The 228,996-nt window shown below is 63.2% G+C and carries 197 protein-coding genes, 1 tRNA gene and 2 pseudogenes (2 of these 200 only partly in view); 115 read left to right on the top strand and 85 right to left on the bottom strand.

The genetic code is table 11. The annotated features are described in order from the left end of the window. From EV679_RS11900 to EV679_RS11885, 4 genes are all read left to right on the top strand, one after another. Positions 1 to 233: the 3' portion of a TIGR03364 family FAD-dependent oxidoreductase gene (locus EV679_RS11900; RefSeq protein ID WP_130487320.1), read on the top strand. It extends 898 nt beyond the left edge of the window; only the last 233 of its 1,131 coding nucleotides appear in the window; its start codon lies off the left edge, out of view; it ends in the stop codon at positions 231 to 233. A gap of 88 nt (positions 234 to 321) precedes the next feature. Next, positions 322 to 1,221, top strand: a complete 900-nt coding sequence (locus EV679_RS11895; RefSeq protein ID WP_240733284.1) for a ChaN family lipoprotein — start codon at positions 322 to 324, stop codon at positions 1,219 to 1,221. Positions 1,222 to 1,266: 45 nt separating this feature from the next. Further along, entirely contained in the window at positions 1,267 to 2,751 is a 1,485-nt protein-coding gene (locus tag EV679_RS11890) for an NAD(P)H-hydrate dehydratase (RefSeq protein ID WP_130487319.1), read from the top strand. Between the two features lie 188 nt (positions 2,752 to 2,939). Continuing rightward, entirely contained in the window at positions 2,940 to 5,423 is a 2,484-nt protein-coding gene (locus EV679_RS11885) for an AsmA family protein (protein WP_130487318.1), read from the top strand. A gap of 88 nt (positions 5,424 to 5,511) precedes the next feature. On the opposite strand, the gene EV679_RS11880 is transcribed toward EV679_RS11885, so the two are convergent. The 3 genes from EV679_RS11880 to rsmD all read right to left on the bottom strand — a co-directional run bounded on the left by EV679_RS11880 (position 5,512) and on the right by rsmD (position 7,097). After that, positions 5,512 to 5,781 (bottom strand): YfhL family 4Fe-4S dicluster ferredoxin, encoded by a 270-nt coding sequence (locus EV679_RS11880; protein WP_068375027.1) that lies wholly within the window; start codon positions 5,779 to 5,781, stop codon positions 5,512 to 5,514. Positions 5,782 to 5,954: 173 nt separating this feature from the next. Beyond that, positions 5,955 to 6,455 carry a pantetheine-phosphate adenylyltransferase gene (gene coaD / locus EV679_RS11875; protein WP_068375024.1) on the bottom strand — a complete coding sequence of 167 codons (501 nt, stop codon included), beginning with the start codon at positions 6,453 to 6,455 and terminating at the stop codon, positions 5,955 to 5,957. A 78-nt stretch (positions 6,456 to 6,533) separates the two neighbouring features. Next, positions 6,534 to 7,097 carry a 16S rRNA (guanine(966)-N(2))-methyltransferase RsmD gene (gene rsmD / locus EV679_RS11870; RefSeq protein ID WP_068375022.1) on the bottom strand — a complete coding sequence of 188 codons (564 nt, stop codon included), beginning with the start codon at positions 7,095 to 7,097 and terminating at the stop codon, positions 6,534 to 6,536. A gap of 847 nt (positions 7,098 to 7,944) precedes the next feature. On the opposite strand from rsmD, the gene ftsY reads away from it, so the two are divergent. Beyond that, entirely contained in the window at positions 7,945 to 8,979 is a 1,035-nt protein-coding gene (gene ftsY, locus EV679_RS18005; protein ID WP_130487350.1) for a signal recognition particle-docking protein FtsY, read from the top strand. Between the two features lie 199 nt (positions 8,980 to 9,178). Here ftsY and EV679_RS11860 read toward each other — a convergent pair whose 3' ends face one another. Continuing rightward, complete coding sequence (locus EV679_RS11860; protein ID WP_068375019.1) at positions 9,179 to 10,798, bottom strand: CYTH and CHAD domain-containing protein; 1,620 nt, start codon at positions 10,796 to 10,798, stop codon at positions 9,179 to 9,181. A gap of 281 nt (positions 10,799 to 11,079) precedes the next feature. On the opposite strand from EV679_RS11860, the gene ribBA reads away from it, so the two are divergent. The 9 genes from ribBA (at position 11,080) to EV679_RS11815 (ending at position 18,106) form a co-directional block, all read left to right on the top strand. Further along, entirely contained in the window at positions 11,080 to 12,276 is a 1,197-nt protein-coding gene (ribBA, locus tag EV679_RS11855; RefSeq protein WP_127773243.1) for a bifunctional 3,4-dihydroxy-2-butanone-4-phosphate synthase/GTP cyclohydrolase II, read from the top strand. A gap of 4 nt (positions 12,277 to 12,280) precedes the next feature. Then, entirely contained in the window at positions 12,281 to 12,799 is a 519-nt protein-coding gene (ribH, locus tag EV679_RS11850; RefSeq protein ID WP_068375017.1) for a 6,7-dimethyl-8-ribityllumazine synthase, read from the top strand. Then, positions 12,756 to 13,256, top strand: a complete 501-nt coding sequence (gene nusB / locus EV679_RS11845) for a transcription antitermination factor NusB (protein ID WP_068375015.1) — start codon at positions 12,756 to 12,758, stop codon at positions 13,254 to 13,256. The genes ribH and nusB overlap by 44 nt, the downstream gene beginning before the upstream one ends. A gap of 105 nt (positions 13,257 to 13,361) precedes the next feature. Beyond that, positions 13,362 to 14,327 (top strand): thiamine-phosphate kinase, encoded by a 966-nt coding sequence (gene thiL, locus EV679_RS11840; protein WP_127773244.1) that lies wholly within the window; start codon positions 13,362 to 13,364, stop codon positions 14,325 to 14,327. Then, on the top strand, positions 14,324 to 14,842 hold the full coding sequence (locus tag EV679_RS11835) for a phosphatidylglycerophosphatase A family protein (protein WP_068375010.1): 519 nt from the start codon (positions 14,324 to 14,326) through the stop codon (positions 14,840 to 14,842). Before thiL ends, EV679_RS11835 begins: the two co-directional genes overlap by 4 nt. An 82-nt stretch (positions 14,843 to 14,924) precedes the next feature. Beyond that, complete coding sequence (locus tag EV679_RS11830) at positions 14,925 to 15,452, top strand: CinA family protein (RefSeq protein ID WP_238591446.1); 528 nt, start codon at positions 14,925 to 14,927, stop codon at positions 15,450 to 15,452. Between the two features lie 396 nt (positions 15,453 to 15,848). Beyond that, positions 15,849 to 16,106: a hypothetical protein gene (locus tag EV679_RS11825; RefSeq protein WP_068375000.1), complete on the top strand. Its 258-nt coding sequence runs from the start codon at positions 15,849 to 15,851 to the stop codon at positions 16,104 to 16,106. 285 nt (positions 16,107 to 16,391) lie between these two features. Further along, positions 16,392 to 17,480, top strand: a complete 1,089-nt coding sequence (locus EV679_RS11820) for a sensor histidine kinase (RefSeq protein ID WP_130487317.1) — start codon at positions 16,392 to 16,394, stop codon at positions 17,478 to 17,480. After that, positions 17,480 to 18,106, top strand: coding sequence for a response regulator transcription factor (locus EV679_RS11815; protein WP_068374998.1), 627 nt, complete (start codon positions 17,480 to 17,482; stop codon positions 18,104 to 18,106). The genes EV679_RS11820 and EV679_RS11815 overlap by 1 nt, the downstream gene beginning before the upstream one ends. 21 nt (positions 18,107 to 18,127) lie before the next feature. Here EV679_RS11815 and pyrF read toward each other — a convergent pair whose 3' ends face one another. The 3 genes from pyrF to EV679_RS11800 all read right to left on the bottom strand — a co-directional run bounded on the left by pyrF (position 18,128) and on the right by EV679_RS11800 (position 20,837). Next, positions 18,128 to 18,946: an orotidine-5'-phosphate decarboxylase gene (gene pyrF / locus EV679_RS11810; RefSeq protein ID WP_130487316.1), complete on the bottom strand. Its 819-nt coding sequence runs from the start codon at positions 18,944 to 18,946 to the stop codon at positions 18,128 to 18,130. A gap of 73 nt (positions 18,947 to 19,019) precedes the next feature. After that, complete coding sequence (locus tag EV679_RS11805; protein ID WP_068374994.1) at positions 19,020 to 20,345, bottom strand: NAD(P)/FAD-dependent oxidoreductase; 1,326 nt, start codon at positions 20,343 to 20,345, stop codon at positions 19,020 to 19,022. An 84-nt stretch (positions 20,346 to 20,429) separates the two neighbouring features. Next, positions 20,430 to 20,837, bottom strand: a complete 408-nt coding sequence (locus EV679_RS11800) for a diacylglycerol kinase (protein WP_068374990.1) — start codon at positions 20,835 to 20,837, stop codon at positions 20,430 to 20,432. 246 nt (positions 20,838 to 21,083) lie between these two features. Here EV679_RS11800 and EV679_RS11795 point away from each other — a divergent pair, with 246 nt between their 5' ends. After that, a complete protein-coding gene (locus tag EV679_RS11795; protein ID WP_130487315.1) occupies positions 21,084 to 22,046 on the top strand; it encodes a helix-turn-helix transcriptional regulator in 963 nt (320 codons plus the stop codon). A gap of 52 nt (positions 22,047 to 22,098) precedes the next feature. Here the strand turns inward: EV679_RS11795 and EV679_RS11790 are convergent, their stop codons facing one another. The 3 genes from EV679_RS11790 to EV679_RS11780 all read right to left on the bottom strand — a co-directional run bounded on the left by EV679_RS11790 (position 22,099) and on the right by EV679_RS11780 (position 25,390). After that, a complete protein-coding gene (locus tag EV679_RS11790) occupies positions 22,099 to 23,208 on the bottom strand; it encodes a class II histone deacetylase (protein ID WP_130487314.1) in 1,110 nt (369 codons plus the stop codon). Between the two features lie 203 nt (positions 23,209 to 23,411). Continuing rightward, positions 23,412 to 25,049, bottom strand: coding sequence for a chaperonin GroEL (gene groL, locus EV679_RS11785; RefSeq protein WP_068374984.1), 1,638 nt, complete (start codon positions 25,047 to 25,049; stop codon positions 23,412 to 23,414). A 53-nt stretch (positions 25,050 to 25,102) separates the two neighbouring features. Further along, positions 25,103 to 25,390 (bottom strand): co-chaperone GroES, encoded by a 288-nt coding sequence (locus tag EV679_RS11780; protein ID WP_068374980.1) that lies wholly within the window; start codon positions 25,388 to 25,390, stop codon positions 25,103 to 25,105. Between the two features lie 232 nt (positions 25,391 to 25,622). Here EV679_RS11780 and EV679_RS11775 point away from each other — a divergent pair, with 232 nt between their 5' ends. The 7 genes from EV679_RS11775 to EV679_RS11745 all read left to right on the top strand — a co-directional run bounded on the left by EV679_RS11775 (position 25,623) and on the right by EV679_RS11745 (position 38,743). Further along, complete coding sequence (locus tag EV679_RS11775) at positions 25,623 to 26,411, top strand: AadA family aminoglycoside 3''-O-nucleotidyltransferase (protein WP_068374977.1); 789 nt, start codon at positions 25,623 to 25,625, stop codon at positions 26,409 to 26,411. Between the two features lie 139 nt (positions 26,412 to 26,550). After that, positions 26,551 to 27,057 carry a sigma-70 family RNA polymerase sigma factor gene (locus EV679_RS11770; RefSeq protein WP_068374974.1) on the top strand — a complete coding sequence of 169 codons (507 nt, stop codon included), beginning with the start codon at positions 26,551 to 26,553 and terminating at the stop codon, positions 27,055 to 27,057. Beyond that, the gene (locus EV679_RS11765; protein ID WP_207224921.1) at positions 27,054 to 28,076 is read left to right on the top strand and encodes a FecR family protein; all 1,023 of its coding nucleotides are present in this window, start codon (positions 27,054 to 27,056) and stop codon (positions 28,074 to 28,076) included. The genes EV679_RS11770 and EV679_RS11765 overlap by 4 nt, the downstream gene beginning before the upstream one ends. Before the next feature lie 169 nt (positions 28,077 to 28,245). Next, a complete protein-coding gene (locus EV679_RS11760; RefSeq protein ID WP_130487313.1) occupies positions 28,246 to 31,122 on the top strand; it encodes a TonB-dependent receptor in 2,877 nt (958 codons plus the stop codon). A gap of 48 nt (positions 31,123 to 31,170) precedes the next feature. Continuing rightward, entirely contained in the window at positions 31,171 to 33,585 is a 2,415-nt protein-coding gene (locus tag EV679_RS11755; protein ID WP_130487312.1) for a PKD domain-containing protein, read from the top strand. Positions 33,586 to 33,977: 392 nt separating this feature from the next. After that, on the top strand, positions 33,978 to 35,873 hold the full coding sequence (locus tag EV679_RS11750) for a S9 family peptidase (protein ID WP_242611475.1): 1,896 nt from the start codon (positions 33,978 to 33,980) through the stop codon (positions 35,871 to 35,873). A gap of 452 nt (positions 35,874 to 36,325) precedes the next feature. Then, positions 36,326 to 38,743, top strand: coding sequence for a membrane-bound PQQ-dependent dehydrogenase, glucose/quinate/shikimate family (locus tag EV679_RS11745; protein ID WP_130487310.1), 2,418 nt, complete (start codon positions 36,326 to 36,328; stop codon positions 38,741 to 38,743). A gap of 87 nt (positions 38,744 to 38,830) precedes the next feature. Here EV679_RS11745 and ruvB read toward each other — a convergent pair whose 3' ends face one another. Next, positions 38,831 to 39,904, bottom strand: coding sequence for a Holliday junction branch migration DNA helicase RuvB (ruvB, locus tag EV679_RS11740; RefSeq protein ID WP_068374963.1), 1,074 nt, complete (start codon positions 39,902 to 39,904; stop codon positions 38,831 to 38,833). A 228-nt stretch (positions 39,905 to 40,132) separates the two neighbouring features. Between ruvB and EV679_RS11735 the strand changes: the two genes are divergently transcribed. Both EV679_RS11735 and paeA read left to right on the top strand, forming a co-directional pair. Continuing rightward, on the top strand, positions 40,133 to 41,107 hold the full coding sequence (locus tag EV679_RS11735) for a threo-3-hydroxy-L-aspartate ammonia-lyase (RefSeq protein WP_068375099.1): 975 nt from the start codon (positions 40,133 to 40,135) through the stop codon (positions 41,105 to 41,107). 99 nt (positions 41,108 to 41,206) lie between these two features. Further along, positions 41,207 to 42,490 carry a polyamine export protein PaeA gene (gene paeA / locus EV679_RS11730; protein WP_068374960.1) on the top strand — a complete coding sequence of 428 codons (1,284 nt, stop codon included), beginning with the start codon at positions 41,207 to 41,209 and terminating at the stop codon, positions 42,488 to 42,490. Between the two features lie 79 nt (positions 42,491 to 42,569). Here the strand turns inward: paeA and ruvA are convergent, their stop codons facing one another. From ruvA to EV679_RS11700, 6 genes are all read right to left on the bottom strand, one after another. Further along, positions 42,570 to 43,145, bottom strand: coding sequence for a Holliday junction branch migration protein RuvA (ruvA, locus tag EV679_RS11725; RefSeq protein ID WP_130487309.1), 576 nt, complete (start codon positions 43,143 to 43,145; stop codon positions 42,570 to 42,572). A gap of 121 nt (positions 43,146 to 43,266) precedes the next feature. Further along, positions 43,267 to 43,815, bottom strand: a complete 549-nt coding sequence (ruvC, locus tag EV679_RS11720; protein WP_130487308.1) for a crossover junction endodeoxyribonuclease RuvC — start codon at positions 43,813 to 43,815, stop codon at positions 43,267 to 43,269. Positions 43,816 to 43,821: 6 nt separating this feature from the next. Next, the gene (purH, locus tag EV679_RS11715) at positions 43,822 to 45,414 is read right to left on the bottom strand and encodes a bifunctional phosphoribosylaminoimidazolecarboxamide formyltransferase/IMP cyclohydrolase (RefSeq protein WP_130487307.1); all 1,593 of its coding nucleotides are present in this window, start codon (positions 45,412 to 45,414) and stop codon (positions 43,822 to 43,824) included. Positions 45,415 to 45,450: 36 nt separating this feature from the next. Continuing rightward, a complete protein-coding gene (locus tag EV679_RS11710; RefSeq protein ID WP_068374937.1) occupies positions 45,451 to 45,693 on the bottom strand; it encodes a helix-turn-helix domain-containing protein in 243 nt (80 codons plus the stop codon). A gap of 27 nt (positions 45,694 to 45,720) precedes the next feature. Next, the gene (dusB, locus tag EV679_RS11705) at positions 45,721 to 46,746 is read right to left on the bottom strand and encodes a tRNA dihydrouridine synthase DusB (RefSeq protein ID WP_127773259.1); all 1,026 of its coding nucleotides are present in this window, start codon (positions 46,744 to 46,746) and stop codon (positions 45,721 to 45,723) included. A gap of 92 nt (positions 46,747 to 46,838) precedes the next feature. Then, on the bottom strand, positions 46,839 to 47,987 hold the full coding sequence (locus tag EV679_RS11700) for an FAD-dependent monooxygenase (RefSeq protein ID WP_130487306.1): 1,149 nt from the start codon (positions 47,985 to 47,987) through the stop codon (positions 46,839 to 46,841). Positions 47,988 to 48,588: 601 nt separating this feature from the next. Here EV679_RS11700 and EV679_RS11695 point away from each other — a divergent pair. After that, positions 48,589 to 48,918, top strand: a complete 330-nt coding sequence (locus EV679_RS11695; protein ID WP_068374925.1) for a hypothetical protein — start codon at positions 48,589 to 48,591, stop codon at positions 48,916 to 48,918. 219 nt (positions 48,919 to 49,137) lie between these two features. Next, on the top strand, positions 49,138 to 50,673 hold the full coding sequence (locus tag EV679_RS11690; RefSeq protein ID WP_130487347.1) for a M48 family metalloprotease: 1,536 nt from the start codon (positions 49,138 to 49,140) through the stop codon (positions 50,671 to 50,673). Between the two features lie 33 nt (positions 50,674 to 50,706). Here the strand turns inward: EV679_RS11690 and EV679_RS11685 are convergent, their stop codons facing one another. Beyond that, complete coding sequence (locus tag EV679_RS11685; RefSeq protein ID WP_165390043.1) at positions 50,707 to 51,654, bottom strand: alpha/beta hydrolase; 948 nt, start codon at positions 51,652 to 51,654, stop codon at positions 50,707 to 50,709. A gap of 206 nt (positions 51,655 to 51,860) precedes the next feature. On the opposite strand from EV679_RS11685, the gene EV679_RS11680 reads away from it, so the two are divergent. Next, complete coding sequence (locus tag EV679_RS11680) at positions 51,861 to 52,715, top strand: helix-turn-helix transcriptional regulator (RefSeq protein ID WP_165390042.1); 855 nt, start codon at positions 51,861 to 51,863, stop codon at positions 52,713 to 52,715. Between the two features lie 132 nt (positions 52,716 to 52,847). Here EV679_RS11680 and EV679_RS11675 read toward each other — a convergent pair whose 3' ends face one another. Together EV679_RS11675 and EV679_RS11670 are read right to left on the bottom strand one after the other, a co-directional pair. Continuing rightward, positions 52,848 to 54,809 carry a hypothetical protein gene (locus EV679_RS11675; RefSeq protein ID WP_130487304.1) on the bottom strand — a complete coding sequence of 654 codons (1,962 nt, stop codon included), beginning with the start codon at positions 54,807 to 54,809 and terminating at the stop codon, positions 52,848 to 52,850. Between the two features lie 55 nt (positions 54,810 to 54,864). Continuing rightward, on the bottom strand, positions 54,865 to 56,775 hold the full coding sequence (locus EV679_RS11670; RefSeq protein WP_130487303.1) for a hypothetical protein: 1,911 nt from the start codon (positions 56,773 to 56,775) through the stop codon (positions 54,865 to 54,867). A gap of 577 nt (positions 56,776 to 57,352) precedes the next feature. Here EV679_RS11670 and EV679_RS11665 point away from each other — a divergent pair. Continuing rightward, positions 57,353 to 59,866, top strand: a complete 2,514-nt coding sequence (locus EV679_RS11665) for a TonB-dependent siderophore receptor (RefSeq protein WP_130487302.1) — start codon at positions 57,353 to 57,355, stop codon at positions 59,864 to 59,866. Positions 59,867 to 59,872: 6 nt separating this feature from the next. Here the strand turns inward: EV679_RS11665 and EV679_RS11660 are convergent, their stop codons facing one another. The 3 genes from EV679_RS11660 to EV679_RS11650 all read right to left on the bottom strand — a co-directional run bounded on the left by EV679_RS11660 (position 59,873) and on the right by EV679_RS11650 (position 61,768). Beyond that, positions 59,873 to 60,964: a YheT family hydrolase gene (locus EV679_RS11660; RefSeq protein WP_130487301.1), complete on the bottom strand. Its 1,092-nt coding sequence runs from the start codon at positions 60,962 to 60,964 to the stop codon at positions 59,873 to 59,875. 123 nt (positions 60,965 to 61,087) lie between these two features. Then, positions 61,088 to 61,510, bottom strand: a complete 423-nt coding sequence (locus EV679_RS11655; protein ID WP_068374901.1) for a YybH family protein — start codon at positions 61,508 to 61,510, stop codon at positions 61,088 to 61,090. Between the two features lie 27 nt (positions 61,511 to 61,537). Next, a complete protein-coding gene (locus EV679_RS11650) occupies positions 61,538 to 61,768 on the bottom strand; it encodes a zinc-finger domain-containing protein (protein WP_130487300.1) in 231 nt (76 codons plus the stop codon). 285 nt (positions 61,769 to 62,053) lie between these two features. Here EV679_RS11650 and EV679_RS11645 point away from each other — a divergent pair, with 285 nt between their 5' ends. The 3 genes from EV679_RS11645 (at position 62,054) to EV679_RS11635 (ending at position 64,862) form a co-directional block, all read left to right on the top strand. After that, positions 62,054 to 62,782, top strand: coding sequence for an AzlC family ABC transporter permease (locus EV679_RS11645; protein ID WP_130487346.1), 729 nt, complete (start codon positions 62,054 to 62,056; stop codon positions 62,780 to 62,782). After that, positions 62,779 to 63,114 (top strand): AzlD domain-containing protein, encoded by a 336-nt coding sequence (locus tag EV679_RS11640; protein ID WP_165390040.1) that lies wholly within the window; start codon positions 62,779 to 62,781, stop codon positions 63,112 to 63,114. Before EV679_RS11645 ends, EV679_RS11640 begins: the two co-directional genes overlap by 4 nt. Positions 63,115 to 63,392: 278 nt before the next feature. Further along, positions 63,393 to 64,862, top strand: a complete 1,470-nt coding sequence (locus tag EV679_RS11635) for a DEAD/DEAH box helicase (RefSeq protein WP_130487299.1) — start codon at positions 63,393 to 63,395, stop codon at positions 64,860 to 64,862. Between the two features lie 71 nt (positions 64,863 to 64,933). On the opposite strand, the gene EV679_RS11630 is transcribed toward EV679_RS11635, so the two are convergent. The 3 genes from EV679_RS11630 to EV679_RS11620 form a co-directional block, all read right to left on the bottom strand. After that, a complete protein-coding gene (locus EV679_RS11630; protein ID WP_127773263.1) occupies positions 64,934 to 65,320 on the bottom strand; it encodes a thioredoxin family protein in 387 nt (128 codons plus the stop codon). A 128-nt stretch (positions 65,321 to 65,448) separates the two neighbouring features. Beyond that, positions 65,449 to 68,556, bottom strand: coding sequence for an efflux RND transporter permease subunit (locus EV679_RS11625; RefSeq protein ID WP_130487298.1), 3,108 nt, complete (start codon positions 68,554 to 68,556; stop codon positions 65,449 to 65,451). Beyond that, positions 68,553 to 69,713 (bottom strand): efflux RND transporter periplasmic adaptor subunit, encoded by a 1,161-nt coding sequence (locus tag EV679_RS11620; RefSeq protein WP_130487297.1) that lies wholly within the window; start codon positions 69,711 to 69,713, stop codon positions 68,553 to 68,555. The genes EV679_RS11625 and EV679_RS11620 overlap by 4 nt, the downstream gene beginning before the upstream one ends. Before the next feature lie 238 nt (positions 69,714 to 69,951). Here EV679_RS11620 and EV679_RS11615 point away from each other — a divergent pair, with 238 nt between their 5' ends. Then, a complete protein-coding gene (locus EV679_RS11615; protein WP_130487296.1) occupies positions 69,952 to 71,361 on the top strand; it encodes a diguanylate cyclase in 1,410 nt (469 codons plus the stop codon). 145 nt (positions 71,362 to 71,506) lie between these two features. After that, a complete protein-coding gene (locus tag EV679_RS11610) occupies positions 71,507 to 72,715 on the top strand; it encodes an MFS transporter (RefSeq protein ID WP_415777775.1) in 1,209 nt (402 codons plus the stop codon). Between the two features lie 25 nt (positions 72,716 to 72,740). Here the strand turns inward: EV679_RS11610 and EV679_RS11605 are convergent, their stop codons facing one another. The 4 genes from EV679_RS11605 to EV679_RS11590 all read right to left on the bottom strand — a co-directional run bounded on the left by EV679_RS11605 (position 72,741) and on the right by EV679_RS11590 (position 76,151). After that, positions 72,741 to 73,934, bottom strand: a complete 1,194-nt coding sequence (locus EV679_RS11605) for a multidrug effflux MFS transporter (protein WP_130487294.1) — start codon at positions 73,932 to 73,934, stop codon at positions 72,741 to 72,743. Then, the gene (locus EV679_RS11600) at positions 73,931 to 74,425 is read right to left on the bottom strand and encodes a MarR family winged helix-turn-helix transcriptional regulator (RefSeq protein ID WP_130487293.1); all 495 of its coding nucleotides are present in this window, start codon (positions 74,423 to 74,425) and stop codon (positions 73,931 to 73,933) included. Before EV679_RS11600 ends, EV679_RS11605 begins: the two co-directional genes overlap by 4 nt. A gap of 34 nt (positions 74,426 to 74,459) precedes the next feature. Beyond that, on the bottom strand, positions 74,460 to 75,095 hold the full coding sequence (locus tag EV679_RS11595; protein ID WP_130487292.1) for a LysE family translocator: 636 nt from the start codon (positions 75,093 to 75,095) through the stop codon (positions 74,460 to 74,462). A gap of 192 nt (positions 75,096 to 75,287) precedes the next feature. Further along, entirely contained in the window at positions 75,288 to 76,151 is an 864-nt protein-coding gene (locus tag EV679_RS11590) for a helix-turn-helix transcriptional regulator (protein ID WP_130487291.1), read from the bottom strand. Between the two features lie 161 nt (positions 76,152 to 76,312). Here EV679_RS11590 and EV679_RS11585 point away from each other — a divergent pair, with 161 nt between their 5' ends. Then, positions 76,313 to 77,605: a DUF445 domain-containing protein gene (locus EV679_RS11585; protein ID WP_130487290.1), complete on the top strand. Its 1,293-nt coding sequence runs from the start codon at positions 76,313 to 76,315 to the stop codon at positions 77,603 to 77,605. Positions 77,606 to 77,718: 113 nt separating this feature from the next. Here the strand turns inward: EV679_RS11585 and EV679_RS11580 are convergent, their stop codons facing one another. The 4 genes from EV679_RS11580 to EV679_RS11565 form a co-directional block, all read right to left on the bottom strand. Then, positions 77,719 to 78,102: a Zn-ribbon domain-containing OB-fold protein gene (locus tag EV679_RS11580; protein ID WP_068374868.1), complete on the bottom strand. Its 384-nt coding sequence runs from the start codon at positions 78,100 to 78,102 to the stop codon at positions 77,719 to 77,721. Positions 78,103 to 78,105: 3 nt separating this feature from the next. After that, positions 78,106 to 79,287 carry a thiolase domain-containing protein gene (locus tag EV679_RS11575; protein WP_130487289.1) on the bottom strand — a complete coding sequence of 394 codons (1,182 nt, stop codon included), beginning with the start codon at positions 79,285 to 79,287 and terminating at the stop codon, positions 78,106 to 78,108. Between the two features lie 81 nt (positions 79,288 to 79,368). Beyond that, positions 79,369 to 81,645, bottom strand: coding sequence for an acetate--CoA ligase family protein (locus EV679_RS11570; protein ID WP_130487288.1), 2,277 nt, complete (start codon positions 81,643 to 81,645; stop codon positions 79,369 to 79,371). 126 nt (positions 81,646 to 81,771) lie between these two features. Continuing rightward, a complete protein-coding gene (locus EV679_RS11565; RefSeq protein ID WP_130487287.1) occupies positions 81,772 to 82,560 on the bottom strand; it encodes a crotonase/enoyl-CoA hydratase family protein in 789 nt (262 codons plus the stop codon). A 271-nt stretch (positions 82,561 to 82,831) separates the two neighbouring features. Between EV679_RS11565 and EV679_RS11560 the strand changes: the two genes are divergently transcribed. Beyond that, a complete protein-coding gene (locus EV679_RS11560; protein ID WP_130487286.1) occupies positions 82,832 to 83,326 on the top strand; it encodes a MarR family winged helix-turn-helix transcriptional regulator in 495 nt (164 codons plus the stop codon). 55 nt (positions 83,327 to 83,381) lie between these two features. On the opposite strand, the gene EV679_RS11555 is transcribed toward EV679_RS11560, so the two are convergent. The 3 genes from EV679_RS11555 to EV679_RS11545 all read right to left on the bottom strand — a co-directional run bounded on the left by EV679_RS11555 (position 83,382) and on the right by EV679_RS11545 (position 85,817). Then, positions 83,382 to 83,855 (bottom strand): MarR family winged helix-turn-helix transcriptional regulator, encoded by a 474-nt coding sequence (locus tag EV679_RS11555; RefSeq protein ID WP_068371650.1) that lies wholly within the window; start codon positions 83,853 to 83,855, stop codon positions 83,382 to 83,384. 146 nt (positions 83,856 to 84,001) lie between these two features. Further along, on the bottom strand, positions 84,002 to 85,153 hold the full coding sequence (locus EV679_RS11550) for an ABC transporter substrate-binding protein (protein ID WP_130487285.1): 1,152 nt from the start codon (positions 85,151 to 85,153) through the stop codon (positions 84,002 to 84,004). Positions 85,154 to 85,331: 178 nt separating this feature from the next. Further along, on the bottom strand, positions 85,332 to 85,817 hold the full coding sequence (locus EV679_RS11545; RefSeq protein ID WP_068371656.1) for an Lrp/AsnC ligand binding domain-containing protein: 486 nt from the start codon (positions 85,815 to 85,817) through the stop codon (positions 85,332 to 85,334). Positions 85,818 to 85,929: 112 nt separating this feature from the next. On the opposite strand from EV679_RS11545, the gene putA reads away from it, so the two are divergent. Beyond that, entirely contained in the window at positions 85,930 to 89,706 is a 3,777-nt protein-coding gene (gene putA / locus EV679_RS11540; protein ID WP_130487284.1) for a trifunctional transcriptional regulator/proline dehydrogenase/L-glutamate gamma-semialdehyde dehydrogenase, read from the top strand. A gap of 145 nt (positions 89,707 to 89,851) precedes the next feature. Then, complete coding sequence (locus EV679_RS11535) at positions 89,852 to 90,196, top strand: DMT family protein (RefSeq protein ID WP_130487283.1); 345 nt, start codon at positions 89,852 to 89,854, stop codon at positions 90,194 to 90,196. A gap of 111 nt (positions 90,197 to 90,307) precedes the next feature. Here EV679_RS11535 and EV679_RS11530 read toward each other — a convergent pair whose 3' ends face one another. The 4 genes from EV679_RS11530 to EV679_RS11515 all read right to left on the bottom strand — a co-directional run bounded on the left by EV679_RS11530 (position 90,308) and on the right by EV679_RS11515 (position 97,258). After that, positions 90,308 to 91,801, bottom strand: a complete 1,494-nt coding sequence (locus tag EV679_RS11530; protein WP_130487282.1) for a surface lipoprotein assembly modifier — start codon at positions 91,799 to 91,801, stop codon at positions 90,308 to 90,310. Between the two features lie 98 nt (positions 91,802 to 91,899). Further along, positions 91,900 to 92,748 carry a Slam-dependent surface lipoprotein gene (locus EV679_RS11525; protein WP_130487281.1) on the bottom strand — a complete coding sequence of 283 codons (849 nt, stop codon included), beginning with the start codon at positions 92,746 to 92,748 and terminating at the stop codon, positions 91,900 to 91,902. 76 nt (positions 92,749 to 92,824) lie between these two features. Further along, positions 92,825 to 95,977: a TonB-dependent receptor domain-containing protein gene (locus tag EV679_RS11520; RefSeq protein WP_130487280.1), complete on the bottom strand. Its 3,153-nt coding sequence runs from the start codon at positions 95,975 to 95,977 to the stop codon at positions 92,825 to 92,827. A gap of 309 nt (positions 95,978 to 96,286) precedes the next feature. Beyond that, positions 96,287 to 97,258 (bottom strand): helix-turn-helix transcriptional regulator, encoded by a 972-nt coding sequence (locus EV679_RS11515; RefSeq protein WP_130487279.1) that lies wholly within the window; start codon positions 97,256 to 97,258, stop codon positions 96,287 to 96,289. Positions 97,259 to 97,495: 237 nt separating this feature from the next. On the opposite strand from EV679_RS11515, the gene EV679_RS11510 reads away from it, so the two are divergent. After that, positions 97,496 to 98,593 (top strand): class I SAM-dependent methyltransferase, encoded by a 1,098-nt coding sequence (locus EV679_RS11510; protein ID WP_130487278.1) that lies wholly within the window; start codon positions 97,496 to 97,498, stop codon positions 98,591 to 98,593. Then, a complete protein-coding gene (locus EV679_RS11505) occupies positions 98,590 to 99,852 on the top strand; it encodes an MFS transporter (protein ID WP_130487277.1) in 1,263 nt (420 codons plus the stop codon). Before EV679_RS11510 ends, EV679_RS11505 begins: the two co-directional genes overlap by 4 nt. 115 nt (positions 99,853 to 99,967) lie before the next feature. On the opposite strand, the gene EV679_RS11500 is transcribed toward EV679_RS11505, so the two are convergent. From EV679_RS11500 to paaG, 4 genes are all read right to left on the bottom strand, one after another. Beyond that, positions 99,968 to 100,570 carry a TetR/AcrR family transcriptional regulator gene (locus EV679_RS11500; protein WP_130487276.1) on the bottom strand — a complete coding sequence of 201 codons (603 nt, stop codon included), beginning with the start codon at positions 100,568 to 100,570 and terminating at the stop codon, positions 99,968 to 99,970. 452 nt (positions 100,571 to 101,022) lie between these two features. After that, entirely contained in the window at positions 101,023 to 102,333 is a 1,311-nt protein-coding gene (gene paaK / locus EV679_RS11495; RefSeq protein WP_130487275.1) for a phenylacetate--CoA ligase PaaK, read from the bottom strand. A 102-nt stretch (positions 102,334 to 102,435) separates the two neighbouring features. After that, entirely contained in the window at positions 102,436 to 102,891 is a 456-nt protein-coding gene (paaI, locus tag EV679_RS11490) for a hydroxyphenylacetyl-CoA thioesterase PaaI (protein ID WP_130487274.1), read from the bottom strand. A 1-nt stretch (position 102,892) separates the two neighbouring features. Further along, on the bottom strand, positions 102,893 to 103,696 hold the full coding sequence (gene paaG / locus EV679_RS11485) for a 2-(1,2-epoxy-1,2-dihydrophenyl)acetyl-CoA isomerase PaaG (RefSeq protein ID WP_130487273.1): 804 nt from the start codon (positions 103,694 to 103,696) through the stop codon (positions 102,893 to 102,895). A 237-nt stretch (positions 103,697 to 103,933) separates the two neighbouring features. Here paaG and paaN point away from each other — a divergent pair, with 237 nt between their 5' ends. The 8 genes from paaN to EV679_RS11445 all read left to right on the top strand — a co-directional run bounded on the left by paaN (position 103,934) and on the right by EV679_RS11445 (position 113,479). Continuing rightward, positions 103,934 to 105,613, top strand: coding sequence for a phenylacetic acid degradation protein PaaN (gene paaN / locus EV679_RS11480; protein ID WP_068371693.1), 1,680 nt, complete (start codon positions 103,934 to 103,936; stop codon positions 105,611 to 105,613). A gap of 193 nt (positions 105,614 to 105,806) precedes the next feature. Continuing rightward, the gene (locus EV679_RS11475) at positions 105,807 to 106,964 is read left to right on the top strand and encodes an ABC transporter substrate-binding protein (RefSeq protein WP_068372044.1); all 1,158 of its coding nucleotides are present in this window, start codon (positions 105,807 to 105,809) and stop codon (positions 106,962 to 106,964) included. A 198-nt stretch (positions 106,965 to 107,162) separates the two neighbouring features. Beyond that, positions 107,163 to 108,035: a branched-chain amino acid ABC transporter permease gene (locus EV679_RS11470; RefSeq protein WP_068371696.1), complete on the top strand. Its 873-nt coding sequence runs from the start codon at positions 107,163 to 107,165 to the stop codon at positions 108,033 to 108,035. After that, positions 108,036 to 108,995: a branched-chain amino acid ABC transporter permease gene (locus tag EV679_RS11465; RefSeq protein ID WP_068371699.1), complete on the top strand. Its 960-nt coding sequence runs from the start codon at positions 108,036 to 108,038 to the stop codon at positions 108,993 to 108,995. Between the two features lies 1 nt (position 108,996). Next, on the top strand, positions 108,997 to 109,788 hold the full coding sequence (locus tag EV679_RS11460; protein WP_068371702.1) for an ABC transporter ATP-binding protein: 792 nt from the start codon (positions 108,997 to 108,999) through the stop codon (positions 109,786 to 109,788). Then, positions 109,775 to 110,476: an ABC transporter ATP-binding protein gene (locus tag EV679_RS11455; RefSeq protein WP_068371705.1), complete on the top strand. Its 702-nt coding sequence runs from the start codon at positions 109,775 to 109,777 to the stop codon at positions 110,474 to 110,476. Before EV679_RS11460 ends, EV679_RS11455 begins: the two co-directional genes overlap by 14 nt. 2 nt (positions 110,477 to 110,478) lie before the next feature. Next, positions 110,479 to 112,524: a 3-hydroxyacyl-CoA dehydrogenase NAD-binding domain-containing protein gene (locus EV679_RS11450; RefSeq protein WP_130487272.1), complete on the top strand. Its 2,046-nt coding sequence runs from the start codon at positions 110,479 to 110,481 to the stop codon at positions 112,522 to 112,524. Positions 112,525 to 112,561: 37 nt separating this feature from the next. Continuing rightward, positions 112,562 to 113,479 (top strand): PaaX family transcriptional regulator C-terminal domain-containing protein, encoded by a 918-nt coding sequence (locus tag EV679_RS11445; protein ID WP_127773293.1) that lies wholly within the window; start codon positions 112,562 to 112,564, stop codon positions 113,477 to 113,479. Between the two features lie 118 nt (positions 113,480 to 113,597). Here EV679_RS11445 and EV679_RS11440 read toward each other — a convergent pair whose 3' ends face one another. Next, complete coding sequence (locus EV679_RS11440) at positions 113,598 to 113,981, bottom strand: PD-(D/E)XK nuclease family transposase (protein WP_068371710.1); 384 nt, start codon at positions 113,979 to 113,981, stop codon at positions 113,598 to 113,600. Then, the gene (locus EV679_RS18065; RefSeq protein ID WP_369410287.1) at positions 113,869 to 114,117 is read right to left on the bottom strand and encodes a PD-(D/E)XK nuclease family transposase; all 249 of its coding nucleotides are present in this window, start codon (positions 114,115 to 114,117) and stop codon (positions 113,869 to 113,871) included. Before EV679_RS18065 ends, EV679_RS11440 begins: the two co-directional genes overlap by 113 nt. Positions 114,118 to 114,452: 335 nt before the next feature. On the opposite strand from EV679_RS18065, the gene pcaF reads away from it, so the two are divergent. The 9 genes from pcaF (at position 114,453) to EV679_RS11390 (ending at position 123,047) form a co-directional block, all read left to right on the top strand. Further along, entirely contained in the window at positions 114,453 to 115,658 is a 1,206-nt protein-coding gene (gene pcaF, locus EV679_RS11430; protein ID WP_068371713.1) for a 3-oxoadipyl-CoA thiolase, read from the top strand. 42 nt (positions 115,659 to 115,700) lie between these two features. Next, positions 115,701 to 116,690, top strand: a complete 990-nt coding sequence (gene paaA, locus EV679_RS11425) for a 1,2-phenylacetyl-CoA epoxidase subunit PaaA (RefSeq protein ID WP_068371717.1) — start codon at positions 115,701 to 115,703, stop codon at positions 116,688 to 116,690. A gap of 47 nt (positions 116,691 to 116,737) precedes the next feature. Next, entirely contained in the window at positions 116,738 to 117,022 is a 285-nt protein-coding gene (gene paaB / locus EV679_RS11420) for a 1,2-phenylacetyl-CoA epoxidase subunit PaaB (protein ID WP_068372050.1), read from the top strand. After that, positions 117,022 to 117,798 (top strand): 1,2-phenylacetyl-CoA epoxidase subunit PaaC, encoded by a 777-nt coding sequence (paaC, locus tag EV679_RS11415; protein ID WP_068371719.1) that lies wholly within the window; start codon positions 117,022 to 117,024, stop codon positions 117,796 to 117,798. The genes paaB and paaC overlap by 1 nt, the downstream gene beginning before the upstream one ends. Positions 117,799 to 117,809: 11 nt before the next feature. Then, the gene (paaD, locus tag EV679_RS11410; protein ID WP_068371721.1) at positions 117,810 to 118,337 is read left to right on the top strand and encodes a 1,2-phenylacetyl-CoA epoxidase subunit PaaD; all 528 of its coding nucleotides are present in this window, start codon (positions 117,810 to 117,812) and stop codon (positions 118,335 to 118,337) included. 37 nt (positions 118,338 to 118,374) lie between these two features. After that, entirely contained in the window at positions 118,375 to 119,451 is a 1,077-nt protein-coding gene (gene paaE / locus EV679_RS11405; RefSeq protein ID WP_068371724.1) for a 1,2-phenylacetyl-CoA epoxidase subunit PaaE, read from the top strand. A gap of 24 nt (positions 119,452 to 119,475) precedes the next feature. Beyond that, entirely contained in the window at positions 119,476 to 120,228 is a 753-nt protein-coding gene (locus tag EV679_RS11400) for a Phenylacetic acid catabolic protein (protein WP_130487269.1), read from the top strand. Positions 120,229 to 120,366: 138 nt separating this feature from the next. Continuing rightward, positions 120,367 to 122,409, top strand: a complete 2,043-nt coding sequence (paaZ, locus tag EV679_RS11395; protein ID WP_130487268.1) for a phenylacetic acid degradation bifunctional protein PaaZ — start codon at positions 120,367 to 120,369, stop codon at positions 122,407 to 122,409. Between the two features lie 14 nt (positions 122,410 to 122,423). Beyond that, positions 122,424 to 123,047, top strand: coding sequence for an acyltransferase (locus tag EV679_RS11390; RefSeq protein WP_068371733.1), 624 nt, complete (start codon positions 122,424 to 122,426; stop codon positions 123,045 to 123,047). A gap of 11 nt (positions 123,048 to 123,058) precedes the next feature. Here EV679_RS11390 and EV679_RS11385 read toward each other — a convergent pair whose 3' ends face one another. The 6 genes from EV679_RS11385 to EV679_RS11360 all read right to left on the bottom strand — a co-directional run bounded on the left by EV679_RS11385 (position 123,059) and on the right by EV679_RS11360 (position 128,902). After that, positions 123,059 to 123,523 carry a hypothetical protein gene (locus tag EV679_RS11385; protein ID WP_068371736.1) on the bottom strand — a complete coding sequence of 155 codons (465 nt, stop codon included), beginning with the start codon at positions 123,521 to 123,523 and terminating at the stop codon, positions 123,059 to 123,061. Between the two features lie 29 nt (positions 123,524 to 123,552). Then, positions 123,553 to 125,070 (bottom strand): efflux transporter outer membrane subunit, encoded by a 1,518-nt coding sequence (locus tag EV679_RS11380; RefSeq protein WP_130487267.1) that lies wholly within the window; start codon positions 125,068 to 125,070, stop codon positions 123,553 to 123,555. A gap of 10 nt (positions 125,071 to 125,080) precedes the next feature. Beyond that, positions 125,081 to 126,004 carry an HlyD family secretion protein gene (locus tag EV679_RS11375; RefSeq protein ID WP_238591387.1) on the bottom strand — a complete coding sequence of 308 codons (924 nt, stop codon included), beginning with the start codon at positions 126,002 to 126,004 and terminating at the stop codon, positions 125,081 to 125,083. A 28-nt stretch (positions 126,005 to 126,032) separates the two neighbouring features. Beyond that, on the bottom strand, positions 126,033 to 126,227 hold the full coding sequence (locus EV679_RS11370; RefSeq protein ID WP_068371745.1) for a DUF1656 domain-containing protein: 195 nt from the start codon (positions 126,225 to 126,227) through the stop codon (positions 126,033 to 126,035). Positions 126,228 to 126,240: 13 nt separating this feature from the next. Then, positions 126,241 to 128,331, bottom strand: coding sequence for an FUSC family protein (locus EV679_RS11365; RefSeq protein WP_130487266.1), 2,091 nt, complete (start codon positions 128,329 to 128,331; stop codon positions 126,241 to 126,243). 154 nt (positions 128,332 to 128,485) lie between these two features. Next, positions 128,486 to 128,902, bottom strand: a complete 417-nt coding sequence (locus tag EV679_RS11360) for a hypothetical protein (RefSeq protein ID WP_130487265.1) — start codon at positions 128,900 to 128,902, stop codon at positions 128,486 to 128,488. 213 nt (positions 128,903 to 129,115) lie between these two features. On the opposite strand from EV679_RS11360, the gene EV679_RS11355 reads away from it, so the two are divergent. The 8 genes from EV679_RS11355 to EV679_RS11320 all read left to right on the top strand — a co-directional run bounded on the left by EV679_RS11355 (position 129,116) and on the right by EV679_RS11320 (position 137,968). Next, on the top strand, positions 129,116 to 130,729 hold the full coding sequence (locus tag EV679_RS11355; protein WP_207224919.1) for a ShlB/FhaC/HecB family hemolysin secretion/activation protein: 1,614 nt from the start codon (positions 129,116 to 129,118) through the stop codon (positions 130,727 to 130,729). 49 nt (positions 130,730 to 130,778) lie between these two features. Next, the gene (locus EV679_RS11350; protein ID WP_068371751.1) at positions 130,779 to 132,605 is read left to right on the top strand and encodes a DUF2341 domain-containing protein; all 1,827 of its coding nucleotides are present in this window, start codon (positions 130,779 to 130,781) and stop codon (positions 132,603 to 132,605) included. Positions 132,606 to 132,617: 12 nt separating this feature from the next. Then, complete coding sequence (locus EV679_RS11345) at positions 132,618 to 133,034, top strand: ExbD/TolR family protein (RefSeq protein WP_068372060.1); 417 nt, start codon at positions 132,618 to 132,620, stop codon at positions 133,032 to 133,034. A gap of 14 nt (positions 133,035 to 133,048) precedes the next feature. After that, positions 133,049 to 133,819, top strand: a complete 771-nt coding sequence (locus EV679_RS11340) for an energy transducer TonB family protein (RefSeq protein WP_238591388.1) — start codon at positions 133,049 to 133,051, stop codon at positions 133,817 to 133,819. Between the two features lie 47 nt (positions 133,820 to 133,866). After that, a complete protein-coding gene (locus EV679_RS11335) occupies positions 133,867 to 135,615 on the top strand; it encodes a putative porin (RefSeq protein WP_068372066.1) in 1,749 nt (582 codons plus the stop codon). Positions 135,616 to 135,617: 2 nt separating this feature from the next. After that, the gene (locus tag EV679_RS11330) at positions 135,618 to 136,289 is read left to right on the top strand and encodes a hypothetical protein (RefSeq protein WP_068371754.1); all 672 of its coding nucleotides are present in this window, start codon (positions 135,618 to 135,620) and stop codon (positions 136,287 to 136,289) included. Between the two features lie 99 nt (positions 136,290 to 136,388). Beyond that, on the top strand, positions 136,389 to 136,898 hold the full coding sequence (locus EV679_RS11325) for a YbjN domain-containing protein (protein ID WP_130487264.1): 510 nt from the start codon (positions 136,389 to 136,391) through the stop codon (positions 136,896 to 136,898). A 110-nt stretch (positions 136,899 to 137,008) separates the two neighbouring features. After that, positions 137,009 to 137,968, top strand: coding sequence for a peptidylprolyl isomerase (locus tag EV679_RS11320; protein WP_130487263.1), 960 nt, complete (start codon positions 137,009 to 137,011; stop codon positions 137,966 to 137,968). Between the two features lie 138 nt (positions 137,969 to 138,106). On the opposite strand, the gene EV679_RS11315 is transcribed toward EV679_RS11320, so the two are convergent. After that, positions 138,107 to 138,721 carry an OmpA family protein gene (locus tag EV679_RS11315; protein ID WP_165390038.1) on the bottom strand — a complete coding sequence of 205 codons (615 nt, stop codon included), beginning with the start codon at positions 138,719 to 138,721 and terminating at the stop codon, positions 138,107 to 138,109. Positions 138,722 to 139,320: 599 nt separating this feature from the next. Here EV679_RS11315 and EV679_RS11310 point away from each other — a divergent pair. Continuing rightward, on the top strand, positions 139,321 to 140,388 hold the full coding sequence (locus EV679_RS11310; RefSeq protein WP_068371763.1) for a linear amide C-N hydrolase: 1,068 nt from the start codon (positions 139,321 to 139,323) through the stop codon (positions 140,386 to 140,388). Between the two features lie 114 nt (positions 140,389 to 140,502). Here EV679_RS11310 and EV679_RS11305 read toward each other — a convergent pair whose 3' ends face one another. After that, a complete protein-coding gene (locus EV679_RS11305) occupies positions 140,503 to 140,781 on the bottom strand; it encodes a peptidylprolyl isomerase (RefSeq protein WP_068371766.1) in 279 nt (92 codons plus the stop codon). A 169-nt stretch (positions 140,782 to 140,950) separates the two neighbouring features. On the opposite strand from EV679_RS11305, the gene EV679_RS11300 reads away from it, so the two are divergent. Further along, positions 140,951 to 141,685 carry a tyrosine-protein phosphatase gene (locus EV679_RS11300; RefSeq protein WP_130487261.1) on the top strand — a complete coding sequence of 245 codons (735 nt, stop codon included), beginning with the start codon at positions 140,951 to 140,953 and terminating at the stop codon, positions 141,683 to 141,685. 107 nt (positions 141,686 to 141,792) lie between these two features. Here the strand turns inward: EV679_RS11300 and EV679_RS11295 are convergent, their stop codons facing one another. Further along, positions 141,793 to 142,050, bottom strand: a complete 258-nt coding sequence (locus tag EV679_RS11295; RefSeq protein ID WP_068371773.1) for a DUF2789 domain-containing protein — start codon at positions 142,048 to 142,050, stop codon at positions 141,793 to 141,795. Positions 142,051 to 142,309: 259 nt separating this feature from the next. Between EV679_RS11295 and EV679_RS11290 the strand changes: the two genes are divergently transcribed. Beyond that, entirely contained in the window at positions 142,310 to 142,669 is a 360-nt protein-coding gene (locus EV679_RS11290) for an EF-hand domain-containing protein (protein WP_068372069.1), read from the top strand. A 134-nt stretch (positions 142,670 to 142,803) separates the two neighbouring features. Here the strand turns inward: EV679_RS11290 and EV679_RS11285 are convergent, their stop codons facing one another. From EV679_RS11285 to fepB, 3 genes are read right to left on the bottom strand one after another with little or no spacing between them, the layout of a single operon-like run. Beyond that, entirely contained in the window at positions 142,804 to 143,874 is a 1,071-nt protein-coding gene (locus EV679_RS11285) for a FecCD family ABC transporter permease (protein WP_130487260.1), read from the bottom strand. Next, positions 143,871 to 144,893, bottom strand: a complete 1,023-nt coding sequence (locus tag EV679_RS11280; protein WP_130487259.1) for a FecCD family ABC transporter permease — start codon at positions 144,891 to 144,893, stop codon at positions 143,871 to 143,873. Before EV679_RS11280 ends, EV679_RS11285 begins: the two co-directional genes overlap by 4 nt. Then, a complete protein-coding gene (gene fepB, locus EV679_RS11275; protein ID WP_083969620.1) occupies positions 144,883 to 145,860 on the bottom strand; it encodes a Fe2+-enterobactin ABC transporter substrate-binding protein in 978 nt (325 codons plus the stop codon). Before fepB ends, EV679_RS11280 begins: the two co-directional genes overlap by 11 nt. 128 nt (positions 145,861 to 145,988) lie before the next feature. On the opposite strand from fepB, the gene EV679_RS11270 reads away from it, so the two are divergent. Further along, positions 145,989 to 146,888 carry an ABC transporter ATP-binding protein gene (locus EV679_RS11270; protein WP_083969621.1) on the top strand — a complete coding sequence of 300 codons (900 nt, stop codon included), beginning with the start codon at positions 145,989 to 145,991 and terminating at the stop codon, positions 146,886 to 146,888. Position 146,889: 1 nt separating this feature from the next. Here EV679_RS11270 and EV679_RS11265 read toward each other — a convergent pair whose 3' ends face one another. Further along, on the bottom strand, positions 146,890 to 147,414 hold the full coding sequence (locus EV679_RS11265; protein WP_130487258.1) for a GNAT family N-acetyltransferase: 525 nt from the start codon (positions 147,412 to 147,414) through the stop codon (positions 146,890 to 146,892). 167 nt (positions 147,415 to 147,581) lie between these two features. On the opposite strand from EV679_RS11265, the gene EV679_RS11260 reads away from it, so the two are divergent. After that, positions 147,582 to 147,845, top strand: a complete 264-nt coding sequence (locus EV679_RS11260) for a hypothetical protein (protein ID WP_068371782.1) — start codon at positions 147,582 to 147,584, stop codon at positions 147,843 to 147,845. A 19-nt stretch (positions 147,846 to 147,864) separates the two neighbouring features. Here EV679_RS11260 and EV679_RS11255 read toward each other — a convergent pair whose 3' ends face one another. The 3 genes from EV679_RS11255 to EV679_RS11245 are packed head-to-tail and all read right to left on the bottom strand — an operon-like array spanning position 147,865 to position 151,220. Continuing rightward, a complete protein-coding gene (locus EV679_RS11255) occupies positions 147,865 to 150,015 on the bottom strand; it encodes a TonB-dependent receptor family protein (RefSeq protein ID WP_130487257.1) in 2,151 nt (716 codons plus the stop codon). A gap of 37 nt (positions 150,016 to 150,052) precedes the next feature. Beyond that, positions 150,053 to 150,388 carry a thioredoxin family protein gene (locus EV679_RS11250; RefSeq protein WP_083969622.1) on the bottom strand — a complete coding sequence of 112 codons (336 nt, stop codon included), beginning with the start codon at positions 150,386 to 150,388 and terminating at the stop codon, positions 150,053 to 150,055. 1 nt (position 150,389) lies between these two features. Next, positions 150,390 to 151,220 carry an aldo/keto reductase gene (locus EV679_RS11245; protein WP_068371788.1) on the bottom strand — a complete coding sequence of 277 codons (831 nt, stop codon included), beginning with the start codon at positions 151,218 to 151,220 and terminating at the stop codon, positions 150,390 to 150,392. Positions 151,221 to 151,671: 451 nt separating this feature from the next. Between EV679_RS11245 and EV679_RS11240 the strand changes: the two genes are divergently transcribed. Together EV679_RS11240 and EV679_RS11235 are read left to right on the top strand one after the other, a co-directional pair. Continuing rightward, a complete protein-coding gene (locus EV679_RS11240; protein ID WP_130487256.1) occupies positions 151,672 to 154,107 on the top strand; it encodes a membrane-bound PQQ-dependent dehydrogenase, glucose/quinate/shikimate family in 2,436 nt (811 codons plus the stop codon). Between the two features lie 17 nt (positions 154,108 to 154,124). Next, positions 154,125 to 154,784 (top strand): TetR/AcrR family transcriptional regulator, encoded by a 660-nt coding sequence (locus EV679_RS11235; RefSeq protein WP_130487255.1) that lies wholly within the window; start codon positions 154,125 to 154,127, stop codon positions 154,782 to 154,784. Between the two features lie 94 nt (positions 154,785 to 154,878). Here EV679_RS11235 and EV679_RS11230 read toward each other — a convergent pair whose 3' ends face one another. The 4 genes from EV679_RS11230 to EV679_RS11215 form a co-directional block, all read right to left on the bottom strand. Next, entirely contained in the window at positions 154,879 to 155,658 is a 780-nt protein-coding gene (locus EV679_RS11230) for an amino acid ABC transporter ATP-binding protein (protein ID WP_068371794.1), read from the bottom strand. 33 nt (positions 155,659 to 155,691) lie between these two features. Beyond that, positions 155,692 to 156,351 (bottom strand): amino acid ABC transporter permease, encoded by a 660-nt coding sequence (locus tag EV679_RS11225; RefSeq protein WP_068371797.1) that lies wholly within the window; start codon positions 156,349 to 156,351, stop codon positions 155,692 to 155,694. Positions 156,352 to 156,379: 28 nt separating this feature from the next. Further along, on the bottom strand, positions 156,380 to 157,036 hold the full coding sequence (locus EV679_RS11220) for an amino acid ABC transporter permease (protein WP_068372084.1): 657 nt from the start codon (positions 157,034 to 157,036) through the stop codon (positions 156,380 to 156,382). Positions 157,037 to 157,134: 98 nt separating this feature from the next. Further along, on the bottom strand, positions 157,135 to 157,944 hold the full coding sequence (locus EV679_RS11215; RefSeq protein WP_068371800.1) for a transporter substrate-binding domain-containing protein: 810 nt from the start codon (positions 157,942 to 157,944) through the stop codon (positions 157,135 to 157,137). A gap of 316 nt (positions 157,945 to 158,260) precedes the next feature. On the opposite strand from EV679_RS11215, the gene EV679_RS11210 reads away from it, so the two are divergent. Continuing rightward, positions 158,261 to 159,208 (top strand): MurR/RpiR family transcriptional regulator, encoded by a 948-nt coding sequence (locus tag EV679_RS11210; protein WP_130487254.1) that lies wholly within the window; start codon positions 158,261 to 158,263, stop codon positions 159,206 to 159,208. A 51-nt stretch (positions 159,209 to 159,259) separates the two neighbouring features. Here the strand turns inward: EV679_RS11210 and EV679_RS11205 are convergent, their stop codons facing one another. From EV679_RS11205 to EV679_RS11195, 3 genes are all read right to left on the bottom strand, one after another. Beyond that, positions 159,260 to 160,519, bottom strand: a complete 1,260-nt coding sequence (locus EV679_RS11205; protein WP_130487253.1) for a ParB/Srx family N-terminal domain-containing protein — start codon at positions 160,517 to 160,519, stop codon at positions 159,260 to 159,262. A gap of 193 nt (positions 160,520 to 160,712) precedes the next feature. Next, positions 160,713 to 161,111, bottom strand: a complete 399-nt coding sequence (locus EV679_RS11200; protein WP_130487252.1) for a nuclear transport factor 2 family protein — start codon at positions 161,109 to 161,111, stop codon at positions 160,713 to 160,715. Between the two features lie 73 nt (positions 161,112 to 161,184). After that, on the bottom strand, positions 161,185 to 162,108 hold the full coding sequence (locus EV679_RS11195; RefSeq protein WP_130487251.1) for a Rossmann-like and DUF2520 domain-containing protein: 924 nt from the start codon (positions 162,106 to 162,108) through the stop codon (positions 161,185 to 161,187). A 173-nt stretch (positions 162,109 to 162,281) separates the two neighbouring features. Here EV679_RS11195 and EV679_RS11190 point away from each other — a divergent pair, with 173 nt between their 5' ends. Further along, positions 162,282 to 163,643 carry an anti-phage deoxyguanosine triphosphatase gene (locus EV679_RS11190; RefSeq protein WP_130487250.1) on the top strand — a complete coding sequence of 454 codons (1,362 nt, stop codon included), beginning with the start codon at positions 162,282 to 162,284 and terminating at the stop codon, positions 163,641 to 163,643. A gap of 12 nt (positions 163,644 to 163,655) precedes the next feature. On the opposite strand, the gene EV679_RS11185 is transcribed toward EV679_RS11190, so the two are convergent. Continuing rightward, positions 163,656 to 165,593, bottom strand: a complete 1,938-nt coding sequence (locus EV679_RS11185) for an FUSC family protein (protein WP_130487249.1) — start codon at positions 165,591 to 165,593, stop codon at positions 163,656 to 163,658. A gap of 88 nt (positions 165,594 to 165,681) precedes the next feature. Beyond that, positions 165,682 to 165,906: a hypothetical protein gene (locus EV679_RS11180; RefSeq protein WP_130487248.1), complete on the bottom strand. Its 225-nt coding sequence runs from the start codon at positions 165,904 to 165,906 to the stop codon at positions 165,682 to 165,684. Positions 165,907 to 165,968: 62 nt separating this feature from the next. On the opposite strand from EV679_RS11180, the gene EV679_RS11175 reads away from it, so the two are divergent. The 5 genes from EV679_RS11175 (at position 165,969) to EV679_RS11155 (ending at position 173,617) form a co-directional block, all read left to right on the top strand. Continuing rightward, a complete protein-coding gene (locus tag EV679_RS11175) occupies positions 165,969 to 170,477 on the top strand; it encodes a phosphodiester glycosidase family protein (protein WP_207224918.1) in 4,509 nt (1,502 codons plus the stop codon). Positions 170,478 to 170,490: 13 nt separating this feature from the next. After that, positions 170,491 to 171,273, top strand: coding sequence for a hypothetical protein (locus tag EV679_RS11170; protein WP_130487247.1), 783 nt, complete (start codon positions 170,491 to 170,493; stop codon positions 171,271 to 171,273). 285 nt (positions 171,274 to 171,558) lie between these two features. Continuing rightward, positions 171,559 to 171,634 (top strand) — tRNA-Gly (locus tag EV679_RS11165). Between the two features lie 154 nt (positions 171,635 to 171,788). Continuing rightward, positions 171,789 to 172,400 (top strand): hypothetical protein, encoded by a 612-nt coding sequence (locus EV679_RS11160; RefSeq protein WP_068371822.1) that lies wholly within the window; start codon positions 171,789 to 171,791, stop codon positions 172,398 to 172,400. A gap of 200 nt (positions 172,401 to 172,600) precedes the next feature. Further along, positions 172,601 to 173,617 (top strand): mechanosensitive ion channel family protein, encoded by a 1,017-nt coding sequence (locus EV679_RS11155; RefSeq protein ID WP_068371826.1) that lies wholly within the window; start codon positions 172,601 to 172,603, stop codon positions 173,615 to 173,617. A 137-nt stretch (positions 173,618 to 173,754) separates the two neighbouring features. On the opposite strand, the gene EV679_RS17650 is transcribed toward EV679_RS11155, so the two are convergent. Next, on the bottom strand, positions 173,755 to 173,925 hold the full coding sequence (locus tag EV679_RS17650; protein WP_165390037.1) for a hypothetical protein: 171 nt from the start codon (positions 173,923 to 173,925) through the stop codon (positions 173,755 to 173,757). Positions 173,926 to 174,277: 352 nt separating this feature from the next. Here EV679_RS17650 and EV679_RS11150 point away from each other — a divergent pair, with 352 nt between their 5' ends. From EV679_RS11150 to EV679_RS11130, 5 genes are read left to right on the top strand one after another with little or no spacing between them, the layout of a single operon-like run. After that, a complete protein-coding gene (locus EV679_RS11150; protein ID WP_130487246.1) occupies positions 174,278 to 176,083 on the top strand; it encodes a potassium-transporting ATPase subunit KdpA in 1,806 nt (601 codons plus the stop codon). A gap of 10 nt (positions 176,084 to 176,093) precedes the next feature. Beyond that, entirely contained in the window at positions 176,094 to 178,124 is a 2,031-nt protein-coding gene (gene kdpB, locus EV679_RS11145) for a potassium-transporting ATPase subunit KdpB (RefSeq protein ID WP_130487245.1), read from the top strand. 10 nt (positions 178,125 to 178,134) lie between these two features. Next, positions 178,135 to 178,794, top strand: a complete 660-nt coding sequence (gene kdpC, locus EV679_RS11140; protein ID WP_130487244.1) for a potassium-transporting ATPase subunit KdpC — start codon at positions 178,135 to 178,137, stop codon at positions 178,792 to 178,794. A gap of 25 nt (positions 178,795 to 178,819) precedes the next feature. After that, positions 178,820 to 181,552 carry a sensor histidine kinase gene (locus EV679_RS11135; protein ID WP_240733291.1) on the top strand — a complete coding sequence of 911 codons (2,733 nt, stop codon included), beginning with the start codon at positions 178,820 to 178,822 and terminating at the stop codon, positions 181,550 to 181,552. 1 nt (position 181,553) lies between these two features. Beyond that, entirely contained in the window at positions 181,554 to 182,285 is a 732-nt protein-coding gene (locus tag EV679_RS11130) for a response regulator (protein ID WP_242611474.1), read from the top strand. A gap of 403 nt (positions 182,286 to 182,688) precedes the next feature. Here the strand turns inward: EV679_RS11130 and EV679_RS17645 are convergent, their stop codons facing one another. Continuing rightward, entirely contained in the window at positions 182,689 to 183,024 is a 336-nt protein-coding gene (locus EV679_RS17645) for a hypothetical protein (RefSeq protein ID WP_165390022.1), read from the bottom strand. Positions 183,025 to 183,028: 4 nt separating this feature from the next. On the opposite strand from EV679_RS17645, the gene EV679_RS11125 reads away from it, so the two are divergent. Further along, positions 183,029 to 184,822, top strand: a complete 1,794-nt coding sequence (locus EV679_RS11125; RefSeq protein WP_242611473.1) for a sensor histidine kinase — start codon at positions 183,029 to 183,031, stop codon at positions 184,820 to 184,822. A 213-nt stretch (positions 184,823 to 185,035) separates the two neighbouring features. Further along, on the top strand, positions 185,036 to 185,716 hold the full coding sequence (locus tag EV679_RS11120; RefSeq protein WP_068371844.1) for a response regulator: 681 nt from the start codon (positions 185,036 to 185,038) through the stop codon (positions 185,714 to 185,716). Between the two features lie 69 nt (positions 185,717 to 185,785). Here EV679_RS11120 and EV679_RS11115 read toward each other — a convergent pair whose 3' ends face one another. Further along, complete coding sequence (locus EV679_RS11115; protein WP_130487243.1) at positions 185,786 to 187,708, bottom strand: bifunctional metallophosphatase/5'-nucleotidase; 1,923 nt, start codon at positions 187,706 to 187,708, stop codon at positions 185,786 to 185,788. 359 nt (positions 187,709 to 188,067) lie between these two features. Here EV679_RS11115 and ggt point away from each other — a divergent pair, with 359 nt between their 5' ends. From ggt to EV679_RS11095, 4 genes are all read left to right on the top strand, one after another. Then, entirely contained in the window at positions 188,068 to 189,798 is a 1,731-nt protein-coding gene (ggt, locus tag EV679_RS11110; RefSeq protein WP_415777759.1) for a gamma-glutamyltransferase, read from the top strand. A gap of 101 nt (positions 189,799 to 189,899) precedes the next feature. Beyond that, positions 189,900 to 190,823, top strand: a complete 924-nt coding sequence (locus tag EV679_RS11105; RefSeq protein WP_130487241.1) for a helix-turn-helix domain-containing protein — start codon at positions 189,900 to 189,902, stop codon at positions 190,821 to 190,823. Positions 190,824 to 190,998: 175 nt separating this feature from the next. Beyond that, on the top strand, positions 190,999 to 193,287 hold the full coding sequence (locus tag EV679_RS11100) for a TonB-dependent siderophore receptor (RefSeq protein WP_130487341.1): 2,289 nt from the start codon (positions 190,999 to 191,001) through the stop codon (positions 193,285 to 193,287). A 69-nt stretch (positions 193,288 to 193,356) separates the two neighbouring features. Then, positions 193,357 to 194,673 carry an NtaA/DmoA family FMN-dependent monooxygenase gene (locus EV679_RS11095; RefSeq protein ID WP_130487240.1) on the top strand — a complete coding sequence of 439 codons (1,317 nt, stop codon included), beginning with the start codon at positions 193,357 to 193,359 and terminating at the stop codon, positions 194,671 to 194,673. Positions 194,674 to 194,896: 223 nt separating this feature from the next. Here the strand turns inward: EV679_RS11095 and EV679_RS11090 are convergent, their stop codons facing one another. The 7 genes from EV679_RS11090 to EV679_RS11060 all read right to left on the bottom strand — a co-directional run bounded on the left by EV679_RS11090 (position 194,897) and on the right by EV679_RS11060 (position 200,775). Continuing rightward, a complete protein-coding gene (locus EV679_RS11090) occupies positions 194,897 to 196,234 on the bottom strand; it encodes a FliC/FljB family flagellin (RefSeq protein WP_130487239.1) in 1,338 nt (445 codons plus the stop codon). A gap of 130 nt (positions 196,235 to 196,364) precedes the next feature. Further along, positions 196,365 to 196,712, bottom strand: coding sequence for an EscU/YscU/HrcU family type III secretion system export apparatus switch protein (locus EV679_RS11085; RefSeq protein ID WP_130487238.1), 348 nt, complete (start codon positions 196,710 to 196,712; stop codon positions 196,365 to 196,367). Continuing rightward, on the bottom strand, positions 196,709 to 198,043 hold the full coding sequence (gene fliK, locus EV679_RS11080; RefSeq protein WP_130487237.1) for a flagellar hook-length control protein FliK: 1,335 nt from the start codon (positions 198,041 to 198,043) through the stop codon (positions 196,709 to 196,711). The genes EV679_RS11085 and fliK overlap by 4 nt, the downstream gene beginning before the upstream one ends. Then, positions 198,040 to 198,423 (bottom strand): flagellar protein FliT, encoded by a 384-nt coding sequence (gene fliT / locus EV679_RS11075; protein ID WP_130487236.1) that lies wholly within the window; start codon positions 198,421 to 198,423, stop codon positions 198,040 to 198,042. The genes fliK and fliT overlap by 4 nt, the downstream gene beginning before the upstream one ends. A 4-nt stretch (positions 198,424 to 198,427) precedes the next feature. Further along, the gene (gene fliS, locus EV679_RS11070) at positions 198,428 to 198,871 is read right to left on the bottom strand and encodes a flagellar export chaperone FliS (RefSeq protein ID WP_130487235.1); all 444 of its coding nucleotides are present in this window, start codon (positions 198,869 to 198,871) and stop codon (positions 198,428 to 198,430) included. Between the two features lie 33 nt (positions 198,872 to 198,904). After that, positions 198,905 to 200,329 (bottom strand): flagellar filament capping protein FliD, encoded by a 1,425-nt coding sequence (gene fliD / locus EV679_RS11065; protein ID WP_130487234.1) that lies wholly within the window; start codon positions 200,327 to 200,329, stop codon positions 198,905 to 198,907. 53 nt (positions 200,330 to 200,382) lie between these two features. Continuing rightward, positions 200,383 to 200,775, bottom strand: a complete 393-nt coding sequence (locus tag EV679_RS11060; protein ID WP_130487233.1) for a flagellar protein FlaG — start codon at positions 200,773 to 200,775, stop codon at positions 200,383 to 200,385. 616 nt (positions 200,776 to 201,391) lie between these two features. Here EV679_RS11060 and flhD point away from each other — a divergent pair. The 16 genes and pseudogenes from flhD (at position 201,392) to flhF (ending at position 218,435) form a co-directional block, all read left to right on the top strand. Next, entirely contained in the window at positions 201,392 to 201,712 is a 321-nt protein-coding gene (gene flhD, locus EV679_RS11055; protein WP_068371880.1) for a flagellar transcriptional regulator FlhD, read from the top strand. Positions 201,713 to 201,801: 89 nt separating this feature from the next. Beyond that, a complete protein-coding gene (gene flhC, locus EV679_RS11050) occupies positions 201,802 to 202,359 on the top strand; it encodes a flagellar transcriptional regulator FlhC (protein WP_130487340.1) in 558 nt (185 codons plus the stop codon). A gap of 150 nt (positions 202,360 to 202,509) precedes the next feature. Next, positions 202,510 to 203,388, top strand: coding sequence for a flagellar motor stator protein MotA (gene motA / locus EV679_RS11045; protein WP_130487232.1), 879 nt, complete (start codon positions 202,510 to 202,512; stop codon positions 203,386 to 203,388). Positions 203,389 to 203,402: 14 nt separating this feature from the next. After that, positions 203,403 to 204,368 carry a flagellar motor protein MotB gene (gene motB, locus EV679_RS11040; protein ID WP_130487231.1) on the top strand — a complete coding sequence of 322 codons (966 nt, stop codon included), beginning with the start codon at positions 203,403 to 203,405 and terminating at the stop codon, positions 204,366 to 204,368. 34 nt (positions 204,369 to 204,402) lie between these two features. Continuing rightward, positions 204,403 to 206,595: a chemotaxis protein CheA gene (gene cheA, locus EV679_RS11035; protein WP_130487230.1), complete on the top strand. Its 2,193-nt coding sequence runs from the start codon at positions 204,403 to 204,405 to the stop codon at positions 206,593 to 206,595. Between the two features lie 38 nt (positions 206,596 to 206,633). Then, positions 206,634 to 207,140, top strand: a complete 507-nt coding sequence (locus EV679_RS11030) for a chemotaxis protein CheW (RefSeq protein WP_068371893.1) — start codon at positions 206,634 to 206,636, stop codon at positions 207,138 to 207,140. 46 nt (positions 207,141 to 207,186) lie between these two features. Further along, a pseudogene (locus EV679_RS18090) lies at positions 207,187 to 207,666 on the top strand (Tar ligand binding domain-containing protein); the annotation flags it as partial. Positions 207,667 to 207,672: 6 nt separating this feature from the next. Next, positions 207,673 to 208,488: pseudogene (locus tag EV679_RS11025) on the top strand (methyl-accepting chemotaxis protein); the annotation flags it as partial. Positions 208,489 to 208,535: 47 nt separating this feature from the next. Continuing rightward, complete coding sequence (locus EV679_RS11020) at positions 208,536 to 209,402, top strand: CheR family methyltransferase (protein ID WP_130487228.1); 867 nt, start codon at positions 208,536 to 208,538, stop codon at positions 209,400 to 209,402. Then, a complete protein-coding gene (locus EV679_RS11015; RefSeq protein ID WP_068371902.1) occupies positions 209,399 to 210,091 on the top strand; it encodes a hypothetical protein in 693 nt (230 codons plus the stop codon). Before EV679_RS11020 ends, EV679_RS11015 begins: the two co-directional genes overlap by 4 nt. Further along, positions 210,088 to 211,254, top strand: a complete 1,167-nt coding sequence (locus tag EV679_RS11010; RefSeq protein ID WP_068371905.1) for a protein-glutamate methylesterase/protein-glutamine glutaminase — start codon at positions 210,088 to 210,090, stop codon at positions 211,252 to 211,254. Before EV679_RS11015 ends, EV679_RS11010 begins: the two co-directional genes overlap by 4 nt. A 55-nt stretch (positions 211,255 to 211,309) precedes the next feature. After that, on the top strand, positions 211,310 to 211,696 hold the full coding sequence (gene cheY / locus EV679_RS11005; protein WP_068371907.1) for a chemotaxis response regulator CheY: 387 nt from the start codon (positions 211,310 to 211,312) through the stop codon (positions 211,694 to 211,696). A 19-nt stretch (positions 211,697 to 211,715) separates the two neighbouring features. Continuing rightward, on the top strand, positions 211,716 to 212,351 hold the full coding sequence (cheZ, locus tag EV679_RS11000; RefSeq protein WP_130487227.1) for a protein phosphatase CheZ: 636 nt from the start codon (positions 211,716 to 211,718) through the stop codon (positions 212,349 to 212,351). 62 nt (positions 212,352 to 212,413) lie between these two features. Beyond that, entirely contained in the window at positions 212,414 to 213,565 is a 1,152-nt protein-coding gene (gene flhB, locus EV679_RS10995; RefSeq protein ID WP_068371913.1) for a flagellar biosynthesis protein FlhB, read from the top strand. Further along, positions 213,562 to 215,670: a flagellar biosynthesis protein FlhA gene (gene flhA / locus EV679_RS10990; RefSeq protein ID WP_068371917.1), complete on the top strand. Its 2,109-nt coding sequence runs from the start codon at positions 213,562 to 213,564 to the stop codon at positions 215,668 to 215,670. Before flhB ends, flhA begins: the two co-directional genes overlap by 4 nt. Beyond that, entirely contained in the window at positions 215,667 to 218,435 is a 2,769-nt protein-coding gene (flhF, locus tag EV679_RS10985; RefSeq protein ID WP_130487226.1) for a flagellar biosynthesis GTPase FlhF, read from the top strand. Before flhA ends, flhF begins: the two co-directional genes overlap by 4 nt. A 72-nt stretch (positions 218,436 to 218,507) precedes the next feature. Here flhF and EV679_RS10980 read toward each other — a convergent pair whose 3' ends face one another. From EV679_RS10980 to flgA, 3 genes are all read right to left on the bottom strand, one after another. Beyond that, a complete protein-coding gene (locus EV679_RS10980) occupies positions 218,508 to 219,011 on the bottom strand; it encodes a flagella synthesis protein FlgN (protein ID WP_165390036.1) in 504 nt (167 codons plus the stop codon). Between the two features lie 97 nt (positions 219,012 to 219,108). Continuing rightward, complete coding sequence (gene flgM, locus EV679_RS10975) at positions 219,109 to 219,438, bottom strand: flagellar biosynthesis anti-sigma factor FlgM (RefSeq protein WP_165390035.1); 330 nt, start codon at positions 219,436 to 219,438, stop codon at positions 219,109 to 219,111. Positions 219,439 to 219,593: 155 nt separating this feature from the next. Further along, positions 219,594 to 220,340, bottom strand: coding sequence for a flagellar basal body P-ring formation chaperone FlgA (gene flgA, locus EV679_RS10970; RefSeq protein ID WP_130487223.1), 747 nt, complete (start codon positions 220,338 to 220,340; stop codon positions 219,594 to 219,596). 372 nt (positions 220,341 to 220,712) lie between these two features. Between flgA and flgB the strand changes: the two genes are divergently transcribed. The 10 genes from flgB to flgK form a co-directional block, all read left to right on the top strand. Further along, positions 220,713 to 221,114, top strand: coding sequence for a flagellar basal body rod protein FlgB (gene flgB / locus EV679_RS10965; protein WP_068372106.1), 402 nt, complete (start codon positions 220,713 to 220,715; stop codon positions 221,112 to 221,114). 17 nt (positions 221,115 to 221,131) lie between these two features. After that, complete coding sequence (flgC, locus tag EV679_RS10960) at positions 221,132 to 221,551, top strand: flagellar basal body rod protein FlgC (RefSeq protein ID WP_068371930.1); 420 nt, start codon at positions 221,132 to 221,134, stop codon at positions 221,549 to 221,551. Between the two features lie 43 nt (positions 221,552 to 221,594). After that, complete coding sequence (locus EV679_RS10955; protein ID WP_130487222.1) at positions 221,595 to 222,302, top strand: flagellar hook capping FlgD N-terminal domain-containing protein; 708 nt, start codon at positions 221,595 to 221,597, stop codon at positions 222,300 to 222,302. Positions 222,303 to 222,364: 62 nt separating this feature from the next. After that, positions 222,365 to 223,579, top strand: a complete 1,215-nt coding sequence (gene flgE, locus EV679_RS10950) for a flagellar hook protein FlgE (protein ID WP_068371937.1) — start codon at positions 222,365 to 222,367, stop codon at positions 223,577 to 223,579. 12 nt (positions 223,580 to 223,591) lie between these two features. Further along, positions 223,592 to 224,350, top strand: coding sequence for a flagellar basal body rod protein FlgF (locus EV679_RS10945; protein WP_130487221.1), 759 nt, complete (start codon positions 223,592 to 223,594; stop codon positions 224,348 to 224,350). A gap of 84 nt (positions 224,351 to 224,434) precedes the next feature. Next, positions 224,435 to 225,220 carry a flagellar basal-body rod protein FlgG gene (gene flgG, locus EV679_RS10940; RefSeq protein WP_068371945.1) on the top strand — a complete coding sequence of 262 codons (786 nt, stop codon included), beginning with the start codon at positions 224,435 to 224,437 and terminating at the stop codon, positions 225,218 to 225,220. A gap of 2 nt (positions 225,221 to 225,222) precedes the next feature. Continuing rightward, positions 225,223 to 225,939: a flagellar basal body L-ring protein FlgH gene (locus EV679_RS10935; protein WP_083969642.1), complete on the top strand. Its 717-nt coding sequence runs from the start codon at positions 225,223 to 225,225 to the stop codon at positions 225,937 to 225,939. An 86-nt stretch (positions 225,940 to 226,025) separates the two neighbouring features. Then, positions 226,026 to 227,078, top strand: coding sequence for a flagellar basal body P-ring protein FlgI (locus EV679_RS10930; RefSeq protein WP_238591394.1), 1,053 nt, complete (start codon positions 226,026 to 226,028; stop codon positions 227,076 to 227,078). 9 nt (positions 227,079 to 227,087) lie between these two features. Then, the gene (flgJ, locus tag EV679_RS10925; RefSeq protein WP_130487339.1) at positions 227,088 to 228,098 is read left to right on the top strand and encodes a flagellar assembly peptidoglycan hydrolase FlgJ; all 1,011 of its coding nucleotides are present in this window, start codon (positions 227,088 to 227,090) and stop codon (positions 228,096 to 228,098) included. A gap of 112 nt (positions 228,099 to 228,210) precedes the next feature. Continuing rightward, positions 228,211 to 228,996, top strand: the 5' end (the start) of a protein-coding gene (gene flgK, locus EV679_RS10920) for a flagellar hook-associated protein FlgK (RefSeq protein WP_130487219.1). It continues 900 nt past the right edge of the window; only the first 786 of its 1,686 coding nucleotides appear in the window; it begins with the start codon at positions 228,211 to 228,213; its stop codon lies off the right edge, out of view.

Raw genomic sequence — 228,996 nt, 5'->3', positions numbered from 1 at the left:
CGTTCGCCCATGCCGCGACGGATGAACTGATTCTGCAGGAGCTGCAGCGGGTCCTGCCCATGCCGGGCCTGCAGGTGCTGGAGCGCTGGACCGGCACGTATGCGTCGGCAGACGATGTGGTGTTCAAGTCCAGCCCGGCGCCGGGTGTGGCCCTTGGGATAGTGACTGGCGGCACCGGCGCATCGACTGGTTTCGCTTTTGCAGAGGAACTGCTGGCGCTGGCATTGGCCTGATCGGGCCTGGCGCGGGCAGTTGCAATGAAGGCGGAAGATGAGGGTATGCTACGGAAAGTGTTTTTTTCCTGATCTACTGGCTTCCGTTATGACTTTACGATTGACTATCCTCGCCATGACCAGCCTGGCGCTGGCTGCCTGCGCCAGCACAGGTCCTGTTGTGCAAACGCCGGATGCGGCGCCTGCCGCAGAAGCCGCTGCAGCGCTTCCGGCCGCAACGGTTGCGGCGGAATTGCCGGCGACCGGCTGGACCGATCCTGCCGTCCTTGCGCAGGTGCTGCCCCGGTACCGCTATGTGTTGCTGGGCGAACAACATGACAACGCCGAGGGGCACCGCTTGCGCTACGAAGCCCTGGCCCAGGCCGTGGCGCAGGGCTGGCGGCCAGTGATTGCCATGGAGCAGTTCGACCAGGAACAGGCTGGCGAACTGGCCCGGGCCCAGGCCGAATGTGGTCAGGATGCGGATTGCGTGATTCAGCGTGCGGCGCCGTCCAAGGCTGGCTGGCAGTGGGAGTATTACCGGCCGGTCGTGGCGCTGGCCCTGCGCTACGACCTGCCACTGGTGCCGGCGAACCTGTCGCGCGCCGAAGCCGGCAAGGTGCTGCGCCAGGGCGTATCCGCAGTGTTCACACCGGAGCAGCTGGGCGCGCTCAAGCTCGACAGCACCATTCCGCTGAAGCTCCTGCCCCTGCACAACGATATTTTCGCCAGCCTGCATGGCGGCCATGCATCGTTGGAACAGGTTGCGCCGTTTTCGCGTGCGCAGATGGCGCGTGATGCTGTCATGGCGCAAAGCCTGAAGCGGGCGGATGGCCGGCCGGCGGTGCTGATCGCGGGCAATGGCCACGTGCGCGCCGATGTCGGCGTGGCGCAGTGGCTGGACCCTGCCGATGGCAGCATCCTGGCGGTGGGCTTTGTGTCGGACATCAACGAGCCGGGCGAGTATGACGCCAGGGTACGCATCCCGGTCGTGCAGCGGGGCAATTGAGGCCGCAGGGCGGTCACCACAGGAAACTTAGCGGAGATATCTGCCATGAGCCGGTCTGGATCAGGGTATGAACTGCTGGCGCCGGCCGAGATGGCTGCGGCGGACCGCGCCGCCATGGATGCCGGTGTGCCTGGCTCGGTGTTGATGCATGCTGCGGGCATGGCGGTCGCCGAGGCCATAGCCGGGCGCTGGCCGCGCGGCCGGTTGCTGGTGCTGTGCGGGCCGGGCAACAATGGCGGCGACGGTTTCGTCGCTGCCAGCATCCTGGCGGCCCAGGGGTGGCCAGTCAGCGTTGCCTTGTTGGGGGAGCGGGAGCAACTGCGGGGGGATGCCGCCTGGGCCGCCTCTTTGTGGACAGGCCCGGTCATGGCGGCGGACCAGGTGGATTTCCTGGGGTACGACCTGGTTCTGGATGCCTTGTTTGGCGCAGGACTGGCGCGCGAGCTCGATGGTAGCGCGGCGCGGTTGGTCGAACGCCTGGCCGGCAGCGGGTTGCCCGTATGTGCCGTGGATGTGCCCAGCGGCGTCGATGGCGCCACGGGCTGCGTGCGTGGCGTGGCTGCCGGGGCCGCCCTGACAGTAACGTTCGAGCGTGGCAAGCCGGGCCATTGGCTGTATCCCGGCCGTGCCCTGTGTGGCGAGCTGCACCTGGCCGGCATCGGCATGCCACCCTCCGTGCTGGCGGGCATGGATATACAGACCTGGCTCAACGATCCGGCTGTCTGGCTGGACGTTTTTCCCTTTCCTGGCGAGCTGGGGCACAAATATACCCGAGGACATGCGCTGGTCCTGGGTGGCGCCAGCATGACCGGCGCCAGCCGCCTGACGGCGCGTGCCGCGCAGCGTGTGGGCGCCGGATTGGTGACGCTTGCGGCGCCTGCGGCGGTGTGGCCGGTCTATGCAGCCGCGCTGGAAAGCGTGATGGTGGCGGCGCTCGATGACGCTCAGGGGTTTGCCAAGCTGCTGGCCGATGAGCGTCGCAACGCCTGCATTATCGGGCCTGGTGCCGGCCTGGGCGCCAGCACCCGCGAGGCCGCGCTGGCCGCTCTGCGGTTGCAGCGAGCCACCGTGCTGGATGCGGATGCCCTGACGGTGTTCCAGGACGCGCCGCAAGCGCTGTTTGATGACATCCAGGGGCCGTGCCTGCTGACGCCGCATGAAGGCGAATTTGCCCGGCTGTTTGCCGTCGAAGGCGGCAAGCTGGCGCGTGCGCGCCAGGCGGCGCATCTCAGTGGTGCCGTGGTGTTGCTCAAGGGGCCGGACACCGTCATCGCTGCACCGGACGGCCGGGCTGTGATCAATGGCTGCGCACCGCCCTGGCTGGCCAGCGGTGGGACGGGCGATGTGCTGGCCGGTCTGGCTGGCGGGCTGATGGCGCAGGGCATGCCGGTATTCGAGGCCGCCTGCGCTGCCGTCTGGCTGCATGGGCAGGCGGCGCGACAGATCGGCCCGGGGCTGGTGGCGGAAGACCTGATCGCTGCGATGCTCGGGGTTCTGGCAGCATTGTTCGCACGCAAGAAAAACACCTGAACCATCCGTCGCCACAGTAATCCGGACATCTCGGCCACATTCAGGGACAAATCGTTGCAATGTTACCGACCTTGCCGGAGCCGCACACCTGCTGCGACTTGCGTTAGCATTGGAGGTTTACGGCCGGGCCCGGAATTTCACCGGAACCAGACAGGCCGGATGGCTCGACCAGCTTTCCCTGGAATGCAATGAAACAATGGTTCAAACGCATTGTCATCGCTTTGGCGTCACTGATTGTGATCGCCGTGGTTGGCATTGCGATTTTCCTTCTGACTTTTGACCCCAATGCCTACAAGGACAGGCTGGCGGAAGCGGTGCATGAACGCTATGACCGCACGCTGACCGTCAATGGGCCATTGGATTTTTCCCTGTTTCCCCGCATTGGCCTGACCCTGCGCGAGGTGTCCCTGTCTGAACCGGATTCGGATGAAGTGTTCGCCTCGGTCGAGAGCGCTCGCCTGGCGGTTGCCGTGTGGCCGCTGCTGTTCAACCGCCTGGTCGTCGATCACGTGGCGATCGACGGCTTCAAGGCGAGGGTCGCACGCGACGCCCAGGGCAATTTTAACTTCCAGGACCTGCTGGGGGACCAGCCGGCCAATGGCGTGGCGGCCCGCAAACTATCCCCCGAGGAAGCCGTCGCAGGCGGCGTGGTGGCAGGTGTCCAGGCCGCGGGGCAGGCGGTCAGCTCGGCCGATGCGGCGGCGCAAGGGCGCGACATGCAGATCGACATTGCCGGGCTGGCGCTCAAGGATGGCGAAATCCTTTTCAGCGACGAAGCCTCCGGCGCGGCCGTGCGTTTGTACAGTTTCGATATCAATACCGGGCGGGTGACCTTCGGGCAGTCGTTCAATGTTGCCTGGACGGCCAAAATGGCAGGGACTGAGCCGGCCGTGGCGGCCGACCTGTCCGGCCAGGCCATGTTCAAGCTTGATCCGGCGATGCGGCAGTATGCCGCCCAGCGCCTGGACATGAAGCTTGCTGGGCAACTTGGTCCCATGCAGGCGAACAACTTGAGCCTGCGCGGCAGCAGCCTGGCGTTCGACGGTGCCCAGCGCACCCTGGATGTCGCCGGCCTGGAGCTGATTTTCCAGGGCGATGTGAATGGCGCGCGACCGATGACGGGGGTGGACACCAACGTGCAGATCGCCAAACTGGCGGCCTATCCCGCGTCCTGGCGCATGCAGCTTGAGCGCATGGCGGTCCGCGCCAAGGGTGCGCTGGCGCAGCAGCCCTTCGAACTGGCCGTGGATGCGCCTGCGCTGGATGTCTCGCCGACGCAAGCCACCGGGGAGCCGCTGACGGGCCGTTGGCGCCTGAGTGGCGAGGATGCCGTGGATATTTCCTTCGGCCTGGAAGGCCTGGAAGGAACGGCTGCGGATATGGATTTCAGCCAGTTGAAGCTGGATGCCGCCGTGCGGCAGGGCAGCCGTCTCGTAAAGACGCAATTGGCGTCACCGGTGGAATTGCGGCCTTTGCAGGAAGAAGTGGCCCTGACGGCGCTCAAGGGCGATATCGTGATCACCGACCCGGCCTTGCCCAAGGGTACGCTGGCCATCCCTGTCATCGGCAGCGTGTCGGGCAATTTTGCGCAGAATACCGGCAAGGCCAATATCAATGCCGTGCTCGAAGGCGGCAAGTTCGACCTGGGCATGGAATATGACGCCCAGCCGGGCCAGGGCGTGAAGTTCTCGCTTGCCGCCGACACGCTGGATCTCGACAAGCTGGTGCCTGGCCGCCAGGCCGTGGCCGAAGGCGAACCGGCCGAGCGCAAGGGTGAAACCGATGCCGCCGCCGAACCCCAGCCCGAAGCACAGGAAGGCGAGGCACAGGAAGCGGCCGAGCCTGCGCCAGTCGCCCCCGAGCCATCCGCATGGCGCTGGCTGAGCAAAACGGCGGTCAAGGGGGACATCCGTATCGGCGACCTGGTCTTGCATGGCTTGAAGGCCAAGGATGTCAGCGCGCAACTGGAAGCGGGCTCGGGCAAGCTGCAATTGCGTGATGTCCAGGCTGGCTTGTACGAGGGCAAGCTGAGTGGCAACGCATCGCTGGCTGAGGAAAACAAGCAGGCCAGGCTCAAGCTGAACCTGAATGGCGTGGCGCTGGGGGCATTGCTGCAGGATGTTGGCGTCCAGCCGATGATCAGCGGCAAGGCCGACGTGATGCTGGACCTGACGGCACAGGGAGAGCAACCGGCAGACTGGCTGGCTGCACTGGGTGGCTCGGCACGGGTCAAGGTGGTCGACGGTATGCTGGACGGCCTGGATGCGGAACAATGGCTGGCTGATTTCAGCGAAGGGCTCAAGCGTGGCGTGGCACCTGCCATCCGGCGTTCGGGCATCACGCGTTTTTCGTTGCTCGATGCGCAGGCGACCTTGGCCAAGGGCGTTGCCAGCCTGCGCCGCCTGAATTTCGACAGCACCTATATCAAGGTTTCGCAAAGCCAGCAGGGGACGGTGAACCTGGTCAATGGCAGCCTGAACCTGAATTTGCTGGCGCGCATGCAAGGCCTGCGCAAGCACTCGAATGCCCGTCAGCTTGCCATTCTTGAGGGCGTGCGGGTGCCGGTGCATATCACTGGCGATTGGACCAATCCCCAGTATGCGGTGCAGTTCGAGAATATTGTTGGTGCGGCCATACGTGGCCAGTTGCAGCGCATGATCCGGGGGCTGTAAGCCGTGCGTGTCAGCTGCCCTGGGGGGGGGCGGCACCAGGCATCATGCGCAGGATGGATTCAGGGCCGGACAGATGTCCGGCCCTTTTTCATACGGTGGTGGGATCGGCTTTGGCGCGTGTCAGGCGATGGAATTTCTCCATCAGCGTTTCCTGGCTTTCATGCCATTGCGGATGGATTTCTATGCACTCGACCGGGCAGATGACTTGGCACTGGGGCTCGTCATAGTGGCCGATACATTCGGTGCAGGCGTCGGGATTGATCTCGTAGATTTCCGCGCCCATGTAAATGGCATCGTTGGGACACTGCGGTTCGCAGACGTCGCAGTTGATGCATTCTTCAGTGATGTGCAGCGCCATGGCAGGACCCGCCAGCGTTGGGGAATGCGGTTACAGGAGCCATCATTGTAGCGCTCCGGCTGCCAAAGCGGCGGGCAGCCCCGCTGGTGGCAGGGGTATCTGTCACGGCAAACGGCCACGGTGCTGTCGCGCCGTGGCCCGGAACCGGTTTTTTCAGGAGCGCGTTGCGGCGATCAGCCGGCGGCTGCTTCGCGGCGCTTGCGGGCTTTTTCCTGCAGCCAGCGTTCCACCGAAGGGAACACGAACTGGCTGACATCGCCGCCCAGCAGGGCAATTTCCCGGACGAAAGTGCCGGAGATGAATTGGTATTGATCCGACGGGGTCATGAACAGGGTTTCGACTTCCGGCATCAGGTGGCGGTTCATGCCGGCCATCTGGAATTCGTATTCGAAGTCGGAGACCGCGCGCAGGCCGCGCACGATGACGCGCCCTTTCTGCTCGCGCACGAAATCCTTGAGCAGGCCGTCGAAACTGTGGATTTCGACATTGTCGTAATGCCCCAGCACTTCCTGGGCAATGGCCAGGCGTTCTTCGATGGTGAAGAAGGGGTTTTTGCCACGGCTGTGGGCAATGCCGACCACCACGCGGTCAAAAATGGCGGCGGCACGGCGGACGAGGTCTTCGTGGCCGCGTGTCAGGGGGTCGAAAGTACCAGGGTATACAGCGGTAATCATGCAAGTCTCCATTTCCACGGTTCTCGCGCAACGGCAGGCAGCGCGGCGGGACTGGGCCCGGTGGGATATTTCTTGCCGCTATTGCGGTGCAACAAACTGTAGCAGATAGTAGTTCACTGCGCCTGCCTTGCCGGAGCGAATCACGGTGGAATTCTGCGGCAGTTCGATCGCGGCTTCGGATTCGGCGTACACGTAGGCGCCGGGATTGAGAATGCCCGGCAACGCAGGCCAGATGCGTTCCAGCAGGCCCAGGCCGAAGGGGGGATCGAGCAGGACGAGATCGTAGCGCGTTGCGTCCAGCCGTTCCAGTACCTGCCAGGCATCGCCTTGGTGGATGCGCAGGTTGGTTGCGCCGAGCTTGTCGCGCAGTGCACGCAGGGCCGACGCGGCGGCACGATGGTTTTCCACCATCAGGACATGACCGGCACCACGCGAGGCGGCTTCCAGGCCCAGTGCTCCAGTGCCGGCGAACAGATCCAGCACTTGTTTGTCCTGCCATTCATTGTCCCAGAGATGGTTCAGCCAGTTGAACAGTGTCTCGCGAACACGGTCGGGCGTGGGCCGCAGGCCGGGGGCGTCCACCACGGGAATCGGTGTCCGTCGGAATTGACCGCCTACAATGCGGATGCGATGTTTCTGCATGGGGATGGGTTTATGCCGTGAACCGCGGAAATAGGCGCGGAAAATGCAAGAATAACGCCTGCGAAGAACTCCGGCCTAGCAGCCGGTGCGCTTTGCCAGCATTCGAGGGAGTGCCGGCCGGGAGGCCGGGAGCTCTCATTGCCTGCCTGGCATGCCCTGATGGGGTGGTGCCGAGCAGGCTGGCGCCCGCTGGGCGCCTGGGGGCGCAGGTTCGGTCCGGTACCGGGCACAGGCGCCAGTAACGGGTTTTCTCCGTGTCACACTACGGTTGATTATGTTCAGTTTCTTCAAGCGAAAAAAGAAAGCACCGGCCCCCGCGCCGGAAACAGCCAACGATTTGCAGGACGCGGCAGCGGCTGGGTCGGCGGATGACGATGCCGCGGCGCAGGAGCAGCCGGACGCGGTACCGTCATCTGTGCCTGCCGATGCCGGCGAGGCGGCTCAGACTGGAACCAGCACCGGGGAGCAGGTGCCGGTAGCCGATGCACCTGTTCCCCAGCCGCCCGCTGCGGCGGCGCCCGGGGCGAGTCAGGCATTGGAACCGCAGGCACCGCTGCAACCGGTGTCGGCATCGCAAGAACAGCCGGCGGCGCCCGTTGTGGCGTCAGACACAGCACCGTCGTCGGTCTTGCCGCCATTGGTCACTCCGGCAGCGGCGGCCGTGCCCGCGCCTGTTACTGTGCCGGAATCAGCGCCGCAAGTCGTGTCGGCCGCTGCTCCGGACGTGATCTCCGGGACGGTTGCCCGGGCCTCGGAGGATGCCGTCGTGGATGCTGCTGCGGCAGAGGCTGCCGCGCCGTTTGAAACGCCCGCATATACGGTAGCCGAGGTAGCTCCGCAGGCTGCCGTGGCCCAGCCGCAGGCACCGGTTGCGGCGCCAGTGCAGGAAACTGTGCTCGAACCCGAACCCGAACCCGAACCCGAACCCGAACCCGAAACAGCGCCGGAAGTATCGGCGGCGCCGGCAAAGACTTCCTGGTTGCAGCGCCTCAAGCGCGGCCTGTCACGCACCGGCCAGAGCCTGGGCGGCCTGTTCGTCGGCGTCAAGGTGGACGAAAATCTGTTCGAAGAGCTGGAAACGGCTCTTATCATGGCCGATGCGGGCATGGAGGCGACGGAAAAGCTGCTGGGCGAATTGCGGGCCCAGGTGCGCAAGGAACGCCTGAACGATGCCAATCAGGTCAAGGCGGCCCTGCGCGACATCCTGACCCGCCATTTGCAGGTACTGGAAAAACCGTTCCCGCTGGCTGGCGGCACCCGTCCGTTGGTGGTGATGATCGCTGGCGTCAATGGTGCAGGCAAGACCACGTCGATCGGCAAGCTGGCACATGCCTTTCAGCGCCAGGGCGCGAGCGTGCTGCTGGCGGCTGGCGATACGTTCCGGGCTGCGGCCCGCGAACAGTTGATCGCCTGGGGCGAGCGCAACAACGTGAGTGTGATCGCGCAGGATGGCGGCGATCCGGCGGCCGTCGCCTTCGATGCGGTCAACGCCGGCCGCGCCCGTGGCGCGGATGTGGTGATGGTGGATACGGCAGGACGTCTGCCCACGCAGTTGCACCTGATGGATGAGTTGCGCAAGATCCGCCGAGTGATAGGCAAGGCGGAAGCCTCTGCGCCGCATGAGGTGCTGCTGGTGGTCGATGGCAACAGCGGCCAGAATGTGCTGGCGCAGGTCAGGGCGTTCGATGCCGCGTTGAATCTGACTGGCCTGGTCGTTACCAAGCTGGACGGCACGGCCAAGGGCGGCACGCTGGCGGCGGTCGCGGCTGGCAGCCAGGGCGTGCGCGCCGTGCCCGTATACTGGATCGGCGTGGGTGAAGGGCTGGAAGACTTGCAGGCGTTTTCCGCACGCGAATTCGCCACGGCATTGCTGGGCGATTGACCACGTGCCTAAGCGCAAGCCCCGGACTTCAGGCCGGGGTCGAGCGAGGCAATATCCATACGGCGCCGCAGGCGCCCCTATATCGTGGCGGAGAAGCTTCGGCCTTTAGGCCGAAGTTCTTCACGCCTGTTCTGGCCTGCTGGGGCGTGCGCCCTGGCAAGGCCGGATGCAGGCCTGGCCGAGGGCGGTGATGGTGGCGTCAGTCGCGCCAGAAACCCGGGCCGCGGCCCAGGTCGCGCAAGGTGGCCTGGGCTGATTGCTCCAGCGTGGTCAACCTGGCGGCAAACCAGCCCCGGGCGAACCAGGCATGTGGCTGTTCGACGCTCAATTGCGCAAAGCGGGCATCGGCCACGTAGATATCATTGATGGCACCCAACTGATCCTGCACGGCGGCCAGCTTGCGCCGGTAGGCGCGCAGGCGGCCCTGCGGCAGCAGGGATTCGGCGAAGGCCAGGCCATAGCGCAGCCGCTTGGCGCGTTTGCGCAAGGCGTGGCGCGTATCTATATCCAGCGTACTGAAGTTGCGGCCATCGCGTACCACGCTGCGGTGCCATTTGCGCAGGCGCTGCATCAGCAGGCGGCGCAGGTCTGCCTCATTCCTGGCATCCAGCGGAATGATGGCGACATCCTGGCCGCTGACCGGAGCATCGCCGTCCGTGCTTTCCCGGGCAGGCTGGGGGGGCGTGCCGGCCGGGGCCGATGGCAGGTCCAGTATCCAGGCCAGCATGTCCAGCAGCCATCCCTGCACCACGCGGCTGCCCGCACTGTCCGAGGCGGCCAGTTCCGCATGGCTTTCCGGCAGCGTGATCGCTGGCATGCCAGCGGCCATCAGGGGCGGCAGGATTTCATCACGCAGCACATCATCATCGCGGTTGGCGCCGAACTGGCCGAAGACGGTCCTTGCGGTCTGTTGCAGGGCTTCCGGGGGCAGGCTGGTCCAGCCATCGAACAGCCGCCAGGCCGAACGCAGGCGCCGCAGGCCTACCCGTAGCTGGTGGACATGCCCGGGTTGTCCGGCTGCGTAGACGCCTGCGGTGTCGATTTCGGTCAGCACCGCGGCATTGCGGGCGATCTGCTCCAGGCATTCCAGGGTAATGGCACGCAATGCCTGGGCCGGAGATTGACGGGCTGTCAGGACGACGGGCTTGATTGGGCGCGGCGCCCAGAAACGGCTGATTTCATCGGCACGCGCCTGACAGGCTTCCGGTGCGCCGGCCGGGCCGGCAGCGTCGAGTTTCAGGGCCGTCGTCGCCAGCGCGTCGCCGCGTTCGGATTTGCTGCGCAGGTCCAGCACCAGGCCGTGTTTTTGCTGCCAGCGGCGGCCCAGCAGGAAAACGGCCTGGAGGTGGCCGGTTACCAGTTCGAATTCAACTTCGGAAATGGGCAGTTCCAGGCCGGATGCGCGCAGCCAGCCTTGGTCATAGGCGATTTCGACCACACCCTGCCGCGTGCGCACGCGGCGCAGCTGGCGGGTGACGTCGGTTTCATAGCGCACGCCCAGTTCGCCCTGCAGGCCTGCCAGTACTTCGGCGACCGGGGTGTCCGCATAAACGGATAGATCCAGGACCGGGCCGGGCCGGTCATGGTTGAGTTCCAGTCGGGCCAGTGCATGGGCGCCAGGGGTCTTGAGCGTCTGCACCCAATGGTCGCCCTCGCGCCGCAGGCGGATGGCCACGCGGGCCTGCGCCAGTTCGCGGGTGGGGGTGTCGAAATAGAGCGCGTGCAGCGCAATGGTTTCGGTGGCCCCTCGGGCGAGTTCTTTTTCCACACCGGCGCGGGCGCTGGCAGGGACGTGCAGTTTCAATTCCTGTTCGGACATGATGGCGGCCGTTGTGTGTATGCAAACTCTCTCATCTTAGCCTGAGGCACCGCGAAATTTGATGACGAGTCATCGCAATGTCATGATCGCGCGCAAAGGCGCGCGCCCGCGAGCATCCGTGCCTGTCAGGGGCCTGCCGGGCCGCATGGCGGCCAGCACGGCGGGCACGGCCGGAAGAAAAGGCGGGCCTTGCCGGACGGTCGGGCAGGGGGCATTGCGGCAATCCCGCCCTGCGGCAGCGTAGAATACGAGGGTTGAAGCAGATTTCCAGCGAGTCATCAATGTCAGTCACTCAAGCCGCCGGTACGCCGGCAGAAGGTACGCCCGTGGAAGGCGTGACCATCGCTTCCGTCAATGAAATTATCGCCGAGCTGCGTGCCGGCCGCATCGTCATCCTGGTGGACGAAGAAGACCGCGAAAACGAGGGTGATCTCGTCATGGCGGCGGATTTCGTGACCCCGGAAGCCATCAATTTCATGGTGACCCATGGCCGTGGCCTGGTCTGCCTGACGCTGACCGAAGAGCGTTGCGAGCAATTGGGCCTGACGATGATGGCCAGCCGCAACGGCACCCGTTATGGCACCAATTTCACCGTCTCCATTGAAGCGGCCGTGGGCGTCGAGACCGGCATTTCCGCCTATGACCGCGCCCGCACCATTCAGGCTGCCGTGGCGCGCGATGCGCGGCCGGAAGATCTCGTGCAGCCCGGCCATATCTTCCCGGTGCGCGCGGTGCGTGGCGGTGTGTTGGTGCGTGCCGGCCACACCGAAGCCGGTTGCGACCTTACCGCCATGGCCGGCCTGACGCCGGCCGCAGTTATCTGCGAAATTCTCAAGCCCGACGGTACCATGGCGCGCCTGCCGGACCTGGCCGTATTCGCGCGTGAGCATGGCCTGAAGATCGGCACCATTGCCGATCTGATCCAGTACCGCAACGAACATGAGTCCGTGGTACAGCGCGTGGCCGAACGCGAAGTCAGTACCCCCTGGGGGCGCTTCCGCGCAGTGGCCTATCGCGATACGGCAGCCGGTGCGCCGCACCTGGCGCTGGTACATGGCGATATCGAAGCCGGTACCGAAACCCTGGTGCGTGTGCATGAGCCGGCCTCCGTGCTCGACGTGCTCGACGGCGAGGGCGGCGCGCACAGCTGGACGGTGCCCAGCGCGCTGGAAACCTTGCGGCACGCCAAGGCCGGTGTGCTCGTGTTGCTCAACTGCGCGGATTCCGCCGATGCCTTTTTTGCCCATGCCGCCTCATGGCAGTCGGACGAAGAAACGGCACCCAGCGCTCCCTCGGGCGATCGCTTCGATTTGCGCACCTATGGCATAGGCGCACGAATTTTGCGCGACCTTGGTGTCTCGCGCATGCGCCTGCTGGCACGCCCGCGCAAGATGCCGAGTATGATGGCGGGTTTTGGCCTGGACATCACGGGCTACGATAGCGATCCCGCTTCCTCTTCCAAGTCTGAACAAGGCTGAAATCATGAATCCCTACGTCATTGAACCCGACCTGAACGGCGAAGGCCTGCACATTGGTATCGTGCGCGCCCGCTTCAACGAATCCATCGGCCTGGCTGAGCTCGAAAGCTGCCTGGAAGAGCTGGAAAGCCTGGGCGTCGATCCGCGCGACGTGATGGTCACCAGCGTGCCCGGCGCGCTGGAACTCGGCCCGGTCCTGGTGCAGATGGCCGATACCGGCGAATTCGATGCCCTGATCGCCCTGGGTGCCGTGATTCGCGGTGAAACCTACCATTTCGAGATCGTCAGCAATGAAAGCGCTGCCGCGATCTCTCGCGTTGCCCTGGAAACCGGCGTGCCGGTGGCCAATGGCGTGCTGACCACCGAGAACGAAGAGCAGGCGGAAGTCCGCGCAGCCGACAAGGGCCGTGATTGCGCCCGTGCAGCGGTGGAAATGGTGAACCTCCTCGTGGCCTTGCAGCCCGAGGAAGGTGATGAAGATGAGGAAGAAGATTTTGACGAATCCGAGGACGATCGTGGCTGAGCAGGCGTCTGGACGTAGTGCGCGCCGCCGTGCGCGCGAATTTGCATTGCAGGGTATTTACGCCTGGCTGGTTCGTGGCGACCAGGGCGACAAGGACACCGGTTCCATCGACGCCCACCTGCGTTCGGACCCCGAGTTCGGCGAAGCGGATTTCGATTGGTACCGTACTTTGCTCAACGGTGTGTTTACCGATGCGGCGGACCTGCGCGAGAAATTCCAGCCCTTCATCGACCGTCCGCTGGCCGAGTTGTCGCCGGTGGAGCATGGCATCCTGCTGATCGGTACCTTCGAGCTGACGCGTCATCCCGAAGTGCCGTACAAAGTGGCGATCAACGAAGCCGTGGAGCTGGCCAAGTCCTTTGGCGGTACCGATGGTTTCAAGTTCGTCAATGGTGTGCTCGACAAGCTGGCCGCCGTCGTCCGGCCCCAGGAGCTGCGCGCTGCACCGCGTCGCTGACCAGCGCTTGCCTGTCCGGGCATTGCTGCGGCGGGTTCATAGTTGATGTGCGTAGGCGGGTTCGTGCCGTAAGGTGACGAGCCCGTTTTCTTTCCAGGGAACACGATGGCAGCAGAGTTCGATCTCATCCGGAAATATTTCACGCAGCCGGCCCCGCAGGGCATGCTGGGCGTGGGCGACGATTGTGCGCTGTTTCCCGTGCCTGCCGGGCAGACCTGCGCCGTGAGTACGGACTTGCTGGTCGAGGGGCGCCATTTCTTTCCGGATGTCGATCCGGTTTTGCTGGGGCACAAGGCGCTGGCCGTCAACCTTTCCGATCTGGCCGCCATGGGGGCGGAGCCGCTGGCGTGTGTGCTGGGGCTGAGTCTGCCAGCGGTCGATGCCGTTTGGCTGGATGGATTTTCGCGCGGCTTCTTGGCGCTGGCGCGGGAGTACGGATGCCCGCTGGTCGGCGGGGATACCACCCGCGGACCGCAGGTATGCATCAGTGTGACGGTTTTCGGTGCCGTCCCGGCAGCTCAGGCGCTGCGCCGGGATGCCGGCCGGCCAGGGGATGATATCTGGGTCTCTGGCACGCTGGGCGGGGCGGACATCGCCCTGCAACTGCTGCAAGGCAAACTGCCCGGGGAAGCCTGGCGGCTGCCTGGGCTGCGTGGTGCGCTGGAATGTCCGGCGCCGCAACTGGCGCTGGGGCGCCGCTTGCGTGGCATTGCGCACGCGGCGATAGATATCTCCGACGGGTTGTTGCAGGACCTGGGCCATATTCTGGCAGCCAGTGCATGCGCGGCGCGGCTGGATGTCCGCGCCTTGCCCGCGCATCCCGGTCTGGCCGGGATGGATGAGGATATCCTGCTGGATGCCTTGCTGGGGGGCGGCGACGTCTACCAACTGTGTTTTACGGCAGCGCCGCAACAGCGGGAGCAGGTGGCGCAGGCGGCAGCGGCCGCTGGTGTTGCGGTCAGTCGTATTGGCGTGCTGGAAGCCGGGCCTGCCGGCTTGCTGCTGGACAACCAGGGCGCACCGCTGCACGTGCGGCGTGCTGGTTTCGATCATTTTGAAGGACAGTCATGAATAGCAGCAAGTATGGTAATGGCGCGCCGGTGCAGCCTACCCTGGCCTGGGCATTGCGTTCGCCTGCGCGGTTCCTCGCGGTGGGCCTGGGCAGCGGCCTGTTGCGGCCGGCTCCGGGAACCTGGGGCACGCTTGCGGCCTGGCTGCTGTGGCTGCTGGTGCCGCTGGGCTCGTCGAGTATCGGCATCGGCGTGATCCTGTTGCTGTGCTTCATCTATGGCTGCTGGATCTGCCAGCGCACCGGCATGGATCTGGGCGTACCTGACCATGGCGCCATGGTGTGGGATGAAATGGTGGCCTTCTGGCTGGTGCTCTGGCTGTCGCCGGCAGGCTGGTGGGCCCAGTTGTGCGCCTTCCTGCTGTTTCGCCTGTTCGATATCGTGAAACCTGCCCCCATCCGGCAGCTCGACGCCCATTTCAAGAATGGCTTTGGCGTCATGCTGGACGACCTGCTGGCGGCGGGTTATACCTTGATAGTCATGCTGTTGTTGGGCTGGATTGGCCTGTTCGGCTGAGGACTGGGCAGAGCGCCTTGCGGGGCTTCGCAAGGGGGCAGGGATGGTGCGGCACAGGCAGCAAATGAACGGAGAGTGCTCAATGGAAATGGAGTCTGATAAGGAAATCCTGGAGGCCGTGCAGGCATTGGCGGCCGCATTGACGCAGCGCGGTTGGCGGCTGGGCACGGCAGAGTCCTGCACGGGCGGCCTGTTGGCCGGGGCGCTGACTGCCGTGGCAGGCTCCAGCGATTGGTACCATGGCGGTTTCGTCACCTACAGTAACGCCGAGAAAATTCGCCAGCTGGGCGTTGCCGAAGTGTCCCTGGACATGCATGGTGCGGTCAGCGAACAGGTCGCCAGCCAGATGGCGACTGGTGTTCTGGCCGTCACGCGGGAAACGCAGTTCGCCATTTCCACGACCGGTATTGCCGGCCCTGGTGGCGCGACGCCGGGCAAGCCGGTCGGCATGGTGTGCTTTGGGTTTGCACGGCTGTGCGATGACGGCGTGGTGGTTGCCGCCCAGACCCGCCTGTTCGATGGGGATCGCGCCGCCGTTCGGCGTGCGGCTGTGCTGTATGCCCTGAGGGCGGCGCTGCCGCTGGTCAGCGCGCCCTGCACTACCCGCTGATGCGGCGGGCAGCCTGCTGCCCAGGCCTGTGCTGCCACTGCACTGCCATATACCAAGGTATCGCCGCGCCACCCAAAGATGCACTGGCCTGCGCGCCGGCTGGCGCGCATAATCCGTACTGTTCCGCATCCCTGTGGCGCATCGGCCCGGCTTCCCGTGGCCTGCTCGGTGTCCGGCGCACAGGCCAGGCCCGCGCCTGGACGAGAACATGCTTCGGCCGCCAGGCCGAAGTCCTGCAAAATTGGCCCGCCATGCCGGCGCAGCCATGATTCCACAAAAAAAATGCCAGAAGACAGTTGTAGTTCCTTCTTATTGCGCCTGCGCCGCACTGATTGATCCGGGGTTTCGTCTTGCCCGCGGCGGCCAGGTCATTCCGACGATCCGCAGAGGTAAGAAATGAAATTCCTGAACGTGGCTTTCCTGTCCCGGCATCAGATTGCCATCCACACCCTGTTTGCCAACGCCGCCGGTGCTGCCGCTGCCAGGCAGCGCAGCACGGCTGTGAATCATCCGGCCATGGCCAAGTGTGTGGGCGGCCGCAAGGCGGTTTGGCGTACTACCCCCACTGGTGGCCTGGAGTGCCGTTGGGTGGCCGATGATGGCGCCCAGGGGCGTCCCAGGCGCCGGTCTGCCTATGCCAGAATCGGTGCCTGAAAGCGTGCCGGGGAATGGCGCGGCTGGAACCGGCGGATTCACCGTGAGCGAAGTGATACGCGTGCCGGCACGGCATCCCCTGTTTCGCATGTTCTGAGCCTGCTGCCTGGCTGCGCTGCCGTTCGGCGGCACAGCCAGGCAGGGCGGCATTTGCGCTTCCCTGTTTTCTGCGTGACAGGCAGAACGCAAGGGACGATTGATGATGGAATTCAAGGTATGAGGCGACTGCGGCGGCCGATGGTAAGATCGCTTCGAACAGGCAAGAGGCAGGGAGCCGCCCGCAACATGAAGGACAAGCTGTCTATCACGCGCGAGACCCGTCTGCGGCCGGGCCTGCGCCGGGCGTTGTGGACGGCCTTGCTCCTGCTGGCGATGGCCCTGGTGTTTGTCGCAGATACCGTCACCGATTACGCCATTGCGTTTCCCGTGTTCTATTGTGCAGTCATTCTGGCCGCCATGCGTATTTATGGCAGCCGCACCGTCGTGGCGCTGTCTTCGGCCTGCGTGGTGCTGACCGTCCTGAGCTTTCTGCTGACGCGCAGCGGCGCCTATGAAATCGGACTGATCAATTCTGCGCTGAGTATTGTGGCAATAGGCGTTACCACCTGGCTGGCCTTGAAAATGGCTTCCGCGCAGCGCCTGGCGCATGCCGCGCAAGCGCGCCTGGAGCGTATGGCGCGCTCCAGCAGCATGGGGGAGCTGACCACTTCCATCGCCCATGAAGTCAACCAGCCGCTGGCGGCCATCAGCACCAGCGCCCATGCCTGCCAGCGCTGGCTGGATATGGCGCCACCCAATCTGGAAAAGGCGCGTCAGGCAGCCGGGCGCATCGTCGAGGATGCCCACCGCGCCAGCGCCGTCATTGAACGGGTGCGGGCGCTGACGCGCGGCGAAGCGCCGGCCCGCGAACCTTTCGACCTGAATGCTGCCGTGATCGAGGCGGCCTTGCTGATGCATGCCGAATTCGAGCGGCATGGTGTCGAACTGATCCTGAAGCTGGCCGATGAGATGCCGGCGGTCCTGGCAGACCAGGTCCAGGTGCAGCAGGTGCTCGGCAATCTGTTGCTCAATGCTGCCGAGGTTATGGACCAGGCCGGTATCCGGGCGGGGGCAGTGACCCTCAGCACCGGGCTGGCGCCCGACGGCCAGGCAGAGGTTGCCGTGGCCGACCAGGGGCCGGGCCTGGCGCCTGCCGAACTGGCGCAGATTTTCGATGCTTTCTGGAGCAGCAAGGAAAACGGTCTGGGACTGGGGCTGGCGATCAGCCGTTCTATCGTCGAGGCCAATGGCGGCCGCATAGAAGCCCTGGCACGGCCTGGCGGGGGCCTGGTCTGCCGTTTTACCCTGGCGTTGGCGCCACAGGAGAACGTGTAGTGCAACGAGTATCCGATACCGGCGTGTCACCCATCATTTACGTCGTCGATGACGACGCCTCCATGCGCCTAGCGCTGGAAGACCTGCTGGCCTCAGTGGGCCTGCAGGTCAGCAGCCATGCCTCGGTGGCGGCGTTCCTGGCCTGCGAACGGCCGGATGCGCCTGGCTGCATGATCCTGGACATTCGCATGCCAGGGCAGAGCGGCATGGATTTTCATCGCCAGATGGAAAGTCTAGGCCTGCGCCTGCCAGTGATTTTCATCACCGGCCATGGCGATATCGCCATGGGGGTGGAGGCCATGAAAAATGGCGCCATCGAATTCCTGCCCAAGCCTTTCCGTGACCAGGACTTGCTGGATGCGATCCAGCGCGGCCTGGGGCTGGACCAGGCGCGCCGGGCGCGGGAAGCGGAGATGGCTGTGTTGCGTCGCCACTGGGACACACTGACGGTCGGAGAGCAGGCCGTGATGCAGGGCGTGGCGCGTGGCTTGCTGAACAAGCAGATTGCCGACGAACTGGGCCTGAGCGAAGTGACGGTCAAGGTCCGGCGCGGCAACGTGATGAAGAAAATGCAGGCCCGCACCCTGGCGGACCTGATACGCATGGCGGACCGGCTGGCGCCGTAGCCTTCAGCCGGGGGCCATCTTTCAGCGGCAGGCGTTGATGGCGTCGCGGGTTTCCTGCGCCGCACGGGCGGCGGCTTCACGCCAGTCTTCATCGCTGCTGGCGTATAGTACCGCACGCGAGGAATTGATCATCATGCCGGTGCCGCGGCTGTTGATGCCTGCCCTGACTGTCTTGGGAATATCGCCGCCCTGGGCGCCGATGCCGGGCACCAGCAGGGGGATGTCGTCGCCAATGCGTTGGCGGACGCGTGCCAGTTCTTCGGGCCGGGTTGCACCGACCACCAGGCCGCATTGCTTGTCCTGGTTCCATTGCTGGCGGACGACATCTGCAACACGCAGGTAAAGCGGGTCGCCGTCGCCGATCAGCAGTTCCTGGAAGTCCGCGCCACCGGAATTGGAAGTGCGGCACAGCACGATGATGCCGCGATCCTTCCAGCGCAGGTAGGGCTCGACTGAATCCGAACCCATGTACGGGCTGACCGTCACGGCATCGGCCTGGTAACGTTCGAAAGCTTCCAGCGCGTAGTGCTCGGCGGTGGAGCCGATATCGCCGCGCTTGGCATCCAGGACCAGCACCTTATCGGGATGATGGCTGCGCAGGTGCGCGCACAAGGCTTCGAGCTGGGTTTCGGCGCCATGTGCGGCGAAGTGCGCAATCTGCGGCTTGAAACCACAGACATAGGGGGCGACCGCGTCGGCAATATCCCGGCAGAAACGGAAAATGGCGTCGGGCTGGGCGCCCAGGGAATCCGGGAAGCGCTCGGGCAGGGGGTCCAGTCCGACCATCAGCAGGGAGTTGGAGCTGGTCCAGGCTTTTTCCAGTTTCTGGATGAAAGACATATCAGGCGTAGAAATCCGTTAGGGTTGAAGAAGCAGCCGCGCGGCAAGCAGCCGGACTGCCGCGCAGGGCGCGTCAGTGCAGCTTGACGCGCGAGTGGGTGCGCCGCACCAGCAGGCGGGCCAGCGCCAGCGAGGCCGTACGGCTGACGCCAAGGATGGCGCGGTGGTGCATCAGGTGCAGGCTCATGTACATCATGCGTGCCAGCATGCCGCTCAGGAACAGGCCGCGACCGGTCAGCTTGCCCATGAGGCTGCCGACGCCGGCATCCTGGCCCAGCGATACCAGCGAACCATGGTCTTCATAGACATAGGGCTTGTCTTCCGGGGCTTCGCCTTTCAGGCGGGCGCCCAACTGGCGCGCCAGGTAGCTGGCCTGCTGGTGTGCCGCCTGGGCGCGCGCAGGCACCAGGCGTCCTTCGGTCCAGGGGGCGGCAGCGCAGTCGCCCATGGCATAGATGTCGGGGTCGGGCGTGCGCAATTGCTCGTCGACCATCACCTGGCCATTGCGATGCAGCGGCAGCTCAAGCTTTTGCAGCAGGTCGGGCGCGCTGATGCCGGCTGCCCACAGGCACATGTCGGCATGGAAGCGGCGGCCGTCGCGGGTCGTGACGTGGTCTTCCGTGACACTGGCAACCGCGCAACCGGTTTCGACGCGGATATCCAGGCTTTCCAGGCGGTCCTGGGCAGCCTTGGAAATGCGTTCCGGCAAGGCGGCCAGGATGCGTGGTGCGCCTTCGATCAGGGTGATAGCCAGGTCCAGCCTGGGGTTGAAGGCGGACAGGCTGTAGGCGCTCACTACGTGGCTGGCTTCGCGCAACTCCACGGCCAGCTCCACGCCGGTGGCGCCGCCGCCGACGATAACCAGGTGCAGGCGCGCTTCCGGATCGGTGGCCTTGGCTTGGTCGACGCGCAGCATGGCTTCGAGGATCTGCAGCCGAAAGGCCTCGGCAGCCTCGACGTTATCCAGTGTGACGGCGTGCTCCTGCGCGCCAGGCGTGCCGAAGAAGTTGGCCTTGCTGCCGATTGCCATGACGAGGATGTCGTAGGGCACCTCGCGTGGCGGGATCAGCTCACGGTTGCCGGGGCCGGCAATGGCGCCGATTTTCAGTACCTTGCGTTCGCGGTCGATGTCCAGCATCGGGCCAAGAATGAAGGAAAAATGGCAGATGTGCGCCAGCACCAGATAGGACAGGCCTTCCTGGTGGATATCCAGCGTGCCGGCTGCCACTTCATGCAGCGAGGGCTTCCAGATGTGATAGGGCAGCGAGTCGATCAGCGTGACGGCTTGAGGGCCGTGACGCCGTCCCAGGCGGGCGGCCAGTTCCAGTCCGCCCGCGCCGCCGCCGACGATGACAACGCGGGGAGTGGGGGAAGTGGCACTGTGGCGATGTGCTGTCATGGTGCGTGGCGTGTAGGTGAAAGGGTAATTCTAAGGCATGCGGGGGCCGGACTGGGCGGGCGGCGCGGCATCGGCCGGGCACGCTTATTGCAGGAAGCGCGCTGCCAGGATGGTCAGCCAAACCACGGCGGTGAAGATCAGGCTCAGCATGACCGCCGCACTGCCCAGGTCCTTGGCGCGCCCCAGCAAGGGGTGGCGTTCCACACTGAGCGCATCGGCCAGCGCTTCGATGGCCGAATTCAGCAGCTCGACGACCAGGACGAGCAGTACCACACCGATCAGCATGAAGACTTCGCCGGTATTGCGGCCCAGGAAGAAGGCGGCGGGAATCAGCAGGATGGCCAGCGCCAGCTCTTGGCGGAAAGCGGCTTCGTATTTGATCGCGGCGCCGAAGCCCTGCAGCGAGTAGCGCAGCGCATTGAAAATGCGGCGCAGTCCGCCACGGCTTTTGAACGGCGAATGCTGCTGGGGGGAGGGGGGAGTTTGCGTCACGGTGTGGCGGCCTCATCAGGTGGCGGAGAACAGGCGGGGAGCGCAGCGGTGGCGCCCGGCTGGCCTGCCGGGAAGCATGCGTCAGCCAGGCGGGGCATGTCCCTGTGCGGACGTGATTTTACGTGAACCCTGTGACTCGTGGCTTTCTAGGTGATAGTCCGGCTATGCCGGGGCCGGTACCCGGCATTAGCATGAACGGGTACGGTGCGTCTGGCGCACCATGGGCCTTCAAATCCTGTGCCGCTGATGAATACACTGAACCTGCATGAGCGCATTGCCGCGCTGCGCGGCCTGTTCGAATTCGACGCCGTGCAACTGCTGGCCCATGCGCCGGGTAGCGACAGGCATGTCGAGGTATGGCGGCATGGCTACAACACGCTGTGTGCGACGGCGCTGGCGGTGGATTTCCCGCGCCTGTACCCGCCAGGCTTCACCCGTCGCTTCTCGCCGGTGGAACTCTTGCCGCCATCCATTTCAGAGTCTTCCGAAGGCATGTATCCACCTTTTCGGACCACGCGGCTTTATACCGGTGCGCTGCATGCCTATGGTTTCGAGGATGGCATGACGCTGGAACTGGGCATTCAGGGCGGCTACTGCGGCCTGGCGCATTTTTCCTCACGCAAGGCGGGAATCTTCGACCGTCGTGCGCGGGAGCAGGCGCGCGGCGTGCAGGGCCTGCTGGAAAATTCAGTGCGCGAGCATCTGCCGCCAGTGGCCGGGCAGCAGGAAACCCTGTTGCTGCGTTTCGAGCCAGGGGAGGGCGGTGCGCTGGCCTTGGCGGGCAGGGTTCCGGCGGAGCTGGATGCGCAAGCGTTGGCTCAGGTTCTGCAGGCATGGCCGACTGCGGCGCAGCCCTTGCATTGCTTCTGGCTGATGGGCCGGCGCAGCATGCGGCTTGCCGCCAGGTGGTTGCAACAGGGTGGGGTGCTTGCCAGCCTGTATCCTGCACTGCCGCCGCATGGGATCAGTCTGCGTGAACTGCAAGTTCTGAGTTGGCTGATGGCCGGTCTGCCGGACCGGGAAATCGCGGCTTGCATGGGCGTGGGCGAGCGTACCGTGCATACGCATGTGGCCGGGCTGCTGGTCAAGCTGGGGCTGGAACGGCGTGTTCAGGCAGCTGTGCAGGCAGCCGTGAACGGTTGGTATTTGCCGGACCGGCAAGGCCGGATACTGGCGGCGTTGGGGACATTGGGGGCTTCAGGCTCCTGAACGGTGAAGTGCTGCCGGGCAGCAGCAAGGCAGGCGCCGCCCGACCGGTGCGCTAGCGGATATCGGACAGCAGCGGAACGACTTCATCGACGGCGGCGCGCTCGGCGGGTTGCAGGGTGTCGCCACCCATGCCGGCCAGGAAGTCTCCGTAAGGATCGGCCAGCGAGCGTACGCCGGTCAGTTCCTCGATGACGGCCAGGCCGCAGAAAGGCAGGTAGTGAGGGCTGTAACCGCCTTCCTGGACAAACACGATGCGTCCGTCGCAGATCTCCGTGGCGCAATCTATGGCCCGGCGCGCCATTTGCCGGAAACCAGTGGCGGTGACCATCATGCGCGCCAGCGGGTCAAGCATGCTGGCATCGAATCCGGCGCCGACGATGATGAGTTGCGGCCGGTAGGTGCGCAGCGCCGGCAGCACCACCTGATCCATGGCGTACAGATAGGCGGCGTTGCCGCCACCGGGCGGCAGCGGGACATTGATGTTGTAGCCGTGGCCAGGGCCTTCGCCGCGTTCGGAGCGATAGCCGGAATCGGCGGGGAAGCATAGATGCTGGTGCAGCGAAATAGTCAGCACGGAAGCGTCGCGCCACCAGATGTCCTGTGTGCCGTTGCCGTGGTGTACGTCCCAGTCGAGGATGGCGACCCTGTCCATGCCCAGTACCTCGCGGGCGTAGCCGGCCGCGACCGAAGTGTTGTTGAAGATGCAGAAGCCCATGGCCGCATCGTGGGGGGCGTGGTGGCCGGGCGGATTGACCAGTGCATAGCCCGAGGACAGGTCGCCGCTGGCTACCTTACGGGTCAGTTCAATGGCGCCGCCAGCAGACAGGCGGGCGATCTCCAGGCCGCCATTGCCCATCATGGTGATGCCATCGCCCGTATCGCCGCCAGTGGGCAGGTTGCTGACGCGCTTCATGTTTTCCAGATGCGCGGCGCTGTGGGCGCGCAGGATGTCGGCATCGCTGGCTTCTATCGCAGCAACCGGCGTCAGGTGCTCTATCTGGCCGGAAGCGCACACCAGCTCATGGAAACGACGCTTGGTATCAGGGTGCGCCAGGTGATGGCTGATGGGTTGCATGCGTGCGGCCAGATTGGCTGCCGCGAGGCTGCCGGTGCCAGTATCGACCCAGCCGTAAAGCGTGTTCCAGACGTATCCGATGGCCATGCGTGTCTCCTTGTTGTCGTTGGGGATGGCAGGCTCATGGTAGGCAGGATGGCTTGAATGCGCCTCCGTAGATTTGCGGAGCCGCAGGCCAGGGTTTGCCTGGGGGCATCACGTGAAACGCCCCGCCAGGATGACTCCTGGCGGGGCGTTTGTCGCAACGGCCGGGGAGGGTGAGGCTCTCCCCGGCAGAGGCAGGCGTAGGCTTAGAAGCCCATGCCGCCCATGCCGCCCATGTCGGGCATGGCCGGCGCGGCCGGCTTGTCTTCGACGATTTCGACGACAGCGGCTTCAGCGGTCAGCAGCAGGCTGGCGATGGAAGCAGCGTTTTGCAGGGCATTGCGGGTCACCTTGGTGGGATCCAGCACGCCTTGCTCGACCAGGTCGGCGTACTCGCCGGTGGCAGCGTTGTAGCCGTAGTTGCCCTTGCTGTTCAGCACGGTGTTGACGACCACGCTGGACTCTTCGCCAGCGTTTTCGACGATGGTGCGCAGCGGCGCTTCGATAGCGCGCAGGATCAGCTGGATACCGGCGTTCTGGTCAGGCGTATCGCCCTTCAGGTCGGCAACCGCTTGCTTGGCACGCAGCAGCGCCACGCCGCCGCCAGCCACCACGCCTTCTTCCACAGCAGCGCGGGTAGCGTGCAGGGCGTCTTCAACGCGGGCCTTCTTTTCCTTCATTTCCACTTCGGTGGCAGCACCGACGCGGATCACGGCCACACCACCAGCCAGCTTGGCGACGCGCTCTTGCAGCTTCTCGCGGTCGTAGTCGGAGGAAGCTTCCTCGACTTGCAGGCGGATTTGCTTGACGCGGGCTTCGATGCTGGCAGCAGCACCGGCGCCGTCGATGATGGTGGTGTTTTCCTTGCCCACTTCGATGCGCTTGGCCTGGCCCAGCTCTTCCAGCGTGGCCTTTTCCAGCGACATGCCGGTTTCTTCGGAGATCACCGTGCCGCCCGTCAGGATGGCGATGTCTTCCAGCATGGCCTTGCGGCGGTCGCCGAAGCCAGGCGCCTTGACGGCGGTGGTCTTCAGGATGCCACGGATGTTGTTGACCACCAGGGTCGCCAGGGCTTCGCCTTCGACGTCTTCGGCGATGATCAGCAGCGGACGGCTGGATTTGGCAACTTGCTCCAGCACCGGCAGCAGGTCACGGATGTTGCTGATCTTCTTGTCGTAGATCAGGATGAAGGGGTCATCCAGGGCGGCAACTTGCTTTTCCTGGTTGTTGATGAAGTAGGGCGACAGGTAGCCGCGGTCGAATTGCATGCCTTCGACGACGTCCAGCTCGTTTTCCAGCGACTTGCCGTCTTCGACGGTGATGACGCCTTCCTTGCCGACCTTGTCCATGGCGTCAGCAATGATCTGACCGACGGAAGCGTCGCTGTTGGCCGAGATGGAACCGACCTGGGCAATTTCCTTGCTGGTCGTGATGGCCTTGCTCTGGCTCTTCAGTTGCTCGACGATGGCGACAACAGCCTTGTCGATACCGCGCTTCAGGTCGATGGGGTTGAAGCCGGCGGCAACGTACTTCAGGCCTTCTTGAACGACGGCCTGGGCCAGCACGGTGGCGGTGGTGGTGCCGTCACCGGCGTTGTCGTTGGTACGCGAAGCGACATCTTTGACGAGCTGTGCGCCGATGTTTTCGAACTTGTCCTTCAGTTCGATTTCCTTGGCGACGGAAACGCCGTCCTTGGTCACCAGCGGGGCGCCGAAGGAGCGTTCCAGCACAACGTTGCGGCCTTTCGGGCCCAGGGTGGTCTTAACGGCGTTGGCGAGGATATTGACGCCACGGACGATGCGCACGCGGGCGTCATCACCGAACAGAACTTGCTTGGCAGCCATTGTGTTATTCCTTACTAGAGATCTGTGTAGGGTGGATCAGGCTTGGAATCAGCTTACTGAATCACGGCAAGGACTTCGTCCTCGCGGATGACCAGCAGCTCTTCGCCATCGACCTTGACGGCCTGGCCGGCATACTTGCCGAACAGCACCTTGTCGCCGACCTTCAGGTCGACCGGCAGCACCTTGCCGTCTTCGGTCTTCTTGCCGGGGCCGACGGCCAGGACTTCGCCTTGGTCGGGCTTCTCAGCGGCGCTTTCGGGGATAACGATGCCGGAGGCAGTCTTGCGTTCGTTGTCCAGACGCTTGATGATCACACGATCATGCAGGGGACGCAGGGCCATGAAGAACTCCTGTATATCTAGCTAAGGTTTGAATGAGGTAACAAAACCAATTTGGTAATGCAGGGGCCGAAAGGCTTGTTAGCACTCGACGGCCTTGAGTGCTAATTATAAGGACGGCTTTGCATTTTTCAAGGGGGCGTTTCCAGAGGAAAATACGCGGGCAGGCTCAGAGGCGCGCTGGAGCAGGGTGACAGGCGCGGCAGACAAGAACAGATATTTCGTACAGGCAGACATGATTCTTCAGGCTCCCGTTTCCATTCAGGCGCAACTGTCACGCACGCTGGCGGCCTTGAAACAGCATCTGGGCGGGTCCGTCCGCGCGATCCATTTGTTTGGTTCGGCGGTGGATGGCGGCCTCAAACCCTTGAGTGACATAGACCTGCTGGTGACGGTCGATGAGGCGCCCGGCGCCTTGCGCCGCGAGGCCTTGATGCGCGATTTGCTGCTGATATCCGCTTTCCCGGGCACGGATCCCGAACGCCGGGCGCTGGAAGTGACGGTGCTGGCGCAAGAGGATGTGTTGCCCTGGCGTTATCCGGCGCGGCGGCAACTGCAATTCGGCGAATGGCTGCGGGCCGATCTTGAGACGGGCGTGTTCGAGCCCGCCATGGCAGACCCGGATCTGGCGATTTTGCTCACCAAGGTCAGGCGGCACAGCCTGGCATTGCATGGCCCGGCGGCCCAGGATTTTTTCGATCCGGTCCCTGCCGGGGATGTCCGTCATGCCTTGCTGCAAACCCTGGCGCAGTGGCAAGACGAGGCGGACTGGGCTGGCGATGAAAGAAACATCGTTCTGGCCCTGGCGCGCATTTGGTACACCTCTGTGACCGGCGAGATTGCGGCCAAGGATGTTGCCGCAGAGTGGGCCTTGCAGCGGGTGCCGCAGCCGCACCAGCCTGTTTTGGTGGCGGCGCGGGATGGATACCGGGGCCTGGCGGCGGCGGATCTGGCTGCCTGCCCGCAGGAGCGGGCGGCGTTGCTGGCCTATATCCGGTCGTGTGTGCAGGACGGGCAGCGCTGAGCGGCAAGAGCGGCAGCAATGTGCAGCGGCAGGAAGGAGGCCGGGCGATATGTTGTTCCTGTGCACAGGAGACCTGATTTATCCAATGGGAAGCATTATCATAATCACCTGATTCTTTATCCAATTCGGCAGGTCAGTCATGATTCCAGGTTCCACGGCAGGCAAGGATGCCTTGCAGGCGCTCTATGCCAGCCATTATGGCTGGCTGGTCGGCTGGTTGAAACGCCGTGTGGAATCGCCGATGGACGCCGCTGACTTCGCCCAGGACACCTTTGTGCGCCTGCTGGCGCGCGAGCGCCCGCTGGATCAGGACCGCGAACCCCGCGCCTTACTGGCCCATATCGCCAAGGCCTTGCTGGTCGATCATTGGCGTCACCGGGCGGTCGAACAGGCTTTTCTCGATGCCCTGATGGCGCAACCTGAGCCGCTGGTGTCCTCGCCGGAAGAGATCGCGCTGGTGCGGGAAGCCCTGATGCGCATAGATGCCATGCTGGCGAGCATGCCGGAGAAAACCCGCGTGATCTTTCTGCTGTCCCGCATTGATGGCCTCAAGTACGCGGAGATAGGCGAACGCTTGGGCATGGCGGAAATTACCGTTAAGCGGCATATGCGCCGGGCCTGGATTGCCTGCCTGGAGCTGGCGTGAGCAGCAGCGCGATGCCGGCTCAGCAGGGCAGCGAAGGCGAGATTCCCGGCAGCGTGCTGGGTGAAGCGGCCGATTGGCTGATGCGCATGCAGGAAGGCGATTTGAACCGCCAGGAAATCAGGCATTTCCAGGCTTGGTGCCAGCGCAGCGCCCACCATGCCGAAGCCTGGCGCCGCGTGCAGGCGGTGCTGGGCACCTTCACGCAGGTGCCCGATACCTTGGGGCGGCGTTTGATTCCTGAACTGGCCGCGGGCGCCCGGCGGCGCCAGCGCGGAAGACGCCAGATTCTGGCGGGGCTGGGGGCGCTGGCGATTGTGGGGCCTGCTTCCTGGATGATGGTGCGGCGGGTTCAGCCGCACTGGGATTGGTCGGCGGACTACCGGACGCGCATTGGCGAGATCCGAGAGCTGGTGCTGCCGGATGGCAGCCTGGTCGTGATGAATACAGGCAGCGCGATTGCGCTGCAATTCAGCGAAGCGGAACGCCGCGTGAATTTGCTGGCAGGCGAAGTCATGATCCAGACGCGTCCGGATACCCAGGCACGCGCCCGGCCGTTTCTGGTGCAGACGGCGCAAGGCACCGCCCAGGCGCTGGGTACGCGCTTCAGCGTGCGGACAGGGGATGGCGTGACCCGGGTGGAAGTGTTCGAAGGCCGGGTCATGGTGCGGCGCACGGATGGCGATGAACCGCTGGCGGTATTGCCGCCAGGGCAGGCCTTGACCTTCTCGCGCGACGGCGAACAGCAAGCTGAAGCGGTGGATGAAACCGCCTTGATGTGGCGTAACGACATGCTGCTTGTGCGCGATATGCCCTTGCAGGCTTTGCTGCAAGAGCTGGGGCGTTACCGCAATGGTTTGCTGCGGTGCTCGGAAGGCGCTGCCAATCTGCGCGTGTCAGGCGCCTTCCCGCTGCTGGATACCGATGCCAGCCTGGCATTGCTGACCGAAACCTTGCCGGTCAAAGTGCTGCGGCGCACCCGTTATTGGGTCACGGTTGTCCTGGATGCCGAAGAGGCCTGAACGGCACCCGCGGGTTCGGCGGATGCCGCTGGCATGGTGGGCCAGCAGCAGGGAAAATGAAAAAATAACAAACAAGAGTGATACCTGTTTTCTTTTCATCCGGTAATTGAGGTGAAGGAGTGCGTGCTGCGTCAGGCAGCCAGGCGCTTCCATGCACCAGGGATGAAACGTGAACAAGTTGTTAATTGCAGAACAGGGGCGGCCGGGCCTGAGACCAGGGCCGGCAGGCCATGTCCAGGCTGATGCGCTGAGCCGCGCGCCCGCCTATCAAGCGTATCTCCAGACCAGGCATGCTCTGGCCAGCCGGCTGGGGCATGTGTTGCTGGGGCTAAGCGTCACGGCGCTGGCGGGCGGCCAGATGGATGTCCGGGCGCAGGGCATGGCCGCTGCGGCGGCAGCGCCCAGCCACAGTTATGCCATTCCGGCGGATTCGCTCAGCAATGTCCTGGCTGAGTTTGCGGCCCGCGCTGGCGTGGCCTTGTCGTTTGATCCCGCCATGCTGGATGGCCTGCGCAGTTCGGGTTTGCAGGGCGAGTTCAGCGTGGCTCAGGGCTTTGGCCGCATTCTGGCGGGCACCGGTTTCGAGGTTGAGCGCCGCGCCAATGGCTATGCGGTGAAACGTTCCCCGCAAGCCAGCGTGTCCGAACTGGAAACGGTCATCGTGCAGGGCGAGCACCGGCCGCAGGATGAGGTCTATCGGACGGCGGCCTCGGTCAGCTATCTGTCGCGTGATGACATCGAGCGCTTTCGCGGCACCTCCATCGGCGATATTTTCCAGGGCACGCCTGGCGTGCTGGTGGGCGAAAACCGCAACTCGGGCGGCCTGGATGTGAATATCCGCGGCATGCAGGGGCAAAGCCGGGTGCCGGTGCTGGTGGATGGCGCACGCCAGGAAACCACGGTCTATCGCGGCTACTCCGGCGTATCGTCCCGTTCGTATGTGGATCCCGACCTGATCGGCGGCATAGAAATCAGCAAAGGCCCAGTCAATGGCGTGGGCGGCGTGGGGGCGACTGGCGGCGTGGTGGCCATGCGTACCATCAATGCGGACGACATCATCCGTGACGGCAAGGATTGGGGCATACGCGTGCGCGGCAGCACCTCGGGCAACAGCAGCGCCGCGCCCGCACCGGGAACGGCCGGCGGGGTGCAGAACACCGGCAAGTTTCACGATAATTGCGCCGTGCCTTCCTTGTGCGGCGGCCAGTTTGCCATGCCGGACAGCCACCGGACGGAAAGCGCTTTTGACCGGCCAGCCTTGCTCGACCCCTACAGCTATGCCGCCAGCATCGCCGGAGCCTGGCGCACTGAATCGCTTGATCTGGTGGCCGCATACTCCAAGCGCCGGCAGGGCACTTACTATGCCGGCAAACATGGCCCGACGCCTGAGCTGACTTATGCCAAAGAGTCCGAGCCGTTTCTGGATAAGGTCACCATCGGCTATCAGGGCGCCACGCGCTTCTATGGCGGCGAACAGGTCATCAACAGCAATAGCAACAGTGATTCACAACTGCTGAAAGGCAAGCTGCGCCTGCCTGCGGACCAGCAGGTCGAACTGAGCTACTTGCGTTATCACAGCGAGTACGGCGAGCTGATGCCCTCGCAGTTGCTCTGGTTCGACAAAATCCGCCAGACCAGCAACAGCGAAGTGACCGCGCAGACTGCCACCGCGCGCTATGAGTGGGATCCCGCAGACTCGTCACTGATTCACCTGAAAACCGGTGTCTGGTACACCCATACAGACAGCGTCAACCGGAATTATTCGGATGAACTCGGGCAAGTCGTCCAGGAAAAAGACCCGGAAAAAGAACGCTACAAACGCTTTGGCGCTGACCTGTCGAATGAATCGCAGTTTACGTTTCTGGGGGAGCACCGCCTGAATTACGGCGGCTCTTACCAGCGCGAGGATATCGGCCTGGTGAAGCCGGGTGTCGAGGCGCTCTACGCCTCGGGCCGTTCCGGCTATCGCCACGAAACCAGTCTGTTTGTGGACTGGAACTGGCAACCCGCGCCGGAATGGAATCTGAACGCCGGGCTGCGCTATCAGCGGGCGCGTGGTCACGATAACAAGCGCATGGTGGCGCGCCATACCGAGATTTGCACGTCGGTTGGGGCTGACGGGCGCTGCGAAGGGGGAAAAATTTCGGTGCCGCCCGAGCAGTGCGGCTGGACTGGGCCTTGCGACCATCCTCAATACTATGACGTGCGCACTAGCGGCACTTCGCCTATTTTCAGTGTGAGCTGGGAGCCATGGATGAATGGGCTGCAGTTTTATGCCCGCCATGCGGAGGCCTATCGCATGCCCAGCCTGTTTGAGTCCACCCGGGGCTGGTCGGCTGCGCCGCTCCAGGATGTGGCCCTGACGCCGGAGCATGCGATCAACCGGGAGGTTGGCATGAATCTGCTGACCGAAGGGGTGCTGGCCAGCAATGACAGGCTGGCGGCAAAACTGGCGTATTTCCGCAATCACACCAAAAACTATCTGACCCGCACTTTCCCCAATACCTGGGAAGATTCGGGCGAAGATTTTGTCATGCGTAACGTGGAAAGCGTCAAGGTGCGCGGCATGGAAGCAACCCTGGATTATGACGCGGGCTGGGTTTACACACGCTTGTCCGGGACGCGCTACAACTTTGTCGAAGTCTGCCAGATTGGCGGCAGCAACCGTATTCACGAGTGCACGGATTACGGCCTGGCCACTTCCTATTTCAACGACATGATCCCGCCCAAGTGGCATGCCAGCCTGCAATTGGGCACTCGCCTGTTCGAAGGCAAGCTGGATGTCGGCGCGCGGGTCACCCTGATGGGCAAGCGCAATCAAGTGCCGCGCTTCAACAACGACACCGCCCGTGGTTTCGTCCAGCCGGTGCAGTGGCATGCCTATCAATTGGTTGATGTCTATGCCAGCTATCGCTTCAGCGATGCTTTTTCGGTCGATTTCAATATCGACAACCTGACCGATCAGTACTACCTGGACCCGCTTAGCCTGGGCCTGGTGCCTGCGCCTGGCCGCACGGCGCGGCTGGGCGTGACCATGAATTTCTGAGGCCCGGCGCCTGATGGCCGTGCTGTCTTTCCTTTAATAGAGACACTTATGAAACTACAGAGTTATTTTGTGATGCTGAGCTTGCCTGTCGCGCTTGCCGCGTGCGGAGGCGGTGGCGGTGATGACGGTCCGTCACGCACGGCCCCTGTTGCCAAGGCGGGCGCGGCCCAGACGGTGAAAATGGGCAGCGTCGTGACGCTGGATGGCGGCGCGAGCGTCAATGGTTCGGAGGGCGGCGCGCTGGTTTACGCCTGGTCCATGACACAGCAGCCGCCGGGCAGCGGCGCGATCCTGAGCGCCGCCGATGTCATGCAGCCCCGTTTTACCGCGGATATGCCGGGTCATTACAAGGCAAGCCTGACGGTCAGTGACAATACCGGCGCCAGCGTGCCGGATACGGTGACCATTACGGCGACGACGGATGTGCCGGTTGCCATTATCGAAGCGCCGAGCCAGGCCAGCCTGGGGCAAACCGTCATTCTGGATGGCAGCGGCAGTGTTGCGCCGACCGGATCCACGGGCAGCTTGCAATATCAGTGGACGCTCGTGGCGCCCGAGCGCAGCCAGGCCGTCCTTAATGATGCCGCCGCTGCCAAACCCAGCTTTGTCGCAGATAAGGAAGGGCGCTATCAGGCGACCTTGAGCGTGAGCCATAATGGCCAGGCCAGTGAGCCGCGCCAGCTGGAAGTGAATATCAAAACCACCAACCGGCCGCCTGTTCCGGTTGCCAAGGTTCTGACGGCAGGAGGCGCGGCGGTCACCCCCACCAATGACGAACCGCCTTACCGGTACCAATTCGAACGCGGTGTGCCGGTGGTGCTGGATGCCAGCGCATCGACCGACCCCGATGGCGACAAGCTCAGCTACCGCTGGTATCTGTTCCATAACAGCCCGGGCGCCGGTTACAGCGTGGTTGGCCTCTCGCAGCCGCAGGCTTCCCGCCAATCACCCGAGCAAGTCTTTGCGGGTGAAAAAATGACCTTTACGCCGGATGTGTCGGGCGATTGGTCGGTTCAGCTGATTGCGTTTGACGGGACGACAACAGCCGATACCTCTGTCAAGTTCAAGACCACCAAGCCTGCGGGCGTGCCCAATAGCAAACCGGTGGCCCGTCTCCTGCCGCCGGAGGCGCCTCGCGATATCCAGCGAAGCTCGGACCCGGTCTGGCTATCACCGGTATCTTATGACGTGGATGGCGAAGCACTGACTCATTATTTCCGCTGGGTGGAAACGCCCGCCGATTTCACGCCTCCCGATCTGTCCGAACAGCATTCGTTCATGTCGTTTACGCCGACGAAGCTGGGCAAATATGTCATCGAACTGATTTCCGAGGAAGCCGGCGGCTCGAAATTGCGCAGCGATCCTGAGTTGACGGAGCTGACGGTCAAGGATGCGCCCAACCGCGCGCCGACGGCCATCACAACGATCAAGATCCAAACCGTGCTGATAGGCGACAGGCTGGTGTTTGATGCGACAGGCAGCGCGGACATGGATGGCGACGAACTGTTTTACCAGTGGACCTTGATAGATCGCCCCGACGACAGCAAGGCTGTGCTTCAGAACAGCGACAAGATCGCGAGTTATGTGGTGACCGATAAGCCGGGCATCTATATGGCTACCCTGGTGGTGACGGATAGCAAAGGCGCGCGCTCCAAGGCCAGTCATGTGATGTACGCCAGGGGCCAGGCCAAGTCCAAGAATAATCCGCCAGTGGTCGCCGCCGCCGGGCAGTGCGTGGATGGCAGTTTTCATAACAAATATACGGTTTGCCCTGATTTCGCGCTGGGATCTGAAGATCAGCCCATTGTGGCGGGTGTCCAGGTAAGACTCCAGGCAAATGGCGTCATAGATCCTGATAGCGACAATCTGTACCACCTGTGGTCGCTGGAACAGCCAGAAGGCAATGGGTCTGCGGATGCAATCCTGAGCCAGTCAGGCTTGATCAAAGTGGAGAAGCCGGGCATGTATACGGCCACTTTTGTCACCAGCGATGGCATGGCTCGCTCCGAACCTGTGGTGAAGCATTTCAAGGCTGTTGAACGCCAGAACTTCCCGACGCTGCTGCTGGAATTCAATGCGACGGGCGCGAAGCCGGAGGCGGCGCAGCCGGGTTCCGACAATGTCCGTATTCAACAGGCCTTGCCGCACAGCCATCAGATTTATACGAACTTCAATGCGGCCAGCAACTGGAATAAGTCCTTGTTCTATACGTTGACGGCCTTTGGCGGGGACTACACCGTGACCGGCCTGGGAACGTCCCAGAGCGGCGATGGGACGGGGGATGGCAAAGTCTATGTGGATGGGCTGGAAAATGGCCAGATCATTCGTCAGGGGACCTCGGTGCGTTTCGCTTTGCGTGACACCAATACCAGTCCGAATACCGACGCGGAATGGTTCTTCGAGATCCAGGAACGTCCGGATTTCCGCTTCCATGTGAAAAACGGGTTCAAGCCCAAAAAGTGATGCCCGCTGAACAGCCGTCTCCTTGACCGGGACGGCCTCCGGGCGCGTGATCGCCAGGCCTTGAAAAAGGCCTGGCGATTTTTTTGCGGCCCAGGCAGGGGCGCGGGCGCATGGCAGGGCGGCGCAGGCCATGGCGGCGCGCCGGTGATCAAGCCTGGCGGGCTTTCGCAATGGACTGAAATGTGATTGGGGAGGCGATGCGTTAGACTGGAACTGTTACCGTTTTCGTTTGTCGCATAGAAAGTCAGGCCAGTTCCAGCCCTGCTGTCAGCGCCGGGCGGCCATCTGGCAACAATGCAAACCGCTTTTCCTAGAAGGGCAATTCCATCGTGCTAACGCGTCCTCCGTTTCGTGCCCTGGCATGTTTCTTTTCTTTTTTCATGACTGTTTCCATGACCGCCAACGCAGCGACTGATCCCTCCCCGAGTTCCAGGCCTCCTGTCCAGGTGGCGCCGCAGTTCCCCTTGCAGGATTTCTTCCGCAACCCCGAGAAAGGCTATTTCCGGCTGGCTGACGACGGCAAGTCGCTGGCGTTCATGCAGCCGGTGTCGGTGGATGGCCAGCCGGCGCGCATGAATATCTTCGTGCAAGCGCTCGATGGCCTGGCACCCGCCGGCGAGCCGCGCCGCCTGACGTCCGAAACTGCCAGGGATATCGGCGGCTACTTCTGGAAAGGCTCGGATACCATCCTGTTTTCCAAGGATTTCGGCGGTGATGAGAACTTTCACGTGCTTGCCGTTGATGCCAAGACCGGAGACGTACGTGACCTGACGCCGTTCGAGAATGTACGCGCTGGCATCATCGACGACCTGGAAGATGACCCCGACCACGTACTGCTGACGCACAACCAGCGCCAGCCGGAAGTCTTCGATGTGTACCGTGTCAACGTGCGCACGGGTAAGTCGGAACTGGTGGCTTCCAATCCGGGCAATATCGTGGGCTGGCTGACAGACCACCAGGGCAAGGTGCGCGTGGCGGTGGCCAGCGACGGCCTGGAAACCGCCTTGCTGTATCGCGACCGCGAAGCCGATGAATTCAAGCCGCTGATCACGACGAACTACCGCACGGAAGTCAGCCCGCTGTTTTTCACCTTCGACAACAAGAAGATGTACGCGCTCAGCAATCGCGGGCGCGACAAGTCTGCGCTGGTCATTATCGACCCGGCCAAGCCGGATGCCGAAGAGCTGGTCTATGCCCATGACGAAGTGGATATCGGCGGCGCGTCGTATTCGCGCCTGCGCAAGGTGCTGACCGAGGTTTCCTGGGAGACCGACAAGGCCCGTGAGCATTTCTTCGATGAGCCGACGCGTGCGCTGGATGCTGCGTTGCGCCGTCATTTGCCAGGCTATGAAGTGGCTTTGCAAGGCCATAGCCGCGACGAGAATATTTTCATCGTGGCCGCCTACAACGACCGCACGCCGGGTTCGCGCTATCTGTATGACGCCAAGGCCGACAAGCTCGCCAAGCTGGCGGACATCAACCCTGCGCTGCCCGAAGGGCAAATGGCGCAAAGCAGGCCCATCCAGTACAAGAGCCGCGACGGCCTGACGATTCATGGCTATCTCACGCTGCCGGTCGGCCGCGAGCCCAAGAACCTGGCGTGCATTGTCAACCCGCACGGCGGGCCATGGGTGCGTGACAGCTGGGGCTACAACCCGGAAGTGCAGTTCCTGGCCAATCGCGGTTATTGCGTGCTGCAGATGAATTACCGGGGTTCCACCGGCTACGGCCGTGAGTTCTGGGAAGCGGGCTTTGGCCAGTGGGGCCTGTCCATGCAGGACGACATCACGGATGGCGTGCAATGGCTGATCGAGCAGGGGATTGCCGATCCCAAGCGCGTGGGTATCTATGGCGGCAGCTATGGCGGTTACGCCACGCTGGCAGGGGTGGCGTTCACGCCGGATCTGTATGCGGCCGCCGTGGATTATGTCGGGGTATCGAATTTGTTCACCTTCATGGAAACGATTCCGCCGTATTGGAAGCCCATGCTGGAAAAAATGCGCGATATGGTGGGTGACCCGGAACGCGACAAAGAGCGCCTGAGCGCGACGTCCCCGGCTTTGCATGCCGACCGGATCAAGACGCCGCTGTTTGTTGCCCAGGGCGCGCGCGACCCGCGTGTCAACAAGGCGGAAAGCGACCAGATGGTGGATGCCTTGCGCAAGCGCGGCGTGGAAGTGGAATACATGGTCAAGGATAACGAAGGCCACGGTTTCCACAATGACGAGAACAAGTTCGAGTTCTACGCTGCCATGGAAGCCTTCCTGAAAAAGTACCTGAAGCCTTGAACCGTTAGCCAGGCTTTTGCATGGCGGGGCCGGCTGCCAGGCTGGTCGCCAGCCAGCCTGGCAGAAGTTCAAGGGCTGCATGACCATGGTCGCTGTGCTTGGCAGGATGCGACAGTAAAAGGGGCGGAAGCAATTCCGCCCCTTTTTTGCGTCGGTACGCCAGCCAGGCTCGCGAATGGCTGGTGTTGGGGTAGGGGGCTGGATGGAATCGGGGCGATGCTGCCGTTCCTGATGCCTCTCTTTACAAAAGCCCCCTGTTCGCGGTGTGCAGGCAGCAGTATCTTTGATCATGCGTTGTTGTGCGAGCCGTGGCAGGCCGTGCAGTGCGATAGGCTTGCCAGGGCCGGACCGCGTGCCCGGGAAGCGCAGGCGCTCTTTTGGCGTGCGGCAAATCGTCCCCCGGATGCCTGGTGCAAGGGGGGAAGTCTTTCAACACTTGCAAGGGAATCGCCATGACTGCTTCGATGGCACCGAGCCGTGGCCAGGTCTTCTGGCTTCGGCTGGTCAGTGTCTTTCTGCTGTTGATCTCACTTTATCTGCTATACGGGGGCGTGCAGTTGGTCGCGCTGGGCGGCAGCGCTGCGTATATCGTCATCGGCCTGCTGTGGCTGGTGGCTGCGGCCTTGCTGTTCGTGCGCCGTTCGGCGGGTGCCTGGGTCTATTTGGTCTCGTTGTTGCTGTGCACGGGCTGGGCGGCCTGGGAAGCCGGCAACGTATTCTGGCAGTGGTTCCCGCGCATCATGCTGCCTGTGGGGCTGGGGATGCTGGTGTTCTGGACGGCACCCTTTGCCCGACGCAATGCCGAGTCCGGCGCCTGGGCGCGCCTCGGGCGGCCCTTGGGGGCGGTTTGCGCATTGGTGCTGGTCGCGATGCTGGGCCTGATGCTGGTGCCGCACGGCGTCACTGAGCCCTCCGCCGGACAACTGGCGCGCAGCGAAGCGCGTGAAGGCGCGCAACCGGCCGATGCCCCCAGGGACTGGACGCATTACGCCGGCAGCGAGGCTGGCCGCCGCTACGCGGCGATTTCGCAGATCAATGCGGATAACGTCGGCAAGCTGAAATTGGCCTGGTCTGCGCATACCGGTGACATTGCGACCGGTCAGTACGAAGACCAGAACACGCCTTTGCAGATCGGCGATACGCTGTATGTCTGCACGCCCCGCAACCGGGTGCTGGCGCTGGACGTGGATACCGGCGAACAGAAGTGGTCCTTCGACCCCAAGGGTGACGGACCTGAATTCCTGCGTTGCCGCAGCCTGGGGTATGCCGATCTGGCGAAGAACAGTTATGCACCCAAGCGGGCGATCTTCGAGGGCGTGCCGCCGTCTGCCTCCTTGCCGCAGGGGGCATGCGAACAGCGTATTTATCTCACCACTGCCGACGCTCGAATGATGGCCCTGGATGCCAGTACCGGCAAGCCTTGCGAGGACTTCGGTGAACATGGCGCCATCAGCCTGCGCACCGGGCTGGGAGACTTCGACCCGCGTTTTTACTTCAACAATACCGGGCCGCTGGTGATCGAGAACGGCTTGATCGTGGTAGGGGCGCGGGTCAAGGACAATCAGGCGGTGGGCGAGCCCTCGGGCGTGGTACGCGGTTTCGACGTGCGTACCGGTGCGCTGATCTGGGCCTGGGATCTGGGCAATCCGGCCATCACCAAATTGCCGCCACCGGGGGAAACCTATACCAAGGGCACGCCGAATGTCTGGACGTCAATCGCGGCTGATGAAGACCTGGGCATGGTCTATCTGCCGCTGGGCAATGCGACGCCGGATTTCTGGGGCGGCCACCGTACCGAGGCGGATGACGAATACAGTTCGGCCGTGGTGGCGCTCGACTATGTGAGCGGCAAGGAAAAATGGCATTACCAGACGGTACACCATGACCTCTGGGATTACGACCTGCCGTCGCAGCCGGCGCTCTATGACATCCCTGATGGCAAGGGAGGGGTGACGCCCGCGCTGATCCAGCTGACCAAGCGTGGAGAGATCTTCATGCTCGACCGGCGTACCGGGCAGCCCATTGCGGAAGTGGTGGAGAAGCCTGTGCCCACGCACGACCTGCCGCAGGGCGAGCGCATCAGTCCGACCCAGCCCTATTCCGTGGGCATGCCGGCCATCCGTCATCCGGTACTGAAGGAAAGCGATATGTGGGGCATGACGATGCTGGATCAGCTGGCCTGCCGCATTGCTTTCAAGCGGGCACGCTATGACGGCGACTTCACGCCGCAGTCCACGCATCCCATCATCCAGTATCCCGGCAACCTGGGCGGTTTCAACTGGGGCAGCGCCACTGTCGACGAGAAGCACAACTACTTGATCGTCAACGACATCCGCACGGCGATTGTTTCCTGGCTGGTGCCGCGCGACCCGGAAAATGACCCGCAGTATTTTGGCGGCCTGGGGAATTATCCGCAGTTCGGCACGCCCTACATCAACCGCCTGACCAACTTCATGTCCGGCCTGGGCGTGCCGTGCACGCCGCCGCCGCTGGGCACGATGACGGCCATAGACCTGGAAACCCGCGAGATCGTCTGGCAGATTCCGCTGGGCACCACACGTGATTCCGGGCCGATGGGTATCAAGACGCACCTGCCCGTGCCGGTCGGTATGCCGACCATGGGCGCAGGTCTGGCTACCCAGGGCGACCTGGTTTTCTTTACCGGCACACAGGATTACTACGTGCGCGCCATGGATGCCAGGACAGGCAAGGAAGTCTGGAAAGAGCGCCTGCCGGTTGGCGGGCAGGCAACGCCAATGACGTATGTGTCTCCCAAAACCGGCAAGCAGTACATTGTCTTTACGGCCAGTGGTTCACGCGGCCAGCCGGATCGCGGGGATTACGTCATGGCCTATGCCTTGCCTGACTGACCGCCATCCTTGGGAGAGCCTGCCGCTGCGGCGGCAGGCTGATACTGGAAGCCGCCTGTGCGGCTGAAGCCCTGCAACCGTGGCGGGTCAGATATCGAACAGGCTGCCCGTGCTGCTCATGGTGCCTGGCGGCGGCGTCAGCCCCAGGTGGCGCCAGGTGGTCTGCGTGGCAATCCGGCCGCGCGAGGTGCGCTGCAGGAAGCCGTGCTGGATCAGGTAGGGTTCGATGACATCTTCAATGGTGTCGCGCTCTTCGCCGATGGCGGCAGCCAGGCTGTCCACGCCGACCGGGCCGCCATCGAATTTGTGCACGATGGCTTCCAGCAGCTTGCGGTCCATCAGGTCCAGGCCTTGCGGATCGACTTCCAGCATGCCGAGCGCGGCCTGGGCGATTTCCGCCGAGATGATGCCGCCACCCTTGACTTCAGCGTAGTCGCGCACGCGCCGCAGCAGCCGGTTGGCAATGCGGGGCGTACCGCGTGAGCGCCGTGCGACTTCGGCGGCCCCTTCGGGAGTAATGGTGGCTTGCAGCAGGCCGGCGCTGCGCGTGACGATGTGGGTCAGGTCCTGCGCGTTGTAGAACTCCAGCCGCGCCACGATGCCGAAGCGGTCGCGCAGCGGGTTGGTGAGCATGCCTGCGCGTGTCGTGGCGCCCACCAGCGTGAAGGGTTGCAGGTCGAGCTTGACGCTGCGCGCCGCCGGGCCTTCGCCGATGAGGATGTCGATCTGGAAGTCTTCCAGCGCGGGGTAGAGGATTTCCTCGACCACGGGAGACAGCCGGTGGATTTCGTCGATGAACAGGACGTCATTGCGTTCCAGGTTGGTCAGCAGCGCGGCGAGGTCGCCCGGGCGTTCCAGCACGGGGCCGGAGGTCTGGCGCAGCTGCACGCCCATTTCGTGGGCGACAATGTGGGCCAGCGTGGTCTTGCCCAGGCCCGGCGGGCCGAACAGCAGCACGTGATCCAGCGCTTCGCCGCGGTTGCGCGCCGCCTGGATGAAAATGTCGAGCTGGTCGCGTACGCGCTGCTGGCCGACATAGTCGGACAGTGCCTTGGGACGCAGGGCACGCTCCACCGATTCTTCATTCGGTGTGACGGCATGGGGCGTGACCAGGCGGGTGGTCTCGCTGCGGGCGGAGAGGGAGTCTGATTGGATGGCCATGGCGCACGATTTCTGTCCAGTTGCCATGGTAGCACCTGATGATATGTCCAGTGAATCTTCTGCTGATCCTGCCGAGAGCCGGAAGCACGGGATTCATGCAGTGTTTTTGTGCCGCAACATGCACCACCTTGCGCGGTTTGTGGCACGATGATGGTTTCGCACGGCGTGACCTGGCAGGGGGCCCTGCCTGGGTGCCGTGCGTTTTTCATGCAGGACGATTGTCAGGAAATGACCGCTTTAGACCTTCCCAATTACCAGGACGTGATCCGCGCGAGCGCCGTACTGGATGGCGTGGTGAATCGCACGCCGGTGCTGCGCTCGCCATTGGCGGACGCTCGGGCGGGGGCGCAGCTGTTTTTCAAGTGCGAGAATTTTCAACGTACCGGGGCGTTCAAGTTCCGGGGCGCCTACTACGCGATCGCGCGCCTGAGCGAAGAACAGCGCCGGGCTGGCGTGGTGGCCTATTCTTCCGGCAACCATGCGCAGGCGGTGGCATTGGCCGCCAGGCTGCTGGGCACGCATGCGGTGATCCTCATGCCGGCTGATGCGCCCATGGCCAAGCGGGCGGCTACCGAAGGCTATGGCGGGCAGGTTCTGACTTATGACCGCTACAAGGATGACCGTATCGCCATGGCAGAGGCTTTCGTCCGGGACGAAGGCCGGGTGCTGCTGTCGCCCTATGACCACGCCGATGTCATTGCCGGGCAGGGCACGGCGGCGCTGGAATTGTTGCAGGACCAGACCGACCTGGATCTGCTCGTGACGCCTATTGGCGGTGGCGGCCTGATTTCCGGCAGTGCGCTGGCCTTGCGGGCCCTGCGTCCAGGCGCGCGCCTGATCGGTGTGGAGCCTGCGCTGGGCAATGATGCGCAGCAATCCCTGCGCTCCGGCGTGCTGCACCACATTACCGCGCCACGCACGATTGCCGATGGCGCGACTACCACTCACCTGGGCGACAGGACGTTTGCGATTCTTTGCCGTGACGTCGATGACGTGGTGACGGTCACGGATGAGGAACTGCGCGAAACGCTGGTGTTCCTGGCACAGCGGCTCAAGCTGATCGTGGAACCCACGGGCTGCCTGGGGGCTGCCGCATTGCTGCATGGCAAGATCGCGCTGCGCCCCGGACAGCGGGCCGCAGCCATCCTGAGCGGCGGAAATGTGGATATGACCGCCTTGGCCGGCTACCTGGCGGCCGCCTGAGGGGCTCGCTACCGTGGGCAGCATGAAGCTGGTATCCTCCACGAGGGGTTTACCCCTCGTGCCTGAAGCCGTCCTGTCGGGCGGCGTGCATCCAAGCCTATGAGTTTTACCCAGAATCTTTTCCTGCTAGTCCTGCTTATTGTTGCCAGTGCTTTCTTTTCGCTGGCGGAAATTTCCATGGCGGCCTCGCGGCGCCTGCGCCTGCAACGCCTGGAAGAAGCCGGCGATTCCCGGGCGACCGCAGTCCTGCGCACCCAGGAGCAGCCCGGCCATTACTTCACTGTGGTGCAGATAGGCACCAATACGCTGGCTATTCTTGGCGGTATTGTCGGCGAGGCGCTTTTCAATCCCTACCTGACCGCTTTCTTCGGCTTGTGGATGACGCCATCCTGGGCCAATACGCTGGGCTTCCTGGTGTCGTTCTCGTTGGTGACGTCGTTGTTCATCCTGTTGACCGACCTGGTGCCGCGGCAGTTGGGCATGATCCTGCCCGAACTGGTGGCTGTTCGCGTCGTGCGTCCCATGGTGTGGCTGACCATCCTGTTTCGGCCGTTGGTGCGCTTTTATTCCTGGCTGACCTATCGTACCTTGCGTTTCCTGCGGGTGCCGGACCGGCGCGAGGAAAGCGTGACGACCGACGACATCCTGGCGCTGGCGGAAGCGGGCACGCGTTCCGGCGTCCTGGCTGCCGGTGAGCAGCAGGTAATAGAAAATGTATTCGAACTGGGCACGCGCCTGGTGCCCAGCGCCATGACGCAGCGCGAACGCATTGCCTATTTCCTGATTGACGACCCGGACGACGTCATCCGCCTGCGGATTGCGGCGGAGCCCTATTCCACCTATCCGGTCTGCCGCGGCAATATCGACCACGTGGTGGGCTATGTCGATGCCAAGGATCTGTTTCAGCGGGTCTTGAACAACCAGCCCTTGCGTCTGGATGATCCCGGCCTGTTGCGCAAGGTGCTGCTGGTGCCGGATCGCCTGACCCTGGCCGAAGTGCTGGAGCAGTTCCGCCAGGTTGGCGAGGACTTCGCCATGATCGTGAACGAATACAGCCTGGTGGTCGGTCTGGTGACGCTCAATGACGTCATGAGCACGGTCATGGGCGACCTGGTGTCGCCCTGGGATGAAGAGCAGATCATTCGCCGTGATGACCATTCCTGGCTTATTGACGGAGTGACGCCGATCCAGGATGTGCAACGCGTGCTGGGGCTGGATGAGCTGCCAGAAGAAGGGGAGTACGAAACCCTGGCGGGCTTCCTGATGGTGATGTTGCGGCGCGTGCCGCGCCGCACGGATACGATCAGTTGGGGCGGCTACCGCTTCGAGGTCATGGATGTGGATAGCTTCCGCATCGACCAGGTCATGGTGACGCGGCTGTAGGCATGGCCTGGCGGCAAGCTGTGGCGGTCCGGGCAGACGGTCAGTCGCGCCCGGCCCTTGCCGCGCAAGGGGAGACGGCTCAGCGCACCAGGCCTTGCAGGGCGAGCTTGATGCCGCTGGACACGTCCACATCGGCAGGCAGCTTCTTGAGTGCGGCCAGCGATTCACGTTCCGAGTATCCCAGTGCCAGCAGGGCATTCAGGATATCGGACTGATTGCTGGGCGCGGCGCTGCCCTGGACATGGCCCAGGTCGGCCCCCAGCTTGCCCTTCAATTCCAGCAGCAGGCGTTCAGCGGTTTTCTTGCCGATGCCGGGTACGCGCGTCAGGCGCGCGGTTTCCTGCAGGGTGACGGCCTGCGACAGTTCCTCCACGCTCAGGCCGGACAGGATGCCCAGCGCCGTGCGTGCGCCGATGCCGGTGACTTTGACCAGCTGGCGGAAGGTGGCGCGTTCGGCTGGCGTGCCGAAACCGAACAGGACATGCGCATCTTCGCGAATACTTAGATGGGTGTAGAGCGTGACCTTGGCGCCCACGTCCGGCAGGTTGTAGAGCGTGCTCATGGGCACGTCGATGTCGTAGCCCACGCCGCCGGTATCGACGCAGATCGTGGGCGGGGATTTTTCCAGCAGGGTGCCGGTGATGCGGCCAATCATGGCGGTTCGTCCTCAGGTGAATGCGCGTATGCCGCCAGTCACCGAAAACTGGCGGCCAGGGCAGGGAATGCGTGGATGATAAACGAGACGGCAAGGGCTGCGGCGTTTTTGCCGCAGCGCTTCAGCGCAGCCTGCCGTTGCGGTAGGCCGGCCGGAACTGGCGCGCTGCCAGCGCGTGGCCCTGGGCGTCCAGCTGGTCCTGCATGGCGCCTATGTGCGCGTGGCAGATGGCACAGGCCAGCGCATCGGCGGAGTCGGGCGCCGGGTTGCCATCCAGGGCCAGCAGATGCCGCACCATGTGCTGCACCTGTTCCTTGGCGGCGCGGCCCGTGCCGACCACAGACTTCTTGATCTGCAGGGCCGTGTATTCATGCACGCTCAGGGCGCTGTCCGCCAGCGCGCACAGTGCCGCGCCGCGTGCCTGGCCCAGCAGCAGTGTGGAAGACGGATTGGTATTGAGAAAAACGATTTCCAGCGCAGCGACATCCGGGCGGGTGTCGCGCGCCACCTCGCGCAGATTGTCGAGGATGACGCGCAGGCGTTCGGACAGCGGCAGCGTCGTGGGAACCACGATCGTGCCGCTGGCCAAGTAGGACAGGCGGGGTCCGGCGACGTCGATGACGCCGAAGCCGGTACGCCGCAGGCCAGGGTCCACGCCCAGGATGCGCATGGCGTCTTAGTGGCGGAAGTGGCGGATGCCGGTGAACACCATGGCAATGCCACGTTCGTCGGCGGCGGCGATGACTTCATCGTCGCGCACGCTGCCGCCCGGCTGGATCACGCAGCTGGCGCCTGCGTCCACGACGACATCCAGGCCGTCACGGAACGGGAAGAATGCGTCGGAGGCCACGGCCGAACCCTGGATGCTCAGACCGGCGTTCTCCGCCTTGATGGAGGCGATGCGGGCCGAATCCACGCGGCTCATCTGGCCTGCGCCCACACCCACGGTGGCGCCATTGGCGACGAACACGATGGCGTTGGACTTCACGTACTTGGCCACGTTCCAGGCGAACATCAAGTCGCGCAGCTGTTCCTCGGTGGGGGCCAGCTTGGTGACGACCTTGAGGTTGTCACGCGTCAGTACGTGGTTGTCGGGGCTTTGCAGCAGCCAGCCGCCGCCCACGCGCTTGACGTCGAAATCGTTCTGGCCGGCGCCCAGCGGCACCTGCAGTACACGCACATTTTTCTTGGCAGCGAAGATGGCCAGCGCGGCGCCGTCATATTCCGGTGCCAGCACGACTTCCACGAACTGTCCGCTGACGGCTTCTGCCGTGGCAGCGTCTACCGGACGGTTGAAGGCGATGATGCCGCCGAAAGCGGAGGTCGGATCGGTGCGCAAGGCGCCCTGGTAGGCGGCCAAGGTGTTGGCGCCCAGTGCGACGCCGCAGGGGTTGGCGTGCTTGACGATGACGCAGGCCGTGCTGTCGAAGCTGCGGACGGCTTCCCAGGCGGCATCGGCGTCGGCAATGTTGTTGTAGGACAATTCCTTGCCCTGCAGCTGGCGATAGTTGCCCAGCAGGCCGGCGGAACGCACCGGATCGACATAGAAGGCGGCGTGCTGGTGAGGGTTCTCGCCATAGCGCAGCGTCTGTTCGCGGCGGACTTGCATCGTCAGGGTGCGCGGCCAGGCATCGCGGGCCGGAGCGGCGTCCTGGGCCGGGGCGGCTTCCGCCAGGCTGCTCAGGTAGGCGGCGATGGCGCCATCATAGGCGGCGGTGTGGGCATAGACCTTGCCGGCCAGTTCCAGGCGCAGCGAGTAGGACGGGGTGCCTGCCGGGCTGTCGATGCCTTCCAGCACGCGGCCGTAGTCGGCCGGGTCGATCACGACCGTCACGCCGCCGGCTTCCGTGCCATGGTTCTTGGCTGCCGCACGCAGCATGGCGGGGCCGCCGATGTCGATGTTTTCGACGGCATCGGCAAAGGTGCAGCCAGGCTTGGCGACGGTTTCGCGGAAGGGGTAGAGGTTCACCACCAGCAGGTCGATGCGCTCGATCCCGTGTTCTTCAATGGTGCTCAGGTGCTCCGCGTTGTCGCGGCGTGCCAGCAACCCACCGTGGATTTTCGGGTGCAGCGTCTTGACGCGGCCATCCAGGATTTCCGGGCTGCCGGTATGCTGGGCCACTTCGGTCACGGCCAGGCCGGCTTCTGCCAGCAGCTTGGCGGTGCCGCCGGTGGACAGCAGCTTGATGCCGCGTGCGGCCAGCGCGCGGGCGAAATCGACAATACCGGCTTTGTCGGAGACGGAGAGCAGGGCGGTTTGGATTTTCATGGTTGGAATGAAAAGTAGGGGAATTCGGAGGGCCGGTCAGTTCGGGATCAGGCTGTGCGCCTGGAGCTTCTTGCGCAAGGTGTTGCGGGTGATGCCCAGCATTTCGGATGCACGCGACTGGTTGCCGCCGGCCTGCTTCATGACGACCTCGAGCACGGGCCGCTCAACGGCGGTCATCACCATGTTCCACATGTTCTGGGGGGCATCCCCCTCCAGGTCGGCGAAGTAGCGCTCCAGGCTGGTGCGCACACATTCTTCGAGGACATCTTGCTTGCTCATGTTCAGGATAAAAGAGTGAGGGCCGCTTCAGGCGGCCAGGGGGCCAGTGGCGATAACGGGGGCGTGCGGATCGCAAGCGCGCATGTTCTGGTCGAACCAGTCTGCAACGGCGCGCCATTGGGCGCGGGTGTCGTCAAGACGGTTCATCACGGCGCAGAATGCCTGCGCGCCGGGCAGGCCGGCCAGATACCAGCCTATGTGCTTGCGGGCGGTGCGCACGCCAGTGTGCTCGCCATAAAAACGGTAGTGGTCGTCCAGGTGTTCCAGCAGCAATTCGCGCATGGCCTGCCAGCTGGGCGGGGGCAGTTGCTCGCCGGTGCGCAGGTAGTGGTCAATATTGCGGAACAACCAGGGACGGCCCTGGGCCGCGCGGCCTATCATGACCGCGTCAGCGCCAGTGTAGTCGAGGACGTGCCTGGCTTTTTCAGGGCTGTCGATGTCGCCGTTGGCGATAAGGGGAATGCGGATTTCCGCGCGGACGGCGCGGATCGTGTCGTACTCGGCCTCTCCGGTATAGAGGTCGGCGCGGGTGCGGCCATGCAAGGTCAGTGCGGCGATGCCGGTGTCTTCGGCCAGGCGCGCAATGCGCAGCGCGTTGCGGTTGTCGCGGTCCCAGCCGGTACGGGTCTTGAGCGTGACTGGAATGCCCAGCGGTTCGCAGGCGCGCACCACGCTGTCGAGAATGCGCGCCACCAGGTCTTCATCGCGCAGCAGGGCGGAGCCGGAGGCGGCGTTGCAGACCTTTTTGACCGGGCAGCCCATATTGATGTCTATGATGCGGGCGCCCTTGCCGATATTGAATACCGCTGCCTCGGCCATCATGGCGGGGTCGGCGCCGGCAATTTGCACAGCTACCGGCGCGATTTCGCCTTCATGGTCCAGGCGTCTTGATGTTTTGACGCTTTCCCAGAGGCGCGGATTACTCGCGGCCATTTCCGACACGGCATAGCCTGCCCCCAGCTTTTTGCAAAGCTGGCGGAATGGGCGGTCCGTCACGCCCGCCATCGGGGCGACGAAAACGTTGTTGGGAAGGGACCAGGGGCCTATGCGCATAAGGAGGGATTTTAACCATGCCGGGGCGCAGTCGGGGCGCCGGGCTTGCTTTGCCCGTCTGGCGCCATGCCGCGATGCCCTGCGGCGGGGATTCAGGTGCGCAGGCCTTGCAGCAAATGGCGTGCCAGCGGGGCGCGTAGCGCGGGTAGCAGGTCGAGCGCAAGCAGGCCTGCGCCGCTGGCGTGTTCCACCACAGCCGTCTGGGTGGAGAAGATGCGGGGCAGCAGGCCTGTCAGGCGTATTGTCAGTTCGCGGTCAGGCTCGCGTGCTGCTTCGTATTCCTGCAGCGCGCCGTCCAGCGCGCCGGTACGGCCTTGCAGCCAGGGCGCCAGGCTTTGCGCCAGGCGGGCCGCATCGCGCAGACCGAGATTCAGGCCCTGGCCCGCCACGGGATGCAGGGTCTGGGCAGCGTTGCCGATGACCAGTGCGCGTCCGTCGCGCAATTGGGCGGCGTGTGAGGGCGCCAGGGGGAAGGTGGCGCGGCTGCCCATGACCTCCAGGCGTCCCAGCCGGGTGCCGAAGTGGCGGGTCAGTTCTTCGGAGAAGTGCGCGTCATCGAAATGAGCAATGCGTTGCGCGTCGCTGGCCGGCAGGCACCAGACGACCGCATGGACGGCCGGGCCGGCCGGGTGGGGCAGCAAGGCCAGCGGGCCAGAGCGTGTAAAACGTTCCCAGGCCCAGCCCAGGCGGGGCAAGGTGGCGCGCGCCAGCGTCAGGATGGCGTGTTGGGCGCTGTCCGACGGGATAGGTTCGCCCGGCAGGCCATCGGCACGTACCGCCAGGGCTGCGCGATAGTGTTGCTCGCCTTGCTGGATGCTGATGCCATCGTTGTCTTGCAGGCCCACGGTCGCCGGTACGCCATGGCGTACCGTCACGCGGCTGGCTTCCAGCGCCTGGAGCAGGCTGTTCTGCAGGTCGCTGTAGGTCAGTACGCTGCCGAGGCGAGGCACATGCAGTTCGCTGGCCTGGATCAGCGTGCGCCCCAGGCGGCCTTTCTGCGATACATGCACGGTATGGATATCTGCCGCGCTGGCAGGCCAGGCGCCCAGCGGTTCCAGCAGCATACGGCTGCCATGGTTCAAGGCGAGCGTGCGCGGATCCGGGCCGCAGGCCGGGGCACCGGCAGCGGGACGATCGCTGGCCAGCAGCAGGATGCGTTCGGGCTGCGAGGCCTGCTGCGCCAGCAGCAGGGCAAGGGCGATGCCGACAGGCCCGGCGCCCAGGATGGCGACGTCGTACATGGAATATTCTCCTGCCTGGACCCGGAACACTGCCACGGCTCAGGCTGGACGCCGCTTGGCCCGGATTCTGACGATAAGCCTGGCCGCCGCCCGCCGGTCGGCAAGCAGGGTCAGACTGTTCTGATTCTTGGCGGCCAGCGCCGCTGATGGTGGTGGGAACAGGCTTGCCGGAGGCAACTAGCGCCCACCATACAGGCAGTGTAGCCCGGGATAACGGGAATAACAAAAAACAACCGCTTAACATCTTGTTTTTAAATGACAAAAATGTTATGCTCTTATTCCTTTCCACAACGAGGGGCATTTGTGTCCACTGATCCTGGCGAAAGTAGCCGATCCGACACCTTGCTTCCGGCCTGACCAGCAACAGGTTTGCCTGCCTGCTGGCTTAGCCCGGCAGGTAGCGCGTCTTAGTGTTTCGTTTGAGCATTCTGCGGGTATCCCGTACCGCTCACGTTTCCCGCTTTCTTGACCGCCTTTCAGGCGTGTCTGCGCTGTCTGTGTGTCCGATCCCAGTTGCCGGCCGTTGCGTCGATACGATGCATGGCCGGTCGTAGAACCGCGTCGGCCGCGCGAGCGTCCGGCACCCAAATGGGAGACTGCCATGCGAATTTTCGATCTCTATCTGCGCCGTGCTGGACTGGCTGGCGCCGCAACCCGTACCCAGCATCGTTCCATGCAACGCCTGATGCTGGACTGCGAAGCCTCGCGTCTGGGCGACTTGCGTCGCCAGATCTGTCTGGACCTGCGTGATGCTGGCCTGGAAGTCTCCGCCTTGCGTGTCGGACCGGGCATGGTGGACGGCAGCGTTCATGCCTACCTGGATGTTGATTGTCCTCCGGAGCGCCGTGCGGCGATGATGTGCCAGGTGCGTCGTTTGCGGCAGCATCCGGGCGTGCGCCGCCTGGATGTCGATGCCGGTGTTCCGGCCTGAACCACTGCGCTACGCCGCCATCTGCGACAGGCCGCAAGATGGCCAACCCGATAGCCTGCCCGTATGATGCCCATGGCTGCCCAGGCAGCCATGGGTTTTTTGTTGTCTGCGCCGTGGCCAGCGGCTGCCGGGGCGGCCGGGAAAATCGCCGGATGGACAGGCAGGACGCCGATTGTTACGGAACCTGCGGGCCGCACCGTTATCATAATCAGCATGAAGATGAAGATTGCCTCGCGCCGGCACGGACCGGCCCCTGCTTTCGCCGTGCGTCCCGGGCAGCGTGTGCTGGCCTGTGTTCTGTCGCTTGCCGCGCTGTGCACGGTTCCATCCGTTCCGGCCCAGCCCGTCGGGCTGCCGTCGATGGGGGCGGCATCGGCGACCGAGCTGTCACCGCTGCAGGAGCGCCGCCTGGGCGACGCCATCATGGTGCAGGGCAGGATGGACCCGTCGTACATTGGCGATGCCGATCTCATCCAGTACCTGACGGAGTTGGGGGAGGGCCTGGCGAAGTTCGCGCCAAATGGTCAAATCCCGGTGCAGATCTTCGGCCTGAAAGACCCGACCATCAACGCATTCGCCATGCCGGGCGGCTATATCGGGGTACACAGCGGCCTGATCGTTTCTTCTGAGTCCGAATCTGAACTGGCGGGCGTGGTAGCGCACGAAATCGGCCACGTCAGCCAGCGCCACATCGCCCGTGGCCTGACCCAGCAATCGCAGAACAGCGGCGTGATGATGGCGGCGGTGGCTGCAGCGTTGCTGGCGGCCGTGGCTGGCGGTGGCGCCGACCTGGCGACCGGCCTGGCGGCCTTCGGGCAGGCCGCCGCCATCGACCGCCAGCTGGGCTTCTCGCGGGATGCCGAGCGCGAGGCCGATCGCGCCGGCGTCGAAATGCTGCGCAAGGCGGGCTACGACCCCAACGGCATGGTGCATATGTTCGCCCGGCTCATGAATGCCTCGCGCCTGAACGAGGGGACTGGGGGCGGCGCCTATGCCAGCACTCACCCCCTGTCGCTGGACCGCATGTCGGACATGCAGAACCGGGTGCGCATGTTGCCGCCCGTGAATCATGCCAGCAGCCCGGCTTTCTGGTTCCTGCGGGCGCGCCTGCGGGTGCAGCAGGCCAGCGATCCGCAGGCGCGCCAGCGGGTCGAGGCCCAGCTACGCGACGAGGCCAGGGCGGATAGCGGCGTGCGCCGGGCGTCGGCGCTCTACGGCCAGGCTTTGCTGGCCCTGCAGCGCAACGATCTGGAGGGCGCGGGGCGCCTGCTTGCGGCTTCGCGAGCAGACGGCATGGAAACACCGCAGCAGGCGGCGCTGGAGGTAGAGATCGCCTGGGCCGGCAAGCAGGACGCGCGGCAACTGGCCGCAGCGGCCTGGAAGCGCTGGCCGGAACAGCAGTTGATGGTGCGCCTGAACGCGCAGGCCTTGCAGCGTGCCGGCGATCATGCCGGGGCCGTGGCTTTCCTGGACGAACGCCTGAAGGACGACCGGCCGGTATTGCGGGATTCACTGTTGTATCAGTTGAGGGCTCAGAGCCTGGAGCAGTTGGGCCGCAAAGCCCAGGCGCGGCGCGACATGGCGCGCTACTACCGCGAAACTGGCGCGCTGGCCGCAGCGGTGGGACAGTTGCGCCAGGCGCGAGGCATGACCAGCGATTTCTATGAGCAATCGCAGATCGACGCGGAAATCAATGATATCCAGCGTCAGCTGGAGGATGAACGTGTGCTGTTGGAGCGTTTTCGTGCATCCTGACTTGTGCGCGGTCTGTTCATGGCGGAAGATGGGTTATTGGGGGTTGGTATGGTTGCGGAAAGCAAATTTCAAGGCTTCCAGCGCTCCACGTGCCGCTGCGGTTGAGTGAGTTTCTTCGGCAAACTCAATAAAATCAATTCCAAGGTTTTCCAGATTCTTTTCCTTTACCTCATTCACGATTGCGTGAGCTCGGCTCACCATCTGGCGTTGTTGCAGTTTTTTGCTGCGCACGGGATCTTTCAACCAGGGAGAAGGCGTTTCTTCATATTCGCCTACCATCACCTGCGCACGGATGGATTTGCCAGGCTTGTAGCTTTCCACAAAAGAATGCTGATAACGCGTAATGGTGCTGTTGTTCCACCAGGTGGATGGACTGGACGAAAGATAGTTGGTGAATGCGCCAGGATAAGCGAACAGGCTGTACAAGGTAAATAAGCCGCCGTAAGAATGCCCGAATAAACTCTGGTTATTCTTATCAATCGGGAAACGGCTTTCTACCTCTGGTTTTAATTCCTCTTCCAGAAAACGATGGAATTTCTCCGCGCCGCCAAAACGGTCAGTATGGTTGTCACCCGTATTTGAATAGTCTGCTGCTGGCGGTGTGTAGTCCTCGGCGCGTTGTGATAAGTCCAGGCCATTGGGGTAGCCAATGCCGACCATAATGATCGGTCTGGCGGCGTTTTCTTCGGCGTTCATCTGCATGGCGGACGCCAGCGTGACCATCCCTGGAAAAATATGATCGCCATCAAGCACATAAAGTACGTCGTAGCGTTCTGCCTCGGGGTTACCGAGACGGGCTATCTGGATGCGGTACTTTTTGCCCGTATGCTTTGACGTGATGTGTACTTCTTCCGCCTGCGGAATGACGGCCTGCATCGCAGTGAACATGTTGTACATCTTGTGTGAAACTTGCCAGATCGGAACCGCAATAATCACTAATATTAGCAATAATAATATTAGAATCCATTTCTTAATCGACATTTTTTTCATTTTTAGTTACAATTGCAAGGGTGGCCGGAACTGAAAATCGTTATCATTTGATTGTATACTATCGGTCGCTTGCTAGTTTGGCCGTAAGCGTTTTTTCATTACGCCAAAACATTATTTGTGTGACGACTATGGTTATACTTTCTCCGACCTTCAATGGCTCACTTCCGCCAGACAGTAATGGGTTGACCGGACAAATAATGTACAAGAAAAGTGGTCGGGATTACGAATTCAAAAGCTCGAGAATTCGTATCAGTCATAATGTCCAATTGGATAATCTTGAATTCCGTCCAAAAATTCGGCTGGTTTTTGCTTTGCAAGGGGAAACACACCTGTCGTTCAATGGTAGTGAAATTCGTCTTCAGGCACAGCATAAGAACTCTGGCATTCTGCTTCCGGTGCTGGAGAGTTTGGCAGGGAAGAAAATTTATCACCAGGGAAACCAGGAAGAATTTGTTCTCTTCCTGGATGAAAGCTGGTTTGATCGCCTGACTGGCGATGAGTCCATAAATGGCCTGTCGCTGTTGCGCACCAGTTACTTTGTCGTGACCGACTACATGCGGCACTTGATCCGCTGCCTGAATCAGCTATCAGACAAAAACGGTCTGCTTGCCAGCCTGCAGCAGGAGCGTTTGATCACGGAACTGATTTTTGAAGTGTTTCGGCAGTTCTCCTTCGCTAGGCCGGAAGACTGTTTCAGTCAACGTGAACCCAGCGAACGGGTAAAACGGCTTTTCCGATTAATCATGAACGGTAATACAGATGGCCTGAGCATCAAGGAAATTGCGCGCTTGTGTCATAGCAACCCAACCACCTTGCAACACGAATTCAAAGAAGCCTATCAGCAAAGCATTGGTGAGTTTATCCGCAACCAGCGGCTGAAACAGGCTGCCAGCCTGCTGCTGGCCGGCGAGAAGGTGGGCGATGTCGCTTACTTCTGCGGCTATGATCGTATCGACAGCTTCAGTCGGGCATTCAAGAAAATGTATCAATTATCCCCGCAGCAGCTCAAAGAGTCGTCCCTGGGGCAGTCTGAGAAAACGGAAAAACCGTAGTTCAAGACGGTTGTAACGGTCGAAGCGCAAGCCCCAACAGACTGTCCCGCAGGCGGAATTCTTGCGGGCGGTACTCACGCCGGCATGGCAGTGCCAGCGTGAGCGCTTTGGTCAGAAATTTGCGTTTTCGTTTTAGTCAGGAATAGACAGTAAATACCTCACAAACGACTTGCCGCTCTCATCCCGCAGGGGCCGGGTGCCGGCTGCCGTACCGTCGGTCAGATAGTAATGAACCGAGCGTTTGCTGCTTTCGCCGTTTGCCGGGGGAATACTGGCACCGCCTACTTGCAGCAGCAACTGACCGCCGACGGAATGGTAAAACACGGTTTGAGGGTTGCAACCTGCGCAAGGCAGAAGACTCGTTAAAGGCAAGTCATATTTTTCCAGCAATTCATCGGGTACCAGTCGTTCCACTGTCGTGCCGTCTGTGCTGTAGAGCTTATTATCCGTCCAGCTATTCAGGTTTGGCGAACCCGCCAGAAATACCAGGCGATTACCTGCTACAGCCATGCCATTCTCAATTCGTTGGATAGCCAGGTTATCGTCCACGACGTGGGTGCCGGCTTCGGTGCCGTCGCTGACCCATAGCCTGGTGTTTCTTTGGTCCGTGTACAAGAAAAATACTTTATTGCCTGTGGTTTGGAAAGCCCCGAAACCCGGGGATGTTTTCTTATCACTCAGACGCTTCACCAATTTCGTGCCCGCAGCCGTTCCATCGGTCATCCAGAGTTCGTCCGCGTCTTTTGATATAAAAATCAGCTGATTGCGCAAGGGCACGGCGCCGCCCAAACCAGATGATGGTCTCACATTGGTATCGAAGCTGCTCAGTGTCGTGCCATCGGTCACAGAAATGACATTGGCATTTTCTTCGATATTGCTACCTGGGAAGTAAAGTTTATTCTCGGCCTGAATGGGGTAGCTGTAACGATTGGGGAGTGTTCCGATTGTCGCGCTTGCTGTTCCTATGGTTTTCAGCTCCCCGGTGTTGATGAGAAACTGCACGGCGGTATCGCCCAGCGCGTAGACGGCCGAGCGCTCCTTGAGAGCGAGGAAGCTGCTGTTGCAAAATTCCGAGTTCAGGTTGCGGGCGCCAGCCGTTCCCAGGAACATGTACCAGCGCCAGACGCCGCAATCTTCCGGCTTGTTTTTGCCGTCATCATAATAATGATTGGAAAGAGCGTAATTTTTCTCGCCATCAAAGATAGCGCCACGAATTGTGGTCCAGACAGGATATGTGCCGAAATTATTCGAAAGCGCCAAGAAATTAGCCACAGGCGCATTGCTTTGCTCTATACCAACATTGCCGGTACTGCCATAGACATAGCTTGTTGTCCCCTGCGCTTTTGCGCCGACAAAACGCCATGTGTCTTCATTCCAATGGACTTCCATGTGGCCAAATTGCTGACGACTCCCATCCGTCTCATCCGCGTTAGTGACGTATACCACCGGTTCACCGCCTTCGCCCGCCAGCCAGCGGCTGCGGCCGCTATCCAGGTTCAGGCTGCGCCAGCCATAGCGTGCTCGATTGAAGTCACCGGAATAGGCGGCAGGCACGATGTGAATCCGGCCGCAATCCACTTCATACAGCGCGTTTTCCGGCGTGCCGGTCAGGGTGACTTTCTGGTTGAGCCCCTGGCCCGAGATATCTGACAGCGTGCCATCCATGGAGGCATTGGCAGCGAATTCGCAGGCATAGGGCGCGTTATCGAGTATGTTGACGGAGGGCAAGCCCAGTTCCAGCACGTCGCCGGCTTGCAGCTTGCTCAGCACCAAGTTCTGCTGCGCTTCACCCGTGCCGGTGAAGGTTTTCAGCGTGGCATGGTTCAGCTTGACTTCCAGCGTCACGTCTTTGGCCAATTGGCTGACGCGCAGGTTTAGTCCTTCTACCGATTCTTCCGGTTCTTCATCGGGGATGTTAGGAGTAGGGGGGGGAGGGGCGTCCGCGCCTCCGCTGGGGCAGCCGGTCAGTACCAGACTGCCGAACAGGGCCAGCCATAAAGTTTTATTGCGTATCAACATAGCTCGTGCTTCCGGATGTTTGGGGACGGAAAAACCGGTTTGTTTCGTCTGAGCAAGAAATGTCAATTGCCCCATGCGGCAGGCGCATGGGGCAAGGACGCCGACACATGCGTGCCGGCACAAGGTTTGCTTACTTCGGCGTCAGGTGGCTGACAACCGCCTTGCCCTCATCATCCCGCAAGGGCCGGGTGCCGGCTGCCGTACCGTCGGTCAGCCAGTAGTAGACTGTCTGCTTGCTGCTGGCGCCCTCTGCCGGCGCCGTCAGGCCGCCATTGATTTGCAGCAGCAGCTGCTGGCCGACTTGATGAAAGGCCAGCGTCGAGGCGTCCTTGCACGTGGCCACGCAAGGCAACACATTCGACGAATCGAGTTTGTATTTTTTCAGCAGTTCATCGGTTACCAGTCGTCCTACGGTGACGCCATCGGTGCTGTAGAGCTTGTTGTCCGTCGCGTTATTCACGCTGGGCGAGCCCGCCAGGAACACCAGGTGGTCACCGGCGACGGCCACCTGCTCATGCTGGGTGACGGCCAGGCTGTCGTCCACGATGCGCGTGCCGGCACCGGTGCCGTCGCTGACCCACAGCCGTTTGCCGTTGCCGCTATCGGCAATGAAAAAGACCTTATTGCCGACGCTGGTCAGCGCATGGAACGCTGCGCTTTTGCCGTCATTGCGGATGCGCTTGACCAATACCGTGCCCGCTGGCGTGCCATCGGTAACCCAGAGTTCGTCGCCCTGGATGGAGGTAAACACCAGCTTATTGCCCAGGGCTGCGCGCAGGCCTGGGGCGTCGTTCACAGCGGCAGTGAAGCTGCTGAGCGTGGTGCCGTCGCTCACGGCAATGGAACCGTTCGCCCCGTTGGTATACGGGAAGTAAAGTTTGTTGCCGGCCAGGGTGGGGGCCTTGGAAGGGTTGGCGACTGTGCCGATGGTCGCGCCTGGCGACATAAAGGTTTCCAGCAGGCCTGTCTCGGCGCGGTAATACACGACGTTATCGCCCAGCGTATAAATGGCGGAGCGCTGATTAAAGTCCATGGCGGCGCCAAAGCTACCGCATTCTGTTTCGTTCAGTTTCCAGGCGCCCCAACTGCCAAAGTACGCGCGCCAGCGCCAAATGCCGCAATCTTCGGGCTGGTCTTTGCTGGCGTCGAGATAATAGGAGAGACCGATATCGTTTGTGCTGCCAAGCGAAGCGCCATCAATCGTCATCCAGACAGGGTAATCGTCTGGATTATTCCAAAGAGACTGGTAGCCAGGCAGGGGTATATTGGTTTGTTCTAGTGCAGCAGTGCCGCCGCTGTAATAGTTATAGCTGCTTGTTCCCTGCTCTGTGGTGCCAACAAATCGCCATACTTCAGCGTCCCAATGCACCGCCATGCTGGCAATCTTGCTACCCACCCCGGTTTCATCGGCGCGATTCACGTAAACCACCGCTTTCTCGTTTGAACCCAGCAGCCAGCGGCTGCGGCTGCTATCCAGGTTCAGGCGGCGCCAGCCATAGCGCTCTTCACCCAATTTACCGGCATAGGCCGCTGGAATCATGTGAATCCGGCCGCAGTCGATTTCATACAGGGTATTTTCCGGCGTGCCGGTCAGGGTGATTTTCTGGTTGGGCCCCTGGCCCGCGATATCCGACAGCGTCCCCTGCATGGAAGCGTTCGAAACGAATTCGCAGGCATAGGGTGCGTTATCGAATATGTTGACGGAGGGCAAGCCCAGTTCCAGCACATCGCCGGCTTTCAGCTTGTTGCTCAACACCACGTTCTGGCGCGCATCGGCCGTGCCGGTGAAGGTTTGCAGCGGGCCATCGTTCAGCTTGACTTCCAGCGTGACGTCTTTTGCCAGGTAATTGACGCGCAGGTTCAGCCCTTTGATGACCTCTGCCGGTTCTTCTGGTTCCGCGGGCACTTCAGGCACGACGGGCACTTCGGGTTCAGGGTTGACAGGTTGTTCAGGTGTCTCAGAACCGTCGCCGCCGCCGCAGGCGGAGAGTGCCAGGCTGCCGAACAAGGCCAGCCATAAAGCTTTTTTGCGTATCAACATAGCTTGTGTTTCCAGATATTTGGTAACGGAGAGGCTGCGTGGCGTGCCAGAATAAGGAATGCCAATGATTTCCAACTGCCTTAAATTTTATGCAGGGAGCATGGATTGGTTTGGCACAAAAAGGGTTTTTGTACCGCTGAAACAATGTATTTGCCTTAGGCGCGTTTCCCGGGTTTTTTCCCGGGCGGACCACGCGCCAGCGCGCAAGCCTGGTCCACATGTGGCCTGCATGCCGCTTGGATTCACCAGACATGACACAGTCCGCAGGGACTGTGTCATGTCCAGGTTCGCCCACCTCGCGGCCTGCATGCCGCTCGGATTCACCAGGCATGACACAGTCCGCAGGGACTGTGTCATGTCCAGGTTCATCCTTCAGGTCGGAGTTGTTCACATCCCGGCTTGGTGCCTTTTTTGAAAAATTTTTGTGCGGGGTAAAGATTGCTTCCCTGCCAAACCCTGGAGTGGCGGCCACCTATACTAGAACGAGAATTTAATCCATCTCATTTGTCTTTGAGTCATCAGAACGACGGCGCGCCGGTTTGCGCCTTCTCTCCTTGTTCGGCCACGAGTTATTCCCATGCGTAATCATCCGTCGCTGTTAGCCGTTACCTTGATTGGCTGCGCCAGTTTTTCCGTGCCTGCCGCCGCTGAGTCCGGCAGCACTGCTGTTGACACGGCGACGAATGCTGAAACCGCGACGGTATTACCCGCCATTGAAGTGACCGGCTCGCAGCCTGAAGACGATAAGACCACCAATTACACAGTCAGAAGCAACAAGAGCGCGACCCGCCTGGATCTGTCGCTGAAGGAAACACCGCAGAGTGTGACCGTCATGACTCAAAAACAGATGGAAGACCAGAACCTGACCATAGGGCTGGAGGCACTGGAGCAGATGCCCGGCGTGGTGGTCGAACAGCATGGTGTGCCGGGTATTGGCAAGGTGAGCTATCACACCCGTGGCTTTCAAATTATGAATTTCCAGATTGACGACGTGCCTATCCGGGCCGGCAGTCTAGGGCCGGACATGCTATCAGCGTTCGATACCGGCATCTATGAAAGCGTGGATATGGTGCGTGGTTCCACCGGCCTGACTTCCGGTATTGGCGATCCCAGCGCCAGCATCAGCTTTCGGCGCAAACGTCCGACTGATGACTTCCAGGCCAACGCCGGGGTCAGCTATGGCAGCTGGGAACGATATCGCGCGCACGCCGATCTTTCCGGCCCGCTGAATACAGCGGGCAGCTTGCGCGGCCGGCTGATCGCGATTCAGTCCGGGGGCAAGCATTGGGTAGATCGGGTGGAAACCGAATCCACCACGTTGTATGGCATTGTCGAGGCCGACCTGACACCAGCCACCACGCTGGCGCTGGGCAGCAGTTTTTCCTACCAGCATTCCACCAACGCAGCGCCGGTCGGCCCGGTGTTGGCATCCAAGGCGCATACCAGCGACCGGGTGCTGTTCACGCATTTCGATCGTTCCTACAACCCGGCTACCCAGTGGACCTATTCTGATGCGCAGTATGTGAATTCCTTTGCCGAGTTGCGTCATCATTTCAACGATCGCTGGGACGCCAGGCTGAACTACGCCTATTCCGATATTGATACCGATAACCTGTATGGCGCTCTGGGTGCCGCCAACTACAGCGATGCTGGCTTCAATGCTTTTTACGACCCTGAGAATGATCTGGCTTCCATGGCCTATGCCCATCGCAAAAACGATGGCCGCATGCATAATCTGGATCTGACGGTGTCCGGCAATTTCGATGCCTGGAATCGTACCCACAAACTGGTGCTGGGCCTCAGTGGCTACGACGGCGATCTGCATCTGCCCAAATATGGCTCTTTCGCCTCGCCCACAGCCGTGACCGGCGCGTGGAATATCAGCAAATGGAATGATGGCTATATTCCCTTACCGCGTGGTTCCTGCGTGACCAGCAGTGCGGAAGTGTATGAGTATTGCGCCAATGAGTTGTATTTTCTGGATGGCTACTCCGATCTGAAGGAACGTTCGTGGGGTGCCCTGATTTCTACGCAACTGTCGCTGACCGACCGCCTGAAAATGGTATTGGGTACGCGCTACAGTCAGTGGAAGCGTGACTATTCCATCTACCGGTTGGATACGAACGAACTCAGGCGGCCGCCGTACCGAACCGACGTGTTCTATGAAGAATCGAGCATCACCTATCGCGATGACGGCAAATTTGTGCCCTATGCTGGCGTGCTGTTTGACCTGACGCCCCAAGTGCTGACCTACCTGAGCTACACCGGCATCCATAAACCTCACACTGACCCGTACACCATGTTTGACATGTGGGGTAAGCCCCTGCCTGCCATCAAGGGTAATACTATTGAATTGGGCCTGAACGCCGGGTTTTTCGATGACACGCTGAACTTGCATTTTGCGCTGTACCGCATGAAGCAGGAAAACCTGGCCTGCGAAATGAGTATTACCGACTATCGCAATCTGGCGCCAGGAGAGTATCCGAAAGGGTATTACGTGCCGAATCATCCCCTGCTTGACGGTTTTAATATTACGCCCAGCAGTCCCTGCGACCATGGCATGATTTTGCAAGGCGGTGAAATGTCGCTCAGTGGCAGGCTGACACCCAGGTGGATGATTTCCGCGTCGTATAGCTACGCTCATACCAAGAATGGGGAATATGGCGCAGCCACTTACTGGGATTGGTTGGCCGATGGCAGCTTGGTTCAGCGGGGCAGCCAGGGCGCGGAAACCTATAAGTTCCCGTACGCTTATAACAACCCGGAACATCTGTTCAAGCTTTTCACCAGCTATGATCTGACCGACCGGCTCACCTTGGGCGGTAGTGTGGTATGGCGCAGCAAAACCGTGACCGATGGCGGTTTTTCAGATGTTTCCAATGACCCTGCGGTGCGCAAAGCCATTGACGATGCCTATATTCAGGATGCCTTTGCTGTGGTGGACCTGATGGCGCGTTACCGGCTGAACACGCATTTCACCTTAGGGATCAACGCCAGCAATATTTTCGACAAGGTGTACCGCGTGAATGGCTATGGTAGCTTTTACGGCACGCCGCGCAGTGTGGTGGCCAGTGTGAATTATCGCTTTTAGGCTTGATCAGTCCTGGGTGTCGAAAAAGCGAGCCAGCCGCTGTGGCAGCCAGTTCAGGTGGCAGGGGAAATTGCCGCTGGGGAAACCTCCGTGACCGCCGTCTGCCGGTTGATGCAGCAGTATTGCGTCCGAGGCCTCTGAGGGGCCGGGCAGGGCGCTTTCGGGCAGGAATGGGTCATTGCGGGCATTCAGGACCAGCGTCGGCACGGCAATGCCGGGCAGGAATTGCTTGCTCGACGAGCGTGCCCAGTAGTCGTGGGCATTCTCGAAACCGTGCATGGGGGCGGTGTAGGCGTCGTCGAAGTCGCGCAGGTGGCGAGCCTGGGTAACCCGCATGATGTCGATGACGCCAGGGAACCACTGCGCTTTCTGCATCACTTTGCGTTTGAGCGCCCGCAGGAACATGCCGCCGTAGACATAACGATTGAAGCGGTTGTCCGACAGGTGTTCGCCGGCCGCGACCAGGTCCAGCGGCACGGAAATGCCGGCGCAGGCATTCAGCCAGTCTGCTTCGGCGCCTTGCTCGCCCAGGTATTTCAGCAAGGCGTTGCCGCCCAGCGAGACCCCTGCTGCGTGCCAGCGAGCATGTGGCAGCGCGGTGCGCAGGGTGTCCAGGATGAAGCCGATTTCCTGGCTGTCACCGGAATGATAGGCGCGCGCCAGGCGGTTGGGCGCGCCCGAGCAGCCGCGGAAATGCGGGATCACGACAACCCAGCCGCGGGCCCGGAAATACTGGGCGATGGATTGCGCGTAATGGCTGCTGCTGTTTCCTTCCAGACCGTGGAACAGGACCAGCGCGGGAGGCGCATCCAGGGTGGGGAGTTTTTCCCAATCGGATGGCTGCATCCAGCGCAACGCTGCCCCGCGTGGCAACAGGCCGTCGTTGGCCGGTGGGGTGCCTGCCGGGGCCCGGCGCGGAAACAGGCCGGGGCCGCTCCAGTCGAAATCGAGGAAATCGCCATCCGGGGTTTCGATGCGCTGCCGCAGGAACGCAATCCGATGGTAATGCGCCAGCTTGGCGCTGTAGATGGTCTGGCTGTGGCCTTCTGGCAGCCAGATCGGCGCATGGCTGGCGGCAAAATCCAGGCGGGCGCTCATGGCTGTCCCCCGGTGGGGGCAGGGCGGGCGAAGCGGGCAGGCAGGCGCGGCATGGGCGATATTGTCGGTCGCGCCGCCGGGGCGGGCGGCAAGGAGCGCCGGCGAGCCGGTCGCGGGAGCGCGTCAGTGCACGATGTCCGGTATTTCATGCAGGGGCAGCAGGCCGCCGGTATCCGGCGCCAGGGAAGCGTGGTGCAGAACCAGTCTCCAGCCTGTCGGTCCTTTGTGGAAAACGTGCGTGACATGATGCGTGGCGATTTTCAGGCCGACGCTGCTGCGTTCGGTGGTCTGTTCCACCAGAACGTGGACCGCGCTCATCATATTGAGGGTCGCGGCGCAGCGTACGGGACGTAGGGAGACTGCACCGCGGCGGAAAAGTTCGCGCATCGCCTGGAGCACGGCGGTCTGTCCTATGATGCGTGAGCCGTTCGGGGAGATGCAGATGATCTCCTCGTCGTCGGCCCATACCTGCATGACGCCGGAAATATCCTGGCGCGTCAGGGCTTCATAAAACGCGTGTTCGGCTTCGTCGGGCGTGGCGAACATGATGGCAGCGGTACATGGAAGACTGGATCAGTGGTGGTGTGGTGCGGCAGCGCCGGGCTTGAGCCGGTAAACCGCGCCACAGTACGGACAGCTGGCCGAGCCGGTGCGGGTGACGTCCAGGAAGACGCGCGGGTGCATGCTCCAGGCCGGAGCATGCGGGCCGGGACAGTAAACCGGGAGTGCGTCGGCGTCGACTTCGATGGCTTCGGGCGCGTGGGCGTCGGCCGCGCCGGCGGAGGAGGTCTGATTGATGCTCATGCTTGTTCCTGCATAATGGTGGGCGCGGGTGGCATGCGCTGCCGGCATGCTACGCTGGCACCTGAAATTCAGGCAATGAAAACTCAGGCGTCATTGTATCAACGTGACCGGCGCAAAGTGCGTTCAAAAGCAAGGGTTTTACCGCTGGTGCTTTCTTGCCACGCTCATGGCGCGGCGGCAGGCATCGGCGCAGGCGCTGGGTCAGGAATAAAAAGAATGCAGGCCCGCCCGGCCGACGGGCGAGGAAGGAGACAGGAAGTGGAAGGCAGGGATGATGCGCTGGAAATGCGGCGCAGGCATGTGCGTCGCGAAAGTTTCATGGAAGGCGTCAAGGCAATATTGCCGACGCTGGTGGCCAGCGGCACCTGGGGCCTGGTGACAGGCGTGGCGCTGGTCAAATCGGGGCTGAGCGAATGGGCGGCGACCTGGATGACGGTGCTGGTCTATGCCGGTTCGGCGCAGCTGCTGTCCCTGCCCATGATCGCCGCCGGCGAACCGTTGCTGCTGATCCTTGCCGCCGCGCTCATGGTGAATCTGCGCTTCGTGATTTTCGGCGCTGCGCTGCAACCCTATTTCCGCCAGTTGCCTTGGCGCCAGCGCCTGACGCTCGGCTATTTCACGACAGACCTGACCTTCGTGGTGTTCATGTCGCGCTACGGCAAAGCGCCGCCGACAGGGCAGCGCGAGCAGGTGTGGTTCTACATCGGCATGATCGTTCCAGCCTGGTTCAATTGGCAGGTTTTCTCGCTGATCGGCGTGTTCCTGGGCGGCGTCATTCCGTCGGATTGGTCGCTGGAGTTCGCCGCCGTCCTGGCGTTGCTGGCTATCCTCGTGCCACTGGTCCGTACTCGACCGATGGCCTTGACTGTCATTGTGGCCTCGGTGGTTGCGTGGGTGGGGCAGAACTGGCCGCTGCGCCTGGGCCTGGCGGCTGCTGTGGTCGCAGGCATCGTGGCAGGCATCCTGGCCGAGAACCGTCTGAATCGTCGCGCAGGCGGCGCCAAGGAGCAATGATGGAAAATGTTCCGGCTTCCTATGCCTATGGCGTGATCGCCGTGCTGGTGCTGTGCAGCCTGATCAGTCGCAGTGGCTACATGCTGTTTGGCGACCGCCTGCCTTTGCCCGATACCGTGCGCCAGGCGCTGCGTTACGCGCCGGCCGCCGCGCTGACTGCGATTATCGTGCCGGAACTGCTGCCCTGGGCGCAGGGCCAGGGGCCGGTGCTGGATGTGCGGCTGTTTGCGGGCCTGGCCGGCATCGCGATTTTCCTGTGGACGCGCAATACGGTCTATATGATTCTGGGTGGCATGGTGGCGTTGTGGGGCCTGCGGGCGTTGTTTCTATAGGCGGCGCCGCGCCGAATTCGCGTTTTCTGTGCACCGCTTGCAACAGCGGACGGGCATATTTTGAACACTGCGCTAAAATGACGCCTTTGCCCGGTGCCGGGTGGCAGGATCGCAGTCCAGCCTGGCACGGTAGCGGTTCCCGGCTGCGGCGGTCATTTGCATGGATTTGCAGTGGCCCCTTGCACCCACGGAGCTGTTTTCTTCAGGCGCGATGACGCGCTCCGACTGCGGCGACGCATGATGCCCGGCCCAGGCCGGCTATGCAAAACCTTCGATTGATGACCCAGACACAGACTCCCTCCGTACCGGAGGACGATACATCCACGCAGACTTTCGCAGATTTCGGCTTGCATCCCGATCTTTTGCGGGCCGTGGCCGATACCGGCTATCTCACGCCTACGCCTATCCAGGCCCAGGCCATTCCGCAGGTGCTCAGTGGCCGTGACGTGATGGGAGCGGCACAGACGGGCACCGGCAAGACGGCGGCATTCACGCTGCCGATTCTGCATCGTCTCATGCCGCTGGCCACGCACAGCGCGTCGCCGGCGCGTCACCCGGTACGCGCCCTGATGCTGGCGCCTACCCGCGAGCTGGCCGACCAGGTGGCGGAAAATGTGCGGCGCTACAGCCAGCACACGCCCTTGCGTTCCACGGTGGTGTTCGGCGGGGTTGATATCGGACCGCAGAAGGAAGCGCTGCGGCGTGGCTGCGAAGTGCTGATTGCGACACCCGGACGCTTGCTGGACCACGTCGAACAGAAGACTGTGAACCTGTCGCAGGTTCAACTGCTGGTGCTGGACGAAGCCGATCGCATGCTGGATATGGGCTTTTTGCCCGACCTGGACCGCATCATCAAGCTCTTGCCGACACAGCGCCAGACGTTGTTGTTCTCGGCGACGTTCAGCAATGAAATCCGCAAGCTGGGCCGCACTTTCCTGCAGAACCCGGTGGAAATCGAAGTGGCTGGCCGCAATGCCACCGCCGACACCGTGACGCAGATCGCCTACGCGATCCGCAGCGAGGACAAGCGGGCAGCCGTGGTCCATCTGGTGAAGTCGCGCAATCTGCGTCAGGTCATCGTGTTTTCCAACACGAAGATCGGCACGGCGCGGCTGGCGCGTGAACTGGCTCGTGATGGCGTGCGGGCGGAATCCATTCACGGTGACAAAAGCCAGGCCGATCGCATGAAGGCGCTGGAGGCGTTCAAGGCGGGCGAACTGGAAGTGCTGGTGGCCACTGATGTTGCCGCGCGTGGCCTGGATGTCGCCGGGGTGCCTTGCGTCATCAACTACGATTTGCCGTACAACGCCGAGGATTACGTACACCGCATCGGCCGTACTGGCCGCGCAGGTGCGAGCGGCGAGGCAATTTCCTTCTATGCGGCAGGCGATGAGCGCCTGTTGCTGGATGTGGAAAAGCTGATCCGCCGTCCGGTGCCGCGAGGTGAGCTGGCCCTGCCGGCAGTCAGCCGCAGCCGTAGCCGTGAGCCCGGACAGTCCTCGAGCCATTCGGGTCATGCGGGACATTCGTCGCACTCGGCACGTCCTGGCCGCAGTAGTGGCGCATACGGCGTCAGCGCTGCGCCGGTTGATGAGTTCTTCGTCAAGCCCTACGAGCCGGCGACACCGACTGCGCCGCGCAGCGAAGGCAGCAAGCCGGCCGAGGCGGAACATTCCGCCGGGCATGTGCCGGCCAAGGCCCGCAATGTGGGCGTGCTGCTGGGTGGTTCGGGCAATCCGCGCCGCTGATATTGATGGTCGGGCGCGCCATGTGGCGCGCTCTGATACCGGTTCTGCAAATTCCTATCGCTTGGTTTCGGTCAGGACGCCTCGACGGCCTGTTGCAACAGGGCGCGCACGTCCGGCAGGTCGTGGCTGACGTTGGCGTCGGCGGGCGGCTGGGCGAGCAGGCGGTCCAGGTGCCCGATATGCGGCAGCATGGGGCCGAAGAAAATCGTGCGTGTGCCTTCCATGACCAGTAGCGTGGGGAAGTTCTCCACATCCACGTCTCCCAGGAATTCCGGCTGGTCCTCGATATCTATCCAGGCGAAGCAGTCTTCCGGGTATTTTTCCGACAAGGCTTCGAGCGCAGGCAGGTAGGCCCGGCAGGTGTCGCACCAGTCGGCGCAGAAACAGGCGATCAGTCGTCGCGCCGTCGCAGGAGCGGCGCCGGAAACAGGGGCGGAATGGGGGAACAGGACAGGCATGTCGGCACGCTAGAGTGAGCGTCCATCATAGCGCGAGTCCCGCTGCTGTTGGGTGCGCCAGGCATGGCCGGACGCCGCCTGCCTGCGCCGGAAAAGTGGCGCGGGCAGGCGGGTGCGGGAAGCAGGGCTCAATGCGGGGTTGATGTATCCGGGGCAGAGGGCGTGCCGCTGGCGGGCGCGGCCGGTTCATCGCGTCGCACGTGAAACCAGGCGGCATAGAGTGCCGGCACGACGAACAGCGTGAGCACCGTGGCTACCGCCAGGCCGCCCATGATGGAAATCGCCATGGGCCGCCAGAGAACAGAAAGCGTCAGTGGGATCATGGCCAGGATGGCCGCCAGCGCAGTCAGGACGACCGGGCGGGTGCGGCGCATGGTGGCATGGATGATGGCTTCCCAGCGGGGATCTCCTTGCGCGATGTCGCGGTCGATCTGGTCGACCAGGATCACGGCATTGCGCATGACCATGCCGGCCAGGGCAATGACGCCCAGGGTGGCGACGAAGCCGAAGGGGACTTGCGTGATCAGCAGGCCCAGGCTGACCCCCATCATGCCCAGCGGCGCAGTGAGCAGCACCATGAACATGCGGCTGAAGCTTTGCAGCTGGATCATGAGGAACATCGCCCAGAGCAGCAACATCAGCGGTATCACCAGCGCGATGGCGCCGTTGGCCTTGGCGCTTTCCTCGAATGAGCCGCCAGTGTCTATGGTGTAGCCCACGGGCAGGCTGGCGCGCAGTTCCGCCAGCATGGGTTCGATTTCGGCCGAGACATCGGGTGCCTGGGCGTCGGCCACGTCTGCCCGGACCGAGAGCGTTGGCAGGCGGTCACGCAGCCACAGGCCGCCTTCTTCCAGTTCCGGCTGCAGGCGGGCCACCTGGCCCAGCGGCACGACGGCGCCGCTGGCGCTGCGCAGGCTGATTTCGTCCAGCCTGGCGGCGTCCAGGCGTTCGTCCGGCACGGCACGGGCCACCACGTCTATCAGTTCGTCGCCTTCGCGCACCTGGGTGACGGTATGGCCGCTCAACATGGTCTGTAGCGTCTGGGCAATGGCCTGGGTACTCAGGCCCAGCGCCTGGGCCCGGTCCTGGTCGACCACCAGGCGGACGGCCTTGGTCCGTTCATTCCACTGCAGGTTGACATCGCGGATATGCGGATGCCCGCGCATGATGTCGCGTACCTGGTAGGCGATGCCGCGCACGGTGTCGGGGTCGGCGCCGCGCACGCGGAACTGCACCGGGTAGCCGACGGGCGGTCCGAGTTCCAGCAGGTAGACGCGGGTACGGATATGGGCGAAGCGTTCGCGCAACTGTTCGCGCAGTTCACGGGCCAGCGTAGGCGTATCGCGGATATCTTTCGGGTAGACGATCAGCTGGGCGTAGTTCAGCTTGGGCAATTCCGGTTCCAGCGCCAGGTAGAAGCGCGGGGCGCCGCCGCCGACATAGGCGGTGTAATGGCCGACGCGTGCATCGTCGCGCAGCATTTGCTCGACGGCCAGGGTTTCGGACAGCGTGGCGGCGTAGCTGGCGCCTTCTTCCAGGTGAACGTCGATCAGGATTTCCTCGCGCGGTGAATCCGGGAAGAATTGCTTGGGCACCAGGGTGAATGCGGCAACCGAGGCAAAGAATGCCAGGGTGGTGGTGATTAGCACGGTCTTGCGATGCGCCACGCACCAGTCTATGTGGGATGCGAACCAGCGGCGCATGCGCTGGCGCGCGGGGCTTTCCGGCTTGGATTGGCCGCTGTGCGCCGGCATGTCGGGCAGCAGCTTGGCGCCCAGGTAGGGCGTGAAGAGGACGGCCACAAGCCACGATACGATCAGCGAAATGCCGACCACCCAGAAGATGGATTGCGTGAATTCGCTGGTCGAAGAGCGTGCGAAACCGACCGGGACGAAACCGGCGACAGTAATCAGGGTGCCGGTCAGCATCGGGAAGGCCGTGGACGTCCAGGCAAAGGAAGCGGCGCGGAAGCGGTCCCAGCCTTGTTCCATTTTCACCAGCATCATCTCCACGGCGATGATGGCGTCATCGACCAGCAGGCCCAGCGCGATGATCAGCGCGCCGAGCGATACCCGGTGCAAATGTATGCCCATGCGCCACATGATGAAGAAGGTGATGCCCAGCACCAATGGCACCGAGAGCGCAACGACGATGCCGGTGCGCAGCCCCAGGGCCATGAGGCTGACCGCCAGCACGATCGCCAGTGCCAGCAGGAAGTGGCCGAGGAATTCGTTGATGGAGTGATCCACCAGGGTGGGCTGATCGACGATTTTCTCGATCTGGATGCCGGCGGGCAACTGGCGCTGGAACGCATCCATGGTTTCCTGCAATTGCCGTCCCAGCCTCAGGATGTCGCCTCCTTCGACCATGGAAACCGCCAGCCCGGTGACGCGCTCGCCGTCGCGGCGCATCGAGAACTCGGGCGGGTCTATGAAGCCCCGGGTGACGGTTGCGATGTCTCCCAGGCGGAAAGTCCGGCCATTGGCGGAAACTGGCGTGTTCTCGATATCCTCGATGCTGCGCACGGCGCCGTCCACGCGTGCGGCGATGCGCGCGCGCGGGCCTTCTACCGTGCCGGCAGGCATGACGATATTGCGTTGCGCCAGGCTGGCCAGCACCTGGTCCGGTGACAGGCCGAGTTGCGCCAGCCGGGCGTGGCTGAATTCCAGGTAGAAGCGCTGGTCCTGCACGCCCAGCAGCGTGGCCTTGGAGACATCCGGCAGGGCCAGCACGTGCTCGCGCGCGGCCAGCAGCACCTGCTTCATGGTGGCGTCGTCGAAGCCATCGGCATGGAAAGCATAGATGGAGCCGAAGGTGTCGCCGAAGTCGTCGTTGAAGAATGGGCCGATGACGCCCTCGGGCAAGGTGTAAAGCATGTCGCCGACGCGTTTCCTGGCCTGGTACCAGCTTTCATGAATGGCTTCCTTGCCGGCCCAGTCCTTCAGGACCAGGAAGAGAGTGGCGCGGCCGGGGCGGACATAGCTGTTGACGTAGTCGTAGTAGGGCACTTCCTGCAGCGTGCGCTGGATTTTTTCCACCACCTGCTGTTGCATTTCCTCGGTGCTGGCGCCTGGCCACGCGACATCCAGGGTCATGACCATGATGGTCATTTCCGGGTCCTCCGAGCGTCCCAGCTGAAAATAGGCCTGGACGCCCAGCACCAGCGACATCAGCATGGCGAACAGCACCAGGGCGCCGTGACGCAGCCCCCAGGCCGACAGGTTGAAATGGCTCATGGCAGGCGGCCGTCCCAGGGTTTGACTTCCAGCTGAGCGTCCAGGCGATGGACGCCAGCCGTCACGACGCGCTCACCGGCCGCCAGGCCGGCGGTGACGGTGAAGTCATCGGCGCCCAGGCGGCCCACGGTGACGGGGCGAAGTTCCAGCCGGGAGGATTCCGGCGGCAGGACCCAGACTGCGGTCTGGCCGTCCTGCTGCAACAGGGCAGAAAGTGGCAAGGTCCAGGCGGGAGTGTCACCCGTTGCCTGCCGCGGCAGGGTCACTGTGGCGCTCATGCCCAGGCGTGCGGCTTGGTCCAGGCCTGGTACGGTCAGGCGTACCCTGAAGGTGCGCGTGGTGGTGTCGGCAGCGGGCGAGACTTCTCGCACGCTGGCAGGAAACTTCTGCGCCGGCTGTTCCAGGAGGGCCACTTGCGCAGCGGCGCCGGGCGAGATGCTGGCGACCAGATGTTCCGGCAGGTCTGCCTGGATTTCCAGTTCTCCGGCATAGGCGAGTGAGACAACCGGCGCGCCGGCGGCAATGACCTGGCCCGGTTCGGCCCAGGCGGCGGTCACCACGCCGTCATGCGGGGCGCGCAAGGTGGCGTCGCCCAGGTCGGTACGGGCACGCTCCAGTTGGCTGGCGGCTGCCCGTGATTGCGCGGCGGCGGTGGCAGCTGCCGTTTCCATGCGCTCGAAATCGGCCCTGGCGATGGCGCCGCGCGCCACCAGCTGGCGGTTGCGCGTGACGTCGCTGCGTGCCTGTTCCAGTGCGCTGCGCGCCTGTGCCAACTGGGCTTCGGCGGCCTGTACCGCCAGTTGCAGGGGGATGGGGTCCAGGGTGGCAAGGATATCGCCCTGGCGGACTGTGGCGCCACGGTCGACGGGACGGCTGGCCAGGCGGCCGCCAACCCGCAGGCCCAGCTGGCTTTCCGTGCGTGCCGCGACGACGCCGGGCAGAGAGACAGCTGCAGCAGGGGCGCGGCTGCCCACGGACTCCAGGCGTACCGGAACGGCGCCGGGCGCTGCCGGAGGCGTGCGCTCGCAGGCGGCAAGCAGGCCGGCCAGGGCCAGGGTCATGGCCAGCATCATGCCGGGCATGACGCGTCGGGCAGAAGGGAGCGCAGGTCGGGAGCAGGTCGGCATGGCGTTAGGCGAGGTGAGATCGGGGTTCATGTCCAGGCACCAGGGACGGTCGGCTGAATTATGCCAGCGCTGTTGAAAAGAGGACGGAAATACGGTTGCTTCTTGTTCCGCCTTGTTTCAGCCATGCCGGGCGAGGTCTTTTGGCATTGGCAGCCATCGGATATTCCCAATGTTTTGACTCCGCATGGCATTTTCTGGATAGTTTCTGGTCGTTTTTTTCTGGTCGTATCTTCCAGCCGAGTTCGCTTCCATGCCAGAATATTGATACATGAAGCAAGGTTTTGAAATGTTAAGAAAAAATACCTCGCCTGAGGAGTGGGTTGCCGATTGGCGCCGCATTTGTGGTCGTTACGGGGAAGACATCTGGGTGCTGGTGCAGGGCATCGTCCGGGAGCACAAGGCATTTCTGGCGACGCGGTTCTATGAGCAGATGATGCAAGATGCCGCTGCCTCGTTTTTCCTGTCTGCCCAACTGGTGCAGAATCGTTTGCACCCGGCTTTGCAAGCCTGGCTGGAAGGGGTATTTTCGGTAGCCCTGAATGGGGATTACGAAGGCACTGTCGCCTACCAGAAACGTGTCGGCGGCGTGCATGCCCGTATCGGCATTCCTACGCATTTGGTCATGCGGGGCACGCGGGCGCTCAATGAAGCCATTTTCGCGCGCCTGCAGGATGTCGATGTGGTGCAGCGCACGAATGCCGTGGCCTATGTGGCGGAGCTGACGTCGCTGGCCATGGAAGTGATGTGCCAGTCCTATGCTGTGTCGCACGACCGCAATTCCCGGGCGGAGGAAGCCTACCGGCTGTTTGCGATTTCCCAGGATATCGGCGCCGAGCGCGAAAAACAGCGTGCGGCGCTGCTGGGCTGGGAAAACCAGTTCATGTATGAAGTCGCAGTGAACCAGGCGCGCGCCAACCTGCCCCTGCTGGGCAAGTCCGAGTTCGGGCTGTGGTTTACGCACAAGGCGGCTCATGCCTTCGAAGGCAGCGCGGATGTGGCGTCCATTCTTGCGGAAATCGACCGGGTCGATGCCGCCGCAAGCCAGTTGGGCAGCATGGCCGGCAGCAGCGAAGGCAAGGACGCCGGCCAGGTGGAGGTGCTGCGACGGATCCGGGACCATTGCCGCACGGTGGGTTTTTTGCTTGAAGGCCTGTTTCAGCAGGCCGGCTACCTGGAGTCTGGCCGGGACGTGCTGACGCGGCTGCTGAACCGGAAGTATCTCCAGGTGATCATGAATCGCGAGATCGAATTCGCCCGTACCAATGGCTGCGGCCTGGCGGTGCTCATGGTGGATATCGACCACTTCAAGCGTATCAACGACGAGTACGGTCACGATGGTGGCGACGCGGCGTTGCGCCACGTCGGGCTGTTCATGTCGCAGGCGGTGCGCAGCAGCGACTACCTGTTCCGCCTGGGCGGGGAGGAGTTCCTGGTCGTGCTGGTGGATGTCGAGCCGGAAACGGCCATGCTGGTCGCCGAGAACCTGCGGCGCCGGGCTGAAAACGAGCGGATTCCACTGGGGCAGGATATTCATCTGAACATGACTTTGAGCATAGGGGTGGCCCTGTATGCCGGGCACCCGGATTATCTGTTGCTGCTCAAGGCGGCAGACCAGGCGCTGTACCGTGCCAAGCATCTGGGACGCAACCGGGTGGAGTTGAGCCGGGGCCTGGAGTAGAGTATCGGGCGCGCATCCGGCCGCGCGCCCGGCTTCCGGGCAGATGGCGCTGCCTGGCGCCGGATGCAGCGTTCGGCCCGTCGAGGCCGGCTTGCCCATGCAAAAAGGAGAAGCAGTGTCGGAGGGAAATTTGCGCGCGCAGCCCGTGCAGGCGGCAACTGCCGGAGGTACACCGGTGTTGTCCAGCGGTATCCTGCTGTTGATGGCTATTGCCTGTGGCCTGTGCGCGGGGGCCAATTATTTCAATCAGCCGCTGCTCAATTCCATTGCCCGGTCTTTCGGTGTGTCGGAATCCACCTCATCCATTACGGTGACCATCGCCCAGGTCTCCTATGGCGTCGGTTTGTTTCTGCTGGTGCCGCTGGGTGACATGCTGGCCCGGCGTCGCCTGGCCGTTGTGATGATGCTATTGGCCGCTGCGGGCTTGTTCCTCAGCGGTTTTTCCGCCTCGTTTGCCTGGCTGGCCGTGGGGACCTTGCTGACGGGCCTGTTTTCGGTGGCCGCCCAGGTGCTGGTGCCTATGGCAGCTGCGCTGGCCGCGCCGGGTGCCAGCGGCAGGGCGGTGGGGCTGGTCATGAGCGGCCTGCTGATGGGCATTCTGCTGGCGCGTAGCGTGGCTGGCGTGCTGTCGGAAGCAGGGGGCTGGCAACTGGTGTACCGCGTAGGCGGCGTGGCCATGCTGCTGGTGGCGCTGGCACTGTGGCGTTCCCTGCCCGATGCTCCGGCGACCGCAGCGCGCACCAGTTACCTGTCGACGCTGCGTTCGCTGGGGGGCTTGCTGGTGCGTCTGCCACGGCTGCGCAGCACGGCCTTGATGGGCGGAATTTCCTTTGGCGCAGTCAGTGTGCTGTTTTCCACGATGGCGTTGCTGCTGGCCGGTCCAGGGCACGGATTGTCGGACATGGCCATCGGGCTGGTTGGACTGGCTGGCGTGGCTGGCGCCCTGATGGCCAATGTAGCGGGCCGCCTGGCGGATCGCGGCTGGGGCCAGACGACGATGCGGACTTCCGCGGTCTTGTTGGTGCTGGGGTGGGGCATGCTCTGGCTGGGCCGTGATTCCCTGGCCTGGTTTCTGGCTGGGGTATTGATGATAGACCTGGCCTTGCAGGGCATACACATCAGTAGCCAGCATGTGATCTACCGCTTGTTGCCAGAGGCCCGTTCGCGCATCAATGCGGTCTACATGACCTGCTATTTCGGGGGGGCGGCGCTGGGTTCCGCCCTGGGTTCCCTGGCGTGGCAACATGGCGGCTGGCAGGCCGTCTGCCTGACGGGAGCAGGGATAGGCTGCCTGAATTTCTTCGCCTTGTGGCTGGATGCGCGCTATGCGCGGGGCAGCACCCCCAGCGCCTGACGGCAGCGCCGGGGCGGCAAGGGGTTCAGGCCTCGGGCGGCAGGTGTTGCAGCCCGCGCCGCAGGCAGACCTGGGCCAGTATCGCTGCACCCAGCAGCACGGCGGCAGCGCCGACTGCCGGGTTGCCGATGGCGGCTGCCAGCCCGGTACAGATGGCACCCATCAGCATCTGTGTGCTGCCGTACAGCCCGGAAGCCGAACCGATCAGTTTGGCATCGACGCTGATGGCCTTGGTCAGGATGGCCGGGCTGGCGATGCCAGCGCCGCAGGTCAGGGCGGTCATGCTCAACAGGATGCCGGTGACGGTCAGGTGGCCGATGGCAACCTGGGCGGCCAGAGAGGCAGCGGCAGCCAGGCTCAGCAGGGTGCCGCCGATCAGCAGGCGATTGGCGGCCATGCGCGTGACCAGCCGGCTGGTCACGGCATTGCCCAGCGACATGCCGAAGATGAGCGCGCACAGGTAGAGGCCGACTTCATGCAGCGGGCGGCCCAGCCGGTCGTGGAAGATGAAGGGCGCGCTGGAGATAAAGGCATGCATGCTGGTGGTGGTCAGGCCGCCGCCGATGGACAGATAGACGAAGGCGCGCGAGTGCAGCAGGGTGCGGTAGTTGCGCGCGACCTGGCCCAGGTGGAAGGTCTGGCGGTTGGCATTGGGCAGGGTTTCGGGCAGCAGGCGCCAGGACAGCACCAGCGTGGCCGCGCCGATGACGGTCATCATGTAGAAAACGGTGCGCCATCCGGTGTGACTGGTCATGATGCCGCCCAGCAGCGGTGCCAGGCTGGGGCCCAGCATCATCATCAGATTGAGCAGCGCCAGGCGGCGTACCGCGTCATGGGCTTCCGAAGTATCGCGGGCGATGGCTCGCCCCAGCGCCAGGCCGGCGCAGCCGCCCAGTGCCTGCAGCAGCCGTGCGCCGAACAAGCCTGACAGGCTGCCGGCAAAGGCCGCGAGCAGGCTGCCGGCAACGTACAGGATCAGGCCGGCCATCAGTGTCGGGCGGCGGCCGATACTGTCTGCTATCGGGCCGTACACCAGCTGGCCGGCCGACAAACCCAGGATATAGACGCTGATGGTGGCCTGCATGGCGCCGTTGCTGGCATGTAGTTCCAGCCCGGCGGCGGGCAGGGCCGGGACGAAAAGATTCATCGCCATGGTGCTGGCGATGGTAATGACGGCCAGCAGCCAGAATGGCGGCCGGCCCTGAGGCGCGGACATCATGATTGGGGATCGCTGTTGTTGGCGGCCAGGGTGGCGGATACCTGACGCAGGACTGTCATGGCAAGGGCGAGTTCGCCTTCGGGCAGCCCGCCCAGCAGCCGGGCGCGGACTTCGCCGGCGATGCTTTCAACCCGCAGGCTGAGCGCCCGGCCGGATTCGGTCAGCAGGATGCGCTTGGCACGCTTGTCGTCGGCGTCTTCGACGCGCACGATGTGGCCGTCGCGCTCCAGGGTGACGAGCAGGCGCACCACTGAGGAGCTGTCCAGCCCCATGGTGCGAGCCAGATCTTTTTGATGCAGCGGCGCGGCTGCGCGAGACGCATGCAGCAGGGCACGCCAGGTTGCCTCGGTCAGCCCCAGGGGCTGCAACTCGGCGTCCAGCGCTCGGCGCCACTGGCGTGCGACGCAACTGACCAGCGACGGAAAGGTGGTGTTGGCATTGACGTGAGGGGAATCCTGCGCGCCTGAAAGAGAGTCAGGGTGTGTTTTCATAAAATAGATTGTATATCAATTGATGATATGCAATCTATTTTTTTGGAGTCAATCCCTGCCATAGCATCAGCAGGCCCAGCAAGCTGAGCAAAAGGCCGCAGAGTCGTTCCACCACTGGCAGCCAGCGATGATAGTGGCGCTGCGCCCAAGGGTTGCCGATGAGCGCGGCGACCAGCAGATCCCAGGCCAGCACGACGCAGAACATCCAGATGCCGCATAGCCAGAGCCAGAGCGATGGGGTATGGGTACTGGCGAGCATGGAGGCCAGGCTGCCGTAGAACAATGCGTTTTTCGGGTTGAGCAGGGCCGATAGCCCGCCCATGCCCAGGGCGCGCGGCCAGGACAAGCGTGGCGCATGGGCGGGCAGTCGGCGCTCTGCGCCGGGTGAGGTGGGCTTGCTGCTGCGCATCAAGGCCAGCGCCAGGTAAAGCAGATAGGCGCCGCCTGCCATCTGCAGGCCGCGAAACAACACTGTGTCCGGTTTCAGCAGATCCAGCCCGGCGAATGCGATGGCGATGAACAGGCCATTGGCGAGGGCGATGCCCAGGCAGGCGCTGGCTGCGACGCGCAGGCCATTGCCAGCGGCGAGACGGGTGATCAGCAGGAAATCCGGGCCGGGAGCAAGGAGGGCGAAGAAATGGGCGGTGGCAATCAGAAGAAAGGTGGACATGGCAAGGACAGGCAGAGGCGATGGCCGCCAGTGTGTCCGGTGTCCGGGATCAGGTATTGAATGAAATTGCGGCGGATATGGCGTACCCCTGCCGCCAGCAGGCGTGGCGCCCCTGGGCGGGGGCTGCGGAAGGCGCAGCGAGAGAGGCTGGCGGCAGCCGCCGGTATGACCGCGCCCCGGTGGGCGGCCGCGCTAGGCGCCGCTGCGGTAGCGGCCAGGCGGCATGGCGGCGCGGGCCTTGAACATGCGCTGGAAATGGCTCTGGTCCGCGAAGCCCAGCCGATAGGCCGTATCGGCCAGACTGGCGCCCTGGCGCAGCCAGTCTCGCGCCTGATTGATGCGGAAATCCAGCTGGTAGGCATGGGGTGTCATGCCCGTCGCTGCGCGGAAGGCGCGTATCAGCTGGTAGCGGCCCATGCCGGCCAGGGCGGCCAGCCCGGCCAGCGACGGATTGGCCGCCGGGTCGTCGCGCAAGGCGTCCATCACGCGCAGCAGTGCCGGGCCGGGGGCGCAGCGGGCCAGCGGCGGCAAGGGGGCAGCGGCTGGCCGGGTATCGCTGTCCATGACGAATTCGATGAGTGCGGCATCCTTGGCGCAAGCCGGCTGGCCAGTGCCCAGTATTTGCGCCAGCTGGCGATAGGCCGCATACCGTGGTGGCGCGGTGGCCAGCATGACCTGATCCAAGTACCGGGGCGCAAGCGAGGCGCCCGATAGTGCGGCGTGTTCGATGCGCAGGTCTTCCACCCAGGCGGCATCCAGGTGCAGCATGTGATAACTCCAGCTTTCCAGGGAGGCCGGATTGCAGGCATGGACATGCGCTGGCGGTACGTACACCAGGGTGCCGGGGCCGGTACGCCGCCGGCCGCCCTGGGCACCGGTGAACAGGCTATGGCCGCTGTCGATTGCGCCTATGGAATAGCTGGGGTGGCTGTGGGGCACATAGCAGGCGCGGCTGTGGCTGGCTTGCCGCAGTTCGACATGCGGCAGCAGGGGGTCGCGCCAGAGCCGGACATCGGCGGCAGGAACGGGCGGGACGGCAGCGGCAGTGGATGGCATGGGCAGGACGGATATCGGCTATCGCAGTAGCCTAATATTATGCGTATTCCTTATTCGCATTCATTTCTTTCAGCCCACGGCCCGCCAAGGCGAGGCCTCGTTGCGGTCGATGGCCGGAACGGAGCGGGCCGGACAATGCAGGGCTTCACGGACGGACAGTCATGGCAGACAGCGCTGCGCTGGAGCAACAGAATCGTACGCTGCGCCGCATGAAGCGGCGCGCCCTGGGTTTGCTGGCGCTGACCCTGGCGGGTTTCATCACCAGCCACTTGATGGGCGGCCAGGGCGGCTGGGCGTGGTTGCGCGCCTTCTGTGAAGCGGCCACGGTCGGGGCGCTGGCCGACTGGTTCGCTGTGGTTGCCCTGTTTCGCCACCCGCTGGGCCTGCCCTTGCCTCATACCGCCATTATTCCGAACAAGAAGGAACGGATCGGCGACAGCTTGGCCGTGTTTGTGCGTGACCATTTCCTGGCGCCGGAAACCCTGCTGGAAAAACTGAAGTTGTTCGACCCTGCCGCCCGCCTGGGCGCCTGGCTGGCTGAGCCGGCACAACGTGAGCGCCTGGGGGCGGGCCTGCGCCAGACGGCCTTGCAGGGCCTGGACTTGCTGGATGACAAGGCCGTCAAGGCGGCGCTGACCGATTCGCTGCGCGGCTATTTGCTGCGCTGGAATGCGGCGGGCACCGCCAGCGAAATTTTGAATCTGCTGACGCGCGACGGCCGTCACCAGGTACTGCTGGACGAAGCGCTGCGTCAGTTGGGCGGCTACATCGGCGACGAGGCCGTCAAGCAGCGCATCTCTGCGATGATGGTGCGTTATGCCAGCCGCGAATGGCCCACCTTGCTCAAGGTGGTGGGGGCGGTGACGTCGGTGGACGAACTGTCCGGCCGCCTGGCCGACCGCCTGGCGCGGGCGCTGCTGGAGGAAATGCAGGCCGTGCTGGAAGAGCCTGGGCACCCGTTGCGGCGCGACTATGAAGCCTGGGTGGCGGATTACGTGCGCCGCCTGGGCAGCGACCCGGCGCTGGCCGAGCAGGTGGATGCCATGAAGCAGCGCCTGCTGGCGCATGGGCAGGTGCAGGCCTATATCGACGGCGTGTGGGCAGACATCATGGCCTTGCTGCGGGCCGATCTGGCCGCGCCGGATTCGGCCATAGGCCGCCATCTGGAAAAAGCGCTGGCCGGTTTCGGGGAACGGCTGCGTGACGATGATTCGCTGCGTGATGCCCTGAACGAGCACATCCTGAGCAATGCCGCCAAACTGGCCGACCGGCTGCGCGATGGCGTGACCGAGCACATTTCCCGGACGGTACGGAACTGGGACGAGCGTCAACTGGTGCAGGAGCTGGAGCGCAGCGTGGGCAGCGACCTGCAATACATCCGCTTCAGCGGCACGCTGGTCGGCGGCCTGATCGGCCTGGCCCTGCATGCGCTGGTCTTGTTGATGGCAGCCTAGACCTGGGGGCAAGGTGCCCCCAGGTCTGGCGGACGCTTGCCCCAGGCGGCAGGCATCAATGTTTCACACAGGCCTGCGGTTCACACATAGGCCTGCGGCGGCGAGGGACGGCTTCAGGCCGGGCGGAACACCGGCAGTTGCTGGCCGTTGCCGCTGTCCAGGAAGTCCAGGCGCAGGGCCTGGCCAATGCTCAGGCTGTTGAAATCCTCGGTGAGGATGTTGCTCATCATGAGGGGGCCTTCGGCCAGTTGCACATAAGCCAGGCAATAGGGCGCCGGGCTGCGCAGCAAAATGCTGTAGCTGTATAGCGTGGCCTGGCCGCTGGCTTCGAACCATTCGGTCGCGCCGCCGGTAAAGGGACTATGGTCGCGCGGGTAGTAAAAGGCGGTGCCCGTGTCGCAGCAGCGCTTGAGCATCAGTTTGCCCTGATTGGCTGCTTGCCAGTATGCCGCCGTTTCCGGGTTGGGCTGGGGAGGGATGATGTTGCGGGAGCTCATGGATCAGTCCTCACGTTCCAGAATCATGGTGGCGCTGCCGTGGCGGCCGCCCAGTTGCCCGCCGGTGCCGTGCGCGAGCGCGAGCCGGCAATCGGGCACCTGGACGGCCGGGTGGGCTTCGCCGCGCAGCTGGCGCACGGCTTCCAGCAGGCGCGTCATGCCGCCCCGGTTGCCGGGATGGTTGTTGCACAGGCCGCCGCCGTCCGTATTGACCGCCAGGCGTCCGGTACCTGAAATCAGCCCGCCATCGGCGACGAAGCGTCCGCCGGTGCCGGGGGCGCAGAAGCCCAGGTTTTCCAGCTGGATCAGGACAGTGATGGTAAAGCTGTCGTAGAGCGAGGCGTACTGGATGTCCGCAGGCCGCACGCCGGCCTGGGCAAAGGCCTCGGCGCCGCTGCGCACGCCGCCCGAAGTCAGGATGTCGAAATAGCCGCCATTGAGGTGGCGCACGTTGAAGCCCGCGCCAGTGGGCGTGACGAGCGGGCGTTTCAGGCTGCGGGCGATATCCGGGTGCGCCAGCACCAGCGCGCCGCCGCCGTCGCTGATGATGCAGCAGTCCAGCCGGTGCAGCGGCGTGGCGATGACAGGGGAATCCAGCACATCCTGTACGGTCACGATTTCCTGCCGCATGGCATGCGGATTGTGGCTGGCGTGGTGGGACGCGGCGACCTTGATCCAGGCCAGCTGTTCGGCGGTCGTGCCGTGTTCATGCATGTGGCGCGCGGCGCACATGCCATACACATTGGTGACCACGGCGCCGTAGGGCAGTTCGAACTGCGCTTCCGGGGCGTGCTGCGGCTGCAGGCGCATGGCGGCCTCGGGGGGCAATTTTTCCGCCCTTGGCCGGCCGCCCTGGGTGATGAGCGCCACGCGGCACTTGCCGGCGGCAATGGCCTGCACCGCATGGGCGACGTGATTGATGTAGGCCGAGCCCCAGGTCTCGGTGGTGTCCAGGTGCCGTAGGTTCAGCCCCAGGTATTCCACGACAGACATCGGGCCGGAGCCGGGGGACTCCCAGCCCGGCACATCTCCGGCGCAGAAATAGCCGTCCACATCCTGCAGGCTCAGCCCGGCATCGGCCAGCGCGCCCAGCGCGGATTCAATATGCAGCTGGGCCAGGGTTTTGTCAGCGGCGTCGCGGCTTGGGTGCTCGTAGGCACCAACGATATATGCCTGTCCTTTCATGCTCGGTTTCCTTGTGTGGCAGCGGGGCGGCGCTGCCGGACGAAGGCATGGCGCGTGTTTGGCAGGCGCCATGCCGCGGGTTCAGCGGGTCACCAGCAGCGCATCAAGCGCCATGACGCCCTGGCCTTCCGGGTAGGCCACCAGGGGGTTGATGTCTATTTCCGCAATCTCAGGGCGCGTCAGCATCAAGTGCCCGATCTGCGCGACGGCCTTGGCCACGGCGGGCAGATCCACGGCAGGCTGGCCGCGGAACCCGCGCAGCAGCTGATGGCCCTTGAGCGCCAGCAGCTTGCTGATGATGGCGTCCTGCGGCAGGTCTGGCGGCAGCAATTGCACGTCGCCCAGCGCTTCGACCCAAATACCGCCCAGGCCAACCATCAGAATCGGCCCCCACTGCGGGTCACGGCTGGCGCCAACCACGAGTTCGAGGCCGCGCGCGCCCATTTTCTCGACCAAAGCGCCGTCCAGTTCCACATCTGGCGCGGCACGCCGGATGTTGTCCTGCAAAGTCTGCCAGGCCGCGCGCAGGGCGTCCGCATCGGCAATATTCAATAAGACGCCGCCGGCGTCGCTTTTGTGTGTCAGATGGGCAGCCTGGGCCTTGAGGGCGACGGGATAGCCGATACCGGCAGCAATATGCAGGGCGTCTTCCAGGGAGCGCGCCAGGTCTCCCGGCGGCGTGGCAATGGAAAGCGTCCGCAAAACCTGCTTGCCCAGCCATTCGGCTTGGGCGCCTGGCGCCATCGCAGGCCATGGCTCGGGCGGGGCGCTGGAGGCATGGGCGCGAGAGGTAATGATGGCAGTGGCGGTGGCAGCGGGAGCAGCCATGGCGCCAGGCGTGTTCATGGCGGGCTGCTTGGCGGTTTGTGCAGCGGTCTGTGTAGCGGTCTGTGCCGCGGCTTGAGCGGTGGACTGAGCGGTGGACTGTTCGAGGCCGAAGCGGGTGACGCAAGCCAGCGCCCGCAAGGCGCGCTCCGGGGAGCGCATGATGACGGCGCGATGTTTGCGCGCCAGCGCAATAAAGTCGGCTGCCGGTGGCGTGTCCTCATTTTGCATGACATAGATCGCCGGTTTGCCGCTGTCTGCGGCGCCCGCCAGAAAGTAGTTCAGCCATTCAACCGAGGCGGCCGGTTCGGGCATGGGCATGGAGGCCAGCAGGCTGCCTATGCCGGGATCGGCCAGCAGTGCGGCCACACCGGTCTCCAGAATCGAGGGCTGGTAGGCGGATAAAGTGCCGATATCCAGCGGATTGCGCGATGGCAGGAAAGCCGGCAAGTGCCCGCGCAACGTTTCGGCCTGCGCCGGGGAGAGCGGCGGCATGGCCAGGCCCAGGGTGTCCACATAGTCTTGCGCCAGGCCGCAGATGGCCCCCGAGGCGGTGACCAGCCCCAGTCCGCCGGTGGGCGGGGTGGGGTAACGCAGCATCAATTGGCCGACGTCAATGACTTCTTCCAGGGTGTCCACCACCAGCACGCCGGCATGACGGGCCATCAAGCGCATGGCGGCGTGGTTGCCAGCGAGAGCGCCGGTATGGGATTGCGCCGCTGCCTGGGATTGCTCGCTGCGGCCTGGGTGCAGCATGATGACAGGCTTGCCCTGCGTTCGCGCCGCGCGGGCGGCATCCAGGAAATCGGCGGCTGAACGGATTTGCTCGGCGTAAATGACAATGGCGCCGGTATACGGGTCTGCGGCATAGAAACGCACCATTTCCGCCAGTCCGGTCTGGGCTTCGTTGCCGGTGGTCATCATGTATGACAGCGGTACGCCGCGTGCCAGCAGCGAGGCGGCGATATGGGCGCCCACGCCGCCGCTCTGGGCCACGATGGCGATGGCCGGGCCATCTTCCGGGTTCAGGCGCGGTGGCAGAACCAAGGGCACCATCATCACGTAGAACGCATCGGCGTAGTTGAAATAGCCCACGGTGTTGGGGCCCAGCAGGGCCAGGCCGCCCGCGCGGGCTATGGCGGCGATTTCCTGCTGTTGCTGGCGGCCGGCCTCGCCCATTTCCGCAAAGCCGGAGGCAAAGCAAACGGCGCCCCGTATGCCTTTCGCCACGCAGGCCTGGACGGCATCGCGCACGGCTTCGGAAGGCAGCATCAGGATGGCAAGCTCGATGCCGTCGGGAAGCTGGGAGATATCGGTCAGGACAGGGCGTTCGCCCAGTGTGCCGCCGCTGCGGCCCACCAGGTGGATGGGTCCTTGGTAGCCGCCATTGATCAGGTTGGCCAGCACGACCTGTCCGGCGGAACCGGGTTTGCTGGACATGCCGATAATGGCAACCGAGGCCGGACGGAAGAACGGACGGATGTCCGGTGCGGCCGGGGGAGTGAAATGGGCGGCATCAGGGGTGGGCTTCATGGTCTCCTCGTGCAGTGGGGCTGGCGGTAGGCTGCCGTTGCGTGCCGGTCAGGGCGGGCGCAGGGCGGCAGATGCCTGCGGGTGGCAGGCCAAATCCTGGGCAGATGGCGGAGGCGGGGCGTGGGCTTAGCCGCCGGGCACGACCTTGGCGGCGCGTTTTTGCAGGAATGCCTGCAGGCGTTCCTTGGCAGCCGGTTCGCCTTGTGCGATGGCTGCCATGAGCGCTTCGGTGAACAGCCCGTGGGACATGGGCTGCTCGGCGATCAGCGGCAGGGCATTCAAAATGGAAAAATTGGACATCGACGCATTGCCCGCGATGCGTTCCGCCAGTTCCCTGGCCTTGGCCATGCCGGCGCCGGGAGGCGTGACGTAATGCACCAGGCCGGTGGCATGGGCTTCCCTGGCGTCCAGGACATGGCCTGTCAGCATCATCTCGGTGACACGGGAAAAACCGATGAGTTTGGCGATGCGCACGGAGCCGCCGCCGCCCAGGAAAATGCCGCGTTGTCCTTCCGGCAGACCGAAATAGGCGGTTTCCTCTGCGATGCGGACATGCAGTGCGGAGGCCAGCTCCAGCCCACCGCCGACAACGGCGCCATGCAGCACGGCTACCACGGGGACGCGGCCGAACTGAATGCGTGAAAACGCTTCATACCAGGCCAGCGACTGATGGATGCCTTCGGCTGTGCTGGTGTCGGACAATTCGCTGAGGTCCAGTCCGGCGCTGAAGTGTGTGCCTGCGCCCTTGAGGATGGCAGCCCGGACGCTGCCGGGCAGGCCGGAAAAACAATCCTGCAACTCATGGATGACGCCCATGCTGAGAGCATTGCGCTTCTCCGGCCGGTTGAGGGTGATGGTGGCGATGGCACCGTCTATGTCCAGTGTCACCAGCGGGGTGTTCCGAGGGGTTGGCATTGTCTTCTCCTTGCCAGGCCGGACGCTCTTTTTTGGATACTGGGTGTCCGTGCCATTTAGTTATCTTTATTAATTGTTTATTTGGATAACAGTCTGTCATGCTATTCTTTCTGCTGCAAGGGCCATGAAAGGTAATTTTTCATAGGTTTTTCCCTTAATCTGTCAGCTGTTTTGCAGGTTGAGATACACACATGTAAATGCATGTTTTGTTTTTTTTGATAATTGATTTTTAGGCTAGTTGGCTTATCCGAACTGGCCGGGAGGCAAGTGGATGGTGCACGCTGAGGACCGGGTGTTGGCCGATATCGGGCAGGCGCCTGCCGCACTTGAGAACCTGGCGCTGGATCTGTGCCATGACGCGCTGGGCTATGCGCTGAGGCGCGCACAGGTTCGTTCCTACGAGCTGTTGTTCGGCATACTGGGTGCGGATGCACTGACGCCTGCGCGAATTACCGCGCTATCGTTGATCGCCACGCATCCAGGAATGAACCAGTCGGCGCTGGCGGAACACCTGCAGGTCAACCGTGCCAGCGTGGTCAAGGTGATAGATACGCTGGAGCGCCATGGTTTTGTGCAGCGTTGCCCGGTACCAGGCGACCGGCGCAGCCATGCGCTGGCGGTGACGGGCGCGGGACGCGAAGAGCTGCTGGCACTGCGGCGGAAAATGGATACCTACGAGCGTGCGCTGGCAGAACGGCTGGACACCGGCGAGCGGCAACAGTTGATGCGTTTGCTTGAAAAAGTAGCTGCGCCGGCTTCTGCATGAGCCGTGGCGCTGTTGTCTGCCGTGTGGGTAGGAAGAGCGTGGGACGGGCCCGGCCTTAGCGGGAACGGCGTGCAACCTTGTTGAGCAGTTCCAGCAGCATGAAGCGTTCTGCCTGGGTCAGGCCGCGCAGCAGGTCGTTTTCCATGCGCAGGGAAATCTGGTAGCCGCGGTCGGCCAGTTCCTGTCCTGCGGGAGTCAGGTGCACACGGATGGAGCGCTTGTCCGTGGTATTGCGCTCGCGCAGCAGCAGGCCTTTTTCGCTCAGGCGGTCCAGCATGACAGTGACCTTCGGTGCCGGCAGGGCCAACGCCTGGGCCAGCTGCTTTTGCGTGACGCCTGCATTGTTGGCAATGATCAGCAGCATGGAGAATTCTGCCGGCCGCAGATCCAGCGGCTGGCCGATGTGCTTGATGAATACCTTGCGGGTAGGGGCGGTGGCCATGGCCAACTGGTGTCCCAGTACATGGTGCAGGCAACTGGTATCCAGCGTGGATGAGCTCGAAAGGGCTTGCGGGTCTTTTTCTTCCATGTCGGACCTTGATTGTCGCAGGTCTATATTATGGCCCGGTTGCATGGAGAGAATGCAGGTAGCCGCTGAGTTTTCGCTAGGGATTCACTGCATGAGCAGGGAAATCCTCCCTGTTGCCCAGGGAGGATATCTTTAGGTGGCGGGATTCAGTCCTTGGGTTCAAGTTGCCAATCACCATTGACGACTTTCAACACGACTGTGCTTTTCGGCGAAAAACCCCAGTGATCGCTGGGGGTGTAATCGAGCATGCCCTGGGAGACGGGCAGTTCCGGCATCGCCTCCAGCGCGTCGCGCAGTGCGGCACGGAATTCGGGCGTTCCCGGTTTGGCGGATTGCAGCGCCATGGGGATGACATGCTTGAGCAGTTCCTGGATGTCATAGGCGTGGGCGGCGAACTGATTGCGTGTACCGGGACCGTATTTCGCCTCGTATTGCTGGACGTAGTCCATGGCTGCCTGTTTGGACGGGAAATCCGCCGGCAACTGTTCCGCGACGACAGCAGGCCCGGACAGGACGTAGGCGCCTTCGAGCGCCTTGCCGCCGACGCGCAGCAGATCCCGGCTGGCGGCCGCGTGGGTCTGGTAAAGCTTGCCCTTGTAGCCGCGTTCGACCATGGCCCGGTGCGGCATGGCTGCACCGGAACCGGAGGCGACGATCAGGACGGCATCCGGATTGGCGGCTACCAGCTTCAGGCTCTGGCCGGTCACGCTGTTGTCGGTTCGCTGGAAACGTTCGACAGCGGAAAGCGCTATGCCATGATCTGCCGCCATTTTGCTGACATCCTGCAGCCAGGACTCACCGTAGGCGTCGGTATATCCCAGGAATCCGAGGGTCTTGATGCCCTGGCGCTGCATGTGGTCGAACATGGCTTCCGCAATCGTGGCCGATGAGGGGGCGAGGCGGAAGGTCCAGGTTTCCTTGCCAGGCGGAATCGGGGGCGGAGATACCGCCAGCTGCGGCGTTTTCGACTCCAACGCTACATCTACCATGGCCAGCGCAATGGGCGTGGCGGCCGAGCCGACGATCACATCGACCTTGTCTTCGGTGATCAGGCGCCGGGTATTGCGGATGGCGACGGTGGGATCGGTTGCGTCGTCCATGACGATGACTTTGAGTTTCTCTCCAGCGATTTCATCTGGCCAGAGTTTGATGCCATTCTGGACCTGCAGGCCCAGGGCGGAGGTCGGCCCGGTCAAGGGCAACACAACGCCGATGGTGACATCGGCAGCAGCGGGCAAGGCGATGGCGCTGGCGCAGGCTGCCAGCCAGGCCGTCGCGCGGAACTGGGTTTTCAACATGGTGGTCTCCTGGTTATTTTGTTAATTATGATAAATATATGGCCAGGATTTACCGATGGGAATAACCCGTATATTGCTGTGTATAAAGGGTTTTCCTTATTTGTTTGTTTTCCTTGTTAAATTAATTGTTTTCTTTTTTCTGTTTTTCCTGCAGGCCAGGGGTAGGGTAGGGGCCGGCCTACCAGGCATGCGTCAAATCCAGTGCCATGGAGCTTTTCACCTCTTCCATGACCGCATAGGTGCGGGTTTCGCGCACCCCCGGCAATTGCCACAGCACCCGGCCGGCGAAATCCCGATAGGCTTCCATATTGTCGTGGCGGGTTTTCAGCAGGTAGTCGAAGCCGCCTGCCACCATATGGCATTCCATGATTTCCTGGCGGTCTTGCACGGCCAGCTTGAACTCTTCAAAGACATTCGGCGTCGTGCGGTCGAGCAGGACTTCCACAAATACCAGCAAACCGGCTTTCAGCTTGCGTGGATTGAGTCGTGCTTCGTAGCCCAGGATGTAGTTTTCGCGGGTCAGGCGCTGAACTCGCGCGAGTACCGCAGTAGGGGATAAAGAGACGGCTTCGGCCAGTTTTGTGTTGGGAATCCGGCCGTCCTGCTGCAGCAGTTCGAGGATGCGGATGTCCATTCGGTCTAACTCGTGTTCCCCGGTGCTCATTTTGATTTTTTCTCTATTTATGGTGATTTTTATGGAGAAAAATTTTAATCATCTTCAAAGATAATAGCAAAAAATTTGGCGATATCCGCCTGTGTCTTTCTTGGATGATCCTATGTCCATTTCCGCTCCTGTAGCCGCCCCCCAGGCCTCCTCTGCTGCTGCTCCTGCCGCCGCCCCGTTTGCCCATGTGACGCCGCTGGCGCCGCAATCCGAATTGCGGGCTGCCATTACGGCGGCCTGGCGCCGGCCTGAAACCGAAGCTGTCCCCTGGTTGCTGGAGCGTGCGCGCCTGCCGGCGGATCTTTCCGGCCGCGCCCAGGCGCTGGCGCTCAAGGTCGCCAGTGCGCTGCGCCAGCGCAAGACGGCGTCCGGCAAAGCCGGCCTGGTGCAAGGCCTGCTGCAGGAATTTGCGCTGTCGTCACAGGAAGGGATTGCGCTGATGTGCCTGGCGGAAGCGCTGCTGCGTATTCCCGACAAGGCGACGCGTGATGTCCTGATCCGCGACAAGATCAGCCGGGGCAACTGGAAAGAACACGTCGGTCAAAGCCCGTCCGTGTTCGTCAATGCGGCAGCCTGGGGCCTGATGCTCACCGGCAAGCTGGTGGCTACCCATAGCGAAAAGGGCATGAGCGCTTCGCTGGGACGCCTGATCGCGCGCGGTGGCGAACCCTTGATCCGCAAGGGTGTGGACATGGCGATGCGGATGATGGGCGAACAGTTCGTCACCGGCGAAACCATGGAAGAAGCGCTGCGCCACGCGAGTTCGCTGGAGCCGCAGGGCTTCCGCTATTCCTATGACATGCTGGGCGAGGCTGCCTTGACGGCGGAGGATGCACAACGCTACCTGAATGACTACGAACAGGCCATTCACGCCATCGGCAAGGCATCCAATGGCCGTGGCGTCTATGAAGGCCCGGGGATTTCCATCAAGTTGTCCGCGTTGCACCCGCGCTACAGCCGTGCGCAAGTGGAACGTGTGCAGGCCGAGCTGTATCCCATTGTGCTGAAGCTGGCACGCCTGGCGCGCCAATACGATATCGGCCTGAATATCGACGCGGAAGAGGCTGATCGCCTGGAAATCTCGCTGGACCTGCTCGAGCGCCTGTGCTTCGAGCCGGATCTGAAGGGCTGGAAGGGCATCGGTTTCGTCATCCAGGCCTACCAGAAGCGTTGCCCCTTCGTGATCGACTATGTGATCGACCTGGCGCGGCGCAGCGGCCAGCGCCTGATGATCCGTCTGGTGAAGGGCGCCTACTGGGACAGCGAAATCAAGCGTGCCCAGATCGACGGCATGGACGGCTATCCGGTCTATACGCGCAAGCCCTACACCGATCTGTCCTACATCGCCTGCGCCCGCAAGCTGCTGGGCGCGCCGGATGCCATTTACCCGCAATTCGCCACGCACAACGCGCAGACCCTGGCCACGATTTATGAACTGGCCGGCCCGGAAAATTATCAGCCCGGCCAATATGAATTCCAGTGCCTGCACGGCATGGGCGAACCCCTGTATGAACAGGTGGTCGGGCCGGTGAGCGAAGGCAAGCTGGGCCGTCCCTGCCGCATCTATGCACCGGTGGGTACGCATGAAACGCTGCTGGCCTACCTGGTGCGCCGTTTGCTGGAAAACGGCGCCAATACATCGTTTGTGAATCGTGTGGCGGATCAGGGCATTTCCCTGGAAGAGCTGGTACGCGATCCGGTGACGCTGGTCGAAGCCATGGCCGCCGCCGAAGGCACGCTGGGCCTGCCGCACCAGGGCATTCCGCTGCCGCTGGATCTGTATGGCAGCGCCCGCCGCAATTCAAGCGGCCTGGACCTTGCCAATGAACAGCAGCTGGAACAGCTGGTCGCCAACCTGCGCGAGTCGTCTCGTGCCGCTTTGGTGGCGCGCCCCATGTTGGCGGTGGAGCTGGACCAGCTGGGCGAAGCCGAACGGGTGCGCAATCCGTCGGACCTGCGCGATGCAGTCGGTACCATGCATGCCGCCAGTGTGGAGCAGGTCGATGCCGCCTTGCAGGCCGCCCATGATTACGCGCATCAATGGGCCGCCGTGCCGGTGGCCGAGCGCGCCGCCATGCTGGATCGTGCTGCCGATGCCATGGAAGCGGAAATCCAGCCGCTGATGGGAATTCTGGTGCGTGAAGCCGGCAAGACCTACGCCAACGCCATCGCCGAAGTCCGCGAAGCCGTGGACTTCCTGCGCTATTACGCGGCCCAGGCGCGCAGCCAGTTCGACAATGCCACGCACCGTCCCTTGGGTCCGGTGGTCTGCATCAGTCCGTGGAACTTCCCGCTGGCGATCTTCACCGGCCAGGTGGTGGCCGCCCTGGCTGCCGGCAATACGGTGCTGGCCAAGCCTGCCGAACAGACTCCGCTGGTGGCGGCGCAGGCCGTACGCCTGCTGTGGCAGGCTGGCGTGCCACGTGCAGCCGTGCAACTGGTGCCCGGCAGCGGCAGTGTCGTGGGCGCGCGCCTGACGGCGGACGAGCGCGTCCAGGGCGTGATGTTCACCGGTTCCACGGAGGTGGCGCGCATCCTGCAGCGCACGCTGGCGCGGCGCCTGGGCGCCAATGGCCAGCCGGTGCCGCTGATTGCCGAAACCGGTGGCCAGAATGCGATGATCGTCGATTCTTCCGCGCTGACCGAACAGGTGGTGCAGGACGTGATTGTTTCCGCTTTCGACAGTGCCGGCCAGCGTTGCTCGGCCCTGCGCGTCCTGTGCGTGCAGGAAGATGCGGCCGACCGTCTCATCACCATGCTCAAGGGTGCCATGGCCGAACTGCGCCTGGGCAACCCTGCGTTGTTGGCCAATGACATCGGCCCGGTGATCGACGCCGAAGCCCAGGCCAATATCGACCGCCACATCGAGCAACTGCGTGCCAAGGGACGTCCCGTGCACCAGCTGTCGCTGGGGGGCGAGGCCGCGCGTGGCGCCGCGACCGCCCACGGCACCTATGTGGCACCGACGCTGATCGAATTGCCGGACCTGGCCGACCTGCAGCGCGAAGTCTTCGGGCCGGTGCTGCACGTGATTCGCTACCGTCGCGAGCAACTGGACAACATCCTGGCGCAGATCCGCAATACCGGCTATGGCCTGACCATGGGCCTGCACACCCGCATCGACGAAACCATCGAACACGTGGTGGCAGGCGCACATGTCGGCAATATGTACGTGAACCGCAATACCGTGGGCGCAGTGGTCGGCGTGCAGCCCTTCGGCGGTGAAGGGCTGTCAGGCACCGGCCCCAAGGCCGGCGGGCCGCTCTATCTGTACCGCCTGCTGACGACGCGCCCGGAAAAGGCCCTGGCCACGCCCTTTGCCACGGGCGCCGCACAACAGCGTGCTGCACTGCCGGCAGCGGCGCAAGCCCTGGCGCAATGGCTGCGCCAGAACCCCGGCGTGCGTCCGGTGCGCGAACCCATGGCGTTCTTCAGTGGCAACAGCTATGCGCTGACAGGGCCGACGGGCGAAAACAACGTGTATAGCGTGCTGCCGCGCATGGCCGTCCTGGGCGTAGCGGCGAGCGAACGCGATTACATCGTGCAGCTGGCAGCGGTCCTGGCCGTGGGCAGCCGCATGGTCTGGAATGGCCAGGACAGCGTGGCCCGTACCCTGCACCAGCAACTGCCGCAGGAAGTCCGCAGCAGCGTGTTGCTGGCGGACGACCTGGCAACGGCCAGCTTCGACGCTGCCCTGCATCATGGCGACGAAGCCTCGCTGCTGCAGTTGCAGCAGCAGATCGCCAGCCGTGACGGCATCATCGTCAGTATCGCCAGCCTGAAGCCGGGTGCAGCGGACATCCCGCTGGAACGTCTGGTCATCGAGCGCGCGCTCAGCGTGAACACAGCGGCAGCGGGTGGTAACGCCAGCCTGATGACGATGGCGTAAGCCGCTCGCCCGTTACCGTTACGCAGAAGGCCGGGAGCATTCTGCGTAACGGTGCCAGACAGCGCATCGTGATGCCTGTCTGGCTGTGGGCGGCATGCCTGCGCGGGGCATAATAGCCGTCCCGATGATAGATCGACGGTATGCCATGGCGCCCAAACTGATCCCCATTCTGCTGTTGCTGGCTTCGAACGTCTTCATGACAATCGCCTGGTACGGGCACTTGAAGTTTCCCAACAGCCCCCTGGCCAAAGTCATTCTCATCAGCTGGGGGATCGCGCTGGTGGAATATTGCCTGGCCGTCCCGGCAAACCGCATCGGCCACGGTGTCTATAGTGCCGCCCAGCTCAAGACCATTCAGGAAGTCATCACGCTGGCAGTCTTCGCCGTCTTTTCGGTGGTCTATCTGAAGGAAAGCCTGACGCTGAACCATCTGGTGGGCTTCGGCTTCATTGCGCTGGGGGCCTGGTTTGTGTTCAAGGGGCCGCTGTAGGCGGTACGATTTCCGCTTCTTCCTGAATGGGACGGACAAGCCGCTTGCCAGGCAATGCGAGCCTGTGCCATGGACCCGGGCAAGCAGGCAGGCAACAGGCTTGTTGTGTTCTCAGAAGCTGGCTTCGAGTTTCAATATGGCTTCTGTTTGCCGATACGCATAGGCCCAGTCCAGGCTGCTGTTGTTGACCGTGCGTTTCAGGTACAGATTGGGCGTGACACCAGCGAATGCCAGCCGGGGCATGGCGAGATTCACAATGTAAATTTGCTGGTGATCCTTGCGCCTGCCGCCCATCAAACCGTTGAATTCGTCGTTGCGTATGCGTCGGTAGAGTGCGGTGGCATTGAGACGGAATCCGATATCGAAATGGCGGTACATGCCCAGGTTCGCCATGTATTCCTTGCTGCTTGCCGTGCGATCCGGGAACAGTTTCCGGGTGAAGTTGAAGCCTCCATAAAGCGCGGTCTTCGGGTTCAGCAGGTAGGAGCCGTAGAGGCCGAACTGGTTTTCATCGTAGTTGGCGAAGTACTGGCGTTCCTGACCACGGAAACTGAAGTGTTTGCGTTGCGCATTCACGCCAAGCTGCGCGCCAGGGGCCAGGGTGTATTTCCAGTCCAGCCGCAGCCCTGCCGCCTGGTAGCGCACATGGTGATTGCCATAGTTGTGCTCGAACAGCGGCGTCAGCGAAACATCCTGGCTCGCACTCAGGTAGTTATAGCCCGCGTAGAGCAGGCTGGTGCTTTCGTCGTAGTGGGTGGTCACGTTGTCGGCCAGGCGATTCTGGCGAGGCAGCTTGCCGTAGCTGATGCCGCGCACCAGCAGGTTGTGATGTCCGGCAAGCGGGTAGCGCCGCATGGCGGCGAAGTCATAGCTCAGCATGGCCGACGAGATGGGTGCTGGCATGGTGCGTGTGGCCTGGCGGCAGAGTATGCCTGGCAACAGGCAAGTGATGAACTGCGTGCTCATGCCATTGGCCTGGTTGATGTTGCTGTTGTAGCCCATGCCCAGGGCAAAGGAACCATGCCAGGCATTGCGTTCGCCCAGCGCATTCTCGAAACTTTCAATAACCGGCCTGACTGCCTCGGGAATGCCTGCGATGGAAATCTGTTTGAACAGCTCAGCGGCTTCGCGGGATTTCTGATTCTCGAAATACATGCGCGCCAGCTCCAGCTTGGCCCGGGAGAACTGCGGGTTGGCTTGCAAGGCTTGCTCCAGCTTGCGTTCTGCTGTGCCGTAGTCGCGTGCCTCTCTCGCCAGCATGCCTTCGGCCAGTAAAACCAGGCTGGTGTCGTAGCTGGGCAATTGCTGGTATTTCTGGACGAACTGGGCAAGCTTGGGCCATTGTCGCAAGTTCATCGACACGTAGATGGCCGGTTCCAGGTCAGCCAAGGTATTTTCCACGCTGTAGGTCGTTTTGCCGATGGTGATCAGAGAGGCGGGATCCATGCCTGGCGGCGTCTCTTCAGGCAAATAGCCTCGTTCCCGCTCGGCGGTACGCTGGTCGATCTGGTTGAGCAATAGGCGGGTGTCGTCATCGTCGGCCTGCGCGGTAGCAGTCAGCAGGCCGGACAGCGCCATGATGGCGAGGAAAAAGCGGGGCAGCATGGGAAAGCCTATGGGGGCGCAGAGAGAAAAAAGGCAGGAAAGGGGGCGAACCAGCCCCTTTCCTGCGGCCTTAGCGAGTGATCGCGGAGGGCGGCGGGTTATTGCCTGGCGCCGCCGAATGCCATGCTGTCGCTGGGGACGAGATCATCCTTGTAGTAGCCGGCGAGGGCTTCTGCCGCATCACCGTAGAAGTGCCCCTTGATGCTGCCGTCGAGATTGGCGAAGGAGCCGTCAGCGGAGATGGTCGTGTTGGCGAAGCTGACGTAGTCGATGTTGCCGGTCAGCGTGTTGCTGCCGCCGCCATAGTTCGCCGTCAGGATGCCGGTATAGACGCCGTCCTGCGTGCCCGGGTTGTACTGAGACACGCCTACGACGTCATAGGTGGCGTTGACCAGCGTGGGCATGCTGGTGGTGGGGTTCTCACCGACATAGAACGCGGTATGCAGGTCGTTATCGAGGTTGAGGTTGGTGTCGTTGCCCATGCCGGTATTCGACCCCTTGGGTGCCCACTCACCGAAATAGACTTCGTAGCCTGGCACCTTGGCGACGACTTCGCCGCCAAAGTGAGGATAATTCGGTTGCGGATCGCTGATCTGGCGGTAGGCATAGATTTCCGTGCCGTTGGCGGTTTCTGCTTTCCACGTTTGGGAGAACGTGGTGGTGCCGATCTTGATGTAGTAGTAGGAGCCCGTATGGTTGGGATCGTTATAGGCGGCCTTTGTTTGCGCGATCGGGCCACCCGCGAAGCTGACGATGCCAGATTGTGGCAGGGGCGTTCCAGCAGCCGAACTAGGCATGGAAATACCGGCCAGGTCAGGGCCTTGCAGCGTCGAAGGGCCTGCGACTACGTAAGCGGTCGTTGCGCCGCCGAGCACAGTGGCTGCCATGCTTTGCATGGACATCATGGCCAGGGTGGAAGCGATGGCGAGTTTCGAGAGTTTCTTCATTTCAATTTTCCTTAAGGTTAAGGTTGGTTGACGACCGTTTTTTCAAAAAAACGGACAAAAAATCTGAAATTAGCGTTCAGAACCGCGCCGTCAGCCCGGCCTTGATCGTGCGTCCTGGGGCGGGTTGCATCACCCGTGCCAGCGGGTCGATGTAGTAGCGGTTGGTGATGTTGTTGATGCCCAGGTCCAGCGACAGGTTGTCATTCACCTGGTAGCTGGCGTAGGCGTCGAAGACCCAGATCGGGTTCCAGTAATAAGGCCGGTTGACGGCGTAGGAGAGACCCGTAACGGCGAGCGCTTCCTCGTCTTTATTGTTCGCGCTGCTGTGATAGGTCATGCGGCCGCCGATTTCCAGCTTGCGGTCCATCAATCTGGTGCCTACATCCAGATTGATGGAGTATTTCGGCTGCAGGCTGGTGCGGGAAAACGAAAACGGGAAGCCGGCGGTAATGCAGGCGGGAATTCGGTTCTGGACCGGGTCCAGATAAGAGGCGTAATCGCGGTCGCACATTTCGTTTTTCAGGCGATAGGTGCCAGCCAGGTTGGCGAAGAATCTGCCACTATCCATGCGAGTTTGCAGTTCAATACCAGTCATCTTCTTCTTGTCGAACTGGACGATATTGAAGGTGTTATCGCGGTCTATATAGTCATGAATGGTGTTGTGGAAATAGTTGATGCGGAAATCGGCATATTCCAGGCTGGGGAAATAATCAGCCAGGTTATGCACATAGCCGACTTCCCAGTTATAGGCATGCTCAGGCTTGCTGGCGGAAGCGGCCAGGTATGTCGCCTTGTAGCCCCAGACAGCTTGGGTATCTTCATACAGGCTTGGGAAACGGATGAATTCCGCGTAGCGCGCGTATAGCCTGGTGTTTTGCGTCAGAGAGATATTGGCGCCGAATTGAGGTGCCCAGGCATGGCCTTTCTTTTTTTCTGGCTGTTGCCAGCTATCTATGTCGGTGGCATAGCTGTAGACGTTGTTGTTGGTGCCCGGGTAAACGAAATTCGCGATGCAACCTTCCTGGCCTTGTGCATTTTCGGTGCAGGCATTGAGGTCTATGGTGCCGTTCAGAAAGGGATTGTTGTCGGCAAAGCCCTCAAAGGAATTATTGTAGGGAACCTCGATGTAATTATTTGCGTCGTAAGTGGTGTACCAGACGCCATCAATTTTGTTGGACCAGGCTTCTTGGGCGAAAGTCTCTGCATCAGGGTATTGCGCCAGGAAGTTTTCCAACCGGGTGCCAGTGTATCGGTCTATCCGGGACTGATATGTGGCATAGGAAGTTGCTTTGATGGCGCTTACTTCTTCATCGCTCAGCAATCGGTAATAGTTATATCTTTTGGCGGTGATGCTGCTTTCAGAAACTTTATAAGCCTCTACCTGATTAGCCCGTTTTTCTGCCAGGCCGTCATCGAACGACCAGTAGTCGCTGTAGCGCGCGCCAGCGTAAAGCTGCAGCCAGTCGACAGGTTTCCAGTCGAAGTTGAAGGCGAAATCCCATTGCTGGCGCGTGCCGCTGCGGGGGCCCAAATGATTGACACCCCAGGTCAGTTCCGTTACACGCATCCCTTCCGATGCGTCCGATTGACGCAGCTTTTCCTTGGTGAAGTCACCCGACAGGGTCAGGTGCAGGCGAGGGTGCAGTTCCGCCGTATTGCTCAGGTTGAAGCCCCAGCGTTTGTGCGTGGAAATCTGCAGCGCTTTTGGATAGATGGTGTAGGCATCATCGACATTGGACAGTTTCTCTGGCGGCGTGCCAGGAACATCGGTGCAGTCAATCGTAATGTCACCGCCTAGCACATTGCATCGGACATGGTTGTTCCAGAGGCCATCACCGCTGTGATACTCGCCATCGCCGGTGATGCCATAGACCAAATCGCCATTTTGGTGGCGCCAGCTTTTGCTGTCGGTCATCCAGGCGTTGGCATTCAGGTTGATGTACTTGTTGCCTTCCGGTTTGAAGCTGTAGCCCAGGTTCAGCGTGTCCTGCTTGACCTTGCTGTAGGGCAGTTGCGCCTGGTTGCCTTCTAATACTTCGTCGCGCACGGCCCAGGACACCAGCCAGGGCAGGCTTTCGCCATATTGCTGGTTGCTGTGCATGTAGCTCAGCTTGATGGACTGGTCATGGGGGAGGTACAGTGAACCCTTCAGCAGGTAGGATTCCTGGTTGTTCGATGTGTTGGTGACTTCCTGGCCGGGCAGGAAGTAATTGGCCACGTAGTTCGATTGCAAACCGCCAATACCGCCATCGGCATTGAATTGCGCGGTGGCCTGGTCCTGCCAGGTATCCGTCTGGTATTTTTCCGCGCCATGGGTGCCGCTGTAGTAGTTGCCGCGCTTGCGGTAGCTGTAGGCTGCCAGGAAGTCGAAATGCTCATGCTTTTTCGCCATGGCCAGGCGAAACGAGTTGTCGTCAAAATTAAAGTCCTTGCCGCTGGCACCGCTTCTCGGGGCCACTTCCAGGCCACCCCAGCTTTTTCCCACGTTGATTTGCCCATCAGTGGAGCTATATGCTCCCTCGACATCCCGGTAATCCTGCCCGAAAAGACTCTTCCAGTTCTCCTGCGCGCGCACGGCATTCGTGCCTGTTTCCGTCTTGAGTTCCATGCCGAAGGTGTTGCCCGGCTGGATGATGTCATCGGGTTCCAGCGTCCTGACCTGCACCGCACCGCCTATGCCGCTCTTGAGTCCCGGTGTCAGCGAGGGGCCTTTTTCCACCATGATGCTGCCGACCAGATTGGGGTCGATGTAGTTGCGGTTGGCGACACCTGCAGGTCCCATCCAGATGGAGGTGGCCTGCTCGGTGCCGTCGATGGTGACGGGAATCCGGCCTTCGCCCTGGACGCCGCGGATGTTCGGGTCCAGCGCGCCGCTGTTTCGGTTGTCGCCGCTGTAGACGCCGTTCATGCCCTTGAACAGGTCGCCAGCCGTGGCGCCTTTGTAGCGCTCGATTTCTTCCTTGCCCTGATAGACGTTGACGACATCCTTGTCGAAAACCTGGTTGCGGCCGTGTTCGTCGCGGTTTTCGTAGCTGCCTTCGATTTGCACTTCCTCAAGGGTGGTCACGGTGCTGTTGTCCGGAAGCGCGGTGTCGGCTGGCTCGGTGATGGCGCCGGCTGCCTGTGCATTTGACGGGGTGCTCAAGGGCACACTCAGGGCGAGTCCGATGAAAATGACCAATTGGCGTAGCGCGAAAGGGTGCGCGGCCGGGTGCAGACTGGGTGGCATGTAGACAGATCCGAAAGCGGGGAAGTTGGTGAACGGCAGGGTGTCAGGAGAGTGCCGCCGTCCTGGAGTAGCTATGTCGGATCAAATCTTATCTGTAAATAAGAATGCGTCTCATACGATTTCATATGGAAAAAGCATGATTTCGTATGCGGGCGGCAGATGGGGGGGCGTACAGGAGAGAGGGGGGACTGGGAGGGTATGGGGAGAAGACGCGGCGGCGGCCGCCGGGGCTGGGCGCGGGCGGCTATGGCCGCCCCGGGCAGGCAGGTAGCATGCTGAGCGGTGCCGGTCAGGCGCGGTGCAAGGGGGTCAGCGGTCTTCCACGCGTTTGCCGAAAATCGCCTTGGGGGATTGGCCGTAGTAGCGGGTGAAGGCAACTGTGAAGTTGTTGGCGTATTTGTAGCCCACCTGCCAAGCCGCCTGCGAGACTTGCTGACCGGCTTCCAGCAGGGCATGGGCCTTGCGCATGCGCAGTTCCAGCAGTAGTTCTGCCGGCGTCGAACCGTAGAGATGCAGAAAGCCTTCCTTGAGCTTGTTTTTGTTCAGGCCGGTGGTGGTGGCCAGGTAGTCCAGCGTGAGGGGCTTGTCGAGGTGTTCAGCCAGCATGTCGCGGGCGTGCTCTATCCGCTCCAGATCGCGTGGCGCCATGGCGCAGGACGCTGCATCCTGGCGCGGTGCAAGCAAGTTGAACTGTTCATTCAACAGGCTGAGCGCATGGATGTGCAGATCCAGCCGTGATGGCGCTTCCTGGTCGGCTTGCAGATGGCGCAGCAGTGCTGCTGCATGCGACAGGGTCATGGGAGATCCGGCGCGGAATGCCAGGCGATTGAGGCGGCTGTTACCGAATAGCTGGATGGTGCGGGTGTCGCCCAGGTATTTCCGGATGAGTTGCTCGTCAGCCACGATACGCAGTTGCGCGACGGTATCGCCGGCTTCGTAGCGTCGCTCGCCAGGAATGGCCTGGAAGGCGGTGATGGTGGTGTGGCCGGCCTGGAATTCCAGGCGGGTGGCATCTTGGCCCAGATAGCTGGAACGGCCTTGCAGGCCGATAGTGACCACCATGACGCGGCCCCGGTGCGGGCCATTGGTTTCCTCGACCAGCGATTGCAGCGGATGGTAGTGCAGGCGGCCCAAGCCCAGGCCAGGTTCCAGTTCGAGAAAGTCATGAAAGCAGCGCCCCAGGTCTTCGGGCAACTGGATGCGGGTTCTGCCGTGCCCCAGGGACTGGTATGCCCGGGGCTCGTCGGCGGCGAGGCGGCAGACGCTTGCGCGAGTATTCATCCCTGTGATTCTCCGGAAGGAAGCATGCGTATCGGTGCGCTGCAGTGCCACGCATACTTTTTCATGCTTTTTGCATAGAACAAAAATTAATAATTCTCATTAAATATATCATTGTTTGGTTATCGAGATGTGCTTAATACATCATCTTTTTTCTTAAAAATCCATGATTATCAATGAGTTGATTATTTTATTCGGTACGTTCCCGTGCCGTTCGGAAACGATTGGCGGAGGCCGCTCATGAGTGCTGGAATTGCTGTGGCGCAGGAACATCCGCTGCAGGTGTACTGGGACAGGCAGCTGGCAGGGCTGGAAGCGGACGCCCTGCGTGTGGCATTGCAATTGCAGCTTCCGGAGCAGCTGGCGCGTTGCCGTGGGATGGCTGAGCTGGCACGTGCGCTGGCAGTGGATGCCGGGCGCCTGGAAAAGCTGATCGAATTGCTGTGGGCCATGGGCGTGGTGGAACGCGTCGAGGCTTCAGTTGACGCCGCTGGCAGGATTGCTGACGCCGGGCCTGTTTATCGCCTGGCGCCTGCCCTGGCGCCTTATCTGTCCTTGGCTTCGCCTTTGTATTGCGGGGATGCGCTGCTATACCGGCACAAGGTATTGCGGCAGTCTGGCGCACAGCTCGATGCGTTGTTGCTACCGGATGAGGGCGGTTCAGTTGCGGCGCAAGCGCCGGCTGTCCCGGGAGCTGCGGGCCGGGCCTGGGCGGCAGCGGCGCGCTTGCAGATTGCGCAGGAGCAGCGTGCGGCGTCGATCCAGGGCGCGCTGTCTGTGTTGGAGCGCCTGCCGGAGTATCCGGAGAGCCGGCATTTGCTGGATCTGGGCGGCGGGCCGGGGCTGGTGGCAGTGGCGCTGGCACAGCGCCTGCCCATGCTGGAAGGCGTGGTGTTTGAGTATCCGGAAGTGGCTGCCGTGGCCCAGGAAAATATCGACGCCGCGGGCCTGGCCAGCCGCTTGCGCGCGCAGGGGGGCGATATTGCCCGCGATGAGGTCGGGCAGGGCTATGACTTGATCTGGTGCTCCTCGGTGCTGCATTTCGTGCCCGACGTGCCCGCCTTGCTCGCGCGCTTGTTCCGCGCCCTGAAACCAGGCGGGGTACTGGTCTGCTGTCATGCGCAGGTCGATGGTGATAGCGCGGTGCTGCCGGATCACCGGGTGCTGGCCTATTACCTCAATATGCGCATGATGGGGCGTCATGTCTTGCCGGCGCGAGAAATGGCCGGACAATTGAGGCAGGCGGGTTTTGCCAGCGTGGAACTGGCCGGTGATATTTGTTTCCCTGTGGCCCCGGTAACGGCGCTGGTGGCCCGCAAGGCAAGGCGGACAATGTGAACAAGACCCGGATATTCGGTTTGCAGCTGTTGTTTGGCTGGCTGAACCTGGCACTGACCGTGCCCAGCATCTATTTGATGTTCGGCATGCCGCTGGTCATGCGCCAGCATGGCTGGAGCGGGACGGAAATCGGCCTGTTCCAGCTGGCGGCGCTTCCAGCGATCTTCAAGTTCCTGTTTGCCGTGCCGGTGCAGCGGGTGCGGCTGGGCCACGGACATTTTGTGAACTGGTTGCTGGGGCTGTGCCTGGTGGTGCTTGTGCTGTACTGGCAGATTGGCAGGCAGAACCTGATCAGTCAGCCGCTGTGGCTCTTCGGGCTGACTTTCGCCATCAGTATCGCTACCACCTGGGCTGACATTCCGCTCAATGCGCTGGCAGTCCAGTGCCTGCCGCGTGGCGAGCAATTGCGCGCCGGGAGCATCCGTTCGGCGGCCTTGTTCCTGGGAGCCATCATCGGGGGCGGTATCATGATTCTGGTGCAGGCCCATCATGGCTGGCAGATGCCGTTCTGGCTGATGGGGGCTGCCCTGGCGCTGGGATGCCTGCCTTTTCTATGGCTGCGCGGGCAGGCTGGCTTGCCGCTACCTTCGGCAGCATCCGCCAGGCAGGACGAAGCGCCGTTGGAAGGGTTTGTGGCCGACTGGATCGGCTTCTTCAGTCAGGCGGGGGCACGGCAGTGGACCTGGCTTTTGCTGATGGGTTTTCCATTCCTGGGCGCGGCCTGGCTATACCTCAAGCCGCTGATGCTGGATCAGGGGATGCCGCTGGAGCAGGTAGCGTTCATCATCGGTATCGTCGGGGGGCTGACGGGGGCCGTGTTCAGTCTCCTGGGGGGACGGCTGGCGATGTGGCTGGGCGCTGGCAGGGCAGTATTCTGCTATTTGCTGGCAGCCCTGGTGGCGCTGCTGCTGTTGACCGCCATCATAGGCTTGCGCCTGGGGGGCGTCTGGCTGATCGGCAGCGCCTTGCTGCTGGCTGCGGCCATGGGAGCGGTGTCGGCTTTGATGTTCGGCTTGACCTTGTTCTTCACGCGACGTCAGCGCAATGCCTCGGATTATGGCTTGCAATCCAGCTTGTTTACCGTGACCCGCCTGGCTGTGCCTGTCGCAGCCGGCTGGCTGCTGGATCACCTCGGGCAGACGGGAATGCTGGCTTGCCTAGCTTGCGGCGTATTGTGCGCCTGCGTGCTGGCCTGGCGTGCACGAGCCAAGGTGGAGGTTGCCGCGCGGCGGGTTTTGGCGAGTGACGCCCGCGCCTGAATCCGGCGATTGCCGTCGCAGGTGGCAATACCGCAGGGCAGCGATGCCAGGGGCCTATATGCCCGGCATGGCTGCCCTGTCTTTACCGGCGTCCTCACATGGGGCGCAGCGGATGTCAGCGGATGGCCTTCAACCCTTCCAGCACCAGTGTGGTGGCGATATCCGCATATTCCTCGCGGCTGACCGGGCCATCGGGGCGGAACCACATATAAACCCAGTTCAGCATGCCGAACAGCGACATGGTGACGGGCTTGAGCAAGGGGCGGTTTTCGTCCAGTTGCGGGTTGATCTCGTAGATGACCGCAGAAATCCTGCGTACGATCCGCCGTTCCAGCAGGTTGAGTTCCTGTGCCTGTTCTTCGGTCAGCGAGCCTGAACGGTTGAGCTGAACCTTGTGCATGTCGTCCGCATCGCGGTAGCACTCGAGGATTTGCCGTACCAGCTTGCGCAGGCGGGTTTCTGCGTCGTCGCCCTTGCTTTCCTCTGCGGTAATTTCCAGGGCGTGATCCAGCTCTTCGAGGTGGCTGCGGATAATGTCAAAGATCAGGGCGTCTTTGCTGGGGTAGTAGTGGTAGAGCAGTGCCTTCGAGACTTTGCTGCGTGAGGCGATCTGTGCCATGGATGCCTTTTCCATGCCCAGTTCCGCAAAGACTGCGGCGGCACTGGTCAGGATGCTGCGCTGTTTTTCTTCGAAATCTGCCGCGCGCGTGCGTGCCATGCTGATATATCGTCCTATTAATAGTAATTATTCTGAGTGGCCGGGATCACGGCACCCGCTGCGCCGCAAGCGGCGCGGGCTGGCCGGTCCGTAGCAGGTCTTGCCGGAGGACGGCGCAACCTGGCGGCATGCCGGCGATGCAACGGAAGGCCGCCCCGCAGGGCCGGCCAGCGTTGTCTGGCAGGCAGTGCGGGGGCGGCGCCTAAGGCATGGGCGGTATCCGGCCACTCAAACGCCGCAAACAAAACGGCGCCACGCTGTGGCCGATGTTACCGCATTCCGCTGCCGGAGGCGGCCTTCGTCCAGGTCCCGGTCCTGCAGGACCGTCATTTTTTGTTGCCTGGAACGGTGGGGCCTGCGCCAGGGCAGTGCCTGGCGCGGCATGCGGGTGTCCCGCGCTTTTGGTGGAAGGATGCGCGGGTGTCCGCCGCATGCCGGCGGTACGGATTGGCTTAGCGCTTCGGCCGGTTGTCGACGACGCGCTTGGCCTTGCCTTCGGAGCGGACCACGGCGCCAGGCAGCGTGACATCCACCAGGGTGCTGATGCCGACAATGCTCTTGATGTGGTGTGCCAGTTCCTTGGCGGAACGTGCCCGGGCCTGATCGTCGCAGGCATCGGCCTGGCATTCCACGTGCACCGTCATGTTGTCCATGCGGCCATTGCGGCTCAACTCGATCTGGAAGTGCGGCGCCAGGCCCTTGCACTTGAGGATCTGTTCTTCGATCTGGGTCGGGAAGACATTCACGCCGCGCAGGATGATCATGTCGTCGCTGCGGCCGGTGATTTTTTCCATGCGGCGCATGGTGCGTGCCGTGCCAGGCAGCAGGCGCGTCAGGTCACGGGTACGGTAGCGAATGATGGGCAGGCCTTCCTTGGTCAGCGTGGTGAAGACCAGTTCGCCCTGTTCGCCGTCAGGCAGGACTTCGCCGGTAACGGGGTCGATGATTTCGGGGTAGAAGTGGTCTTCCCAGATGTGCAGGCCATCCTTGGTTTCGACGCACTCGTTGGCCACGCCCGGGCCCATGACTTCCGACAGGCCATAGATGTCTACGGCGTGCATGTCGAAGGCCTGTTCGATTTCCAGGCGCATGGCGTTGGTCCACGGTTCGGCGCCGAAGATGCCTACCGCCAGCGAGCATTCGCGCGGGTCCATGCCTTGGCGCTTGAATTCGTCCAGGATGGACAGCATGTAGGACGGCGTCACCATGATGATGCGCGCCTGGAAGTCATTGATGAGCGACACCTGGCGCTCGGTCATGCCACCGGAGATGGGCACCACCGTGCAGCCCAGCTTTTCCGCGCCGTAGTGGGCGCCCAGGCCGCCCGTGAACAGGCCATAGCCGTAGGCATTGTGCATGATGTCGCCCGGGCGGCCGCCGGCTGCGCGGATACAGCGCGCCATGACGGTGGCCCAGGTGTCGATGTCGTTGCGGGTGTAGCCGACCACAGTGGGCTTGCCGGTCGTGCCCGACGAGGCGTGGATGCGTACCAGTTGTTCACGCGGCACGGCGAACATGCCGAACGGATAGGTATCGCGCAGATCGGTCTTGTAGGTGAACGGGAACTTGGAGAGATCAGACAGCGTTTTCAGGTCGGAAGGATGGACGCCGGCGTCATCGAAACGCTTGCGGTAGAACGGCGAATTCTCGTAAGCGTGGGTCAGCGACCATTTCATGCGCTCCAGCTGGAGTGCGGCCAGTTCATCGCGCGAAGCGATTTCAATCGGATCGAGATCCTCTTTGCGAGGCGCCAGGTTTTCCATGTTTGTCTCCTGCTATGGCTTCTGATTCTTGCGATAGGCCGCAGCGCGTTGGCGTGCTGCGGTCTGGTTCTTTCGTGTCGGTCTACTGCCGGCAACGGGTATTCAGGGGTTCGCTTCCGGCAGCAAGGTGCCTTTGATGGTCCGGGACAGGCCGCGGAATTCAGCGATATGGGCGCCATCCTGATTGCGGATGACCACGTCATAAATGCCGCTGCGGCCGCTGCGGCTGATTTCGCGCGCCGTGGCTGTCAGAACGTCGTTTTCGAACGCGGGGGCGAGGAAGCTGACGGAACAGTGCTGCGCGACGGCGCGCTGGTTATAGGTATTGCACGCGAAGGCAAAGGCCGAGTCGGCCAGCGTGAACATATAGCCGCCGTGACAGGTACGGTGGCCATTGAGCATGCTGGCGTCGATACGCATCTGAATGGTTGCCGTACCGGGGCCGATTTGTTCCAGGTCCAGCTTCATGTCCAGGTGCTGGGTGGCGCGGTCATCCTCCCACATGGCTTGCGCACAGGCACGCGCCAGGGCTTGCGGGCTCAAGGTGCTGATGTCCATCTCAGTTCCCCTTGAAGACGGCAGGACGCTTGTCCAGAAAGGCGGCGACGCCTTCGGCGTAGTCGTGGCTGCGTCCGGCTTCACGCTGCAGGTCGCGTTCCAGGTCGAGCTGTTGGTCCAGGCTGTTGGTGGATGCCGCCTGGATTGCACGCTTGGTCAGGCCCAGGCCACGAGTGGGGCCCTGTGCCAGTTGCTGAGCCAGTTTGAGGGCTTCTTCCTGCAGCGCTGCGTCATCGACGGCGCGCCAGATCAGACCCCAGTCGGCAGCGGTCTCGGCGTTCAGCGGTGCAGCGGTCAGGGCCAGCGCCTTGGCGCGGGCTTCGCCCAGCAGGCGTGGCAGGCTCCAGGTGCCACCGGAATCCGGTACCAGGCCGATCTTGGAAAAGGCCTGAATGAAGCGGGCTGAACGCGCTGCCAGGACAATGTCGCAGACCAGGGCCAGATTGGCGCCGGCGCCGGCAGCCACGCCATTGACCGCGCAGATCACGGGTTTTTCCAGGCGGCGGATCTGGCGGACCAGGGGGTTGTAGAACTTTTCGATGGTGGCGCCGAGGTCGGGGGCGCTGCCGCCGCTCTTGCGCGGATCGCGGTCACCCAGGTCCTGGCCGGCGCAGAAACCACGGCCGGCGCCCGTCAGCAGCACGGCGCGCACGGCGCTGTCCTGTTCGGCACGATCCAGCCCGGCGCGCAGCGCCAGATGCATGTCTTCGTTGAACGAGTTCAGTTTGTCGGGGCGATTCAGGGTCAGGCGCAGTACGCCTTGCTCCAGACTGACGAGCACGGTGTCGTGAGAGGATTTCTCCACGTTGTCTCCTTCGTTTTTTACCGCCGGTCCACCTGCTCCGGCCTTTGACTACCAGGGACGGTAGCAGACGGAAGAGGGGCCCGGGGCCGTATTTTTTTCTCGCCGGATTTTTTCCGGTGATCCTGGGGCGCCATTGTTGCAGCTTGCTGGCGCTTGGGTATTCGGGTTCCTACTATTGCATAAACCGTCCGGTCGGTCAATAATTCCCTCGCACTCTTCAACATGGGAAAAACCAGAATGTCCAGCCTGTTTGAACAGCACCGCGCCACGCTTGAATCGGCCCTTGCAGCAATACGTGAACGGGGCTTCTGGAGCGCCTATCCCGAGGTTCCCAGCGGCAAGATCTACGGTGAAAACGCCAAGCAGGAAGGCTTGGCCAGCTACCAGTCGCACCTGAATGGCGACTTCGAATTGCCGGGGCATCCCGAGCAGCGCCGTGTAGGCGCGGAAGTGTCACCTTTCCTTGGCGCAGCCGAGGGCGCGCTGGGCATACGCTACCCGGCGGCAGACGCTGAGCTGCTGGTTTCGCATTCGCAGGCAGCCGCGGCAGCCTGGGCCAATGCCGGTATCGAAACCCGGGTGGGAATCTGCCTGGAGATCCTGGCACGTCTGAACCGCCGCAGTTTCGAAATGGCCAATGCCGTCATGCATACTTCCGGCCAGGCTTTTCCGATGGCTTTCCAGGCTGGTGGCCCCCATGCGCAGGATCGCGGCCTCGAAGCCCTAGCCTATGCCTGGGACGAGATGCAGCGCATTCCCGCCAGTGCCCGCTGGGTCAAGCCGCAAGGCAAGGCGGGCGACATCATTATGGACAAGCACTGGCGCATCGTGCCTCGTGGCGTTTCCCTGTTGATCGGCTGCCAGACTTTCCCGACCTGGAATAGTTATTCCGGTCTGTTCGCCAACCTGGCGACGGGCAATACCGTGATCGCCAAGCCGCACCCTGCCGCCATTCTGCCCATGGCGCTGACGGTGCTGGTGGCGCGCGAGGTTCTGGCCGAGCAGGGCCTGCCGCCCGATGTCGTGCTGCTGGCAGCGGAAGAGCCGGGCTCGGGCCAGGCCAAGGTGTTTGCCGAGCATCCCGGCATTGCACAGATCGACTACACCGGTTCCGGCGAGTTCGGTCAATGGCTGCGCCGCCATGCGGCTACGCCGCTGGTCTATACCGAAGAGGCCGGCGTCAACAGCATCGTGATTGCGGCCACGGACAATTTCGATGCGATGTGCCAGAACATCGCCTTTTCTCTGTCGCTCTACAGCGGCCAGATGTGCACGGCGCCGCAGAACCTGTTCGTGCCGCGTGACGGCATCCTGGCTGGTGGCGAGCGCAAGTCTTTCGACGAGGTGGCTGCCGGCATTGCCGCAGCCGTGGATGCCTTGTTGGCCGACCCGGCGCGTGCCGCCGCGGTGGCGGGCGCCATCGCCAACCCGGATACGTTGGCGCGTGTCGATGCGGCACGCAGCCTGGGCCGCATTGTGCGTGATTCGGCGCCGCTGGCGGGCGCCGGTCCGGCTCGTACTGCGACGCCGCTGATCGTCGCGGTGGATGCGGCGGCCACCGATGCTTACGAGGCTGAACGCTTTGGCCCCATTGCATTGGTCGTGGCCGTGGCTGACGCCGCCGAGGGTGTACGCCGCGCTGCCGACCTGGCGCGGCGCAAGGGCGCCATCACCGCCGCGCTCTATGACACCAGCGAAGCCGGCATCCTGGACGCGGCTGACGCCTTTGCCGAAGCCGGCGTGAACCTTTCGGTCAATTTGCTGGGTGGCATCTATGTGAACCAAAGCGCGGCATACAGCGACTTCCACGTGACCGGCGCCAATCCGGCAGGCAATGCCTGCTTTGCCGACAGCGCTTTCGTCGCCAACCGCTTTCGCGTCGCCATGTGGCGCCAGCCCGCGCCGACCAGCGCCTAAAGTCATCGCCGGGAGTGGTCATCACCGGCAGTGGTTATCACTGTTCGTGGCTTCAGGCGCCCGCCAAGAGGCGCCATGGCGACAGACCGTGTTCATCGTGGTTATGCAGGGGTTTCTGTATCCGGCAGCCTGGGCCATCTTCAAGAGCCAGGCACCGGCAAGCAGTTCATTTCATAAACTGGAGGGAGACAACATGAAGCGATTCAACAAAAAGAATGTATTCAAGCTGGCTGGCGCCGTGGCGCTGGCCTGGTGTGCGGCCGGCACGGCCAGCGCCGATATCCTGATCGGCTCTACCGTGTCCGCGACGGGCCCTGCGTCCTTCCTGGGCGAGCCCGAGGCACGCACCCTGAAGATGCTGGTTGACGACATCAACGCCAAAGGCGGCGTGCAAGGCGAGAAAATCAAGCTGATCGCCTATGACGATGGCGGCGATCCGAACAAGGCGCGCACGTTCGCAACCCGGCTGATCGAGGATGACGAGGTCGTGGCAGTCATCGGCGGCACCACCACCGGCACCACGATGTCCATCATTCCCGTCGTGGAAGAAGCGGGCGTGCCTTTCATTTCGCTGGCCGGCGCCATCGAAATTATCCAGCCGGTGCGCAAGCATACGTTCAAGACGCCGCATACCGACCGCATGGCCTGCGCCAAGATCTTCGAAGACATGAAGCAGCGCAACCTGACGAAGATCGGCCTGCTGTCTGGCTCCGACAGCTTTGGCGCTTCTATGCGCAAGCAGTGCCTGGACATCGTGGGCGATTATGGCATCACCATCGTGGGCGATGAAACTTTCGGCCCGGCCGACGCCGACATGACGCCGCAGCTGACCAACCTGCGCAACAAGAACGGCATTCAGGCCATCCTGAACCTGGGCATGGGTTCGGGCCCCGCCATCGTGACGCGCAACTATGCGCAGTTGGCTGTCGACCTGCCGCTGTACCAGTCGCATGGCGTGGCATCCGATGCCTTCATCGAACTGGCGGGCGCCAAGGCGGCCGAAGGCGTGCGCCTGCCCGGCACCTCCTTGCTGGTGGCAGAGCAACTGGCGGAGGCCGATCCCCAGCGCGAAGTGGTGCAGAACTACAAGAAGCGCTACGAAGCAGAGACCGGCAAGCCGGTGTCGACCTTCGGCGGCTATGCCCATGACGCCCTGTTCCTGATCGTCGACGCCATCAATCGCGCCGGCAAGGCCGAACCCGAAGCCATCCGCGATGCGCTGGAATCGACCACTGGCTACATGGGGACGACCGGCAGCTTCACCATAACGCCGCAGGATCACCTGGGCCTGGACCTGAGCGCTTTCCGCATGCTGGAAATCCGTGATGGCGGCTGGAAGATCGTCGAATAACTGACCGACATTCCGGCGCTTGCAGCGCGGGGCGGCGAGGGGGCCGCCACCGTCTGGCAAGACGAGCTGGGCTGCCGCTTGCCGACCGCTTTCCGGTCGAGCCATGCGCGGCGGCGGCTCATCGTAGCGCCGAAGATTCCCCCGCCCGGTCCCGGTTTCGGGAGGCGTGGCGGGGATTCTTCACATCCGGAGACACACATGCCTGAATTCATGCAGTTTTTGCTGTCGGGGCTGACAGTCGGCGCAGTGTATGCGCTCGTCGCCCTCGGCTTTACCATTATCTATAACGCTTCCGACGTGGCGAACTTCGCGCAGGGAGAGTTCGTGATGCTCGGCGGCATGATCACCGCTTTCGCCTACATGGCAGGCGCGCCGCTGCCGCTTGCAGCGCTGCTCGCCATCGTGGTGACGGCAGCCATCGGGGTGGCGCTCAACAAACTGGCCATCGAACCGGCGCGCGGTGCGCCCGTGGCGAGCCTGATCATCATCACCATCGGTGCCTCCATCTTCATCCGGGGCGTGGCGCAGGTGGTCTTTGACAAACAGTTGCACCGCTTCCCCGCATTCTCCGGGGATGATCCAATCCGTGTGCTGGGTGCGACCATTCTGCCGCAAAGCCTGTGGGTCATCGTCGGGGCGCTAGTGATCTTCGTCGGCTTGTGGCTGTTCTTCACGCGTACGCTGACGGGGCGCGCCGTGCTGGCGACAGCCAACAACCGCATCGCCGCGTTGCTGGTGGGGATCAATACCAAATACATCATGACGCTGTCCTTCGCCCTGTCGGCCGCCATCGGCGCGCTGGCCGGGGTGCTGGTCACGCCCATCACCCTGGTGAGCTACGACATCGGCATGACGATGGCGCTCAAGGGGTTCGCCGCCGCCATGCTGGGCGGTATGGGCAATCCCAAGGGGGCGTTGGCCGGTGGCCTGTTGCTGGGCTTGCTGGAAGCTTTTACTGCTGGCTATATCAGTTCCCAATACAAGGATGCGGCGGCTTTCGTGGTCATCCTCGGCGTGCTGTTCTTCATGCCCCAGGGCCTGTTCGGACGCCGTGCGGCGGAGAGGGTGTAAATGATGAAGAAACTGTCTCCGAAACATGCCACGCTGCTGGTGCTGGCGATCCTGATCGCCGTGGCGCCGCTATTTTTTCCTTCTTCCTATTACCTGCGAGTCGGCTCGCTGATCTTCGTCAATGGTCTGGCGGTGGTGGGTATCGTGGTGCTGACGGGCTTCGTGGGCCAGATCAGCCTGGGCCATGCCGGGTTCCTGGGCATAGGCGCCTATGCCTGCGCGCTGGCACCCAAGTACCTGGGCTTGCCGGTGCTGCCTTCGGCCTTGCTGGGCGCAGTGATTTCCGGCTTGCTGGCCTGGGTGGTGGGACGCCCCATCCTCAGGTTGCGGGGCTATTACCTGTCGGTCGCCACACTGGGGTTCGGCGTGCTGGTCGCCATGGTGCTGACCAATGAAGCCTGGCTGACCGGTGGCCCGGACGGCATCGCCGTGCAGGACCCCGGCATGCGCGCTGCGCTCAAGGACATGGGCCTGAGCCTGAACAATGCCGAGTTCTGGTACGCGTTCAACGGCATCATGCTGGTCCTGGGGGCCTGGGTGGCGCTCAATTTGCAATACAGTGCCACGGGGCGCGCATTGCGGGCGCTGCATGGTTCCGAAGTGGCGGCGCGTACTGTCGGCGTGGACGTGGCGCGCTTCAAGCTGCGCGGTTTTGTCATCTCCGCCATCTACGCTTCGCTGGCCGGCTCCCTGCTGGCCATGCAGAATCGCTTCATCACGCCGGATGCCGCCAGTTTCATGCACTCCGTCGAAATTGTGACGATGGCGGTGCTGGGCGGCGCTGGCTCGGTGCTGGGCGCCATTTTCGGTGCGGCCGTGCTGACGGCCCTGCCCCAGGTGCTGACATTCTTCCAGGAGTACGAGCAGATCGTGCTCGGCCTGATCATGATGCTGGTCATGATTTTCCTGCGCGGCGGCGTTTTGCCCAGCCTTGCGCGCATCATCCGCGGGAGGGGCTGAGATGAGTCTATTGGAAGTGGCCGGTGTCGGCATATCTTTCGGCGGGCTGCGCGCAGTGCATGATGTCAGCTTCAATGTGCGCGCCGGCGAAATCGTTTCGGTTATCGGCCCCAATGGGGCCGGCAAGACCACCTTGTTCAACATGTTGTCCGGCGTGTACCAGCCGGGTTCGGGCGAAGTCCGGCTCGATGGCGAGCCGGTAACCGGCATGGCGCCGCACCTGCTGGCCAGGCGCGGCATGTCGCGCACGTTCCAGAACCTGCAGATTTTCCCTGCCATGACGGCGCTGGAAAATGTGGCGACCGGCTTTCACCTGCAAGAAAACGGTTCCCTGCTGGCGGACCTGCTGGGGCTGCCGTCGGCACGCCGGCGCACCCGCCGCTCAGAGGAGCAGGCGCGTGAGCTGCTTGAGCGCGTTGGCCTGGGGCGGGCAGCGGATTTCGAGGCGGCATCGCTGTCCTACGGTTCGCTCAAGCGCCTGGAAATCGCCCGCGCGCTGGCGCTCAAGCCGCGCCTGCTGCTGCTGGACGAGCCGGCGGCAGGCTGCAATGCGGTCGAAACCGAGGAAATCGAGCATCTGGTGGCGGAAGTCGCCGCCAGCGGCATTTCCATCCTGCTGGTCGAACACGATATGAAGATGGTTATGCGTATCTCGAATCACATCGTGGTGCTGGACCATGGGGAAAAAATCGCCGAAGGCCTGCCGGCAGAGGTTGCCAGCCATCCGCGGGTGATAGAAGCCTATCTGGGCGCGGCGGCGAAGGAGGAGGCTGCGAAACATGCTGAGCGTTAATCAATTGCGGTCGCGCTATGGGCGCATCGAAGTCCTGCATGGTGTGGACCTGGAAGTCAGCGCCGGCGAGATCGTGGTGGTGGTCGGCGCCAACGGCGCCGGCAAGACCACGCTGCTGCGCTGCCTGTCTGGCATCCAGCCGGTGCAGGACGGCAGCATTGTCTTCCGGGGGCAGCGTTTCAACGATGTCCCTGCCTATCGGCGCGTCAAGCACGGCCTGGCGCAGGTTCCTGAAGGGCGGCAGATTTTCACCAGCCTGTCGGTAGAGGAAAACCTGCGCCTGGGCGCCTATTTGTATTCCGATGATAAAGTCGACCGGGACATGGAAGATGCCTTCCAGATGTTCCCGGTCCTGCGCGAAAAGCGCAACCTCGCCGCCGGAGGCCTGTCCGGCGGGCAGCAGCAGATGCTGGCCATGGCGCGCGCGCTGTTGAGCCGGCCTTCCTGCCTGCTGCTCGATGAACCCAGCATGGGTCTTGCGCCTATCCTGGTGGCGCAGATCTTCGATGTCGTCAAAAGCTTGAAGAGCCTGGATGTCACCGTCCTGCTGGTCGAACAGAATGCCTTTGGCGCCTTATCCATTGCGGATCGCGGCTATGTCATGGAAACTGGCAAGATCACGCTGTCCGGACCGGCACAGCAACTGATCGAAGACCCGCGCATCCGTTCGGCTTACCTGGGAATGTAGAAATGAGCATCACGATAGAACGCGAAGACGGCCTGGCCGTTGTCACCGTCGATTTTCCGCCCGTCAACGCCTTGTCGCAGGCCTTGCGCAGCGGCCTGATCGCTGCGGCAGAAGAATTGGATGCCGATCCTGGCGTGCAGGGCGTGGTCCTGATTTGCGCGGGCCGCACCTTTATCGCCGGGGCGGATGTCAGCGAGTTCGGCAAGCCGCCGCAGGAACCGCATCTGCCGGATGTCGTGGCGCGTATCGAAAATGCGGCCAAGCCTTGGCTGGCGGCCATTCATGGCAGCGCGTTGGGCGGCGGCCTGGAAATTGCCCTGGCTTGCCGTTTCCGGGTGGCCTTGGCGGGGGCCCAGGCCGGGCTGCCTGAAGTCAAGCTGGGCCTGGTGCCGGGCGCTGGCGGTTGCGTGCGGCTGCCGCGCCTGATTGGCGCCGCGCTGGCTGTGGAGGCGGTGACGCGCGGCGCGCCGCTGAACACGGCCAAGGCGCAGGCGGCAGGCTTGTTCGATGCCGTCGTCGAGGGTGATTTGCGTGGCGAGGCCCTGGCTTACCTGCGCGCGGCGTTGCAGCGCCCCTTGCCCCTGCCTTTGCTGCAACGCGAGGTAGCGCCGGCGGATGCCGGTTTCTGGGAGCAAGCCCAGGCGGATCTGCGCAAGCGTGCTGGCCGTGAGGTCGCTCCAGGCCTGGCGCTAGAGTGTGTGCGCCGCGCATGCGAAGGCAGCGTGCAGGATGCCATGGCGTTCGAGCGGGCCAGCTTTCTGGAGCGTCGTGCGTCCGACCAGGCGCGCGCCTTGCGCCATATCTTCTTCGCCGAACGCGGCGCTGCCCGTCCACCCGAACTCAATGGCGTGGAGGCCCGCGCGGTCAATCACGCAGCAGTGGTCGGCGGCGGCACCATGGGCGCGGGCATTGTCGTCGCCTTGCGTGACGCCGGTATTCCGGTGATCCTGCTGGAGCGTGATGACACTGCCTTGCAGCGCGGCCTGCAGCGGGTGTCCGACATCTACCAGAGCAGTGTCAAGCGTGGCCGCCTCAGCGAGGGCGCGGCTGCCGAGCGCATCGGCGGGGTGCGCGGTACGATTGTCGATGCAGACCTGGCCGATGTCGACCTGGTCATCGAAGCGGTGTTCGAGGACCTGCAAGTCAAGCGCGATGTCTTCGCCCGCCTGTCCCAGGTGTGCCGCAACGACGCCATTCTGGCTACCAATACGTCCTATCTGGACCCGGCGCTGATCGCCGAAGGCCTGGTCGCGCCCGAGCGCTTCATCGGCCTGCACTTCTTCAGCCCGGCGCAGATCATGAAATTGCTGGAAATCGTACCGATTCCGCAAACGGCGCTCGATGTGCTGGCTGCCGGCTTTACGCTGGCGCGCCGCTTGGGCAAAATTCCGGTCCGTGCTGGAATCTGCGATGGTTTCATTGGCAACCGGATTCTGCGTACCCTGCGCGCGCAGGCGGAACGCCTGTTGCTGGCAGGCGCCACGCCGCAAGCGGTGGATGCGGCCATGCGCGCCTATGGCATGCCCATGGGGCCGTTCGAGGCCCAGGACCTGGGCGGGCTGGATATTGCCGCCTTCCAGCGCAAGGCGGCGCGCGAACGCGGCGAAGCCGTTTTTGCGCCGGTGGCGGACCGGCTGTGCGAACAAGGCCGTCTGGGTCAGAAGACCCAGGCGGGATGGTATGACTACGCGCCGGGCGAGCGCCGTCCCTTGCCGTCCGACACGGTAGCCAAGGTGATCGCCGAGGCGGCTGCCGGTGTGCCTCAGCGTGCTTGGAGCGAAGCGGAAATCATCGACAGCATTGTGTTGCCCATGGTGAATGAAGCGGCGTTGATCCTGGAAGAAGGCATCGCCCGGCGTGCCGTGGATGTCGACTTGGTTGAAGTCCACGGCTATGGCTTCCCGCGCTGGCGCGGCGGCCTGCTGCATGATGCCGAGGCGCGGGGATTGAAGGAGGTGGTGGCACGCCTGCGCGAGCTGGCGGCAGCCGGGTTGGCGCCTGAACCGTGCCGCAAGCTGGAGCAAGCGGCAGAAACTGGTACATTCTGAGTGTCGGACATTTTCCAGCATTCGTCATACCAGGCCCGTGAGCAACGCGAATCCCCACTCTGAAACTGGCCAGCCTGCCTTGCAGGCTGCCGCCCGTTCCCTGCCGGAAACCTTGGTGCAACGTCTGTTGGCTGCCAGTCCTCCCAAGGGAGCAGGCTTCATTGTCACCATCTATGGCGACGTCGTGGAGCCGCGTGGCGGCGTGCTTTGGATGGGCAACCTGATCGAAGCCTGCGCTGCCGTGGGTATCAGCGAAAGCCTGGTGCGTACGGCAGTGTCGCGCCTGGTCGCAGCCGGGCAACTGGAAGGGGAACGGGTGGGTCGGCGCAGCTTCTATCGTCTGACGGCGGAAGCCCGTGCGGAATTTGCCTACGCTGCCAGCATTCTTTATGAACCCCACGACGCCAGCCAATGGCGGCTGATTTATCTGGGGGGGAACGACCCGGACGCTACCATGCGCAGGCTTAAGCGGCTGGGTTATGCCGCGCTCAACCCACGCCTGGCGATCGGGCCGGACGGCGCGCCGGAACTGACGGACGATGCCTTGGTATGGGATGCCAGTGTCGTGCAGGGTGGGGCAGCCATGCGCCAGTTTGCAACGGAATACTGGGATTTCCAGAGTTATGCCGATGCATTCAGCGCTTTCATCGAGCGTTTTTCCCCAGTGCAGGAAATTGCCGCTAGCGTCGAGCCCGCCATGGCGTTGACCTTGCGCCTGCTACTGGTGCATCAATACCGGGGCATTGCCCTGCGCGCACCGCGCCTGCCGGTGCAAGCCTTGCCGTCAGACTGGGCCGGCCACGAAGCCCGGCGGTTATTTGCTACCCTCTATCTGGCCTTATCGCGGCCTGCGGAGCGCTTCATCGCCAATCATTTTATTGATGGCGATGGTGCCTTGCCGGAGGCGGGCCAGACCGTCAGGCAACGTAGTTTGCAGCTGCGGCAGATGCAGTAACCGGCTGGGCAGCATGCAAGCGCGCGATAGGGATATCGGCGCCGCCAGGCTGAAGGTTGACGACACGGCTGGCGCAAGACCATGTCCATGCCTACCTGGGCCTGCCATGGCGTCTGGCTTAACCAGGCCACCACGCTTTGCTCGCTTGCCTGTTTTGCCGTGCACCGCCAGCCTGGAGGCAGGCGATCCAGGCAGAGAGTGCTGGGGGAAAGGCATGCAGCGTTTCTGCCTTGGTGAGTTCGATTATATGGACCTGCATGGCCTGTCCCAAACCGGGCTGCAACTGCACGGCCGGACGTTGCGAGTCGCGTAGCGTGAAGTGCCAGTCGGCCTGTGCGGGGTAGTCGAGGTAGAGGTCATGGCCCAGCAGGCTGATGCTGACGACAGGCTTAAGTGCTTGATATTCCTGCCCGGTGTCGAGCTGGTCGGACAGCATGCGGGCGAGATAGAACAGATTGCGCTGCGGCCATTGGGGGGTAATGCCGCAATTGCATTTCGACATTGAAGAAGCTGCCGTAGGCATCTTTGGCCAGGATATCCAGAATAATCTGTTTGCTGGAAACGTCAGCGGGCAGAATATTCGGGTTGTGTAGCTGCACGACCTGGATGGGAGGATAGCGATAGCGTACCGCGTCCATGCGCAAGCGGGCTGAAAAACTCACAGTCAGGCTGGGCACTTGCACCTATGGCACTTGTCCCTATATCAGTTCTGGCATGACCATGTGCGCTTGCGATCTGCCGCCTGTCCCCGATGACCCACTACGCCTTGCCTCGGTCACCTGTACCAGCCAACCAGCGCCTCTCCCGTAAACACCACATCCACAACAGCTTCATCATACTGAAACATTACAAATTAATCGGAAACCCCTATTGAATTGTGATGCTTTTCGGTGCTTAATAGCACATAGAGAATACTATAACCGTCCGGTCGGTCAGCGAATGGCTGCTCCGGCCAACCAGGGAGAAGGAATCCATGACGGAAGCTTTTATCTGTGATGCCGTACGCACGCCCGTTGGGCGCTATGGCGGCGCCCTGTCCTCGGTCCGCGCCGATGATCTGGCCGCCGTACCGCTGGCGGCGCTCATGCAACGCCACCCGAATGCCGACTGGTCCAAAGTTGACGATCTCATCTTCGGCTGTGCCAACCAGGCAGGCGAAGACAACCGCAACGTCGCCCGCATGGCCGTCCTGCTGTCGGGCATGCCTATCGGCGTTCCGGCCACCACCGTGAACCGCCTGTGTGGCTCCGGTCTGGATGCGGTCGGCCTGGCCGCGCGCTCCATTCGTGCCGGCGATTGCGACTTCGTCGTTGCTGGCGGCGTTGAAAGCATGAGCCGCGCGCCCTTCGTCATGCCCAAAGCCGAAAGCGCCTTCTCCCGTGCCAATGCTGTTTATGACACCACCATCGGCTGGCGCTTCGTCAACCCGAAAATGAAGGCCGAGTTCGGCGTCGATACCATGCCGCAAACGGCGGATAACGTCGCGGCAGACTTCGGCATCAGCCGTGACGACCAGGATGCCTTTGCCGTGCGCAGCCAGGCCCGCTGGGCCGCGGCCAACGAAGCCGGCATCTTTGCCGAAGAAATCGTACCGGTCACCATTCCGCAGAAAAAGGGCGACGCCATCATCGTCGAGCGCGATGAGCATCCGCGTCCCGGCACCAGCCTGGAACAGCTTGCGCGCCTCAAGGGCGTCAATGGCGCCGGCCTGACCGTCACCGCAGGCAACGCCTCGGGCGTGAACGACGGCGCCTGTGCATTGGTCATCGCTTCCGAGGCGGCAGCGCAACAGCAGGGCATGCGCCCGCTGGCGCGTGTGGTCGCCATGGCGGCCGCGGGTGTCGAGCCCCGCGTCATGGGTATTGGCCCGGTAGAGGCCAGCCGCCGCGTGCTGCAGCGCGCCGGCCTGTCCATCAAGGACATGGACCTGATCGAACTGAATGAAGCCTTTGCTTCCCAGGCATTGGCCGTGCTGCGTCAGCTGGGCTTGCCCGATGACGCCGGGCACGTCAACCCGAACGGCGGCGCGATTGCCATCGGCCATCCGCTCGGCATGAGCGGCGCTCGCCTGGCGACCACCGCTGCCTACCAGCTGCGCCGCCAGGGCGGCCGCTATGCGCTGTGCACCATGTGCATCGGCGTGGGGCAGGGTATCGCGATGATTATCGAGCGTGTTTGAAAGCCCCTTAATTAAAGCCTATCAAGGTACGGAGGCCAGACCATGTATGCACAAATGATTAAGACCGACAGCGATCGCGTGCGCAGCGTCGAAGAAATGTCGGAACAGGAACGCGAGTTCATGGCGCGCATCGAGCGTGGCGAAAAAATCGAGCCCAAGGAATGGATGCCCGAAGCCTATCGCAAGACTTTGATCCGCCAGGTTGGCCAGCACGCCCACTCGGAAGTGGTGGGCCAGCTGCCTGAAGGCAACTGGATCACGCGTGCGCCCACGCTGGAGCGCAAGGCCATCCTGCTGGCCAAGGTGCAGGATGAGGCCGGCCATGGCCTGTACCTGTACTGTGCGGCCGAAACGCTCGGTGTCAGCCGCGACGAACTGGTCGAGCTGCTGCACGCGGGCAAGATGAAGTATTCCTCCATCTTCAACTACCCGACGCTGAACTGGGCCGACATCGGCGCAGTGGGCTGGCTGGTTGACGGCGCCGCCATCATGAACCAGGTGCCGCTGCAACGCACGTCCTATGGCCCGTACAGCCGCGCCATGATCCGCATCTGCAAGGAAGAAAGCTTCCACCAGCGTCAGGGCTACGACATCATGATGAAGATGTGCGCCGGCAGCCCCGAACAGAAAGCCATGGCCCAGGATGCGCTGAACCGCTTCTGGTACCCGGCGTTGATGATGTTCGGGCCGTCCGACAAGGATTCGGTCCACTCGGCGCAATCCATGGCCTGGAAGATCAAGATCAATACCAACGATGAGCTGCGCCAGAAATTCGTTGACCAGACCGTGCCGCAGGCCAAGTACCTGGGCCTGACCATTCCGGACGAGAACCTGGTCTGGAACGAAGAGCGCGGTGCGCATGACTTCTCCGAGCCCGATTGGAATGAGTTTTTCGAAGTGCTCGCCGGCAACGGCCCGTGCAACCGCGAACGCCTGGGCGCGCGCGTCAAGGCATGGGAAGACGGCGCCTGGTTCCGCGAGGGCCTGGCTGCGCATGCCGACAAGCAACGCCTGCGCAAGCTGGCCGCCTGACGCGCCAGCCCCGGATACATCGAAAAAACTATTTGGAGCAAATCATCATGTCGCAAGAATGGCCCCTGTGGGAAATCTTCATCCGTGGCCAGCACGGCCTGAACCATCGTCACGTCGGCAGCCTGCATGCGCCGGACGCCGAGATGGCGATCAACAACGCCCGCGATGTCTATACGCGCCGCAATGAGGGCGTCAGCATCTGGGCAGTGAAGTCGGACGACATCGTCGCCAGCGTTCCTTCCAAGAAGGGCCCGCTGTTCGAACCGTCCAACTCCAAGGTCTATCGTCACCCGACCTTTTTCAAAATTCCTGAAGAAGTGGGGCACATGTAATGACTACCATCGTCCAACAAGCCTCGACCCAGGCGCTGCGCGAATTCCTGCTGCGCATGGGCGATAGCACGCTGATTCTCGGGCACCGCATTTCGGAATGGTGCGGACATTCGCCCGTCCTGGAAGAAGACATCGCCATGGCCAACGTGGCGCTGGACCTGATCGGGCAGACGCAGTTCTGGCTGGGACTGGCTGCTGAAGTCGAAGACGAAGGACGGACTGCAGACGATCTTGCCTACCTGCGCGACGCCGTGGCATTCCGCAACCTGCTGCTGGTCGAACAACCCAACGGTGACTACGCACATACGCTGATGCGCCAGTTCCTGTTCGATGCCTGGCACATCCTGCAACTCGAAGCCCTGCTGGAATCCAGTGATGCGCGCGTCGCGGAAATTGCTGGCAAGGCCATCAAGGAAGTCAGCTATCACCTGGACCGTACCAGTGAAATGGTGATCCGCCTGGGCGATGGCACGGCCGAAAGCCACAAACGCATGCAGACCGCGCTGGATGACCTGTGGTCGTACACCGGGGAAATGTTCCTGGGCGATGCCTGTGATGACGAAGTGGCGCAGGCCGGCATTGCGCCGGCGCCTGCATCGCTGCGCGACGCCTGGATGCAGACCGTGCGCGACGTGATGGAGCAGGCCACGCTGAAGGTGCCGGACAGTACCTATGCCCACCGTGGCGGCAAGCAGGGGCGCCACACCGAACACCTGGGCTTCATCCTGGCGGAAATGCAGTTCCTGCAACGCGCCTACCCCGGCTGCACCTGGTAGCGGAGCGCGCCATGGATATCCTGTCGCGTCCCGAAATCGAGCAGGTATGGCAGTGGCTGGAAGGCGTGCCTGATCCCGAGATTCCCGTGATTTCACTGGTGGATCTGGGCATCATCCGCGACGTCCGCTACGACGGGGAGACCCTGGTGGTGGTGGTGACACCGACCTACTCGGGTTGCCCGGCCACGACCGTCATCAATGAAGATATCGAAGCGGCGCTGCGGGCCCATGGCGTGACTGACCTGCGTCTGGAGCGCCAGCTCTCGCCTCCCTGGACATCCGACTGGATGAGTGACAAGGCCAGGGAAAGCCTGCGTGGCTATGGCATCGCGCCGCCGGTGGAAGAGGCCGGCGATGCGGCTGCGGCCGGCGCGGGCAAGCGGATCTGGCTGCGCCAGGAAAACGGCCCGTCCGTTACCTGTCCGCACTGTGGTTCCAAACACACCGCCAGGGTCAGCCAGTTCGGCTCCACACCATGCAAGGCCAGCTACCGCTGCCTGGATTGCCTGGAGCCTTTTGATTATTTCAAGTGCATTTGAACCAAATGCATAGAGAAGCCTAGCCAGCGAGGAGACCATGGCACGCTTTCACCCCTTGCAAGTTGTCGACGTGCGCCGCGAAACGCGTGACGCCGTCGTCGTGACGCTCAAGCCGCGCGCGGAAGACGGCGAACTGTTCAATTTCATTCCGGGCCAGTATCTGACCTTCCGTCGCGCATTCGACGGCGATGAGTTGCGCCGCTCCTATTCCATCTGTTCCGGGCTGGATGAAGGCGCCTTGCGCGTCGGCATCAAGCGCGTGGATGGCGGGGCATTCTCCAGCTGGGCCAATACCGAGCTCAAGCCGGGCGAAGTCCTGGAAGCCATGCCGCCGATGGGCAGCTTTCATATTCCGCTCGAACCCGACAATGCCCGCCATTACCTGGGTTTTGCAGGCGGTAGCGGCATCACGCCGGTGCTGTCCATCATCAAGAGCACGCTGGCGCGTGAACCCAAGTCCAGCTTCACGCTGGTCTATGCCAATCGCCAGATCAGCACGGTGATGTTCCGCGAGGAACTCGAAGACCTCAAGAATGAATACCTGGGCCGGTTCTCAGTCATTCACGTGTTCAACAGCGAAGGCCAGGAAATCGACCTGTTCACCGGTCACCTGGACCGCCAGAAATGCGACGAACTGTTCCGTCGCTGGATCGACCTGAAGTCGGTGCATACTGCGTTCATCTGTGGTCCGGAGCCCATGATGCTGGCTATCGCCGATGCGTTGGCGGGCAACGGCATGCCCAAGGAACGCATCAAGTTCGAATTGTTCGCCTCGGCCCAGCCGGGCAAGGCGCGCCGCAAGGAAAATTCGGCTGCGGCGACCGCCAATGTCGGTGTATGCGACGCCACAGTCACGCTGGATGGCGTGGTGCGCAGCTTCAACTTCCCCAAGCAGGGCCAGAGCATCCTGGATGCGGCGCTGGAAAACAGCATGGATGCGCCTTATGCCTGCAAGGCGGGGGTTTGCTCCACCTGCAAGTGCAAGGTGCTGGAAGGTGAAGTCGAAATGGCGATCAACCATGCGCTGGAAGACTACGAAGTCGAACAGGGCTATGTGCTGAGCTGCCAGGGCTTCCCGCTGAGCGACCGTGTGGTCGTCAGTTTCGATGAATAAATGAGCGGCGGGAGGAGACAATCCATGTCCGAAACCATGAATATCGAAGACTACCTGGCGCAGGGCGGTGTCCTGACGTCGCCAGGCAATGCGCCGCCTCGCTACCGCGGCGAGCTGATGCGGCTGATGTCCTCTTTCGTGGATAGCGAACTGGCGGCATCGGCAGGCTTTGCCGCGTCGATCAACTACGCGCCCGGCATCCGCGAACGCATCGCCGCTAGCCGCATCACGCTGGAAAAGGCAGACCACGCCGAACGCGTGCTTAACGTCATGCAGACCTTCGGCACCGATGTCGAACGCTACCAGCGCCAGCATGACTGGGCGGCGCGCGTGGCGCGCGACGCCGATCTCGGCACGACGCGCCATGGCGCCGATATGCGCCTGTCGGTGTTCCACTACCCCTTCACCGGCTGGACCGATGCCGTGGTCATGAACGTGCTGCAAGGCCTGGCGGCCGGCATCCAGTTCGAGGAATTTACGCGCGTGTCCTACGGCCCGCTGGCCGAGGTCTTCCGTGACATCGAGCCGCGTGAGCGGCGCCATGCGGAACTGGGCCTGGAAGGCCTGGAACGCATCGTGGCCGACCCCGAAGGCCGGGCCGATGCCTTGGCATCCATCGCCTACTGGCGCCCGCGGGTGGCTGCCACCTTTGGCCACGCCGGTTCGGCGCGCTATGACACCCTGGCCCGTTTCGGGCTGCGCCACGAGCCTAACGAAGTCCTGCTCACGCGCTGGGAGCAGCGGCTGGACGAATGCCTGGCGGCGCTGGAACTGTAGCCACGGGCCGAGCCATGAGACGGGGCTGGCTGCTCTCTGGCCTGCTCCGGTTGCGTGGCGACGACACATACTGACAAGGCATGGGCAGCCGTTGGCTGCCTGTGCTTTTCCTGTAACAGGATTAAGAAGGAAAGCTTCATGAGCACATCTACTCACTCCCCGCGCCGGCTGGAAAGCTATGTCTGCGGCAAGTGGACCGCCGGCACCGGTACGGGCCAGACTCTGCTGGATGCCTCGACCGGCGAACCGGTTGCCGTGATCGACGCCACTGGCCTTGATTACCAGGCCATCCTGGCGCATGGCCGCAAGGCGGGTGGCGCGGCACTGCGCGGCATGACCTTCCACGAGCGCGCCAGCATGATCAAGGCCATCGGCCTGGCGTTGCTGGAAGTGAAGGAAGAACTCTATGCGCTTTCCTCGCGTACCGGCGCGACGCGCGTGGATAGCTGGGTGGACATCGAAGGCGGTATTGGCACCCTGCTGTCCTACGCCTCCAAGGGTCGTCGTGAATTGCCCAACACTCGCGTACTGGTTGATGGCACGGTAGAGCGTCTGTCCAAGGATGGCAGTTTCAGCGCGCAGCATATTCTCTCGCCGCTGCAAGGCGTGGCGGTGCATATCAACGCGTTCAACTTCCCGTGCTGGGGCATGCTGGAAAAACTGGCTCCGACCTGGCTGGCAGGGATGCCGGCCATTGTGAAACCCGCCAGCCAGACGGCCTATCTGACCGAGCTGATGGTGCGCCGCATCCTCGATACGGGCCTGCTGCCCGAAGGCGCATTGCAACTGATCTGCGGCAGCACCGGCGATCTGCTGGACCATGTTGCCGGCCAGGACGTCGTGACATTCACCGGTTCGGCGGCAACCGGGCACAAACTCAAGACCGGCCGCGCCATCGTGGCCAATTCGGTGCGTTTCAACATGGAGGCCGACAGCCTGAATGCCTCCGTGCTGGGGACCGATGCCGGACCGGATTCGGAAGAGTTCAAGCTGTTCGTGCGCGAAGTCGTCAACGAAATGACCACCAAGGCCGGGCAGAAGTGCACGGCCATCCGTCGCGTGATCGTGCCGCGCGCCCATACCGAAGCCGTGGTCGAGGCCTTGCGTGCCGCGCTGGCCAAGGTTGTGGTGGGCAATCCTACGACCGAAGGCGTCACCATGGGCCCGCTGGCCAGCCCCGATCAGCGCGTCGAGGTACAGGAACGCGTGCAGGAACTGCTGGCCGAGGCTCGCGTCGTCGTGGGCGATGCCGCACAGGCCGATACGGTTGGCAGCGCTTTCTATGCACCGGTGGTTCTGCTGTGCGAACAGCCGCTGGCTGCCCGCAAGGTGCACGAAGTCGAGGCGTTCGGACCTGTCAGCACCATCATGCCTTATGACACGCTGGATGAAGCCATTGAATTGGTGCGCCGTGGCCAGGGCAGCCTGGTGGCCTCGCTCTTCACCAATGATGCCGCCGTGGCCGAGACCGTGGTGCTGGGCATCGCCCCGTACCATGGCCGGGTCATGATCGGCAACCGTGCCAGCGCGCGCAGCTCCACTGGCCACGGTTCGCCCGTGCCTGGCGTGGTGCACGGCGGACCGGGCCGCGCGGGCGGCGGCGAGGAACTGGGCGGCCTGCGCAGCGTCATGCACTACATGCAGCGCACCGGCGTACAGGGTGCGCCGGCGTTGCTGGCTGCCGTGACCGGACGCTGGCTTGACGGCGCACCGGCGCAGAACGACGGCCGCCATCCGTTCCGCAAGTCGCTGGCGGAACTGCAGATCGGCGATCAACTGGTGACGGCCAAGCGCACGGTCACGCTGGATGACATCGAGCACTTTGCCAATTTCACCGGTGATACCTTCTACGCGCACATGGACGAAGCGGCAGCCAAGGCCAACCCCTTCTTCGATGGCCGTGTCGCCCACGGCTATCTCATCGTTTCCTTCGCTGCCGGCTTGTTCGTGGACCCGGCGCCGGGCCCCGTCCTGGCCAATTATGGCGTGGACAACCTGCGCTTCCTGACGCCGGTATACGCGGGCGATACGCTGGGCGTGCGCTTGACCTGCAAGGAGATCAACCCGCGCAGCAGCGCCGAACATGGCGAAGTTCGCTGGGATTGCATCGTGACCAATCAGGACGGCAAGCTGGTTGCCCAGTATGACGTCCTGACCATGGTCGCCAAGGCCTGGCAATAAGGCGGAACGCAGCCATGGCACAGATATTTTCTTTCGATGGCGTGGTGCCGGTGGCGCACCCGAGCGCGTGGCTGCATCCGTCGGCTACGCTCATTGGCGACGTCATCATCGGGCCTGCCTGCTATGTCGGGCCGGGCGCGGTGTTGCGCGGCGACTTTGGCCGCATTGTTCTGGAGGCTGGTTCCAACATCCAGGACAACTGTGTGGCCCATAGTTTTCCCGATGCCGACGTCATCGTGGCGGAGGAGGGGCATATCGGCCATGGTGCCATCCTGCACGGCTGCACCGTGGGGCGCAATGCCATGGTAGGCATGAATTCGGTGGTCATGGACCGTGCGGTAATAGGCGCCAATGCCATCGTCGGTGCCATGGCTTTCGTCAAGGCCGGCATGGAAATCCCGGACGGGCACCTGGCGCTTGGTTCGCCTGCGCGGGTGGTGCGCCAGCTTTCCGAGCAGGATATCGCCTGGAAACGCGAGGGTACGCTGATCTACCAGCGCCTGGCGCTGGAGGCGCCCGACAGTATGGTGCAGTTGGAAGCGCCGCTGGCCGAAGTACAAGCCGATCGCCGCCGGGTACGTTCGCCGGCCTATGACCCCTTATTGATCGAACGTCTCAAGCGCAGCCGGGGCGCTTGAGACGCGTCGCGTCAGCCGACGTTGTGCCACTCACTGGCGGCGGTCTGGTTGCGGCGCACCAGGGCCGGCTGCATGCCGGCCAGTCGGTGGCTGATCAGGGCGGCATGGTAGGGCGAATCGGCGTGATGCAGGTGCAGCGCCAGGCCATCGAACAGCTGCAGGGAGGACTGCGCCCGAGGGCTGGCATCATCGGCTTGCTTCTTTCCGCTGCGGACCACGATCAGGGCCAGGCACCAGCGCAACAGCAGTTCGCCGTGGTGGCGCAGCCATTGTTCGCGATACTGGCGGTCAGGCGCCGTTTCCTCGCCCGTGAAATCGGGGTAGACCAGAATGAAAGGGTGCGCCAGCTGCATCAAGGCGAGTAATTCATCCCCCCATTGCCGGGCATAGCCAGGCATGCATGGGCCTGGGCGCAGGCGGCACAAGGGAAACTGCCAGACGTCGTGGAGATGGAAGGCAGCGGGCTTGGCGGGCATGTCGGGCTCCATTCACAAAACACCAGGGATCAGTGCTGGCGCGCCACGGACAGGCGGCCTGCGGGGAAGGCTTCTTGCTGGCCGGGCATCGCTGCGATAGGCCGGGTTGCCGGCATTTCTTCGGCAATGGATTGCCAGCCAGCGCCCAGCGCCTTGTAAAGGCCGATGGCGTGCCTGGTATGGGCCAGCTGGCTCAAGGCCAGCGCATCCTGGGCCTGGTAGGTGGATTGCTGGGCCGACAGCACGCTGAGATAGGTCGCCAGGCCGCTGCGATAGCGACGGGTGGCCTGGGCCAGCGCATCCTGGCTGTCGCTGACGGCATTCCTCAGGGATTGCTGCCGGCGGGTTTCCGCATCCAGCCCAACCAGAGCGTCCTCGACATCCTTGAATGCCAGGCGCACGCTCTTCTCATAGCCCAGGCGGGCCTGCTCCGCTCGTGCGGCCGCTGCCCGGACAGCGGCTTCGGCATGGCCGCCGTCATAGACGGATTGGCTTGCCGCCACGCCAGCCGACCATGCCAGGCTGGCGTGGGAAAACAGCTGGTGCACCAGGCTGGCCGTCGTATCCAGGCCCAGTGGAATGACAAAACGCGGGAAGCGTTCCGCCGTGGCAACGCCGATATCTGCCGTGGCAGCTGCCAGCCGCCGTTCCGCTGCGCGGATATCCGGGCGTTGGCGCAGCATCTCTGACGGCAGTATGGCAGGCAGGTGCGGCGCCTGCGGTTGGGAGGCAGGCGCGGCATCCGGGGCGAGCAGGTCATCAAGCGCCGCCGGGTAGCCGCCGGCCAGTACCGCAATGGCATGGCGCAGGCGGGTGGCGTCTGCCTGCAGCGCCGGCAGCCTGGCTTCACCCAATTCACGCTCGGCGCGGGCTTGCGAGACTTCATGGCCTGTCGCCAGCCCATGTTCCAGCAAGCGTTCGGTCAGGGTTTCGGTTTCTGCCAGCGTGGCGACATGGGCGTGGGCGATGTGCTGCCGCGCTTCGGTGGCGCGCAGCGTGGCATAGGCGTTGGCCAGCTCCGCCAGCAGGCTTTGCAGCACCGCGTGGCTGTCTTCGCTGACGGCATCGGCATAGGCGTCGGCGGATTCGAGTGCGCGCCGGCGCCCGCCAAAGATGTCGATTTCCCAACTGGCATCCAGCCCCAGGCGATAGGCGCGGGATTCGCCGATGCCGGGCGGATAATCCAGCGCGGTGGCCGAGCGTTGGGCCGTGGCGTCCGCACCGGCGCCGATGGATGGCAGCAGTCCGGCCGCGACCTGATCGCGTTCCGCACGGGCTTGAACCAGGCGCTCGCGCGCCATGGCCAGGTCCTGGTTGTGGCGCAGCGCCAGCCGAACCAGCGTATCGAGCACCGGATCTTCGAAGGATTGCCACCAGCGCTGCAGCGTTGATGCATCCTCCGTTGTGGCGGTGGTGGCCGACCATGTCTGGGGGTGAGGCGGGACATAGGGCTGGTAATCCGGGCCAACTGCTGCGCAGGCGGCCAGGGTGGCGGCTGGCAGCAGGCCCAGGAAACGGGCGCGGCGGGGCAGGGACAGGTGTTTCACGTCGTGCTCCTTACAGGATGGTGCTCAGCCAGGAGGCAAGCCTGCCATGGGCGCTCGGGCCTGCACCAGGTTCGTCAACGGCCACGCTGCAGGTCATGCCGGCGGCAAGAACAATGTGTTCCGGAACCTTGTCGAGCGCGATGCGCACGGGAATGCGCTGGGCCAGGCGCACCCAGCTGAAGGTCGGATTCACGGCAGGCAGGCCATGGGAATCCGGCACATCGTTTTCGTCGGCAATGCCGCGGCCTATGGATTCGACATGGCCCTCGATCTCTTCGTCGTGCCCCATCAGCCGGATGCGGGCGGTGGCGCCGCTGCGGATGCTGGGCAGCTTGGTTTCCTCGAAGTATCCCGTGACCCAGAAGCTGTTGGCGTCCAGCAGGGTGAGGTTCGGCTGCCCCGAGACCGCGTAATCTCCGGCCTGCAGACGCAGGTGCGTGATATAGCCTTCCACTGGCGCCGTTATGACGCTGCGCGCCAGATCCAGTTCGGCGACTTCAAGGCTGGCCTGGGCCTGGCGTACCTGGGTGCGGGCAATGGCGACGGAGCGTCCGGCGCGCTGGATGTCCTCGCGCGGGAGGATATCGTCCAGGCCATGGCGGCGCCGCGACTCGTCCAGGCGCTGGCGCAGGGTTTCTTCGGCCGCAGCCAGCCTGGCGCGGGCTTCTTCCACGGCCAGCTCGAAGCGTTGCGGGGAGATGCGATACAGCACTTCTCCCTGCCGGACATACTGGTTGTCGCGGACGGCGACCTCGACGACCGTGCCCGAGACTTCGGGCGCGCTTTGCACGACATGGGCGCTGACCCGGCCATCCCGGGTCCAGGGCGCCAGTACATAGGTTTGCCAGAGGGCGCGCACCAGAAAGGCTGCCGCCACCAGGATGGCCAGGGTCAGAAGAATGCGCGAGAGATTGCGGAACAGGGGTTTCATCATGGTTCAACAGCTCGGAAAAGCGGGGCGGTCAGAGATAGAGGATCAGTGCGGCGAGCAGGATCAGGGAGACGGCGAATTCGAATAGTGCAGGGTGCCAGACGCGCCGCAGCAGGCCGCTGCGGGCCAGCAGGGAGCGCATGATGAGATAGACCGGGATGGTCACGCAGGCATAGAAGAAAAAGGGCGGCATGTAGATACCGGCCAGGGCGAATTCACTCAGCATGAGTGGCTCCAGGTCATGACGTCGTGTCGAAGTAGGCGGCATGGCGGCGCAATAGCGCGTCCATGTCGGTGAAGGCCGCCAGGGCGCGCTGCACATCACGGCGGGCCGTGACCGGGCAATGCGCCAGCAGTGCGGCGAGCTGGCGGGCGCAACGGCGCGCATGGATGGCGCAGCGGGAGGGGTGGCGTGCGCTTCTGGCGGTACGGGCCATCTTTGCCAAACCGTTATGGACTTGTTTGCGAGCGGTGGCTGGCAGGGCGGCATGCCGCAGCTGGTGCCGGATGCGCAGTACTTCACGCCCGGTATGCAGGGCGGCGATGGCATCGCTGACGGCCTGCAGCATGAGCTCGGGGTGTCCTTTCAGTTGGGCGCCAAGCTGGGCGATACGATGCTGCTGGCGTTGTTGCCAGGCTTGTGCCATCGCACCCCGGCCGCGCAATAGCGCCAGGCTGTCGTCCCGGATCGCATGGCGCAGGCGGATCTGGTCCCGCGCTGGATTGCGCGGCAGGATGAGCTGGAACACCAGGACGACGAACAGGGTTGCAAGTATCCAGGCGGCCGAGAAATTCAGGAAGTCGAGCAGGCCGTAGTGCATGGGGTTGCCGGCTGCAGCCAGGGTATTGAAAGCCACCAGATAGGCCAGTCCTGCGAGCGCGCGATGGGGCACGCTGGTTGCGTGGATGCCGGGCAGCCAGAACAGCGCCAGCGTCAGCAGCAACAGGGGCAATCCGTCGAGAAGGGGGAAGATCAGGAAGGAACAGACGAATGCGGCAGGCACGGCCCAGATCGTGCCTTTGACGAATTGCCAGGCACCCGCTGCCGGATTGCCTGCCGTGGCCAGCAGGGCGCAGTAGGGGGCCAGTACCAGCAGCATCATGTCGCCGTAGCTCCAGCCGGTCTGTAGCCAGAACAATCCCGCCAGAACGATGGCAAGCATGGAGCGTACGCCGTTGCGCAACGCGCCACCCCAGTCGCGATGAAAGCGCACGGGAGCGAGGCGGCCCTGCACGGGGCGGCTGGACAGCGCGGAAAGCCCGGCCAGCGCCCCCAGGTAGGCATCAAGCTGTTCGAGCAGGCGGTCTGCGGCGATAAGCAGCGCGGCTTCCTGGGCCGGGTGGTGCAGGTCTGTGTCCTGCAGCGCCGAAATGAACTGGCGTCGTGCCTGCAGCAGCAGTGTACGCGCCGCGCCGGCGCCTTCTGCACCTTGTTCCAGCCGTGCGGCTGCCTGTTCCCAGGCTTGTTGCAGCGGCGCCTGCAGGCGCTGCACAGCCTTGGCGCTGGCGCTGTCGGCAGCCAGCGGCATGGCGCCGCCGGCCAGCGCGCCGAACAGCGAGGCCATGCCATGGCGTACACCGGCTGCGCGCTGGGCCAGTTCTTCGGATTCGGCCTTGCCTACGGCGAGCAGGTCGTCCAGCGCATAAATGTCGCCCAGGACCCCGAGGCGGCGCGTCGCCGCAGCCGTGGCGTCACCGTGCTGGCTGGCAATGGCGCCAGCGGCGTTGCCAGCCAGTTTTGCATACAGTGCTGCCAGGCGGCCGCGCACGCTGCGCCGGCTCATCAAGGCCGTGACCAGGCCCAGGCACATGACGCCGATGACGACGGTCGAACCCCGTCCCATGACATGCTCGAACGTCGCTTCAGGGTGCCCCATGGCGCCGTAGGTGGCCAGGCCGATGGTGTAGCCCGCGACCACGACGCCGGAGGCGCGGAAGTGCCGCAGCAAGGTCATGCCGGCGACGCAAAGCCCGAGCCAGCATCCGAAACCGAGCAGGAAAAGCAGGGGCATCTGGCCGGCCACGGACATCAGGATGAATGCGACCAGCATGCCGGCAATCGTACCGATGATGCGCCAGGCGCCTTTGCCGATCACGGCGCCCTGGACTGGATTGATCACCAGCAGGACCGTGGATGCCGCGGAATAGGGCATTTCCAGGTCCAGCAGATAGGCCACCACCAATGCCAGGGCTGCGGCCAGGGTGGACCGCAGGATATAGCCGTTGCGTGGGGTGAAAAGCCAGAACTGTCCGGCGCAGCGACCCAGCCATTGGACCGGGCGGGAAAGGCGCGGGCTGGCGGAAGCCGGTGAAGCCAATTGCTGAGACACTTTCTCATTCGCTCGTTGATTCTTGATGGAGCAAGTGTAGGAGTGCCGATGGATGACGAAAAGTTGATGTTTTGCACATTAGCAGTGTGTTTCACGCACTGCTCTGCGAGGCTGGCAGCCCGCTTGCCGTTTCCGCAGGGGCCCTGGTTGTCTGTCAGCGGGCGTCGGGCGAGCGTGGCGGGCGCTGGGGCGTGATGGAATGACCGAGCTGGTTGCCCATGCGGTTGCTCAGCGTGGCCGGCGTGGGAATACCGATCTGATTGGGCGCTTGCCGCAGCGGCGCTTCCGACGGCGTGGTGTCCGCGGCGGGGGACTGGTTGGAGGGGGGCGGGGTCATCTGCTGGCTCAGGCAGTCATATGACAACCCGCGATAGCCATCGACCTCAACCTCCACACAGGCCCTGGATTCGCTGGCTGTGGCGGGCGTGGCGGTGTCGTCCGCGCTGGGCTGGGCCGCGGCAACCGGCAGCGTGGCGGCCAGCAGCCAGGCCAAGGGCACGCTGGCGGCCAGGCGCAGCCAGGCGTCATGGCTGGGGGAAAAGGGAAAGCAGGGTAGCCGGCGAACGGGCATGGCGGGGCTCCTGGTCTGCGGGGGTTCCGGGGACACCGCAGGCGGCAAGCAATGGGCGAAGAGGGGAAAGTAGGGAAAGTGTGCCCGTGGAGCCAGGCGCGCCTGATGAATTTTTTATGACATTGCATCGGTTCGACGGCGCTGGAACGTCTAGTAGCCAAACCCATGCGAATCGCGCATGGAGGGCTATTTCACGAGGACGAGTGCTTTTCCATGCATCAATCCAACATTACCGGCTTTTCGGCGTGCCAGCGGGGGGCCTGTGCCGTCATGCTGCTGCTGGGCGTGCATATGGCCGCGCAAGCGCAGGATGCGGCGCCTGCCGGGGATGACGTCCGGCGCGTCAATATCAACGAATTCATCGTGCGCGGCAATACGGTGCTCGATAACAAGACCATCGAAGCGGCCGTCTATCCGCATATGGGGCCGCAACGCACGCTGGAAGATATCGAGGCGGCACGCGATGCGCTGCAGACGGTCTATCACGAGCACGGCTACCAGTCTGTGTATGTGGACCTGCCCGAGCAATCCGTTCAGGGCGGCGTGGTCATCCTGCAGGTTGCCGAAACCCGAGTCGGGCGCCTGAAGGTAGTGGGCGCCAGGCATTATTCACCGTTGGCGATACGTGACGAAGTGCCGGCGCTGCGTGAAGGCGAGGTGCCCGATTTCAATGCGGCGCAGGCCCAGCTGACTGAACTTAACCAGACGGCTAGCCGCCAGGTGCTGCCGCTGGTACGGGAAGGCCGGATACCCGGCACCATGGATGTCGACCTGCAAGTCGAAGACAAGCGCCCCTGGTATGTCAGTGCCGGCCTGAACAATGACTACAGTGCCGATACCCGCAAGTTGCGGGCGGTGCTCAGCGTGGGGCATGACAACCTGTGGCAGCGCGGGCATTCCGTGTCCCTGAGCTTCTTCACGGCTCCCCAGGAAATCAGCAAGCTCAAGGTTTTTTCGGGCTCTTACTCCCTGCCGCTGTCGCGTGACTGGAGCTTGCAGGTGGCGGGCTACAGCTCCGACAGTAAGGTCGCCACGGTGGGCGGCACCAACGTGCTGGGCAAGGGCCACTCCTTTGGCGTTGCCGCTACCTATACCGTGCCAGGCCAGGGAGATTGGCATCACTCGCTGGGAATCGGGGCCGACTACAAGGATTTCGACGAAACCGTGCGTTTCGGCAATGTGGACGACACGGTGCCGCTGACCTACGTACCTATCACGCTTTCCTATAACGGCTACCGCTATGCGGACAGCGCGCAGAGCACGCTGGGGCTCAGCCTGGTGACCGCCACGCGTTCCATGTTCGGCCTGAACAGCGATTGGCGCGACTTTGACTACAAGCGCTATCTCGCCAGCCCGAGCTTCGCTGTTTTCAAGGGGGATATGACGCACAACCAGGGCCTGGGACGCGATTGGCAGCTGTATCTGCGTGGCAGCTTCCAGGTGGCTTCCGGGGCCCTGGTGTCCAACGAGCAGTTCTCTGCCGGCGGTGCCAACAGTGTGCGCGGCTATCTTGCGGCGGAAGCCAGTGCGGATGAAGGCTTGCTGGGTTCCATGGAATTGCGCACGCCGTCGCTGGGCGCTTGGCTGGGCAACGCCGTCACTGATTGGCGCTGGCATGTGTTTGCCGAGTGGGCCGGGCTGCGCCTGCGCGACCCGTTGCCTGAACAGCAGCGCATTTTCCACCTAGGCAGCGTCGGCCTGGGCACCCGGATGCAGGTCATGGATTGGTTGTCGGCCAACCTGGACTGGGCCTATCCGCTCTATGCCGGCTCCGAGACTCGCAGATATCACCCGCGCTTGCATTTCAACCTGCGGGCCAATTTCTAGGCTTCTTTGATTCAACCATCCGGATGACGGATTTCGGAGTACGACTATCATGCAACGCTTGATCATGCTGGTACTGGCCTGCCTGGCCAGTATCCTTCCTGCGGTGGCCAGCGCCTGGTGGCAGCCAGACTGGCAATTCCGCAAGCAGATTGCCGTGGATACCACGCCACAGGGCGCGGCGATAACGGAAAACGTCGGCCGCACGCCATTGCTGGTGCGCCTGCATACGGGCAATTTCATTTTTGATGGCGTGGCCGAAAACGGTGCCGACCTGCGCTTTGTGGCTGCCGATGACCGCACTGTCCTGAATTACCAGATCGAAACCTTCGATCCCTTGCTGGGTATGGCGCTGGTCTGGGTGGACGTGCCTGAAGTTGCTGGCGCGCAGCGCCAGGACATCTGGATGTATTACGGCAACCCGGCGGCGCCGGCGGTTGCCAACGGGCAACTGAGTTTCGACCCCAACTACACGCTGGTCTATCATTTCAACGGTCCGGCCGAAGCGCCGGCGCGTGACACCACGGCTTACGGCAACCATGCACAGACCCCGGCCGCAGGCCTGGTCGATGGCGTGGTCGGCCGCGCCGCGCAGTTTGTCGGCGGTGCGCCGTTGATGTTGCCCGCGAGTCCGTCACTGGCCATTCCGGCAGCCGGTGCATTTACCTTCAGCGCCTGGGTGCGGGCCGACCAGCCTGCTGGCGAACAATTGATCTATGCACGCCGCGACGCCGGCAATTCGCTGCTGATCGGCAGCAGCCAGGGCATCCCTTTCGTAGAGGTCAACGGCCAGCGCTCGCAGCCCGGCCAGCCGCTGGCTGCCGGGGCCTGGCAGCATCTGGCCGTGACGGCCGAAGACGGTCAGGTCAAGCTCTATGTCAATGGCCGCCAGAGCACGGCGCTGGCCGCGAACCTGCCGCCGCTGGCCACGGCCGCCGCGTTGGGCGGGGACGTTCCCACCGTGCCAGTCTTGTCTGCGGAAGGCAGCCCGGTGGCACCGGCTGTATCGGCCTATGCGCCGTTTGTCGGTGCGCTGGATGAAATCCGCCTGTCGAAAATCGCCCGTCCTGCCGCGTTGATCCTGGCCGATGCCACGGCGCAGGGCAGCGAATCGCGCCTGGTGCAGTACGGTGCGGACGAAGAGCAGTCCGGCTTCAACCTGGGCGGCCTGGCCTTTCTGGTGAAATCCGTGCCTATAGACGCCTGGGTCGTGATTGCCGTGCTTGTGTTCATGATGATCCAGTCGTGGATCATCATGATTGCCAAGAGCCGCCGCGTGGGCCGCGTCGAGCGGGCCAACGACGCTTTCCGTCAAGCCTTCTCCAAGGTCGGCAGCCGCCTGGAAATGATGGCGGACAACGAACCGCTGGCGGCCAAACTGAAGGATGCGTCGCTCTGGCGCCTGTATGAAACGGCGATCAACGAGCTGCGGGTGCGCCGCAGCCAGGGCATGGATATGTCGGCGATTTCCCCGGCCACCATCGAGTCCGTGCGCGTATCTATGGAAACCACGCGCACCCGTGAAAACCAGCAACTGGGGGCACGGCTGGGGACCTTATCGAACGCCATTGCCGGCGGCCCCTATATCGGCCTGCTGGGCACGGTGCTGGGCATCATGGTGGTGTTCCTGGGCACGGCCATGGCCGGTGACGTGAACATCAATGCGATTGCCCCGGGCATGGCGGCTGCGCTGCTGGCAACGGCCATGGGCCTGTTCGTCGCCATTCCCGCCTTGTTCGGCTACAACCGGCTGGCCTCGCGCAACCGGAACGTCAATGCGGACATGCGTGTCTTTGTCGACGAGTTCGTCACGCGCCTGGCCGAAACCAGCGGTGCTGGCCAGGTGCGCTTTGCCGCCCCTGAGCCGCAGGCTGCCTGAGGAGGAATGGACATGGCTTCCGCTTCTTCCCAGGATGACGACGACGGCGCGCTGGTCGACGGCATCAATATCACGCCCCTGGTGGACGTCCTGCTGGTGGTCCTGGTGATTTTCATCCTGACGGCCACGGCACAGGTGTCCGGCATCAAGGTGGACCTGCCCAAGGCCAGTTCATCGGTGTCGCTATCGCAGGCCAAGACCAAGGCGATTTCCATCAATGACGTCGGCCAGGTGTTTCTGGATGCCTACCCGGTGACCCTGCCTGAGCTGGAGGACAGGCTGCGCACGGAAAAGGCACTGAACCCGGATTTCCCGGTCATCGTGCGCGGCGACCAGGTGGTGCAGTACGCCAAGGTGGTTGAAGTGCTGGATCTGTTGCGCCGGCTGGAACTGAGCCAGGTCGGCCTGGTGACCGGCAAGCCGCAATAACGGGGTGAGGCATTGTGACTGAGCCGAAAAAACAAGCTGCGCCGGCGCCCCGCGATGAATTCGCCGACCTGCTGGGTACTGGCGCGCAGGATGACGCACGCCGTGCGCGCCGGCGCCGCGCCGGCAAGCTGGTCGTTGCGCTGGTGGTCGTGGGCGTGCTGGGCTACGCCGTCTGGCAGTGGGCCAGCGGCCTGAGCAGCGTACAGCGCAAGGCGCCGGACATGACGGCGATCATCCCGCTGCCACCGCCGCCGCCACCTCCCCCCGAGCCTGAGCCGCCGCCTCCGGAGCCGGAAGAACCGCCGCCCGAAGAACTGGTAGAGCCCGAGCCTGAACCCGAACCCGTGCCGGCCGAGGAACCACAGCCGGAAGAAGCGCCTTCCCCTGCGGATGACATGGCTCAGGCCATGGAAATGGATGCCAGCGCGCAGGCCGGCAGCGACGCCTTCAATATCGCCGCCGGCAGTGGTCGTGGCATGGCTGGTAGCGGTGGTGGTGGGCGCGTTGGCAATGCTACCTACGGCCAGTACATGAGCTACGCGCTGCAGAAGATCCTGCGTGAAGACGAACGCACACGCACCCTGGCCTATCGCGTACAGGTCAGCATCTGGCTGACGGAAACGGGGCAGGTGGCGCGTGTCGAGCTGGTCCGTTCCAGCGGCGACGCAGGCATAGACGCCAAGGTGATTGCCGCCTTGCGCGACGTGCCTGCCCTGGATCAGCGCCCGCCGGCCTCGCTGGCCATGCCGGTGCGTGCCGTTCTCAACAGCAGGCGGCCTTCATGAAGCTGTCATTCCGTCGCAACAAGATATTCCTTCCGGAGATTCTGAAAATGAAATTGCAACCGACCCGGCTGGCCTGCACCTTGGCGATCGCCATGGCGCTGGGCAGCGGCCAGGCGCTGGCCCAGGTAGCGGCTCCCTCGGACAATGCCACCATCAATCTGATCCGCCTGCTGGTGGAGCAGGGCGTTATCCAGAAAGACCAGGCCGAAGCGCTGGTCCGGCAGGCCGAGGCAGAAGCCGCGCAGGCGCGCGGCACGGCGGCGGCAGGCGTGCCGGTGGCGGCTACGGGTGCGGCCCTCGCCCAGCCTGGCGATGTGCGCGTGCCGTATATCCCCGAAACCGTGCGCGAGCAGATACGTCAGGACGTGCGCGCCGATGTCATGGCGCAGGCCCAGGCGGAAAACTGGGCGCAGCCCAATACCTTCCCGGACTGGGTGTCGCGCATTACCGTGGAAGGCGACATGCGAGTGCGCGACGAATCCCACTTTTTCGATGGCGGCAACAGCGATCTCATCATCAACTTCGCCAAGTTCAATTCCGCCGGCCCAACCTTGTTCAACGTCTATGACGACAGCGGCAAGCCGGTCTATGCGCACGACATTCCTTATCTGAACGCACGCAAGGACCGTCGCAACCAATGGCGCATCCGCGCCGGGCTGGGTGTGAAGGTGCAGCTCGCCGAGCAGTGGCAGGCGGGTATCCGCCTGGCCAGCGGCAGCACCAGCAGCCCGGTTTCCACCACGACAACGCTGGGCGGCGGCATGGAGAAAAAAGACATCTGGCTGGACCAGGCCTACCTGAAGTACAGCCCTGCCGATTGGGTCACGCTGACCGCAGGGCGTGCCGCCAATCCCTTCGTGTCCACCGATATGCTGTATGCCGGCGACCTGAATTTCGATGGCGTTTCGGCCGTGTTCAGGCATGCGCCGGCGGGCCGTCCCGTGACCTGGTTCGGTACGTTGGGCGCGTTCGCGCTCGAGTATGCCCATGGCCCCTTCAATTGGAGCGACATGAGCGAAGGCGACAGCGAGAACAAATGGCTGTTCGGCGCCCAGGCCGGCGCGGACTGGAAGATAAATGCCAGCAACACGCTGCGCGGGGCGCTGGCCTATTACTACTATGACAATACGCTGGGGCAGCTTTCCTCCCCTTGTGACCCGCTGACGGAATCCGCCTGCGATACCGACTGGTCGCGTCCCGCCTTCATGCAGAAGGGCAATACCCTGATGCTGCTGCGCGACTGGCAGCCATCCAGCACCAAGTCGTGGAACGAATACCAGTATGTGGGCCTGGCTTCCAAATTCAACCTGCTGGACCTGAACCTGCGCTGGGACACCCGCGTGCTCAATGGCCTGGGCCTGCGAGTCACTGGCAACTATGTGCGCAACCTGGCATTCAGCAAGCGCCGGATGGAAGAACGCAGTACTCGCCATGGTACGGATTTCATCGCGTCCAACGGTATCTACAACGACAACGATGTGCGCGTCGGAATCGACAGCGGTCCGAACGCCTGGCTGGTTCAGGCAGCGTTGGGCAACGGCTATGGCCTGAACGACAAGGGAGACTGGCAGGTGTTCGCAAGCTACCGCTACATCGAGCCGGATGCGCTGCCCGATGCCTACAACGATTCCAGCTTCCACCTGGGCGGTACCAACGCGCGCGGTTACATCATCGGCGCGGGCTATGCCTTCGAGAAAAACGTCTATGGCCAGCTGCGCTGGAGCAGCTCCAAGGAAGTCTCGGGCGCACCGTTGTCCATCGACGTCCTGCAGCTTGAAGTCAACGCACGGTTCTGATCATGATGAAACGTCCAGCCCCATTGATCGCCGGCCTGCGCGTGCTGGCGGCGGCGCTGTTCTGCGCCGCGCTGCCGGCGCAGGCGCAGAATGCGCAGAGCATGGAAGAGCGCCTGCGCACCCAGCTGCGTTCCACGACGCAGCAGTTGCAGCAATTGCAGAGCCAGCAGGCGCAGCTGAATGCGGCGATAGGCGCGGCCGAGGCGCAGCGCGATGCGGCCTACAAAGAGCGCGATAGCCTCAGGCAGGAGCTGGTGCAGGCGCGCCAGCAGGCTGGCCAGTTGCAATCGCGCCAGGATGCCGCCTACGCCAGCGCCCGCGCACAGGTTGCGGCCAGCCACGAACAGCTAGACAAGTACAGGCAAGCCTACGAAGAGCTGCTGGGCATGGCGCGTGCTGCCGAAACCCAGCGCAAGGCCCTGCTGGCCAGCCAGGAGGAAACGCAGGGCCAGCTTCTGGCCTGCACGCAGAAGAATGCACAGTTGTATGCCGCCGGCAAGGAAATCCTGGCGGCCTACGAGTCGTTCAGCACCGGCGCGGTGTTCTCCCTGCGCCAGCCATTCTCGCGCGAGGCCCGTGTCATGTTCGAAAACCAGGCGCAGGAATATGGCGACCAGCTGTACGACGGCCGATTCGATCCCGGACAGGCGGCAGCCCGGGCTGCCGGTGACTAGCGTCATGGCAGCGGCAGCGGTTCTTTTGTTGGTTGCTCCCTTCCTGTCTCCGCATGGATGCGGGGAACCCCTTTTTTCCAGACTGATGGATTTTCTCCCATGAACGATCTTTCCCTCATCCAGGCCATGTCGACCGCACGTCTGCAGGAATTGCTGCAGGACATGGGCTATCGGGTCACGCATTCAGAACAGAACGGCCAGGCGCAGTTGCTGAGCGCGGCCCAGGGCATCGGCTTTTCGGTGCGGCCCGGTAACCAGGCGCCCGCCGTTGGCGAGTTTGTCGACTACACCTTCGCCTGCGTCTTGCGTGTGCAGGGCGAGCTGCCCGACACCCTGGTCGGGCGCTGGAACGGCAGCAAGCGTTTCGCGCGTCTCAGTACCCAGGGCGACTTCCTGGTCATGGAGATGGACGTGGTGGTGGCCGGGGGCGTATCCGGCAATCACGTGCGCGCCATGATCGAGTTGTGGGACAGGCTGCTGCAGGAGTTTGTGCTGTTCTTGCGCCAGTTCGCCATGATGCAGGCGGATGCCGCCAAGGCCGATAGCGATCCCGAGGCCGCCATTGCGGCGACCCCGGCAGAGGCCGCTGCTGCCGGAACAGCTGCTTGAGCGGCCCGACCGGCAGCAGTTCGAATCATGCGCCAGGTCGGTCCAGGCCTGGACAGGAACAGGACGAGGAAGCCAGGATGAAACGGTTTGCAGGAATTTTTTCGACGCCCATGAAAATGCAACGTAGGGTGGCTGCCGTTGCCACGGCGATGGGCGGGCTGGTGCTGGCCGGTTGCGGCGATGCCGCAGGCAAGGCCGACACCCCGCCACAGGAACATGCTGTCAGTGCGCCTGTGAGCGGGCCGGCGAGCCAGGTTGCACCCGTGGTCGCCAGCCTGGGTACGGTCGTCCTGACTGCTGATGAAGTTCGTGGCCTGCTGGCTGCCGTGCCGCCAGCCGAGCGCCAGCAACTGGCCGCCGACCGGCCGGCGCTGGACCGCCTGCTGCAGGCGCGGCTGGCAGAGAAAGCGCTGGCGCAGCAGGCCCGCAACCAGGGCTGGCTGGAGCGTTCGGACGTGAGCGAGATGATCCAGGCCGCCACCGAGCGCATCGTCTTGAGCACGTATCTGGAGTCGGTCAGCCAGGCGCCGGCGGATTATCCGTCCGCGCAGGAGCTGCAGGTGGCCTATGAGCAGAACCAGGCGCAATTGCAGGTGCCGGCGCGTTACCGCCTGAGCCAGATCTTTATTGCCGCCCCCTACGGCGATGCCGGCGCCGTGGAGCAGGCGCGCCGCCAGGCGGCGGATCTGGCGCGTCGGGCAGCCCAGCCCAAAGCGGATTTCGCCAGCCTGGCGCGCGAGTTCTCGCAGGACCAGGCCTCGGCCGGGCAGGGCGGGGAGATCGGCTTGCTGCCATTGGCACAGGTGGTGCCCGAGCTGCGCGAGGTGATCGCAGGCATGAAGGCTGGCCAGATTGCCGGGCCGGTGCAGTTGCCGGCAGGCTTTCATGTGCTGAAGTTGCAGGAAATCCAGGCGGCCGGGACGCCGGCGCTGGCAGAGGTCGAGGATGAACTGCGCGCGGCCTTGCGGGCGCAGCGCCAGAAACAGGCTGCGCGGGCCTACCTGGACGGAATGCTCAATGCCGGGACGGTCAGCGTGGATGGCAAGGCGCTGGCGGCGGCACTGGAATAGCCGGGTCTGGCACGGTATTGCACCGCCGCACGGCCACCTTTGCAGGAGATGCGCCTGACGGCTGCTGACTAGGCCGCCGTCGCCCTGGCTTTTTGCCGACGTTGCTTTTCTTCGTCACTGCACCCGCTGCTGCCCCCGTTATTTCGCCGCGGTGATTTTCACCAGCACGACCCGTCGGTTCAGCGCTCGATTTTCGGGGGTATCGTTGGGAACGCGGGCTTGCGACGCCCCGTGACCGACGGCTTGCAGGCGGGAGGCTGCTATCCCCAGCGTGCGCAGCAGTGTTACCACGGTTTCTGCGCGTTGCCGCGACAGGGCCTGGTTGTGGGCCTGCGTGCCGGTATTGTCGGTATGGCCTTCTATGCTGAGTTTCAGGCTCGGTTGCTGGCGCATCAGTTTGCCGATTTCCAGCGCCAGCAAGGCTCCTGCCGGGGTCAAGGAGGCCTCGTCGGTATCGAACAGGATGTCCAGTGTGGCCCGGCCGTCCTGATCCAGCGTCTGACCCAGTTGTTCCGCATTGACCGTCGTGATGTTCAACGGGGCCAGCGCAGCGGTTTCCAGGATGGTGATGGCGCCGCTTTCCTCATCCAGTGTGGAGAATTGAATCCATACATCGGCGCTGGGCTGGCGAATCACATAGGTCTGCACGTGGTCGGGAATCAGCAGCGAATGACCATATTGCTTGTCCACCAGCTCGGCATTACCGATCCGGTCCCGTTCCTTCCTGGATATCTTGCCGTCGTGAAGTTTCACGCCACCCAGTGCGGTAATGAATGGCTTGTTCGTAGCTGGCCTCGACCTGGGCCTGGTTGAAGCGTCCGGAGGTATTACGTGCCTTCTCCAGGGTGCTTTTGAATACCTTGCCTTCCTGCCGGTAGAGCTTGCCATCCACGGCAAAGTATTCGCGTCCGAACTCGCTGATGGCATCGCCTGGAATGCCATCGGAAAAGTGGTAGGAATAGTTGGCGGGGGCGTTCAGGAAAGGAAAAGTGCCCAGTGCATGGGGACTGACAGGCAGCTGCTACACGGCAGCGGGTAGTTCACGGCCCGGCGCCGCCTGCGCGGTGAGTGCGGCGGCCGCCTTGCCGGTTTGGCGCAGGCTGGGGGCAGGATTGCGACGGCATTCTAACGGCAGGCCCGGCAAGTGTGCTGTCACACTTGTGATAGGGCATTGCATGCGCCTGTATGCAGAATCGCCAGCGCATGCAGGAGGCACCCGGTCCGGGGCAAGGCGCTTGAGCGAGGTCAAGTCCTGTCAATGTTCCGCCTGATCCGGGACGCCTGCGGGCATAATGGAGGCATGTCGCCGGCATCAGCGTCGGCAATGGATTTCTGACACAGGAGGAACACCCATGAAATTCTCCAGGCAACCGTTGGCCGCCCTGTTGGCCGCCGCGCTACTTGCGGCAGGCGCCGCCGCAGCGCCGGACGCCGACGCCTGCACGCGGGTGGTGTATCACGGCATCGACGGTCAGATCGTGACGGCCCGTTCCATGGATTGGAAAACGGACGTCGCGACCAACCTGTGGGTATTTCCACGAGGAATGGAGCGCTCTGGCGAAGCCGGGCCGAACTCGCTGAAATGGAAATCCAGGTACGGCAGCGTCATTGCCTCGGGCTATGACATCTCCACCACGGACGGTCTGAACGAAGCCGGCCTGTCGGCCAGCGTGCTGTGGTTGGTGGAGTCCGAATACCCGACCTTTGATGGCGACAAGCCCGGGCTGTCCATCGCGGCATGGGCACAATACGTGCTGGATAATTTCGCCACGGTCGAAGAAGCCGTCAAGGTGCTGGAAACCGAACCCTTCACGCTGGTCACCGACAACGTGCCTGGCGAGAGCCGCCTGGCGACGCTGCACCTGTCTATATCCGACGCCAGCGGGGACAGCGCCATCGTCGAATACATAGATGGCAAGCAGGTGATCCATCACAGCCGCGAATATCAGGTGATGACCAACTCACCGACCTTCGACAAGCAGCTGGCGATGAACGAGTACTGGGAGCAGATTGGAGGCACCATCATGTTGCCGGGTACTAACCGCGCCTCCGACCGCTTTGCCCGTGCGTCGTTCTACATCAATGCCGTTCCCAAGACGGCCGACCGCCGCGAAACCATCGCCAGCGTGTTCAGCGTGATCCGCAACGTCTCCGTGCCCTATGGCCTGACTACCCCGGACCAGCCGAATATTTCGTCCACCCGCTGGCGTACCGTGGCAGACCAGAAGCGCCTGCACTACTACTTCGAATCGGCACTGACGCCCAATACCTTCTGGGTGGAACTGAACGAGCTGGACTTCTCCGAGAAGACCGGCAAGGTCATGAAGCTGGACCTGGGCCCGGACCAGAAGAATATCTTCTCCGGCAAGGCCAATGCCAGCTTCAAGGAAAGCAAGCCTTTCCCGTTCCTGGGGATCTGAACGCCGTTAGGTGGAAAAAAGAAGGCCCGGGCATGATGCGCGGGCCTTCTTCCGTCATTCCGTCCGCCAGGGCTGCTGCAAGTTGCCGGGCAGCCCACGGACCTGGCGTGCGCCTTACTGGCGGCTGGTCACTTCAACCAGGTGGTAGCCGAATTGCGTGCGCACGGGGCCTTGAACCACGTTGACCGGGGCGCTGAACACCACGCGGTCGAATTCCGGCACCATTTGGCCTGGGCCGAAGGTGCCCAGGTTGCCGCCGTCACGGCTTGACGGGCAGCTGGAGTTCTCGCGTGCTACTTGGGCGAAGTCGGCGCCGTTTTCGATGGCGGCCTTCAGTTCGTTGCACTTGGCTTCGGAGTCCACGAGGATGTGGCGGGCGCTGGCTTGGGTCATCTATATTCCTTATTCAAATATCCGGGAACGAAGGCGGGAGCATAACGCATGTTTTCGCAGCGGGCGTTCTTGATGCCCTCCCGGAGCAGGGTCAATGCTGCCTGGATTCCTGTCGGGCAGGCAGGTCATCAGGCTATGTTAAGTTTCTTCTTTTTTCCAGGGTGGTTCCGTGGATAACCTTCGTGATGTGGCCGGCGTGGATGCCGCCAGTACCTATGTCGCCGCAGGCGGGCATCGCCTGCGGCGTGGCGTGTTCTATCGTTCCAATGCGCTGTCTCAGGCAGACGGCCGGGCCGGCCTGCTGGACAGCCTGGGCCTGAGCGCCATCTATGACCTGCGTACGCCCTCGGAAGTGGCGCGCCAGCCGGATGTCCTGCCGGCAGGTGCGGCTTACGTGCAGATCAATGTCCTCGGGGAAGACAACGTGGTGTTCGGCACCTTGTCCTCGGCAGCAGATACCGTGGCGGCGATGGAGCAGCTGCAGCGCGATATGGTGCAGGAAGCCAGGATGCGCGAGCGGCTGGGGCAACTGTTCGGCGCACTGGCCAATGGCGAGGACGCCCAGCTCTACCATTGCACGGGCGGCAAGGACAGGACCGGCTGGGTATCGGCGTTGCTGCAACTGCATGCTGGCGTATCGCAGGACGACGTCATGCACGATTATCTGCTGACCAACCAGCGAATGACGGCATTCATCGAGCAGAATTATGCGGCAGTGGCTGCCGAACACGGCAAGGCTGCCGCCGAGGCCATCCTGCCCGCGCTGAGCGTGCGCGAAAGCTTCCTGATGACAGGCCTGGACCAACTGCGCCAGGATTTCGGGTCGGTTGCCCGATACCTCGGGCAGGGCCTGGGCCTGGACGAAGCAACACAGGACCGCCTGCGCACGCGCCTGCTGGCTTGACGCCTCAGGTTGCCGCAGATGAATCCGTCAGAGGCAGGCCAGGATGAGCGGCCCGCCCCTGACTGCCTGTCCACAGGGACAGGCACGGCCTGTCAGGGTGCCGGGTGTCATAGTCCGGTCTGGCGGCGTACGGAATCCTCGTGCAGGGATTCATTCAACTGGTCGATGATAATGGCCCAGTCGCCGTCCGATTTGTATTGCTCGGACAGGAACTGGCGCTGGGCATCGTTCCAGTAGGAGGCATCGACCAGATGCTTGCTGGAGGGAAGCTGGTGCTTGCCGATGAAGTCGGCAATGCCTGATTCGCTGGCATCCAGGCCCAGTTGCAGGAACAGGTTGGTCATGCGAGGCGTAGCTGTCTTCATCGCGGGCTCCTAGTCAGGGCGGGAAATATCGGTTTGCCGGGCCAACGGGCGGCGCCGGGGCTTGTTATCCGGACTATAGCCTGTTTCCGGCGGCGGGCAAGCGCCGGGAAACCAGGGGCGGCCATCCCCCAGGTTCAGTAAAACAATGAAACCGTTGCCCGGGCTGGCTGTGCTAACGTGATTGGCAGCCCCACTGTTTGCGGGCGGTGGCGCCAGGCCGGCGCCACAGGCAGGCATGTTCAATGAGGAGGACTTTCACATGAAGCGTATCGTCTTGAGTACCCTGGCGGGAGTGTTGCTGGCTGCCGGCACGGCAGCGCAGGCACAGACTGCCGTGGCGCCGGGCCTGAAACTGTCGCCGGAACAGATGCAAAGGCTGGACAAGGACAAAAGCGGGGATGTCAGCCGGCAGGAATACCAGGAGTTCATGGAAGCATCGTTCACGCGCCTGGATGCCAACCAGGATGGCGTGCTGGACCGCAGCGAATTGCCGGCCAACGTGACTGACGAGCAGTTCGCCGCCATGGACGTCAATCGTGATGGCAAGGTGACCCGGGCCGAGTTCATGAACCAGGTCATGGCCGATTACGACGAGGCGGCACGCCAGGCAGCCCATTAAGCAGGTATCCCATCAAGCAGGCAGCCCCCGTTATGCGGGTAATCCGTTAAGCAGCCGTGCGCTGGCGATAGCGGCGGCAAGCGTTCCGCCAGGCCGGGCAGGAAGATAGCCTGCCCGGCCTGGCTGTTTTTGGTTCACACCTGCCGGGAGCGCGTCAGCAGCCAGAGCAGGTAGACGCCGCCGACGATGCCTGTCATGCGCCCGATGGGAATGGCCATGGCCAGCGGGATATGCTGGATCAGCAGGTCGGCGACCACCAGCAGCAATGCGCCCATGGCTGCAGCGCTGATGACGGGCAGGTGGCGTGCGCGGGTCAGGCGCAGTGCCAGTTGCGGTGCCGCCAGGGCGACAAAGGCGATGGGGCCGGCCGCCCCGGTGGCCAGTGCCGCCAGGATGACGGCGTAGGTGATCATCAATACGCGGGTGCGTTCCACGCGTATGCCCAGCTGGCTGGCGAGGTCGTCGCCCATCTCGGTCAGGTGCAGGGTGCGTGCCGACAGCAGGATCAGCGGAATCAGCACCAGGGTGCCTATCATGACCGGCAGTACGTGTTGCCAGGTACGGGCATCCAGCGATCCGGCCAGCCACAGATTGGCCATCACTGCATTGTCCAGCTTGCCCTTGACCAGCATCAGGCCATTGAGCGCATTGAGAATCGCACCGACACCGATACCGACCAGCACCAGGCGGTAGCCGCCAACGGCACCGCCACGCAAGGCCAGCAGGTAGACGGCGGCGGCGGTGAACAGGCCGCCGAGCACGGCCGACAAGGCAACGGCCAGGCTGCCTTGGTCGAAGACGATGATCTGCATCAGCGCACCCGTGGCAGCACCCGTGGTGAATCCGATCACGTCTGGTGAGCCCAGCGCATTGCGGGATACCGATTGGAACACCGCTCCCGATATGCCCAGCGCGGCACCTGCGAAGATCGCGGTCAGCACGCGCGGCAGGCGGATGTTCAGCACAATGCGCTCGCCCATGCCGCCGTCGCCCCGGCCCAGCAGGATATCCGCCACTTGTCCGAGCGACAGCGCGACGCGGCCGCTGCTCATGGCGAAGGCAGCGCAGGCCAGGATCAGGAGCAGCAGCAGGCAGGTCACGACGGCCAGCCGGGGCTGCATGACGAATGAGGCGTGGCGGGTGCGCCAGACCGGCGTGCTGAGCACGCGGCGCGCCGTCCGGGAAACAGGGGAGCTTGCGTTCATAGCTGGGCGATTTTGCGTCGGCGCACCAGCGCCACGAAGAAGGGGCCGCCGATGAGGGCGATCATGATGCCGACGCCGACCTCCCCGGGCGGCGCGATCAGGCGTCCCAGGATGTCTGCCGCCAGCATCAGGATGGCGGACAGCAGCATGGCGTAGGGCAACAGCCAGCGATGGTCGGGACCGATGATGAAACGGGCCAGGTGGGGCGCGGTCAGGCCGATGAAACTGATGGGGCCGACGGCAGCCGTCGCGGCGCCAGCCAGGACGATGACGGCGGCGGAAGACAGGATCCAGACGCGCCCGGTGGCCGCACCCAGCGCATGGCTGAGGTCTTGCCCCAGGGCGGCGATGTCCAGGGATTTGCCCAGCGTCATGGCGATGCTCAGGCCCGCGAAAATCAGCAGCGACACCGGTAGCAGCACTGCGTAGCCGCGTCCTTGCAGCGAGCCTGCCGCCCAGTGGCGGAACTGGTTGAAGGCTTCGTCCGTGCTGTTGACCGTGATGATCTGGGTGATCGCCATCAGCACGAAGGTCAGTGCCGCGCCGGCCAGCACCAGCCGTACCGGGTTGACGCCGTGGCGCACGCCGCCCAGCAGATAGACGGCGGCGCCCGCCAGGGCCGCACCCAGCAGGCCGAACCACATATAGATGGAAATATCCTCGATACCCAGCACGGCAATGCATAGCGCGATGGCAGCGGCGGCACCGGCATTGACGCCCAGGATGCCGGGATCGGCGAGCGGGTTGCGTGTCAGCGCCTGCATGATGACGCCGGCGACGCCCAGGGCGCAGCCCGTCAGGATGGCCAGCAGCGTGCGCGGAATGCGCAGGTGCAGCATGATGAGTTGGTTGTTGTCGGCGGGGTCCAGGTGGAACACCGCGTCCCAGGCCAGGGCCGGGGGGAGCATCTGGGTTCCCACCGCCAGGCTGGCAATGCAGCACAGCAGCAGTACGGCGCCGCAAAGCAGCAGGCCGTTGCGCCGTTGGCGCTGCCGCCGCAGGCTGTGGTTACTGGCCAAACCGCTTCACCATGTCGTTGACGATTTCCGTGGCGCTGTAATAGTCGATGCGAAATGAGTTCGCGCCCAGGCCATAGACCTGGCCCGATTTCACCGAGGGCAGGTTGGCCAGCACCGGGTCCTTGAGGAAGGCATCGCGGCGTTCATCGCCCACGCGCAACAGGAAGGTGGTTTCCGCCTTCAGCTGGGGCAGCTTTTCATAGGGCGCCCAGATGAAGTCGTGGTTGACGTCGGCATTGCTCTGCCAGGCCGGGTTCGGGGCCTCGATGTCGAAGCCCAGCGCCTGCAGCAGGCGGCCATGCGCGCCGGTGCGGGTGCCCAGCGGGTTTTCCATGGAGGCGCCGTTATAGCTGATGATGTTGGCCTGGCCTGCCGGCAGCTTGATCTTGTCGCGCGCGTCGGCAACAAGCTGATCGAAGGCCTCGATTCTGGCTTCGGCCTGATGTTCCAGGCCGGTGGCTTCGGCCAACTGACGAGCCAGGTCCTGCCAGGATCGCCGGCCATAGTCGAGTACGATGGTCGGGGCGATCTGGCGCAGGCTGGCGATATGCTCGAGCGCGGAATCGGCGCCGCTGGTCGCTACCACGATCAGGTCGGGTGCGTAGGCATAGGCGGTTTCAAGGTCCACACGGCCGGCGGGCCAGGCTTTTTCCAGGTTGCGTGCCTTGGCTACCTCGGCCCATTGGGCGAAGAACTGGCCATTGGCTGCCGTGGCGCTGGCCACGACGGGCGCATCTATGGCCAGCAGGGTGCCGGTGATGGTGGGCGTGGTGGAAAGAATGCGCTTGGGCTGGGCAGGAATATGCGTGATACTGCCGTCGGCATTGTGGAAGTCACGGGGCCAGGGCTGGGACGCCGTGGCGGCTTCGGCCGCAGCCTCGGTTCCGGCCTGTGCCGGGCGAGCCAGCAGCATGAGCAGGGCCATCAGCATCAGGCCGAATGCGGCAAGGGATTTCTTCGTGCGCATTGATATTCCGGGCAATAGGATCAGGAAGCCTGGCGCCGGGCGGCAGGCACTTGCAGTATCTATAATTGTAATGTTTTTCATTATGATGGACCGGCTGCGGGGCGTCTGGTCCGGCAGGATAGGACTCTATGACCACAGGCCAGGGTGCCAGCCATTTCTCTTCGTCACCGGCATCTGCCGGCATTGCCGCCGCGGCTTCTGCGGCCGGCACGTCTCCGCTGCGCGGCGAGGCCCTGACCCTGCGCTATGAATCGCGCCTGATCGCGGAAAACCTGACCGTTGATATTCCGGCCGGCAAGGTGACGGTGATCGTCGGCCCCAATGCCTGCGGCAAATCGACGTTGCTGCGCGCGTTATCGCGCCTCCTGGTTCCTGTGAGCGGCCAGGTGCTGTTGCATGGCAAGGATATCCGCAGCTATGCGCCCAAGGCCGTGGCGCGCCAGTTGGGCCTGCTGCCGCAGAGCGCGGTGGCGCCCTCGGGCATTTGCGTGGCGGACCTGGTGGCGCGCGGGCGTTTCCCGCACCAGACCATGTTGCAGCAATGGTCCGTGGAAGACGAAGCGGCGGTAAGCAAGGCGATGGCAGCCGCACACGTGGAAATGCTGGCGGAGCGTGCGGTGGATGAGTTGTCGGGCGGCCAGCGCCAGCGTGTCTGGCTGGCCATGGTGCTGGCGCAGGACACGCCCATCATGTTGCTGGACGAACCGACGACGTATCTGGATATCGCGCATCAGATCGAGGTGCTGGATCTTTGCCAGCGGCTCAACCGTACCGAAGGGCGCACGCTGGTCATGGTGCTGCACGACTTGAACCAGGCGGCGCGCTATGCCGATCACATCATTGCGATGAAGGCCGGGCGGATCGTCGCATCGGGCCATCCGCACGAGGTCGTGACGCCCGCAGTGGTCGAGGAGGTTTTCGGCCTGAGTTCGGTGGTGATCGACGACCCCGTGACCCATACGCCGATGGTTGTGCCCATCGCCAGTACCGGCAGCCGCCAGGATACCGCCAGGGCGGCGGGCGCGTGATTCAGCCCTGGCCGGACAGCGCCAGGCGCATGGCGCAGCGCCGGCCGGCAGGCAGGCCATGGGCGGCTTCTTCCTGCAGGATTGCCGCCAACCGCGTGTCCAGCGCCGCTGCTGGCACGGGATCGAAGCCCAGGCGCTGGTAGAACGGTGCGTTCCAGGGCACGTCGCGGAATGTCGTCAGTGTGAGACAGCGCAGCCCGCGGCTGCGCGCGGTGTCGATGGCATGGGCCAGCAGCGCCCGGCCCAGCCCCTGGCCCTGGTGAGTGAGGCTGACAGAGAGTTCCCAGATGTGTAGTTCCTTGCCTGTAATTTCGGCACAAAGGAAACCGGCAGCCTGGCCGTCGGCATCCAGCGCCACCCACTCCGTGCCCTGGCGGATGAATGCTCGGTGGCGCTCCTCAGGCATGGCATCGCCGTCCGCCAGCCAGGCGAGATCGGGAATTTGCAGGAAGGCCTGGGCGGCCGAGCGTTCTATGGCCTGGAGCGCGGGCACGAGGGCCGTGTCTGCTGGACGGATGGCAATCATCGCGGGATGTTCCTTGGGGTGGGCAAGGCCAGAATTGTCGCATCCGGCGTGGTATCGGCAAGTCCGTGGCCGGGCGGGACGGCCTGGGCCGTTTATTTCCATGGCGCGCCCAGGCGCCTTGAGCTACAGTGCGCCGGTGGCGAATGCGCCACTTTTGCGGATCTCCGATGAAAAAAACCGACCTAGAAAAAAACAAGGCCCTGAAGCTCATGGGCAAAATGCAGGCGGCCGTGCCGCCTGGGCGCTATGCTGGCGCTGCTGTCCTGGACCGCCGCGAACAGCGGCGGCTGGATCAGGCTGCCGGACTGGTGTCCTTCCCCGTCAAGTTGCGCCAGCCTGTCATCGACGCGTTACGGGCCAGGGCGCAGGCCGAGGGCGTGGGTGTCAACGAATTGCTAGATACCCTGCTGGCGCAAGCGCTAAAGGATTGAAGCGCTTGCGCCGCTGCCGCTACTGGAACCGGTATCCCGCGTTGATCATGAAGGTCCAGTTGCGGCCGGCCGCAGGCTCGTAATAGCGGCTGTTGCTTTCGTTGACGATCACCGAACCGATGTAGCGCTTGTCGAACAGGTTGTCGACCCGGGCCAGCAGGTCCAGGTCCCAGGCGTTACGGGTGATCCTGTAGCCGGTGTAGAGCGCCGCTACGGCGTATCCCGGTGCGTGCGCGCTGTTGGCGGTATTGGCTTCGATATTGCCCATGGCGCGCCATTCCGCACCGGCCTGCCAGCCCTGTTCCGGCATCCAGCGCAGCCCGGCATAGCCGTTATGGCGGGCGACGCCTGGAATGCGCTTGCCGTCGCTGCCCTGACCGGAATGGCGGAAGGCAGCATCCAGGTAGGTATAGCTCAAGGTGAATTGCAGATCCTGCACCAGGAAAGCCTGCCAGGACAGTTCAGCGCCATTGCGGCGCGTCTTGCCGGCATTGCGGAAGGTGGCGCGGCCGCCGCTGCTGCCGGCGCTGACGATTTCATCTTGTGTATCTATGCGAAACAGCGCGGCGGTCAGCAGACCGCCCAGGCTGCCGGTCTTGGCACCGATCTCGTAGTTGCGGCTGGTGGACGGGCGCAGCGCCAGATTCAGGCCGCCGGAGCCATCCGGGCGATAGGAAATCTCATTGAAAGTCGGGGTTTCGAAACCCTTGCCGAACGACGCGTACAGGCTGCTGTCCGCGCCTAGCGCATAGCGTGCCGCAAAGACCGGCAGCCAGGCGCTGTAGGAGCTCTTGCCGCTGTCGTCGCCATTTTCCAGGTAGCGGTCGCGGGACCGGAAACGCACTTCACTGCGGCGCAGACCGCCTTCCAGCAGCCAGCGGTCGCTGATGTCCCAGCCGGCCTGCAGGTAGACATCCATGTCGCGCAAGGTGTTGCGTTCCTTGCGGCGCAGTTCGCCACGCGTGCCCAGGTCAGTCGGGGCGGTGGCGCTGCCCTGGAAGTTTTCATAGCCGCGCCGGTCTTCGTTCATATGATCATAGGCGCCCCCGATGGTCACGGACAGCGGCTGCCCCAGCAGGCTGGCCTGGTGCGTGGCGCGCAGGTCGATACCGGCAAATCCGCGTTCCAGGTCGATGACGCCGCCTGCGTGCGTGGCAGGTTTCTGGGTTGCAGGAGGGATCGCCTGGTACTGGACGGTGCGGCGTTCGCCGGCATAAACCATGGCCTGCAACTGCGTGTCAGTAGACAGCGACTTTTCATAGCGCAGGCCGATCTGGGATTGCCGGGTGCTTTTGCGGGTATTGAACTTGAGTGCATTGGGCGTGACGCCGCGAGGATCGTTTTCCACGTCTTCGGCGCTCAGGCCCAGCGGGTCGTCGGCATGAATCAGCGCATAGCTGGCCAGCAGACTCAGGCGGCTGGCATCCGCGAATGCGAAATCAAGCCTGGCGTTGCCCTGGTTCTTGCTCATTTCGCTATGGTCGCGCCATCCGTCCAGCGTCTGGCGGCTGGCGCTGACGTTGTAGTTGGTCAGGCCCACGCTGGATTCCGTGGCAGCGCCGGCCTGCAGACCGTAGCGGCGCAGTCCATAGCTGCCTGTTGTCAGGCTCGCGGCCGGGCGCAGCGTGCCGCTGCCCTTGGCGGTTTCCACCATCAGGACGCCACCGGAGGAGTTGCCGTACAACGCCGAGTACGGGCCGCGCAGCACTTCCACGGTGCTGGCTGATGTCAGGTCGATATTGGACAACTGTGCCTGGCCGTCGGGCATGGTGGCCGGAATCCCGTCCACGTAGATGCGCACGCCGCGTACCCCGAAGGTGGAGCGGGCGCCAAAACCCCGAATGGAAATCTGCAGGTCCTGGGCCGAGTTGTTGCGGTCCTGCACCTGGATGCCCGGCACGCTGGCCAGCCCTTCGGACAGCTTGAGCGCCGGCCTGCCAGTGTAGAGGTCGGATTCGTTGAGCTGGCTGATTGAGGCGGGAGCGTCGAGGATAGCGCGTGGCCCCAAGGTACTGATGACTTCGATGGCAGGCAACTGCGCCACTTCCGGCGTACTTGCCGGTGTACTGGCCGGCGGCGGGCTGTCGGCGTCGGCGGCAGGCGCCGCCTGGGCCGCCTGCACGGCCATGAGGGACAGAAGAGTCAGCGTAAGGGGTGTTTGCCTGGACATCGCTATAGGGAACTAGGGTGAGGAAAAAGGATTCGGCTCAGGGCACCTGCGCATGCAGCAATTGCTCGATTTCCGCCTGCCTGTCGGGGCGGACCAGACGCGCCGCTTCCTTGCCGTCGCGCAGCAAGACCAGCGTGGGCCAGAGCTTGACGCCGAAAGCGCGGCCCAGCGGCCGGCCCTTGCCGTCTTCGACGCGGATATGCCGGATGGATGGAAAGCCGGCCAGTGCGGCATCGACCGGTGCGCGTGCGGCCTGGCAGTAGCCGCACCAGTTGGTACCGAAATCGAGCACGACGGCACCCGGCAATTGCGCGGCAGCCTGTGCCGTGAGCTTTTCCGGCAGGTAATCCTGGGTGGACGGAGCGGCCTGCATGTCAGAACTCCGCCGTCAGCGGGTCGGGGCCTATGCGGCCGTCGGGGGTGTCCAGCGCGGCGATGGCCGACCTGTCATCGGCGTCGAGCCGGAACGAAAAGACATTGAAGTTTTCCGCGATGCGGCTGGGCGTCACGGATTTCGGGATGGCAATCAGGCCGTTGTCCAGGTGCCAGCGTATGATGACCTGGGCCGGCGTGCGGCCGTGTTTCCTGCCAATGGCCGTGATGACCGGGTCGTCCAGCAGCGTGCCTTGGCCCAGCGGGCTCCAGGACTGGGTGGCGATGCCATGCCGGGCATGGAAGTCGCGCAATGTGCGTTGCTGGAAGCGCGGGTGCAGTTCGATCTGGTTCAGCACGGGCACCACGCCGCTGTCCTGGATAAGCCGCTCCAGGTGTTCTGCGGCGAAGTTGGAAACACCGATGGAGCGCACCCTGCCTTCTTCATGCAGCCGCCGCATGGCCCGCCAGCTCTCCAGGTACAGGCCGCGAGCAGGAGAGGGCCAATGAATCAGGTAGAGGTCGATGTCGTCCAGGCCCAGCCGTGCCAGGCTGGCGTCGAAGGCTTTCAGCGTGCTGTCATAGCCCTGGTCGGGATTCCAGAGTTTGGTGGTGATGAATAATTGACGGCGCGGCAGGCCTGCCGCCCGGATGCCTGCGCCCACGCCGGTTTCGTTTTCGTAGACGGCGGCGGTGTCGATATGGCGGTAGCCCGCGGCCAGGGCAGCCTCCACGGCAGGGCCGGCCTGGTCATCCGGTGTACGCCAGACACCGAGGCCTAGCTGGGGAATGCGATTCTGGTCATTCAGGACGATGCGCGGCTGGGAATCCATGACGGGGCTCCTGGGAAATAGGCGATATGCCAGTGGTGGCTTTGACATGTGAAGCGTGCAGGCCACGGTACCATGCCGTACGGCATCGGGCTGGGCAAGGCCATGCATATTGGCGGGTCTTGCGGCGGCCGTCCGGCAGGCGCTGTTCCGGCCCGGCTGTCTTGTCCATGGAATGCCACGCTGAGTTTCACGGTTTTACAGGCCCGGTATTGCCGCGCTGCGTCATGGGTTCTGAATGACACAAAATAGTACTGTACGGTACAGTACAGGATTTGCTGCGCAAGCGGCAACTGGTTTTTTGCACCGGTCGTGGCCGGGCACATCGTCTGCAAGAGCGTCTGCACGAGGCTTGCAGCCTGGCGCAGCAGCCATTTGGCAGGTGCTTCACGGGAAGGGGCAATGGTGCCCCTGAGTCCTTACGACGTTTCCCTTTTCATTGGTGATCTTGAATATGACAACAGCTAAAGCTGATTCGGAGACCAGCACTAAGCAGCGGCGCTGGCCGCTGGCGCTGTTTGGCGCCATATTGGCCGTGATCGGCCTGGTGCTGGCGGTGGGCGGTATCCAGCTCGCCGCTTTGGGCGGTTCCTGGTATTACATCCTGGCGGGCGCAGCCCTGCTGGTGGCGGGCGGCTTGCTGGCGGCCCGCCGAGTGGCAGGCGCCTGGCTGTTCGGCCTGACCGCCGTGGCGACCGTGGTATGGGCGCTGGCCGAAGTCGGCCTGAACTTCTGGATGCTGGTGCCGCGCCTGGCGCCGTTCCTTGTGTTGGCCTTTGTGCTGGCGCTGCTGTTGCCGCAACTGCCGGGCGTGCGCTCGCGTCGTGTGCCGCATCTGCTGGCGGGCGTACTGGGCCTGGGCCTGGTCGCGGGCGGGGTGGCTGTATTCCAGCCGCATGGCGTGATCCAGGCCGCGGCTGCGCCCAAAGTGCAGCGCAACTCCGCGACGGCCGGCGTGGGCGGGGACTGGCAGCATTATGGCCGGACACCGGCAGGTACCCGCTTTGCCCCGTTCGACCAGATCAACCCGGGCAATGTCGACCAGCTTGAGGTCGCCTGGACCTACCGAACGGGCGAAATTGCGGATGGCGCCTCGGAATTCCAGAATACGCCGCTGCAGGTGGATGACACGGTATTCGTGTGCACACCGCTCAACAAGGTCATCGCCTTGGATGCCGAGAACGGTCAGGAGCGCTGGAAATTCGATCCCAAGGTCGAAGATCGCAAGACCTGGAACCGTTGCCGCGGCCTGGGCTACTACGAGCCTGCCAAGGTCGAGCAGCCTTATGCGTTTGAGGAAGACCTGGATTGGCAGCAGTCGCATCCGGCGGCGCCTGGCGGCAATGGTACTTGCGCCAGCCGTATCGTGATGACCACGATCGACGCCCGCCTGCTGCAGATCGACGCCAAAACGGGCGAGCTGTGCGAGGATTTCGGCCAGAATGGCGCGGTCGACCTCACCGTCGGCATGGGCAAGGTCGATTACGACAACGTGCTCTGGTACTACCTGACCTCCGCACCGACCGTTGTGCGCAACATGATCATCATCGGCGGCTGGACATTTGACGGCCGGTCGGTGGATGAGCCTTCCGGCGTGATTCGCGCTTTCAGCGCCGATTCCGGTGAATTGCTGTGGGCCTGGGACATGGGACAGCCGGAAATCACGAAGCTGCCTCCCGAGGGCGGCAGCTATTCGCGTTCGACCCCTAACGTCTGGTCCACGCCGGCTTTTGACGAGGAACTGGGCCTGGTTTACCTGCCGACAGGTAACCAGCAGCCTGATTTCTGGGGCGGCCATCGTCCGGAAACCACCGAGAAGCATTCGTCTGCCGTGGTGGCGCTGGATATCCTGACCGGCCGCGAACGCTGGACGTACCAGACCGTGCATCACGACATCTGGGACTACGACATTGCGGCCCAGCCGGCGTTGTATGACATTCCGGATGGCAAGGGCGGCGTGACGCCGGCGCTGGTGCAGCTGACCAAGCGTGGCCAGATCTTCCTGCTGGACCGCCGTGACGGCAGGCCCTTGGCTGAGGTGGAAGAACGTCCCGTGCCGCAAACGGTTGCCGCCGGGGATTGGGTCGCCAAGACCCAGCCGTACTCGGTCGGCATGCCCGCCCTGGGCGCCGAGCCGTTGACCGAAGCCGATATGTGGGGCGCCACCTTCTTTGACCAGCTGGCTTGCCGCATTGCCTTCCGCAAGCTGAACTACGAAGGGGAATTCACTGCGCCGTCGACCAAGCCGACCCTGCTGTATCCCGGCTATTACGGCGGTTTCAACTGGGGCAGCGCAGCCATAGATGAAGACCGTGGCTATCTGTTCCTCAACGATATCCGCATTCCGCAGGTTGTGACGCTGATCCCGCATTCGGAAGTGGACGAAAGCAAGCTGGTGGCAGGCCATGGCGTAGGCAGTACCTATCCCATGCAGGGTACGCCATTCGTGATCGACCACGAGGCCTTCAATTCGCCGCTGGGCATTCCTTGCAATGCGCCGCCCTGGGGCGTGTTCGCTGCCGTTGACCTGAATACCCGTCAGCTGGTGTGGCAGACGCCGGCAGGTACGGTCGAAGATGCCGTCGTGAATGGCGTCAAGGCCAATCTGCCGGTGCCTCTGGGCATGCCCACGCTGGGCGGCGGTGTCAGCACGGCTTCCGGTATCGTGTTCTATGCCGGCACCCAGGACTACTACCTGCGCGCGCTGGACATCGCCACCGGCGAAGAGCTGTGGAAGGGCCGCATGCCGGTGGGAGGCCAGGCCACCCCGCTGAGCTACGTGGCGCCGCAGAGTGGCCGCCAGTTCGTGGTCATCGCGGCAGGCGGTGCGCGGCAATCGCCAGATCGTGGCGATTACGTGATAGCTTATGCGCTTCCCAAGAAGCCATAAGTTGCCCTGACCCTGCCATGCCCAAAGTCTCTGTCGCCACGAAATCCCAACACAAGAAAGTCCCGGCGACAGAGCGGGGCAGGCAGCGGCAGCAGCAATTGCTGCACGTTGCCTGCGAGCATTTTCTCAAGCATGGCTATGCCGCCACCAGCCTCGATGCCATCGTGACCGAGGCGGGCGGTTCCAAGGCTGCGGTCTATCATCATTTCGGCGGCAAGCAGGCTTTGTTTGCCGCCGTCATTGAACAGCTCTGCGCTGAGTTCCTGGCCCAGCTTCGGGCCATAGACGTATCGGGTGTCACGCTGGCCGATGGCCTGCGCACCATCCTGCAGGAACTCGTCAATGTCGTGGCCAATGCCCGCCACGTCGCCTTCTATCGCCTCGTCATCGCGGGTTCCAAGCGTTTCCCCGAAGCCGGGCAGACCTGGTACGAGCATGGCCCCATGGTGTGGTTCGATGTGTTCATGCGGCTTTTCGACATCCAGGAACGCAAGGGCCAGATTCGGGCCGATGCGCCCAAGGCGGTGGTGGCGGGCATCCTGTTCGATGCTGTGCTCAGTTTCCTGACGACCCAGTTCGTTATTCTGGGCAGGCCGATAGACAAGCGGCTGGCCGAGCCTGTTATCGAAGCGCTGATCACCATGGCGCAGAGCCGCCTGGCGCCATCCTGTTGCTAGCCTTTGCTCGGCAGGCCTGCCTGAACCAGGCCGGTCAGCCCATTCCCCCGGACACGTCCTCCGGGGCCGGGCGAACGTGGGTCGGAAGCGCGTGTCAGGCCATGGCTGACAGGAACTGACGCAGTTCCGGTGTTTGCGGTGCGTTGAACAATTGCGCCGGCGCGGCGGTTTCGTGTACGCGGCCCTGGTGCATGAAGACGACGCGGTCGCTGACCTTGCGGGCGAAATTCATTTCATGGGTCACCATGATGATGGTCATGCCTTGTCCAGCCAGGTCTTCAATGACATGCAGGACTTCACCCACCAGTTCCGGGTCCAGCGCCGACGTGATTTCGTCGCACAGCAGGACTTCCGGCTCCATGGCCAGTGCACGGGCAATGGCCACGCGCTGCTGCTGACCACCAGAAAGCTGGTCAGGCATGCTGTCGATCTTGTCGGCCAAGCCGACGCGCGTCAGTAGCACCTGGGCCCGCTGGCGAGCTTGCGCGCGCGGCATGTTCATGACCAGCATGGGTGCCAGCATGACGTTGCGGCCCACGCTCATGTGCGGGAACAGGTTGAAGTTCTGGAAGATCATGCCGACATCTTTGCGCAGTTCGCGCATCGCGGCCGGGTCGTGGGCACGCAGGGCCTGGCCATGCACGGTCAGATTGCCGGCCTGGAAGCTTTCCAGGCCGTTGATGCAACGCAACAGCGTACTTTTGCCCGAACCGCTTTTGCCGATGATGGTGACGACTTCGCGGCGGTGTATGTCCAGATCCACGCCTTTCAGCACTTCATTGTCGCCGTAGCTTTTGCGCAGGCCCTGGATGGCAACCAGCGGAATGGAGGAACTGTTGCCGGTGGCTGGATGGGGTAGCTTGGGGGTAGGCATGAGGGGCTCCTGTTGTCGGCTGCAGGGATGGGTTCAAGGGCGGGGAGCTGGCCGGCGCATGCTGTGTTCCAGATGGCGCGACCAGAGCGAGACCGGGTAGCACAGGGCGAAGTAGAGCAGGGCGACGCAGCCGTAGATCAGGAAGGGCTGGTGCGTGACATTGGCCATCATTTGCCCGGCCTTGGTGATTTCCACGAAGCCGATGACGGAGGCCAGCGCTGTTCCCTTGATGACCTGGACCAGGAAACCGGCGGTAGGCGCCAGGGCCATGCGGGCCGCTTGCGGCAGAATGACGTGGCGCAGTTGTTCGTAGCGGTTCAGCGCCAGGCTGCTCGAAGCTTCCCACTGGCCCCGGGGAATGGACTCCACGCAGCCGCGCCAGATTTCGCAGAGAAAGGCGCCCGCATAGAGCGCCAGGCAAAGGCCGGCGGCCAGCAGCGGCGGGGTATCCAGGCCCAGCATGGGCAGTCCGAAATAGACCAGGAATAGCTGCATAAGCAGCGGTGTGCCCTGGAATATCTGTACATAAAGCTGGATGCAGCGGCGTGGCCAAGGGTTTGCGCCTAGACGCAGCACAAGCAGCAGCAAACCCAGGGCGCCGCCGCCGATGAAGGCGAGCAGCGACAGCAGTACGGTCCAGCGCAGGGCCAGCAGGAGTTGCCAGGCGATGGCGGAAAAAGGGAAGTCGATCATGATGGCGGCACCTGTAAGGTTCTGGCGCTCAGCGGCCGAAGATCCAGCGCGGACCCAGCCAGTTCAGCCCCTGGCGCAAGAGGATGGCCAGCAGCAGGTAGACGGCGGCAATGAGGATATATGCCTCGAAATTGCGGAAGGTCCGGCTGGAGATCAGGTTGGCGCTGTAGGTCAGTTCTTCCATGGAGATCTGGCTGCATACGGCAGAACCAAGCATGACCAGGATGATTTGCCCCACCAGGGCGGGCCAGACCCGCTTGAGCGCGGGCGGCAGGACAACATGCGCAAACACCTGCCAGCGGTTCAGCGCCAGGCTTTGCGCAGCTTCGATATGACCCCTGGGCGTGGCCTGGATGCCGGCACGCACGATTTCCGTACAGTAAGCGCCCAGGTTCAGGCTCAGTGCGAGCACGCAGGCGGCTTCCGTGCTGAGTTTTACGCCTAGCGCGGGCAATCCGAAAAAAATGAAGAAGAGCTGGATGATGAAAGGAGTGTTGCGGGTCAGTTCCAGGTAGATGCTGGTGGCTACCCGCGCTGGCGTATTGCCATGCACGCGCAGCCAGCCGCCGGCGATGCCGATCGCGACTCCTAGCGGCGTGGAAATGGCTGTCAGCAACACGGTCAGCAGCAGGCCCTGGAGCAGCAGCGGCCATTGGGCCAGGACGGGCAGGAAATCTGAAAGCATGAGGCGGGGCTCCTGGCGGCGGGAGGCCTGCGTGGCAGGCATCCTGAGGGGGCATGGCTGGCGCCGGTTGGCCGCCTGCCATGCATGGTCTGGCGGGATCAGAGCGGCAATTCGCCGGTGCTGCGGCCCAGCCACTGCTGTGACAGCGTTTCCAGCGTGCCGTCCTGCTTGGCCTCCAGAATGATGGCGTTGAGCTGTGCGCGCAAAGCATCCTCTCCCTTGCGCACGGCGATGAAGCAAGGCGAGTCTTTCAGCAGCAGCTTGTACTCAGCGTTCAGCTGAGGGTTCTTCTTCAGCACGACATCCGCCATGGATGCCCCCGTGACCAGCAACTGGTTCTGTCCTGATACGAAGGCCTGGACCGTCGATGCATCATCCTCGAAGCGTTGGATCTTCAGGCTTTTGGGGGCGAGCTGAGTGATGAGGTCGTCCTGGATGGTGCCGCGCGTGACGGCCGCGCTTTTGCCTGCCAGGTCTTCGATGGTTTCGATTTTCAGGTCGGCAGGGCCGTACACAGCCTGGAAGAAGGGTGCATAGGACGAACCGAAATCTATGACCTGGGCGCGTTCCGGGTTCTTGCCCAGGGTTGAGATGATGACGTCTATCTTGCGAGTTTGGAGGTAGGGAATACGGTTCGGGTTGGTTACCGTGACCAGCTCCGCCGCGACGCCCATTTTTCCGGCGATATGCCGGGCCAGGTCGATTTCCAGGCCCTGGGGCTGGAAGTCAGGGCCAATGAAACCATAGGGAGGAAAGTCTCCCGCGATGCCGACGACCAGGGTTTTCTTGTCGAGGACGCGGTTCAGCGAGTCGTCGGCGCTGGCATTGCCGGCATGCATGAGCATGGCGCAGCTGGCGGCCAGGGTGGCGATGAAGGCGGCGGTCCGGGAAGTGAGGCGGGCTGTCATGGCAGAGTTCCTTGCTGAAGCGAGGGTGAGGAAAGGTTTGCTGATGACAGGACACAAGCAAATGCCGTGCCAACTCCGGAAAAAAACTGGCATCCATCGTGCTAGTGGATGGAATGGGTGTTCCATTTCTCCTTGTGGGTGAAATGGAAATTCCAGGACGGGCGGGCGCGACGTTCGTGCCGGGCCAGGGTGAAATGCCAGGCCGGAGCCGCTTGGACGAGGCCCATGGCGGTGCGTTTTGCACCCCATTGACAGACATCAGGCACTGGAATGGTGCGCTATTGAATGACAACAGGCATGGCGGACGGAGAGCGACATGGGGTACGACAGCAGGGATCATGCAGGGTCAGGCGGACGCCAGGAGCCTGGGCGTGAGGCGGAGGGGGGCGGAGCCGCGCCAGGGTCGTTGCGGGGACGCATTCTGGGCCAATGGAACGGACTGTCGGTGTCCGAGCGCAAGCTGGCCAGCCTGCTGATGCAGCCGGGCTTTTCCATGGCCGGCTTCCAGGCGGCAGAACTGGCGGCGATGGCCGGCGTGTCGCGTGCCTGCACCGCGCGTTTTTTCCAGAAGCTCGGGTACGAGGGCTTCCAGCAGGCGCGGCGCCAGGCGCGTGACCAGGATGGCAATTCACCGCTGGACCGCACGGCTGCGGCCATTGGGCGCGAGCTGGGTAGCGCCCCAAGCCCAAACCCAGGCACGGAACCCGCGTGGAGCAGTTATATCGAAGCGGAGCAGGAACAACTGGGGTTACTGCGGCAAAGCCTGCCCCCGGGCCAACTGGCCCAGGCGGTAGGGCATCTGTTCCGTGCGCCCAGGGTGTTTGTGCTGGGCTTGCGTGCCAGCCACGTGCTGGCTTGCTATGCGCAGGCCTTGTGGCTGCAGTTGCGCCAGGATGTCTTCGTGCTGGGAGATGCCGCTGGCAGGCCCAGTGAACTGCTCAGCCAGTTGCGGTCGGGAGATTTGCTGGTCGTCGTTGATTTCCGGCGGCGGGCCAGCCAGTTGCTGCCTTTGATGGAGGCCGTGGCGCGGCGCCGGGTCAGTCAGTTGCTGATTACCGACACCGCCATGTCGGACCTGGTGCCCCGGGCGGCGCTCACGTTGTGCTGCCCGAATGCCAGGCGGCATGTTTTCGATTCACACCTGGCGGCCTTTGCGCTGATCCATTTCCTGGCGGTCGAAATGGCATCGGCCTATCCGGCCGAGGTACGCGGGCGGCTGCAGGATATCGAGGATCTGCACCGCCAGCTGGGTGACCTGGCCTGAACCGGTGGCCTGATGGCCCCGGCCCGGCCAGGACGGCCCGGAGGCCGGGCTTCAGGGTTGCAGCCAGCAAGCCGGCTGCGTGTTGGCCGCGCCACCGCATTCGCGATACTTGAGCGCGTACCAGGCCTTGCCGGCCGTGCGGTAGCGGCCGCTGCTGTTGGTGTCCGCGCGCCAGATTTCGTCTTCCATGAAATCGTTCCAATCCTTGGCGGCGGCGGGCGCGTCCAGGTGGCCCAGTTCACCTGCCAGACGGCCGCCGGATACCGTGGCGGTATCGTCGAGCGCGACCATGCGCAGCGCCGCATCACGCACGGCAGCAACATAACTGTCCGTGCTGTCGCCGCTACGGGCGCTGACGACACCGTTCTTGACTTCGATGCGGGCGCGCGCCAGGTCGGTCAACTTGTACTGGGAGAGATCGGGGCCGTTTTCACGCAGCCAGCTGCCCCAGTAGAATTCGGCGAATTCCGGCATGTCGCTGTTGTCGTAGCCCATGCCTCGCGTCAGGTAGACCAGCGAGCGGTATTTGTCGTCGCTCAGCGTATCCAGGCCCAGGCGGTCCGGCAACTGGTCGGGGGTGATGGCCTTGCCTTCCGGGTCTTCCAGCCAGACGTAGCGGGCGTCCTGCATTTGTTGCCAGAAGCTGGCCTGGGTTTCGGCGCCGCTGTAGTTTGCTGCCACGCGTACCCAGACCGGCAGCTCTTCGCCGCCGTCCGCCAGTTCCTTGAGGGTGGTGAAGGTGTGGTGCCCGTCCGTCAGGTAAAGGGTGCCGCCGGGGCCCACCACCACCGTCTTCAGTTGCGCCAGGATGTCGGCAGCGGCATCGGGCGTGGGCTCGGGCAGGGAACAGGTGTAGCTCGTGCTGTCTATCAGGCGCGTGCCGGTCTGCGTGAAACTGGCCACGCCCCCCTGGCCGTTGTCGGCGCAATAGTCGTCGATGCGCTTGCGCTCGGTACGGTAGATGTAGCGCGAGTAGTTATCTTCGTCGTCATCACCCAGGTAGCCGGCTTCCGTAGGCTGGTAGCGGTTCAGGTCAGGCTGTTTGCGGCCCAGGTGGTAGTAGATCTGGTCGTAGCCTACCGACGGCTGGGTCGGGTGCAATTCCTTGATCTGGACTTTCAGGACGTCTCCGGCGCGGGCATCGACATAGGGTGAAACCGGCGTGGGCGTCGGTGTGGGTTCCGGCGCTGGTTCGGTATCGTTCTTGTCATGGCTGCTGCCACAGCCGGCCAGTACTGCCAGCACGAAAGTGGCGGGCAACAGGCGCCGGGTCAGGACGGGAAGGCAGGAAGTCGGATCGGACGAAGACATGCAGGGGGTTCCGGTTAAGGCCAGCGATTCTTTTCGGGAGCCTGAGGCTCGAACGGAAGCGGAGCCGCGCCTTTGCCAGGGCTTCTCCGCCGCGCCCCAGTATGTCAAGCGAGCGTGACGGAATCATGACTGTGCCTGCTCGCCCGGCTGGCTGGGGGCATGGCCACGCGGCCGGCCAGAACGACCATGCGCATCAGGCCCGGCCGGGTTGGGGGACGTAGACTTCGTGCCAGAGCGTCACTTTGCCATCGGCATCGAATTGGGTCAGCAGCACGGCATTGAAGTGTTCGGTGCTGCCGTCTTTCTTGCTGATGCCGACCCGCATGGCAAAGACCGCCGAATGATCATCGGCGACTTCGTGGTCTACCGTGTATTCGATGCCGGACAGCGAGCGCTTCATGTCTTCCAGAAAGGCCTGGTAGTTCTGATGGTTGGCCTGGTAACGCCTGCCGTTGGCCTCGACCACGAAAGCCGGGGCAAAGCATTCTCCCACCCGTTCGGGTGAGAGCGTTGAAGCGTGGTTCAGGTATTTTCGGTTCCAGTCCAGGACCTTATGTGCCTGTTGCAGGTTGTTATCGCGTTGGGTCGGCATGGCAGATTGATTTCCTTGTGGTGATCGCTGGGTGTCCGGCAGCTGGGCCGGCATGGTTGGGTGGCTGCGCTGCTCAGGGCAGAGGTGCGGCCAGGAGACGGTGCAAATGACTGGCGCAAGGGGAATCTATGCGGCCTTGCTGCAATGCGAGCGTTATGGTGCGCTGGCAGAGTTCGGCATAGAGCGGCAGGGTGGCCGGGTCGAAGGATCGCAGCGCGGCGACGTGACCGGCGACCGAGCGCGTGTCGCCCCGGGAAACCGGGCCGGGCATGCCAGCGGCGATGCCGCTGCCGGCAATCGAGGCCAGGGTTCCATGGAGCAGGGGCAACAGGGCATGCAGGGCGTCGTCCTCGGTGGCTCCCCAGGATTGCCACATGCGCACGGCGTCATGCAGCAGGGCGTTGATGAACTGTGAGGCATAGCCGGCTGCGGCATGGTACAGCGGCCTGGCACCCGGAGGCAGGTGGTTGATGCGGCAGCCCAGGCGCGTGGCCAGGGCGCTCAGTTCGGCATCCAGCGGAGCTTCGGCTTCGATGGTGACCGTGCAGCCGGGCAGATGTTCGAGCGCAGCTTCCGGGTCGGCGAAGGTTTGCATGGGATGGAACCCGCCAGTCAGCGCGCCGGCGGCCTGCGCGGCACCCAGCGCGGCGACTTCCGTGGCGCCGCTGCAATGCACGACCCGGACGCCGGCGCGCCAGTGTATGGCTGCTGCAGTGGGTTCGATGGCAGCATCGGGCGTGGTGATGAAAACGAGGCTGCAACGGTCGACGACTGCCTGAGCGCTGTCCAGGACGGCGCAGCCGGGCAGGCGGGCGGCCAATTGCTGCGCACTGGCCGGCGTGCGGCTGGCGACGGCCGTGACGTGCAGGCCGCGTGCATGGCAATGCCAGGCCAGGGCCCGGGCAAGCCTGCCGGCGCCGATGAAGCCTATGCGGTCCATCGTGCCTGACGGCAAGGTGTCTGTGTGGGACGGGTAGCGGGAAAGACCCTGTGCCATATCTCTCTTCTTCCTGGAGCTGGGCCAGCGCGGTGGCGGGACGCATGTGGCCTGTTCTGGCGCATGTTACCGTACCGCAGGCAAGGCACTCCGAGTGCCCGGCCCTGCCGCGTCGGCGCCCGATAGCCGCAGCAGGGCCGTATCACCGCATTCAGCCAGACAAGGAGGCAGTCATGCTTTGGCAGCAGCGCCGCGAACCCTGGGAGCCCGTCGGCACCGACGTCCGCACCCCTTACGATGTCGATTATGCGCGCATTATTCATTGCGCTTCGTTCCGGCGCTTGCAGGGCAAGACCCAGATCCTGAGCCCAGGGGACAACGACTTCTACCGCACCCGCCTGACGCATAGCCTGGAGGTCGCGCAAATTGCCGCCGGCATCGTGCGCCAGTTCGAATGCAATCCCGAGTATGGCGAGATCCACCCGCACCTGCCCAGCCTGAGCATGATCCAGGTCGCGGGCGCCACGCATGACCTGGGCCATCCGCCGTTCGGCCATGGCGGAGAGGTCGCGCTGAACTACTGCATGCGCGAGGCCGGGGGGTTCGAGGGCAACGGCCAGACTCTGCGGATCGTGTCGCGGCTGGAGAAATTTTCGCAGCACGCGGGCGCGAACCTGACGCGCCGCGCCATGCTGAGCCTGCTCAAGTATCCGGTGCCGTACGCCGATGTGTGCAATCCTGAGCTGGCCCCCCGGCTGGAGACCGGGCCCAGCACCATCCGCATCATCGACCGCAAGGTGTCCCGCCCGCCCAAGTGCTACCTGGACAGCGAACAGGAGGTGGTGGAGTGGATACTGGCGCCCCTGAGCGTGGCGGACCGCGAACGCTTCACCGCATTCGACCCGCCTGTGCCGGGCAAACATGGCCGCGCCAGGCACAAATCCTTTGATTGCAGCATTATGGATATCGCCGATGACATCGCTTTCGGCGTACATGACCTGGAAGATGCGCTGGCCATGGACCTGATCGAGCCGGAGGATTTTCGCTTGCATGCGCCCTGGGAAAAGTGCGCCTGCTTCCTGGAATACCTGCGCGAGCGCTATGCCGACGAAATGGCAGGCAAGACGCTGCCGGAAATCCACGAGTGGCTGGTAGACCGCCTGTTCGGCGACGGCGGGCGGCGCAAGCGTTTCATAGGCAGGCTGGTGCATTACTTCATCAGCCATTGCCGCGTGCATACCGACCCGGACTTCGAGGCGCCCTTGCTGCGTTACCGCGCCAGCCTGCCGCGCGACGCCATGGCGTTCCTGGATACCCTGAAAAATGCGGTGAAGGAAACGGTGATCCTGAGCGCGGGCGTGCAGCAGATGGAATTCAAGGGGCAGCGGCTGGTCATTGCCGTATTCGAGGCCCTGGCGTCCGAACCCAGGGCTTTTCTGCCGCGCGATGTGCATCAGCGCTGGCAGGCGGCGCCGCAAGCCGAGCGCCTGCGTATCATCTGCGACCACATGGCAGGCATGACCGATGCCTTCTTGCTGAAAACCTATGACCGGCTATTCCTGCCCCACGTGGGGTCGGCATTCGACCGCATGTAAGGCAGTGCACGCTCAGCGTCCTGCGCTGAGCGTACGCAGATAGGACAGTTCGTTGTCCATGCGTTCGATCAGGCGGGCTTCGGGCGTGCTGGGGCGCGTTCCGGGCCAGGACAGGGCGATGGCTGTGCCGCCATCCTTGCCCGCCAGTTGTCCGGCTTGTTGCAGCAGAACCTGACTGGTGCTGTCATCGGGTGCCTGGGCTGCCTGCAAGGAATAGATGGTGATGTCGTCGCACAAGCGCTCCGCACCGTCCAGCAGGGGGTACCAGGCGGCGGCCTGGTGACCGGTGGGCGGCGGGTCGTATTGCTGGCGCTGCAATTGCGCGCGCAGGCCGGAGAGTTCGCGGTAGGCGTTGCGGCGCTGCTGCCGGATACTGCCGTTCCGGGCGGGACTGCAAGCCGTCGCCGGATCGGGCAGGCTGGCTTGCAGATACTCGGCCAGGGCTTGTCTCACCATGATAAAGCGGGCGCTGATCGCTGCCTGCTTGTGGCGGGACCATACCAGCGCCCCCACGGCAATGACGATGATGGCGCCGGCCACGGTACCCAGCAGGCATTGCAGTGCGAAGGCAGCGCTGTGGTCGCCGGGCATGACGATATCACCCAGTAATAGCAGGATTGCCGCCAGGGGAATGACCTGCAGCGCGTAGATGTGTTGCATGCCCCATGGCAGCAGGCTGGCCAGCACGGCAATGACCAGGACGATGGCCCCTCCTTGGGGAAGGAACAGCAGGATGGCGGTTCCCAGTGCCACGCCGGCGAGAGCGCCCAGGCTGCGCAGAACGGAGCGCGCCATGATGGAGGCGTAATCCGGCCGCAGCAGGAGGCTGACGGTGACGGGAATCCAGAACCAGTGGGCATCGTTCGCCACCCAGCGCGTCGCATAGGCAAGGCCAGTGCACAGCGCAAGCACCAGGGCCGCGAGCATGACGTCCCGGCTGGGCGCCAGGCGGTCGCAAGGGTTGACCGACAACCGGCTGGCCGAAGGCGGCAGGGCCGGTGCCGTAGCGGCTTGCAGGGGCAGGTCGAAGATGGCCTGGGCATCGAGCAGTGCGGTCAGGGCGCGGAGATGGCGGTCGAGGTCGGAATCCGGCGTGCCCAGCGCGGCGGCAGGAAAGCGCGTGGACGATCCCAGCGCACCGGAGATCTGATGCAGGCGCTGGGCGGCGCTGCGCAGCGTTTCCAGGTCATCGCGTGCCAGCAGGATGGCAAGGATGGCATCGCTGCGCTGCAGGATGGCGTTGCTGCGCTCCAGTTCGAGGCTGCGACCGGCCAGCCGGCGGCGCTGTTGCAGCAGGGCGGCATGGGCGGCGGAGAAACGTTCACGGACCAGTCGCAGGGGTTCGTCCACCGGGCGCCGCTCGGCACGGTTGATGGCCAGCGATGCCATGGCATTGAACAGGCCCGCGAGCATGTTACGGCCCGGCCGCTGGTGAAAGAAGCTGGCCTCCAGGCCCAGCAGCGCGGCATATAACAGTGTACCGACCAGATAGAGCAGGGCGGGTTGCAACGGTGATGCGCTGGCCGGGATGCCGATGGCGATGCCAGCCAGCAGCAAGGCCTGCAGACAGCCGACGGACAGGGCTGCGCCAAAGCTGCTCAGGATGCCGGCCAGGAAGGCCAGCACCGCCATGACGGCGACGGTGACGGGCCAGGGCAGCAGACCCAGATAACCGGCCAGGCAACCCAGCATGGCGACAGGCGTGGCAATGGCAAGATGCCTGAAGCTGGAATCGTAGGTGCCGTCGCGCTCACTGGTCGTGTGCATCAGCGCGCCCAGTGCGACCCACATGCCGGCGAGCAAATCATTGGACAGCAGGCCGATCAACATCGGCAGGCCAATCCCCAGTGTGCTGCGGACGGAGCGGCCCCAGCGCCAGGGCGCCGGTTGATGTTGCGTCAGCGATTCCAGCCAGTGGCCGGGTACCGTTGGCTCAGTTTCCACGCTCATTGGTGACAGCTCCTGGGAAAAACAAGAATGGGGCGAATGGGTAACTGCCTAAAGTATCACTGCGTATATGACGATTCCAACACTGAAACTAGTTAATTTTCCTATTTGATGTGAGTTTTTTATCAGGGTATGTGGGATTTCCGGGCTGATTAAGGATCACTTCCGGGCAAGCAGCATTCGGGGCAGAACGGTCATTCTTTCTCAATAAAACTGCAATCTTGCGCCGGTAGCCTTTGCGCATTTTTCCTGTTTGGGCATTCGCTGCCGCGCTTTCTATGGCCTGCCATGTCAACCGGCCGGCAACCGTGCCCATCCCCTCCCCAAGCCCCTTCAAGGATTAGATCTATGTCGTGGTGTTCCCTAGCGGCCACAAGAATGTCTTGTGGCTCCCTGCTGCTCGGCGCATTGCTGGCCGGCTGTGGTAGCGACAAGGAGACCGTCTACAACGATAAGACGGTCGAACATGTCGTCGACGGCTCAACCGGCGAGCAGTTCGTCAGCAATATCATCGCGCCTCCGGCCGATGCCGATAGCCAGTTCCTGGCGCCGGAGGCCCCTGTGGTCGAAGGCATCACCAGCAAGGAGCAGGTTCCTACCGTCATCAGCGACCTGCAGCAGTACAAGGTCAATGATTCGCTGCGCATTATTGAAGGCAAGCTGAATCACACCTACAACGAAGCGTTGATCGTGGCTGATTTCAAGCTCGGCGAAGGCCTGTCGCTGGAGCCGCTGGAGCGTTCCCGGGGCCAGTTTTCGATGGAGCGCACGACCCAATCGGCCGACAAGGCCATCGACCAGGGCCGCAATATCGTACTGGCAGTCAATGCCGACCCCTATGACATGGTCAACGGCTGGAACATGGGCCTGACCAAGATGGACGGCGTGACCTATACCGGTTTCAGCGACCGTGTCGAAGAAGTCGTGGTGGTCTATGAAGATGGACGCGCCGATATCCTGGCGGCGAACCAGGTGCCGGATTTCACGCTGCGCCTGTACGTCGCCGGCAAGCTCGCTGGCGAAGTCGGCAGCGTGTACCGCTATGATGCATCGCAACAGAAGAACGCCGCCTATGTGCGCGGCAGTTCTGACGTCGCGGTGTATGTGGCGGAAAATTACCGGGGGCCGGTCAACCTCAAGGGCAAGACCGGCGTACTGGTGCGTCCCCAGGCCAATGGCGTGACGGTGCTGGCGCAGCCGGACGGCAGCAGCAGCGTCCAGTTCGTGCCGTTTTCCGGCCAGGCCGTGGGCGTGGTGCAGGACGATGCCGCCTACGTGATTCCCGCCGGCCATGCACTGGTCGTGGGCGCTGAGATCCCGGCCAGCAGCCAGGTCGATGTGCGCTATGAAACCGACAATGCCGATTGGGCCAAGGTGCGTTATGCCGTCGGCTCCGGTTTCGGACGCGGCCTGCTGGTGGAAAATGGCGAACTGGCTGGCGATGCCGACGAAGGCGAGATCAGCAGCCGTACCGGGTTTGGCATACGTGCCGACGGCAGCGCCTTTTTCCTGGTGGCCGACAAGCCGGTGGGTTCCACCGGCGACGGCATCACCCGTACCAAGCTGGCCCAGCTGATGCGCGCCTATGGCGCGGTCAAGGCCATCAATTTCGATGGCGGCGGTTCTTCCACGCTGGTGGGGCGCTTTCCCGGCGACCGCTACACGCATTTGCTGAACCAGCCATCGGATGGCACGGAACGTTCGGTAGCGACCAAATGGGCGCTGGTGCTCGACCCTGACAAGGCCCGCTACGAAGACAGCGTGACGCTGCATCCGCGCGAGCTGACCTTGCTGGCGGGCTCGACCTTCCGGCGTTTCCGCGGTGTCGGTTTCGACGCCAGGCAATGGGAGCGTGACGGTATTCAGGTGGAGTACGGCATCAGTGACGCCGGCCTGGGCCTGATCGACAAGGTGACCGGCGCCTTCAAGGCAGGCGGGCAGCAGGCGGAAGGCTATGTCGTGGCGCGTGCCGGCGATAAAAAGGGGGTGGCCCGCGTCAATGTCGTGTCCAGCATCGACACCATTGCCTTTCCGCGCAACGTGTATACGCTGGACAGCGGCGCCACCCTGGCGCTCAAGCCGGTGCTGACCAGCGGCGGCCGTTCCGTCAGCTATGAAAGCGGGGTGCTGAAGTACACCGTGGACAATGCCGCAGACTGTGCCATCAACGCCTCGACCGGCGTGCTGACGGCAGGCGCCGTGCAGGGCCGCAGCTGCCAGGTCACGGTCAGCTATGGCGACCAGTCCGCTACGGTCAAGGTGGATATTGGCGTGCCGCCGGTGATTGTCGATGACTTCGAGGGTGACGTGAGCATGTACGCCGGAAGTGGAGCGCGCCACAAGGCCGTGACGCTGGAACGCGTCAGCGACCCGGTGTTTGCGGGTGAATATTCGATGCGCCTGTCCTGGGAAACCGATCCGAAGTCTCCGGGTACCTTCGGCGCCTATGTGACCGATCCAGGCAAGGTCAAGACGCTGCCGGGCTATCCCAAGTACCTGGGCGTGAATGTCTACATTCCGGATGAACTGGCCGGCAAGGTCTGGTGGGTACGCGGCCTGTTGGTGGACGCTGACAACAAGCAGATCACCATCAACTACAACAATGATGGCGAAGGGCTGCCAGAGCGTGGCTGGAACTTCATGATGGCCGAAATTCCCGAGGGCTACCGTGAACCGCTGCGTTTCTCCCAGCCTTTCCGCTTCCTGGTGCTGAAAACTGCCGAGCGCATAGATTCGCATGTGCTGCTGGACAACTTCACCGCCGTCTATAGCGACAACACCGACCTGCAGGGGCCGGGCGTCGTGGTGACGCCTGCCAGCGGCGAAACGGTGGATAGCCACTCGCCCAGGATCAGCCTGCAGCTGGCGGACGCTTCGGGCGTTGATTTCAACAACTTCGAACTGAAGCTCGACGGCCAGGATATCAGCGCCAAGACCAGCAGCAACGGTACCGACCGCCTGGAATACCAGGCCTCCGGTCTCGCCGATGGCTGGCACCGCCTGGATTACCGCGTTCTTGACATCAACGGCAACGTTTCCGCCGGCGACCTGATGTTCAACGTGGTGACCGGTGCGCCGCGCATCCATATCGAAAGCAACAATGTGGAGTTCTACCCGGGTGGGACTTTCGATCTGCCCATCCGTGTAGTGGGCGCAGCGAACTTCAGCGAAATGGTGCTGCATCTGAGCTATGACGCCACCAAGACCAGCCTGGAATTGTTGCCCGCCGACCTGACGCCCAGCCAGGTCAGTACCGGCAGCGGTACCTTGAAAGCCACGTTCAACGGCTTCAAGGACAACACGCAAACCATCGCCACCTTGCGCCTGAAGGTCAAGGACTATATCCAGAACACGGATATTTCAGTGACGGCTGCAGCGGAAGTCGATGGCAAGACCTGGTATCACCCGGTGATCCGCAAGCCGGTGGGCGGGCGCTATACGCTGATGACCCATTGGGGCGTGGGCGGGCAGGCGACCGAACTGCTGGTCGTCGGCGCGGATGGCAAGCCGGCGCGCGGCGTAACGATCGAATCGCTGGTCTACAACAGCGCCAACGATACGGTGACGGAAGTGCGCATCCTGGGGGTGACGGACGAGCATGGCATGTTGCGTGTGCAGCTGCCGGCCGGCACCAGCTCGCAAGACCTGATTTTCCGGGTCTATGACAGCGTGGGTTCCTCGCTGATGACCAAGGTGCAGGCCCTGGTCGAACGCCTGGATGCCGCGCCGCGCCATGTTTATCTGACGCCGGCGGCGAGCCCGTCCGAACTGAACGTCACCTGGTACACCGCGCTGGGCAGCCAGGCGTCCGTCGTGCATTACGGCGACACCGAAGCGCTGTCGCAAAGCGCGACCGGCAACTCCGAGATCCTGCCGTTTTTCTATGGCGCGGAATCGGGTGCGGTGCGCGTGCACCATGCGAAGCTGACTGGTCTCAAGCCGGGCAAGACGTATCACTACAGCGTGGGTGACGGTGCGGGCAGCATGAGCCCCGTCTATACCGTGCTGACGGATAACGGCGACGACCAGGTGGACATCGTGTTGTTTGGCGATACGCAAACGGCGGCCAATGAAAATATTTTCGATGGCAATGGCCTGGTGCGCGACCTGTACAAGAAGATGATGGCCCAGCTGCCCGGCAGCGAATTGATCCTGCACGTCGGCGATTTTACCGACGACCTGAGCGACTACCGTCTGGTCCGCCTGTTCTTCGATGCCCTGGAAGGGGAGGGGGCGCTGGCGTCCAAGGTATTCGTGCCGGCGCAGGGCAATCACGAGGTCATCAACGAAGGGGCAAGCAAGTTCGCGTCCATGTTCCGGCTGCCGATGGCGGCAGGCAGCAGCGCCGCGCCTTTCGACAGTGCCAATTACAGCTTTGACTATGGCAATGCGCATATTGCCGTGGTCAGCACGGAAATGCTGGAAGAGGCCGACTGGACGACGATGACGCAGTGGCTGGAAGCCGACATGAAGGCCAGCGCCAAGACCTGGAAGATCCTGATGCTGCACCGCCCGCCCTACAACGGCAATCCGGCGTCTGGCAACGGACGGTCGGCCAAGTACATCCCGCCGGTGGTCGATGCGGCCGGGATAGACCTGGTGATCAGTGGCCATGACCACATGTATTCGCGTTCGGTGCCGCTGGTAGGTGGCGTGCCGCGCCTGGGCGGGGCTACCTATCTGATCGCAGGGTCGGATTCGGCCAAGTACTACGACAACGATGGCAACGGCATTGCCCGCGTGGCGGACGTGCTGTTCGATGACAACGTCAATACCTATACCACGCTGTCCATCCGTGGCGACCGCATGCATGTCCTCACCAAGACACTGGCGGGGCAAGTGGTCGATGACGTCATCCTGCAACCCCGCGCCACGGTGGCGCGCTGAAGGAATGAAGACTATGAACAACACTCAATGGCTCAAACGCCTGATCGCCGCAGCGGCGTTGCCGCTGGCGGCCTGCGGAGGCACGGATACCGTGGTCGAGGACAGGGAAATATCGGTTGAAACCATGCCGGTGAATGGCGATACCCTGGGTTTCTGGATCATGCAGACGGAAACCTGCCTGGACGGCGCCGCTGCCATCTGCATCAACGACAACTCGCCCTACAGCAATGACCTGGTGCTGGAGGATGCCAGCCTGCAACCGGTGGCAGAGCGCTATATGGAACGCGGCAACAGCGACATCGGCGGCAAGATCATCCAGATCAATGCCGACGATGAAGCCTTGCCTGCGCAATTGCGCACGCCTGAGGATTCGCTGTTTGCCGCCACCCCCATCGGCGAAGTCTTCGCCATCCACCTGCGCTTCAAGCCGGCGGCAGGCGAGGCATTGCAGACCCTCATGTCGCTGGGAACGGGCGTATTCAACGTGGAAGCGGGCAGTGCCAGCGTGGTGGTGCAGTTTCCGGTGCAAGGCAAGCGCCTGCTTCTGCCGCTCGAAGGCCCGGAGCGCTGGAACGAGTTGTATATCGTGTCCGACGGGCAGAATGTCAGCTTGCAGCTCAATTGCGAGGATGGCCCCGGTTTTGGCAAGACGGCAGGCGCACCCTTGCTTTCTCGCTCAGCCAGTGCGCTGATGCTGGGCGCACGCCCGACGACGCCGGCCAGCGAGCATTTCAGCGGGCAGGTGGATATGTTGCGCGTGTCCAGGGTGAACGAAGCCAATCTGTTCTGCCAGTAGGGCAGGCCAGGCATGGCATCGCTACCCGAGCATCCAGCGCGCGGGTAGCGCGGGTGGCGCAGCCTGGCTGCTGCGCCACCCGCTGGGCAGGACGGCGGGCCGGATGTCCAGCCGTCCATGCAGAGACAGTGCTGGACCCCATGGTTTTGTTGTGTTTTTGAGACATGTTGCATGGCGTGTGCAATGGAATCGGCCTTCGCTGACAAAATTCGTTGGAAGGGCTTGCTCAAATCCGAAAAAACAGGTTATTATTTATTTTTCGTTGCAGCGCAAGCAAGACGAAATGCGGGAGTAGCTCAGTTGGTAGAGCGCAACCTTGCCAAGGTTGAGGTCGCGAGTTCGAGACTCGTCTCCCGCTCCAGAATTCAAAAAAGGCCCAAACTTCGGTTTGGGCCTTTTTGTTTGCTGTCCGCGTGCCAGCGAAACAGGGATGCTTCGGCGCTCTGCCGCGGTGCAATGAGCCGGAAGGCGCTGCCTTTGATGCCGCAGCGCCGGTCAAATAGTGAAGGGATGCGATGGACATTGTTTTGATCCTTTTGGCGCTTGCACTGGTGTTGCAGGTGCTGCGTGCGCGCTACCAGCGTGCGCATATCGCGCTGCTGGGCAGCCATCTCGCCAATTTGCAGCTGGAACGCCATATGGAAACGTTGACGCAAGGCTATGCGCGTGCCATCCACGAGCCTTCCGAAATCCGCCAGCTGCAGGTGCTGGAAACATTTACGCAGGCAGAGCGGGCCGTGGCTGCGCAGGCCCAGTCGCTGGCGAAATCCATGCGCCAGGAAAGCCAGGCGGCGACTGCCATGGGCAATTTCGCCATTTGCATTCCCTATCTGGAGCGCTTGCTGCCGGGTGCCACGCGTGATTTCCGCATCTTGCTCGCCATCCATGCCGCCGGCTTGCGCCACGTGGTGGACAATGTTGAGGGCTGGGATGCCAAGCAGCGCGCGTATCACCTGTCGGCCGAACTGTACCTGTTCCAGCACAGTTGCCATTGGTACTGCAAATCGCGGTTGGTGGCCGATGCCCGCTTGCAGGTGCGCCACCAGGTGACGCGGCAGAAAGTGCTGGAGTCGGTGTCGGACGTGACCCGCACGGCATACCTGCGCTGGCAGAACGGCGGCGCCTGACAATCTGCCCAGGCGGAAGTAAGGGGGCTGGCGCATGATTGCCGGGCAAGGGCCGGCGCAGGAAGCACGCGGCTCAAGTCGAGCAAGGACGCGAGAGTCGGTTACAGACCGCTGGCAATGCCTGGCGGGCGGCTCTTTATAATTCTGGCTGCGTATCAGGCATAGGGCGCGCCGCTACCACCGCCCGACAAGGAGAAACAGTGGAAGGCCACGAATTGTTGATCAAGTATCTGGTTGGCGCAGGTGTTCTGGCAGCCTGTTTGCTGGGGGCCATCATTATTGCAATGGTGGAGCGGCGCAAGCGGAACTGGTCGCGCAGCATTATTGTCCACGTGGTGCAGGTGATCGTCCTGTTCTCTGCAGTGGCTGTCGCGCGGCATTACGCCCATATGGCGATAGACGATTACCACCTGACGTGGCTGGCGCCCCGCATGGTGGACCTGATGGCGGTCATTGTTATTGCCTGGGTGCTGTTGCGCCAGCTTTCCCTGCTGATCAACCGGCTGGAAAAGACCCAGATCAACAAGGGCAGCGACCCGACTTCCACACGCATGATCGCCCGCGTCATGAAGTTCGTCGTGTTTATCGTGCTGCTGCTGTTCTTCGGCGAACATTTCGGGCTGAGCATGTCTGGCCTGCTGGCTTTCGGCGGCATTGGCGGCATTGCCATCGGCATGGCAGGCAAGGATATCCTGAGCAATGTGTTTTCCGGCACGATGCTGTATTTCGACCGTCAATTCAATATCGGCGACTGGATACGTTCACCGGACAGGAACATCGAGGGCACGGTGGTGGAGATAGGCTGGCGTCTCACCAAAATCATGACCTTCGACAATCGTCCGCTGTACGTGCCGAACTCCCTGTTCTCGTCCATCAGCGTCGAGAATCCGGGCCGCATGACGAACCGCCGGATCAATGTCGAGATCGGCCTGCGCTACGAGGACGCCGGCAAGATTCGCGTCATCGTCGAGGATATCCGCAAGATGCTGATGCAGGATGCCAATATCGACCAGTCCGAAACCATGCTGGTCTACTTCAATGCCTTTGCCGATTCTTCGCTCAATATCATGGTCTATTGCTTCACCAAAACCACGAAGTGGGCGGCCTGGCTGGATGCGCAGCAGGAGGTCTACCTGAAGATCATAGACATCGTGCAGCAGCATGGCGCGGATTTCGCCTTCCCGACGCAAACGCTCTATATGGAAAAAGACGGCTGACGACAGCGTCGGCCATGGCAAACCGAAAGCCCGGTTCACACTGCGAACTGGGCTTTTTTTCGTCAGGCCGGGGTGTTGCAGTAGTCAGCAGATCCGTTCGGGACGGGCCTGCGGCGTTCGCGCCGTCGCCGGCACGTTCAGTCGGCGCCAGGCGTTTTCTGCTTGGACATGCCGGAGAAACCGGGCAGCGAGGCACGACCGGATCCCTCGTCCCGTTTTTTCTTGGGGCGGTTGATCCAGTAAAGGGGGGCGGTGAAGAGCACCGCGACAATCAGAATAAAGGTGAGGTCCTGAAGTATTTGTGGCATGACTGATATCCGCTTGCTTCTGGCGGGCATACGATAGCCCTTCCCCTTTGGGCGGGTCGTAAATTCGGCGTAAATTCAAGGCGGTTTTGCGTAAAAAACCAGGGTTATCCCCTAATTTCCGGCAGTCCCCTGGGGGACGGGAAAGCCCCCCTGATGGGTGAGTGAGCGAATTTATGTAGAGTTTATGTACGGCTCATTTTGGTGAATGGATACTTTACGGGGGCGGGCGGAATACTGCGGGCCATGGCTGTTTCGCCATGTCCTGCGAGTTGTGTCATGTTTCTCGAATCCATTTTTTCATTGAGCCGAAGGCATCCTGCAGCGTGCGGATGCCGGTGCCGGGAGGGCTGTCATGGCTGAGTTCCTCCTGGTCTTTGTCGTGGCTGTCATCCTGGGCTGGCCCCTGGGGCGCTATCTGGCGACCGTGATGCGCGGCGCGCCCATGTGGGGCGATGCGATATTCCTGCGGCTGGAACGTCCGCTGTATGCGCTGCTGGGCGTCCGGGCGGCAAGCGGCATGAGCTGGAAAGGCTATGCCATGGCATTTCTGGCGAGCAACGCGGTGCTGGCCGTGCTGGTGTGGGCCCTGTTGATGACGCAGGCCTGGCTGCCCCTGAATCCGGATGACGCGCCCAACATGAGCTGGGATCTGGCACTGCACACCATGGTGTCCTTCCTGACCAATACCAACCAGCAGCATTACTCGGGCCAGGCACAGCTTTCCTATCTGTCGCAGATGGCTGGCATCGTGGCCTTGCAGGTGGTGACACCCATGATGGGCCTGGCTGTCGTGACGGCCAGCCTGCGGGCTTTCTTCGGCGGCCGTCGCGACGCAGGTGCGCCGGCGGGCACGGATGCCATCCAGGCTACCTCGGCGACCCCGGCTACCGCGATCACCCCGGCCACGCCTGCCGCAGTGGATGTCGGCAACTTCTGGGTCGATGTGATCCGGCCCACTTTGCGATTCATGTTGCCCTTGTGCCTGGTCTTGTCGGTGCTGCTGACCAGCCAGGGCGTACCCGCGACCTTGTCCGGCGGCCCACTGGCAACGCTGCTGGAAGCCTCGGCGGAACGACAGGCACAGAAAATTCCCGTGGGGCCTGTCGCACCCATGGTGGCCATCAAGCAACTGGGTACCAATGGCGGCGGCTGGTACGGGCCGAATGGTACGGTCGCCCTGGAAAATCCGACGCCGCTGTCGAATTTGCTTGAAACCCTGGCCCTGATACTCGTGCCGGTGGCCGTGACTTTCATGGTGGGCGCGTTTACCGGCAGGCGGCGCCTGAGTGCGCTGGTATTCGGCACGATGCTGGGCATGTCGCTGGTGTCGGCGGGGCTTGCGGTCTGGTCCGAGGCCTATTCCGCCACGGCGGCGGCGCCTGCCCTGATGGAGGGCAAGGAAGTCAGGCTGGGCGCGGCGCCATCGGCGCTGTACGCCGCGCTGACCACCCAGACGTCCAACGGTTCGGTTGTTTCCATGCATGATTCGCTGGCGCCGCTGACCAGCCTGGTTTCCTTGGGCGATATGCTGGTCAATGCCATCTGGGGCGGCATAGGCTGCGGTCTGCAGCAGTTCATGGTTTATCTATTGCTGGCAGTTTTCCTGGCCGGATTGATGACGGGCCGCTCGCCTGAACTGTTCGGGCGCAAGATCGAGGCGCCGGAAATCCGCCTGCTGGCCGGGCTGTTGTTGCTGCAACCCGTAGTGCTGCTGGTGCTGACTGCGGTGACGGTTTCCGTCCCGGGCCTGGCGGGCACATCAAATCCCGGCTTCCATGGGCTCAGCCAGGTGTTCTATGAGTACACCTCGGCCTTCGCCAACAATGGTTCTGGTTTCGAAGGCCTGGCGGACAACAGCGTCTGGTGGAACGTGACCGCCAGCCTGGCGCTGGCGGCGGGACGTTACCCGGGCCTGATCGTGCCCCTGGTCATTGCCGCCAGGCTGGCCTGCAAACGGCGCATGCCCGAGGGCAGCGGCAGCCTACAGGTTGAAACCCCGACATTCGCGCTGGTCCTGGTGGCTATCGTGGTCGCCATGACATTGCTGCAGTTCATGCCGGTGCTGGTACTGGGGCCGGTGGCCGACCATCTGTCGTTGGTGCAGGGCCAGTATCTGTCGGCGCCAGCGCAGGCCGCCGCCAACGTGATGGCGCATTGAGGAGAGGGCCATGAACGAAACACAGAACACACAGCCGCGTGGCTGGCTGTCTGCCCGCGGACTGCTGCCCGCGCTGGCCAATGCCTGCATCAAACTGGCGCCACAGCATATGTTACGCAACCCGGTCATGGGGGTAGTCTGGCTGGGCACGGTACTGACGGCGGTGGCGACCCTCGCCGGCCAGGCGCCGTCAGGGTTCGGCTGGGCGGTCACCGGCATCTTGCTGGCGACTGTACTGTTCGGCAATTTTGCCGAGGCAGTGGCGGAATCCCGAGGGCGCGGCCAGGCGGCGTCGTTGCGCCGTGCCCGTCAGGGCCTGAGCGCCCGGCGGCTGGATGCGGCAGGTGCGGCCAGCACGGTACCCGCAGCAGAATTGCGTCCGGGCGACCGGGTCGTGGTCGAGGCTGGGGAAATGATTCCGGCCGACGGGGAAGTGATTGAAGGGCTGGCCTCGGTCAACGAAGCAGCCGTGACCGGTGAATCGGCGCCGGTGCTGCGCGAAGCCGGGACTGACCGTTCCGGTGTGATCGGCGGCACGACCGTGCTCTCTGACCGCATCGTGGTGCAGGTGACGGCGGAACCGGGGCACAGTTTCCTGGACCGCATGATTGCACTGGTCGAGGGTGCCAGCCGGCAGAAGACGCCCAATGAAATCGCGCTGGGCATCCTGCTGGCAGTCATGACGGCCACGTTCCTGATTGTCGTGGCGACATTGCCTTTCATCGGGCGCTCGGTCGGGGTGGATATCAATCTGGTCCTGTTGATTGCCCTGCTGGTGTGCCTGATCCCGACCACCATCGGCGGCCTGTTGCCGGCCATCGGCATCGCCGGGATGAACCGCGCGCTGCAGGCCAATGTGCTGGCCAGTTCGGGCAAGGCGGTGGAAGTGGCGGGGGACGTAGATGTCCTGCTGCTGGACAAAACCGGCACCATTACCCACGGTGACAGGCAGGCCACGGCGTTCCATGCCGCGCCTGGCGGTTCGCTGGAACGCCTGCGCCAGGCTGCGGTCTTGGCCTCACTGGCGGACCCCACGCCGGAGGGCAAATCCATCGTGGCGCTGGCGCGGCAGCAAGGGCTGGAAATGGAAGCGCCCGCCGGGGCAGGTTTCATCGGCTTTTCCGCACAACTGCGTATGTCAGGCGTGGATCTTCCCGACGGGAAGATCATACGCAAGGGCGCGCTGGATGCCGTGGCCGGGCATGTGCGGCAGACAGGCGGCACGGTGCCGCCCGGGCTGGATGACATGGTGGCCACGGTTGCCCGCAAAGGCGCCACGCCGCTGGTCGTGAGCGAATCCGGCCAGGTGCTGGGTGTCATAGAACTGGCCGATATCGTCAAGCACGGTATCAAGGAGCGCTTTGCTCGGATGCGTGCCATGGGCATACGGACGGTCATGATCACCGGCGACAACCGCCTGACGGCAGCCAGCATCGCGGCCGAGGCCGGGGTGGACGACTACATTGCCGAAGCCCGGCCGGAAGACAAGCTGGCGCGTATCTGCGCCGAGCAGGAAGCCGGGCACCTGGTGGCGATGGTGGGGGACGGAACCAACGATGCGCCCGCGCTGGCGCAGGCCGATGTCGGGCTGGCCATGAACGCGGGGACGCAGGCGGCCAAGGAGGCGGGCAATATGGTGGACCTGGACAATGACCCCGCCAAGCTGCTGTCGGTCGTGGAAATCGGCAAGCAACAGCTTATTACCCGCGGCGCATTGACGACATTTTCGCTCGCCAATGATGTCTCCAAGTATTTCGCCATCCTGCCGGCCCTGTTCAGTGCGGCAATTCCGCAGATGGCGGTGCTGAACATCATGCAGCTCTCCAGCCCGGCCAGCGCCGTGCTGTCCGCGTTGATCTTCAATGCCCTGATCATCCCGGCACTGATTCCGCTGGCATTGCGCGGCGTGCGTTTCCGGCCGGCCAGCGCCATCCGGCTGCTGCGCGGCAATATGCTGCTGTATGGCGTGGGCGGGGTGATCCTGCCGTTCATCGCGATCAAGGCCATAGACGCTGTGCTGGCCATGTTTTTCCAGTTCTGAGGAGACGGAGATGTCCATTATCGACACGGCCGAGGCAAGCGTGGCGCCGCAGGCAGGCGCATTCATTCATGATGGCGGCTGGCTGCGAGCCGCGCTGGGCATGGCGCTGCTGGCCATGGCCGGGCTGGGCCTGCTGTACCCGCTGGCTGGCGTGGGGCTGGGGCAGGCCCTGTTTCCCCAGGCTGCCAATGGCAGCCTGCTGGCGCGCGATGGCGTGATCGTGGGTTCGGCGCTGGTGGCCCAGCCCTTCCACGGGGCGGAGTACTTCCATCCCCGGCCTTCAGCGGCCGGCTACGATCCGCTGGCCGCTGCCGGCAGCAACCAGGCGCGCAGCAACCCGGCCTTGCAGCAACGCCTGGACGTGGCCAGGCGGGCGGCGGCTGCGCGTGAGCAGATTCCTCCGGCAGACGTGCCTGCCGACCTGATCACGCAATCGGGCAGCGGCCTGGACCCGCACATCAGCCCGCAGGCGGCGGCCGTCCAGGTGTATCGTGTGGCCCGTGCCCGGGGCGTGACGGCGGGACACGTGCAGGAATTGCTGGCCCGACAGCTTGAGCCCAGGCAGTTTGGGCTGCTGGGCCAACCGCGCGTGAATGTACTGGCGCTGAACCTAGCGCTCGACCGCTTATTGCCCGTTCAGGATGCCGATACGGTTTCCGGTGGAAAATAGCGCAGTTGGAAACAAGGAAAGAAACATGATGGGAGCCGGACAGGCGGATGCCATTCTTGGAGAAATCCGGCGTCAGAAAGCAGGACGGTTGACGGTTTTCCTGGGGGCGGCCCCAGGCGTCGGCAAGACCTGCGCCATGCTGACGCGGGCCAGGGAATTGATGCGCCAGGGTTTCGATGTCGTGATCGGCATCGTGGAAACCCATGGCCGCAGCGAAACTCAGGCCTTGGCGGAAGGCCTGCCGCTGGTGCCGCGCCGCGCAACGCAGCACCAGGGGATGGCGCTCGACGAGATGGATCTCGACGGCATCCTCGTGCGCAAGCCCGCCATCGTGCTGGTTGATGAGCTGGCGCATCGCAATGCGCCGGGCAGCCGCCATGAGCGCCGCTGGCAGGACGTGGAGGAATTGCTGGACGCCGGTATCGACGTCTATACCACGATGAATATCCAGCATCTGGAAAGCGTCAATGACCTGGTGTTCCAGATCACCGGCATACGGGTCACGGAAACCGTGCCCGATGCGCTTTTCGAGCGTTTGCGGGACATTCGCCTGGTGGACTTGCCGGCGCGGGAGCTGATCGAGCGGCTCAAGCAAGGCAAGGTCTACCTGCCCGACCAGGCCAGCCAGGCCTTGCGCGCTTTCTTCTCGCCTTCCAACCTGACGGCGCTGCGCGAACTGGCCATGCAAACCGTGGCCGATCACGTCGACGCCGATCTGCGCGAATCGCGGGCCGCCCGGGGACTGAAAGGAATTCCGATACAGCGCCATGTGATGATCGCCATCGACGGGCTGGGCGAGTCGGAATACCTGGTACGGGCTGGGGCGCGCATCGCGGAGCGGCGGGGCGCCCCCTGGTCGGTGGTGACGGTGGACACGGGCAGTTCGGCCGAGGCCACGATTTCTTCCGGCCAGCGTGGTCTCGGACACCGCCAGGACCGCGCCGCGCGGCAGGAGCAGCGCCGCCAGATGGAACTGGATCGGGCGTTTGCGCTGGCGCGGGCGCTGGGCGGAGAAACCGAAGTTCTGCACAACACGGATATCACCCAGGCCCTGCTGGACGCCGGTGCGGCCCGTGGCGCGAAATCCATCGTGATTGGCCGTACACGCGAGCGTCCCATCGCGCGTATGTTCAACCGCACCCTGACGCAGCAACTGCTGCGGCGCGGAGCGCACTACGAACTGACCATCGTGAGCACGCCCGAGGTGCGCAAGCGCCTGCCGCGCTGGCCGGACGTGACGGGCGAGTGGCTGACACAGGGCGAGCCAATGTTCGTGCTGCAGGCCAGCCTGGTCGCTACGGTGATGGCGGCGCTGGCCGATATGCTGCTGGGCCTGCAGGACCTGTCCATGGTGTTCCTGGTGGCGGTGATGCTGGTGGCCTCGCGCACGCGCATGGTGGCCGCCGTGATGACGGCGGCATTGTGCTTTCTGTCCTACGATTTCTTTTTCATCGAGCCGCGCTTCACGCCGATGATCAGTGCGCCGCGTGGCGTGGCCACTGTGTTGCTGTTCCTGGCCGCTGCGCTGATTGCCGGCCGCCTGGCGTCGCGGCTGCGCATGCAGGTGGTGGCGTTGCGTGCCGCCAATACCCATGCCGCTGCTGTGCAGGACCTGGGGCGCCGCCTGTCCAAGGCGGCAGATTTGGGGCAGGTGATTGCCGCCGGCTCTGCCGCCTTGCACGGGGCCTTGCGGGCAGATGCCTGGATAAGGATAGGCAATGTGGTGACGCCGCAGGCGCCACCGGGCGTGGCGCTGAGCGGCAAGGAACAGGTCGCCGCCGACTGGACCCAGCAGCACGGGCAGGCCAGCGGCCGCTTTACCGATACGCTGTCGGGATCGTCATGGTGGTTTTTGCCGGTGCGCTCGGACCAGGACACGCTGGGCGTGGTGGGCCTGCGGTTTCCGGCAGATATGAGCCGCCTGTCCTTCGAGCAACGCCGCCTGGCGGAAAGCATGGTGGACGATATCGCCCAGGCGGCATTGCGCACCCGCCTGGTGGCGGAACTGGAGGCCGCCCGCGTGACCGGCGAAACCGAACGCCTGCGGTCTGCGCTGCTGTCCTCGGTGTCGCATGACCTGCGTTCGCCGCTGTCTTCCATGATAGGCTCTGCCGACAGCCTGGCGCGCTACGGCAAGGACATGAGCGAGGAAGACCAGCGCAGCCTGCTGGAAACCATTCATGTGGAAGGAGAGCGGCTGGACCGCTATATCCAGAATCTGCTGGACATGACGCGCCTGGGGCAGCAAGGGCTGACCCTCACGCGTGACTGGATCGGCATGGATGAATTGGTGGGTTCGGCCTCGCGCCGCCTGCAGCGCTACGAACCGCATGTCCGGGTCGAGCATGACATTCCGGCGGACCTGGCGCCCATTCATGTACATCCGGCGCTGGTGGAGCAGGCGCTATTCAATGTCATGGAAAATGCGGCAAAATTTTCCCCGCCTGGGCAAGCCATTACCGTGAAGGTGCGGCCAGGCGAGGAAGGGCAGTTGCAGATCGACGTGTCCGATCGTGGGCCGGGGATACCCGAAGACGAGCGGCGACGTATTTTCGATATGTTCTACAGTGTGGAACGGGGCGACCGGGGGCGCCATGGCACGGGCCTGGGCCTGGCCATCGTCCAGGGCATCGTGGGCGCCCACATGGGCAGCGTCATTGCCTTGCCCGGCCCGGACGGGCAGGGAACTTGCGTGCGCATGACCCTGCCTTGGGAAGCTGCGCCTGCCCTGGGGAATGACGAAGAGGAAATGTCATAGCGTGATAAGCCAAACAGAGACGAATGCCGCCCTGCCGGCGGCGCGGGTGCTCATCGTCGACGATGAGCCGCAGATACGCAAGTTCATAGATATCAGCCTGCGCTCGCAGGGCTATGCCACGCTGCAGGCCGCGACCGGGCAGGAGGGGCTGACGCTGCTGGCCAGCAAGGGGGCGGATATCGTCATCCTCGATCTGGGCCTGCCGGACAAGGACGGTCGCGAGGTGCTGGCCGAGCTGCGCCAGTGGTCGCCGGTGCCGGTGATCGTGTTGACGGTGCGCGATGGCGAGCAGGAGAAGGTCGATCTGCTCGACCTGGGCGCAAATGATTATGTCACCAAGCCCTTCGGCGTGGACGAGCTGATGGCACGGATACGTGTGCTGCTGCGCATGGCGGGCGCGCGTGGCGAGGCCAGCCCGGTGTTTGACGATGGGCAGTTGCGGGTGGATCTGGCCTTGCGTGAGGTAACTCTCGGTGGCGAACCGGTTGCGCTGACGCGCAAGGAGTTTACGCTGCTGTCGCTGTTGATGCGCCAGCCGGGCAGGCTGGTGACGCAAACCCAGCTATTGCGTGAAGTCTGGGGGCCTACCCACGAAGACGATGCACATTATTTGCGCATCCTGGTAGGGAAACTGCGTCACAAGCTCGGGGATGATGCGTCGGCGCCGCGCTATATTGTGACCGAGCCTGGTGTCGGCCTGCGCTTTGTGGTGAAAGACCGCAGCCTTATGTGACGTTGCGCGAGGCCCGGCGCTTGTCGGAATGACAGGAGTCGGGCAGTCGGGTGCTGGTTGCGCTGTTCGATGCCCGCGAGGCCACCCATATGACTGCCATGATGAGCGAGTACATAAAGGCCATGGCCAGTATCAGGAGTAAAGGAAATTCAAACGAGTCCATGATGTTGGACTATCCCGGATAGGAAAATGATGCCTCCAGTGTAATTTTCCTGGATGCCGGTCTGTGTAAATTGTGCATAAATTCAGCAGAGGCACCCGGCGCGCCGCCAGCCAGTCTGAGGCAGGCAGCTCGTGTGACGGGACCATGCCACCCTTTTTCCTGTGGCAGGCGCGCATCATTGCAGCAAGAGCTAGGGCGTGAAGTCTGTGATGGTGAAGCATAAGAATGCGGGGCAGGTGTTCAGGCCTGGAGTGCATCATTTTCTGATTGACCAGTATGATTGGACGCATTTTCCTGAAATTCCGTTTTTTGATCCCATGACTTTTCCTGTTCTGCCCGCGTGTGCCGGTATCCGTGGCGCTTGCCGTTCCAACCGTGTGCAATGTGTTTGCGGGCCTTGTCGCCGGGGCAGGCCATGATCAGAGGCGCGTTTGCAGCCGGCCCGTTGGCATGGGGCCGGGGCGTCATGCGCCGGCTGGCGGCATGGCCGAACTGGCTTTGGCTGGCAGCGGTTTTTTTCTGTATGCCAGCATGGGCAGAGGCTACCGACGCGTGCGAACCGGAGATCCTCAGCATACAGATGGCGCAAGCGCCCGATGGCAGCCGGCCGGTGGAGGGCTGGCAGGAAACCGTGCTGCCGGATCGCTGGGCCGCGCACTGGCCGGAATATACCGGTGCGGTCTGGTATCGCGTCGATTGGGTGCGCGGCTGCCGCGACAGTGCAGCGCCGCCTGCGCCCGTAGGGCTGGCGATGGAATGGATCAGCCTGGCAGGCATCGTATATATCAATGACGACTTGTTGTGGCGCGACCGCAGCCTGTCCGAACCTTTTTCGCGCAGCTGGAACATGCCGCGTTACTGGCGCCTGCCGGAGTCCAGCCTGCATGATGGAGTCAATACGTTATGGATCGGGGTGCATGGCCTGAGCTCGCAGGGCGGCGGCCTGGGCCGGGTGCACCTGGGCGAGCCCGGAGCTTTGGAAAGCTTGCAGCAAACCAAAGTCTGGCACCAGCGCACCATGTTCATCATCAACCTGGCCATTTCCACTGTGCTGGGTTGCCTGTTTTTCTGCATCTGGCTGCAGGACCGCTCCCAGCATGCCAGCGGCTGGTATGTGCTGACGGCATTTTTCTGGATTGTGTTTGCCGCCAATATGCTGTGCACCGAGCCCTGGCCGTTCTTGAGCACCCTGTGGATGGCTCGAATCAATGTCGTGGCCTGCCTGTTGTTCGTGTGCTGCTATTGCATGTTTACCTGGAGTTTCTGCCGGTTGCGTCTGCGCCGCACGGCATGGGTACTGGGTTTGCTGCAATTGGGGATGGCGTTTGCCGTACTGCTTGTGCCAGACAAATGGCTGTCGCCGGTCACTCAGGTCGCCATATTGGGGGCCGCTGCAATCTTCAGCTCCAGCAATCTATTGCTACTGGGCTACGGCTTGGTCAAACGCTCGGTAGAGCCTTTGGTCCTGGCAATCAGCGGGCTGTTGTGCATCGCGATCAGCATTCATGACATTCTGTTGATGGCCGAGCTCATCAAGTCGCAGCCCTTGCTGAGCTACACCAGCTTGCTGACCATGCTGACGCTGTCCATTCTGCTGGGGCGGCGCATTGCCCGCAACATGCGCCGCATCGCGCAGTTCAACCAGGAATTGAGCAGTGCCGTGTCCCAGGCCTGTGACGATCTGAGCGCAACCCTGGCGCGTGAGCATGCGTTGGCGCTGGACAATTCCGTTTTGCAGGAGCGCCTGCAGATTTCGCGCGACCTGCACGACAGCCTGGGAGGCTCGCTGGTGCGCTCGATTGCAGTGGTGGAGCAGGCTCGTACCCCGCTGGACAATACCCGCTTCCTGTCCATGCTGAAGCTGCTGCGCAACGATTTGCGCCAGGTCATAGATAGCAGCGCCCAGGTCGAATCGGCCGGTGTGCATTCGCCGCAAGCCCTGATAGCGCCCCTGCGCCACCGTTTCGTGAATCTGTTTGACGAATTGGGTATTGCGTCGGAATGGAGTATTCCGTCCGCCTGGCGTATGGCGCCCAGTGCCCGGGTGTGCCTGGCGTTGACCCGGCTGGTCGAAGAAGCACTGGCCAATGTCATCAAGCACAGCCGCGCCCGTCGTGCCCTGATTACGCTTGAACTGCCGGAACAGGATATGCTGGTCCTGCGCATCGAGGATGATGGCGTGGGGTTCGATGTCGACGCTGTGCAGGACGCCGGGCTCAGCGTCGGCATGCGTTCGATGCACGTGCGGATGGAGCGCATAGGCGGCAGTCTGCAGGTGAGTTCGCGGCGTGGGCATACCAGGCTGGAGGCCAGCCTGCACCTGCACGCTGCCGGTGCGGCAGAGGGCGGTGCGACGCTGCGAACCGCGAATTAACCGGTTCAGGCGATGCGAATGCCGTACAGGCTTGCGTACTATAGGCGTGAAAAGACGCAGACCGTTTGCTGCAGCAATGCCTGGCGCTGCCGCAAGGTAACCCATGACGCATGGCGGCAACGGCTATGGCGCCGTGGTCCGGTCTGCCCTGGCAGGCGGTGACGGTATGATTCCGCAGACATTTATTGTTCGATAGAAGTAGGTGCTTCACACATGTCCGACACTCTTTTGCCAGCACCGGTTCTGATCGTTGAAGACGAGCCTTTCATCCGTACCCGCCTGACCTCCATTCTGGCGCAATTGAGCTATGAAATGGGTTCGGTGCATGGCGCCGCCACCCTGACGGACGCCCGCAGCCTGGTGCAGAAGTACGCCTACGCGCTGGCCCTGGTGGATCTGGGCCTGCCGGATGGCAATGGCATAGATCTGATCGGCGAATTGCGCGCCAGGGATGCCGACATGGGGATTCTCGTGATTTCCGCCTGGAGTACCGAGGACGCCATTCTTGCCGCCTTGCGTGCCGGGGCGACAGGCTACGTGCTGAAGGAGCGGGATGACATGGAAGTCATGCTGTCGATACGCAGCGTACTGAGGGGCGGCGCGCCGATTGATCCGTTCATCGCACGTCGGGTGATTGATCAGCTCGGGGGCAAGCCTGTGCCGGCAGCGAGCGGACAGGCGTCAGGTCAGGTGGCGATGGATGCGCTCAGTGCGCGCGAGCATGAGATCCTGTCACGGGTTGCCGATGGCCTGACGAACCGGGAGATTGCGGACATGCTTTGCATTTCCCGCTATACCGTCGATTGCCACGTCAAGAATATCTATCACAAGCTGGCCGTGTCCTCCCGCGTGCGTGCGGTCAACGAGGCGCGTACCCGGGGGCTGCTGCCCTGATACGGTCTGCCGCCCGCGCCTGAGGGCGCGGGCGGCAGACCGGGGCAGGCAGCGCCTGCCGCCGCCGTGTTACTCCACGAACTGCTGGGTGCTGTAGAACGCGTCGTCGACCGGGCGCAGGATAGGCAGGTTCGTCGTGCCGTCCTTTTCCGTCTGGCTGTCTATCCATTCCTGGAAGGCGTCGGCATCCAGTACACCCACGTCCAGGCGGCGCGAATCCGGCAACTTGCCCAGCGTGGCGTAGCCGTCACCGCCTTGCGCGACGAAGCTCAGCAGGAACAGCGTGTAGTCCTGGCGTTGCAGGTCCAGCGGCTGCCATTGCTTGGTGTCGCGGTTGAAGACTTGCAGATTGCTGATCCGCTGGCCCTTGGGCTGCTTGGTGTCCACGTGCCAGCGCAGGCCGCCGGCATAGGGGTAGGGGCCGGACGATGGTGTTTCGCCGAAGACCATGTCCATCGCGTCTTCCAGCGTATCCTTGACCTCCTGGCCGCTCACCGTCATCTTCCACAGCATGTTGGCAAAGGGCAGGACTTCGATCACATTGGCTGCGGTGACGTTGCCCTTCAGCGGAACGCGCACGCCGCCGCCGTTTTGCAGGGCGATGTCGGCGCCGCCGTAGTTGCTGTTGGCAATGTCGTAATAGGCTTGCGCCACCAGTTGCTGGATATCACCGCCACGCGCGCTGACCGAAGCCTGGCCGTTGGCGCAGGAGGCCGAGCGTGAGTAGTCGATGGAATCCGGGCCGCCAGGCACGCGGCGCGAGCACAGTTCCTGCGGGACAACTGCAACCTGCTTGGCCTTGAACTTGTCGACTTCGACCTTGAACGGCGCCAGGGTGGTGGCGGCCTTCTGGTCCTCGGCGGCGACATACAGGATGCCGCTGTCCTTGATGTCGGCATTGAAGGCGCTGGCTTCGGCGGTGGTGGCGGCGCGCTGGCCGCTGCCGTCCTTGACCTGGAAGTCATCGCCGATCAGGACGCGCGGCGTACCGTCGCAGTTCTCGACCTTGCCGTTGGCATCGAAGTTCACGGTCAGTTCACCCACGACCTGCGAGTATTCCCAGGCATGCACCACGCAGACCGTGTTGCCGTCCTTGTCCTTGACGCGGGTGGGATAGTCATAGCCGGGGCTGATGTCGGCGCCGATGTAGCGCGACAGTTTATCCTTGGGGCCCAGCAGCGTGTGCGAATCTCCGCCGACGATGACGTCCACGCCCTTGAGCTTGCTGGCCACTTCCAGGTCGTAGGTGTAGCCGATATGGCTCAGCAGCACGATCTTGTTCACGCCTTGGGACTGCAGCTGGTCGATTTCGCGCTGGGCGGCAACGACTTCGTCCTCGAACTCGGTGTCGGCATTGGGGCTGGAGGATTGTTTGGTCTTGCTGGCGATGGTCAGGCCAACCAGGCCGATGCGCTGGCCGCCGCGCTCGACCACGGTGGAGGGCAGGACCTTGCCGCTGTCCTTGAGCGGCGACGACGCGCCGAACTTGACGTTGGCCGACAGCACCGGTGTCTTGCATGCGCCGCTGTGCAATTCGTCGATGAAGATGCCCAGGCCCTCATCACCCTTGTCGAACTCATGGTTGCCGACGGCCATGGCGTCGAAGCACACCGTATTCATCAGCGCGGCGTCGGCGGCACCCAGGCTGCCTGCGCGGTTGAAGTACAGCGTGCCGGTCAGGGCGTCGCCTGCATGCAGCTTGAGCACATTGTCGTGCTGGGCCGACAATTGCTGGAATGCGGTGGTGACGCGAGGGAAACCGGCGGATGCGACGTTTACTTCCACGGTATCGCCATCCGGATTCAGCAGCTTGACCGTTCTGCTTTCGCTATCCAGGTGGGAGTGATGATCGTTGATGTGCAGGATCGTCAGCGCCAGCGGGGCGGAGGGTTCCGGCGTAGTCGAATCGTCTTTGTCGTGGTCACTGCCGCAGGCGCTGAGCAGGCCTGCCAGCATCAACGCCAACGCTGATGCGCGCAAGGGGAAATTCATGAGGCACCCTGTCCTTGGAAGTTCGGAGCAGACAGTCTGGCGCAGTGGCATGACAGGCATTTGACTGTGCTTGCAGGCGGTGCTTTCAGGTGTGGCTGGTGGGCTTCGCTTCGGGCCCGGGGGCAGGCGGCCGGGGATGCGACGGCAGGAAGGAATATGCCGGGGGCGGTTCCGACCGGATAATTGGCACTTTTCGCTGCATATTTTGCGTTAATGACGAATTTTGGCGTTTTTTCCTAGGACGAGCCCTGGCGCATGCGTGATATCGTGAGCGGTTCTGGGTTCACGACGGCTTCCCTGCCAGGGCTGGGAGGAGCATTGCCATGTCATTTTCATTGCGCGCCATTCGATTTCGTTTCCTGCCCGGCGTGGGCTTGCTGGCAGCCTTGCTGCTTGCGGGGCCTGCCGCTGCACGGCTGGTGGCGGCTGATCAGAATCCCGAGGCAGCCACTGGCTATGCCGACAGAACCCTGGTTCGGGCCCACGATTTCATGGCGGCGACGGCCAATCCGCTGGCGACCCAGGCCGCCTATCGCATGTTGGCCCGCCATGGCAGCGCCGCCGATGCCGCCATTGCGGCGCAACTGGTGCTGACGCTCGTGGAACCGCAGTCGTCCGGCTTGGGCGGCGGCGCGTTCCTGATGTACCACGATGCGGAGCAGGGACGTCTGCATGCCTATGATGGCCGGGAAACGGCGCCGGCCGCCGCCACACCTGATCGTTTCATGGCCGATGGCCAGCCCTTGCCCATGCGCATGGCTGTCAACAGCGGTCTGTCGGTAGGGACGCCTGGCGTCCTGCGCTTGCTGGAAACCATGCACCGGGCGCACGGCAAGCTGCCCTGGGCGGAGTTGTTCGAGCCTGCGATCGAACTGGCCGAACAGGGCTTTCCGGTCTCGCCGCGCCTGCATGCCCTGCTTGAGGAGAACCGGGCGTTGCGCGACCAGCCTGCGGCTGCCGCTTACTTCCTGGACCCGGACGGCGAGCCGTGGCCGGTCGGCCATCTGCTGAAGAATCCGCAGCTGGCCCAGGTGTTCCAGCTGCTGGCCAGCCAGGGCGCCGATGCGTTCTATCACGGTAGTATCGGGCGCGACATCGTTGCAGCCGTGCAGGCGCATCCCGTGCCGGGCGACTTGAGCATGGAAGACCTGGCCGCCTACCGCGTCGAAGAGCGCGAGCCGCTGTGCGGCACTTACCGTATCTACCGGCTGTGTGGCATGCCGCCGCCCAGTTCCGGCACGCTGGCTATCCTGCAGATGCTCAACGTGCTGCAACCCTATGAAATCCGCCACCTGGAGCCAGGCAGCCTGGCGGCGGTGCATCTGTTCTCCGAGGCAGGCCGCCTGGCCTATGCCGACCGCGACTATTATGTCGGCGATCCGGCGTTCGTCGACGTGCCGCTGGAAGGTCTGCTGGACCCGGATTATCTTGATGACCGCAGCGCACTGATAGACCCTGAATATTCCATGGGCATGGCTGCGCCGGGCCGGCCGCCAGGCATGCAGGCGGAACCGGGGCAGGACCAGGCGCTCGACCTGCCGTCCACCAGCCATATCGTGGCTGTGGATGCGCAAGGCAATGCCCTCTCCATGACAACAAGCATCGAACAGGCCTTCGGCAGCAAGATTTTCGTCCGGGGATTCCTGCTCAATAATCAGCTCACCGACTTCTCTCTGTCGCCCGAGGACAAGGCCGGCCACCAGGTAGCCAATCGCCTGGAGGCGGGCAAGCGGCCGCGCAGCAGCATGGCGCCCATGGTGGTGTATCGCGGCGACAAACCCTATATCGTGCTGGGGTCGCCCGGCGGCAGCGCCATCATCAACTATGTGGCGAAAGTATTGGTTGGCGTGCTCGATTGGCATCTGGACATCCAGCAGGCGATTTCCCTGCCCAATATGGGCAGCCGCAACCGGCAGACCGAACTGGAAGCCGGAACCACGCTGGAACAACTGGCCGAGCCGCTGCGGCTCATGGGCCATGAGGTCAGTATCATGGCGTTTCCCAGCGGGCTCAACGGCATTGTCCTGGATGCCCGGGGCCTGAGTGGCGGTACCGACCCACGCCGCGAAGGGTTGGTGCTGGGCGATTGAACGTCCACCGCGTCGAAAGTTGCCCCCCTGGGCCGCGATATATTAAATATAATGGTTCTCATTAATGAGAAATCACGGCATGGCCAGGGCGTCCGGTGGATATGACAGAACAGCGAAGCATCGGCGGCGGCGCGTTTGCGTCGCAACGGCCGCGCCATGGCTGGCGTGAACTGCGGCCGGGCCTGACCTTGCAGTGCGGGGTGGAGGCCCACGCAGAGGCCTGCGTGGGCGAAGCCGTCATCGACGACCACATCCGTATCGTATTGGTCCTGGAGGGCGCGCTGGATCTGCGTTACGACTCGCATCCGCTGAACCTGCAAGGGCCGTCCGGCGGTCGGGGCCGCAGCGTCCGCAACGGGGCGGTCGTGACCTTGCAGGAACCCGTGCGCCTGCGCAGGGTCGTGCGGCAAGGGGATGCCTCGCGCCGCATCAGCATAGGCGTATCCCGGTCCTGGCTGCAGGAAACGCTGGGGGAACCGGGGCAGGAGGGCGGTGCGTCCGCCAGGCACCTGGATACCGTGCAATGGGCCATTTCGCCACGTGCCTGCGTGCTGGCGGAACAGTTGCTGAATCCGCCAGCGCTGCAATCCTATCTGGCAGGGTTGTACCAGGAAAGCCGCACCATCGAACTGATCGCCGAGGCGCTGGTCCAGGCGCGTGGCGGCGGCACTGCCGGCCAGGAGCCTGGCGGCGCCCGGTTGTCTTCTGCCAGCCTGCGGCGCATGACTGAACTCAAGGCCTGGTTGCAGGACCATGCCGCCGAGCCGCTGCAACTGGAACAGATCGCCCGGCAGATGCATACCACGCCCAGCACCTTGCAACGCCACTTCCGCCTGGCGTTCGGCACGACGGTCTTCGATTTCCTGCAAAAGGAAAGACTGCGCCAGGCCAGGATGGCGCTGGAACGGGATGGCATCAGCGTGGAGCAGGCGGCTGCCTTGGCAGGCTATGCCAATGCTACCGGCTTTGCCACGGCTTTCCGGCGCTGTTTCGGCTTGTCGCCCAGCCAGGCCCGCCTGCGCTGAGTCGCCCCCCGGCGGGCCGGGTACGGAGCGGGCGCCACCCCGTTTCCCTGCGGATCTTCGATTGCATTTTCCTCGAAGCTTTTTGCCTTTCCGGCGAAGGCCGGGCAGGAGCACGCATGCGACCATTTCATAAATGGTAAGGAATCTTATTATCACCAAGGAGAATTCCGTGCATATGTCCTCCCCCAGCCGCTTGCCGCGCCGGTGCGCCGGCCAGGGTCGGCGCCATCCAGGCGCTGCTTCCCTACCGGTATCCACCCATGCCTTGCTGGCGGCGCTGCTGCTGTCCGTATGGGGGCAGGCGGCGGCCCAGTCCGCCGGGGCACCGCAGCCCACGCCGGATGGTGAGAGCTCGCCGGCCGAGCCCGCGATGCTGGAAAGCATCACCATCAATGCCTACCGCCAGGCGGAAACCATAGGCGCGGCGACCAAGACCGAGACGCCGCTGATCGAGACCCCGCAGACAGTGACGGTCATCGAGCGAGATGAAATGGATGCCCGGGGCGTGCAGAACCTCAATGAAGCCACGCGCTATACCGCAGGCGTGCTGCCGGAAAGCCAGGGGATGGATAACCGTGTCGACGACATGTACATCCGCGGCTTCGATGCCGGCAGCTGGGGGGCCAACCTGATGCTGGACGGCATGCGGGCGCCCTCGGATGGCACCTTGAGCTGGAACCGCGCATCGTTCAATACCTGGAACCTGGAACGCGTGGAAGTGCTCAAGGGACCGTCCAGCGTGCTCTACGGCCAGCTGGCGCCCGGCGGCATGGTCAACCAGGTGACCAAGGTGCCGCGTGCCGGGCAGATGCAGACGGTCTGGGCCCAGATAGACGCCAATGGCCGGCCCACCGAGGCATTTGACCTGGGGGGCGCCAATGACAACGAGAACGTGCTCTGGCGCATGGTCGGCTTGCACGGCAGCGGCAAGACGCAGCTCGACCACGTGCGCCACAAGCAATGGTTCGTGGCACCCAGTGTGACGTTCAAGTTCAACGAGGACAATACCAAACTGACCCTGCTGGGCATGTACCAGAAGGACAGCGGCGGCAGCACGTTCCAGTTCCTGCCCTACCAGGGGACGGTAGTGCCGGGCGCACAGGGCTTCATCAAGAACAAAACCTTCCTGGGCGAGCCGGACTGGAATGTCTATGACCGCAAGGAGTGGTACGCCGGCTGGCAGTTCGAGCACAAGTTCAATGACAACTGGAAACTGAGCCAGAATGCGCGCTACACGCACGTGGATTCGCTGTACCGCGCCACGGTGGGGTTTGGCGTGCGCGGTGCGGCAGTGACGGACCTCAATACCCTGACCGACGGCCATATCCTGAAGCGCAGGGCGGTGCAGGGGGAAGGAGATTCCAACGCAAAGACCGTCGATACCCGGGTAGAAGGCAAGTTCTCCACCGGCGTGCTGGAGCACACCTTGCTGGCGGGCTTTGATTGGCGCGAGAACAAGTGGGACTTCCTGCGCAAGATGTCCAATGCCTCGCCGGATGCCATTGCAATAGATATCTACGATCCCGTCTACACCTACTACGATTTCGAGCCCTCGCTGACGCTGGTGCAGATGGAGACGGACGAGAAGAACCGCCAGATGGGCGTGTATCTGCAGGACCAGCTGGCCTGGGGCAAGTGGCGCGTTACGCTGGGCGGGCGCCAGGACTGGAGCCGCATCGACACGCTGAACCGCCTCAACGACGAGCGCACGGTCACGTCCGATCGCGCTTTCACCGGCCGGGCCGGGCTGACCTACCTGGCCGACAACGGCCTGGCGCCGTACCTGAGCTTTTCCCAGTCGTTCCAGCCTGTGGGCGGCGTGCAGCGCAATGGCGATACCTTCAAGCCGCTCAAGGGCAAGCAATGGGAAGCCGGCATCAAGTACGAACCGCGCGATGTGGACGGCATGCTGATGCTGTCGGCTTACGAACTGACCCAGGAGAACGTGCTGACGGCCGACCCGACCAATGTGACGACCGGTGCGTCGTTCCAGGTGCAGACCGGCAAGGTGCGGGTCCGTGGCATCGAACTGGAAGGGCGGATCACGCCATTTGATGGTTTCAGCGTGATCGGCGCGGTCACGCGCATGGACTCCAAGGTCGTGCGCAGCAATGACGGCAATGTCGGCAATGAAATGATACGCGTGCCTGACTGGATGGGTTCGCTGTGGCTGGACTACACCGTGCGCAGCGGCGCGCTCAAGGGCCTGGGCTTCGGTGGCGGCCTGCGTTACATCGACGATACCTACGGCGATCTGGCCAATGTGCTGCATATTCCGTCCTATACCTTGTTCGACGCGGCGCTGCGCTATGACATCGCCCATGTCGGCAATGGCGACCTGAGGCTGTCCATCAATGCCAGCAACCTGGCGGACAAGCGCTATGTCGCCACCTGCACGGCGGCAACATCGTGCTACTACGGTACCGGCCGGACGGTCATCGCCAATCTGCGCTATAGCTGGTAATCACAGCCGCAAGAGCGGTTGCCCGCCTGCCGCCGGTGGTATCTGCGGCAGGCGGCAAGGAGCTTCAAGGTGGGACAACAAAAACAATTGTGCATCGGCCTGTCGCTGGCCGTGACCTGGCTGATGGGCAACGGCTGGCGCCGTCCGGACAGCCGCGTCGAAGACATCTATGACATCGGCTTCTATGCCGGGTTGGCGCGCCGGGCCGAAGAGGCCTGTCTGGACTTCCTGTTCCGGCCGGATGCGCTCTTCCTGGACCGGCAGGCACTGCGGCATTCGCCCGGATTCAGCAGCCTGGACCCGACCGTGCTGGTGGCCGCGCTGGCGGGTGCCACGCGGCACATCGGCCTGGTCACCACGGCCGCGACGACCTTCAATCCGCCCTATGTCGTGGCGCGCCAGCTGCAGTCGCTCAACTGGGTGACGCAGGGACGGGTGGGCTGGAACGTGGTGACGGCGCTGGACGGCAACCTGAACTTCGGCGCGGCGGCCATGCCGTCGTCTGCTGAGCGGTATCGCAAGGCGCTGGAGTTCGTGCAGGTTGTGCGCGAACTCTGGCGCAGCTATCCTCACGCAGCGCTGCGCTGCGAACGGGAATCCGGTGCCTATGCCGACGCATCCTGTGTGCGGCCCATCGACCATGACGGCGAATTTTTCTCGGTGCAGGGGCCCTTGAACCTTCCGGCGCCAGCCTACGGCATGATGCCGCTGTTCCAGGCGGGGGCGTCTCCCTGGGGGCGGGATTTCGCGGCCTGTATCGCGGATGCGGTCTTCGCCGCCACGCCCGATATCGAAGCCGGCCAGGAACTGCGCCGCGATTTGCGTGAGCGCGCCAGCGCTTACGGCCGCCAGCCCGACGCCATTCGCGTGCTGCCGGGGCTCAGCCTGTTCCTGGCGCCCGGCGAGCGCGAAGCCCGGGAGCTATATGCCGAGACGCACGTCGAGCAGGATATGGCGCGCAAGTATGCGCGCGTGCAGCAACTGCTGGGAGTGGACCTCACCGTGCTGGACCCGGACGAACCGCTGGCGCTGGACATGCTGCCGGCGGCGCATAGCGCGCCGGGACAAGGACAGACGCATGCGGCACTGATGCGCCGCCTGATCGAACGGGAAACACCGAGTATTCGTGATTTCATGCAGCGCCCGGAAGTGGCCGGTTCCGCGCATTGGCAGGTCGTCGGTACGCCAGCGCAGGCGGTGGCGGCCATCAGCGAGCGCTTTCGGGCCGGCGCGGCGGACGGTTTCATCGCCTTGCCGGGCGGCGCCTGGCAAAGCCTGACGCTGTTTCTTGATGAGGTGGTGCCTGGATTGGCCCAGGCGGGGCTGTTTCGCAAGGACTACGCAGGTTCCACCCTGCGCGAGCACCTGGGCATGACGGAGGCCTGAGGCAGGGCGGCTGCATTGGCGGGACCAAGCTGGGGGGACATTGCCCGGGGATAAGTGCGTGACAGAAACATGGAACCGAATGCGAGAATGCCAGCCCTGTTGCCAGGACTGGCATTTCTATTTTGCCACGCGGCGTCCAGGGGAAGACGCCTGCGTCGGCACTTGGGTTGCCTCCGTTCACTGAGCGGAGGCAACCATGGCAGGTGACTATCTGCTGATGGAATTAACGCAGCAGCGACAGCACGGTTTGCGGAACCTGATTGGCCTGGGCCAGCACCGAGGTGCCGGCTTGTTGCAGGATCTGCGCACGCGTCATGTTGGAGACTTCGACGGCGTAGTCGGCGTCTTCAATACGCGAACGGGCGGCCGACAGGTTGTTGACCGTGTTGTTCAGGTTGGCAATCGTGGACTGGAAGCGGTTTTGGATGGCACCGAGGTCAGAACGTAGTGAGTCAACTTGTTGCAAGGCCTGGTCCAATGCGGCAAGAGGAGATCCCTGCTCAGGAGCGATGGCGTCAGTCGTAGCGGTTGTAGCAACCGTGAATGTGATATTTCCTGCAGCATCTTTGGCACCTGGCGTTGCATCGTAGTAGGAGGTGTTGCCTGACGCATCGGTACTGCGAATGTAGAAACTGTTTTCCAGTTTAATCAAATTATTTTGATTATTGGCAATGGCAGTATTGGCAGAAAGATCAATTTTTGCTTTTCCGTCGTCAGGCTCTCCTGCAGATGCTGTGCGTACAGTAGGTTCATTTCCCGAGGTGACCGGGGTAAACGTACCTGTTGTAACAGCAGTGGCGCCTGAGATATCTTGCGTTACTGCACCAGTATCAGGATTCGCATTGTCAAGGTCGATTTGATAGTAAGTTTCGGAAGCGCCGCTATCTTTAACATAGTAATTAGTGCCATCTGTAAAGATGCCCGATTCTATAGATTGCCCTGTTATCCCTGTTGTATCCAGACTGAGTTTTGTTTCAGTAACTGGCGCAGTTGTAACAGAAACGGCATCTCCTTCATTGATGGTTTGAGCGATTTTTGTTGCATCCAAATTACTCAGATTCAATGAGTTTCGGTTGATTTTTTGCAAATTTACCGAAATTGTTTCAGAATCGTGCGATCCTACTTGAATGGATAGTGTTTGATTGGATGCTAGTACCTTGACACCATTGAATTGAGTTTGTTCTGAAACGCGATTAATTTCTCCAAGGCGCTGAGTGATTTCTGCCTGAATGGTGTCCAGATCGGTCTTGGAATTCGAACCGGTGGCGGCTTGCACCGTCAGTTCGCGCACGCGTTGCAGGTTGTTGTTGATTTCGTTCAGCGCGCCTTCCGTCGTTTGGGCGATGGAAATGCCGTCGTTGGCATTGCGCGACGCCTGGGTCAGACCCTTGATGTTGGCGGTGAAGCGGTTGGCAATGGCCTGGCCTGCCGCGTCATCCTTGGCGCTGTTGATGCGCAGGCCGGACGACAGGCGTTCGATGGCCGTGCCCAGGGCATTTTGCGACTTGCTCAGGTTGTTCTGGGACACCAAAGCCAAGTAGTTGGTATTAATGACGGACATAGATGACTCCTGTGAGGGATAAGGCAGCAATGTCCTGCTGCCGGTTGACCAGGAAAACCCCGTTCGGGGTGGAATCCTGGCCCTTCACCGCTGGTGCCGGGCAGGCCCTGTGTTTCCTGTACACCCGGGTTTACGGCTGCTGGCCGCCAGGATTTAGTGTGTCCGGCAAAATTATCTTTGCGGCAGCGGGCGCCGCTTCTGCATCCAGCTGGTATAGCCAGGTCAGCAGTTCCGCGACCACCAGATAAAGGGCTGGCGGAATCTCTGCATCCATATCCACGCGCATCAGAAGCTCGACCAGTTCCGGCGATTCATGCACATGAACGCCATGTTCCCTGGCGGTACGGATGAGGGTGTCGGCGATGGCGCCATAGCCCTTGGCGACCACTCGTGGTGCGCTGTCATGGCTTTCATAGCGCAGGACGGCGGCGCGCGGACGCCGGGGGCCTGGAGAAGGGGGGCCGCCCTGCGTGCTCATGCCGACTCTCCGTTGCGGGGCCTTGCCGGCAATGGGGGCGCGCGGCTGGCATCGGTGGCGGTAGCAGCAGGCGCAGCTTCCGCCGTTTCCGCAGCTTCCGCCTGCCGTGCCATGCTTGCCATGGGTTCGGCTTGCTGGACGTCCAGGCTCAGGATATCCAGGCCGGCGGCAGCCAGGCGTTGCTGAAGCATGGGGCTGGCCTGGTGCAGCACGCTTTCATGGCTGGCGCTTTCGAACTGCAGCTCGCATTGCATGCCGCGCAGGCTCAAGGCGACATTCACTTCTCCCAGGTGCGGCAATTGCAGGCGCAACCGGGTTCTCCAGGCGCTGGCGGACGACTCTGCGCTTGCCTTGCCGGCTTCCTCTTCGCCAGTATTGCCGTCATTGAGGTCATCATCGTTGCCTTCCCGTCCCGGCAATTCCGGCAGCAAGGCCGGCATGGCGTCACGCTGGATTTCCCAGTGCATGGGGGCGCCGGGCCAGGCCTCGCCCCTGGCCTGCCATGTCTGCGTGGCAAGGACTTCCAGTTGCTGGCGTACCAGCATGGCGTGTTCAGGCGCCAGCGGCGTGCCGCCTTGGCCAGCCAGAACGGCGGCAGCGGGTGGTGCGCCGCGGTCCGCACCCGCCAGGGCCGGGAGGCTGCTCTGCGGTTGTTGCCGCAGGGTGTCGGCCGGCTGGCCTTCGAACGCCACCCGGGCCAGATGGGCTTCATAGAACATGCCACTCTGGCTGACCTGTTGCATCAGGTGCTGTGCCAGCAGGGTCACCAGCGGCGAGCTGGCTTGCATGGCGGCGGGCTGCACAGCGCTATTGTCCGGCACGAAGGGCGTTGCAGACAGACTGGCCGGTGATGGCGGCTGTCCTGTTCTTGGCGTCAGGCCGTCGGCCAGGGTTGGCTGGGGATGAGGAGTGGCGGCGGCCAGTAGCGTGGCTGCAGGCAGGGTATCTGCGCCGGGCAGCATGGGCTGGCGCAGCACAACTGCCGGAGGCTGTTGCGGCAATTGTTGCAGCAATGTGAGGATGGCGCGGGCGGCCTGTCCCAGCGTGGTGGGCGAGGAAGGGAAACGCCTTCCCGCCGCGCTGTCGGTGGCGTTTTGCCCGGGCACCGATGTGTCGGGGGCAATGGGACGCCTGCCAGTACGGCCAGGCGCCCTGATGGCGCCGTCTTCATCGCCGCTGCGGCCATCGGCGCCGGGAGCGGCTTCATGGCCCGGATGCTCCGGCAGGGGAAAAGGTGCCGTGGCCGGGCGGGCATATTTCGACAGCGGTACGCCCAGCACGGCATCCAGCCGTTGCAGCAGGAGCGCGTTGGGAGCCGACGGCCCGTTCATTTGAATTCAGCCTGCAGTGCGCCGTAGCTGCGGTGCAGGCGCTGGGAATGACGCGTGCTGTGTACTGCAGCCAGCCGGCTGTCGCGCTCTTTGCCGGATATCTGGCGAGCGGCGAGTTCCAGCGCCAGGGCTTCTTGCAGCAGGGCCGCGCAGCGGGCCTGCGTCGGTTCGGGCAGCTCAGCCAGGGTAATGCCCGCTCGCAAGGTCTCGCCCAGCCCTGCGTAGTGCTGGCCATGCGCAATGAAATCGCTCCAGCGGCCGGCCTGGGCAGCCTTGAGTAGCTGGCTGGCCGTGCTGGCAAGCGCAGCACAGCAGCGCAGCCATCCGGCTGCGTCGCGGGCGCTGTCTGGCGTGGGCAGGGGGGAGGGGGACGTTTTCATCGGTTCAGGGTGTCAGGGCATGGCTGCTGCTGGCCGGCGTGTCTACGCCGCTGCGCCAGGCATCTGCAATCTGGCCCAACAGCGTGGCGGCACGTTGCAGGGCGTCGTCGTCAGCCTGCAGATTGCCCAGCAGCAGTTGCCGGATGATGTAGTCGTAGAGGTCGTGCAGATTGGCTGCCAGTTCACCGCCGGCGTCCAGGTTCAGGCTGTTCATCAAGCCGTTCTGGACGATATCGACGGCCTTGGAGACCGACTGGCCGCGCCCGGCGATGTCATGGGCGGCAAGCTGGTGCCTGGCCTTGGCGACGGCGGCCAGGGCGCCGTCGAACAGCAGGGTAATCAGGCGTTGCGGTGAAGCGCTGCCCACCTGGGTTTCCAGGCCAATGTGGGCATAGGCCCGGGCGCCTTGCCCGGGGCGGCGGCCTGCGGAGTAGGAAAAAGTGTTCATGAATGCGGCTATCCGGGCTGCGGGCGGTAAGGATTATGAGGATTGCGTATTTTTCTTCAGTTGCGCCAACTGCTCGGTCAGGTAGGTACTGACAGAGCTCATTTTTGTCACGGCAGCGTCCAGCGCGGTGAATTGCGCGGTATAGACCGCCATCTGGTCTTCCAGGCGCAGGCTGGCAGCCTCGTACTGTTTTTTCAGGCTCTTGATGTTGCGGTTGATGTTCTCTTCCAGGTTCTTGAACAGGCCGCTGCCTGCCGAACTGTCTTCCAGCATTTGCTTGGTGGTGTTTTCCACCTTGGCCGCAATACCGTCTTCTCCCTGGAACAGGGCGGCGACATCCGCGCCGTGATTGCTCAGAGCCTTGGACAATTTATCAGTATCCAGCTTGAGGTCGCCACTGACAGGGTCGGTAGTGATGCCGATCTGGCTGAGCGAGCGTATGGTTTCGCCGCTGCCGATGGTATTGAGCGGCTGGCGCATACTGGTCTGGATCTGGCGCGTCGTGTAGTCGCCGGTCAGCACGCTTTCGGTTTCCGCCTCGACATCAAAGGCCGTCAGGTTGGTGATGGTCTTCTGCAGGTTGTTGTATGTATTGACGAAATTCTGGATCGCCGTGCTTGCCAGCGTGTTGTCGCGGGCAATGCTCAGGCTGGCAGGCTTGGGGTCCGTGCTGTCGCCTGTGGTGCTTTTCAGGTTCAGCGTCACGCCGTCGATGACGTCTTTCACCGTGTTGTTCTGGCTGGTGATGTCGATGCCGTTGATGTTGAGCTTTGCATCGGCGGCGGCCGTGCCGACCTGCAACTGAGTGGCCGGATCGGCGCCGGTGCCGTCGTTGTAGCCGATAGCCTGGCCCAGTGCGGCGTTGCCTTCGACCTGGATTGCGGTCACGGCCGCCTGGGTACCGGTTTCGCTGCTGGTCAGCAGCAGCCGGAAACCATTGCCGTCATTGAGCAGGCTGGCCTTCACGCCCAGGTCTTCCTTGGCATTGATGGCCTGGACCAGCTTTTCCGGCGTCAGTTCGCCCTGCAATTCCAGGGTCGTGCTTTCCTTGCCCGCGAACGAGAAGGTCACTTTACCCCCGCTGCCTACGGCAGTGTCCCGGGCGCTGAAGGCGCTGCCTGTATAGAGCGTCTGGGCCTGTGCCAGAGAAGTCACGGCGACGGAGTAATCACCGGCGATGGCCTTGTTGGTGCTGCTGGCAGTGAAGGCTTCGCTGCTGCTGGTGGCCTTGGTGGCGTTGAACAGGTCGCCGGATGCCAGCGTCTTGGCACTGCTGCGCATGGTTTCGACGGCGCCTTTCAACTGGCTGTACGCGGAAAGACGCGCTTCCTGGGTCTGTTGCTGTACCTGGATGCGTTCCAGGGATTTGTTCTCGGCCTTGCGCAGGTCTTCGAGCAGCTTGGTCAGAGGCAGGCCGGAACCTACGCCGAGGTTGGAAGAGACAGAAGAAGTTGCCATGAAAATTCCTTGATGCGTTGGTGTGCCTGCGCTGTCTGCAGGTACTCCCGGGGTCAGGCCTGCGCCGCAATCGTAGCGGCGGCGCCAGTCTGGTTGTTGAGCAGCCTGGCAGCGTGCAGGACGGCTTCGCTGGGGATGGTCTTGATGACTTCGCCGCTATCGCTGTCGATGATGCGGATGACGATGCGTTGGGCTTCCTTGTCGGCGACGAAGTTCAGCCTGGTGGCCCAGGCCTGCATGCTCTGGTTGAGCTTGGCCAGTGCTTCTTCCAGCACGGGCGAGGATGGTGTTTCGTCTTGCGCGGTGACGGCCGGCTGGGTTTGCGGGTCTGTTGCGGTGCGGCCGCTCGCGGCGGTCTTTTCCAGGCCTCGAGGAGCAGGAACGGCAGTGGATACCGCTGCCGGTATCGGTGCAATGAGCAGCGTAGAAGAAGAAACGGCAGCCATCTAGATTCCTGAAAGATTGCATGTCGGGCAATGGACAAGGCAGCAAGAAACAATCTCGAACTCGTAACAGCGTCTTGCTACCAGCCTATCAGGCTGATTAACGGCAGAAGCACCGGAAACTTTAGGGTCACACGCTATTTATGTAGAAAATCAAAATATAAAAATAATCTAATAATAAGAAAAATCACTTTATTTTCACGATGTTATTTTTATATTTTACGAATTATTTACGCAAAAAATATGTTTTGCTTATTTAGTTCATAGCGCAATATTCAAACATCTTTGACTAATGGGATTGGTATTTCATTTAGGAAATTTGACACAGATCATTGTATTTAATTAACGATATTTAAACTTTTGACATGTTTGTAAAAAACGTTTAAAAAGTGGAATAGTCCTATATTTGTTTCGTTTTGTATCGTTTTAAACACTGGTAATGAAGCCCCTTCCGGTCGCGGAGATCGGCGGATGCAGTCTTGCAGTCGATGTCGGCGCCGATGCCCGCAGGAAGGACTTGTTTCATGTGTATCCCGTTCAGTCTCTTTGGCGTTACGGGATGGCCGGGCACTTTTTTTTCACCCCTATGATGTCTGTCTCTCTGCTGATGAAGCCTGCTATGCAGCAACAAAACCTGCTTGATGATATGAGGGAGCTGAACCTTTCCTATCTGATGCTGGCGCAGCGAATGCTGCGGGAGGACTACCCGGTGGGCCTGTTCCGTCTGGGTCTGTCTGCTGATGTCGCCGATGCCCTGTTGAAGCTTTCGCCGCCGCAACTGCTGCGCCTGAGCAATCTGAACATGGCGCTGGGCCGCTTGCGGCTGGATAGCCCGGAAGTCGTGGCGGCGTTGAGCGGCAAGGATGTGATGGGCGGGGCGCTGCAGCGAGCGCGCATGGCCATCATGATGGCGGGCCAGCCGGTCGAGCGTATCGCGTGAGTGCGGTGCTGTCTTCCGGCATCCTGGAGTTGAAGCAAATGGCAGTGCAACGAGGCAAGGCGAAAAGCAGTGCCAAGGGCAGTGTCCGCATGGATGACGCAAAGAGCGTGGTGCGGGAAGCCCGGGAAATCGAATTGGCTGCGGCAATGATTCGCCTGGGCGCCCGGCTGCAGGTGCTGCTGACGGAGACCGGCCTGAGTCGTGAGCGCCTGTCGCGCCTGTACCGGGAAATCCGCCAGGAGTCGCCGCCCAAGGGTATGTTGCCGTTCTCGGTGGACTGGCATATGACTTGGTTGCCGAATATCCACTCGTCGGTTTTCTACAACATCTATCAGTTCATGGCGGGTGACGCAGGGCTGCGTGGTCCGTTGGTGCTGGTAGAGGCCTACCGGGGCTACCAGGACCTGATGGGTGAAGAAGGTACGCCGGAACAGGGGCTGGTGCTGAGCTTCACCCGGGCCTGGATGATGGTGCGTTTTTTCGAGGCGGACATGCTGCAGATGTGTCGCTGCAATAGTTGTGGCGGCCAGTTCGTCCACCATGCGCACGAACCTGCCGAAGCCTTTGTCTGCGGCCTGTGCCGCCTGCCGCCGCGGGCCGGCAAGCGGCTTTCTGCGACGCGAGGCGCCAAGCGCCGTCAGGCCTAGCGCCGCGGCAGGGACGGCAGTCTAGCCGTCCCGCTCTCTCAAAGCGGCAAGGAATGCCGCAAAAATCGTTCTGACTCACGCTTCCTCCGGATGCTTTCCGGTTGAAGATTAGGCTTTCTTGCGGCTTTTTCGAGCTAAGGGCTTTTTATTGTGCTCATCGTCATTGGCTTTGTTGTTGTCTTGGCATCGGTTTTGGGTGGTTATGCTGCCATGGGAGGCCATTGGGGAGCGCTGTACCAGCCGTTCGAACTGGTGGTGATCGGTGGCGCCGGCCTGGGAGCGTTCATTGCGGCCAATACCGGCAAGACGCTCAAGCTGTCGGTCCAGGCGTTGGTCGGCCTCATGAAGCCGTCGCCCTACAACAAGGCAGTCTACATGCAGCTGATTGCTTTCCTGTATGTCCTGCTGGCCAAGGTGCGTCGCGATGGCTGGATGGCTATCGAATCGCATATCGAAGACCCTGCCAACAGCGAACTGTTCGCCCAGTATCCGTTGGTGCAGAAGGACGCACGCCTGCAGGAGTTCCTGCTGGATTACCTGCGGCTGATGATCAGCGGCAATACCAGTGCCTTCGAGATCGAAGCCCTGATGGATGAGGAAATCGAGACCTATAGCCATGAACGCAGCCTGCCATCCACTGCCTTGCACAATCTGGCGGACGGCCTGCCGGCGTTCGGGATCGTGGCCGCCGTACTGGGCGTGATCAAGGCGCTGGCTGCCATCGACCAGCCGCCGGCTGTGCTGGGCGACCTGATTTCCAAGGCCATGGTCGGGACGTTCCTGGGCATTCTGCTGGCCTACGGTTTCGTGTCGCCGCTGGCGGCTGCCGTCGATCGCCGCAATGAAGAGGCCGTGAAGATCCTCGAGTGCGTGAAGGTCACGCTGATGGCCAGCCTGCACGGCTACCCGCCGCAGATGGCAGTGGAGTTCGGCCGCAAGGTGTTGTTTGCGGATATCCGTCCCAGTTTTGCAGAGCTGGAAGAGCATGTCCGCCAGGCCAAGGGAACGCCGGCCGACAAGGCAGCCTGAGCACAGGGGACAGCATGGATCTGCAGCGCCCTGTCATTCGTATCAAATCCAGAAAGCGCCACGGCAAGGCTCATCATGGCGGCAGCTGGAAGATCGCCTATGCCGATTTCATGACGGCAATGATGGCACTGTTCCTGGTGCTGTGGCTGCTGGGCATTCTGCCGGAAAAAAGCCGTGCCGGGTTGGCCGAATATTTCCGCATGCCGCTGCGCACGGCCGTTGAAAACGGCTCGGTGCTGCCTGCGCATCCGGTGTCGCCGATACGTGGCGGCGGCCGGCAGATCAATGAAACCCAGGCGGGTCTGCAGCAGGCGCCGGCGTCCGCGATCGCGGTCCTGAGCGAAAGCGAAAAACGCGACCTGCGCCGGCTGGAAACCTTCCGTCATCGCCTCAACGATTTGATCGAACAGAACCGCAAACTGCGTGAATTCAAGCCGCAGCTGCGTATCGACATGACGGCCGAGGGTCTGCGGCTGCAGATCGTCGATAGTGAAAACCGGCCGATGTTTGCCTCTGGCAGCGCGGAAGTCCTGCCCCACATGCGCGAGATCCTGCGTGAATTGGCGCCTGTCTTCAACGAACTGCCGAACCGCATCAGCCTGTCCGGGCATACCGATGCGCGGCCTTTCAGCGGTGGCGAACGCGGCTACAGCAATTGGGAACTCTCCACGGAGCGGGCCAATGCATCGCGTCGCGAGTTGGTGGCAGGCGGGATGCAGGAAGACAAGATCATGCGGGTGCTGGGCATGAGCGCCAGCATGCCGCTGGTGCGCGAGGACCCCTATGCCGATATGAATCGCCGTATCAGCCTGGTCCTGCTGAACGCGACGACGCAGCGGCGCCTGGAGGCAGAGAACGCGAGTGCAGGGCTGGCTGCCGACGGCGGTGTCCCGCTGGATGCGGCTCACCCCGAACAGGCCTTGCGTGATATCGAGGATGTGGTGCAGGCAGAGTCACAGGGTCCCGGGCAGCGGAACTGATGGCCGGGCGAATGTTTGAAAAAGAGGCAGCGTAATGAGCGGAATAGATCTGACGCAGTTTTACCAGGCTTTCTTCGACGAAGCGGACGACCTGCTGGCCAATATGGAGAGCCTGCTGCTGGAGCTGGATGTGGCCCAGCCCGACAGCGAGCAACTCAATGCCATCTTCCGTGCGGCGCACTCGATCAAGGGGGGCGCGGCGACGTTCGGCTGCTTCGAAAAACTGGCGCAGACCACGCACCTGATGGAAAACCTGCTCGATGCCGTCCGGCAGGGACAACTGCCCCTGCGAGCCGACATGATCGACGTTTTCCTGCAGGCCAAGGATGTCCTGAAGCATCAGTTGGACGATTACCGCAATAATGCGGAGCCCGACGAGGCGGAATTCCTGGCCATGGGCGAGCGCTTGCGCGCCTTGCGCCAGCAGGGTGCGGCATCGCCCGCGCCGGTGCCTGCCGCTGCGGTGGTCGCGCCTGCGGTAGCTGTGCCTGTGGGAGGGGCGGCCGTGAAAGCGCTGCCCGAAGCCGCCGTCCCTGCGTTGCCGTCTGAAATACCCGCGGGGGAGGCGGTACTGCGTGTGGCCTTCAGCCGTGTTTCGGACAAAGATGCCCAAACCCTGCTCGAAGAACTCGGGAACCTGGGGCAGGTGCTGTCGCATGAAGCGTCGCCAGGCAGCCTGGTGGCCATGGTGCAGACCAGTTGCGCGGCAGCGGATATCGAGGCGGTCAGCTGCTTCATCGTCAATGCCGACCAGATAGACATTCAGGCGCAGTCCGGCCCAGCCGAGCCGGTGGAGTCTGCGGCAGCGGTTGTTGAAACCACAGCTTCCGCCAATACCACTGCCGGTGCGGCATCACCGGCGACTGCCCAGGCGCATGAAGCCGGGCTGGCAGGGGAACCGCAGGCAGCGACGGCGGCACCAGCCGGCAACGATGCAGCCGCCCGGGTGCCGGGCGCCACGGCTGCCACTGCCGAACCTGCACGCCGTTCGCCGGCACGCGGCAACGCTGGCCACGATAAGGAATCCGGCTCGCTGCGGGTAGACGTAGGCAAGGTGGATCAGGTTATTAACCTGGTGGGTGAGCTGGTCATTACTCAGGCCATGCTGACGCAGACCGCCTCGACGCTGGACCCGGTCGAGCATGACGGCTTGCTTGGCGGGCTGGGCCAGTTGGAGCGCAATGTGCGCGAACTGCAGGAAGCCATCATGTCCATGCGGATGATTCCCATGGAGTATGTGTTCAGCCGTTTTCCGCGTGTGATTCGAGATCTGTCGGCATCCACGGGCAAGAAGATCAAGCTTGAAACCATAGGCAAGGCCACCGAGCTGGACAAGAGCCTGATCGAACGCATCATCGACCCGCTGACTCACCTGGTGCGCAACAGCCTGGACCACGGCATTGAAATGCCCGAGGAGCGGCTTGCCGCAGGCAAAAGCCCGGAGGGTTGCCTGACGCTGGCGGCGCAGCACCAGGGCGGCAATATCGTCATCGAGGTACGCGACGACGGCCGGGGCCTGGACCGCGCCAAGATTCTGGCCAAGGCGCATAAGTCCGGGCTGCTGATTGCCGACAACGCGCCGGACGAAGATGTCTGGCAACTGATCTTTGCCCCCGGGTTCTCGACGGCGGAGCAGGTGACGGCCATCTCGGGGCGTGGCGTGGGGATGGATGTCGTCCGGCGCAATATCCAGGCCATGGGTGGCCATGTGCAGCTGCTGTCGCAGCGTGGCAAGGGCACGACCACCCGCATCGTCCTGCCGCTGACGCTGGCGATTCTGGATGGCATGTCGGTGCAGGTCGGCAATGAAATTTTCATTCTGCCGCTCAACAACGTTATGGAATCCATCCAACCGCGGACAGAACAGCTGCGCTCGCTGACAGGCGAAGAGCGCCTGCTGAAAGTGCGGGACGACTACCTGCCGCTGGTGGAAATGAGCAAGGTTTTCGCGATCGAGGGCGCGCAGGCCGACCCGTCGCAGGCCATTGCCGTGGTGTTGCAGGCGCAGGGGCGTTGCTATGCGTTGCTGGTGGACCACCTGATCGGACAGCATCAGGTGGTAGTGAAGAACCTGGAAACCAATTACCGCAAAGTGCCGGGAATCGCGGCAGCCACCATTCTGGGCGATGGGCGCGTGGCGCTGATCGTCGACGTCTTCGCGCTGGCCGGCTTCAATCGCGAGCCGTGGTCCCGGCCGGCGCTGGCTTCCAGCGCCGACGCCAGCTGAAGCCTTGCACAGAAGTCGTAGCCAACTGAGGGAAGCAAATGAATATCGGATCGAATGTGGACACGGAAGCGGCCGACCAGGCGGCAGGCGCGCGGGAATTCCTGATCTTCGCGCTGGGCGAAGAGGAATATGGCATAGACATCCTCAAGGTGCAGGAAATCCGCGGCTATGACGCGAGCAGCGTGACGCGCATCGCCAATGTTCCCGCCTTTATCAAGGGTGTGATGAACCTGCGCGGGGTCATTGTGCCCATCGTGGACCTGCGTGTGCGCTTCAACCTGGCAGCGGCGGATTTCAACGATCAGACGGTGGCCATCATCCTGAATCTCGGCGGTCGTGTGGTCGGGGTCGTGGTTGATGGCGTCTCCGATGTGCTGACGCTGGGCGCGGAGCAGATTCGCCCCGCGCCTGAGTTCAGTGCAGTGCTTTCGACGGAGTACCTGACCGGCCTGGGCACGCTCGACGAGCGCATGCTGATCCTGGTGGATATCGAACGTTTGATGAGCAGCGAGGACATGGCGCTGATCGACCGGGCTGCCGGCTGAGCCGGCGCGTCATACACCAACGGGCTTGGGCCAAGGAGTCACTGGCATGCGTGCGTTTATCCGGAATCTATCCCTGCGGACCAGCATCGTGGCGGTCCTGGGCCTGTTTTGCCTGATGCTGCTGGTCGGCGCAGGCATGGGGCTGTTGCCCTTGAGTTCCCTGACGCAGACGCTCGACGAGAATGCCGTGCGCACCGTACAGGTGGTCCGGACACTGGGAGAGGCTGCCGATGGCGGACTGGCGCAGGCGTCTTTGCTGCAGGAACTGGCACAGCAGGCGCGCGCGGACGCGGATGCGGCCAAGCGCTACCTGAATTGGGTGGTGGCGGGGGTGGCGCTGGGAAGCCTGGCGGCCATCCTGCTGACGGTGCTGACTTATGTTTACCTGAACCGGCAGGTACTGAGCCCGGTGCGCCAGGCGGTGCGCCGCATAGAAGCCAGTGCCCGCGGCGACCTGACTGCAGCGATCGTGGTGGACGCAGGTAATGAGGTGGGCCAGTTGCATGGCGCGCTGGCGCAGATGCAGATGGGCCTGACCGACATCGTCCGGCAAGTGCGTGCGGGAGTGGATGCCATCCACCTGGGGGCGGGGGAAATTGCGCTGGGCAATGCCGATCTGAGCCAGCGTACCGAACAGCAGGCCAGCAGCCTGGAAAAAACGGCCGCCAGCATGCGCGAGCTTTCGCTGCAGGTGCAGTCGAATGCCAACAATGCCAGGCGCGCCACCCAGATGGTGGCCAACAGCATGGCGGCGGCCCAGCGTGGCGGTGTCGCCATGGAGGCGGTGGTGGAAACCATGCGGCATATTTCCGCCAGCGCTCACCAGATTACCGAGATCGTCAGCGTCATCGACGGCATCGCCTTCCGGACCAACATCCTCGCGCTCAATGCCGCCGTTGAGGCGGCACGGGCCAGTGAGGCCGGCCGGGGGTTTGCGGTAGTCGCCGGTGAAGTGCGGTCATTGGCGCAGCGCAGCGCCGAGGCCGCGCGCGAGATACGCGGCCTGATCGCGGCCTCGGTGCGCAGCGTGGAAGAGGGTAACGGCCAGGTCGACCAGGCCCGCGTGACCATGCGGGAAATCGAGGCGTCGGTCGGGGAAGTGACCGACATGATGCAGGACATCGACGCGGCTTCACAGGAGCAGACCAGCGGTATCGGCCAGGTCAACCACGCGTTGGCGCTGCTGGACGAACACACCGAGCAGAACGCCGCGCTGGTTGAGCAGGCGGCGGCTGCCGCGGCGTCCCTGGAGGACCAGGCAGCACGCCTGGCGCATTCGGTGGCGGTATTCAAGTTGCGTGGCGACGCCATGGTTGCCAAGGCGCCGGGCGGGACGGCCACGGCTTAGGCGTACGCGGCCCGGTGGCGGGCAGGCGGAACAGGATCAGGGGATTTATGTCCATTCGTACTGGCGGAGACGCTGCAAGGCGGACCGCGCAGGAATTCGAGATGTCGGAGCGGGATTTCGACCGCATCCGCGCAATGATTTACGAACAGGCCGGCATCACGCTGGGCGAGCAGAAGCGCGAGATGGTGTACGGCCGTGTCGTGCGGCGCCTGCGCGCGCTTGGATGCGCCGATTTTCGCGAGTACCTGGATGCCCTGGCTGGCGATCCCGCCAGCCAGGAGTGGGCGGCCTTCATCAATTCGCTGACGACCAATCTCACGGCCTTCTTTCGCGAGCCGCACCATTTCCCCATCCTGGCCGAGTTTGCCCGGCAACGGCGCGACGAGCCTCTGGATGTCTGGTGCTGTGCCGCCTCGACCGGCGAAGAGGCATATTCGATCGCCATTGTCCTGGCCGAGGCGCAGGGGCCAGAGCATCAACGCCCCCGTATCCTGGCGACGGACATAGATACCGAGGTGATAGAGCAGGCCATGACCGGGGTCTATAAAATCCAGCGCCTTGCCGGGCTGGACGCCGAGCGCCAGAAACGTTTTTTCCAGCGTGGACGCGGCGTCAACGCCGGGCTGGCGCGGGTCAAGCCGGAACTGGCGAAAGAAGTGGAGTTTGCCGTGCTTAACCTGGTCGCGCCCGACTGGAGCGCCTTGCAGGGCCGTCTCTTCGATGTTGTTTTCTGCCGCAACGTCATGATTTATTTCGACAAGGCGACGCAGGCCAAAGTATTGCAGCGGCTGGCGTCGGTGATGAAGCCGGGCGGCTTGCTGTTCGCGGGACACTCGGAGAATTTCGGCAATATCACCCGGGATTTTGTGTTGCGCGGCAAGACGGTCTATGAATGCGCGCGAGGCCAGGTATGAGCCATGCCCAGGCCGGACGGGAAGCGGATGTGCAGCAGGAGTGGTCGGTCAGTATCCACGCCGGCGTGCGGGCGTCTATCCGTTATTTCGACCAGGGCGAGCAATGCCAGGCGGTCAAGGTGCTGCCCAACGAGTATTACGTTGCTGCGCCTGGTGATGGCCTGTTGTTGACCACGGTGCTGGGGTCTTGCGTCGCGGCCTGCGTGCGTGACGGCGCCAATGGCGTGGGTGGCATGAATCATTTCATCCTGCCTGGCGTTGCCCCGACCGAGTCGGGCCGGGCACCGGCGGGCAGCATGCGTTATGGCCAGCACGCCATGGACACGCTGATTGAAGCCTTGATCCGGGCCGGTGCGCAGCGCCAACGGCTGGAGGCCAAGGTATTCGGCGGCGGCGCGGTGCTGGCAGGCGTGACACGGATGGCGGTTGGTGCCAGTAACGCGAAGTTCGTGCGGGCCTATCTGGAACGTGCCGGTATTCCGGTCATTGCCCATGATCTGGGCGGTACACAGGCCCGCAGGGTGAACTTCTTTCCCGCCAGCGGCCTGACTCGGGTACGGCGGTTTGGCGGCCAGCAAGCGGACGCCGCGGAAAGAGAAGCCCTGGCCTGGGCGGCGAGGGTTCGTGCCCTGGAACACGAACCCGATGAGCGCCTTTACTTGGGCAATAGCAAGCAGGAAAAGCAATGAACAAGAAAATACGCGTTCTGTGCGTCGATGATTCGGCCTTGGTGCGCGGCCTGATGACCGAGATCATCAATAGCCATGACGATATGGAAGTGGTGGCGGTCGCCCCTGATCCCTATGTGGCGCGGGAGCTGATCAAGCAACATCGGCCGGACGTGCTGACGCTGGACGTGGAAATGCCGCGCATGGACGGTCTGGATTTCCTGGAGAAGCTGATGCGGCTGCGGCCCATGCCGGTGCTGATGGTGTCTTCGCTGACCGAGCGCGGTGGCGAGGTGACCCTGCGGGCGCTGGAGCTGGGCGCGGTGGATTTTGTGACCAAGCCCCGGCTGGGGATACGCGACGGCCTGCGTGAATACAGCGATCTCATCGCGGAGAAAATCCGTGTCGCTGCAAGCGCCAGGATCAGCCGTAGGCCGCGCCTGGCTGCTACCGTGTCCGCAGCCGTCAGCGCTGGCGCAGCCGCTACAGCGGCCACAGCCACAACCGCTGTCGCCGCCGCCGTGGCACCTGCGACGGCGGCCGGCTGCGAGGAAGCGGCAATCCGCCGGCCGGCATTGCGTACCCCGTTTACCGGCACGGAAAAAATCGTCGTCATTGGCGCATCCACGGGCGGCACCGAGGCCATCCGGCAGGTGCTGGAGCACCTGCCGCCTGACATGCCCGGCATCTTGATCACCCAGCATATGCCGGCGGGCTTTACCCGTTCCTTCGCGCAGCGCCTAGACAGCCTGTGCGCGCTGAGCGTCAGCGAAGCCAGGGATGGCGAACGGGTATTGCCGGGCCACGTTTACCTGGCGCCGGGCGGCGACTGCCACCTGCGCCTGGCGCGCAGCGGCGCAAATTACGTGGTGGAACTCGACGACGGCGTGCCGGTCAACCGGCATCGCCCGTCGGTGGATGTGCTGTTTCATTCCGCCGCCGCCGTGGCGGGCAGGAATGCGATCGGTGTCATCCTGACCGGCATGGGCAAGGATGGTGCGGCGGGCCTGCTTGCGATGCGGCGAGCGGGGGCACAGACGCTGGCCCAGGACGAAAACAGCTGCGTGGTCTATGGCATGCCGCGTGAGGCCGTGCAGGTGGGAGCGGTGGAAAGTGTTGTGCCGCTGGCCCAGATCGGCGCGGCGATACAGGAAAAACTCGGTGCCAGGGTCAGCCGCATTTGAGCGGGGCCGGTACCGGGCAATGATTTATCAATTGATTGGATAGAGGTTTCGGTTCATGGACAAAAGTCTGAGAATTCTGGTGGTCGACGATTTTCCGACCATGCGCCGCATTGTGCGCAATCTGCTCAAGGAGTTGGGCTTCGAGAACGTCGAAGAGGCCGAAGATGGTGCCATGGCCATGGACATGCTGAAGAAAGGCAATTTCCGCTTCGTGATTTCCGACTGGAATATGCCCAATATGGATGGCCTGACGCTGCTCAAGACCATCCGTGCGGACGAGGCCATGAAGAGCCTGCCGGTGCTGATGGTCACGGCCGAGGCGAAGAAGGAAAACATCATTGCGGCCGCCCAGGCCGGTGCCAGCGGCTATGTGGTCAAGCCCTTCACGGCAGCCACCCTGGAAGAAAAACTGAACAAGATCTTCGAAAAAATGGCGCAGTGAGCGCCATGGAGCCTATCTGATGGACGCACGAGACAGTCAGGACCAGCCTGCAGCTACGGGCAAGGAAGACCTGTTCATCCGCGTGGCGCGCCTGACCCGCCTGTTGCAGAACAGTATGCGGGAGCTGGGCCTGGACCAGAAGGTCCGCGATGCGGCAGAGGTGATACCGGATGCGCGCGACCGACTGCGCTATGTCGCCAACCTGACGGAACAGGCCGCCACGCGGGTGCTGGGCGCCATCGAGCAGGCCCAGCCGCTGCAAGGCGAAATCGACCAGGGCGCGCAGGCGCTGCTGGCCCGCTGGCAGGCGGGCAGCCGCGCCGGTGGCGAGGCTGACGCGGATCTGCCGGCCGATACCTGCGTCTATCTGCAGACAGCCGCCCGCAATGCCGAGGCCACGCACGGGCATTTATTGGACATCATGATGGCCCAGGATTTCCAGGATCTGACCGGGCAGGTCATCATGAAGCTGACCGATCTGATCGGTACCCTGGAAAAAGAGCTGCTGCAGGTGCTGTTGGATCACGTGCCCCAGGAAAAGCGCGACGAAGCCGAAGGCCTGCTCAACGGACCGCAGGTCCGTGTCGAAGGCCGGACGGATATCGTCTCCAGCCAGGATCAGGTTGATGACCTCTTGTCGGAACTGGGCTTGTGATCGTTTGTTGCAAGCCGTCGCAGCAGCCTTGGCTGGCCCGGCCGTGCGCGTGAGGGGCTGGCGTGGCTGACGACAGCGATCTCGAAAAAACCGAAGCGGCCTCGCCCCGGCGGCTTGAACAGGCCAGGGAAGAGGGGCAGGTGGCTCGTTCGCGCGAGCTGTCCACCTTCCTGATCCTGGCCGGAGGCATGGCGGGGCTTTGGCTGAGTGCTACGCTGCTGTACGAGAAAATCGGCGGCATGCTGCGCCAGAGCCTGGGCTTCAGCCGTACGGTGGCCATGGACACAACCCAGATGCTGGCGCAAAGCGCCGCGTCATCCTGGGAAGTGCTGCAAGGCCTGCTGCCCTTGTTTGCCGTGCTGCTGGTGGCGGCGCTGGCGGGCTCCGTGCTGCTGGGCGGCCTGTTGCTGTCATCGAAAAGCCTGGCGCCCAAACTGGAACGGCTCAATGCGCTCAAGGGCGTCAAGCGCATGTTTTCCATGCAGGCGCTCATCGAACTGGTCAAGGCGTTTGCCAAGTCCCTGCTGGTGGGGGGCGTGGCAGCCTGGGCGATCTGGACGCGGCGCGACACGATCCTGGCGCTGCTCAATGCGCCGACGGCGGCAGCCCTGGCAGAAGCGCTGGGCACGGTGGCGCGGATTTGCACCACCATCATTGCCGCCTTGCTGTTCATCGTGTTGCTGGACGTACCCTGGCAGATCTTCAGCCATTTGAAAAAGCTCAGGATGTCACGCCAGGACGTGCGGCAGGAGCACAAGGAGAGCGAGGGCGACCCGCACGTCAAGGGGCGGCTGCGCCAGCAACAGCGCAATATGGCGCGTCGGCGCATGATGGCCAACGTACCTCAGGCGGATGTCGTGGTGACCAACCCCACGCACTATGCCGTGGCCTTGCGCTACGAGGAAGGCCGGGGTGGCGCGCCCAAGGTGGTGGCCAAGGGCAGCGGCCTGGTTGCGGCCCGGATACGCGCCCTGGCGCAGGAACATGGTGTGCCTTTGCTGCAGGCGCCGCCGCTGGCGCGGGCCTTGCATCATCACGTAGAACTGGAGCAGGAAATTCCTGTGGAATTGTATGCCGTCGTGGCCGAGGTGCTGGCCTGGGTATTCCGGCTGCGTGCCTGGAAGGAGTCCGGACTGGGCCTTGAACCGGCTGCGCCGGACGGCCTGGCCGTGCCCGCTGGCCTGGACCCCGATGGCAAGGAGAGTGCCGCATGAATGCCGGCCTGTTGAATCATCTGCGGCGCCTGAACGGAGGCAACCCACGGTTGCTGGTCGGGCCCATCCTCATCATGTTTGTGCTGGGCATGCTGGTGTTGCCACTGCCGCCACTGCTGCTGGACTTGCTGTTTACCTTCAATATTGCATTGGCAATCATCATCATGCTGGTGGTGATGTTCACGGAGAAGCCGCTGGATTTCGCGGCGTTTCCCGCCGTGCTGCTATTCGCCACGCTGTTCCGGCTGTCACTCAACGTGGCCTCGACGCGCGTGGTATTGCTGCATGGTCATACCGGGCAGGATGCCGCTGGCAAGGTCATCGAAGCCTTTGGCCAATTCCTGGTCGGCGGCAATTTCGCCGTCGGGCTGGTCGTGTTCATCATCCTGGTCATCATCAACTTCATGGTGATCACCAAGGGCGCCGGGCGCATTGCCGAGGTCGGGGCGCGTTTCACGCTGGATGCCATGCCAGGCAAGCAGATGGCGATCGACGCCGACTTGAATGCCGGCCTGATTGGCGAGGAAGAGGCGCGCCGTCGCCGTGGCGCCGTGGCGCAGGAAGCGGAGTTCTATGGCGCCATGGATGGCGCCAGCAAGTTTGTCCGTGGCGATGCGGTGGCCGGCCTGCTGATCATGGTCATCAGTATCGTCGGCGGCCTGATCGTCGGGGTTGCCCAGCACGATATGTCATTTGGCGACGCCGGCCGGGTCTACACCTTGCTGACGGTGGGCGACGGCCTGGTGTCACAGATTCCTGCGCTGGTCATTTCCACGGCCTCAGGCGTGGTGGTGTCGCGGGTGGTGACGGGCGAGGATATCGGCCAGCAGGTAACCAGCCAGCTGTTCGCCAATCCCAATGTGATGTTTCTCGCGGCTGGCGTACTGACGCTCATCGGGCTGATTCCGAACATGCCGCACCTGGTTTTCCTGTCGCTGGCTGCCGTCATGGGCGCCAGCGGCTGGGCGCAGATGCAGCGCCAATCGCGTGCCGCCCAGCAGGAACAGGCGGCGCGCGCGCCAGCAGCGGCTGCCGCGCAGGAGGCTGATATGGAGGCCAGTTGGGATGACGTCTCCTTGGTCGACCCGCTGGGGCTGGAAGTCGGATATCGCCTGATCCCGTTGGTCGATCACGTGCAGGGCGGGGAATTGCTGTTGCGCATCCGCAGCCTGCGCAAGAAGTTCGCTCAGGAGGTCGGCTTCCTGCCGCCGGTGGTGCATATCCGTGACAACCTGGAACTGCAGCCGGGAGAGTACCGTATCCTGCTTTCCGGCGTGGAGATCGGCCGTGGCTCGGCGATGCCGGACCGCTGGCTGGCCATAGACCCCGGTGGGCTGGACAGTGCAGCCATCGAAGGCATTCCGACCACCGACCCGGCGTTCGGGCTGCCGGCGTTCTGGATAGACCTGGCACAGCGCGAACGGGCGCAGGCGGCAGGCTATACCGTGGTCGATCCTGGCACCGTGATCGCCACGCATATCAACCACTTGCTGCATCGCCATGGTGCGGCCTTGCTGGGCAGCCAGGAAGTGCAGGAACTGCTGGATCGCATCAACCGCGAAGCGCCCAAGCTGGCGGGCGACCTGGTGCCCAAGGTCGTGTCGCTGAACCTGCTGCGCCAGGTATTGCAAGGCTTGCTGGAAGAAGAAGTGCCCATACGCGATATGCGGACCATCCTGGATACGCTGGCCGAGTGGGTGCCGCGGTTGGCGGCGCAACCTGGCGGCGCGGACGCTGGCACCTTGCTGGCCCACGTGCGCCAGGCGCTGGGGCGGATGCTGGTGCAGCAATGGTTTGGCAACACCACGGACCTGCGCGTGATTGGCCTGGAAAGCCGGCTGGAGCGTGTGTTGACCCAGGCGCTTTCCACCAGCGGCGCGCTGGAGCCAGGGTTGGCAGATACCTTGCTGCGTGAAGCGCAGCAAGCCGTGGTGCGGCAAGAGGATAACGGCGACGCGCCGGTCCTGCTGGTGTCGTCGGCCTTGCGGGCCAGCCTGTCGCGCTTCCTGCGCAGCCATATTCCCCAGATCGTGGTTCTGGCCAACAATGAAATTCCTGGTGACCATCGCGTACAGGTGACCAGTCTGATAGGTAATGCAGCATGAAAATCCTGAAGTTCGTCGGCGCCAGCAACCGTGAGGTGCTGGATCAGGTGCGTCAGTTGCTCGGGCCGGATGCACTGATCATCTCCAACCGCCGCCTGGAAGATGCTCAGATCGAAGTTATGGCGGCGGACCCACGCAGCATTTCGGCGGATTTCGATCCAGTCGCAGTTCCCAAGCCGTCGGTGACGGCCCAGACATCCGCCCAGACACAGGCCCAGGTGCAAACCCCGGCATCGGCGGCTCCCCTGACGGCCGCACCGGTGCCGGCTGCGCCCGATTTCGCCCAGCCGGAGGTACGCCGAGGCGCGGAGCGCAGTACGCAGCACCAGTCCGACAGCCCGCCCGGCGCAGACAGATTGCCACGCATACCGGTGCCGACGGCAGGACGGCCCGGCCATGACGGCCAGCCGTCGGAGGCCGCCAGCCAGCCGCAGAGGGACGCTGCCGCGACGCCGGGCAATGCGCCGGTTAGTGAACTGCTCGCGAATCTCCAGGGAGAGATGTCGCAACGCCTGGATGGCCTGATCTGGGGCAAGGCGTTGCAGGAATCCTCGGCCAAGGCAGGCCTGTTCCGGGAGCTGCTGGCGGCGGGCTTCAGCGCCACGCTGGCGCGCGAGCTGCTTGAGCAGGCGCCGGATGGCGAGGATGCGCATGCATTGCGCCTGAGGCTGCGCACCGCTCTCATCAGCCGCCTGGTCACCGTGCCTGCCGGGCAGGAATTGCTGGCCGGTGCTGGCATCTATGCGCTGGTCGGTCCTACGGGTGTGGGCAAAACCACTACCATCGCCAAACTCGCCGCCCGTTGCGTGGCCCTGCATGGGCGTGGCAGCCTGGCGCTGGTAACGGCAGACAGCTATCGCATCGCGGCGCAGGAGCAATTGCAGGCATTCGGGCGCATGATGGGCGTGCCGGTCTACCCTTTGCGCGCCGATGCCGATCTCAAGAGTCTGCTGGCCCGGTTGTCGGACAAGCGCATTGTCCTCGTGGATAACATGGGCCTGAGCCAGCGTGACCGCAAGGTAGCCAGCCAGCTTGCCTTGCTGCACCAGGAGGGCATGCGGGTGCGGCGCCTGCTGGTGCTCAATGCCGCAGGCCAGGGCGATACGCTGGAAGAAGTCGTGCAGGCCTATGCGGCAGGGGCGGCCATGGCAGGTTGCGTCATTACCAAGCTCGATGAGGCCTCGCGCAGCGGGACGGTGCTGGATGCCGCCATTCGTCATGGTCTGGCGGTGCATTATGTCGCTCACGGGCAGAAAGTGCCGGAAGACCTGTCCTTGCCTTCAGCCGAAAGCCTGGTGGATGGCGCCTTGCATCCGGCTGGCGGCAGCAGCGGCCTGTATGCGCCGGATGCGGCGGGCTTGGCGGCGTTGCTGCACCATGCCGATGTCCAGGCCAGGGAACGTACCGGACAAGGTGAAGCCGCGCTGGGCCAGTGGCTGCCCTGGCTGCTGCATAGTCAGCAGGCAGGAGAGGAAGGCAGTGCGGCAGCGGCGTTTGTTTCGGGTGCTGCCTGGATGCGTGCCGATCCGGCGAGCCGCCTGGCGTTCGATGCCTGGAAAACCTGGGTAGCGGCCGGCCAGGCAAGCGCGGGCAAGGCATGCCTGCCAGCGCATGCCCTGGCAAGCGCCTGGGCGCGGGCGGCAGGGGATGCCGTGGTTACGGCGTGTGACCGCGTGTTGCTGGCCGTGCACGGCCAGGCGGCGTTGGACCCCGAATTGCCGCGCACGATACTGGAAGGCGTGCTGCTGGCCAGCGACCGTGGCCATATGCTGGCCGCGCCTGCGCCAGTGCTGGCCGGACCATTCGGTCGCCTGGGCGTGCCACAAACGTCGGCAGGTGCGGCACAGGAAAACCGGCAGGCGGCGCTATCTCCCGCGGAATCCATGGCAAGCCGGGCGCAAGGCATGGCGTGGCTCGATGGCGAGCTGTCGCAGGCACGGGCCGTGCATATGCTGGACCCGTTCGATGGCGCGCCATGGACGCCGGGGCAAGCGCCGGCGCATGGCTTGCCGGCAGGCAGCTTCTGGATGGCGGCTTGCCCACCGGATGTCCGCCTGATAGCCGCCGGGGAGGAACAGCCGGTGATGGCCACAGCCTTGGCGGACAGCCTTGCCAGCCTGCCGCTGCCGCTTGCCATGAGCCCCGGTTGGGATGAGATGGCGGCCGGCTGGTGGGGCGCAGGCGTAGCGCTGGCGGGATTGGATAGGGAGGCTTCGGATAGGAGGTGCTTGGAAAGCGCCAGGGAAGCACCGCCGGCCGGCATGGCCGCGGGTAGCCTGTCAGGATTGCGCTTGCTGGTGCTGCGCCATGTCGATGGCGAGGCCGAAGGCCGGCCTGGCGTCCAGATGATGCTCAGTAACGTACCGGCCAGCCTGGCCGATAACGCCCGGCTGGCCGCCTGGTGGCTGTACGCGCAGCGCATGCGGCGGGCCTTCGGCCTGATGTCGCAGGCCTGGAAAGGGTTGGGCCGCGCCGTGAACATGGCCGTCGGAGACGAGGCATCCGCCGCTGGCCAGCAATCCCGGCTGACGGAAACCATGCGTATGCGGGCCTTGCTGGCAGGACAGATGGGTGCGCTGGGCTGGCAGGCCATTCATGCCGGGCATGCGGAGCCATTGCGACGGGCACTGAAAGCTGCTGCCGGCTGGGATCGAGAGGATTCGGCATGGCGGACCATGGATGCGCTCTGGCGGTTGTTTGCGTTGCAGGCCATGAACACGGGCCTAAGTGCAAGTCTGAGTGCAAGCCCCGGCCTTCAGGCCTAGGCCTAGCGAGGCATCATCCACACGACGCCGCAGGCGCCGGCCGGTCCGTGGGAGGCCTGTCGGTGGGACGGGTCAGCCGGCACGGTGGTAGCGGCCTGCACCTGAGGCCTTGCTTCTACCCCGGGCCGTGCGGCCCTGGGCATCATAAAGCTCGGTCTGCTGGTTAGTTTGGCGCATGGCCTGGATGGCCTGGTCTACATGCTTGAGATGTACGCCCAGGACGATGCCGTTGCGGCGATTCCGGTCATGAGCGGCCTGCGCAGCGTCTGCCAGCGGCAGCCAGGCGGCTTCCACCGCAGGAGTCAGTCTGAGCTGTTGCAGGCGGGCCGGCGCGTCCGCCATGTCGGGCAGGAGTTCGGCCGCCAGTTGCAGGCGTCGCTGTTCGCAGGCATGCAGTCGTTCGGCATAGGCCTGCTTTTGCTCCGCCATGGCGCGCACGGCTTCAGCATCGTGCGGCGCTGCCAGCAGCGCGGCTTCTTCATCCAGCAGGCGGCTGAACGCCTGGAAGTACTCGGTTTCCTGGGCCAATGCCAGGCAGAAGTCGGTACAGGCCTGGGCAGGGAGGGGAGCGGGCATGGCGGACATGGTGTAACGGGCTGTCGTGTGGGGGCTGGATTGCCTGGCCTGGGTGCGGCCATGGGGTTGCGCAGGGCGGAGGCTGCAGCCGTTGGTGTCAGGGCTTGAGCAGATCCTTGGCGCTGGCCAGCAGGCCATCGGCGATGCGGGCGGTATCCATCCGGTATTCGCCCTGGCGCAGGGCGAGGATGATGCGTTCGACCTTGGCAGTGTCTACGTCGCCAGTGGCGGCAGCGGGGGGTTCGGCTGGTGCGCGTGCAGCATCCAGGGAGGCGGCACTCAGGGAGGCCGCACTTGGGGAGATCGAAACCGCAGCAGAGGCGGCACCCGTTTTTTCCTGCCGGCCGGATGCGGCGGGCGTACGTTCGCGCGCGCTGTCTGCGGCGCTGGCAGGGGCATTGGAAAGCGGGTTGGTCGGAATGATCAAAGTGTTCTCCGGACGGGCATGACAGGCCGGGCTGCCGGCATGGGCGGTAGATTTCGAGGGCGTGCCCAGGTTAACGGCAGATGCCGGCAAAAATTTAGCCTGCTGCGCGTGGCATTTTTCAGCATTGGTTTTGGGCGCCGGTATACAGGCGCCATTCAGTACAGGATTTCCACGGTGCCGGCGTTGCGCACCCGGCCCGAGAGCAGCGCACCTGCCGGATTGCGTACCTGAATGGCCTGGCCAGGTGCGGCGTCTTCCATGGCCACGCCTTCAGTGCTGACGCTGAAGCCCTGGCCCTCGATCACCAGTTTGACGGTGCTGCCGCGCAGCACGGTTTCGGTATCGCGCAGTGCGCCGGCGCGTATGGGCTGGCCGGCAGCGATGCGTTGCCTGGCCTGCTGGCGGGCCAGTTGTTCCCATTGCGTGAGCACATCGGCGGGTTGTTGCAGCAGGTTGCCTTCTCTTTGCTGGACTTTGCTGCGGTCCAGGTTTTCGCCGTTTTTTATGGGCGCTGAAGCCACCAGGTAGCTGCCGTTCACGGCAATCTCTGCCTGGGCGTAGAGGCTCCAGTGTTGCGGCCCTTTGCAACGGAAGCCGATATTCATGCGCGGGCGCAGTCTGGCGCCGCCCGGCAGGAAAGCGCTGAGACCGTTGGTGCAGGGGCGGCGCTGTTCCAGGCGCGGCGCGGCAAGCGTCACGCTGAGCTGGCCCTCTAGCTGGCTGCTGTGGGTGGCGATGAGCTCGGTGGCCAGTTGCTGAAATTCGGCCTGGCTTTGCGCCTGGGCTGCCGGCAGGGGCACCAGGGCGAAAACGCTGGCCGCCAGCATGGCTGCGGCGCTGGCGGCAGGGCGGGCAGAGGGCGCGGACGGGCGCTCGCCTGAGCGGGTGAAGGAACGGAACATGGCCGTATTTTAAGGGGCCTGGGCGCTGGGCTGGTGTGCTGGTGCGGCGGCCTTAAAAACTGGCGGGCTCGGGCGTCGGGCGAGCTGCGGCCCGGGTGGCGGGCCGGTCCGGAAAAACCGGGATGATGGAAGGGGGAATAGGCAAATATTTACATTCTTTTTCCTGGCATTGTCTGTCCGTTTCCTTGCGTAACATCCTTGTCAGGATGGCGCGAGGGGCGCCCGTCCGTATCGGAAGCGGGTAGGCCGGTACGGGCCGCATGACTGCATGACCGGCTGCCGGGTTTGCGGGGCGTGTCACTCGTCCTGGGCTGGCAGGTTCCGGCCGATTGCAGTTTCAGTGTCAACGAGAACCAGGGCTCATATTCTTCCATGCTCGACCGTATCGACGACCATTTCAGTTTCCACCAGAAAGCCCTGGCCTTGCGGGCGCAGCGCCAGGAAGTGCTGGCGGCCAATATCGCCAATGCCGACACCCCTGGCTACCAGGCGCGCGACTTCGATTTCAGCCAGGCGCTCGCGGCTGCAGAGGCAGGCCAGCAAGGCGGCTTGCCGCTGGCCGTGACGGCTCCCGGCCATCTGCGTTCGGCCGCACCGGAATCCGGTGATGCCAGCCTGCTGTACCGGCAGCCGCTGCAACCCAGTCTGGATGGCAATACCGTGGACATGGATGTCGAGCGTGTTGATTTCGCCGATAACGCGATGCGCTATCAGGCCAGCCTGACAGTGCTGTCCAGCCGTATCAAGGGGTTGCTCGCAGCCATGCAGCAATAGGAACAGGAAAGGCAGTCATGTCACTGACGAATATTTTCGGGATTGCCGGTTCGGCGTTGACGGCACAGTCGCAGCGGATGAATGTGTCGGCCAGCAATATGGCCAATGCCGACAGCGTGGCCGGGCCGGATGGCCAACCCTACCGGGCGCGGCAGGTGATTTTCCAGGTTGCGCCGGTGCCGGGGCAGACCTACGGCAACGAGCAGATCGGTGGCGTCCAGGTGGCCGAGGTCGTACAGGACAGCGCCCCGTTGCGCATGGTCTATGACCCGGCCCATCCCATGGCGGATGCCCAGGGCTATGTCGCCATGCCCAATGTGGATGTCGTGGCCGAAACCGTCAATATGATCGCGGCCTCGCGCTCCTACCAGGCCAATGTCGAAGTGCTGAACACGGCCAAGAACCTGATGCAGCGCACGCTGACGCTGGGGCAGTAGCCCAGGTGCCGCTGGTGGCAGCTAACACGGACACGAGGAAAGAATGGGCACGATAGTAGATGGCAGCAACGCGGCCAGCGTGGACAGCCGCTCGCTGGCGGTTTCCACGGCGCAGGCCAGTACCGATAACCTGATGGCGGATACCCAGGATCGTTTTCTGACATTGCTGGTCACGCAGATGCAGAATCAGGATCCGCTCAACCCCATGGACAACGCTCAGGTCACCTCGCAGATCGCGCAGCTGTCCACGGTGGCTGGAGTGAACCAGCTGAACAGCACTTTGCTGGCGCTTTCGGGCCAGCTGGATGTCGGCCAGTCCATGCAGGCGGCGGCGCTGGTGGGCAAGGATGTTCTTGTGCCTGGCAGCAAAGTGCTGCTGGGCAGCGCGGACGGCGATGGCGGGGAAGTGCAGTCCACGCCGTTCGGCGTGGATATGCAGGCGCCGGCGGCCGGGGTGGTAGTCGAAGTGCTGGACAAGAACGGCACGCCGGTGCGGCGCATGGAACTGGGCGCTCAGGCAGTGGGCGTGGTGCCCTTGTCCTGGGATGGCAAGGACGATGCCGGCACCACCTTGCCGGAAGGCGCGTATTTCGTGCGCGTATCGGCCACGGCGGCGGATGGCAGCGCTGTCGCGGCCGAAACACTGAGCTACGGGCAGGTCAAGAGTGTGGTCTACACCACCGAAGGCCTGCGCCTGGATCTGGGCCTGGCCGGGCAGGTCAGCCTGTTCGATATTCGACAAATCATGTAATTGCGGACCAGCCCCGGCGCGCGCGGCATGGCGCGCCCGGTGGCGTTCTGGGAGTGTGAAAAATGGGTTTCAGTCAAGGTTTGAGCGGCCTGAACGCGGCATCTGCGGGCCTGGATGTGATCGGCAACAATATCGCCAACTCGGCGACTGTCGGTTTCAAGGCGGGCAGTGCGGTGTTTTCCGATGTATTCGCCAGTTCGCGCATCGGCATGGGGGTGCAGGTTTCCGGCATCAGCCAGCGTTTTTCCGCAGGCACCATCTCAAGCACGAACAATGAGCTGGATATGGCCATTGACGGCCAGAACGGTTTCTTCCGCCTGCAGGATACCGATGGTTCCATCCTGTATTCCCGCAACGGGCAGTTCTTCGAAAATGAGAACCACCAGATCGTCAATATCCAGGGCCACGTGTTGACCGGCTACCCTGCCGGCGCGGTGGGCGCCGACCCTGTGCCCCTGAGCATTCCGTCCAGCAACATTGCGCCTCAGGCGACCGATTCGCTGGCGGCGAACCTGAACCTGGATGCCAATGAACCTGTGATCGACCCGGCGCTCAAGCCCTTCGATCCAACCGACAGCAGCACGTTCAGCGATTCCACGCCGATGACGGTGTACGACTCGCTGGGCAACTCTCATGTGCTGACCCAGTATTTCATCAAGCGTTCCGGTTCGCAGGGCACGGCGAGCAATTGGGAAGTGCAGTATGCGCTCGACGGCAAGCATGTGCCAGGCAACGCGCAGGCGCTTACTTTCGACACCAGCGGTCGTATGACCAGCCCCATTGCCCAAGTATCCAAAGGTTTTGCGGACCCTGGCGGGGACGATTCGCCTGCAGCGGACCTGAATATTTCCTTCAACTATGGCGGTTCGTCGCAGTATGGCGGCAAATTCCGCTATGACATGCTGCAGAACGGCTACCAGTCTGGCGAGTATGTCCGCGTGTCGCTGGCTGCGGATGGCCGCTTGATGGCGCAGTATTCGAACGACAAGAGCCAGGAAATCGGCACGGTAGTGCTGGCGGACTTCAATAACTTGCAGGGCCTGCAGGCGGCCGGGGGCAATGCCTGGATGGAAACCGTGAGTTCCGGCCCGGCCGTGCTGGGCCAGCCGGGCAGCAATGGCCTGTCGCTGCTGGTGGGCCAGGCGGTGGAGGCGTCCAATGTGGACATGGGCCAGGAACTGGTCAACATGATCATCGCCCAGCGCACCTATCAGGCCAACGCCCAGACCATCAAGACCCAGGACGGCATCATGCAGACCCTGGTCACCATGCGCTAAGGGCTGCGGCGCATGGACAAGCTGCTTTATACCGCCATGGGCGGCGCCGCCAGGACGCTGGAACACCAGGCGGCGATCAGCAACAACATGGCGAATATCAATACGCCGGGTTTCCGCGAACAGCTGGCCGCCTACCGTTCTGTGCCGGTGGTCGGCCCTGGTGCGCCGACGCGGGTCTATACCGTGGCGTCCACGCCAGGGTCGGATTTCTCGCCAGGGCCGCTGCAGAGCACGGGCCGCGAACTGGATGTCGCGCTGGCCGGCGAAGGCTGGCTGGCTGTTCAGGCGCCAGACGGCGAAGCCTACCTGCGCACGGCTAGCTTGCAGGTCGGCAGTGACGGCGTGCTGCGCACCGAGCGTGGCCTGGCCGTGCTGTCGGCCGAAGGCGGGGTTTTCGATATACCCCAGAGCGCCTCCATCACGATTTCCTCCGATGGCAACGTGAACGCGCTGGGCGCGGGCGATGCGCCCAATGACGTCGCCGCGCTGGGGCAGCTCAAGCGCGTGAATCCTCCGTCTGGACAACTGCTGCGCGGTGATGATGGCCTGTTCAGGCTGGCAGATGGCCCCGATGGCCCGTCCGGGCCGGCGCTGGCGGACCCGGCGGTGGGTGTCGTGACCGGCACCCTGGAAAGCAGCAATGTGAGTGCCGCGCAGGCCATGGTCGGCATGATCAATAACGCGCGCCGCTTCGAAATGCAGATGAAGGTGATCCAGCACGCCGATGGCAACGCGCAGCGGGCCAATGAGTTGCTGGCAGTGTCGCAGTAATACCCAGTACGGGTCCGCGTGCCGTTGCCGGCGGCGGATCGTTATGCAGTCTATGCCTGACCATCAGGCGCAAGGAATGCCCGGATGATACGTTCACTATGGATAGCCAAGACCGGCCTGGAAACCCAGCAGACCGGCATGGATGTCATCGCCAACAACCTGGCCAACGTCAGTACCAATGGCTACAAGCGCCAGCGCGCGGTATTCGAGGACCTGATGTATCAGGTGGTGCGTCAGCCCGGCGCGCAGGTGGGCGACGCCAATCAGTTGCCCTCCGGCTTGCAGTTGGGTACCGGCGCACGCACCGTGGCCACGGCCAGGGTGCATACCGAAGGCAGCCTGAACAATACTGGCAACCCCTGGCACGTCGCGATCGAAGGACGCGGGTTCTTTGAAGTGGAACTGCCCGACGGTTCTCTGGCCTATACGCGTGATGGCGCCTTGCAGGTGGATCAGGATGGCCAACTGGTCACTGCCGGCGGCTACGTGCTGCAACCGCCCATTAACGTGCCCGATAATGCCCTGAGTCTGAGCATCAGCAAGGGCGGCGTGGTGTCGGTGACCCAGCCGGGGGCAGCGGGTATCAGCGTGCAGATCGGCCAGATCCAGCTGGCCACCTTCGTGAACCCGACCGGGCTGCAAAGCATAGGCCAGAATATGTACCTGGAAAGCAGCGCTTCCGGCCCGGCGAATGTCCTGCAGCCCGGCCTGGACGGCGCAGGTTCGCTGGCGCACGAATACCTGGAAACTTCGAACGTCAATGTGGCCGAGGAGCTGGTCAACATGATCACGACCCAGCGCGCCTATGAAATCAATAGCAAGGCCGTTTCCACGTCAGACCAGATGCTGGCGCGCCTGACGCAGCTCTGATGATGCACCGTCGGTTTTCGCTCCGCTCGTCCTGCCGGCCGCTGGCCCGCTTGTTGATGCTTGCGCCGCTGCTGGCGGCGGGGGGCTGCGCCCTGATACCGCCCGAGCCTATCGTGGTTGGTCCCGTCAGCGCGCCGCCGCCAGCGCCAGCCCAGCCGCTGGCTGTGCCCAATGGCGCGATCTACCAGCCGACGGCCTATGGCAGCTATCCGCTATTCGAGGACAGGCGGCCGCGCCAGGTGGGGGATATCGTCACCATTGTGCTCAACGAAAACACCAATGCGGCCAAAAGCGTGGCGACCAATACCAAGCGCAATGGGTCGGCCGGGCTGGGCATGAATACCATGCCCAGCGCCCTGCCGGGCGCGTTCGGGCCGCAGCAGAACATGGATGCCACCGGCAGCAACAATGCGTCGGGCACTGGTGACAGCAAGGCCAACAATACCTTTTCCGGCACCATTACCACCACTGTCATCGAAGTGCTGCCCAACGGCAACCTGCGCGTGGCGGGTGAAAAGCAGATTGCCATCAACCGGGGCAGCGAATACGTGCGTTTCTCCGGCACGGTGGACCCGCGCAGCATGACCGGCAACACGCATTCGGTGTCGTCCACCCAGGTGGCCGACGTACGCCTGGAGTACCGCAGCCAGGGAGTCATGGACGAAGTGCAGAGCATGGGCTGGCTGCAACGCTTTTTCCTGAACGTAATGCCATTTTGAAGACAGTGGGAGTCACGGTGCGTCGCGTTTTTCTGATTGTTTGTCAGGTCTTGCTGTGTCTGGGGCTGGTGCCTGCGGCACAGGCCATGAATGTCACCCAGCGCATCAAGGATGTCTCCAGCGTGCAGGGCGTGCGTGACAATCCGCTGATCGGCTATGGCGTGGTCGTGGGCCTGGACGGCAGTGGCGACCAGGTGCGGCAGGCGCCTTTCACGCAGCAGAGCGTGGCGAACATGCTGGCGCAGCTGGGTGTGACGGTGCCGCCCGGAACCAATATGCAGCTGAAAAACGTGGCGGCGGTGATCGTGACGGCGACACTGCCACCGTTTTCCCGTCCTGGCCAGAATCTCGATGTCGTGGTGTCGTCCATGGGCAACGCCAAAAGCCTGCGCGGCGGCACCTTGCTGATGACGCCGCTCAAGGGCGCCGATGGCCAGGTCTATGCGATTGCCCAGGGTAACCTGCTGGTTGGCGGCGCGGGCGCCTCGTCCGGCGGCAACAGCGTGCAGGTGAACCAGCTCAACAGCGGCATGATTACCAATGGCGCCATTGTGGAGCGCGCCGTGCCGACCGTGATCGCCATGCAAGGGCAGGTGCACCTGGAACTGAAAGAAAATGACTTTGGCACGGCGCAGAACGTCGTCGACGTGGTGAATGCGGCGTTCGGCCCCGGCACGGCCAACGCCCTGGACGGCCGGGTCATCGCCGTGGCCGCGCCGGCTGCCGATGCGGCGCTGAGCCAGTTCCTGTCGCGCCTGGAAAACCTGCCCATCGAACGGGCGCCGGTGGCCGCCAAAGTCATCATCAATGCCCGCACCGGTTCGGTGGTGATGAACCGCACCGTGGTCATCGAGGAATCCGCCGTGGCGCACGGCAATATTTCCGTGGTGATCAACCGCAGCCTGGATGTCAGCCAGCCCAATGCCCCCTTCGCGGGAGGGCAGACGGTGGTAGCGCCCAATACCGAAATACGCCTGTTGCAGGACGGTGGCGGCCTCAAGTACATGCAGACCAGCGCCAATCTGCAGGATGTGGTCAATGCGCTCAATGCGCTGGGCGCCACGCCACAGGACCTGTTGTCCATCCTGCAGGCCATGCAGCGCGCCGGCGCCTTGCGCGCCGAGCTGGAAATCATCTGAGGCTGCATGATGACGATTGCTTCCGGTTCCACCGCCGCCTCTCTGGCGCAGGGTTTTGTTTTCGATACGCGGGAAATGGACAGGCTGCGGGCCAAAGTGCAGCAGTCGCCCGATGGCGAGGCGGCGCAGCGCGAGGTGGCGCAGCAGTTCGAGGCCCTGTTCATCAATATGCTGATCCAGCGCATGCGGGACGCGACGCCCAGTGAGGGACTGTTCGACAACGAACAGACGCGCATGATGCAGTCGTTGGCGGACCAACAGATTGCCTCTGACCTGGCAAGCAAACAGTCCGGCCTGGGGCTGGCCGAGGCGCTGCTGCGGCAGATCCGCCAGCCGGGCAGTGCCATGGCGGGTGTTTCGGGTGCAGCGGGCAGCGTGAGTGGCAGGGGGCCTGGCGGCACCGGCGAACTGACGCGTGAGCTGCGCGTTGATGGCAGCCTTGCGCCAACCAGTCCGACGTTGCAGCAGAATCTCTGGCGTGGCGCACGTGCAGGCGTTGCAGCAGTACGCGCTGGCGCGGCCTTTGCTGGCCAGGCGCCAATGCTGAAGGCGGCCGCGCAGGCGCCGGACTTCGTCGCCAGTTTCGTCGAAAAGCTGGCGCCCATGGCGCAGCGTATCGCCCAGGAAAGCGGTATCCCGGCCCAGTTGATCCTGGGGCAGGCTGCGCTGGAATCCGGCTGGGGGCGGCGTGAAATTCGCCATGAGGATGGCAGCCCCAGCTACAACCTGTTCGGTATCAAGGCTACGCCAGCCTGGCGTGGCGCGGTGGTGGAAACCATGACCACCGAATACGAGGACGGCAAGGCGCGCAAGCTGACGCAGCCATTCCGCGCCTATTCGTCCTATGAAGACGCCTTGCGCGACTATGCCGGTTTGCTGCAGCGCAATGAGCGTTATCAGGGGGTGCTGCAGGCTTCCGACCCGGCCGAGGCCGCGCGTCGCATCCAGGAAGCCGGCTATGCCACCGACCCAGGCTATGCCGACAAGCTGATCAATGTGATGGCGATGCTGGAACGCTAGCCAATCACCCTAAATTTCCGCGCCGCGCAACCGTTATTCCATGGGAATGCCGGGGTGTCCGGGGCAAGTCAGGCCCAGGGCGACAGGCAACCATTATGAGAGTCTCCTGACCATGAATCTGTACAACCTGGGACTGACGGGTATCAACGCCGCGACTGCGCGCCTGAATACGACCGGCCACAACATCAATAACGTCGATACGCAAGGCTACAACCGCCAACAGGTGCTGGTGTCTTCGGTCGGCGGCAGCGCTACCAGCGCCGGCTTCTATGGCCGTGGCGTGGCGGTTGACGGGGTGACCCGGCAATACAGCTCCTATCTGTACAACCAGCTGGTTTCCGCGCGTTCCACGCAGTCCTCGTACAACAGCTACCTGAACGAGATCGGCCAGATCAATAATCTGATCGGTAATAGCGAAACCGGTATTTCTCCCGCGCTCAAGGCATTTTTCTCCAGCGTCCAGGCTGTCGCCTCCGAGTCGGGCGACGCGGCGGCGCGCCAGGAAATGATCGGCCAGGCCAACAGCCTGGTCACGCAGATCAATGAAACCCAGGAGATGCTCAATCGCCAGCGCGATGAAATCAATATCCAGGTCGGCACGACGGTCGAGCAGATCAACAGCTATGTGGACCGTATCGCCGGGCTGAACGAGCAGATCACCCTGGCCAAGGCGTCGGCGACGCCAGGTCAGGCGCCCAATGACCTGCTAGACCAACGTGACCAGCTGGTGTCCGAACTGAACCAGCTGGTTGGCGTGCGGGTGGTCGAGCAGGGGTCCTCCATCAACCTGACCGTCGGCAATGGCCAGGTGCTGCTGTCCGGCAATCATAGCTACCCGCTGCGCGCCATGACTTCGGCCAATGACCCCAGCCGTACCGTCATTGCCTATGAACTGCCC

It is taken from the genome of Kerstersia gyiorum, from assembly GCF_004216755.1.
Lineage (GTDB): Bacteria > Pseudomonadota > Gammaproteobacteria > Burkholderiales > Burkholderiaceae_B > Kerstersia > Kerstersia gyiorum.
The sequence above is the reverse complement of the archived record's forward strand: the minus strand, read 5'-3'. Positions and strand labels throughout refer to the sequence as shown.

What these genes read in the sequence shown, in the direction of transcription:
- EV679_RS11895 (WP_240733284.1), top strand. Translation starts at nt 322, where the DNA reads ATGACTTTACGATTGACTATCCTCGCCATGACCAGCCTGGCGCTGGCT.
- EV679_RS11890 (WP_130487319.1), top strand. Translation starts at nt 1,267, where the DNA reads ATGAGCCGGTCTGGATCAGGGTATGAACTGCTGGCGCCGGCCGAGATG.
- EV679_RS11885 (WP_130487318.1), top strand. Translation starts at nt 2,940, where the DNA reads ATGAAACAATGGTTCAAACGCATTGTCATCGCTTTGGCGTCACTGATT.
- EV679_RS11880 (WP_068375027.1), bottom strand. Translation starts at nt 5,781, where the DNA reads ATGGCGCTGCACATCACTGAAGAATGCATCAACTGCGACGTCTGCGAA.
- coaD (WP_068375024.1), bottom strand. Translation starts at nt 6,455, where the DNA reads ATGATTACCGCTGTATACCCTGGTACTTTCGACCCCCTGACACGCGGC.
- rsmD (WP_068375022.1), bottom strand. Translation starts at nt 7,097, where the DNA reads ATGCAGAAACATCGCATCCGCATTGTAGGCGGTCAATTCCGACGGACA.
- EV679_RS11860 (WP_068375019.1), bottom strand. Translation starts at nt 10,798, where the DNA reads ATGTCCGAACAGGAATTGAAACTGCACGTCCCTGCCAGCGCCCGCGCC.
- ribBA (WP_127773243.1), top strand. Translation starts at nt 11,080, where the DNA reads ATGTCAGTCACTCAAGCCGCCGGTACGCCGGCAGAAGGTACGCCCGTG.
- ribH (WP_068375017.1), top strand. Translation starts at nt 12,281, where the DNA reads ATGAATCCCTACGTCATTGAACCCGACCTGAACGGCGAAGGCCTGCAC.
- nusB (WP_068375015.1), top strand. Translation starts at nt 12,756, where the DNA reads ATGAGGAAGAAGATTTTGACGAATCCGAGGACGATCGTGGCTGAGCAG.
- thiL (WP_127773244.1), top strand. Translation starts at nt 13,362, where the DNA reads ATGGCAGCAGAGTTCGATCTCATCCGGAAATATTTCACGCAGCCGGCC.
- EV679_RS11835 (WP_068375010.1), top strand. Translation starts at nt 14,324, where the DNA reads ATGAATAGCAGCAAGTATGGTAATGGCGCGCCGGTGCAGCCTACCCTG.
- EV679_RS11830 (WP_238591446.1), top strand. Translation starts at nt 14,925, where the DNA reads ATGGAAATGGAGTCTGATAAGGAAATCCTGGAGGCCGTGCAGGCATTG.
- EV679_RS11825 (WP_068375000.1), top strand. Translation starts at nt 15,849, where the DNA reads ATGAAATTCCTGAACGTGGCTTTCCTGTCCCGGCATCAGATTGCCATC.
- EV679_RS11820 (WP_130487317.1), top strand. Translation starts at nt 16,392, where the DNA reads ATGAAGGACAAGCTGTCTATCACGCGCGAGACCCGTCTGCGGCCGGGC.
- pyrF (WP_130487316.1), bottom strand. Translation starts at nt 18,946, where the DNA reads ATGTCTTTCATCCAGAAACTGGAAAAAGCCTGGACCAGCTCCAACTCC.
- EV679_RS11805 (WP_068374994.1), bottom strand. Translation starts at nt 20,345, where the DNA reads ATGACAGCACATCGCCACAGTGCCACTTCCCCCACTCCCCGCGTTGTC.
- EV679_RS11795 (WP_130487315.1), top strand. Translation starts at nt 21,084, where the DNA reads ATGAATACACTGAACCTGCATGAGCGCATTGCCGCGCTGCGCGGCCTG.
- EV679_RS11790 (WP_130487314.1), bottom strand. Translation starts at nt 23,208, where the DNA reads ATGGCCATCGGATACGTCTGGAACACGCTTTACGGCTGGGTCGATACT.
- groL (WP_068374984.1), bottom strand. Translation starts at nt 25,049, where the DNA reads ATGGCTGCCAAGCAAGTTCTGTTCGGTGATGACGCCCGCGTGCGCATC.
- EV679_RS11780 (WP_068374980.1), bottom strand. Translation starts at nt 25,390, where the DNA reads ATGGCCCTGCGTCCCCTGCATGATCGTGTGATCATCAAGCGTCTGGAC.
- EV679_RS11775 (WP_068374977.1), top strand. Translation starts at nt 25,623, where the DNA reads ATGATTCTTCAGGCTCCCGTTTCCATTCAGGCGCAACTGTCACGCACG.
- EV679_RS11770 (WP_068374974.1), top strand. Translation starts at nt 26,551, where the DNA reads ATGATTCCAGGTTCCACGGCAGGCAAGGATGCCTTGCAGGCGCTCTAT.
- EV679_RS11755 (WP_130487312.1), top strand. Translation starts at nt 31,171, where the DNA reads ATGAAACTACAGAGTTATTTTGTGATGCTGAGCTTGCCTGTCGCGCTT.
- EV679_RS11750 (WP_242611475.1), top strand. Translation starts at nt 33,978, where the DNA reads ATGACCGCCAACGCAGCGACTGATCCCTCCCCGAGTTCCAGGCCTCCT.
- EV679_RS11745 (WP_130487310.1), top strand. Translation starts at nt 36,326, where the DNA reads ATGACTGCTTCGATGGCACCGAGCCGTGGCCAGGTCTTCTGGCTTCGG.
- ruvB (WP_068374963.1), bottom strand. Translation starts at nt 39,904, where the DNA reads ATGGCCATCCAATCAGACTCCCTCTCCGCCCGCAGCGAGACCACCCGC.
- EV679_RS11735 (WP_068375099.1), top strand. Translation starts at nt 40,133, where the DNA reads ATGACCGCTTTAGACCTTCCCAATTACCAGGACGTGATCCGCGCGAGC.
- paeA (WP_068374960.1), top strand. Translation starts at nt 41,207, where the DNA reads ATGAGTTTTACCCAGAATCTTTTCCTGCTAGTCCTGCTTATTGTTGCC.
- ruvA (WP_130487309.1), bottom strand. Translation starts at nt 43,145, where the DNA reads ATGATTGGCCGCATCACCGGCACCCTGCTGGAAAAATCCCCGCCCACG.
- ruvC (WP_130487308.1), bottom strand. Translation starts at nt 43,815, where the DNA reads ATGCGCATCCTGGGCGTGGACCCTGGCCTGCGGCGTACCGGCTTCGGC.
- purH (WP_130487307.1), bottom strand. Translation starts at nt 45,414, where the DNA reads ATGAAAATCCAAACCGCCCTGCTCTCCGTCTCCGACAAAGCCGGTATT.
- EV679_RS11710 (WP_068374937.1), bottom strand. Translation starts at nt 45,693, where the DNA reads ATGAGCAAGCAAGATGTCCTCGAAGAATGTGTGCGCACCAGCCTGGAG.
- dusB (WP_127773259.1), bottom strand. Translation starts at nt 46,746, where the DNA reads ATGCGCATAGGCCCCTGGTCCCTTCCCAACAACGTTTTCGTCGCCCCG.
- EV679_RS11700 (WP_130487306.1), bottom strand. Translation starts at nt 47,987, where the DNA reads ATGTACGACGTCGCCATCCTGGGCGCCGGGCCTGTCGGCATCGCCCTT.
- EV679_RS11695 (WP_068374925.1), top strand. Translation starts at nt 48,589, where the DNA reads ATGCGAATTTTCGATCTCTATCTGCGCCGTGCTGGACTGGCTGGCGCC.
- EV679_RS11690 (WP_130487347.1), top strand. Translation starts at nt 49,138, where the DNA reads ATGAAGATTGCCTCGCGCCGGCACGGACCGGCCCCTGCTTTCGCCGTG.
- EV679_RS11685 (WP_165390043.1), bottom strand. Translation starts at nt 51,654, where the DNA reads ATGTCGATTAAGAAATGGATTCTAATATTATTATTGCTAATATTAGTG.
- EV679_RS11680 (WP_165390042.1), top strand. Translation starts at nt 51,861, where the DNA reads ATGTACAAGAAAAGTGGTCGGGATTACGAATTCAAAAGCTCGAGAATT.
- EV679_RS11675 (WP_130487304.1), bottom strand. Translation starts at nt 54,809, where the DNA reads ATGGGGCAATTGACATTTCTTGCTCAGACGAAACAAACCGGTTTTTCC.
- EV679_RS11670 (WP_130487303.1), bottom strand. Translation starts at nt 56,775, where the DNA reads ATGTTGATACGCAAAAAAGCTTTATGGCTGGCCTTGTTCGGCAGCCTG.
- EV679_RS11665 (WP_130487302.1), top strand. Translation starts at nt 57,353, where the DNA reads ATGCGTAATCATCCGTCGCTGTTAGCCGTTACCTTGATTGGCTGCGCC.
- EV679_RS11660 (WP_130487301.1), bottom strand. Translation starts at nt 60,964, where the DNA reads ATGAGCGCCCGCCTGGATTTTGCCGCCAGCCATGCGCCGATCTGGCTG.
- EV679_RS11655 (WP_068374901.1), bottom strand. Translation starts at nt 61,510, where the DNA reads ATGTTCGCCACGCCCGACGAAGCCGAACACGCGTTTTATGAAGCCCTG.
- EV679_RS11650 (WP_130487300.1), bottom strand. Translation starts at nt 61,768, where the DNA reads ATGAGCATCAATCAGACCTCCTCCGCCGGCGCGGCCGACGCCCACGCG.
- EV679_RS11645 (WP_130487346.1), top strand. Translation starts at nt 62,054, where the DNA reads ATGCGGCGCAGGCATGTGCGTCGCGAAAGTTTCATGGAAGGCGTCAAG.
- EV679_RS11640 (WP_165390040.1), top strand. Translation starts at nt 62,779, where the DNA reads ATGATGGAAAATGTTCCGGCTTCCTATGCCTATGGCGTGATCGCCGTG.
- EV679_RS11635 (WP_130487299.1), top strand. Translation starts at nt 63,393, where the DNA reads ATGACCCAGACACAGACTCCCTCCGTACCGGAGGACGATACATCCACG.
- EV679_RS11630 (WP_127773263.1), bottom strand. Translation starts at nt 65,320, where the DNA reads ATGCCTGTCCTGTTCCCCCATTCCGCCCCTGTTTCCGGCGCCGCTCCT.
- EV679_RS11625 (WP_130487298.1), bottom strand. Translation starts at nt 68,556, where the DNA reads ATGAGCCATTTCAACCTGTCGGCCTGGGGGCTGCGTCACGGCGCCCTG.
- EV679_RS11620 (WP_130487297.1), bottom strand. Translation starts at nt 69,713, where the DNA reads ATGAACCCCGATCTCACCTCGCCTAACGCCATGCCGACCTGCTCCCGA.
- EV679_RS11615 (WP_130487296.1), top strand. Translation starts at nt 69,952, where the DNA reads ATGAAGCAAGGTTTTGAAATGTTAAGAAAAAATACCTCGCCTGAGGAG.
- EV679_RS11605 (WP_130487294.1), bottom strand. Translation starts at nt 73,934, where the DNA reads ATGATGTCCGCGCCTCAGGGCCGGCCGCCATTCTGGCTGCTGGCCGTC.
- EV679_RS11600 (WP_130487293.1), bottom strand. Translation starts at nt 74,425, where the DNA reads ATGAAAACACACCCTGACTCTCTTTCAGGCGCGCAGGATTCCCCTCAC.
- EV679_RS11595 (WP_130487292.1), bottom strand. Translation starts at nt 75,095, where the DNA reads ATGTCCACCTTTCTTCTGATTGCCACCGCCCATTTCTTCGCCCTCCTT.
- EV679_RS11590 (WP_130487291.1), bottom strand. Translation starts at nt 76,151, where the DNA reads ATGCCATCCACTGCCGCTGCCGTCCCGCCCGTTCCTGCCGCCGATGTC.
- EV679_RS11585 (WP_130487290.1), top strand. Translation starts at nt 76,313, where the DNA reads ATGGCAGACAGCGCTGCGCTGGAGCAACAGAATCGTACGCTGCGCCGC.
- EV679_RS11580 (WP_068374868.1), bottom strand. Translation starts at nt 78,102, where the DNA reads ATGAGCTCCCGCAACATCATCCCTCCCCAGCCCAACCCGGAAACGGCG.
- EV679_RS11575 (WP_130487289.1), bottom strand. Translation starts at nt 79,287, where the DNA reads ATGAAAGGACAGGCATATATCGTTGGTGCCTACGAGCACCCAAGCCGC.
- EV679_RS11570 (WP_130487288.1), bottom strand. Translation starts at nt 81,645, where the DNA reads ATGAAGCCCACCCCTGATGCCGCCCATTTCACTCCCCCGGCCGCACCG.
- EV679_RS11565 (WP_130487287.1), bottom strand. Translation starts at nt 82,560, where the DNA reads ATGCCAACCCCTCGGAACACCCCGCTGGTGACACTGGACATAGACGGT.
- EV679_RS11560 (WP_130487286.1), top strand. Translation starts at nt 82,832, where the DNA reads ATGGTGCACGCTGAGGACCGGGTGTTGGCCGATATCGGGCAGGCGCCT.
- EV679_RS11555 (WP_068371650.1), bottom strand. Translation starts at nt 83,855, where the DNA reads ATGGAAGAAAAAGACCCGCAAGCCCTTTCGAGCTCATCCACGCTGGAT.
- EV679_RS11550 (WP_130487285.1), bottom strand. Translation starts at nt 85,153, where the DNA reads ATGTTGAAAACCCAGTTCCGCGCGACGGCCTGGCTGGCAGCCTGCGCC.
- EV679_RS11545 (WP_068371656.1), bottom strand. Translation starts at nt 85,817, where the DNA reads ATGAGCACCGGGGAACACGAGTTAGACCGAATGGACATCCGCATCCTC.
- putA (WP_130487284.1), top strand. Translation starts at nt 85,930, where the DNA reads ATGTCCATTTCCGCTCCTGTAGCCGCCCCCCAGGCCTCCTCTGCTGCT.
- EV679_RS11535 (WP_130487283.1), top strand. Translation starts at nt 89,852, where the DNA reads ATGGCGCCCAAACTGATCCCCATTCTGCTGTTGCTGGCTTCGAACGTC.
- EV679_RS11530 (WP_130487282.1), bottom strand. Translation starts at nt 91,801, where the DNA reads ATGCTGCCCCGCTTTTTCCTCGCCATCATGGCGCTGTCCGGCCTGCTG.
- EV679_RS11525 (WP_130487281.1), bottom strand. Translation starts at nt 92,748, where the DNA reads ATGAAGAAACTCTCGAAACTCGCCATCGCTTCCACCCTGGCCATGATG.
- EV679_RS11520 (WP_130487280.1), bottom strand. Translation starts at nt 95,977, where the DNA reads ATGCCACCCAGTCTGCACCCGGCCGCGCACCCTTTCGCGCTACGCCAA.
- EV679_RS11515 (WP_130487279.1), bottom strand. Translation starts at nt 97,258, where the DNA reads ATGAATACTCGCGCAAGCGTCTGCCGCCTCGCCGCCGACGAGCCCCGG.
- EV679_RS11510 (WP_130487278.1), top strand. Translation starts at nt 97,496, where the DNA reads ATGAGTGCTGGAATTGCTGTGGCGCAGGAACATCCGCTGCAGGTGTAC.
- EV679_RS11500 (WP_130487276.1), bottom strand. Translation starts at nt 100,570, where the DNA reads ATGGCACGCACGCGCGCGGCAGATTTCGAAGAAAAACAGCGCAGCATC.
- paaK (WP_130487275.1), bottom strand. Translation starts at nt 102,333, where the DNA reads ATGGAAAACCTGGCGCCTCGCAAAGAGGATCTCGATCCGATTGAAATC.
- paaI (WP_130487274.1), bottom strand. Translation starts at nt 102,891, where the DNA reads ATGGACATCAGCACCTTGAGCCCGCAAGCCCTGGCGCGTGCCTGTGCG.
- paaN (WP_068371693.1), top strand. Translation starts at nt 103,934, where the DNA reads ATGTCCAGCCTGTTTGAACAGCACCGCGCCACGCTTGAATCGGCCCTT.
- EV679_RS11475 (WP_068372044.1), top strand. Translation starts at nt 105,807, where the DNA reads ATGAAGCGATTCAACAAAAAGAATGTATTCAAGCTGGCTGGCGCCGTG.
- EV679_RS11470 (WP_068371696.1), top strand. Translation starts at nt 107,163, where the DNA reads ATGCCTGAATTCATGCAGTTTTTGCTGTCGGGGCTGACAGTCGGCGCA.
- EV679_RS11465 (WP_068371699.1), top strand. Translation starts at nt 108,036, where the DNA reads ATGATGAAGAAACTGTCTCCGAAACATGCCACGCTGCTGGTGCTGGCG.
- EV679_RS11460 (WP_068371702.1), top strand. Translation starts at nt 108,997, where the DNA reads ATGAGTCTATTGGAAGTGGCCGGTGTCGGCATATCTTTCGGCGGGCTG.
- EV679_RS11455 (WP_068371705.1), top strand. Translation starts at nt 109,775, where the DNA reads ATGCTGAGCGTTAATCAATTGCGGTCGCGCTATGGGCGCATCGAAGTC.
- EV679_RS11450 (WP_130487272.1), top strand. Translation starts at nt 110,479, where the DNA reads ATGAGCATCACGATAGAACGCGAAGACGGCCTGGCCGTTGTCACCGTC.
- EV679_RS11440 (WP_068371710.1), bottom strand. Translation starts at nt 113,981, where the DNA reads ATGTCGAAATGCAATTGCGGCATTACCCCCCAATGGCCGCAGCGCAAT.
- EV679_RS18065 (WP_369410287.1), bottom strand. Translation starts at nt 114,117, where the DNA reads ATGGACGCGGTACGCTATCGCTATCCTCCCATCCAGGTCGTGCAGCTA.
- pcaF (WP_068371713.1), top strand. Translation starts at nt 114,453, where the DNA reads ATGACGGAAGCTTTTATCTGTGATGCCGTACGCACGCCCGTTGGGCGC.
- paaA (WP_068371717.1), top strand. Translation starts at nt 115,701, where the DNA reads ATGTATGCACAAATGATTAAGACCGACAGCGATCGCGTGCGCAGCGTC.
- paaB (WP_068372050.1), top strand. Translation starts at nt 116,738, where the DNA reads ATGTCGCAAGAATGGCCCCTGTGGGAAATCTTCATCCGTGGCCAGCAC.
- paaC (WP_068371719.1), top strand. Translation starts at nt 117,022, where the DNA reads ATGACTACCATCGTCCAACAAGCCTCGACCCAGGCGCTGCGCGAATTC.
- paaD (WP_068371721.1), top strand. Translation starts at nt 117,810, where the DNA reads ATGGATATCCTGTCGCGTCCCGAAATCGAGCAGGTATGGCAGTGGCTG.
- paaE (WP_068371724.1), top strand. Translation starts at nt 118,375, where the DNA reads ATGGCACGCTTTCACCCCTTGCAAGTTGTCGACGTGCGCCGCGAAACG.
- EV679_RS11400 (WP_130487269.1), top strand. Translation starts at nt 119,476, where the DNA reads ATGTCCGAAACCATGAATATCGAAGACTACCTGGCGCAGGGCGGTGTC.
- paaZ (WP_130487268.1), top strand. Translation starts at nt 120,367, where the DNA reads ATGAGCACATCTACTCACTCCCCGCGCCGGCTGGAAAGCTATGTCTGC.
- EV679_RS11390 (WP_068371733.1), top strand. Translation starts at nt 122,424, where the DNA reads ATGGCACAGATATTTTCTTTCGATGGCGTGGTGCCGGTGGCGCACCCG.
- EV679_RS11385 (WP_068371736.1), bottom strand. Translation starts at nt 123,523, where the DNA reads ATGCCCGCCAAGCCCGCTGCCTTCCATCTCCACGACGTCTGGCAGTTT.
- EV679_RS11375 (WP_238591387.1), bottom strand. Translation starts at nt 126,004, where the DNA reads ATGATGAAACCCCTGTTCCGCAATCTCTCGCGCATTCTTCTGACCCTG.
- EV679_RS11370 (WP_068371745.1), bottom strand. Translation starts at nt 126,227, where the DNA reads ATGCTGAGTGAATTCGCCCTGGCCGGTATCTACATGCCGCCCTTTTTC.
- EV679_RS11360 (WP_130487265.1), bottom strand. Translation starts at nt 128,902, where the DNA reads ATGCCCGTTCGCCGGCTACCCTGCTTTCCCTTTTCCCCCAGCCATGAC.
- EV679_RS11355 (WP_207224919.1), top strand. Translation starts at nt 129,116, where the DNA reads ATGCATCAATCCAACATTACCGGCTTTTCGGCGTGCCAGCGGGGGGCC.
- EV679_RS11350 (WP_068371751.1), top strand. Translation starts at nt 130,779, where the DNA reads ATGCAACGCTTGATCATGCTGGTACTGGCCTGCCTGGCCAGTATCCTT.
- EV679_RS11345 (WP_068372060.1), top strand. Translation starts at nt 132,618, where the DNA reads ATGGCTTCCGCTTCTTCCCAGGATGACGACGACGGCGCGCTGGTCGAC.
- EV679_RS11335 (WP_068372066.1), top strand. Translation starts at nt 133,867, where the DNA reads ATGAAATTGCAACCGACCCGGCTGGCCTGCACCTTGGCGATCGCCATG.
- EV679_RS11330 (WP_068371754.1), top strand. Translation starts at nt 135,618, where the DNA reads ATGATGAAACGTCCAGCCCCATTGATCGCCGGCCTGCGCGTGCTGGCG.
- EV679_RS11325 (WP_130487264.1), top strand. Translation starts at nt 136,389, where the DNA reads ATGAACGATCTTTCCCTCATCCAGGCCATGTCGACCGCACGTCTGCAG.
- EV679_RS11320 (WP_130487263.1), top strand. Translation starts at nt 137,009, where the DNA reads ATGAAAATGCAACGTAGGGTGGCTGCCGTTGCCACGGCGATGGGCGGG.
- EV679_RS11310 (WP_068371763.1), top strand. Translation starts at nt 139,321, where the DNA reads ATGAAATTCTCCAGGCAACCGTTGGCCGCCCTGTTGGCCGCCGCGCTA.
- EV679_RS11305 (WP_068371766.1), bottom strand. Translation starts at nt 140,781, where the DNA reads ATGACCCAAGCCAGCGCCCGCCACATCCTCGTGGACTCCGAAGCCAAG.
- EV679_RS11295 (WP_068371773.1), bottom strand. Translation starts at nt 142,050, where the DNA reads ATGAAGACAGCTACGCCTCGCATGACCAACCTGTTCCTGCAACTGGGC.
- EV679_RS11290 (WP_068372069.1), top strand. Translation starts at nt 142,310, where the DNA reads ATGAAGCGTATCGTCTTGAGTACCCTGGCGGGAGTGTTGCTGGCTGCC.
- EV679_RS11285 (WP_130487260.1), bottom strand. Translation starts at nt 143,874, where the DNA reads ATGAACGCAAGCTCCCCTGTTTCCCGGACGGCGCGCCGCGTGCTCAGC.
- fepB (WP_083969620.1), bottom strand. Translation starts at nt 145,860, where the DNA reads ATGCGCACGAAGAAATCCCTTGCCGCATTCGGCCTGATGCTGATGGCC.
- EV679_RS11270 (WP_083969621.1), top strand. Translation starts at nt 145,989, where the DNA reads ATGACCACAGGCCAGGGTGCCAGCCATTTCTCTTCGTCACCGGCATCT.
- EV679_RS11265 (WP_130487258.1), bottom strand. Translation starts at nt 147,414, where the DNA reads ATGATTGCCATCCGTCCAGCAGACACGGCCCTCGTGCCCGCGCTCCAG.
- EV679_RS11260 (WP_068371782.1), top strand. Translation starts at nt 147,582, where the DNA reads ATGAAAAAAACCGACCTAGAAAAAAACAAGGCCCTGAAGCTCATGGGC.
- EV679_RS11255 (WP_130487257.1), bottom strand. Translation starts at nt 150,015, where the DNA reads ATGTCCAGGCAAACACCCCTTACGCTGACTCTTCTGTCCCTCATGGCC.
- EV679_RS11250 (WP_083969622.1), bottom strand. Translation starts at nt 150,388, where the DNA reads ATGCAGGCCGCTCCGTCCACCCAGGATTACCTGCCGGAAAAGCTCACG.
- EV679_RS11245 (WP_068371788.1), bottom strand. Translation starts at nt 151,220, where the DNA reads ATGGATTCCCAGCCGCGCATCGTCCTGAATGACCAGAATCGCATTCCC.
- EV679_RS11240 (WP_130487256.1), top strand. Translation starts at nt 151,672, where the DNA reads ATGACAACAGCTAAAGCTGATTCGGAGACCAGCACTAAGCAGCGGCGC.
- EV679_RS11235 (WP_130487255.1), top strand. Translation starts at nt 154,125, where the DNA reads ATGCCCAAAGTCTCTGTCGCCACGAAATCCCAACACAAGAAAGTCCCG.
- EV679_RS11230 (WP_068371794.1), bottom strand. Translation starts at nt 155,658, where the DNA reads ATGCCTACCCCCAAGCTACCCCATCCAGCCACCGGCAACAGTTCCTCC.
- EV679_RS11225 (WP_068371797.1), bottom strand. Translation starts at nt 156,351, where the DNA reads ATGATCGACTTCCCTTTTTCCGCCATCGCCTGGCAACTCCTGCTGGCC.
- EV679_RS11220 (WP_068372084.1), bottom strand. Translation starts at nt 157,036, where the DNA reads ATGCTTTCAGATTTCCTGCCCGTCCTGGCCCAATGGCCGCTGCTGCTC.
- EV679_RS11215 (WP_068371800.1), bottom strand. Translation starts at nt 157,944, where the DNA reads ATGACAGCCCGCCTCACTTCCCGGACCGCCGCCTTCATCGCCACCCTG.
- EV679_RS11210 (WP_130487254.1), top strand. Translation starts at nt 158,261, where the DNA reads ATGGGGTACGACAGCAGGGATCATGCAGGGTCAGGCGGACGCCAGGAG.
- EV679_RS11205 (WP_130487253.1), bottom strand. Translation starts at nt 160,519, where the DNA reads ATGTCTTCGTCCGATCCGACTTCCTGCCTTCCCGTCCTGACCCGGCGC.
- EV679_RS11200 (WP_130487252.1), bottom strand. Translation starts at nt 161,111, where the DNA reads ATGCCGACCCAACGCGATAACAACCTGCAACAGGCACATAAGGTCCTG.
- EV679_RS11195 (WP_130487251.1), bottom strand. Translation starts at nt 162,108, where the DNA reads ATGGCACAGGGTCTTTCCCGCTACCCGTCCCACACAGACACCTTGCCG.
- EV679_RS11190 (WP_130487250.1), top strand. Translation starts at nt 162,282, where the DNA reads ATGCTTTGGCAGCAGCGCCGCGAACCCTGGGAGCCCGTCGGCACCGAC.
- EV679_RS11185 (WP_130487249.1), bottom strand. Translation starts at nt 165,593, where the DNA reads ATGAGCGTGGAAACTGAGCCAACGGTACCCGGCCACTGGCTGGAATCG.
- EV679_RS11180 (WP_130487248.1), bottom strand. Translation starts at nt 165,906, where the DNA reads ATGGGCACGGTTGCCGGCCGGTTGACATGGCAGGCCATAGAAAGCGCG.
- EV679_RS11175 (WP_207224918.1), top strand. Translation starts at nt 165,969, where the DNA reads ATGTCTTGTGGCTCCCTGCTGCTCGGCGCATTGCTGGCCGGCTGTGGT.
- EV679_RS11170 (WP_130487247.1), top strand. Translation starts at nt 170,491, where the DNA reads ATGAACAACACTCAATGGCTCAAACGCCTGATCGCCGCAGCGGCGTTG.
- EV679_RS11160 (WP_068371822.1), top strand. Translation starts at nt 171,789, where the DNA reads ATGGACATTGTTTTGATCCTTTTGGCGCTTGCACTGGTGTTGCAGGTG.
- EV679_RS17650 (WP_165390037.1), bottom strand. Translation starts at nt 173,925, where the DNA reads ATGCCACAAATACTTCAGGACCTCACCTTTATTCTGATTGTCGCGGTG.
- EV679_RS11150 (WP_130487246.1), top strand. Translation starts at nt 174,278, where the DNA reads ATGGCTGAGTTCCTCCTGGTCTTTGTCGTGGCTGTCATCCTGGGCTGG.
- kdpB (WP_130487245.1), top strand. Translation starts at nt 176,094, where the DNA reads ATGAACGAAACACAGAACACACAGCCGCGTGGCTGGCTGTCTGCCCGC.
- kdpC (WP_130487244.1), top strand. Translation starts at nt 178,135, where the DNA reads ATGTCCATTATCGACACGGCCGAGGCAAGCGTGGCGCCGCAGGCAGGC.
- EV679_RS11135 (WP_240733291.1), top strand. Translation starts at nt 178,820, where the DNA reads ATGATGGGAGCCGGACAGGCGGATGCCATTCTTGGAGAAATCCGGCGT.
- EV679_RS17645 (WP_165390022.1), bottom strand. Translation starts at nt 183,024, where the DNA reads ATGCTGAGGATCTCCGGTTCGCACGCGTCGGTAGCCTCTGCCCATGCT.
- EV679_RS11125 (WP_242611473.1), top strand. Translation starts at nt 183,029, where the DNA reads ATGGCGCAAGCGCCCGATGGCAGCCGGCCGGTGGAGGGCTGGCAGGAA.
- EV679_RS11120 (WP_068371844.1), top strand. Translation starts at nt 185,036, where the DNA reads ATGTCCGACACTCTTTTGCCAGCACCGGTTCTGATCGTTGAAGACGAG.
- EV679_RS11115 (WP_130487243.1), bottom strand. Translation starts at nt 187,708, where the DNA reads ATGAATTTCCCCTTGCGCGCATCAGCGTTGGCGTTGATGCTGGCAGGC.
- EV679_RS11105 (WP_130487241.1), top strand. Translation starts at nt 189,900, where the DNA reads ATGACAGAACAGCGAAGCATCGGCGGCGGCGCGTTTGCGTCGCAACGG.
- EV679_RS11100 (WP_130487341.1), top strand. Translation starts at nt 190,999, where the DNA reads ATGTCCTCCCCCAGCCGCTTGCCGCGCCGGTGCGCCGGCCAGGGTCGG.
- EV679_RS11090 (WP_130487239.1), bottom strand. Translation starts at nt 196,234, where the DNA reads ATGTCCGTCATTAATACCAACTACTTGGCTTTGGTGTCCCAGAACAAC.
- EV679_RS11085 (WP_130487238.1), bottom strand. Translation starts at nt 196,712, where the DNA reads ATGAGCACGCAGGGCGGCCCCCCTTCTCCAGGCCCCCGGCGTCCGCGC.
- fliK (WP_130487237.1), bottom strand. Translation starts at nt 198,043, where the DNA reads ATGAACGGGCCGTCGGCTCCCAACGCGCTCCTGCTGCAACGGCTGGAT.
- fliT (WP_130487236.1), bottom strand. Translation starts at nt 198,423, where the DNA reads ATGAAAACGTCCCCCTCCCCCCTGCCCACGCCAGACAGCGCCCGCGAC.
- fliS (WP_130487235.1), bottom strand. Translation starts at nt 198,871, where the DNA reads ATGAACACTTTTTCCTACTCCGCAGGCCGCCGCCCCGGGCAAGGCGCC.
- fliD (WP_130487234.1), bottom strand. Translation starts at nt 200,329, where the DNA reads ATGGCAACTTCTTCTGTCTCTTCCAACCTCGGCGTAGGTTCCGGCCTG.
- EV679_RS11060 (WP_130487233.1), bottom strand. Translation starts at nt 200,775, where the DNA reads ATGGCTGCCGTTTCTTCTTCTACGCTGCTCATTGCACCGATACCGGCA.
- flhD (WP_068371880.1), top strand. Translation starts at nt 201,392, where the DNA reads ATGCAGCAACAAAACCTGCTTGATGATATGAGGGAGCTGAACCTTTCC.
- flhC (WP_130487340.1), top strand. Translation starts at nt 201,802, where the DNA reads ATGGATGACGCAAAGAGCGTGGTGCGGGAAGCCCGGGAAATCGAATTG.
- motB (WP_130487231.1), top strand. Translation starts at nt 203,403, where the DNA reads ATGGATCTGCAGCGCCCTGTCATTCGTATCAAATCCAGAAAGCGCCAC.
- cheA (WP_130487230.1), top strand. Translation starts at nt 204,403, where the DNA reads ATGAGCGGAATAGATCTGACGCAGTTTTACCAGGCTTTCTTCGACGAA.
- EV679_RS11030 (WP_068371893.1), top strand. Translation starts at nt 206,634, where the DNA reads ATGAATATCGGATCGAATGTGGACACGGAAGCGGCCGACCAGGCGGCA.
- EV679_RS11020 (WP_130487228.1), top strand. Translation starts at nt 208,536, where the DNA reads ATGTCCATTCGTACTGGCGGAGACGCTGCAAGGCGGACCGCGCAGGAA.
- EV679_RS11015 (WP_068371902.1), top strand. Translation starts at nt 209,399, where the DNA reads ATGAGCCATGCCCAGGCCGGACGGGAAGCGGATGTGCAGCAGGAGTGG.
- EV679_RS11010 (WP_068371905.1), top strand. Translation starts at nt 210,088, where the DNA reads ATGAACAAGAAAATACGCGTTCTGTGCGTCGATGATTCGGCCTTGGTG.
- cheY (WP_068371907.1), top strand. Translation starts at nt 211,310, where the DNA reads ATGGACAAAAGTCTGAGAATTCTGGTGGTCGACGATTTTCCGACCATG.
- cheZ (WP_130487227.1), top strand. Translation starts at nt 211,716, where the DNA reads ATGGACGCACGAGACAGTCAGGACCAGCCTGCAGCTACGGGCAAGGAA.
- flhA (WP_068371917.1), top strand. Translation starts at nt 213,562, where the DNA reads ATGAATGCCGGCCTGTTGAATCATCTGCGGCGCCTGAACGGAGGCAAC.
- flhF (WP_130487226.1), top strand. Translation starts at nt 215,667, where the DNA reads ATGAAAATCCTGAAGTTCGTCGGCGCCAGCAACCGTGAGGTGCTGGAT.
- EV679_RS10980 (WP_165390036.1), bottom strand. Translation starts at nt 219,011, where the DNA reads ATGCCCGCTCCCCTCCCTGCCCAGGCCTGTACCGACTTCTGCCTGGCA.
- flgA (WP_130487223.1), bottom strand. Translation starts at nt 220,340, where the DNA reads ATGTTCCGTTCCTTCACCCGCTCAGGCGAGCGCCCGTCCGCGCCCTCT.
- flgB (WP_068372106.1), top strand. Translation starts at nt 220,713, where the DNA reads ATGCTCGACCGTATCGACGACCATTTCAGTTTCCACCAGAAAGCCCTG.
- flgC (WP_068371930.1), top strand. Translation starts at nt 221,132, where the DNA reads ATGTCACTGACGAATATTTTCGGGATTGCCGGTTCGGCGTTGACGGCA.
- EV679_RS10955 (WP_130487222.1), top strand. Translation starts at nt 221,595, where the DNA reads ATGGGCACGATAGTAGATGGCAGCAACGCGGCCAGCGTGGACAGCCGC.
- flgE (WP_068371937.1), top strand. Translation starts at nt 222,365, where the DNA reads ATGGGTTTCAGTCAAGGTTTGAGCGGCCTGAACGCGGCATCTGCGGGC.
- EV679_RS10945 (WP_130487221.1), top strand. Translation starts at nt 223,592, where the DNA reads ATGGACAAGCTGCTTTATACCGCCATGGGCGGCGCCGCCAGGACGCTG.
- flgG (WP_068371945.1), top strand. Translation starts at nt 224,435, where the DNA reads ATGATACGTTCACTATGGATAGCCAAGACCGGCCTGGAAACCCAGCAG.
- EV679_RS10935 (WP_083969642.1), top strand. Translation starts at nt 225,223, where the DNA reads ATGCACCGTCGGTTTTCGCTCCGCTCGTCCTGCCGGCCGCTGGCCCGC.
- EV679_RS10930 (WP_238591394.1), top strand. Translation starts at nt 226,026, where the DNA reads ATGAATGTCACCCAGCGCATCAAGGATGTCTCCAGCGTGCAGGGCGTG.
- flgJ (WP_130487339.1), top strand. Translation starts at nt 227,088, where the DNA reads ATGACGATTGCTTCCGGTTCCACCGCCGCCTCTCTGGCGCAGGGTTTT.